This window comes from Krasilnikovia cinnamomea (assembly GCF_004217545.1).
GTDB classification, from domain to species: Bacteria; Actinomycetota; Actinomycetes; order Mycobacteriales; family Micromonosporaceae; genus Actinoplanes; species Actinoplanes cinnamomeus.
In genome coordinates this window covers 576,717-807,402 of the sequence record NZ_SHKY01000001.1, presented here as the reverse complement: position 1 = coordinate 807,402, position 230,686 = coordinate 576,717, and the positions used below count along the sequence as shown (strand labels likewise).

At 70.9% G+C, this 230,686-nt stretch carries 210 protein-coding genes, 1 tRNA gene, 3 rRNA genes, 6 pseudogenes and 1 riboswitch (1 of these 221 running past the window's edge); of the genes and pseudogenes, 144 read left to right on the top strand and 76 right to left on the bottom strand.

The window, feature by feature from the left end; all coding sequences use genetic code 11:
* A protein-coding gene (locus EV385_RS03500; protein WP_130508134.1) for an amidohydrolase/deacetylase family metallohydrolase crosses the window boundary here: on the bottom strand, nt 1-671 show its 5' portion. The gene continues 736 nt to the left of window position 1, outside the view; 671 of the gene's 1,407 nt are visible here — the first part of the coding sequence; its start codon is at nt 669-671; the stop codon falls past the left edge of the window.
* A gap of 106 nt (nt 672-777) precedes the next feature.
* On the opposite strand from EV385_RS03500, the gene EV385_RS03495 reads away from it, so the two are divergent.
* Together EV385_RS03495 and aspS are read left to right on the top strand one after the other, a co-directional pair.
* Nucleotides 778-2,133: a type III PLP-dependent enzyme domain-containing protein gene (locus EV385_RS03495; RefSeq protein ID WP_423203012.1), complete on the top strand. Its 1,356-nt coding sequence runs from the start codon at nt 778-780 to the stop codon at nt 2,131-2,133.
* Nucleotides 2,134-2,223: 90 nt separating this feature from the next.
* Nucleotides 2,224-4,026, top strand: a complete 1,803-nt coding sequence (aspS, locus tag EV385_RS03490) for an aspartate--tRNA ligase (protein ID WP_130508133.1) — start codon at nt 2,224-2,226, stop codon at nt 4,024-4,026.
* Nucleotides 4,027-4,064: 38 nt separating this feature from the next.
* Here the strand turns inward: aspS and EV385_RS03485 are convergent, their stop codons facing one another.
* Nucleotides 4,065-4,544: a GNAT family N-acetyltransferase gene (locus tag EV385_RS03485; protein ID WP_130508132.1), complete on the bottom strand. Its 480-nt coding sequence runs from the start codon at nt 4,542-4,544 to the stop codon at nt 4,065-4,067.
* 102 nt (nt 4,545-4,646) lie between these two features.
* On the opposite strand from EV385_RS03485, the gene EV385_RS03480 reads away from it, so the two are divergent.
* The 9 genes from EV385_RS03480 to EV385_RS03440 all read left to right on the top strand — a co-directional run bounded on the left by EV385_RS03480 (nt 4,647) and on the right by EV385_RS03440 (nt 15,934).
* The gene (locus EV385_RS03480) at nt 4,647-4,856 is read left to right on the top strand and encodes a hypothetical protein (protein WP_130508131.1); all 210 of its coding nucleotides are present in this window, start codon (nt 4,647-4,649) and stop codon (nt 4,854-4,856) included.
* A gap of 63 nt (nt 4,857-4,919) precedes the next feature.
* Nucleotides 4,920-6,362 (top strand): replication-associated recombination protein A, encoded by a 1,443-nt coding sequence (locus tag EV385_RS03475; RefSeq protein WP_130508130.1) that lies wholly within the window; start codon nt 4,920-4,922, stop codon nt 6,360-6,362.
* A 2,849-nt stretch (nt 6,363-9,211) separates the two neighbouring features.
* Nucleotides 9,212-9,856, top strand: coding sequence for a hypothetical protein (locus tag EV385_RS36040; RefSeq protein WP_130513047.1), 645 nt, complete (start codon nt 9,212-9,214; stop codon nt 9,854-9,856).
* A gap of 79 nt (nt 9,857-9,935) precedes the next feature.
* Nucleotides 9,936-10,385: a DUF948 domain-containing protein gene (locus EV385_RS03465; RefSeq protein ID WP_130508129.1), complete on the top strand. Its 450-nt coding sequence runs from the start codon at nt 9,936-9,938 to the stop codon at nt 10,383-10,385.
* 76 nt (nt 10,386-10,461) lie between these two features.
* Entirely contained in the window at nt 10,462-10,767 is a 306-nt protein-coding gene (locus EV385_RS03460) for a hypothetical protein (protein ID WP_130508128.1), read from the top strand.
* Nucleotides 10,764-13,445 (top strand): alanine--tRNA ligase, encoded by a 2,682-nt coding sequence (alaS, locus tag EV385_RS03455; RefSeq protein ID WP_130508127.1) that lies wholly within the window; start codon nt 10,764-10,766, stop codon nt 13,443-13,445. Before EV385_RS03460 ends, alaS begins: the two co-directional genes overlap by 4 nt.
* 19 nt (nt 13,446-13,464) lie before the next feature.
* Nucleotides 13,465-13,926 carry a Holliday junction resolvase RuvX gene (gene ruvX, locus EV385_RS03450; protein ID WP_130508126.1) on the top strand — a complete coding sequence of 154 codons (462 nt, stop codon included), beginning with the start codon at nt 13,465-13,467 and terminating at the stop codon, nt 13,924-13,926.
* Nucleotides 13,923-15,098 carry an endolytic transglycosylase MltG gene (gene mltG / locus EV385_RS03445; RefSeq protein WP_130508125.1) on the top strand — a complete coding sequence of 392 codons (1,176 nt, stop codon included), beginning with the start codon at nt 13,923-13,925 and terminating at the stop codon, nt 15,096-15,098. Before ruvX ends, mltG begins: the two co-directional genes overlap by 4 nt.
* Entirely contained in the window at nt 15,095-15,934 is an 840-nt protein-coding gene (locus EV385_RS03440) for a shikimate dehydrogenase (protein ID WP_130508124.1), read from the top strand. The genes mltG and EV385_RS03440 overlap by 4 nt, the downstream gene beginning before the upstream one ends.
* Before the next feature lie 102 nt (nt 15,935-16,036).
* Here EV385_RS03440 and EV385_RS03435 read toward each other — a convergent pair whose 3' ends face one another.
* Nucleotides 16,037-17,212, bottom strand: a complete 1,176-nt coding sequence (locus EV385_RS03435) for a multidrug effflux MFS transporter (RefSeq protein WP_242625229.1) — start codon at nt 17,210-17,212, stop codon at nt 16,037-16,039.
* Nucleotides 17,213-17,396: 184 nt separating this feature from the next.
* Between EV385_RS03435 and aroC the strand changes: the two genes are divergently transcribed.
* Both aroC and EV385_RS03425 read left to right on the top strand, forming a co-directional pair.
* Nucleotides 17,397-18,575 carry a chorismate synthase gene (gene aroC, locus EV385_RS03430; RefSeq protein WP_130508122.1) on the top strand — a complete coding sequence of 393 codons (1,179 nt, stop codon included), beginning with the start codon at nt 17,397-17,399 and terminating at the stop codon, nt 18,573-18,575.
* Nucleotides 18,575-19,078, top strand: coding sequence for a shikimate kinase (locus EV385_RS03425; protein ID WP_130508121.1), 504 nt, complete (start codon nt 18,575-18,577; stop codon nt 19,076-19,078). The genes aroC and EV385_RS03425 overlap by 1 nt, the downstream gene beginning before the upstream one ends.
* A gap of 38 nt (nt 19,079-19,116) precedes the next feature.
* Here the strand turns inward: EV385_RS03425 and EV385_RS03420 are convergent, their stop codons facing one another.
* On the bottom strand, nt 19,117-19,878 hold the full coding sequence (locus tag EV385_RS03420; protein WP_130508120.1) for a Clp protease N-terminal domain-containing protein: 762 nt from the start codon (nt 19,876-19,878) through the stop codon (nt 19,117-19,119).
* 69 nt (nt 19,879-19,947) lie between these two features.
* Between EV385_RS03420 and aroB the strand changes: the two genes are divergently transcribed.
* The 4 genes from aroB to nusB are packed head-to-tail and all read left to right on the top strand — an operon-like array spanning nt 19,948 to nt 22,575.
* Nucleotides 19,948-21,027 (top strand): 3-dehydroquinate synthase, encoded by a 1,080-nt coding sequence (aroB, locus tag EV385_RS03415; RefSeq protein ID WP_130508119.1) that lies wholly within the window; start codon nt 19,948-19,950, stop codon nt 21,025-21,027.
* Nucleotides 21,028-21,082: 55 nt separating this feature from the next.
* On the top strand, nt 21,083-21,541 hold the full coding sequence (aroQ, locus tag EV385_RS03410; protein ID WP_130508118.1) for a type II 3-dehydroquinate dehydratase: 459 nt from the start codon (nt 21,083-21,085) through the stop codon (nt 21,539-21,541).
* 42 nt (nt 21,542-21,583) lie between these two features.
* Nucleotides 21,584-22,141: an elongation factor P gene (gene efp / locus EV385_RS03405; protein WP_130508117.1), complete on the top strand. Its 558-nt coding sequence runs from the start codon at nt 21,584-21,586 to the stop codon at nt 22,139-22,141.
* Nucleotides 22,142-22,164: 23 nt separating this feature from the next.
* Nucleotides 22,165-22,575, top strand: coding sequence for a transcription antitermination factor NusB (gene nusB, locus EV385_RS03400; RefSeq protein WP_207230049.1), 411 nt, complete (start codon nt 22,165-22,167; stop codon nt 22,573-22,575).
* 252 nt (nt 22,576-22,827) lie between these two features.
* Here nusB and bldD read toward each other — a convergent pair whose 3' ends face one another.
* Nucleotides 22,828-23,316: a transcriptional regulator BldD gene (gene bldD / locus EV385_RS03395; RefSeq protein WP_130508115.1), complete on the bottom strand. Its 489-nt coding sequence runs from the start codon at nt 23,314-23,316 to the stop codon at nt 22,828-22,830.
* A gap of 294 nt (nt 23,317-23,610) precedes the next feature.
* Between bldD and pyrR the strand changes: the two genes are divergently transcribed.
* From pyrR to EV385_RS03305, 18 genes are all read left to right on the top strand, one after another.
* The gene (gene pyrR / locus EV385_RS03390; RefSeq protein ID WP_130508114.1) at nt 23,611-24,174 is read left to right on the top strand and encodes a bifunctional pyr operon transcriptional regulator/uracil phosphoribosyltransferase PyrR; all 564 of its coding nucleotides are present in this window, start codon (nt 23,611-23,613) and stop codon (nt 24,172-24,174) included.
* Nucleotides 24,171-25,091, top strand: a complete 921-nt coding sequence (locus tag EV385_RS03385; protein ID WP_130508113.1) for an aspartate carbamoyltransferase catalytic subunit — start codon at nt 24,171-24,173, stop codon at nt 25,089-25,091. The genes pyrR and EV385_RS03385 overlap by 4 nt, the downstream gene beginning before the upstream one ends.
* A complete protein-coding gene (locus EV385_RS03380) occupies nt 25,091-26,356 on the top strand; it encodes a dihydroorotase (RefSeq protein WP_130508112.1) in 1,266 nt (421 codons plus the stop codon). The genes EV385_RS03385 and EV385_RS03380 overlap by 1 nt, the downstream gene beginning before the upstream one ends.
* Nucleotides 26,353-27,468, top strand: coding sequence for a glutamine-hydrolyzing carbamoyl-phosphate synthase small subunit (gene carA / locus EV385_RS03375; RefSeq protein WP_130508111.1), 1,116 nt, complete (start codon nt 26,353-26,355; stop codon nt 27,466-27,468). Before EV385_RS03380 ends, carA begins: the two co-directional genes overlap by 4 nt.
* Nucleotides 27,468-30,779: a carbamoyl-phosphate synthase large subunit gene (gene carB, locus EV385_RS03370; RefSeq protein WP_130508110.1), complete on the top strand. Its 3,312-nt coding sequence runs from the start codon at nt 27,468-27,470 to the stop codon at nt 30,777-30,779. The genes carA and carB overlap by 1 nt, the downstream gene beginning before the upstream one ends.
* A 46-nt stretch (nt 30,780-30,825) precedes the next feature.
* On the top strand, nt 30,826-31,860 hold the full coding sequence (locus EV385_RS03365) for a quinone-dependent dihydroorotate dehydrogenase (protein WP_130508109.1): 1,035 nt from the start codon (nt 30,826-30,828) through the stop codon (nt 31,858-31,860).
* The gene (locus EV385_RS03360; protein WP_278044964.1) at nt 31,857-33,131 is read left to right on the top strand and encodes an adenosylmethionine--8-amino-7-oxononanoate transaminase; all 1,275 of its coding nucleotides are present in this window, start codon (nt 31,857-31,859) and stop codon (nt 33,129-33,131) included. The genes EV385_RS03365 and EV385_RS03360 overlap by 4 nt, the downstream gene beginning before the upstream one ends.
* A 21-nt stretch (nt 33,132-33,152) precedes the next feature.
* Nucleotides 33,153-33,983, top strand: a complete 831-nt coding sequence (gene pyrF / locus EV385_RS03355; RefSeq protein ID WP_130508108.1) for an orotidine-5'-phosphate decarboxylase — start codon at nt 33,153-33,155, stop codon at nt 33,981-33,983.
* Nucleotides 33,984-34,166: 183 nt separating this feature from the next.
* The gene (gene mihF / locus EV385_RS03350) at nt 34,167-34,484 is read left to right on the top strand and encodes an integration host factor, actinobacterial type (protein WP_130508107.1); all 318 of its coding nucleotides are present in this window, start codon (nt 34,167-34,169) and stop codon (nt 34,482-34,484) included.
* A 32-nt stretch (nt 34,485-34,516) separates the two neighbouring features.
* Nucleotides 34,517-35,116, top strand: coding sequence for a guanylate kinase (gene gmk / locus EV385_RS03345; protein WP_130508106.1), 600 nt, complete (start codon nt 34,517-34,519; stop codon nt 35,114-35,116).
* Between the two features lie 61 nt (nt 35,117-35,177).
* Nucleotides 35,178-35,441: a DNA-directed RNA polymerase subunit omega gene (gene rpoZ, locus EV385_RS03340; RefSeq protein ID WP_130508105.1), complete on the top strand. Its 264-nt coding sequence runs from the start codon at nt 35,178-35,180 to the stop codon at nt 35,439-35,441.
* Between the two features lie 98 nt (nt 35,442-35,539).
* On the top strand, nt 35,540-36,754 hold the full coding sequence (coaBC, locus tag EV385_RS03335; protein ID WP_130508104.1) for a bifunctional phosphopantothenoylcysteine decarboxylase/phosphopantothenate--cysteine ligase CoaBC: 1,215 nt from the start codon (nt 35,540-35,542) through the stop codon (nt 36,752-36,754).
* 64 nt (nt 36,755-36,818) lie between these two features.
* Nucleotides 36,819-38,009: a methionine adenosyltransferase gene (gene metK, locus EV385_RS03330; protein ID WP_130508103.1), complete on the top strand. Its 1,191-nt coding sequence runs from the start codon at nt 36,819-36,821 to the stop codon at nt 38,007-38,009.
* A 36-nt stretch (nt 38,010-38,045) separates the two neighbouring features.
* A complete protein-coding gene (locus tag EV385_RS03325) occupies nt 38,046-40,412 on the top strand; it encodes a primosomal protein N' (protein WP_423203010.1) in 2,367 nt (788 codons plus the stop codon).
* 65 nt (nt 40,413-40,477) lie between these two features.
* On the top strand, nt 40,478-41,695 hold the full coding sequence (locus EV385_RS03320; protein ID WP_130508102.1) for a cytochrome P450: 1,218 nt from the start codon (nt 40,478-40,480) through the stop codon (nt 41,693-41,695).
* 34 nt (nt 41,696-41,729) lie between these two features.
* Nucleotides 41,730-42,299, top strand: coding sequence for a peptide deformylase (gene def, locus EV385_RS03315; RefSeq protein WP_130508101.1), 570 nt, complete (start codon nt 41,730-41,732; stop codon nt 42,297-42,299).
* Nucleotides 42,300-42,301: 2 nt separating this feature from the next.
* Complete coding sequence (gene fmt, locus EV385_RS03310; protein WP_130513044.1) at nt 42,302-43,228, top strand: methionyl-tRNA formyltransferase; 927 nt, start codon at nt 42,302-42,304, stop codon at nt 43,226-43,228.
* Nucleotides 43,225-44,709, top strand: a complete 1,485-nt coding sequence (locus EV385_RS03305) for an RsmB/NOP family class I SAM-dependent RNA methyltransferase (protein WP_130508100.1) — start codon at nt 43,225-43,227, stop codon at nt 44,707-44,709. The genes fmt and EV385_RS03305 overlap by 4 nt, the downstream gene beginning before the upstream one ends.
* Nucleotides 44,710-44,717: 8 nt before the next feature.
* On the opposite strand, the gene EV385_RS03300 is transcribed toward EV385_RS03305, so the two are convergent.
* Both EV385_RS03300 and EV385_RS03295 read right to left on the bottom strand, forming a co-directional pair.
* Nucleotides 44,718-45,938 (bottom strand): outer membrane protein assembly factor BamB family protein, encoded by a 1,221-nt coding sequence (locus EV385_RS03300; RefSeq protein WP_130508099.1) that lies wholly within the window; start codon nt 45,936-45,938, stop codon nt 44,718-44,720.
* A gap of 86 nt (nt 45,939-46,024) precedes the next feature.
* Nucleotides 46,025-46,894: a septum formation family protein gene (locus EV385_RS03295; RefSeq protein WP_242624676.1), complete on the bottom strand. Its 870-nt coding sequence runs from the start codon at nt 46,892-46,894 to the stop codon at nt 46,025-46,027.
* A gap of 103 nt (nt 46,895-46,997) precedes the next feature.
* On the opposite strand from EV385_RS03295, the gene rpe reads away from it, so the two are divergent.
* The 6 genes from rpe to ribH all read left to right on the top strand — a co-directional run bounded on the left by rpe (nt 46,998) and on the right by ribH (nt 52,532).
* Complete coding sequence (gene rpe, locus EV385_RS03290) at nt 46,998-47,675, top strand: ribulose-phosphate 3-epimerase (protein WP_242624675.1); 678 nt, start codon at nt 46,998-47,000, stop codon at nt 47,673-47,675.
* Between the two features lie 28 nt (nt 47,676-47,703).
* Entirely contained in the window at nt 47,704-48,726 is a 1,023-nt protein-coding gene (locus EV385_RS03285; RefSeq protein WP_130508096.1) for a GGDEF domain-containing response regulator, read from the top strand.
* Nucleotides 48,727-48,787: 61 nt separating this feature from the next.
* A riboswitch (FMN riboswitch) is annotated at nt 48,788-48,975 on the top strand.
* Nucleotides 48,976-49,101: 126 nt separating this feature from the next.
* On the top strand, nt 49,102-50,157 hold the full coding sequence (ribD, locus tag EV385_RS03280; RefSeq protein WP_130508095.1) for a bifunctional diaminohydroxyphosphoribosylaminopyrimidine deaminase/5-amino-6-(5-phosphoribosylamino)uracil reductase RibD: 1,056 nt from the start codon (nt 49,102-49,104) through the stop codon (nt 50,155-50,157).
* Nucleotides 50,157-50,759 carry a riboflavin synthase gene (locus EV385_RS03275; RefSeq protein ID WP_130508094.1) on the top strand — a complete coding sequence of 201 codons (603 nt, stop codon included), beginning with the start codon at nt 50,157-50,159 and terminating at the stop codon, nt 50,757-50,759. The genes ribD and EV385_RS03275 overlap by 1 nt, the downstream gene beginning before the upstream one ends.
* Nucleotides 50,722-51,975 (top strand): bifunctional 3,4-dihydroxy-2-butanone-4-phosphate synthase/GTP cyclohydrolase II, encoded by a 1,254-nt coding sequence (locus EV385_RS03270; RefSeq protein WP_130508093.1) that lies wholly within the window; start codon nt 50,722-50,724, stop codon nt 51,973-51,975. The genes EV385_RS03275 and EV385_RS03270 overlap by 38 nt, the downstream gene beginning before the upstream one ends.
* An 83-nt stretch (nt 51,976-52,058) precedes the next feature.
* Nucleotides 52,059-52,532 carry a 6,7-dimethyl-8-ribityllumazine synthase gene (gene ribH, locus EV385_RS03265; RefSeq protein WP_130508092.1) on the top strand — a complete coding sequence of 158 codons (474 nt, stop codon included), beginning with the start codon at nt 52,059-52,061 and terminating at the stop codon, nt 52,530-52,532.
* Here ribH and EV385_RS03260 read toward each other — a convergent pair.
* The 3 genes from EV385_RS03260 to EV385_RS03250 are packed head-to-tail and all read right to left on the bottom strand — an operon-like array spanning nt 52,529 to nt 55,024.
* Nucleotides 52,529-53,272 carry an amino acid ABC transporter ATP-binding protein gene (locus tag EV385_RS03260; RefSeq protein ID WP_130508091.1) on the bottom strand — a complete coding sequence of 248 codons (744 nt, stop codon included), beginning with the start codon at nt 53,270-53,272 and terminating at the stop codon, nt 52,529-52,531. The two genes, ribH and EV385_RS03260, sit on opposite strands and share 4 nt — an antisense overlap.
* A complete protein-coding gene (locus EV385_RS03255) occupies nt 53,272-54,120 on the bottom strand; it encodes an amino acid ABC transporter permease (protein WP_130508090.1) in 849 nt (282 codons plus the stop codon). Before EV385_RS03255 ends, EV385_RS03260 begins: the two co-directional genes overlap by 1 nt.
* 28 nt (nt 54,121-54,148) lie before the next feature.
* Nucleotides 54,149-55,024 carry an ABC transporter substrate-binding protein gene (locus tag EV385_RS03250; RefSeq protein ID WP_207229741.1) on the bottom strand — a complete coding sequence of 292 codons (876 nt, stop codon included), beginning with the start codon at nt 55,022-55,024 and terminating at the stop codon, nt 54,149-54,151.
* A gap of 78 nt (nt 55,025-55,102) precedes the next feature.
* Between EV385_RS03250 and EV385_RS03245 the strand changes: the two genes are divergently transcribed.
* The 9 genes from EV385_RS03245 (at nt 55,103) to pheT (ending at nt 63,116) form a co-directional block, all read left to right on the top strand.
* Nucleotides 55,103-55,366 (top strand): phosphoribosyl-ATP diphosphatase, encoded by a 264-nt coding sequence (locus EV385_RS03245; protein ID WP_130508089.1) that lies wholly within the window; start codon nt 55,103-55,105, stop codon nt 55,364-55,366.
* Between the two features lie 45 nt (nt 55,367-55,411).
* A complete protein-coding gene (hisG, locus tag EV385_RS03240; protein WP_130508088.1) occupies nt 55,412-56,257 on the top strand; it encodes an ATP phosphoribosyltransferase in 846 nt (281 codons plus the stop codon).
* 32 nt (nt 56,258-56,289) lie between these two features.
* Nucleotides 56,290-56,748, top strand: a complete 459-nt coding sequence (locus EV385_RS03235) for a PH domain-containing protein (protein ID WP_130508087.1) — start codon at nt 56,290-56,292, stop codon at nt 56,746-56,748.
* 330 nt (nt 56,749-57,078) lie between these two features.
* A complete protein-coding gene (infC, locus tag EV385_RS03230) occupies nt 57,079-57,678 on the top strand; it encodes a translation initiation factor IF-3 (RefSeq protein ID WP_130508086.1) in 600 nt (199 codons plus the stop codon).
* A gap of 60 nt (nt 57,679-57,738) precedes the next feature.
* Nucleotides 57,739-57,933, top strand: a complete 195-nt coding sequence (gene rpmI / locus EV385_RS03225; RefSeq protein ID WP_130508085.1) for a 50S ribosomal protein L35 — start codon at nt 57,739-57,741, stop codon at nt 57,931-57,933.
* A 36-nt stretch (nt 57,934-57,969) separates the two neighbouring features.
* The gene (gene rplT, locus EV385_RS03220) at nt 57,970-58,362 is read left to right on the top strand and encodes a 50S ribosomal protein L20 (RefSeq protein ID WP_130508084.1); all 393 of its coding nucleotides are present in this window, start codon (nt 57,970-57,972) and stop codon (nt 58,360-58,362) included.
* 34 nt (nt 58,363-58,396) lie between these two features.
* Nucleotides 58,397-59,197, top strand: coding sequence for a TrmH family RNA methyltransferase (locus tag EV385_RS03215; protein WP_130508083.1), 801 nt, complete (start codon nt 58,397-58,399; stop codon nt 59,195-59,197).
* Between the two features lie 375 nt (nt 59,198-59,572).
* Nucleotides 59,573-60,634, top strand: a complete 1,062-nt coding sequence (locus EV385_RS03210; RefSeq protein WP_130508082.1) for a phenylalanine--tRNA ligase subunit alpha — start codon at nt 59,573-59,575, stop codon at nt 60,632-60,634.
* Nucleotides 60,635-60,638: 4 nt separating this feature from the next.
* Nucleotides 60,639-63,116, top strand: coding sequence for a phenylalanine--tRNA ligase subunit beta (pheT, locus tag EV385_RS03205; RefSeq protein WP_130508081.1), 2,478 nt, complete (start codon nt 60,639-60,641; stop codon nt 63,114-63,116).
* 105 nt (nt 63,117-63,221) lie between these two features.
* Here pheT and EV385_RS03200 read toward each other — a convergent pair whose 3' ends face one another.
* Nucleotides 63,222-63,578, bottom strand: a complete 357-nt coding sequence (locus EV385_RS03200) for a hypothetical protein (protein WP_130508080.1) — start codon at nt 63,576-63,578, stop codon at nt 63,222-63,224.
* Between the two features lie 10 nt (nt 63,579-63,588).
* Between EV385_RS03200 and EV385_RS03195 the strand changes: the two genes are divergently transcribed.
* On the top strand, nt 63,589-63,825 hold the full coding sequence (locus tag EV385_RS03195; protein ID WP_130508079.1) for a nuclear transport factor 2 family protein: 237 nt from the start codon (nt 63,589-63,591) through the stop codon (nt 63,823-63,825).
* 63 nt (nt 63,826-63,888) lie between these two features.
* Here the strand turns inward: EV385_RS03195 and EV385_RS03190 are convergent, their stop codons facing one another.
* Together EV385_RS03190 and EV385_RS03185 are read right to left on the bottom strand one after the other, a co-directional pair.
* Nucleotides 63,889-64,563 (bottom strand): SanA/YdcF family protein, encoded by a 675-nt coding sequence (locus EV385_RS03190; RefSeq protein WP_130508078.1) that lies wholly within the window; start codon nt 64,561-64,563, stop codon nt 63,889-63,891.
* An 87-nt stretch (nt 64,564-64,650) separates the two neighbouring features.
* Entirely contained in the window at nt 64,651-66,894 is a 2,244-nt protein-coding gene (locus EV385_RS03185) for an exo-beta-d-1,3/1,6-glucosidase (protein ID WP_130508077.1), read from the bottom strand.
* 170 nt (nt 66,895-67,064) lie between these two features.
* Here EV385_RS03185 and argC point away from each other — a divergent pair, with 170 nt between their 5' ends.
* The 9 genes from argC (at nt 67,065) to EV385_RS03140 (ending at nt 76,420) form a co-directional block, all read left to right on the top strand.
* On the top strand, nt 67,065-68,066 hold the full coding sequence (gene argC, locus EV385_RS03180; RefSeq protein ID WP_130508076.1) for an N-acetyl-gamma-glutamyl-phosphate reductase: 1,002 nt from the start codon (nt 67,065-67,067) through the stop codon (nt 68,064-68,066).
* 34 nt (nt 68,067-68,100) lie between these two features.
* Nucleotides 68,101-69,273 carry a bifunctional glutamate N-acetyltransferase/amino-acid acetyltransferase ArgJ gene (gene argJ, locus EV385_RS03175; protein WP_130508075.1) on the top strand — a complete coding sequence of 391 codons (1,173 nt, stop codon included), beginning with the start codon at nt 68,101-68,103 and terminating at the stop codon, nt 69,271-69,273.
* Nucleotides 69,274-69,304: 31 nt separating this feature from the next.
* Nucleotides 69,305-70,171, top strand: coding sequence for an acetylglutamate kinase (gene argB, locus EV385_RS03170; protein ID WP_130508074.1), 867 nt, complete (start codon nt 69,305-69,307; stop codon nt 70,169-70,171).
* On the top strand, nt 70,168-71,334 hold the full coding sequence (locus EV385_RS03165) for an acetylornithine transaminase (protein ID WP_130508073.1): 1,167 nt from the start codon (nt 70,168-70,170) through the stop codon (nt 71,332-71,334). The genes argB and EV385_RS03165 overlap by 4 nt, the downstream gene beginning before the upstream one ends.
* A 25-nt stretch (nt 71,335-71,359) precedes the next feature.
* Nucleotides 71,360-72,283: an ornithine carbamoyltransferase gene (gene argF / locus EV385_RS03160; protein ID WP_130508072.1), complete on the top strand. Its 924-nt coding sequence runs from the start codon at nt 71,360-71,362 to the stop codon at nt 72,281-72,283.
* Entirely contained in the window at nt 72,280-72,780 is a 501-nt protein-coding gene (locus EV385_RS03155; RefSeq protein ID WP_130508071.1) for an arginine repressor, read from the top strand. The genes argF and EV385_RS03155 overlap by 4 nt, the downstream gene beginning before the upstream one ends.
* Nucleotides 72,777-73,979 (top strand): argininosuccinate synthase, encoded by a 1,203-nt coding sequence (locus EV385_RS03150; RefSeq protein WP_130508070.1) that lies wholly within the window; start codon nt 72,777-72,779, stop codon nt 73,977-73,979. Before EV385_RS03155 ends, EV385_RS03150 begins: the two co-directional genes overlap by 4 nt.
* Before the next feature lie 5 nt (nt 73,980-73,984).
* Nucleotides 73,985-75,409, top strand: coding sequence for an argininosuccinate lyase (argH, locus tag EV385_RS03145; RefSeq protein ID WP_423203009.1), 1,425 nt, complete (start codon nt 73,985-73,987; stop codon nt 75,407-75,409).
* Nucleotides 75,410-75,505: 96 nt separating this feature from the next.
* The gene (locus EV385_RS03140) at nt 75,506-76,420 is read left to right on the top strand and encodes a formylglycine-generating enzyme family protein (protein ID WP_130513041.1); all 915 of its coding nucleotides are present in this window, start codon (nt 75,506-75,508) and stop codon (nt 76,418-76,420) included.
* 73 nt (nt 76,421-76,493) lie between these two features.
* On the opposite strand, the gene EV385_RS03135 is transcribed toward EV385_RS03140, so the two are convergent.
* Both EV385_RS03135 and EV385_RS03130 read right to left on the bottom strand, forming a co-directional pair.
* Nucleotides 76,494-78,857 carry an arylsulfatase gene (locus EV385_RS03135; RefSeq protein ID WP_278044963.1) on the bottom strand — a complete coding sequence of 788 codons (2,364 nt, stop codon included), beginning with the start codon at nt 78,855-78,857 and terminating at the stop codon, nt 76,494-76,496.
* A gap of 135 nt (nt 78,858-78,992) precedes the next feature.
* Nucleotides 78,993-79,919 carry a sulfite exporter TauE/SafE family protein gene (locus EV385_RS03130; protein WP_130508068.1) on the bottom strand — a complete coding sequence of 309 codons (927 nt, stop codon included), beginning with the start codon at nt 79,917-79,919 and terminating at the stop codon, nt 78,993-78,995.
* A 190-nt stretch (nt 79,920-80,109) separates the two neighbouring features.
* On the opposite strand from EV385_RS03130, the gene EV385_RS03125 reads away from it, so the two are divergent.
* Entirely contained in the window at nt 80,110-81,783 is a 1,674-nt protein-coding gene (locus tag EV385_RS03125) for an alkaline phosphatase D family protein (RefSeq protein WP_130508067.1), read from the top strand.
* A gap of 31 nt (nt 81,784-81,814) precedes the next feature.
* Here the strand turns inward: EV385_RS03125 and EV385_RS03120 are convergent, their stop codons facing one another.
* A complete protein-coding gene (locus tag EV385_RS03120; protein ID WP_130508066.1) occupies nt 81,815-82,423 on the bottom strand; it encodes a DNA-3-methyladenine glycosylase in 609 nt (202 codons plus the stop codon).
* 126 nt (nt 82,424-82,549) lie between these two features.
* Between EV385_RS03120 and EV385_RS03115 the strand changes: the two genes are divergently transcribed.
* A complete protein-coding gene (locus tag EV385_RS03115; RefSeq protein ID WP_130508065.1) occupies nt 82,550-83,494 on the top strand; it encodes an acyl-ACP desaturase in 945 nt (314 codons plus the stop codon).
* Nucleotides 83,495-83,753: 259 nt separating this feature from the next.
* Nucleotides 83,754-84,545, top strand: coding sequence for a CAP domain-containing protein (locus EV385_RS03110; protein WP_130513040.1), 792 nt, complete (start codon nt 83,754-83,756; stop codon nt 84,543-84,545).
* A 109-nt stretch (nt 84,546-84,654) separates the two neighbouring features.
* On the opposite strand, the gene EV385_RS03105 is transcribed toward EV385_RS03110, so the two are convergent.
* Together EV385_RS03105 and EV385_RS03100 are read right to left on the bottom strand one after the other, a co-directional pair.
* Nucleotides 84,655-85,251 carry a hypothetical protein gene (locus EV385_RS03105; protein WP_130508064.1) on the bottom strand — a complete coding sequence of 199 codons (597 nt, stop codon included), beginning with the start codon at nt 85,249-85,251 and terminating at the stop codon, nt 84,655-84,657.
* Nucleotides 85,241-86,362: a type III PLP-dependent enzyme gene (locus EV385_RS03100; RefSeq protein ID WP_165449377.1), complete on the bottom strand. Its 1,122-nt coding sequence runs from the start codon at nt 86,360-86,362 to the stop codon at nt 85,241-85,243. Before EV385_RS03100 ends, EV385_RS03105 begins: the two co-directional genes overlap by 11 nt.
* A 108-nt stretch (nt 86,363-86,470) precedes the next feature.
* Here EV385_RS03100 and EV385_RS03095 point away from each other — a divergent pair, with 108 nt between their 5' ends.
* A complete protein-coding gene (locus EV385_RS03095) occupies nt 86,471-86,953 on the top strand; it encodes a type II toxin-antitoxin system PemK/MazF family toxin (RefSeq protein ID WP_130508062.1) in 483 nt (160 codons plus the stop codon).
* Between the two features lie 106 nt (nt 86,954-87,059).
* A complete protein-coding gene (locus EV385_RS03090; protein WP_242624673.1) occupies nt 87,060-87,641 on the top strand; it encodes a hypothetical protein in 582 nt (193 codons plus the stop codon).
* An 18-nt stretch (nt 87,642-87,659) separates the two neighbouring features.
* Here the strand turns inward: EV385_RS03090 and EV385_RS03085 are convergent, their stop codons facing one another.
* Entirely contained in the window at nt 87,660-88,433 is a 774-nt protein-coding gene (locus EV385_RS03085; RefSeq protein WP_130508061.1) for a polyphosphate kinase 2 family protein, read from the bottom strand.
* 84 nt (nt 88,434-88,517) lie between these two features.
* On the opposite strand from EV385_RS03085, the gene tyrS reads away from it, so the two are divergent.
* From tyrS to rrf, 4 genes are all read left to right on the top strand, one after another.
* A complete protein-coding gene (gene tyrS / locus EV385_RS03080) occupies nt 88,518-89,801 on the top strand; it encodes a tyrosine--tRNA ligase (protein ID WP_130508060.1) in 1,284 nt (427 codons plus the stop codon).
* Between the two features lie 794 nt (nt 89,802-90,595).
* Nucleotides 90,596-92,114, top strand: a 16S ribosomal RNA gene (locus EV385_RS03075).
* Between the two features lie 442 nt (nt 92,115-92,556).
* Nucleotides 92,557-95,665, top strand: a 23S ribosomal RNA gene (locus EV385_RS03070).
* Between the two features lie 136 nt (nt 95,666-95,801).
* Nucleotides 95,802-95,918: ribosomal RNA gene (gene rrf, locus EV385_RS03065) — 5S ribosomal RNA — on the top strand.
* The 16S, 23S and 5S rRNA genes sit together here, the layout of an rRNA operon.
* A gap of 75 nt (nt 95,919-95,993) precedes the next feature.
* On the opposite strand, the gene EV385_RS33735 is transcribed toward rrf, so the two are convergent.
* Together EV385_RS33735 and EV385_RS34235 are read right to left on the bottom strand one after the other, a co-directional pair.
* Nucleotides 95,994-97,199, bottom strand: a complete 1,206-nt coding sequence (locus EV385_RS33735; RefSeq protein ID WP_165449328.1) for a hypothetical protein — start codon at nt 97,197-97,199, stop codon at nt 95,994-95,996.
* A 522-nt stretch (nt 97,200-97,721) separates the two neighbouring features.
* Entirely contained in the window at nt 97,722-97,982 is a 261-nt protein-coding gene (locus tag EV385_RS34235) for a hypothetical protein (RefSeq protein ID WP_207230175.1), read from the bottom strand.
* Between EV385_RS34235 and EV385_RS03060 the strand changes: the two genes are divergently transcribed.
* Nucleotides 97,893-98,789: a tetratricopeptide repeat protein gene (locus tag EV385_RS03060; protein ID WP_423203008.1), complete on the top strand. Its 897-nt coding sequence runs from the start codon at nt 97,893-97,895 to the stop codon at nt 98,787-98,789. The genes EV385_RS34235 and EV385_RS03060 overlap by 90 nt on opposite strands.
* Nucleotides 98,786-99,799: an HAD-IIA family hydrolase gene (locus tag EV385_RS03055; RefSeq protein ID WP_130508059.1), complete on the top strand. Its 1,014-nt coding sequence runs from the start codon at nt 98,786-98,788 to the stop codon at nt 99,797-99,799. Before EV385_RS03060 ends, EV385_RS03055 begins: the two co-directional genes overlap by 4 nt.
* A gap of 4 nt (nt 99,800-99,803) precedes the next feature.
* Here the strand turns inward: EV385_RS03055 and EV385_RS03050 are convergent, their stop codons facing one another.
* Nucleotides 99,804-100,139, bottom strand: a complete 336-nt coding sequence (locus EV385_RS03050; protein WP_130508058.1) for an alkyl sulfatase C-terminal domain-containing protein — start codon at nt 100,137-100,139, stop codon at nt 99,804-99,806.
* A gap of 113 nt (nt 100,140-100,252) precedes the next feature.
* Between EV385_RS03050 and EV385_RS34230 the strand changes: the two genes are divergently transcribed.
* From EV385_RS34230 to EV385_RS02935, 23 genes are all read left to right on the top strand, one after another.
* A complete protein-coding gene (locus EV385_RS34230) occupies nt 100,253-101,701 on the top strand; it encodes a histone H1-like repetitive region-containing protein (protein ID WP_207229740.1) in 1,449 nt (482 codons plus the stop codon).
* Complete coding sequence (locus EV385_RS03040) at nt 101,698-101,994, top strand: hypothetical protein (protein ID WP_242624672.1); 297 nt, start codon at nt 101,698-101,700, stop codon at nt 101,992-101,994. The genes EV385_RS34230 and EV385_RS03040 overlap by 4 nt, the downstream gene beginning before the upstream one ends.
* Before the next feature lie 44 nt (nt 101,995-102,038).
* Complete coding sequence (locus tag EV385_RS03035) at nt 102,039-102,887, top strand: TlyA family RNA methyltransferase (protein WP_130508057.1); 849 nt, start codon at nt 102,039-102,041, stop codon at nt 102,885-102,887.
* Between the two features lie 12 nt (nt 102,888-102,899).
* Entirely contained in the window at nt 102,900-103,787 is an 888-nt protein-coding gene (locus tag EV385_RS03030) for an NAD kinase (protein WP_130508056.1), read from the top strand.
* Between the two features lie 53 nt (nt 103,788-103,840).
* On the top strand, nt 103,841-105,598 hold the full coding sequence (recN, locus tag EV385_RS03025) for a DNA repair protein RecN (protein ID WP_130508055.1): 1,758 nt from the start codon (nt 103,841-103,843) through the stop codon (nt 105,596-105,598).
* A 143-nt stretch (nt 105,599-105,741) separates the two neighbouring features.
* A complete protein-coding gene (gene steA / locus EV385_RS03020; RefSeq protein ID WP_130508054.1) occupies nt 105,742-106,920 on the top strand; it encodes a putative cytokinetic ring protein SteA in 1,179 nt (392 codons plus the stop codon).
* A gap of 27 nt (nt 106,921-106,947) precedes the next feature.
* Nucleotides 106,948-107,877, top strand: coding sequence for a copper transporter (locus tag EV385_RS03015; protein WP_130508053.1), 930 nt, complete (start codon nt 106,948-106,950; stop codon nt 107,875-107,877).
* 72 nt (nt 107,878-107,949) lie between these two features.
* Entirely contained in the window at nt 107,950-108,819 is an 870-nt protein-coding gene (locus EV385_RS03010; RefSeq protein ID WP_130508052.1) for a hypothetical protein, read from the top strand.
* A 117-nt stretch (nt 108,820-108,936) separates the two neighbouring features.
* The gene (murJ, locus tag EV385_RS03005; protein WP_242624671.1) at nt 108,937-110,661 is read left to right on the top strand and encodes a murein biosynthesis integral membrane protein MurJ; all 1,725 of its coding nucleotides are present in this window, start codon (nt 108,937-108,939) and stop codon (nt 110,659-110,661) included.
* Nucleotides 110,658-111,785 (top strand): glycosyltransferase family 4 protein, encoded by a 1,128-nt coding sequence (locus tag EV385_RS03000; protein ID WP_130508051.1) that lies wholly within the window; start codon nt 110,658-110,660, stop codon nt 111,783-111,785. Before murJ ends, EV385_RS03000 begins: the two co-directional genes overlap by 4 nt.
* A 53-nt stretch (nt 111,786-111,838) precedes the next feature.
* Nucleotides 111,839-114,022: a hypothetical protein gene (locus tag EV385_RS02995; RefSeq protein ID WP_423203098.1), complete on the top strand. Its 2,184-nt coding sequence runs from the start codon at nt 111,839-111,841 to the stop codon at nt 114,020-114,022.
* Nucleotides 114,023-114,165: 143 nt separating this feature from the next.
* Complete coding sequence (locus tag EV385_RS02990) at nt 114,166-115,869, top strand: CTP synthase (protein WP_130508050.1); 1,704 nt, start codon at nt 114,166-114,168, stop codon at nt 115,867-115,869.
* Complete coding sequence (locus EV385_RS02985; RefSeq protein ID WP_130508049.1) at nt 115,866-116,462, top strand: NUDIX domain-containing protein; 597 nt, start codon at nt 115,866-115,868, stop codon at nt 116,460-116,462. The genes EV385_RS02990 and EV385_RS02985 overlap by 4 nt, the downstream gene beginning before the upstream one ends.
* A 226-nt stretch (nt 116,463-116,688) precedes the next feature.
* On the top strand, nt 116,689-117,804 hold the full coding sequence (gene ald, locus EV385_RS02980; protein ID WP_130508048.1) for an alanine dehydrogenase: 1,116 nt from the start codon (nt 116,689-116,691) through the stop codon (nt 117,802-117,804).
* Entirely contained in the window at nt 117,801-118,766 is a 966-nt protein-coding gene (locus EV385_RS02975; RefSeq protein WP_130513035.1) for a site-specific tyrosine recombinase XerD, read from the top strand. Before ald ends, EV385_RS02975 begins: the two co-directional genes overlap by 4 nt.
* Before the next feature lie 153 nt (nt 118,767-118,919).
* On the top strand, nt 118,920-119,852 hold the full coding sequence (locus tag EV385_RS02970) for a ParA family protein (protein ID WP_130508047.1): 933 nt from the start codon (nt 118,920-118,922) through the stop codon (nt 119,850-119,852).
* 4 nt (nt 119,853-119,856) lie between these two features.
* Complete coding sequence (locus tag EV385_RS02965; RefSeq protein WP_130508046.1) at nt 119,857-120,534, top strand: zinc metalloprotease; 678 nt, start codon at nt 119,857-119,859, stop codon at nt 120,532-120,534.
* Between the two features lie 136 nt (nt 120,535-120,670).
* Nucleotides 120,671-121,558 (top strand): segregation and condensation protein A, encoded by an 888-nt coding sequence (locus tag EV385_RS02960; protein WP_423203097.1) that lies wholly within the window; start codon nt 120,671-120,673, stop codon nt 121,556-121,558.
* Between the two features lie 215 nt (nt 121,559-121,773).
* Nucleotides 121,774-122,691 (top strand): SMC-Scp complex subunit ScpB, encoded by a 918-nt coding sequence (gene scpB / locus EV385_RS02955; protein ID WP_423203096.1) that lies wholly within the window; start codon nt 121,774-121,776, stop codon nt 122,689-122,691.
* Entirely contained in the window at nt 122,678-123,418 is a 741-nt protein-coding gene (locus tag EV385_RS02950) for a pseudouridine synthase (protein WP_130508044.1), read from the top strand. The genes scpB and EV385_RS02950 overlap by 14 nt, the downstream gene beginning before the upstream one ends.
* Before the next feature lie 85 nt (nt 123,419-123,503).
* The gene (gene cmk, locus EV385_RS02945; protein WP_130508043.1) at nt 123,504-124,184 is read left to right on the top strand and encodes a (d)CMP kinase; all 681 of its coding nucleotides are present in this window, start codon (nt 123,504-123,506) and stop codon (nt 124,182-124,184) included.
* The gene (gene der, locus EV385_RS02940) at nt 124,181-125,602 is read left to right on the top strand and encodes a ribosome biogenesis GTPase Der (RefSeq protein WP_130508042.1); all 1,422 of its coding nucleotides are present in this window, start codon (nt 124,181-124,183) and stop codon (nt 125,600-125,602) included. Before cmk ends, der begins: the two co-directional genes overlap by 4 nt.
* 75 nt (nt 125,603-125,677) lie before the next feature.
* Nucleotides 125,678-125,751: transfer RNA gene (locus EV385_RS02935), tRNA-Pro, on the top strand.
* Between the two features lie 81 nt (nt 125,752-125,832).
* Here the strand turns inward: EV385_RS02935 and EV385_RS02930 are convergent.
* From EV385_RS02930 to EV385_RS02890, 12 genes and pseudogenes are all read right to left on the bottom strand, one after another.
* On the bottom strand, nt 125,833-127,050 hold the full coding sequence (locus EV385_RS02930; RefSeq protein ID WP_130508041.1) for a tyrosine-type recombinase/integrase: 1,218 nt from the start codon (nt 127,048-127,050) through the stop codon (nt 125,833-125,835).
* The gene (locus EV385_RS02925) at nt 127,050-127,310 is read right to left on the bottom strand and encodes a helix-turn-helix transcriptional regulator (protein WP_242625223.1); all 261 of its coding nucleotides are present in this window, start codon (nt 127,308-127,310) and stop codon (nt 127,050-127,052) included. Before EV385_RS02925 ends, EV385_RS02930 begins: the two co-directional genes overlap by 1 nt.
* Nucleotides 127,311-127,468: 158 nt before the next feature.
* A complete protein-coding gene (locus tag EV385_RS02920) occupies nt 127,469-128,575 on the bottom strand; it encodes an AAA family ATPase (RefSeq protein ID WP_130508040.1) in 1,107 nt (368 codons plus the stop codon).
* Nucleotides 128,572-129,408: pseudogene (locus EV385_RS02915) on the bottom strand (bifunctional DNA primase/polymerase); the annotation flags it as partial. The gene EV385_RS02920 and the pseudogene EV385_RS02915, both read right to left, overlap by 4 nt.
* Nucleotides 129,409-129,495: 87 nt before the next feature.
* Nucleotides 129,496-129,828, bottom strand: a pseudogene (locus EV385_RS36035) (RRQRL motif-containing zinc-binding protein); the annotation flags it as partial.
* A gap of 184 nt (nt 129,829-130,012) precedes the next feature.
* The gene (locus tag EV385_RS02910) at nt 130,013-130,297 is read right to left on the bottom strand and encodes a hypothetical protein (RefSeq protein WP_130508038.1); all 285 of its coding nucleotides are present in this window, start codon (nt 130,295-130,297) and stop codon (nt 130,013-130,015) included.
* Entirely contained in the window at nt 130,297-130,569 is a 273-nt protein-coding gene (locus EV385_RS02905; protein ID WP_130508037.1) for a hypothetical protein, read from the bottom strand. The genes EV385_RS02910 and EV385_RS02905 overlap by 1 nt, the downstream gene beginning before the upstream one ends.
* Nucleotides 130,570-130,704: 135 nt before the next feature.
* Entirely contained in the window at nt 130,705-132,837 is a 2,133-nt protein-coding gene (locus EV385_RS02900; protein ID WP_130508036.1) for a cell division protein FtsK, read from the bottom strand.
* 96 nt (nt 132,838-132,933) lie between these two features.
* Nucleotides 132,934-133,098 carry a hypothetical protein gene (locus EV385_RS33730; protein ID WP_165449376.1) on the bottom strand — a complete coding sequence of 55 codons (165 nt, stop codon included), beginning with the start codon at nt 133,096-133,098 and terminating at the stop codon, nt 132,934-132,936.
* A gap of 13 nt (nt 133,099-133,111) precedes the next feature.
* Nucleotides 133,112-133,846 carry a DUF2637 domain-containing protein gene (locus tag EV385_RS02895; protein WP_130508035.1) on the bottom strand — a complete coding sequence of 245 codons (735 nt, stop codon included), beginning with the start codon at nt 133,844-133,846 and terminating at the stop codon, nt 133,112-133,114.
* Nucleotides 133,846-133,995, bottom strand: a complete 150-nt coding sequence (locus EV385_RS33725) for a hypothetical protein (protein WP_165449375.1) — start codon at nt 133,993-133,995, stop codon at nt 133,846-133,848. The genes EV385_RS02895 and EV385_RS33725 overlap by 1 nt, the downstream gene beginning before the upstream one ends.
* A 128-nt stretch (nt 133,996-134,123) precedes the next feature.
* Nucleotides 134,124-134,360: pseudogene (locus EV385_RS02890) on the bottom strand (DUF6284 family protein); the annotation flags it as partial.
* 664 nt (nt 134,361-135,024) lie between these two features.
* Here EV385_RS02890 and EV385_RS02880 point away from each other — a divergent pair.
* Complete coding sequence (locus EV385_RS02880) at nt 135,025-136,194, top strand: hypothetical protein (protein ID WP_130508034.1); 1,170 nt, start codon at nt 135,025-135,027, stop codon at nt 136,192-136,194.
* A 6-nt stretch (nt 136,195-136,200) separates the two neighbouring features.
* A complete protein-coding gene (locus EV385_RS02875) occupies nt 136,201-136,770 on the top strand; it encodes a cysteine hydrolase family protein (RefSeq protein ID WP_130508033.1) in 570 nt (189 codons plus the stop codon).
* Nucleotides 136,771-137,113: 343 nt separating this feature from the next.
* Here the strand turns inward: EV385_RS02875 and EV385_RS02870 are convergent, their stop codons facing one another.
* The 3 genes from EV385_RS02870 to EV385_RS02855 all read right to left on the bottom strand — a co-directional run bounded on the left by EV385_RS02870 (nt 137,114) and on the right by EV385_RS02855 (nt 141,222).
* Nucleotides 137,114-137,632 (bottom strand): hypothetical protein, encoded by a 519-nt coding sequence (locus EV385_RS02870; RefSeq protein ID WP_130508032.1) that lies wholly within the window; start codon nt 137,630-137,632, stop codon nt 137,114-137,116.
* 362 nt (nt 137,633-137,994) lie between these two features.
* On the bottom strand, nt 137,995-139,491 hold the full coding sequence (locus EV385_RS02865) for a YopA family protein (protein ID WP_130508031.1): 1,497 nt from the start codon (nt 139,489-139,491) through the stop codon (nt 137,995-137,997).
* A gap of 756 nt (nt 139,492-140,247) precedes the next feature.
* The gene (locus EV385_RS02855) at nt 140,248-141,222 is read right to left on the bottom strand and encodes a hypothetical protein (protein ID WP_130508030.1); all 975 of its coding nucleotides are present in this window, start codon (nt 141,220-141,222) and stop codon (nt 140,248-140,250) included.
* A gap of 1,216 nt (nt 141,223-142,438) precedes the next feature.
* On the opposite strand from EV385_RS02855, the gene EV385_RS02850 reads away from it, so the two are divergent.
* Nucleotides 142,439-142,855, top strand: a complete 417-nt coding sequence (locus EV385_RS02850; RefSeq protein WP_242624669.1) for a hypothetical protein — start codon at nt 142,439-142,441, stop codon at nt 142,853-142,855.
* A gap of 13 nt (nt 142,856-142,868) precedes the next feature.
* Here EV385_RS02850 and EV385_RS36030 read toward each other — a convergent pair whose 3' ends face one another.
* The 14 genes from EV385_RS36030 to EV385_RS36215 form a co-directional block, all read right to left on the bottom strand.
* A complete protein-coding gene (locus tag EV385_RS36030; protein WP_130508029.1) occupies nt 142,869-143,426 on the bottom strand; it encodes an endonuclease domain-containing protein in 558 nt (185 codons plus the stop codon).
* Between the two features lie 220 nt (nt 143,427-143,646).
* Nucleotides 143,647-144,027, bottom strand: a complete 381-nt coding sequence (locus EV385_RS02840; RefSeq protein WP_130508028.1) for a hypothetical protein — start codon at nt 144,025-144,027, stop codon at nt 143,647-143,649.
* Entirely contained in the window at nt 144,009-144,278 is a 270-nt protein-coding gene (locus tag EV385_RS02835) for a hypothetical protein (protein WP_130508027.1), read from the bottom strand. The genes EV385_RS02840 and EV385_RS02835 overlap by 19 nt, the downstream gene beginning before the upstream one ends.
* Before the next feature lie 80 nt (nt 144,279-144,358).
* The gene (locus tag EV385_RS02830) at nt 144,359-144,919 is read right to left on the bottom strand and encodes a recombinase family protein (RefSeq protein ID WP_130508026.1); all 561 of its coding nucleotides are present in this window, start codon (nt 144,917-144,919) and stop codon (nt 144,359-144,361) included.
* A gap of 340 nt (nt 144,920-145,259) precedes the next feature.
* Entirely contained in the window at nt 145,260-149,966 is a 4,707-nt protein-coding gene (locus tag EV385_RS34800; RefSeq protein ID WP_165449374.1) for a putative Ig domain-containing protein, read from the bottom strand.
* Between the two features lie 412 nt (nt 149,967-150,378).
* The gene (locus EV385_RS02820) at nt 150,379-151,005 is read right to left on the bottom strand and encodes a fasciclin domain-containing protein (RefSeq protein WP_242624668.1); all 627 of its coding nucleotides are present in this window, start codon (nt 151,003-151,005) and stop codon (nt 150,379-150,381) included.
* Between the two features lie 232 nt (nt 151,006-151,237).
* Complete coding sequence (locus EV385_RS02815) at nt 151,238-151,771, bottom strand: hypothetical protein (protein ID WP_130508024.1); 534 nt, start codon at nt 151,769-151,771, stop codon at nt 151,238-151,240.
* A gap of 241 nt (nt 151,772-152,012) precedes the next feature.
* A complete protein-coding gene (locus tag EV385_RS02810) occupies nt 152,013-152,579 on the bottom strand; it encodes an HAD domain-containing protein (RefSeq protein WP_130508023.1) in 567 nt (188 codons plus the stop codon).
* Nucleotides 152,576-153,187, bottom strand: a complete 612-nt coding sequence (locus EV385_RS02805) for a recombinase family protein (RefSeq protein WP_130508022.1) — start codon at nt 153,185-153,187, stop codon at nt 152,576-152,578. The genes EV385_RS02810 and EV385_RS02805 overlap by 4 nt, the downstream gene beginning before the upstream one ends.
* 151 nt (nt 153,188-153,338) lie before the next feature.
* Nucleotides 153,339-153,986: a hypothetical protein gene (locus EV385_RS02800; protein ID WP_130508021.1), complete on the bottom strand. Its 648-nt coding sequence runs from the start codon at nt 153,984-153,986 to the stop codon at nt 153,339-153,341.
* Nucleotides 153,987-154,190: 204 nt separating this feature from the next.
* Nucleotides 154,191-154,562 carry a TniQ family protein gene (locus EV385_RS02795; RefSeq protein WP_130508020.1) on the bottom strand — a complete coding sequence of 124 codons (372 nt, stop codon included), beginning with the start codon at nt 154,560-154,562 and terminating at the stop codon, nt 154,191-154,193.
* Nucleotides 154,559-155,371 carry a TniB family NTP-binding protein gene (locus EV385_RS02790; protein ID WP_479723871.1) on the bottom strand — a complete coding sequence of 271 codons (813 nt, stop codon included), beginning with the start codon at nt 155,369-155,371 and terminating at the stop codon, nt 154,559-154,561. Before EV385_RS02790 ends, EV385_RS02795 begins: the two co-directional genes overlap by 4 nt.
* Nucleotides 155,368-156,741, bottom strand: a complete 1,374-nt coding sequence (locus EV385_RS02785; RefSeq protein ID WP_242624667.1) for a Mu transposase C-terminal domain-containing protein — start codon at nt 156,739-156,741, stop codon at nt 155,368-155,370. The genes EV385_RS02790 and EV385_RS02785 overlap by 4 nt, the downstream gene beginning before the upstream one ends.
* Nucleotides 156,741-157,052, bottom strand: coding sequence for a helix-turn-helix domain-containing protein (locus EV385_RS36215; protein WP_242624666.1), 312 nt, complete (start codon nt 157,050-157,052; stop codon nt 156,741-156,743). Before EV385_RS36215 ends, EV385_RS02785 begins: the two co-directional genes overlap by 1 nt.
* Nucleotides 157,053-157,349: 297 nt before the next feature.
* On the opposite strand from EV385_RS36215, the gene EV385_RS02780 reads away from it, so the two are divergent.
* From EV385_RS02780 to EV385_RS33720, 9 genes and pseudogenes are all read left to right on the top strand, one after another.
* Entirely contained in the window at nt 157,350-158,420 is a 1,071-nt protein-coding gene (locus EV385_RS02780) for a hypothetical protein (RefSeq protein WP_130508019.1), read from the top strand.
* 115 nt (nt 158,421-158,535) lie between these two features.
* A pseudogene (locus tag EV385_RS36025) lies at nt 158,536-159,348 on the top strand (DDE-type integrase/transposase/recombinase); the annotation flags it as partial.
* A 59-nt stretch (nt 159,349-159,407) separates the two neighbouring features.
* Nucleotides 159,408-159,695: pseudogene (locus EV385_RS36020) on the top strand (hypothetical protein); the annotation flags it as partial.
* Nucleotides 159,696-159,822: 127 nt separating this feature from the next.
* Entirely contained in the window at nt 159,823-160,029 is a 207-nt protein-coding gene (locus EV385_RS34195) for a hypothetical protein (protein ID WP_207229738.1), read from the top strand.
* 3 nt (nt 160,030-160,032) lie between these two features.
* Nucleotides 160,033-160,929: an AAA family ATPase gene (locus tag EV385_RS02770; protein ID WP_130508018.1), complete on the top strand. Its 897-nt coding sequence runs from the start codon at nt 160,033-160,035 to the stop codon at nt 160,927-160,929.
* Nucleotides 160,926-161,513 (top strand): recombinase family protein, encoded by a 588-nt coding sequence (locus tag EV385_RS02765; protein ID WP_130508017.1) that lies wholly within the window; start codon nt 160,926-160,928, stop codon nt 161,511-161,513. The genes EV385_RS02770 and EV385_RS02765 overlap by 4 nt, the downstream gene beginning before the upstream one ends.
* A gap of 96 nt (nt 161,514-161,609) precedes the next feature.
* Nucleotides 161,610-162,353 (top strand): recombinase family protein, encoded by a 744-nt coding sequence (locus tag EV385_RS02760; protein WP_130508016.1) that lies wholly within the window; start codon nt 161,610-161,612, stop codon nt 162,351-162,353.
* Between the two features lie 96 nt (nt 162,354-162,449).
* On the top strand, nt 162,450-163,709 hold the full coding sequence (locus tag EV385_RS02755) for a sigma-70 family RNA polymerase sigma factor (RefSeq protein WP_207229737.1): 1,260 nt from the start codon (nt 162,450-162,452) through the stop codon (nt 163,707-163,709).
* Nucleotides 163,710-163,764: 55 nt separating this feature from the next.
* On the top strand, nt 163,765-163,917 hold the full coding sequence (locus EV385_RS33720) for a hypothetical protein (protein WP_165449373.1): 153 nt from the start codon (nt 163,765-163,767) through the stop codon (nt 163,915-163,917).
* Between the two features lie 81 nt (nt 163,918-163,998).
* Here the strand turns inward: EV385_RS33720 and EV385_RS36015 are convergent, their stop codons facing one another.
* Nucleotides 163,999-164,316 (bottom strand): response regulator transcription factor, encoded by a 318-nt coding sequence (locus tag EV385_RS36015; protein WP_423203095.1) that lies wholly within the window; start codon nt 164,314-164,316, stop codon nt 163,999-164,001.
* Nucleotides 164,213-165,082 (bottom strand): hypothetical protein, encoded by an 870-nt coding sequence (locus tag EV385_RS34785; RefSeq protein ID WP_242624665.1) that lies wholly within the window; start codon nt 165,080-165,082, stop codon nt 164,213-164,215. The genes EV385_RS36015 and EV385_RS34785 overlap by 104 nt, the downstream gene beginning before the upstream one ends.
* Before the next feature lie 25 nt (nt 165,083-165,107).
* On the opposite strand from EV385_RS34785, the gene EV385_RS02745 reads away from it, so the two are divergent.
* Nucleotides 165,108-165,509, top strand: coding sequence for a peptidase inhibitor family I36 protein (locus EV385_RS02745; protein WP_165449372.1), 402 nt, complete (start codon nt 165,108-165,110; stop codon nt 165,507-165,509).
* A 38-nt stretch (nt 165,510-165,547) separates the two neighbouring features.
* On the opposite strand, the gene EV385_RS02740 is transcribed toward EV385_RS02745, so the two are convergent.
* Nucleotides 165,548-166,387 (bottom strand): transposase, encoded by an 840-nt coding sequence (locus EV385_RS02740; protein WP_130508014.1) that lies wholly within the window; start codon nt 166,385-166,387, stop codon nt 165,548-165,550.
* A 201-nt stretch (nt 166,388-166,588) separates the two neighbouring features.
* Between EV385_RS02740 and EV385_RS02735 the strand changes: the two genes are divergently transcribed.
* The 3 genes from EV385_RS02735 (at nt 166,589) to EV385_RS02725 (ending at nt 169,422) form a co-directional block, all read left to right on the top strand.
* On the top strand, nt 166,589-167,032 hold the full coding sequence (locus tag EV385_RS02735) for a hypothetical protein (RefSeq protein WP_242624664.1): 444 nt from the start codon (nt 166,589-166,591) through the stop codon (nt 167,030-167,032).
* A 726-nt stretch (nt 167,033-167,758) separates the two neighbouring features.
* Nucleotides 167,759-168,490, top strand: coding sequence for a hypothetical protein (locus tag EV385_RS02730; protein ID WP_130508013.1), 732 nt, complete (start codon nt 167,759-167,761; stop codon nt 168,488-168,490).
* An 86-nt stretch (nt 168,491-168,576) separates the two neighbouring features.
* Nucleotides 168,577-169,422 carry a S66 peptidase family protein gene (locus EV385_RS02725; RefSeq protein WP_130508012.1) on the top strand — a complete coding sequence of 282 codons (846 nt, stop codon included), beginning with the start codon at nt 168,577-168,579 and terminating at the stop codon, nt 169,420-169,422.
* A gap of 51 nt (nt 169,423-169,473) precedes the next feature.
* On the opposite strand, the gene EV385_RS02720 is transcribed toward EV385_RS02725, so the two are convergent.
* Together EV385_RS02720 and EV385_RS02715 are read right to left on the bottom strand one after the other, a co-directional pair.
* Nucleotides 169,474-170,019, bottom strand: a complete 546-nt coding sequence (locus EV385_RS02720) for an NUDIX hydrolase (RefSeq protein ID WP_130508011.1) — start codon at nt 170,017-170,019, stop codon at nt 169,474-169,476.
* 171 nt (nt 170,020-170,190) lie between these two features.
* Nucleotides 170,191-171,438, bottom strand: coding sequence for an AlbA family DNA-binding domain-containing protein (locus tag EV385_RS02715; RefSeq protein WP_130508010.1), 1,248 nt, complete (start codon nt 171,436-171,438; stop codon nt 170,191-170,193).
* A gap of 278 nt (nt 171,439-171,716) precedes the next feature.
* Between EV385_RS02715 and EV385_RS02710 the strand changes: the two genes are divergently transcribed.
* Both EV385_RS02710 and EV385_RS02705 read left to right on the top strand, forming a co-directional pair.
* The gene (locus EV385_RS02710; RefSeq protein WP_130508009.1) at nt 171,717-172,049 is read left to right on the top strand and encodes a hypothetical protein; all 333 of its coding nucleotides are present in this window, start codon (nt 171,717-171,719) and stop codon (nt 172,047-172,049) included.
* Nucleotides 172,049-172,336 (top strand): hypothetical protein, encoded by a 288-nt coding sequence (locus tag EV385_RS02705; RefSeq protein WP_130508008.1) that lies wholly within the window; start codon nt 172,049-172,051, stop codon nt 172,334-172,336. The genes EV385_RS02710 and EV385_RS02705 overlap by 1 nt, the downstream gene beginning before the upstream one ends.
* Before the next feature lie 741 nt (nt 172,337-173,077).
* Here EV385_RS02705 and EV385_RS02700 read toward each other — a convergent pair.
* On the bottom strand, nt 173,078-174,271 hold the full coding sequence (locus tag EV385_RS02700; protein ID WP_130508007.1) for a tyrosine-type recombinase/integrase: 1,194 nt from the start codon (nt 174,269-174,271) through the stop codon (nt 173,078-173,080).
* 3 nt (nt 174,272-174,274) lie between these two features.
* Nucleotides 174,275-174,484: a helix-turn-helix transcriptional regulator gene (locus EV385_RS02695; RefSeq protein ID WP_130508006.1), complete on the bottom strand. Its 210-nt coding sequence runs from the start codon at nt 174,482-174,484 to the stop codon at nt 174,275-174,277.
* 503 nt (nt 174,485-174,987) lie between these two features.
* On the opposite strand from EV385_RS02695, the gene EV385_RS02685 reads away from it, so the two are divergent.
* Genes EV385_RS02685 through EV385_RS02675 form a run of 3 tightly spaced genes read left to right on the top strand, consistent with a single transcriptional unit; the run spans nt 174,988 to nt 177,975 of the window.
* Nucleotides 174,988-176,010 carry a tyrosine-type recombinase/integrase gene (locus EV385_RS02685; protein WP_242624663.1) on the top strand — a complete coding sequence of 341 codons (1,023 nt, stop codon included), beginning with the start codon at nt 174,988-174,990 and terminating at the stop codon, nt 176,008-176,010.
* Nucleotides 176,011-176,346: a helix-turn-helix domain-containing protein gene (locus EV385_RS02680; protein ID WP_130508004.1), complete on the top strand. Its 336-nt coding sequence runs from the start codon at nt 176,011-176,013 to the stop codon at nt 176,344-176,346.
* 33 nt (nt 176,347-176,379) lie between these two features.
* The gene (locus tag EV385_RS02675; RefSeq protein ID WP_242624662.1) at nt 176,380-177,975 is read left to right on the top strand and encodes a site-specific integrase; all 1,596 of its coding nucleotides are present in this window, start codon (nt 176,380-176,382) and stop codon (nt 177,973-177,975) included.
* Here EV385_RS02675 and EV385_RS02670 read toward each other — a convergent pair.
* Nucleotides 177,966-178,964 (bottom strand): annotated as a pseudogene (locus EV385_RS02670) (TRM11 family SAM-dependent methyltransferase); the annotation flags it as partial. The gene EV385_RS02675 and the pseudogene EV385_RS02670 overlap by 10 nt on opposite strands.
* Nucleotides 178,957-179,634, bottom strand: a complete 678-nt coding sequence (locus EV385_RS02665; protein ID WP_130508002.1) for a hypothetical protein — start codon at nt 179,632-179,634, stop codon at nt 178,957-178,959. The gene EV385_RS02665 and the pseudogene EV385_RS02670, both read right to left, overlap by 8 nt.
* Nucleotides 179,635-180,348: 714 nt before the next feature.
* On the opposite strand from EV385_RS02665, the gene EV385_RS02660 reads away from it, so the two are divergent.
* The 18 genes from EV385_RS02660 to EV385_RS02570 all read left to right on the top strand — a co-directional run bounded on the left by EV385_RS02660 (nt 180,349) and on the right by EV385_RS02570 (nt 199,153).
* On the top strand, nt 180,349-181,161 hold the full coding sequence (locus tag EV385_RS02660; protein ID WP_130508001.1) for a hypothetical protein: 813 nt from the start codon (nt 180,349-180,351) through the stop codon (nt 181,159-181,161).
* A 242-nt stretch (nt 181,162-181,403) separates the two neighbouring features.
* Nucleotides 181,404-181,796, top strand: a complete 393-nt coding sequence (locus tag EV385_RS02655) for a pilin (RefSeq protein ID WP_130508000.1) — start codon at nt 181,404-181,406, stop codon at nt 181,794-181,796.
* 341 nt (nt 181,797-182,137) lie between these two features.
* Entirely contained in the window at nt 182,138-183,898 is a 1,761-nt protein-coding gene (locus EV385_RS02650; protein WP_130507999.1) for a TrbL/VirB6 family protein, read from the top strand.
* Nucleotides 183,898-184,836, top strand: a complete 939-nt coding sequence (locus EV385_RS02645) for a PrgI family protein (protein ID WP_130507998.1) — start codon at nt 183,898-183,900, stop codon at nt 184,834-184,836. The genes EV385_RS02650 and EV385_RS02645 overlap by 1 nt, the downstream gene beginning before the upstream one ends.
* Entirely contained in the window at nt 184,833-186,602 is a 1,770-nt protein-coding gene (locus tag EV385_RS02640) for a VirB4 family type IV secretion system protein (protein ID WP_130507997.1), read from the top strand. The genes EV385_RS02645 and EV385_RS02640 overlap by 4 nt, the downstream gene beginning before the upstream one ends.
* Nucleotides 186,603-186,627: 25 nt before the next feature.
* On the top strand, nt 186,628-188,058 hold the full coding sequence (locus EV385_RS02635) for a hypothetical protein (RefSeq protein WP_130507996.1): 1,431 nt from the start codon (nt 186,628-186,630) through the stop codon (nt 188,056-188,058).
* Nucleotides 188,055-189,668, top strand: a complete 1,614-nt coding sequence (locus EV385_RS02630) for a type IV secretory system conjugative DNA transfer family protein (protein WP_207229734.1) — start codon at nt 188,055-188,057, stop codon at nt 189,666-189,668. Before EV385_RS02635 ends, EV385_RS02630 begins: the two co-directional genes overlap by 4 nt.
* A gap of 65 nt (nt 189,669-189,733) precedes the next feature.
* Nucleotides 189,734-190,543, top strand: a complete 810-nt coding sequence (locus tag EV385_RS02625) for a replication-relaxation family protein (RefSeq protein ID WP_130507994.1) — start codon at nt 189,734-189,736, stop codon at nt 190,541-190,543.
* Between the two features lie 353 nt (nt 190,544-190,896).
* The gene (locus EV385_RS36010) at nt 190,897-191,565 is read left to right on the top strand and encodes a C40 family peptidase (protein WP_423203094.1); all 669 of its coding nucleotides are present in this window, start codon (nt 190,897-190,899) and stop codon (nt 191,563-191,565) included.
* Nucleotides 191,566-191,694: 129 nt separating this feature from the next.
* Nucleotides 191,695-192,093 (top strand): hypothetical protein, encoded by a 399-nt coding sequence (locus tag EV385_RS02615; RefSeq protein WP_130507992.1) that lies wholly within the window; start codon nt 191,695-191,697, stop codon nt 192,091-192,093.
* A gap of 372 nt (nt 192,094-192,465) precedes the next feature.
* Complete coding sequence (locus EV385_RS02610) at nt 192,466-193,647, top strand: MarR family transcriptional regulator (protein ID WP_130507991.1); 1,182 nt, start codon at nt 192,466-192,468, stop codon at nt 193,645-193,647.
* A gap of 1,144 nt (nt 193,648-194,791) precedes the next feature.
* Nucleotides 194,792-195,778 (top strand): DUF932 domain-containing protein, encoded by a 987-nt coding sequence (locus EV385_RS02600; RefSeq protein WP_130513024.1) that lies wholly within the window; start codon nt 194,792-194,794, stop codon nt 195,776-195,778.
* Between the two features lie 267 nt (nt 195,779-196,045).
* Complete coding sequence (locus tag EV385_RS02595) at nt 196,046-196,531, top strand: hypothetical protein (RefSeq protein ID WP_130507990.1); 486 nt, start codon at nt 196,046-196,048, stop codon at nt 196,529-196,531.
* 103 nt (nt 196,532-196,634) lie between these two features.
* Nucleotides 196,635-196,916, top strand: a complete 282-nt coding sequence (locus tag EV385_RS02590; RefSeq protein ID WP_242624661.1) for a hypothetical protein — start codon at nt 196,635-196,637, stop codon at nt 196,914-196,916.
* Between the two features lie 14 nt (nt 196,917-196,930).
* Complete coding sequence (locus EV385_RS02585) at nt 196,931-197,359, top strand: hypothetical protein (RefSeq protein WP_130507989.1); 429 nt, start codon at nt 196,931-196,933, stop codon at nt 197,357-197,359.
* Between the two features lie 286 nt (nt 197,360-197,645).
* The gene (locus EV385_RS02580) at nt 197,646-197,840 is read left to right on the top strand and encodes a hypothetical protein (RefSeq protein ID WP_130507988.1); all 195 of its coding nucleotides are present in this window, start codon (nt 197,646-197,648) and stop codon (nt 197,838-197,840) included.
* On the top strand, nt 197,837-198,208 hold the full coding sequence (locus tag EV385_RS02575; protein WP_130507987.1) for a hypothetical protein: 372 nt from the start codon (nt 197,837-197,839) through the stop codon (nt 198,206-198,208). Before EV385_RS02580 ends, EV385_RS02575 begins: the two co-directional genes overlap by 4 nt.
* A 300-nt stretch (nt 198,209-198,508) precedes the next feature.
* Nucleotides 198,509-199,153, top strand: coding sequence for a hypothetical protein (locus tag EV385_RS02570; RefSeq protein ID WP_130507986.1), 645 nt, complete (start codon nt 198,509-198,511; stop codon nt 199,151-199,153).
* Nucleotides 199,154-199,219: 66 nt separating this feature from the next.
* Here EV385_RS02570 and EV385_RS02565 read toward each other — a convergent pair whose 3' ends face one another.
* On the bottom strand, nt 199,220-199,402 hold the full coding sequence (locus EV385_RS02565) for a hypothetical protein (protein ID WP_130507985.1): 183 nt from the start codon (nt 199,400-199,402) through the stop codon (nt 199,220-199,222).
* Nucleotides 199,403-199,665: 263 nt separating this feature from the next.
* Entirely contained in the window at nt 199,666-199,920 is a 255-nt protein-coding gene (locus EV385_RS02560; protein WP_130507984.1) for a DUF6907 domain-containing protein, read from the bottom strand.
* A 181-nt stretch (nt 199,921-200,101) separates the two neighbouring features.
* Here EV385_RS02560 and EV385_RS02555 point away from each other — a divergent pair, with 181 nt between their 5' ends.
* The 6 genes from EV385_RS02555 to EV385_RS02530 all read left to right on the top strand — a co-directional run bounded on the left by EV385_RS02555 (nt 200,102) and on the right by EV385_RS02530 (nt 213,589).
* Nucleotides 200,102-204,277 carry a protein NO VEIN domain-containing protein gene (locus tag EV385_RS02555; RefSeq protein ID WP_130507983.1) on the top strand — a complete coding sequence of 1,392 codons (4,176 nt, stop codon included), beginning with the start codon at nt 200,102-200,104 and terminating at the stop codon, nt 204,275-204,277.
* 1,332 nt (nt 204,278-205,609) lie between these two features.
* Nucleotides 205,610-206,155, top strand: coding sequence for a hypothetical protein (locus EV385_RS02550; RefSeq protein ID WP_130507982.1), 546 nt, complete (start codon nt 205,610-205,612; stop codon nt 206,153-206,155).
* A 36-nt stretch (nt 206,156-206,191) separates the two neighbouring features.
* Nucleotides 206,192-210,799 (top strand): hypothetical protein, encoded by a 4,608-nt coding sequence (locus EV385_RS02545; protein WP_130507981.1) that lies wholly within the window; start codon nt 206,192-206,194, stop codon nt 210,797-210,799.
* Entirely contained in the window at nt 210,796-212,478 is a 1,683-nt protein-coding gene (locus tag EV385_RS02540) for a response regulator (RefSeq protein WP_165449371.1), read from the top strand. The genes EV385_RS02545 and EV385_RS02540 overlap by 4 nt, the downstream gene beginning before the upstream one ends.
* 218 nt (nt 212,479-212,696) lie before the next feature.
* Nucleotides 212,697-212,888, top strand: coding sequence for a hypothetical protein (locus EV385_RS02535; protein WP_130507979.1), 192 nt, complete (start codon nt 212,697-212,699; stop codon nt 212,886-212,888).
* Between the two features lie 38 nt (nt 212,889-212,926).
* The gene (locus EV385_RS02530; protein ID WP_130507978.1) at nt 212,927-213,589 is read left to right on the top strand and encodes an Ig-like domain-containing protein; all 663 of its coding nucleotides are present in this window, start codon (nt 212,927-212,929) and stop codon (nt 213,587-213,589) included.
* A 190-nt stretch (nt 213,590-213,779) separates the two neighbouring features.
* Here EV385_RS02530 and EV385_RS02525 read toward each other — a convergent pair whose 3' ends face one another.
* From EV385_RS02525 to EV385_RS33715, 5 genes are read right to left on the bottom strand one after another with little or no spacing between them, the layout of a single operon-like run.
* Nucleotides 213,780-214,685 (bottom strand): DUF2637 domain-containing protein, encoded by a 906-nt coding sequence (locus EV385_RS02525; RefSeq protein WP_130507977.1) that lies wholly within the window; start codon nt 214,683-214,685, stop codon nt 213,780-213,782.
* On the bottom strand, nt 214,682-217,546 hold the full coding sequence (locus EV385_RS02520; RefSeq protein WP_130507976.1) for a BTAD domain-containing putative transcriptional regulator: 2,865 nt from the start codon (nt 217,544-217,546) through the stop codon (nt 214,682-214,684). Before EV385_RS02520 ends, EV385_RS02525 begins: the two co-directional genes overlap by 4 nt.
* Before the next feature lie 27 nt (nt 217,547-217,573).
* Entirely contained in the window at nt 217,574-218,011 is a 438-nt protein-coding gene (locus tag EV385_RS02515; RefSeq protein WP_242625221.1) for a pilus assembly protein TadG-related protein, read from the bottom strand.
* Nucleotides 218,012-218,028: 17 nt separating this feature from the next.
* On the bottom strand, nt 218,029-218,487 hold the full coding sequence (locus tag EV385_RS02510; protein WP_130507974.1) for a TadE/TadG family type IV pilus assembly protein: 459 nt from the start codon (nt 218,485-218,487) through the stop codon (nt 218,029-218,031).
* On the bottom strand, nt 218,484-218,627 hold the full coding sequence (locus tag EV385_RS33715; protein WP_165449370.1) for a hypothetical protein: 144 nt from the start codon (nt 218,625-218,627) through the stop codon (nt 218,484-218,486). Before EV385_RS33715 ends, EV385_RS02510 begins: the two co-directional genes overlap by 4 nt.
* Nucleotides 218,628-218,958: 331 nt before the next feature.
* On the opposite strand from EV385_RS33715, the gene EV385_RS02505 reads away from it, so the two are divergent.
* From EV385_RS02505 to EV385_RS02485, 4 genes are all read left to right on the top strand, one after another.
* A complete protein-coding gene (locus tag EV385_RS02505; RefSeq protein WP_165449369.1) occupies nt 218,959-220,050 on the top strand; it encodes a tyrosine-type recombinase/integrase in 1,092 nt (363 codons plus the stop codon).
* A 120-nt stretch (nt 220,051-220,170) separates the two neighbouring features.
* A complete protein-coding gene (locus tag EV385_RS02500) occupies nt 220,171-220,632 on the top strand; it encodes a nucleotidyltransferase domain-containing protein (RefSeq protein WP_130507972.1) in 462 nt (153 codons plus the stop codon).
* 157 nt (nt 220,633-220,789) lie between these two features.
* Nucleotides 220,790-221,134 (top strand): helix-turn-helix domain-containing protein, encoded by a 345-nt coding sequence (locus tag EV385_RS02490; RefSeq protein WP_130507971.1) that lies wholly within the window; start codon nt 220,790-220,792, stop codon nt 221,132-221,134.
* Nucleotides 221,131-222,810, top strand: a complete 1,680-nt coding sequence (locus EV385_RS02485) for a hypothetical protein (RefSeq protein WP_130507970.1) — start codon at nt 221,131-221,133, stop codon at nt 222,808-222,810. Before EV385_RS02490 ends, EV385_RS02485 begins: the two co-directional genes overlap by 4 nt.
* 58 nt (nt 222,811-222,868) lie before the next feature.
* Here the strand turns inward: EV385_RS02485 and EV385_RS02480 are convergent, their stop codons facing one another.
* The 9 genes from EV385_RS02480 to EV385_RS02440 form a co-directional block, all read right to left on the bottom strand.
* Complete coding sequence (locus EV385_RS02480; protein WP_130507969.1) at nt 222,869-223,384, bottom strand: TadE family protein; 516 nt, start codon at nt 223,382-223,384, stop codon at nt 222,869-222,871.
* Between the two features lie 8 nt (nt 223,385-223,392).
* Nucleotides 223,393-223,584: a hypothetical protein gene (locus EV385_RS02475; protein ID WP_130507968.1), complete on the bottom strand. Its 192-nt coding sequence runs from the start codon at nt 223,582-223,584 to the stop codon at nt 223,393-223,395.
* 53 nt (nt 223,585-223,637) lie between these two features.
* Entirely contained in the window at nt 223,638-224,534 is an 897-nt protein-coding gene (locus EV385_RS02470) for a type II secretion system F family protein (RefSeq protein WP_130507967.1), read from the bottom strand.
* On the bottom strand, nt 224,531-225,436 hold the full coding sequence (locus EV385_RS02465) for a type II secretion system F family protein (protein ID WP_130507966.1): 906 nt from the start codon (nt 225,434-225,436) through the stop codon (nt 224,531-224,533). Before EV385_RS02465 ends, EV385_RS02470 begins: the two co-directional genes overlap by 4 nt.
* A complete protein-coding gene (locus tag EV385_RS02460; RefSeq protein WP_130507965.1) occupies nt 225,424-226,845 on the bottom strand; it encodes a TadA family conjugal transfer-associated ATPase in 1,422 nt (473 codons plus the stop codon). The genes EV385_RS02465 and EV385_RS02460 overlap by 13 nt, the downstream gene beginning before the upstream one ends.
* Entirely contained in the window at nt 226,842-227,651 is an 810-nt protein-coding gene (locus tag EV385_RS02455; protein ID WP_130507964.1) for a hypothetical protein, read from the bottom strand. The genes EV385_RS02460 and EV385_RS02455 overlap by 4 nt, the downstream gene beginning before the upstream one ends.
* 1 nt (nt 227,652) lies before the next feature.
* On the bottom strand, nt 227,653-228,246 hold the full coding sequence (locus EV385_RS02450; protein WP_130513022.1) for an SAF domain-containing protein: 594 nt from the start codon (nt 228,244-228,246) through the stop codon (nt 227,653-227,655).
* 169 nt (nt 228,247-228,415) lie between these two features.
* Nucleotides 228,416-229,342: a hypothetical protein gene (locus EV385_RS02445; RefSeq protein WP_130507963.1), complete on the bottom strand. Its 927-nt coding sequence runs from the start codon at nt 229,340-229,342 to the stop codon at nt 228,416-228,418.
* Nucleotides 229,336-229,881, bottom strand: coding sequence for a hypothetical protein (locus tag EV385_RS02440; protein WP_242624660.1), 546 nt, complete (start codon nt 229,879-229,881; stop codon nt 229,336-229,338). Before EV385_RS02440 ends, EV385_RS02445 begins: the two co-directional genes overlap by 7 nt.
* Before the next feature lie 322 nt (nt 229,882-230,203).
* Here EV385_RS02440 and EV385_RS02435 point away from each other — a divergent pair, with 322 nt between their 5' ends.
* Nucleotides 230,204-230,575: a helix-turn-helix domain-containing protein gene (locus EV385_RS02435; RefSeq protein WP_130507962.1), complete on the top strand. Its 372-nt coding sequence runs from the start codon at nt 230,204-230,206 to the stop codon at nt 230,573-230,575.
* Nucleotides 230,576-230,686: the final 111 nt, after the last annotated feature.

The following is a 230,686-nucleotide window of genomic DNA, read 5'->3' as shown; positions in this document are numbered from 1 at the left end:
AGCGGTGCGGCGATGCCGCTGGCGCAGTGGGTGACGATGTCGCCGGGGCGCAACAGGTCCAGCACCTCGGCCGGGTCCGGCGGCGCCGCACCGACGTGCGCCATCACGGGGACCCCGCAGGCGTCGGCCACGGCCAGCGCCCGCCGCAGCGGCTCGACCTCGTTGCCGCCGACCGCCTCGGCGTCGACGCGCACCTTGACGCCGCGGATCAGGTCGCGGTGCGCGAGGACGGTGTCGATGGCCACGGCGACGTCGCAGGTGGACAGGTCGCGGCACTCCCCGGTGCGGGCCGCCAGCCCGGGGCCGGAGATGTTGAGCAGGGCCGCGACGCGTACCCGCCGCCCGCCGGCGAAGTCGCGCAGCCCGTCCAGGGTGTACGCGCCGGCCGACCCGGCGTCGACCCAGGTCGTCACGCCGGTGTACCAGGCGATCGGGTCGGGGTCGACGCCCCAGTACCCGGCGCCCGGGTGCACGTGGGTGTGCAGGTCCACCAGCCCGGGGGTGATCAGCCGTCCGGCGACGTCGACGACGGTGCGGGCGGCCGGGCCCAGCCCGGGCCCGATCGCGGCGATCCGGCCCTCGCGCACCGCCACGTCCAGCCGGCCCGTGTGGCCGCCACCCGGGTCGAGGACGTCGCCACCGGCGAGAAGCAGATCGTACGGGCCCGGCACGGCGCGTGTCCTCCACACTGGTCGATCACGGTGTAGCTTGCACAGCGTGCGTGGCGGCGCTGCGCTGGTCAAGTCGCTGGATCGGTCGAGTCGTCGGGAGCCGCGCGTGACCCTGGAGATCCCGGGCGAACGGATCGACTGGCGCAGCAAGGGTTTCTGGCTGCCGGGCACGTCGGTGACCGGGCCCGAGTTCGCCGCGGCGCGGCCGGGGCTGTTCGACGGCGCGTTCACCTGGCCGGTGCTGGTGCTGCGCCGGTCGGCGGCCCTGGCGAACATCGCCACGATGGCCGCGTACTGCGCCCGGCACGGGCTGGACTTCGCGCCGCACGCGAAGACGACCATGGCCCCGGCGCTGCTGGCCGCGCAGCTGGACGCCGGGGCGTGGGGGATGACGGTGGCCACGGCCAACCAGGCGTTGGTGCTGCGCCGGCTCGGCGTGCCGCGGGTGGTGCTGGCCAACCAGGTGCTCGACCCGACCGCGCTGCGCTGGCTGGCGGGGGAGAGCGCCCGCGGCTGGGAGGTGTATCTCCAGGTCGACTCCACAGCCGGAGTGGCCGCGGCCGCGGCTGCCATCGACGGCCTCGTCACCCACGCAACCGGATCTGAGGCGGCCGGATCTCACGCGGTCGCGCCGGGCGCGGTCGGATCTCGCGCGGGTGGTTCGGGCGTGGGCGGGCCGGGCGCGGGCGGTTCTCCCGGGGCCGGGGGACGCCTTCGCGTGCTGGTCGAGGTGGGGCACTCCGGCGGGCGCACGGGCTGCCGTACCGTCGAGCAGTTGATCGTCGTGGCCCGGGCCGTGACCGGGGTCGCGGGCCTGGAGCTGGCCGGGGTGACCGGCTACGAGGGTGGGCTGGCCGGGCAGGCCGAGGTGGACGCCTTCCTGGCCGGTCTGGCGGACGGTGCGCGGGCGCTGGCGGCGGCCGGACTGCTGGGCCCGCGGGTGCTGGTGTCGGCGGGCGGCAGCGCCTGGTTCGACCGGGTCGCCGCGCTGCTGGCCGGGCAGTGGCTGCCCGGCCACGAGCTGCGTACGGTGCTGCGCAGCGGCGCCTCGGTGACCCACGACGACGGCCTGTACGCCGAGCGCACACCGTTTCGCCGGGTACCCGCCGAAGGCCCGCTGGCCGCCGCCCTGGACCTGTACGCCCAGGTCCTGTCCGTCCCGGAGCCCGGCCTCGCGCTGGTCGGGATGGGCAAGCGGGACGCCCCCTTCGACGAGGGTCTGCCCGTGCCGCTGGCCGTGCGCCGGGCGGGCGGCGGCGTCCTCGCCGCCGACGGGCTCGCGGTGACCCGGCTCAACGACCACCACGCCTACCTGGACACGCCCCCGGATGTGCCGCTCGCGCCGGGCGACATCGTGCGGTTCGGGATCTCGCACCCGTGCACGGCGTTCGACAAGTGGCGTCACATTCCGGTGGTCGATGACGAGCTGCGCGTCGTGGACGTGCTGCACACGTACTTCTGATCGACGAGTTTCGGCCCGCGTCGCAGTCCGGCCCGGCAGCCCTGACAGAATGTCGGGTGCGCCCTGTGACAGCTGTAAGGAGACGTTTCCGTGATCCGTACCCATGACGCCGGCAGCCTGCGTGCGAGTGACGCGGGCACGACGGTGACGCTCGCCGGCTGGGTGGCCCGCCGGCGCGACCACGGTGGGGTCATCTTCGTCGACCTGCGCGACACCTCCGGCGTCGTCCAGGTGGTCTTCCGCGAGGAGGACGCGCACGCGCTGCGCAACGAGTTCTGTGTGAAGGTCACCGGCGAGGTGACCGCCCGCCCGGCCGGCAACGAGAACCCGGACCTGGCCACCGGCGCCGTCGAGGTGGTGGCCAGCGAGCTGGTCGTGCTCTCCGAGGCCGCCCCGCTGCCGCTGCCGGTCGACGACGCGGTCACCGCCTCCGACGACCTGCGCCTGAAGTACCGCTACCTGGACCTGCGCCGCAGCGGCCCGGCGAGCGCGCTGAAGCTGCGCAGCCGGGCCAACCAGATCGCCCGCGAGGTGCTGCACGCCCGTGACTTCGTGGAGATCGAGACGCCGACGCTGACCCGCTCCACCCCCGAGGGCGCCCGCGACTTCCTGGTCCCGGTCCGCCTGCAGCCCGGCACCTGGTACGCGCTGCCGCAGTCCCCGCAGCTGTTCAAGCAACTGCTGATGGTCTCCGGGCTGGAGCGGTACTACCAGATCGCCCGCTGCTACCGCGACGAGGACTTCCGCGCGGACCGGCAGCCCGAGTTCACGCAGCTCGACATCGAGATGTCGTTCGTCACCCAGGACGACGTCATCGAGCTGGGCGAGCAGATCGTGTCGAAGCTGTGGGGCGAGCTGGCCGGCGTCACCGTGCCCACCCCGATCCGCCGGATCACCTGGCACGACGCGATGAACCGGTACGGCTCCGACAAGCCCGACCTGCGGTACGGCCTGGAGCTGACCGAGCTGACGGACTACCTGCGCGGCACGGAGTTCCGGGTGTTCGCGGGCGCCATCGACGCGGGCGGCTACGTCGGCGCGGTGGTCATGCCGGGCGGCGCGTCGCAGACCCGCAAGGAGCTGGACGGCTGGCAGGACTGGGCCAAGGCGCGCGGGGCGCGCGGGCTGGCGTACGTGGTGCTCGACGAGTCGACCGGGGAGGCGCGCGGCCCGGTCGCCAAGAACCTGTCCGCCGCGCACCTGGCCGGGCTCGGCGACGCGGTCGGCGCGAAGCCGGGCGACGCGATCTTCTTCGCCGCCGCGAACCACCGCCGGGAGGCCCAGGAGCTGCTGGGCGCGGCGCGCATCGAGATCGCGAAGCGGACCAACCTGATCGACGAGTCCGCGTGGGCGTTCTGCTGGGTGGTCGACGCGCCGATGTTCGAGCGTACGGACGAGGGCGGCTGGACCGCTGTGCACCACCCGTTCACCTCGCCGAACGCGGAGTGGATGGACAACTTCGAGGACGCACCGGACCGGGCGCTGGCGTACGCGTACGACATCGTGTGCAACGGCAACGAGATCGGTGGCGGCAGCGTGCGTATCCACCGGGGCAGCGTGCAGAGCCGGGTCTTCGACCTGCTCGGCATCTCGCCCGAGGAGGCGCAGGACAAGTTCGGCTTCCTGCTGGAGGCGTTCAAGTACGGGCCGCCGCCGCACGCGGGCATCGCGATCGGCTGGGACCGCACCTGCATGCTGCTGGCGGGCGCCGACTCGATCCGCGAGGTCATCGCGTTCCCGAAGACCCGTGGCGGGTTCGACCCGCTGACCGGGGCACCCACGCCGATCACCGCCCAGCAGCGGCTGGAGGCGGGCATCGACGCCAAGCCGAAGCCGACCGCGGGCCTGCCCGGCACCGACGGCGTCGCCCTGCCGGTGGAGCACTCGAACTGAGCGTCCTCAGCGGGCTCAGCTGGTGACGGCCGACGCGGTCAACGCGCTCGCGTGATCAGGCGCATCGCCGGGTCGGGGGTGCGCACGAAACCGAGCGCGGTGTACAGCGGCTCGCCGTCGGGGGAGGCGCGCAGGTCGACCCGGGTGACGCCGCGCTCGGCGTACCAGGTGAGCAGGGCCCGCATGCAGGCGCGGGAGTAGCCGCGGCGGCGGTAGCCCGGATCGGTGGCGACGTTGTAGACGTACCCCTTGAACGGGCTGGGGTTGTGCGGGCCGGGCAGCCGCTCGTCGATCGCGCCCACCACGCAGGCCGCCAGGGTCTGCGGGGCGTCCGGCCGGGCGACGACGAACGCGGCCACCCGCTCGGCCGGGTCGGCGAGCTGGCGGCGTAGCAGGTCCGCTCCGGATGTCAGCCACGGGCCACCGGCCACCGGCGCGCCCATGCCGCTGAGCATCACCACCCGTAGCCGCATCAGCTCGTCGGCGTCGGTCGGGGTGGCACGGCGTACGGGGATCATGTGCCGCAGGGTAACGGGTCCGGTCCGCCGTCCCGGCGGCGTTTCGGCGCGGCCCCGGCGGGGGTATCAGCACGCCAGGTCACTCACCCCCCGGAGGAAAACATGCTGGCCATCGGCGCCGCCGTCGTCTTCGGCATCTACCTGCTGCTCGACCTGCTCGACATCAAGACCACCGACCTGGTCAACTTCCCCACGTTCGCCTCGCTGGGGCTGCTGCTGCTCTCGCTGTACCTGGCTGGCGTGGGCAGCGGCCCGGCCACCGGGTCGGGCAGCGGCCGCCGGTTCTACGGGCGCCGCCCCGGCCGTGGGTGACGCCGAAGCCGTACGTTCGGCGCATTTCCGGCACTGACGGGCGTGCCGGTACCCTCGGTGCCGATGGAATCCGACGGGCTGTTTCCGCTGACCGGGCCGGGGGCCGTGCGCACCGCCGCCCCGGCCGGCGCCGAGCCCGTCGGGTTCACCGCCCCCGGACCGGACTCGCCCCTGCCCGTACGCATGCGCCCCGCCAGCATCGACGAGCTCGTCGGCCAGGATCACCTGCTGGCCCCCGGCGCGCCGCTGCGCCAGCTGGTCACCGGCCGGGCCCCCATGTCGGTGATCCTGTGGGGGCCGCCGGGCACGGGCAAGACGACGATCGCCCACCTGGTCGCCGCCGCCACGGACCGTACGTTCGTGGCCATGTCGGCGCTGTCGGCCGGGGTGAAGGACGTACGGGCGGTCATCGACACCGCCCGCCGCGCCCGCCGGGGCGGCGGCCCGCCGACGGTGCTGTTCATCGACGAGGTGCACCGGTTCAGCAAGACGCAGCAGGACTCGCTGCTGGCCGCCGTCGAGGACCGGACCGTGACGCTGCTGGCGGCGACCACGGAGAACCCGTACTTCTCGGTCATCTCGCCGTTGCTGTCGCGCTGCGTGCTGCTCACCCTGCACGCGCTGACCGAGGACGACGTGCGCGCGCTGGTACACCGCGCACTGGTCGACGATCGCGGCCTGGCCGGCGCGGTCACCCTCAGCGCCGAGGCCGAGGAGCACCTCGTCCGGCTGGCGGGCGGCGACGTACGCAAGGCCCTCACCGCCCTGGAGGCCGCGGCCTCCTCCGCCCAGGCGCTCGGGGCCACCGAGATCGACCTGGCCACCGCGGAACGCGCCGTCGACGTGGCCGCCGTCCGTTACGACCGCGACGGCGACGCCCACTACGACGTGACCAGCGCCTTCATCAAGAGCATGCGCGGCAGCGATCCGGACGCCGCGCTGCACTGGCTGGCCCGCATGCTGGTCGCCGGGGAGGACCCGCGGTTCATCGCCCGCCGGATCGTGATCTTCGCCAGTGAGGACGTCGGCATGGCGGATCCGCAGGCGCTGCTGGTAGCCACCGCGGCGGCACAGGCGGTGCAGCACGTGGGCCTGCCGGAGGCCCAGCTCAACCTCGCCCAGGCGGTCGTGCACCTCGCCACGGCTCCCAAGTCCAACCGCGTCACCACGGCGCTGGGGGAGGCGTTGTCCGACGTGCGCGCCGGGCGCGGCGGGGCCGTCCCGGCGCACCTGCGCGACGCGCACTACCCCGGAGCACGTGGTCTTGGTCACGGTTCGGGCTACCGCTACCCCCACGACGACCCACGGGGTGTTGTTACGCAGCGCTATGTGCCGGATGATCTGATCGGCGCAGAGTACTACCGGCCTACCGACCACGGCGCCGAACGGGCGGTCGGGGAGCGGTTGCCCCGACTGCGCAGAATCGTGCGGGGAGAGCGCGGACCGTCACCCGGCGGTCCGGACGCGGGCGAGCGCGGCGACGCCGCCGGAGGGGAACAGCTGTGAGATCGCGCGGTGCCGACCGGCCCGACGACGAGACCGGCCAGCGCAACGAGCAGGCCGGGCGGAGCCGTCGGCGCTTCGGGCGTGGCCGTCCGGATCCGGTGACGCCCGAGGAGGTGCCGCAGGAGGAGACCGGCTGGCTCGACGACCTGCGTACGGCCAAGGAACAGCGTGGGGCGATCGGCCCCGGCGCCTCCCCCGGCGAGGCCCGCAGCAGCAAGTCCGGGCGCAAGGCCCCCGGCCCGGACGACAACGCCGCCGGGCCCGACCCGTTCGGAGCCTCGGGCGGGGAGACCGGGGTACGCCCGGTCAGCCCGCCGCCGGGCCCCCGCGCGACCAGCGGTGCGCCGACCGGTGCCGCCAGCCGTGGCCCGGGCGTCCGCGAGACCGGCCGCGCCCGGTCCTGGCAGGACGGCTCCGGCGAGTACCCCGCCACCGGCGGCTGGCCCGCCGTCGACCCGCGGCATGTGTCCCCGGCGGCCCCCGGTCTGCCCGCCGCTCCCGCCGCGTCGGTCGCCGGCCCGCCCGGGACGCGTGGCCCCGCACCCGCTCCCCGCTCGGCCCCTCCCGCCGCACCCCGTTCGGTGCCCCCGCCCGGCTCCGTGTCCCCGGCGGGCAACGTGCCCCCGCCCGGCTCCGTGCCCCCGCCCGGCTCCGTGCCCCCGCCCGGCTCCGTGCCCCCGCCCGGCTCCGTGTCCCCGGCGGGTCACGTGCCGCCCGGGGTCCGGTCGCGGTCCGGTGAGGCGGCCCACGGCGTGCCGCGCGATCGTCAGGGCGTGCCGGTGGCGCCGCCGCGCCCGCAGGCCGAGCGCGGGCCGGGCCAGGGGCGCCGCCAGATCGAGCCGGGCCGCGGTCCCGGCCCCGCCGATCTCGTCCCGCCCGCCGCGCCCGTCTCGCCGAACCCGGCCCCGGTGGTGCCGCAGTCCGGCAATCCGCCCGAACTGCCCGCGCCTCGCGGGGGTCGCGCGGCAACGCCGTCCCGGGGCCGCCGGGCCGCCGCCGAGCCGCCGTCCGGTCCCGCTCCCGGCGCGGCTCCGGCGGCCCGACACCCGGCGCACGAGTCACCGGCCGCGCCGGGTGCCCGCCGGGCCGCCGGCCACGCCCGGCCCGAACCGGCGGGCGGCGGCTTCCCGCCCGGGGCGTACCAGCCCGACGACGGCCCGCGCCACGAGTACCCGCCGCCCGACCATCGCGAGGGCGGCGCCGCGCGACCGGTCTCCGCGGTGCCCGGCCCCGACAGCACCGGCTTCGGATCCCGCAACGCGGCCGGCACCCGCGGTCGCGCGATCGCCCCACCGCCCGTGGACGGCACCCGCGACGGCGGCGGGCGCCACGGCCTGCCCGGATCCGGCGCGCACGCCACCGCACCCGAGCCGACCGCGATGCCGCCCGGTCGCCGGGGCCGTCCCGCCGACCAGCGTTCGGCCGACCAGCGCCCCGGCCTGCCGCCGGGACCCGCCCCGCGATCGCCGGGCGGTCGCCAGGCCCAGCTTCCGCCCGGGCACCCCGGATCCTTCCCGGCCGGCGAGTTCCCGCCCGGGCCGCCGACCGGCGTCCAGCCGGGGCACGCGCCCGGCGCCCAACCGGGGCGCGGAGCCGGCGCCCGAGGCGGGCGGGCGGGCGGCCAGCCCAGACAGGCCGCCGACACCGTCGCCCCGCCGGTCGTGCCGGGCCGCGAGGGCGTACGCAGTCCCGCCGTGCCCGGCCGCGCCGGCGCCATGGCGGGCGGCGCCTCCGGGGCGATCCCGCGCACCGGGGACACCCCCCGCACCGGCGGCACGGGCCGCCGGACGGGACGCGCCGGCGCACCCGCGCCGCAGACCGGCCGGCCCGGCACCGTCACCGGCCAGAGCGCCGGTCGCGCCGTCGCCCGGCAGCCCGGCCCGGTCACGGGCCCGGCCAGCCCCGCCGCGCCGGGCGTCGCCGCCGTCCCGGGAGACCAACCGCCCCGGCACGGCCTGACCGCGCACCCCGAGGCGGCGCCCCGGCACGGCCTGGCCGAGCACCCGGAGCCGATGCCCCGCCACGGCACGGGCGAGCAGCCCGCGCGTCCGCCCGCCCACGGTGCGCCGGATCAACGTTCCGCCCGCCCGCCCGCCACTGGCCTGGCCTCCGCCTCGGGCTTGGCCTCCGCCTCGGGCCTGGCTGCCGCTTCGGGTCTGGCGTCCGCGCCCGTCCCGGGCCCGGTGCCGTCCGCCCGTCCCGGCGCCGGCGCCGCGCCGGTGTCCCCACCCGCCGCACCCGACCGCGGCCCCGGCCGCGCCCAGCGCCCCGGTGAGGGACCCCGCCAGGCCCTGCCTCCGGGCCGGGCTTCCGCCCGCGCCCTGCCTCCGGGCCAGGCTTCCGCCCGTGCCGTGCCCCCTGGCCAGGCTTCCGCCCGTGCCGTGCCCCCTGGCCAGGCTTCCGCCCGCGCCCTGCCTCCGGGCCAGGCTTCCGCCCGCGCCGTGCCCCCTGGCCAGGCTCCCGCCCGTGCCGTGCCCCCGGGTGAGGCGCCCGGCCGTGCCCTGGCGCCGGGTGAGACACCGGGTTGGGTGACCGGTGCCGCCTCGGTGGCTGCGCCCAGCCGGGCGCTGGAGGCCGCTCCAGCGCCAGGCCGCGCCCAGGTCCCCGGCGGCGGCACACCCGCACCCGCTCGCGCGTCTGCTTCCGTCGGCACCGCGTCCGCTGCCATCGCCGCCGCGTCCGCCCGTACGATGCCGCCGTCGCCTCCGGGCGGCGCCGCGGTCCCGGCCCGGGAAGCGGCGCCGAGCGCCGCCGGTGCGACCCGCTCACCGGTACGGCCGTTCGCGTCGGGCGCGCCCGCCGCGGCGCTGGACAACCTGCGCGAGGCCCGCTCCGAGCTGCGGCAGAAGATGCGCACCCAGCGGCGCCTGCGGGTCTTCACGCTGATGTCGCTGGCCGTCGTGGTGCTGGGCCTGCTGCCGCTGTTCTTCGGCATCCGCTCGGCCACCCGCGACCCGGTCTTCACGTCCCTGGACGCCCTGCAGGTGCCGTCCTGGGCCGCGGCGCAGGTCAAGGACCGCAGCAGCGGCAGCCAGTGGTGCTTCCTCGACTGCCGGTTCCGCGAGCGCACCGCCCAGTCGCAGCAGCCCTACCAGGAGACCACCAAGGCGTACGCCGCGGCGCTGTCGACGGCCGGGTGGCATCGCTGGAAGGTCGACGAGTGCCCCGAGCAGCCCGTGACCAACGGCAGCTACACCTGCTGGCGGCGCGACGAGTTCACTCTGGACCTGTGGGTGGGCCCGCCCGCGTGCGCGATCGACGCGATCGCCGCCCAGGACCCGGCGGCGCTGCCGTCGACCGGGGCGAACGGTGTGGCGCCCCCCACGGACCCGAAGAAGTGCACGGGTTCCAGCGTCAGCATCAAGGTGCAGAACGCGATCACCGACCTGCGGGGCAAGCCCGAACCGGCGCCGAACCCCTCGCTGGTCGGCGAGACGCCGGACCCGGTTCTCAGCGATGATCCCCTGCTGGAGCCGACACCCTCCCGGTCGTGACACGCATCGGTGATGACGGACGGTAGGGTCTGCACGGTTGCACTAGCCGTACCCGGCCGCCAGTAGAGGAGACGCGTTCATGAACGCCGGAGAAATCGCAGGGCTGATCGCGGCGGGCGCGTTCCTGATGCTCGTGCTGGTGCTCGCCGTACCGATCCTCAAGCTGCGGCACACCGTGGACGCGGCGACCCGCGCCATCAACGACCTGACCGACCGCACCGGCCCGCTGCTGGGCAACGTCAACGAGACGGTGGAGAACGTGAACACCGCGCTCGGCCAGGTGCAGGTCTCTTTGGACGGTGTGAACCTCCAGCTGGCGAAGGTGGACGCGATCACCGGCCACGCGCAGAACATCTCCGCGAACGTCGCGAACTTGGTGGCCGTCGTGTCCGCCGCCGCCGCGAACCCGCTGGTCAAGGTGGCGTCGTTCAGCTACGGCCTGCGCAAGGCCACGGTCGCGCGGCGGCACGCCGAGGAGGAGCGCGAGGTCCGCGAGACACTGAAGCGGCGGCGCCGGTCCGCCCGCTGAGCCGACTCCCGATCATCCGCGGCCGCCCGCCCACCGCCACCGAGCGCTGCCGGGCCGCCGAGAAAGGAACGCCGCCATGAAGCGCCTGCTCTGGTTGGGCATCGGACTCGCGGTCGGCGCGGTCGTCGTCCGCAAGCTGACCCGCAAGGCCGACGAGTTCACCCCGTCCGGCATCGCCGCCTCGCTGTCGCAATCCGCTGGCGGCCTCGTGGAGTCGCTGCGTAACTTCGTGGAAGACGTCCGCGACGGAATGGCCGAACGCGAGCAGGAGATCCACGAGGCCTTCGCCGCCGGCGAGCTTTTCGACGATCAGTTCAGCGACCTGCGGGAGGACCCGGAGGACGGTACGCAGGGGCGACACGCCCAGAAGGGGTCACGATGAGAACGGCGGAGATCAAGCGGCGCTTCCTGGCGCATTTCGAGGCCAACGGGCACACGGTCGTGCCGAGTGCCCCGCTGCCGGCCATCGACGACCCGAACCTGCTGTTCATCAACGCCGGCATGGTGCAGTTCGTGCCGTTCTTCCTGGGCCAGCGGACCCCGCCGTACCAGCGGGCGGTCAGCGTGCAGAAGTGCATCCGCACCCCGGACATCGACGAGGTCGGCAAGACGTCGCGGCATGGCACGTTCTTCCAGATGAACGGCAACTTCTCGTTCGGCGACTACTTCAAGGCGGGCGCGATCCCGCTGGCGTGGGAGCTGTCCACCAAGCCGGTCGAACAGGGCGGCTTCGGCCTGGACCCGGAGAAGATCTGGGCGACGGTGTACCTCGACGACGACGAGGCCATCGACATCTGGCGCCAGACCGGCCTGCCCGCGGAGCGGATCGTGCGCCGCGGCAAGAAGGACAACTTCTGGTCGATGGGCATCCCCGGCCCGGCGGGCCCCTGCTCGGAGCTGTACTACGACCGTGGCCCGGCGTACGGGGCGGAGGGCGGCCCGGAGGTCGACGAGGACCGCTACCTGGAGTTCTGGAACCTGGTCTTCATGCAGTACGAGATCACCGACGTGAAGTCGAAGGAGGACTTCACGATCGTCGGTGACCTGCCCAAGCAGAACATCGACACCGGCATGGGCCTGGAGCGCATCGCGTCGCTGCTGCAGGGCGTCGACAACCTGTACGAGATCGACGAGGTCCGCCCGATCCTGGCGCGCGCGGCGGAGCTGACCGGCAAACAGTACGGCGCGAAGTCCGGGCATGCGGCGAACCAGTCGCACCCCGACGACGTGCGGCTGCGGGTGATCGCGGACCACGTGCGCACCGCGCTGATGCTCATCGGCGACGGCATCGTCCCCTCCAACGAGGGCCGCGGGTACGTGCTGCGCCGCATCATGCGCCGGGCGATCCGCGCGATGCGCCTGCTCGGCTGGCAGGCACCCGCGATGCCGGAGCTGCTGCCGGTGGCGCGCGACTGCATGGCGCCGTCGTACCCGGAACTGGCGGAGGAGTTCGGCCGCATCTCCACCTACGCGTACGCGGAGGAGGACGCGTTCCTGTCCACGCTGCGGGCGGGCACCACGATCCTGGACACCGCGATCTCGGAGACGAAGACGTCCGGCGGCTCGACGCTGACCGGCGCGCAGGCGTTCCAGCTGCACGACACGTACGGTTTCCCGATCGACCTGACCCTGGAGATCGCGGCCGAGCAGGGCCTGCAGGTCGACCAGGACGGTTTCCGGCGGCTGATGGCCGACCAGCGGGCGCGGGCGAAGGCGGACGCGGCGGCGCGCAAGACCGGCCACGCGGACCTGTCCGCGTACCGGGCGGTGCTGGACGCGGGCGGCCCGGTCGAGTTCACCGGGTACGCGGAGGTGTCCCGCGAGTCGCGGATCCGCGCGGTGCTCGGCGGCGGCGCGAGCGTCGCGGCGGCGGGCGAGGGCGAGTTCGTCGAGCTGGTCCTGGACGCGACCCCGTTCTACGCGGAGGGCGGCGGCCAGCAGGCCGACACCGGCCTGATCAACGTGGGCGCGGGCCAGGTCGAGGTCGTCGACGTGCAGCAGCCCGTCCCGGGCCTGATCGTGCACAAGGCGCGGGTGATCCGCGGTGAGGTGCGCGCGGGCGAGGCGGGCTTCGCGGAGATCGACGTGACCCGGCGCAAGGCGATCTCCCGGTCGCATACCGCGACCCACCTGATCCACCAGACGATGCGGCACTTCCTCGGCGAGTCGGCGACCCAGGCGGGTTCGCTGAACGCGCCCGGCCGGCTGCGCTTCGACTTCAACACCCCGGGCGCGGTGCCGCAGGCGGTGCTGCACGACGTCGAGCAGCAGGTCAATGAGGTGCTGCTGCGTGACCTGGAGGTGCACGCGTTCATCACCAGCCAGGAGGAGGCGCGGCGGCTGGGCGCGATGGCGCTGTTCGGCGAGAAGTACGGCGACGAGGTCCGCGTCGTCGAGGTCGGCGACTACGCCCGGGAGCTGTGCGGCGGCACCCACGTGTCCCGTTCCGGCCAGCTCGGCCTCGTGAAGGTCCTCTCCGAGTCCTCCATCGGTTCCGGCGTACGCCGGGTCGAGGCGCTGGTGGGCATCGACGCGTTCGGGTTCCTGGCCAAGGAGCATCTGCTGGTCTCGCGGCTGGCGGAGCTGTTCCGGGTGCCGGGCGACCAGGTCGCGGAGCGGGTGGAGCAGACCGTGACCGCGCTGCGCGACGCGGAGAAGGAGCTGGAGAAGCTGCGCGCCCAGATGGTGCTGGGCGGCGCGGGTGCGCTCGCGGGGCAGGCGAAGGACCTGCGCGGCGTCGCGTACGTGGGCACCGAGGCCCCCGAGGGGGCGGCCGGCAACGACGTCCGCACGTTGGCCCAGGAGATCCGGGGCAAAATCGACCCGGCGCGCCCGGCGGTGGTTGCGGTCGCGTCCCGCGCGAACGGCAAGGCATCACTTATCGTGGCGATCAACGCCACCGCGAAGGGTCGCGGGCTGTCGGCGGCCGACCTCGTCAAGGGGGCGCTGTCGGGGCGCGGCGGCGGCAACGCCGACCTCGCTCAGGGCGGTGGCGTACCGGCCGATCAGGTGTCGGCCCTGTTGGCAGCGGTAGAGAAGGCGGTCGGCGACGCTGCGTGACGCCGGAGAGGGTGGCCCGATGATGGCACCGCCGCGGGGTAGGCGGCTGGGCGTCGATGTCGGTAAGGTCCGTGTCGGGGTTGCGATCTGTGACCCCGACGGGATCCTTGCCACCCCTTTGGTGACGGTTTCCCGTGACATGGGGGCGGCCGCCGATTCCGTACCCGCCGACATAGCCGAGCTCAGGCGCCTCGTGGCGGAGCACGAGGCGGTGCAGATCGTGGTGGGCCTTCCGGTGCGCCTGTCGGGCGCCGAAGGGGCAGCCGCGGTAGACATTCGTGCGTACGCTGACCGGCTGGCACGTGCCGTCGGGGACGTGCCCGTCGTACTGACGGACGAGAGGATGTCGACCGTGGTGGCAACCCGTAGGCTGGCCGAACGTGGCGTGCGTGGACGGCGCCAGCGGGCGGTGGTCGACCAGGTGGCCGCCGTGGAGATCCTGCAGAGCTGGCTGGATGCGCAGCGGAGGCAGACACGATGATCGACGAGCTGGATCTGGCGTTCGATGAGAAAGCCGATCGGACCAAACCGCGACACCGGCGTTCCCGCGGCGGCAAGGGCAAGACGTCCGCCGCGTTCCTGCTGACGTTCGTGCTGCTGGCGGTCCTCGGCGGCGGCGTGTACCTGGGCTACAACAAGGTGCGCGGCTTCTTCACCGCGGCCGACTACGACGGCCCCGGCACGGGCACGGTCCAGGTCGAGATCAAGGAGAGCGCGACCCTGACCGACATGGGCAACGCGCTGGTCGACAAGGACGTGGTCAAGAGCACCGCCGCGTTCGTCAACGCCGCCGACGCGAACCCGCAGGGCCACAACATCCGCTCGGGCACGTACAACCTGCGCTCGCAGATGGCCGCCAAGGACGCGGTGGCCATGCTGCTGGACCCGAAGTCGCGGGTGAGCACCGGGGTGACCATCCCCGAGGGCAAGACCGCGAACCAGGTGTACGCCCTGCTGTCCAAGGCCACGAACATCCCGGTCAAGGACTTCGAGGCGGCCGCGAAGGACCCGGTCGCGCTGGGCGTGCCCGCGTTCTGGTTCAACCGGACGGACGGGCAGAAATCGACCCGCTCGATCGAGGGCTTCCTGTTCCCGGACACCTACGAGTTCCAGCCCAAGGGCACCGCCCAGGACGCGCTGCGGACGATGGTCGCGCATTTCCTCAAGGTCGCCGAGAAGATCGACTTCGTCAGCACCGTGGAGAAGGAACGCAAGATCAGCCCATACGAGGCGCTGACCGTGGCGTCGCTGGCCCAGGCCGAGGCGGGCAACGACGAGGACCTCGGCAAGGTCGCCCGGGTCGCGTACAACCGGATCTACGGCGGCAACTTCCCGTGCAGCTGCCTGCAGTTCGACGTCGGGATCAACTACTACTACCAGCTCACCGGGCGGCCGACGAAGCCGTCGAAGGACATGACGCTGGCGGAGCTAACCGACCCGAAGAACCCGTACCGGACGCACAACAAGGCCGGGCTCACGCCCACGCCGATCAACAACCCGGGCCAGGCGGCGCTGGAGGGCGCGATGAAGCCGCCGGCCGGCCAGTGGCTGTACTTCGTGGCGATCGACAAGCAGGGCCACTCGGCGTTCGCCACCACCCTCGACGGCCAGCGCAAGAACGAGGCGATCGCCCGCAAGAACGGCGTTCTGTGACCGCTGAGCGGGGCGCCGCGCGGCGTGCCGCGGTGTGCGGCAAGCCCATCGGGCACTCACTGTCCCCGGTGATCCACCGAGCCGGGTACGCGGCGGCGGGCCTGACCGGCTGGTCGTACGAGGCCATCGAGTGCGCCGAGGCCGAGCTGCCGGCCCTGGTCGCGCGCCTGGGCCCCGAGTGGGCCGGGCTGTCGCTGACCATGCCGCTCAAGGAGGCCGCCCTCGCGCTGGCCGCCTCCGCCACCCCGGTGGCCCGCGCCACCGGCGCCGCCAACACGCTGGTCCGCCGCGCGGACGGCTGGCACGCGGACAACACCGACGTGTCGGGGATGGTGCGGGTGCTGCGCGACGCGGGCGTCGGCGCCGCCCCCACGGTGACCGTGCTCGGCGGCGGCGGCACGGCCCGCGCAGCCCTCGCCGCCGCAGCCCAGCTCGGTGCGACCACGGTGACGGTGGTGACCCGGCGACCCGAGGCGGCGTCCGAGCTGGCCCCGGCCGCCAGCACGCTCGGCGTGACGCTGGCCGGGGTCCGGTGGGATGCCGCCCCGTCCGCCTGCGCCGCCGACGTGCTGATCTCGACCGTACCCAAGGGGGCGGCCGACCCCCTCGCGCCCGCGATCGCCTGGCGTCGCGGCACGGTGCTGTTCGACGCCCTCTACGACCCCTGGCCCACCCCGCTGGCGGCCTCGGCCGCCGCCGCCGGCCTGCCGGTGGTGTCCGGCCTGGACCTGCTGCTGGCCCAGGCCCTCGGCCAGTTCGAGCAGTTCACCGGCGTGCACCCGGCCCCCGAGCCCGCCATGCGCGCGGCGCTGCTGGCCGCCGCCGCCCAGCGCTGATCATCCAGACCGCAAGCCACGGAACTTTGAAGAGTCCGGGCTAGGAGCGAGCCCGAACCTTTCAAGATCGTCCCGCCTCCCGGTTCGTCCCACGGGCGGTGATCATGGAGGGGAGTCGGCGCGTACCAGTTCGTGAGGCTGGCGCGGGCGCAGCGTGGTCGTGACGAGCAACCCCAGCGCGGCGAAACCCAGGACCACCACCCCCATGGGTACGCCCGTGCCCGCGTCGCCCAGGCCGACCAGGGGAGCCGCGAACGCGGCGACGACGGACTGGATGCCGCCCAGCACCGCGGCCGCCGTCCCGGCCCGCTGCGGGTAGCGGTCCAGCGCCAGCGCCGTGCCGTTCGGCATCACCATCCCGATCGAGGCCACCACGACGAACAGCGCCGCCGCGAGCCCCGCCAGGCTGCCCAGCGCCGCCGCGACCAGCACGGCCACCGCACCGCAGGTCTGTGTCACCAGCCCGCCGATCAGCAGCCGGGTGGGGGTGAACCGGTCGAGCAGCCGGCGATTGGCCTGGCTGACCCCGATCAGCCCGGCCGCGTTGAGGCCGAACAGCAGGCTGAACGCGGTCGGGGAGATCCCGTACCCGTCCTGGAACACGAACGACGACCCGGAGATGTACGCGAACATCGCCGCGAACGCGAACCCCTGCCCCAGCGCGAACGTGAGGTAGCCCCGATCGGTCAGCAGCCGGCCCGCCACCCGCGCGGTCTCGGCGAGCCCGCCCCGCGCCCGCCGCGACTCCGGCAGGGTCTCCGGCATCCGGGCGGCCACCAGCACCGCCAGCAGCGCCGCGATCGCGCCCAGCGCGACGAAGACGCCCGGCCACGCGGTGACCCGCAGCACCGCGCTGCCCAGGGCGGGCGCCGCGATCGGCGCCACCCCGAAGATGAGGGTGAGCTGGGAGAAGAACTTCGCCGCGGCCACTCCGGAGTACAGGTCGCGCACGATCGCCCGGGCCACCACCACACCGAACCCGCCCGCCAGACCCTGCAGCAGCCGCAGCGCCACCAGCACGGGCGCGCTCGGGGACAGCGCGCACAGCAGTGAGACGAGCGCGTACGCGGCGACGCTGAAGACGATGGGGCGGCGGCGGCCCCACCGGTCGCTGAGCGGGCCCCCGACCAGCTGCCCGAGGGCCAGCCCGATCAGGCAGGTGGTGAGCGAGAGCTGCACCTGCGCGTCGGGCACCCCGAAGTCGGCGGCGATGGCGGGGAAGGCGGGCAGGTACATGTCCAGCGACAGCGGCCCGATCGCGGTGGTCAGCCCGAGCATCACCACGAGAAGCGGGCCGTGCGGAGCGGCGGGCCTCTTGATCGATGCGGACACGCCCCGCACCGTACCCTCGCGGTCCGGCGGCGATTCCGCAGGTGGGCTCCGGGCCGGGGGCGGTCCGCAGGGCGGGACGCGCGCCGGGCGGGTGCACAGCGCGCTGCGGCGGCGTGCCACACTGTGACCCGTGTTGCGCTGGTTGACCGCAGGTGAGTCCCATGGCCCGGCGCTCGTCGCCCTCCTCGAAGGCGTGCCCGCCGGTGTGCGGGTGACGAGCGACGACATCCGCCGCGATCTGGCCCGGCGCCGCCTCGGCTACGGCCGCGGCGCGCGCATGTCGTTCGAGCAGGACGAGGTCGAGATCATCGGCGGCATCCGGCACGGGCTCACCCTGGGCAGCCCGGTCGCGATCCGGGTGGGCAATTCCGAATGGCCGAAATGGCGTACGGTCATGGCCGCCGACCCGGTCGACCCCACGGAGCTGGCGGCGCAGGCCCGCAACGCCCCGCTGACCCGCCCCCGCCCCGGCCACGCAGACCTGGCCGGCATGCAGAAGTACGGGCACACCGACGCCCGCCCGATCCTGGAACGCGCCAGCGCCCGCGAGACCGCCGCCCGGGTGGCCGTCGGCGCCGTCGCCAAGGCGCTGGTCCGGCAGACCATCGGCGTGCAGGTCGTCTCGCACGTCGTCGAGCTGGGCTCGGTCGCGGCCAAGGCCGGTCTGGTCCCCGTGCCGGAGGACGCCGAGCGCATCGACGCGGACCCGCTGCGCTGCGTCGACCCCGAAGCCAGCGTGCGGATGGTCGCCGAGGTGGACGCGGCCAAGAAGGACGCCGACACGCTGGGCGGCATCGTCGAGGTGCTGGCGTACGGGGTGCCGCCCGGTCTCGGCTCGCACGTGCAGTGGGACCGCAAGCTCGACGCGCGCCTGGCCACCGCCCTGATGTCCATCCAGTCCGTCAAGGGCGTCGAGATCGGCGACGGCTTCACCCAGGCCCGTTCGCGCGGCTCCGTGGCGCACGACGAGATCATCCCGACCCCCGAGGGGGTGCGCCGGGTAACCGACCGGGCCGGTGGCCTGGAGGGCGGCATCACCAACGGCGAGTACCTGCGGGTCCGCGCGGCCCTGAAGCCGATCTCGTCGCTGAACCGCGCGCTGCAGACCGTCGACGTCGCGACCGGCGAGCCCGCCACGGCCATCAACCAGCGCTCCGACGTCTGCGCGGTCCCGGCCGGGGCGGTGGTCGCCGAGGCCATGGTGGCGCTGGTGCTGGCCGAGGCGGCCACGGAGAAGTTCGGCGGTGACTCCGTGGCGGAGATCCGCCGCAACCTCGCCGGCTACCTCGACAGCCTGCTGATCCGCTGATGACGCCGGTCTGCGTGCTGGTCGGCCCGCCCGGGGCCGGCAAGTCCACGGTCGGTCAGGCCCTGGCCGCGCTGCTGGAGGTGCCGTTCGCGGACACCGACGCGCTGATCGAGACGACGGCGGGCAAGCCGATCCCGGACATCTTCGTCGAGGACGGCGAGCCCGCGTTCCGGGCTCTGGAGCGGGTCGCGGTGGCGGACGCCCTCGCGGGTTTCGACGGGGTCCTCGCCCTGGGCGGCGGCGCGATCATGGACGACGGCACCCGGGCCGCCCTGGCGGCGCACCGGGTCGTGTATCTGTCCGTCGAGCTCAGCGACGCCGTGAAGCGGGTCGGCCTGGGCGCCGGGCGTCCCATGCTGAGCGTGAACCCACGGGCGACCTTGAAGTACCTGATGGACCAGCGCCGCCCGTTGTACGAGTCGGTGGCCACGCACACCGTGGCCACCGACGGCCGCACCCCGCAGGAGATCGCGGAGCTGCTGGCCGCTCGGCTCGACACCTGAGTCACCCGCCGACATCGGCACGAGCCGCCCGGACATTCCTATTCGGAGGGTGGCGCGGGGCTGAGGCGCGCTTCCAGTCGCTCGATGCGCGCCACCAGCGGGCGCAACTCCTGGCGTACCGCGGTCATGAGCGCGCCCGGGCCCGTGGCCGGCGCCGTCTGCGCCCGCAGGTGGGTGTATCCGGCCAGAGCCGCGACGACCGTCCGGCGCACCACCTTGGCGTCGGCGCCCGCCGCGCGCAGCGCCCGTCCGGCCGCGCCGTCGGGCTCCGCGGCGAGGCCGATCAGCAGGTGTTCGCAGCCGACGTAGTTGTGGCCGAGCGCGGTGGCCTCGGCGACGGTCAGCTCCAACGCGGCCGCGGCCGGGTCGCTGAACCGCAGCCCGCCGCCACCTCCCGGCTCCGCCGGAGCGCCCGGTGCCGCCAGCCGCACCGGGTCGATCTCCATCGAGGTGAGGATCTGCAACGCCAGATTCCCGCCCTCGGCCACCATGGCGTGCAGCAGATCGCCCGTGCCCACGGTCGGCGCACCGGCGTCGCGGGCCCGCGCCACCGCGAGGGTGACCGCGGTCGCCGCGCGAGCGGTGAAGTGCGGCAGCCGGTCGGTCAGGAACCCGCCGCCGCCGCGTACGTCACCAGCGGTGCCGTCGGCGGCGAGGTCGTCCAGGGTGATCTGCCGGATCGCGGCGATGCGCTTGACGGCCTGCTCCAGCGCGCGCTGGCAGACCGCCGAGATCGGCACCCCGGTGTCACGGACGGCTTCGGCCAGGTCGTCGGGCAGGTACACGTTGATTTTTGGCATGGCGCAGTTATAACCCCTGTAGGGGTTACAGGGATATAACCCCATGACGCGTCACTAGGCTCGGCGCCGATGGACGACGTGACCCGAATCCCCGTGGCCGGTGACCGGCCGTATGACGTACTGGTCGGCCGCGGGCTCGCGTCCGCCCTGCCGCCGCTGCTCGACGGCGCGGTACGCGCCGCGGTCCTCTACGCGCCGCCGTTGCGCGACCAGGCCACGCGCCTCGCGGAGACGCTGTCCGCCGCCGGGCTGCGGCCGAGCCTGCTGCCCGTGCCGGACGCCGAGGCCGGCAAGACCGTCGAGGTCGCCGCCCGCTGCTGGGACGCGCTCGGCGAGGCGGGCTTCACGCGCACCGACGTGGTGATCGGCGTCGGCGGGGGAGCGGTCACCGACCTCGCCGGCTTCGTCGCCGCGAGCTGGCTGCGCGGGGTGCGCTGGGTGCCGTGGTCGACGTCGCTGCTCGGCATGGTCGACGCGGCCGTCGGCGGCAAGACCGGCATCAACGTCGCCGCGGGCAAGAACCTCGTGGGCGCCTTCCACCCACCGGCCGGGGTGCTCTGCGACCTCGACATGCTCGACACCCTCCCGGACGGCGACCTGGTCGCCGGGCTGGCCGAGGTGGTCAAGTGCGGCTTCATCGCCGACCCCGCGATCATCGAGGCGATCGAGGCCGATCCGGGCGCCGCCACCGACCCGCGCGGCGCGGCCGTACGGGAGCTGGTCGAGCGCGCCATCCGGGTCAAGGCGGAGGTCGTCGGCGCGGACCTGCGCGAGTCGGGGCTGCGGGAGATCCTGAACTACGGGCACACGCTGGGTCACGCCATCGAGAAGCGGGAGGCTTACCGGTGGCGGCACGGGCACGCCGTGGCGGTCGGGCTGGTCTTCGCGGCCGAACTGTCCCGCCTCGCCGGGCGGCTGGACGACGCCACGGCCGTGCGGCACCGTTCGGTGCTCGACCTGCTGGGCCTGCCCACGTCGTACCCGGCGGACGCCTGGCCGGAGCTGTTGAGCGCGATGCGGGTGGACAAGAAGACCCGGGCCGACACGCTGCGTTTCGTGGTGCTCGACGGCCTCGCCAAGCCGGGCATCCTCACCGGGCCCGACGAGGCGCTGCTGGCCCGCGCGTACGAGGCGGTGGCCACCGCGTGAGCGAGTGCACCGAGCGCAGCGAGGGCCGCGAGCGCACGCGAAAGGCAGGCACAGCATGAGGCGGGTGCACGTGCTCAACGGGCCGAACCTGGGGCGGCTTGGCACCCGGCAGGTCGACGTCTACGGCGTCACCTCGTACGCGGACCTGGTCGCCATGTGCGAGGCGACCGGCGCGGAGCTGGGCCTGGACGTGCGGGTCCGGCAGACCGACGCGGAGCACGAGATGCTGGCCTGGCTGCATGCCGCCGCCGACGAGCAGGCCCCGGTGGTGCTGAACCCCGGAGCGTGGTCGCACTATTCGTACGCGGTCCGGGACGCCTGCGCGCTGCTGCGCGCCCCGCTGGTCGAGGTGCACATCTCCAACATCCACGCGCGGGAGGAGTTCCGGCACCACTCGGTGGTCTCCGCGGTCGCCACCGGCGTCATCGCCGGGCTGGGGGTCGACGGCTACCGGCTGGCGTTGCAGCACATCGCGCGGTGGCCCGATTCGTCGGGTGACACGCCGCGCCGGTAAACTTTTCGGGTCACTTCTATCGCGTCAAGATCAAGGCAGGACATGGCCACTACGAACGACCTCAAGAACGGCCTCGTGCTCAACCTCGACGGCGAGCTCTGGGCCGTCGTGGAGTTCCAGCACGTCAAGCCGGGCAAGGGCGGTGCGTTCGTGCGCACGACGCTCAAGAACGTGCTCTCCGGCAAGGTGGTGGACAAGACCTTCAACGCGGGTACGAAGGTCGACACGGCCACGGTCGACAAGCGCACGATGCAGTATCTGTACCTCGACGGTGACGACTTCGTCTTCATGGACCTGGACACCTTCGACCAGATCCACGTGCCCGGTGGCACCGTGGGCGAGGCGGCGAACTACCTGCTGCCCGAGGCCGAGGCGACCGTGGCGACCCACGAGGGCGTGCCGCTCTACATCGAGCTGCCCACCAGCGTCTTCCTCGAGGTGACGTACACCGAGCCGGGCCTGCAGGGCGACCGCTCGACGGGCGGCACCAAGCCGGCGACCGTGGAGACCGGCGCGACCGTCCAGGTGCCGCTGTTCATCACCACCGGCGAGAAGATCAAGGTCGATACCCGCGACGGCCGTTACCTCGGCCGCAGCTGATGCCCGAGGCCCCCAAGCTGCAGATGCCCGCGCGTCGCAAGGCGCGCAAGCGGGCGCTGGACGTCCTCTACGAGGCCGACCTGCGGGATCTGCCGCCCCGCCAGGTGCTCGCGGGCTACCTGGAACGCATCGCCAAGCCGCACCCGGATCACCTGGAGTACACCGTCGGGCTGGTCGAGGGTGTGGCCACGCACCTGGACCGGATCGACGAGCTGATCGCCAGTTACGCCGAGGGCTGGACGCTGTCCCGGATGCCCGTGGTGGATCGCAACCTGGCCCGCATCGCGGTGTACGAACTGCTCTACGTGCCCGAGATCGACGACCCGGTCGCGATCACCGAGGCGGTCGAGCTGGCCAAGCAGATGTCCACCGATGACAGCCCGCGCTTCCTCAACGGCATCCTGGGCCGCATCGCGGAGTTCGCCACCCGCTGACGTGCGCGTTCACGGCCCGGACCAGCCATGGTCCGGGCCGTCGGTCTGTGTGCCCCACGTCCTTGCCCGCCCGCGCCTGCGTGTGCCGGGGTGCGGCTCAGCCGCCCACGGCGAGGTCCGCTCCACATAGTTGGTGAGTTCGGGTTGGGGGCTAACCCGAACTCACCAGGATCTGCGGCAATCCCGCCCCACAGACGGCGGAGCCCGCGTCGCCGGAGGGGCGACGCGGGCTCCGCTGGTGGGGTTCGGTGCTCAGGAGGCGAAGAACGCCCGCGGGTCGGCGACCAGGACACCCTGCTCGGTCAGGCGCTCGATGAGGCCGGACGGCGAGATGTCGTAGACGATGGCCAGCGCGCGCAGGTCGTCGGCGCGGATGGACAGCACCCGCCCGTTGTAGTCACCGCGCTGCTGCTGTATGGCCCGCGCGTACCGCGCCACGTAGGCGAGGTCCTCGCTGGTGGTGTCGTACAGCTTCTCGAGGTCGAGAACGATCTTGTTGGTGGCTTCGAGCCGGACTCCGCTGCCGTCGGGCAGCAGCTCCGACACGGGGACGCGGTAGAAGTCGGCGAGCTCGGCCAGACGGGACACGGTGACCGCACGGTCGCCGCGCTCGTACGAGCCCACCACGACGGCCTTCCAGCGGCCGTTCGACTTCTCTTCCACGCCCTGCAGGGACAGGCCCTGCTGCTGGCGAATGGAGCGCAGGCGGGCGCCCAACGACTTGGCGTACTCAGACGGCATACGGTCACTCCCAGTGCTGTGCTGGCCCAGAGGGTTCTTCCTCTGCGGATCGCTACGCAGCGTGACGGTACGGAGTTTGCGATCCCGGGTCAAGTGTCGGTTACCGATGAGACGCGGGAGTCGCGTAACTTGACCACTTTAGCCCCTTTCCTCGGCGGGTAGGGCACGTCACGGACCTGCACTCTGTGTTCACTGGTAACGTGACGCCAGCCAGTGGGTTGACCCCTGCCCCAGGGGTTTCCCGCCAGACATCCTTTAACGACCCGTCCCGTGAGGCGGGGAAGGAGGTCAGCCGTGGCATATCCACGCGCCGACACTACTGACAAGATCATTCTTTCCGGGGCCGATCTCCACCGGGTGGTGGATCGGATCGCCCATCAGATCCTCGAGAAGACCTCCGGTGCCACGGGCACGGTGCTTCTCGGCATCCCCACCCGGGGTGTTCCGCTGGCCCGCCGCCTGGCCGCCCGGATCCACGCCTTCGAAGGCGTGGACGTCCCGGTCGGTGCGCTCGACATCACGCTCTACCGCGACGACCTGCGGCTGCACGCCACCCGTGCGCTCGGCAAGACCGAACTGCCGCCGGGCGGCATCGACGGGCGCCGGGTCATTCTCGTCGACGACGTGCTCTTCTCCGGCCGTACGGTCCGGGCGGCGCTGGACGCGCTCAGCGACATCGGGCGGCCCAGCTCGGTGCAACTCGCCGTCCTGGTCGACCGGGGTCACCGCGAGTTGCCGATCCGGGCCGACTACGTCGGCAAGAACATCCCCACCGCCCGGTCCGAGAGCGTGCGCGTGGCGCTGGCCGAGACCGACGACGGTACGGACGAGGTCCGGCTCACCGGAGGCGAGAAATGATCAAGCATCTGCGGTCGGCGGCCGATCTGGACGCACCCACCGCCATCCTGATCCTCGACACCGCCGCGGAGATGGCCGCGCTGGCGGGCCGTGAGGTGAAGAAGCTGCCCACCCTGCGCGGGCGCACCGTGGTCAACCTCTTCTACGAGGACTCCACCCGGACCCGGATCTCCTTCGAGGCCGCCGCCAAGCGCCTGTCCGCGGACGTCATCAACTTCTCCGCCAAGGGCTCCAGCGTCAGCAAGGGCGAGAGCCTCAAGGACACCGCGCTGACGTTGCAGGCGATGGGCGCGGACGCGGTCGTCATCCGGCACTCCGCCTCGGGCGCCCCGCACCGGCTCGCCAACTGGATCGACGGTTCCGTGGTCAACGCGGGTGACGGCACCCACGAGCACCCGACCCAGGCGCTGCTGGACGCGTACACGATGCGTTCGCGCCTCGGCCGGCTCGCCGGGCTGAACGTGGTGATCGTCGGCGATGTGCTGCACAGCCGGGTGGCCCGCTCCAACGTGCTGCTGCTGTCCACTCTGGGCGCCAAGGTGACGCTGGTCGGCCCGCCGACGCTGATCCCGCTGGACGTCGCGGCGGCGCTGGCCCCCGGCACCGAGGTCTCGTACGACCTCGACGCCGTGCTGCCCACCGCCGACGTGGTGATGATGCTGCGGGTGCAGACCGAGCGGATGCAGGACTCCTTCTTCCCCTCGGCCCGCGAGTACGCCCGCCGGTACGGCCTGGACGCCGCCCGGATGCACCGGCTGGCCGAGCACGCGATCGTCATGCACCCCGGCCCGATGAACCGCGGCATGGAGATCACCCCGGCGGTGGCCGACTCGCCCCGCTCCACCATCGTCGAACAGGTCACCAACGGCGTCAGCGTCCGGATGGCCGTTCTCTACCTGCTCCTGGGAGGCAAATGATGGCGGCGTACCTGATCAAGGGTGTCCGGGTTCTCGGCGGTGAGCCCCGCGACCTGCTGATCCGCGACGGGGTGATCGCCGACGGCGACGCGAAGGGCGCCGAGGTGATCGAGGCGGCCGGGCTGGTCGCCCTGCCCGGCCTGGTCGACCTGCACACCCACCTGCGCGAGCCCGGCCGCGAGGACGCCGAGACGGTCGAGACCGGCTCGCGGGCCGCCGCGCTGGGCGGCTACACCGCGGTCTGCGCGATGGCCAACACCTCCCCGGTCGCCGACACCGCGGGCGTGGTCGAGCAGGTGTGGCGGCTCGGCCGGGAGGCCGGGCTGGTCGACGTGCAGCCGATCGGCGCGGTCACGGTCGGGCTCGCGGGCAAGCAGCTCGCCGAGCTGGGCGCGATGGCCGACTCCGCGGCCCGGGTACGAATCTTCTCCGACGACGGCTTCTGCGTCGCCGACCCCCGGCTGATGCGCCGCGCCCTGGAGTACGTGAAGGCGTTCGACGGGATCATCGCCCAGCACGCCGAGGAGCCCCGGCTCACCGAGGGTGCGCAGATGCACGAGGGCGAGGTTTCCACCCGGCTCGGCCTCACCGGCTGGCCCGCCGTCGCCGAGGAGGCGATCATCGCCCGGGACGTGCTGCTGGCCGAGCACGTGGGCAGCCGCCTGCACGTCTGCCACGTCTCCACCGCGGGCAGCGTCGAGGTGCTGCGCCAGGCCAAGGCCCGTGGCGTGCGGGTCACCGCCGAGGTGACTCCGCACCACCTGCTGCTCACCGACGAGCTGGCCGCCAGCTACGACCCGGTGTACAAGGTGAACCCGCCGCTGCGTACCGCCGCCGACATCGAGGCGCTGCGCGCCGCCCTGGCCGACGGCACCATCGACATCGTCGCCACCGACCACGCCCCGCACGCCGTGGAGGACAAGGAGTGCGAGTGGGCGTACGCCCGCCCCGGCATGGTCGGCCTGGAAACCGCGCTGCCGGTCGTGCTTTCGGTCCTCGGTGAGCAGTGGGACCTGATCGCCGAGCGGATGTCGCGCGCCCCGGCCCGGATCGCCGGGCTGACCGGGCACGGCGGGGACCTCACGGTCGGCTCGCCGGCCAACCTGACGCTGGTGGACCCGTCCGCCCGCCGGGTCGTCGACCCGGCCGGGCTGGCGAGCCGCAGCCGCAACACACCGTACGCGGGCACCACCCTGCCGGGTCGCATCGTCGCGACCTTCCTCCGGGGAGAGCCGACAGTCCTGGACGGGAAGGCGACCAAGTGACACGCACCCCTGCGATCCTCGTGCTCGAGGACGGCCGCACGTTCGCCGGTGAGGCGTACGGCGCCGTCGGCGAGACCTTCGGCGAGGCGGTCTTCACCACCGGCATGACCGGGTACCAGGAGACCCTGACCGACCCGTCGTACCACCGGCAGGTCGTGGTGCAGACCGCGCCACAGATCGGCAACACCGGCGTCAACGGCGAGGACGACGAGTCGAACCGGATCTGGGTCTCCGGCTACGTGGTCCGCGACCCGTCCCGCCGCCCCTCCAACTGGCGGGCCACCGGCGACCTCGGCGAACGGCTGGCCGCCGAGGGCGTCGTCGGCATCAGCGGCATCGACACCCGGGCGCTGACCCGGCACCTGCGCGAACGCGGCGCCATGCGGGTCGGCGTGTCCAGCCTGGACACCGACCCGCAGGCACTGCTGGCCAAGGTCCAGCAGGCGCCCGGCATGGTCGGCGCGGACCTGTCCGCGCAGGTGAGCACGCCCCAGCCGTACACGGTCGAGGCGGTGGGGGAGCACCGCTACACGATCGCCGCGCTGGATCTGGGCATCAAGCGCAACGTGTCCCGGCGCCTCGCCGAGCGCGGGGTGACCACCCACATCCTGCCGTCGTCGTCCAGCGTGGAGGACCTGCTGGCGGTGAACCCGGACGCGGTGTTCTTCTCGCCCGGCCCCGGCGACCCCGCCACCGCCGACCACCCGGTCGCGCTGGCGCAAGAGGTGATGCGCCGCCGCATCCCGCTGTTCGGCATCTGCTTCGGTAGCCAGATCCTCGGCCGCGCGCTCGGCTTCGGCACCTACAAGCTCGGGTACGGCCACCGCGGCATCAACCAGCCCGTGCTGGACCGCACCACCGGCAAGGTCGAGGTGACCAGCCACAACCACGGCTTCGCCGTCGACGCCCCGGCCGACAAGGTGACCGACACCGAGTTCGGCCGGGTCGAAGTCAGTCACGTGTGCCTCAACGACAACGTGGTCGAAGGGCTGCGGGCCCTCGATGTGCCCGCGTTCACCGTCCAGTACCACCCCGAGGCGGCTGCGGGCCCGCACGACGCGGACTACCTGTTCGATCGCTTCGTGGAGCTCGTCGAGAAGAGGGCTTCCTGATGCCGAAGCGTACTGATCTGCGTCATGTCATGGTGATCGGCTCCGGGCCGATCGTCATCGGCCAGGCCTGCGAGTTCGACTACTCCGGCACCCAGGCGTGCCGGGTGCTGCGTGCCGAGGGCCTGCGGGTCTCGCTGGTGAACTCCAACCCCGCCACGATCATGACGGACCCGGAGTTCGCGGACGCCACCTACGTCGAGCCGATCACCCCGGAGTTCGTCGAGCTGGTCATCGCCCGGGAGCGCCCCGACGCGATCCTGCCCACCCTGGGCGGGCAGACCGCGCTGAACACCGCGGTCGCGCTGCACGAGAACGGCGTGCTCGACAAGTACGGCGTGGAGCTGATCGGCGCGAACATCGACGCGATCCAGCGCGGCGAGGACCGCCAGAAGTTCAAGGACATCGTCGCGAAGGCCGGCGGCGAGACCCCGCGCTCGCGGGTCTGCCACTCGATGGACGAGGTCCGCGCGACCGTCGCCGAGCTGGGCCTGCCGGTCGTCATCCGGCCGTCGTTCACCATGGGCGGGCTCGGCTCCGGCATGGCGCACACCGACGAGGACCTGGAGCGCATCGCGGGCGCCGGGCTGGCCGCCTCCCCGGTGCACGAGGTGCTCATCGAGGAGAGCGTGCTCGGCTGGAAGGAGTACGAGCTCGAACTGATGCGCGACAAGCACGACAACGTCGTGGTCGTCTGCTCGATCGAGAACATCGACCCGATGGGCGTGCACACCGGCGACAGCGTCACCGTCGCCCCGGCCATGACCCTGACCGACCGCGAGTACCAGCGCCTGCGCGACCTGGGCATCGCGGTGCTGCGCGAGGTCGGCGTGGACACCGGCGGCTGCAACATCCAGTTCGCGGTGAACCCGGACAACGGCCGCCTGGTCGTCATCGAGATGAACCCGCGCGTCTCCCGCTCGTCGGCGCTCGCCTCGAAGGCCACCGGCTTCTCGATCGCGAAGATCGCCGCGAAGCTGGCCATCGGCTACACCCTCGACGAGATCCCCAACGACATCACGCTGAAGACGCCGGCCGCGTTCGAGCCCGCGCTGGACTACGTGGTGGTGAAGATCCCCCGGTTCGCGTTCGAGAAGTTCCCGGGCGCCGATCCCGAGCTGACCACCACGATGAAGTCCGTGGGCGAGGCGATGAGCCTGGGCCGCAACTTCGCCGAGGCGCTCAACAAGGCCATGCGCTCGATGGAGACCAAGGCCGCCGGCTTCTGGACCCAGCCGGACCCGACCGACTCCCTCGACGAGACCCTCGAAGCGCTGCGGATCCCGCACGACGGGCGGCTGTACACCGTGGAGCGGGCCCTGCGGCTCGGCGCCACGATCGCGCAGGTGCACGAGGCCAGCGGCCGCATCGACCCGTGGTTCCTGGAGGAGATCGCGGCGCTGGTGGAGCTGCGCGCCGAGATCCTCGCCGCCGCGGTGCTGGACGAGGACCTGCTGCGCCGGGCCAAGCGGGCCGGGCTGTCCGACCGTCAGCTCGCCGCGCTGCGCCCCGAGCTCGCGGGCGAGGACGGGGTCCGCACGCTGCGGCACCGCCTCGGCGTACGCCCGGTGTACAAGACCGTCGACACGTGCGCGGCCGAGTTCGCCGCGAACACCCCGTACCACTACTCGTCGTATGACGAGGAGACCGAGGTGGCGCCGTCGGACCGGCCCAAGGTGCTCATCCTGGGGTCGGGGCCGAACCGGATCGGGCAGGGCATCGAGTTCGACTACTCGTGCGTGCACGCCGTCCAGGCGCTTAAGGGCGAGTACGAGACCGTGATGGTCAACTGCAACCCGGAGACCGTCTCCACGGACTACGACACCGCCGACCGGCTGTACTTCGAGCCGCTCACGTTCGAGGACGTCCTCGAGGTGGTGCACGCCGAGGACGCCTCCGGCAAGGCCGCCGGCGGGCCCGGCGTGGTCGGAGTGATCGTGCAGCTCGGCGGGCAGACCCCGCTGGGGCTGGCGCGCCGCCTCAAGGCCGCCGGAGTGCCGATCGTCGGCACCTCCCCGGAGTCGATCGACCTGGCCGAGGACCGGGGCGCGTTCGGTGCGGTGCTGGCCCGGGCCGGGCTGCGCTCCCCGGACCACGGCACGGCCGTCAGCTTCGAGGAGGCCAAGGCGATCGCCGACACCATTGGCTACCCGGTGCTCGTGCGTCCGTCCTACGTCCTCGGCGGCCGCGGCATGGAGATCGTGTACGACGAGCCGACGCTGGCCGCGTACATCGAACGCGCCACCGAGATCTCCCCGGACCACCCCGTGCTGGTGGACCGGTTCCTCGACGACGCCATCGAGATCGACGTGGACGCGCTCTGCGACGCCACCGGCGAGGTCTACCTCGGCGGCGTGATGGAACACATCGAGGAGGCCGGCATCCACTCCGGTGACTCGTCGTGCTCGCTGCCGCCGGTCACCCTGGCCGGGGCGCACCTGGCCGAGGTGCGCCGCTACACCGAGGCGATCGCCCGCGGCGTCGGCGTACGGGGCCTGCTCAACGTCCAGTACGCCCTCAAGGACGACACCCTGTACGTGCTGGAGGCCAACCCGCGCGCCTCCCGTACGGTGCCGTTCGTGTCGAAGGCGACCGCGGTGCCGCTGGCCAAGGCCGCCGCCCGGATCATGCTGGGCGCCACGATCGCGCAGCTGCGCGCCGAGGGGGTGCTGCTGTCCACCGGCGACGGTGGGGAGACCCCGCCCGGGGCCCCGATCGCGGTCAAGGAGGCGGTGCTGCCGTTCAAGCGGTTCCGCACCCCCGCCGGGCACGGCGTGGACAGCCTGCTCGGGCCGGAGATGAAGTCGACCGGTGAGGTGATGGGCATCGACCCGGGATTCGGCCCGGCGTTCGCCAAGAGCCAGTCCGCCGCGTACGGATCGCTGCCCACCAGCGGCAAGGTCTTCGTCTCGGTGGCCAACCGGGACAAGCGCTCGATGATCTTCCCGGTGAAGCGCCTCGCCGACCTGGGCTTCACCATCGTCAGCACGGCCGGGACCGGCGAGGTGCTGCGGCGCCACGGTATCGAGTGCGAGATCGTGCCCAAGCACTTCGAGAGCCCCGGCAAGAACGCGGTCGAGCTGATCCTCGCCGGGGAGATCGCCCTGATCATCAACACCCCGCAGGGTTCGGGCGCCAGCGCCCGCGCCGACGGGTACGAGATCCGCAGCGCGGCGGTGGTCGCGGACATCCCGAGCATCACCACGGTGCCCGGCGTGGCCGCCGCGGTGATGGGCATCGAGGCGCTGATGCGCGGCGACATGTCCGTCCGCCCGCTGCAGGAACTGCACGCCTCCCTGCGGAGCGCGCAGTGACCCTCGGCGCCCGTCCGCAGGTCCCCGGCGCGGGGAGTGGGCGGCGGTGAGCGCGTTCGAGCGGTTGGTGCGGCCGGTGCTGTTCCGGGTGGGTGGCGGCGACGCGGAGGCGGCGCACGAGTTCACCCTGCGGCGGCTGGCCGCCCTGAGTGGACGGCAGCGCAGCCTGGCGCTGCTGCGCCGCCGGTACGCGGTGAGCGCCCCCGTCGAGGCGTTCGGGGTGCGCTTCCCCAACCCGGTCGGGCTGGCGGCGGGCATGGACAAGAACGGCGTCGCCCTGCCCGCCTGGCCCGCGCTCGGCTTCGGCTTCGTCGAGGTGGGCACGGTGACGGCACACGCCCAGCCCGGCAACGACCGGCCACGGCTGTTCCGGCTGCGCGACAGCGAGGCGATCATCAACCGGATGGGCTTCAACAACGCCGGTGCCGCCGCCCTGGCGCAGCGGCTGGCCGCCCTCGGGCCGCTGCCCGTGCCGCTGGGGATCTCGCTGGGCAAGTCCAAGGTCACCCCCCTCGACGAGGCGGTCGACGACTACCTGACGTCGTACAACCTGCTCCGCCCGTACGCGGACTACATCGCGGTCAACGTCTCCTCGCCCAACACCCCGGGCCTGCGCGCGTTGCAGGACCGGTCGGCGCTGGCGGCGCTGCTGGGCGCCCTGGTCGGCAAGACCCCGGTGCTGGTGAAGATCGCCCCCGACCTCTCCGAGTCCGCGATCTCGGAGGTGCTGGAGGTGTGCCTGGCCACGGGCACCGCCGGGGTGATCGCCACGAACACCACCCTGGCCCGGGACGGGCTGGCCGCGGCCGACCAGGCGCGGGCCGGGGAGGCGGGCGGGCTGTCCGGGCGGCCGCTCACCGAACGGTCCCGCAAGATTGTGGAGTTCGTGCACACCGAGACCGGCGGCGCCCTGCCGATCATCGGGGTCGGCGGCATCCTCGAACCCGACGACGCGGCCCGGCTGTTCGACGCCGGAGCCTCGCTGGTGCAGCTCTACACCGGATTCGTCTACCGCGGCCCGGGCCTGGTCCGCGCGGCGGCCCGCGCCGCCGCCACGGCCGCGGAACGAGCCCGCCCGTGACCAGCGGCCCGGGGCGGCTGCTGCAGCTGGACCGGGCGCACGTCTGGCATCCGTACGGGCCGATGCCGGGGCGCTCCGATCCGTACGTGGTGGACAGTGCCGAAGGCGTGCGCCTGCGGCTGGCCGACGGCCGGGAGCTGGTCGACGGGATGTCGTCGTGGTGGGCCGCCATCCACGGCTACCGGCACCCGGTGCTGGACGCGGCCCTGGCCGAGCAGAGCGGCCGGATGAGCCACGTCATGTTCGGCGGGCTCACCCACGCCCCGGCGGTCGAGCTGGCCGCCACGCTGGTCGAGCTGACCCCCGACGGCCTGGAGCACGTCTTCCTGTGCGACTCCGGCTCCGTGGGCGTCGAGGTGGCCATCAAGATGGCGTTGCAGGCGCAGCGGTTCCGGCACGGGCCGCGGCGGCACCGGCTGGCGACGTGGCGCGGCGGCTACCACGGCGACACGTTCCACCCGATGAGCGTCTGCGACCCGGTCGGCGGCATGCACCAGCTGTGGACCGGGGTGCTGCCCCGGCAGGTCTTCGCCCCGCCGCCTCCGGCCGGGTTCGACCAGGCGTACGCCGACGAGCTGGCCGCGACGATCGGGCGGCACGCGGACGAGCTGGCCGCGGTCATCGTGGAGCCGATCGTGCAGGGTGCGGGCGGGATGCGCTTCCACCACCCCGGGTACCTGCGGGTGCTGCGCGAGGTGACCCGGGCCCACGACATCCTGCTGATCTTCGACGAGATCGCCACCGGCTGCGGGCGTACCGGGACGCTGTTCGCGGCCGAGCACGCCGGGGTGACTCCGGACATCATGTGCCTGGGCAAGGCGCTGACCGGCGGCTACCTGACCCTGGCCGCGACGCTGTGCACCACCGGGGTCGCCGAGGCCGTCTCGGCGGGCGAGGGCGGCGGCCTGGCCCACGGACCCACGTTCATGGGCAACCCGCTGGCCTGTGCGGTCGCCAACGCCTCCATCGGCCTGCTCCAGGCCACGGACTGGGCCGGTGCGGTACGCCGCATCGAGAGGGGCCTGACGGCCGGCCTGGAACCGCTGCGCGGCGCCGCGGGGGTGGCCGACGTGCGGGTGCTGGGCGCCATCGGCGTGGTCCAGCTCGACGTCGACGTCGACGTCGCGAAGGCCACCGCGGCGGCCGTCGCCGAGGGCGTGTGGCTGCGCCCCTTCCGCGACCTGATCTACACCATGCCCCCGTACGTGGCGGACGACGCCGACGTGGGCCGCATTACCGCGGCGATCGCCGCCGCGGTGGCGGCCAACTGACAGAAGGAGTGATTCGACTCGATGGAGAGCTTCGGAACCCGGCTGCGCCGGGCGGTCACGCAGCGCGGTCCCCTCTGTGTGGGCATCGACCCGCACGCCGCGTTGCTCGACCGGTGGGGTCTGCCGGACGACGTCGCCGGCCTGGAACGCTTCGCCCATACGGTCGTCGACGCACTGGCCGATCGGGTCGCCGTGCTGAAGCCACAGTCGGCGTTCTTCGAGAGATTTGGGTCACGTGGAGTGGCCGTTCTTGAGTCAACTATCCGACAGTCCCGCGCGGCCGGTGCGCTTGTGCTACTCGACGTGAAGCGTGGCGACATCGGCTCGACGATGGCCGCGTACGCCGACGCGTACCTCAATCCGGCGAGTCCGCTGAGTGCGGACGCGATTACTGTGAGTCCCTATCTCGGGGTGGGCTCGTTGCAGCCGGCATTCGACCTCGCGGCCACGCACGGCGCCGGAGTCTTCGTCCTGGCGCTCACGTCCAATCCGGAGGGACCGGGCGTCCAGCACGCCGTCGCGGCCGACGGCCGGACGGTCGCGCAGACGATCATCGACGAGATTTCGCAGGTCAACGCGGGTGCGGATCCGCTCGGCAGCGTCGGACTGGTGGTCGGGGCGACGATCGGCGAAACCGGTCACGACCTCTCCAAGGTGAACGGGCCACTGCTCGCCCCGGGCCTCGGAGCGCAGGGCGCGACCCCCGCAGACCTCCGTGCGGTCTTCGGCGCGAGCGTGCGGAACGTGCTGCCGTCGTACTCGCGGGAAGTGCTCGGCGCGGGACCCTCGGTGGCCGATCTGCGGGCCGCGGCGGCCCGCGCGACGGCGGAATGCCGGGCCGCGCTCGGGTGAAACGGGCCGCCTAGCAGGTCCCGGCCGAACCGGTCGGGGGGTACCCCCACGTTGCCGAAACCGTCGTTGACCGCTAGTTTTCCCGGCGCCGGGAACCACATGCCCCTTTGGTTCCATGGCACACCACGTTTCACAGAAGCGCCGGTATTGGAGTACCGCCGCATAGGGACCTGAGGAGAACTGGTGCCGCTCCCGTCACTGAGCCCCGAGCAGCGTGCAGCCGCGCTGGAGAAGGCCGCGGAGATTCGCAAAGCCCGGGCCGAGCTCAAGGAACAGCTCAAGTCTGGCAAGACCACCCTCGCCGCCGTACTGGAGCGGGCCGAGGGCGACGACGTCGTCGGCAAGCTGAAGGTCTCGGCCGTGCTGCAGGCGCTGCCGGGCATTGGCAAGATCCGGGCCACCCAGATCATGGAGAAGCTCAAGATCGCCGACAGCCGTCGCCTTCGTGGCCTCGGCGAGCAGCAGCGCAAGGCCCTCCTGGGGGAGTTCGCTGCGAACTGACTCGCGGGCTCGTGTAGGAATGAGCCGTGAGCATGGATGACGAAGCGCGCCCGGCGGCCCGACTCACCGTCCTGTCCGGCCCCTCCGGGGTCGGCAAGGACAGCGTGATCGAGCTGATCCGGGCGCGCTCGCCATGGATCAAGCTCTCTGTCTCGGTGACGACGCGCAAGAAGCGCGACTACGAGACCGACGGTGAGCACTATCACTTCGTCACCCGTTCGGAGTTCCAGCGCCTGATCGACGGCGACCAGCTCCTCGAATGGGCGGAGTTCGCGGGCAACCTCTACGGCACCCCCCGGGCGCAGGTGGAGGGCTGGCTCGCCCAGGGCCGCCCGGTGCTGCTGAAGATCGACCTGCAGGGCGCCCGCCAGGTTCGCGCCGCGATGCCGGACGCGCAACTGGTCTTCCTCGCCCCGCCCAGCGTCGAGGAGCTGCAGCGCCGGCTGATCGGCCGAGGCACCGACGACGAAGAGACGATCAAGCGTCGGCTGGCCCACGCCGACGAGGAGCTGGCGGCGGAGACCGAATTCGACCGAACGGTCGTCAACGACTTCGTCGAGCGCGCCGCGGACGAACTGGTAGGATTGCTCGGTTCGTCATTCCTGACGCCCGCTCAGGCTCCTGAGGTTTGAATCTCGGGTTCTGGGCAACTTCGAGGCCCATCAGCTCCCGACCACTGAGGATTTCACCACCGTGGCAACCATCGCCAACCCCGAAGGCATCACCAACCCGCCGATCGACGAGCTGCTCGACAAGACCTCGTCGAAGTACTCGCTGGTGATCTTCGCGGCCAAGCGCGCCCGCCAGGTCAACGCCTACTACAGCCAGCTCGGTGAGGGCCTGCTGGAGTACGTCGGCCCGCTGGTGGAGACCACCCCGCAGGAGAAGCCGCTGTCGATCGCCCTCCGGGAGATCAACGCCGGCCTGCTGACGGCCGAGGCCACCGACCAGCCCTGACCCGCCCGCCGGGTCCCGGCCGTTCCCGCACGACCAGGATCCATGGACCCGCGTCCCGCCCCGGGGCGCGGGTTTCGTCGTCTCCCGGGGGAGAGTTCATGACCGAGGTCGTGCTCGGCGTCTGCGGCGGCATCGCCGCGTACAAGGCGTGTGAGCTGCTGCGGCTGTTCACCGAGTCCGGGCACGCGGTGCGCGTGGTGCCCACCGCCTCCGCGCTGAAGTTCGTCGGCGCCCCCACCTGGGCGGCGCTGTCCGGCCGCCCCGCCACGACCGAGGTGTGGGACGACGCCCACGAGGTGCCGCACGTGCGCATCGGCCGCCAGGCCGAACTGGTCGTCGTGGCCCCCGCCACCGCCGACCTGCTGGCCAAGGCCGCCCACGGCCTCGCCGACGACCTGCTCACCAACACCCTGCTGACCGCCACCTGCCCGGTGGTCTACGCGCCCGCCATGCACACCGAGATGTGGGAGAACCCGGCGACGGTCGCCAACGTGGCGCTGCTGCGTTCGCGCGGCGCCGTGGTGATCGAGCCCGCAGTGGGGCGGCTCACCGGCGCCGACACGGGCAAGGGGCGCCTGCCCGAGCCTGAGGAGATCTTCACGATCGCCCGCCGGGCGCTGCGCGGAGTCCGGCCCGATCTGGCCGGCCGCCATGTGGTGGTCTCCGCCGGTGGCACCCGCGAGCCGCTGGACCCGGTCCGCTTCCTCGGCAACCGCTCCTCCGGCAAGCAGGGCTACGCGCTGGCCCGTACCGCGGTGGCCCGGGGAGCACGCGTCACCCTCGTCGCCGCGAACGTCGCCCTGCCCGCCCCGGCCGGGGCCGACCTGGTCGAGGTCGGCACGACCGAAGAGCTGCGCAAGGCGGTACTGGAGGCGGCCGCCGACGCGGACGCGGTGGTGATGGCCGCCGCGCCGGCCGACTTCCGCCCCGCCACGGTCGCCGAGCGAAAGATCAAAAAGTCCGATTCGGGTACGGCGCCGACGATCGAACTGGTCACCAACCCGGACATCGCCGCCGAACTGGGCGCCGCCAAACGCCCAGGTCAGGTGCTGGTCGCGTTCGCCGCCGAGACGCACGACGCGCTGGAGAACGCCCGGGCCAAACTCGTCAAGAAACGCGCCGACCTGATCATCGTTAACGAGGTGGGCGTCGACCGCGTCTTCGGCGCCGAGTCGAACACGGTCACCCTCGTAGGTGCCGACGGAACGCACGTCGACTTCGGCGAACTACCGAAAGACGATGTGTCGGATGCGATATGGGACGCGGTGCTCACGCGCCTCCCGCCGCAGGTCGCCCACGATGGGACGGCATGACGTACGCCTCGCGGCGGTGACTACACTTCCGCGCAACGAACTACTCGACACCCTGAGGAGCACCGTGGCACGCCGCCTGTTCACCTCCGAGTCGGTCACGGAAGGCCACCCGGACAAGATCGCTGATCAGATCAGCGACGGTATTCTCGACGCCCTGCTGCGGCAGGACCCCCGCAGCCGTGTGGCCGTGGAGACGCTGATCACGACCGGTCAGGTGCACGTCGCCGGTGAGGTCACGACTCAGGCATACGCGGACATCCCGGCGATCGTGCGCGACACCATTCTGGGTATCGGGTACGACTCGTCGAAGAAGGGATTCGACGGGGCGTCCTGCGGCGTCAGCGTCTCGATCGGCGCGCAGTCGCCGGACATCGCCCAGGGTGTGGACTCGGCGATCGAGCTGCGCAAGGGCGACTCCGAGCACGTGCTGGACGCGCAGGGCGCGGGTGACCAGGGCATGATGTTCGGCTTCGCGTGTTCCGAGACGCCGGAGTTGATGCCGCTGCCGATCGCGCTGGCGCACCGGCTGGCCCGGCGGCTGTCGGCCGCCCGCAAGGACGGCACGATTCCGTACCTGCGTCCCGACGGCAAGACCCAGGTCACGATCGAGTACGACGGCCTGCGCCCGGTGCGCCTCGACACGGTCGTCGTGTCGTCGCAGCACGCCGCGGACATCTCCCTGGAGTCGTTGCTCACCCCGGATGTCCGCGAGCACGTGATCGCGCCGGAGCTGGAGAACCTGGGCCTGGACACCGAGGGCTACCGGTTGCTGGTCAACCCGACCGGCCGGTTCGAGATCGGCGGTCCGATGGGTGACGCGGGCCTGACCGGCCGGAAGATCATCGTTGACACGTACGGTGGGTACGCCCGGCACGGCGGTGGTGCGTTCTCCGGCAAGGACCCGTCCAAGGTGGACCGGTCGGCGGCGTACGCGATGCGCTGGGTGGCGAAGAACGTGGTGGCGGCGGGCCTGGCGGAGCGGTGCGAGACGCAGGTGGCGTACGCGATCGGTAAGGCGCACCCGGTGAGCCTGTTCGTGGAGACCTTCGGCACCGAGAACGTGCCGGTGGAGCGGATCGAGAAGGCCATCAAGGAGGTCTTCGACCTGCGTCCCGCCGCGATCATCCGGGACCTGGACCTGCTGCGCCCGATCTACCAGCAGACCGCGGCGTACGGCCACTTCGGCCGGGAGTTGCCGGAGCTGCTGTGGGAGAGCACCGACCGCGCCCAGGACCTCAAGGCCGCCGCGGCCTGAGGCGAACTTGTCGGTGTCACCCGGCAGGATGGCCGGGTGACACCCGGCGGCACGACGCGCGACCGGGAGCCGGCGGCACGGCTCCCGGTCGCGCGTGTCTGCGTCGACCTGCCGCTGGCCCACCTGGATCGCCCGTTCGACTACCTCGTCTCGGCCGCGGACGACGAGGCCGCCCAGCCCGGGGTTCGGGTGCGGGTCCGGTTCGCGGGCCGGCTCGTCGGGGGTTTCCTGCTCGAACGGGTCGAGTCCTCGGAGCACGCCAAGCTCGCTTATCTCGACCGGGTCGTCTCCGCCGAGCGGGTCCTCGACCCCGAGGTGGCCCGGCTGGCCCGCGCGGTCGCCGACCGCTACGCGGGCAACCTGGGCGACGTCCTGCGCCTGGCCATTCCACCCCGCCACGCCCGCGTCGAGTCCCAACCGACCCCGGTTCTTCCCACCCTCCAGCAGCCCGGTTCCGGATTCGGGGCGGCTGGGTCCGTCGGGCGAGGGTCCGTTGTGGTTGATTCGGATCTTGGAGGCGGCAGGCCCGTAGAGGGGCCGCCAGCTTCCAAGATCTCCCCGTCGCGCGCGGGGCGCGACGGAGAAGTGGGTGAGGCTGGTGCGGATCTTGGTCAGGTTCTGCCCTCAGGGGGGCGGAAGGTGGCCAAGATCCGCGGGCTGGCGCACCACGAGGCGCCGGCAGCGAGTCGATCTGTGCCAGGGGCGCCGATTCCCGGTGAGGTGGGCAGGGGTGGTGGGCCGGACCGGGAGGCGGAGGACGGTCGTGGCTGGGGTTTGTATCCGGCCGGGGGCGCGTTTCTGCGTGCGCTTGAGGGCGGGAGGGCTGCCCGGGCGGTGTGGGCGGCGTTGCCCGGTGAGGACTGGGCGGCACGGATCGCCGAAGCCGTCGCCGCCACGGTGCGCGCGGGGCGGGGGGCGGTCGTGGTCGTGCCCGACGCGCGTGACCTGGACCGGGTTGATCGGGCGCTCACCGAGGCGCTGGGGGCCGGGCGGCACGTCGCGCTCAACGCGGCTGCCGGGCCCGCCGAGCGGTACCGGCGGTTCCTGACTGCCAGCCGGCACCAGGTGCCGGTCGTGGCGGGCACCCGGGCGGCCATGTTCGCCCCGGTCGCCGAGCTCGGCCTCGTGGTGATCTGGGACGACGGCGACGACCTGCACGCAGAGCCGCGCGCGCCGTACCCGCATGCCCGGGAGGTGCTGCTCACCCGGGCGCAGCTGGCCGGGTGTGCGGCGCTGGTGGGCGGCTACGCGCGTACCGGGGAGGGGCAGCTGCTGCTGGAGACCGGGTGGGCGAAGGAGATCACCGCAGACCGGGAGACGCTGCGCGCGCGCTGCCCCGCGATCTCGCCGACCGGGGACGATCCCCAGCTCGCCCGTGACCCCGGCGCGGTCACCGCCCGGCTGCCCAGCCTCGCGTGGCAGGCGGCCCGGCAGGCGCTGCAGGCCGGAGCGCCCGTGCTGGTGCAGGTGCCCCGCCGGGGATATCTGCCCGCGATCGCCTGTGCGGACTGCCGCACCCCGGCCCGCTGCCCGCACTGCGCGGGGCCGCTGGGGCTGGCCGGGGCCCGGGCGGTGCCCACCTGCCACTGGTGCGGGCGGGCCGCCGCCGCGTACACCTGTCCCACCTGCGGTGGCCGTCGCCTGCGCGCCTCCGTCACCGGGGCCCGGCGCACCGCGGAGGAGCTGGGCCGTGCGTTCCCCGGAGCGCCGGTGCGTACGTCCGGCCGCGACGAGGTCCTGGACGTCGTGCCGGGAGAGCCGGCCGTGGTGGTGGCAACTCCCGGCGCCGAGCCGCGCGCCGAGGGCGGGTACGGCGCGGTGCTGCTGCTCGACACGTGGGCCCTGCTGACCCGCTCGGATCTGCGCGCCGCCGAGGAGACCATGCGGCGCTGGCTGAGCGCCGCCGCGCTGGCCCGCCCCGGCCGCGCCGGTGGCCGCGTGATCGTGGTGGCCGACGGGTCGCTGGCGCCGGTGCAGGCGCTGCTGCGGTGGGATCCGGGCTGGTTCGCCGCGCGGGAGCTGGCCGAGCGCCGGGAGCTGGGCTTCCCCCCGGCGGCCCGGATGGCCAGCGTGACTGGCCGCCCGGAGGCGGTGGCTGAGCTGCTCGACGCGGCCCGGCTGCCGGACGGTGCGGAACTGCTCGGTCCGGTCCCGGCGGGCCGAGGCCCCCGGGCCGCGCCGCGCCCCGGTCGGACCGGGCCCGAGATGCCTGCCGGGGGACGCGCCGCGGGCGATGCGGAGGCGCTGGACGCCGGAGACGACCAGGAGCGGATGCTGGTGCGGGTGGCCCGCGGCGCGCTGCCCGAGCTGGCCCGGGCCCTGCACGAGGCGGCGGCGGTCCGCGGCGCCCGCAAGGCGAGCCTGCCGGTGCGCATCCAGGTCGACCCCGCGGACCTGTTCTGACTGTCCGGATGCGAGCCTCCGCGCTTCCAAGATCATCTATTGCCAAGATCCGTCACAATGGAACGATGGACGTTGCCGCCGCCGCCGGGACGCTGCTGTCGCCGGGCACCAACAAGGATCCGTACGCCGCCTATGCCGCCCTGCGTGCCCAGGGCCCGCTCGTGCCCGGCCCGGGCGCCTGCTTCGTCACCGGGTACGCGGCAGTCGACCGGATCCTGCGCGACCCGGAGATCCTGGCGTACGACGCGGCGATGCTCGACACACAGTGGCCGGACTGGCGCCGCAGCCGCGCCCTCACCCTGTTCGTCGACTCGATGCTGAAGCAGAACCCGCCCAACCACACCCGGATGCGGCGCCTGGCCGCCGGGGTCTTCACCGCCCGCCGGGTCAACGCCCTGCGCGAGGTCATCGTGGCGCAGGTCGACGAGGCGCTCGACGCCCTGGCCGCGAACGCAGTCGACGGTGAGGTCGACGTCATGACCCACCTGGCGTACCCGCTGCCGATCGGGGTGATCACCGCGCTGCTCGGGGTGCCCGCCGCCGACCGCGGCATGTTCCGCCGTCTCGCCGAGGCGCTGACCGCGGTGCTGGAGGTGCGCTTCAGCCGGGAGCAGGGCCGCGCGGCGAACGCGGCCGCGTACGAGCTGGAGGCGTACTTCGAGGACCTGCTGGCGCTGCGCCGCCGGGAACCGGGCGACGACCTCGTCACGGTGCTGGCCGCCGCCCACGACTCCGGCGGTGACCGGCTCACCGGCGCGGAACTCATGGGCAACCTGGCGCTGCTGCTCGTGGCGGGCTTCGAGACCACCACGAACCTGCTCGGCAACGGGGTGATGCTGCTGCTGGAGCACCCCGAGCACACGCGGCGGCTGATCGCCGACCCGGAGCTGGCGCCCGCGTACGTGGAGGAGATCCTGCGGATCGACTCGCCGGTGCAGGCCACCAACCGCTTCGTCGCCGAGGACCGGGAGATCGAGGGCGTGGCGGTGCCCGGCGGCACCGAGCTGGTCCTGCTGCTCGGCGCGGCGAACCGGGACCCGGAGCGGTTCACCGATCCCGACCGGTTCGACCCGGACCGCCCGGGAAACGCCCCGCTGTCGTTCGGCGCGGGCGCCCACTACTGCCTCGGCGCGCCGCTGGCCCGGCTGGAGGCGCAGGTGGCGCTGCCCGCGCTGCTGCGCCGCTTCCCCCGCCTGGCGGTGGCCGGCCAGCCCGAGCGCCGGGACCGGACGAACCTGCGTGGCTGGGCGACGCTGCCCGTACGGCTGGACTCCGTAGACTAGGGCGATCGTCCGTACCCGTAGGGAGTTGCACCGCGTGACCGTCCAGCCCATCCGTCTGTTCGGCGACCCGGTGCTGCGCACCCCGGCCGAGCCCGTCGTGGATTTCGACGCCGAGCTGCGCAAGCTCGTCGCCGACCTGATCGAGACCATGCGGGACGAGGGCGGTGCCGGGCTGGCCGCCCCGCAGCTCGGCGTCGGCCTGCGGGTGTTCGCGTTCGACGTGGACGACGTGGTGGGTCACATCATCAACCCGGTGCTGGACTTCCCGGACGACGAGGAGCAGGACGGCCCGGAGGGTTGCCTGTCCATCCCCGGCGTCTACCTGGACACCAAGCGCCGCCAGAACGTGGTGGCCCGCGGCTTCACCGAGCACGGCGACCCGATCCAGCTGGTCGGCACGGGTCTGATGGCCCGCTGCGTGCAACACGAGACGGACCACCTCGACGGCGTGCTGTTCATCGACCGCCTCGACCCGGCGGGCCGCAAGGAGGCCATGAAGCAGATCCGGGCCGCCGAGTGGTACGACGACGGCGCCCCGCCGACCGTCAAGCAGAGTCCGCACGGGCGCGGCCTGTTCGGCCTGAACCTGGGCCTGGGGCGGTGAGTATGCGCCTGATCTTCGCCGGTACCCCGGCCGTCGCCGTGCCCTCGCTGGACGCCATCGCCGCGTCCGGCCACGAGTTGCTGGCGGTCGTCACCCGCCCGGACGCCCCCGCCGGGCGCGGGCGCAAGCTGGTCCGCTCGCCCGCCGGGGCGTGGGCCGACGAGCGCGGCATCGAGGTGCTCACCCCGCAGCGCCCGCGCGAGCCCGAGTTCCTGGAGCGGCTGCGCGCCCTCGCCCCGGACTGCGTGCCGGTGGTCGCGTACGGCGCCCTGGTGCCCCCGGCCGCCCTGGAGATCCCGAAGCGCGGCTGGGTGAACCTGCACTTCTCGCTGCTGCCCGCGTGGCGCGGCGCCGCGCCCGTGCAGCACGCCGTCCTGCACGGCGACGAGGTGACCGGCGCCAGCGTGTTCGAACTGGAGGAGGGCCTGGACACCGGCCCGGTGTACGGCACCCTCACCGACGAGATCCGCCCCGGGGACACCTCCGGCGACCTGCTGGAACGCCTCGCCGTGTCGGGCGCGGAGCTGCTGGTGGCCGTCCTGGACGCGATGGACGCGGGCACCGCCCGCGCCCATCCGCAACCGGCCGACGGCGTCTCGCTGGCGCCCAAGCTGACCGTGGAGGACGCCCAGGTGCGCTGGGACGACCCGGCGTTCGCGGTGGACCGGCGCATCCGTGCCTGCACCCCGGCGCCCGGTGCCTGGACGACGCTGCGCGGGGACCGGCTCAAGCTGGGCCCGGTCCACCCGGTCGCCAACGCGCCGACGCTGGCCCCCGGCGAGCTGCGGGTCGAGCGGACCCAGGTGCTGGCGGGCACCGCGACCACCCCGGTCGCCCTGGGCGAGGTCCGGGCGGCGGGCAAGCGGGCCATGGCGGCGGTGGACTGGGCGCGCGGGCTGCGCCTCACGGCCGGGGAGAGCTTCGCGTGACGGATCATCGCGCCGACCGCCCGCACGGCTCCGGCCGTCCCCGTCGCTCCGGCGGCCCCGGCCAGGGTCGGGGACAGGACCGCGACGCCCGCTCCGGGCGGGCTCCGCGCGGCGGGCGGCCCCCGTCGGACCCGGCCCGGCAGGCGGCGTACGAGGCGGTCGCGGCGGTGCACCGCGACGACGCGTACGCGAACCTGGTGCTCTCCGAGATCCTGCGCGACATGGGGCTGCACGGCCGGGACGCGGCGTTCGCGACCGAGCTGACGTACGGCACCCTGCGCGCGGTCGGCACCCTGGATCTGATCATCGCGGCGGCCGCGGGGCGGGACGTGTCCCGCATCGACCCGCCCGCCCGCGACGCGCTGCGGCTGGGCGCGTACCAGCTGCTGCACACCCGGGTGCCGGCGCACGCCGCGGTCAACCAGACGGTCGATCTGGTCCGCTCGGTGGCGCCCGGGGCGTCCGGGTTCGCCAACGCGGTAATGCGCGAGATCGCGAGCAAGGACCTGGACACGTGGCTGGAGCAGGTGGCCCCGGCCTACGACGACGACCCGGTCGCGCACCTCGCGGTGGTGCACCACCACCCGCAGTGGATCGTGCGGGCGTTCCTGGAGGCGCTCGGTGGCGACCTCGAGGACACCGTGCGGCTGCTCATCGAGGACAACCAGCCCCCCGCGGTGCACCTGTGCGCCCGGCCGGGCCGGATCGACCCCGTGGACCTCGCGGACGAGTCCGGCGGCGTGCCCGCCGCGTTCTCCCCGTACGCGGTGTATCTCGACGGCGGCGCGCCGGGCGATCTCGCCTCGATCCGGCAGGGCCGCGCGCACGTGCAGGACGAGGGTTCCCAGCTCGTCGCCGCCGCGCTGCTGGCCGCGCCGGTGGAGGGTTCGGACACCCGCTGGCTGGACCTGTGCGCGGGCCCGGGCGGCAAGACCGGGCTGATCGGGTCGATCGCGGCGCTGCGCGGCGCCGAGGTCACCGCGGTCGAGGTGGCCGAGCACCGGGCGCGCCTGGTGGATCAGGCCACCACGGGCCTGCCGGTGACCGTGCTCCCCACGGACGGCCGTACGGTCGGGCGCGACCCGGACCTGCCCGAGGAGGGCTTCGACCGGGTGCTGGTGGACGCGCCGTGCACCGGGCTGGGTTCGCTGCGCCGCCGCCCCGAGGCGCGCTGGCGGCGCCAGCCCGCCGACCTGCCGCCGCTGACCCGCCTGCAGCGCGAGCTGCTCGTGGCGGCGCTGCGCGCGGTCCGGCCGGGCGGGGTCGTGGCGTACGTGACGTGCTCGCCGCACATGGTGGAGACCCAGGTGACCGTCACCGAGGGGGCGCGCCGTTCCGGCGTCGAGGTCGACTTCGTGGACGCCCGCCCGCTGCTGCCGCCGGGCATGCCCGGCCTGGGCGACGGCCCGACGGTGCAGCTGTGGCCGCACCGGCACGGCACGGACGCGATGTTCCTGGCGGTGCTGCGCCGCACGAGCTGACCGCCCTGCTAGCTAGGGGTGTACGCCTCGAGCGAGTTGCGGCGGGTCAGGTACAGCCGGCCGCCGGACACGACGACGTAGCGCTCGTCGAGCTGGTGGAACTGGGTGCCGGACGACGCGACCGCGCCGGTCGCGGCATTGAGGACGCCCAGCGGTTCCCCGGCGTCCACGCTCGTGTACACCAGCCCACCGGCGGCCACCGGCTGGCCCGCGTCCCCCTCGAAGTCGGCTCCCCAGAGCCGGCGCCCGTTGCGGGCGTCCAGCGCCTCGACGCCGTTGGAGACCGAGCGGTAGACGCGCCGGTCGTCCGCGCCGATCCAGGCGTCCAGGGCGGGCACGCGCCACACCACGGACCCGTTCGACGCCTTCAGGCAGATCAGGTGGGACCGGTCGGTCACGTAGAAACGGTTCCCCGCCGGCGTGGCCGCCTCGATCCGGGTTCCGGTCGGCTTGCTCCACAGCCTCCGGCCGGTGGTGACGGAGACGGCCGCGACGCCGTCGCCGTACGCGCGGTGCACGAGCAGCCGACCGTTGGCGGAGACCCCCGACAGGTAGCCGGGCAGGACCCACCGCCGCTTGCCGTCGCTGACGCGCAGGGCCCGGACCCGCGCCGGGAAGGCGTCGGACACGCCGTCGGCCACCACGACGCCCCGGTCCACGAGCAGGGACGCGACCGGGCCGCCGTCGTCGACGTGCCATCTCTCCCGGCCGGTCGCGGCGTCGAGGGCCATGATCCGTCCACCCGGATCCTCGAACGACCGGCACCCGCTGACGCCGGCCAGCAGGAGCCCGCCCGACACCGCCAGGTGGGGGGTCCGGAAATCGCCGGGGCTGGCCCAGGTGTGATGCCAGATCAGCCGGCCGGTGGCGGCGCGGTAGGCGCCGATGCCGGTCTCATCGGCGACGAACAGGCGGCCGGCCGCCACCAGCGGTGGGGTGGCCTCGGAGCAGGACGGCCCGGGCGCCGCCGGCAGCCCGGTCGACCAGCGGAACGCGACACCGTCGATGCTGCGCGGGTTGATGACCGACTCGCGCGGGTTGAAGTAGGTGTCACCCGGGCCGTATCCCGGGTGGGTCCAGTCGGCGGCGGCCGGCGAGGCGGCGGCGGGGCTGGCGGCGGCGGGGCTGGCGGCGGCGGGGCTGGCGGCGGCGGGGCTGGCGGCGGCGGTCAGGGCGCAGGTGACAACCAGCGTCGACGACCACGAGAGCAGGGCTCGAAAGGCGCGCAAGGGTCCTCCCGCAAATTAGGACATCGCGCCCGTAACGTACGTCAGGTCTGAGGTGGCAGGGTGGATTTCGGGCGCGGTTCAGCCGCTCAGCGCACCGGCAGCGCAGTCGGCCCCGCGTCGCGCATCGACCGGGTGAGCTTGCGGTCGCGGAACCACAGGAAGCAGCGCACGCGGCGCTCGCCGTACTGCCACTCCGCGCGGCTCGGCTGGTAGGAGATCCAGCCGGTGCGGTACTGCACCTCGTTGTCGTCGGGCACCCCCGTGTACCGGGCGATCGCGCTGCGGCAGCCGCGGGCACTGTCGGTGCGGTCCGCGTTCAGCGCGGCGTACGAGACCTCCGGGGCGGTCCACAGGCCGACGAACTCGGCCCGGTGCGGCTTCGTGCACGGCACCGCGGCCATGGCCCGTACGGTCTCGCCGCTGACCCGCGGCTCGAAGCAGCCCAGCCGCAGCGGCGACGCGCCGCGCAGCGCCCCGGCCAGGCTGCCGCTGCGACTGCGGTCGGCCAGCCCGTCGGCGTCCGTCTCGGTCACGTCGCAGCGGTACCACCGCGCCCCGCCCCGCCACCCCGCCCGCGACGGCCAGAACACCCGGACGCCGATCCGCGCCTCGCGCCACGGTCCGCCCAGAAACGCGTCGGCCCGCCGCGCGCACTGCTCGTACGCCTCCCGGCCCTGCGCCGATCCCGGGGTGGGCGGCACGGGGGCGTCCGGCGCCGTACGGATCGCGAAGGTCTCCGTCAGGTGCAGCTCCGCGCACGGCACCGGCCGGTACGTCTCCAACGACCCGTCCGCCGGCAGGTGCTCGTGGCAGACCCCGGACGCCGGGCGGAACGGGACGGCCGGGCCGATCATCGACCAGCTGCCGGTGAGGTCGCGGTCCGTGCCGGAGCCGGCGGTGCAGCCCGCAGCGGCGAGCACGACCGCCACCGCGGCCACGGCGAACCACCGTCGCACCGGTCCCTCCCCACGTCGACGGTCACGGATGCGTTTTCGAGTATCGCGGGCGGCCGCCACTGACGGCAGTCCCCGCTCCGCCGTCGGGTCATACACTTCAGCCGTGGAGCCTTCGCCGATCATCGCGCCCAGCATCCTCGCCGCCGATTTCGCCCGCCTCGCCGAGGAGGTGCACGCGATCGAGGGCGCCGCTGACTGGGTGCACGTCGACGTCATGGACAACCATTTCGTGCCGAACCTGTCGATCGGCCTGCCGGTGGTGCAAAGCCTGCGCAAGGCGACCAGCATCCCGTTCGACGTGCACCTCATGATCACCGACCCGGACCGGTGGGCGCCCGGGTACGCGGAGGCGGGCGCCCACAACGTGACGTTCCACGCGGAGGCGTGCGAGGACCCGGTGGCGCTGGCCAAGACGTTGCGGGCGGCTGGCGCCAAGGCCGGCCTGGCGATCGACCGGGACACGCCGATCGAGCCGTACCTGGAACTTCTGCCCTATGTGGACACCCTGCTGGTGATGACGATCAAGGCCGGGTTCGGTGGCCAGAAGTTCATGCCGGAACTGCTGGACAAGGTCCGCGCGGTGCGCCGCCGGATCAGCGCGATGGGGCTGGAGATCCGGCTGGAGGTCGACGGCGGGATCGCGGCCGACACGATCGAGCAGGCCGCCGAGGCGGGGGCGGACGCGTTCGTGGCGGGCACGGCCGTGTACGCCGCCGACGACCCGGCCGAGGCCGTCCGCAAGCTGCGGGCCCTGGCGCAGCGTGCGATGGTGACGCCGTGACCAGGCCCGGTTGCCGAGCGGGTGTCCGGTGACCACCGGCGGAGTCCGGCACGCGGCGGACGAGCCCGGCCTGGAGCCCGAGGAGCGTCCCGACCTCATCCTCGTGGTCGACGACGACGAGGACATCGCCGGATTCGTGGCATTCAACCTTGAACTGCACGGCTTCGAGGTGGTGCGGGCGCGCGACGGCCGCGAGGCCCTGGAGGTCGTCGAGAGCCGCCGCCCCGATCTGGCGGTGGTCGACTGGATGATGCCGAACATGGACGGGGTGGAGCTGACCCGGCGGCTGCGCGCGGAACCGCTCACCTCCGCCCTGCCGGTGATCATGCTGACGGCGCGCGGGATGACCGTGGACAAGGTCGTCGGGCTCACGGCGGGGGTGGACGACTACCTGATCAAGCCGTTCGACACGGCCGAGCTGATCGCCCGGGTCTCGTCCACGCTGCGGCGCACCAAGGAGTTCCGGGAGGTCTCGCCGCTGACCGGGCTGCCCGGCAACGCGCGGGTCCGCCGGGAGATCGCCGACCGGATCCGCTCGGGCGCGGACTACGCGGTCGGCTACATCGACATCGACCGGTTCAAGAGCGTCAACGACGTGTACGGCTTCGATCGCGGCGACGAGTTCATCACCGCGCTGGCCCGCAGCCTGCACCGGGCGGTCGCCGCGTCCGACCCCCCGTCGATCTTCCTGGGGCACATCGGCGGCGACGACTTCATCTTCATCTGCACCCCCGACCAGGTGCTGCCGCTGACCAAGCGCGCGGTCACCGACTTCGAGGCGGCCGCGGACCGGCTGTACGACCCGGAAGACGCCCGCCGCGGCTACATCGAGGTGCCGGACCGGCGCGGCAACAAGCAGCGCGCCGCCCTGATCACGCTGTCCATCGGGGTCGCGCAGGCCACCGCGGACGGGCGTCGGCTCTCCGATCCCCGGATGGTGGTGGCGGTCGCCTCGGAGATGAAGAAGGTGGCCAAGAGCCAGCCGGGCTCGTACGTGGCGATCGACCGGCGGCGCGCCGATTCGGACGACGAGGACGAACGGGGACTGTGACCTGGGTCGCTCGCCTGGTTGCAATGTGCGTTCGGCGTGCAAGACTCATGGGTGACCCACCACGCGCTGGCGGGACTCGGTGAAATTCCGAACCGGCGGTGATCTTCAGGCCTTCCGTCTGAGGTAAGCCCGCGACCCGGTCGTCGACCACACGACGCCCGGTGGACCTGGTGAGAATCCGGGGCCGACGGTTGATCGACCGGCACATGATGCCGGCCGGTCAGACAGTCCGGATGGGAGACAGCGCGCGGAGCAGGACGAGGGTGCGCTGTCGCGTACCCCGGCCGGGCGGCGTCCAGCCGTCCCGTCGTGTCCGGTTCCCGGCGTTCTATCCCCTTTCCAGCGCGTGACCACGCCGTGCGGAAAGGGACGCAGATGGTGACCGAGGACGAGGCCATGGGCCGCGCGATCGCGCTCGCCGCCCGCGGCCTCGGCACGACCAGCCCCAACCCGGTCGTCGGCTGCCTGCTGCTCAGCGCGGACGGCGAGGTCGTCGGCGAGGGCTTCCACGCGTACGCGGGCGGCCCGCACGCCGAGATTGTGGCGCTGGCCCAGGCGGGCGAGCGCGCCCGCGGCGGCACCGCGGTGGTCACCCTGGAACCCTGCAACCACACCGGGCGTACGGGGCCGTGCGTGAAGGCGCTGGTCGGCGCGGGCATCCGGCGCGTGGTCATCGCCGTGGACGACCCCAATCCGGCCGCGGCCGGGGGAGCAGCCGCGCTGCGCGAGGCCGGCGTCGAGGTGGCGCTGGGGGTGCGCCGGGCGGAGGCCGAGGCCGGCAACGTGGCGTGGCTGACCGCGGTGCGCCGCGGCCGCCCGTACGTGACCTGGAAGTTCGCCGCCACCCTGGACGGCCGCTCGGCGGCCGCGGACGGCACCAGCCAGTGGATCACCTCGGGGCCCGCCCGCACGGACGTGCACACCCTGCGCAGCACGGTCGACGCGATCGTCGTCGGGGTGGGCACGGTGCTGGCGGACGACCCCCAGCTGACCGTGCGCGACCTGCGTGACGGCAGCCTGGCGATCACCCAGCCGCTGCGGGTGGTCGTCGACTCGGCGGGCCGCACCCCGGCCACCGCCCGGGTCCGCGACGCGTCCGCGCCGACCTGGATCGCCACGGCGGCCGAGCTGGGCACCGGCCCGGACGGGCGGGTCGACCTGTCGGCCCTGCTCAGCACGCTGTACGCGCGGGGTGTGCGGGCCGTGCTGCTGGAGGGCGGCCCGACGCTGGCGGGCGCGTTCCTGTCCGCCGGGCTGGTCGACCGGGTGATCGGTTACGTCGCGCCGAAGCTGCTCGGCGCCGGACTGTCCGCACTGGTGGACGCCGGCGTCGCCACGATCGCCGAGGCGATCGACCTGGAACTCACCGAGGTCGTGCAGGTCGGTTCCGACCTGCGCTTCACCGCAACGCTGCGCCACAAGGAGGCCTGATGTTCACCGGCATCGTCGAGGAACTGGGGGAAGTCGTGGCGCTGGCCGGCGCCGACGGCGACTCGGCAGTGCTCACCGTGCGCGGACCGCTCGTGACCGCCGACGCGCGCCACGGCGACTCCATCGCGGTCAACGGCGTCTGTCTCACCGTCACGGAGAACTCCGACGGCGCGTTCACGGCCGACGTGATGGCCGAGACGTTGCACCGCTCGTCCCTGGCCGCGCTGCGCGTAGGCAGCCCGGTGAACCTGGAGCGGGCCGCCACCCTGGGCTCGCGCCTGGGCGGGCACCTGGTGCAGGGCCACGTCGACGGGGTGGCGCGGCTGCTGTCGCGGGAGCCGGGCGAGGCGTGGGAGGTGCTGCGCTTCTCGCTGCCCGCCGAGCTGGCCCGGTACGTGGTGGAGAAGGGCTCCATCACGGTCGACGGCGTGTCGCTGACGGTCACCGAGGTCACGGACGACACGTTCAGCGTCAGCCTCATCCCGACCACGCTGAAGCTCACCGTCCTGGGCCAGAAGGGCGTCGGTGACCCGGTGAACCTCGAGGTCGACGTCATCGCGAAGTATGTCGAGAAGATGCTGGGAGGCCACCGTGCTGGCTGACATCGAACGGGCCGTCAAGGACATCGCCGCCGGACGACCCGTGATCGTCGTCGACGACGAGAACCGCGAGAACGAGGGCGACCTGATCTTCGCGGCGGAACACGCGACGCCGGAGCTGCTGGCGTTCATGGTCCGCTACACCTCCGGCTACATCTGCGCGGTGCTGACGGAGCAGGAGGCGGACCGCCTCGACCTGCCACCGATGTTCCACACCAACCAGGACCGGCGCGGCACCGCGTACGCGGTGACCGTCGACGCCCGCGAGGGGGTCAGCACCGGCATCTCGGCGGCCGACCGGGCGCACACCATCCGGCTGCTGAGTTCCGGCAGCACCCAGGCCAGCGACCTGGCCCGCCCCGGGCACGTGGTGCCGCTGCGCGCCAAGCCCGGCGGGGTGCTGCGCCGCCCCGGGCACACCGAGGCCACCATCGACCTGACCGTGCTGGCCGGCCTGCGCCCGGCCGGGGTGCTGTGCGAGCTGGTCAACGACGACGGCACCATGATGCGCCTGCCCGACCTGGAGAAGTTCGCGGCCGAGCACGACCTCGCGCTGATCAGCATCGAGCAGCTCATCGAGTACCGGCGGCGCAACGAGCAGCAGGTGGAGCGGCTCGCCGAGACCCGGCTGCCCACCGAGCACGGCGTGTTCACCGCGTTCGGATACCGCGCCGCGACCGACGGCGCCGAGCACGTCGCGCTGGTCTACGGCGACCTCGGTGATGGCGCGGACGTGCTGGTCCGGGTGCACTCCGAGTGCCTGACCGGGGACGTCTTCGGCTCGGTGCGCTGCGACTGCGGCCCCCAGCTCGACGCGGCGCTGCGGCGGGTCGCGGAGGTCGGCCGCGGCGTGGTGCTGTACATGCGCGGGCACGAGGGGCGCGGCATCGGCCTGCTGCACAAGCTGCAGGCGTACCAGTTGCAGGACGCGGGGTTCGACACGGTCGACGCGAACCTGCGCCTCGGCCTGCCCGCGGACGCCCGCGACTACGGCACCGGCGCGCAGATCCTGCACGACCTGGGGGTGCGCTCGATGCGGCTGCTCACCAACAACCCGGCCAAGCGGGCCGGGCTGGAGGGGTACGGGCTGACGATCACCGGGCGTGAGGCCCTGCCGGTGCGCCTGCACCCGGAGAACGTGCGCTACCTGCGTACCAAGCGCGACCGGATGGGACACCTGTTCGACGAGCTCGGTGAGGCCGGCCCGGCCGCGGGCTGACGCCGCGGGAATGGGCGAAACCGCGGTCGTGGGCGCGACCGGGGACGACAATCGGATCACCTGATTTGGGGAGGGCGGAACACATGGCCGGCTTCGGGGACCCGCATCTGGACACCGTCGACGCCGCCGGGCTGCGGCTGGGCATCGTCGGTTCCCGGTGGCACGCGAGCCTGGTCGACCACATGGTCGAGCGGGCCCGGGCCGCGGCGAAGGCGTGCGGCGTGGACGACGTGGTCGTGGCCCGCGTGGCGGGCTCGGTCGAGCTGCCGGTGGTGGCGCAGGCCCTGGCCAAGCGTTGCGACGCGGTGGTCGCGCTGGGGGTGGTGATCCGCGGGGAGACCGCCCACTTCGAGTACGTGTGCGACGCGGTCACCGCCGGACTGACCCGGGTCGGCCTCGACGAGCAGACCCCGGTGGCGCACGGCGTGCTGACCGTGGAGTCGATCGGGCAGGCCCGCGACCGCGCCGGGCTGGAGGACTCCATCGAGGACAAGGGCTGGCAGAGCACGGTCGCGGTGCTCGACGCCGCCCTGACCATCCGCGGCCTGCCCGACTAGAGCCGCCCAGCCTCGATGATCCGGGACAGGAACTGCCGGGTACGGGGCTCGGTCGGGTCGCCCAGCACCCGCTGCGGCGGCCCGGCCTCCAGGACGCGGCCCGCGTCCAGGAAGACCACCTCGTCGGCGACCTCCCGGGCGAAGCCCATCTCGTGCGTGGCCAGCACCATGGTCATCCCCTCGGCCTTCAGGTCGCGGATCATTGTGAGCACCTCGCCGACCAGTTCCGGGTCCAGCGCCGAGGTCACCTCGTCGAGCAGCAGCAGCCGGGGACTGTTGACCAGGGCCCGCACGATCGCCACCCGCTGCTGCTGGCCGCCCGAGAGCCGGTCCGGGTAGCTGTCCGCCTGGTCCGCCAGCCCGACCCGGTCCAGCCATTCGCGCGCCTGCGCCCGCGCCTGGTCGCGCGCCCGCCGGTGCACCCGGACCGGGGCCAGGGTGATGTTGTCCAGCACGCTCATGTGCGGGAACAGGTTGTACGCCTGGAACACCATGCCGATGCGGCGCCGTACGGCGTCCGGGTCCACCCGGGGATCGGTGATCTCTTCGCCGTCCAGGTGGATCGTGCCGTCATCGACCTCGGTGAGCAGGGCGGCGCAGCGCAGCAGCGTCGACTTGCCGGAGCCGGAGGCGCCGATCAGCGCCACCACGCGGTGCTCCTCCACGTCGAGGTTCAGGTCGTCGAGGACCACCCGGGTCCCGAAGACCTTGCGCAGGTGCGCGCAGGACAGCACCGGCATCAGGCACCCCCGGACTGGCGGCGGGCCGCCCGCAGCGTCACCCAGTCGGTCACCACGATCAGCGGCAGGGCCAGCAGCACGAACAGCACCCCGGCCACGACGTACGGGGTGTAGTTGAAGTGCTCGGCGGTGGCGATCTGCGCCGCCCGCACCGCGTCGATCGGCCCGGCCAGTGACACCAGGCCGACGTCCTTCTGCAGCGCCACGGTGTCGTTGAGCAGCGGCGGCGCCACCCGGCGGACTGCCTGCGGCAGCACCACGAACCGCATCGTCTGCCGGTACGTGAGCCCCAGCGACCGGGCCGCGGCCAGCTGGCTCGGATGCACCGACTCGATGCCCGCCCGGAACACCTCCGCCAGGTACGCCCCGTACGTGACGACCAGCGCCGCCCCGCCCAGCACCAGCACGCTCGGCGTGCCCTGCAGCCGCAGCCCCGGCACCCCGAAGGTGAACAGGTACAGCACGATGATCAGCGGCAGCCCGCGGAACGCGTACGTGTAACCCGTGGCCACCGCCCGGACCGGGAAGAACACCGGCCCGCGCAGCGTGCGCAGCACCGCCACGAGCAGCCCCAGCGCCAGCGACGCGATCGCGCAGACGGCCAGCAGCCGTACGTTGAGCCACAGTCCCACTCCGATGGCGGGCAGGGCTTCGCGGGCCACCTGCGGGTCGAAGAAGGACTGCTTGACCCGTTCCCAGCCCGGCGCCCCGGTGACCGCGACCGCGAGCAGGGTGCCCACGATCGCGGTGGAGGCGGCGGCCAGCAGCACCGAACGGACCGTCTGCCGTCGCCGGTAGGCGATCCGCCCGCGCTGGATCTCGCTGAGCTCGTATCCGACCGTGCTCACCCCGCGCGGCCCTCGCTGCGTTCGGTCGTCATGGGGTCAGTTCGGGGGCTCCGCCCGTGCCCGCCAGCCAGGTCTTCTCCAGCACCGCGAGGGTGCCGTCCTGGCGGAGCTGGTCGACCGCCGTGCTGACGCACCCGGTGAGCGGGGAGCCCTTGTCGAGCACGAGGCCGAACTGCTCGGGCACGCCGACCTGGGGCAGCTGCCCGACGATGACCCCGTTCTCCAGCTCCGCGCCGGTCATGTAGAACGCGGTCGGCAGGTCCACCACCAGGCCGTCGATCTGCCCGTTCTGCAGCGCCTTCTTGGCGTCGTCGTTGCTGTTGTAGACCTGCGGCTGGGTGGTGGGCTTGATCACTTCGTTGATGGCCTGGTAGCTGGTCGTCCCGACCTGCGCGCCGAGCTTGGCGCCGCGCAGCTCGGCGATGGTCTTCGCCCCGGCGATCTTGGACGATTTCAGTGCGATGACGGTCTGGCGCACCAGGTAGTACGGCGACGAGAAGTCGACGGCCTGGCGGCGCTGGTCGGTGATGGAGAACTGGTTGATGTCGAGGTCGAACGCCTTCGGCCCGGGCGCGATCGCGTTGTTGAACGTCACCCGGATCCAGGTGACGTTCTCCTTGGGATAGCCGAGCCGCTCGGCGACGCTGTACGCCACCGCCGACTCGAAGCCCTTGCCGTTGTCCGGCTTGTTGTCGCTGAACCACGGCGCGTACGCCGGGTCGTCGGTGGCGATGGTGAGCTTGCCCGGGGTACGGGTGGCCAGCGCACCGGGCGGGCACGGGTTGCCGGAGGCCGATGCGGAGCCGCTCGGGGAGGCGTCGTCGTCGGCGGGTGCGCATCCCGCGAGGGCGGTCAGGAGCAGAACCGCGCCCCCGAGCGCGGTGCGCGAGTGTCGGCTAGGCATGAGGCGCAGCCTAGGCCACGTCCCAACCACTGGGGTCGTCCGACGCCATCCCGTGACGAGCTGCCACAATCGGCACCCGTGAAGACGTTCGAAGAGCTGTTCGCCGAGCTGAAGGCGAAGGCGGAGCAGCAGGACCCGGGCTCGTCCACGGTCGCGGCGCTGGAGCGCGGCGTGCACTTCATCGGCAAGAAGGTCGTCGAGGAGGCGGCCGAGTCCTGGATGGCCGCCGAGCACGAGGGCCCGCAGCGGGCCGCCGAGGAGATCTCCCAGCTGCTCTACCAGGCCCAGGTGCTCATGATCGCGACCGGTCTGGAGCTGGAGGACGTCTACCGACATCTGTGACGTGCCGCCTCGAGGAGTACCCACCCCGACTTCAAGGAGCACGTCATGCTGCGCATCGCCATTCCGAACAAGGGCACCCTGTCCGCCCCGGCATCCCAGATGCTGCGCGACGCCGGCTACCGCCAGCGCACCGACCCGAAGGATCTCGTCTGCCGGGACGAGGCCAACAACGTCGAGTTCTTCTACCTGCGGCCCCGCGACATCGCCACCTACGTCGGCTCCGGTGACCTTGACCTCGGCATCACCGGCCGGGACCTGCTGGTCGACTCGGGAGTGCCCGCCGCCGAGCTGCTCGACCTGGGGTTCGGCGGGGCCACGTTCCGGTGGGCCGCCCCGGCGGGCACCCTGACGTCGGCCGACGAGATCGCCGGGCGCCGCATCGCCACCGCGTACCCGGGGGTGGTGGAGCAGCACCTGGCCGAGCACAACCTGAAGGCCGACGTGGTCCGCCTCGACGGAGCCGTGGAGAACGCGGTCCGGCTCGGCGTCGCGGACGTCATCGCGGACGTCGTGGAGACCGGGGCCACCCTGCGCCAGGCCGGGCTGGTCACGATCGGGGAGCCGATCCTGCGCTCGTCGGCGGTCCTGATCGGGCGCCACGCCACGGCCGCGCCCAACGGCGTCGCCCAGCTGATGCGCCGCCTGCAGGGGGTGCTGGTGGCCCGCTCGTACGTGATGCTGGCCTACGACGTGCGCGCCGACCTGCTGGAGCAGGCGACCGGACTGACCCCGGGCATCGAGTCGCCGACCGTCTCCCCGCTGCACCGCGAGGGCTGGGTGGCGGTGCAGGCCATGGTGCTGCGCAAGGAGGTCCACCGGATCATGGACGAGCTGTACGAGCTGGGTGCCCGGGCCATCCTGGTCACCGACATCCACAACTGCCGGCTGTGAGGGGTCCAGACGTGAGTGGCACAGTGGTGGGCGTGACGCAGTCCTCCGCCCCGGTCGTCTACCGCCCCCGGCGCATCCGCTGGGTGGCGGGCGCCGCCGCGGCGACCGTGGTGATCCTGTTCACCGTGCTCAGCTTCGGTCTGCACGGCGCGACCGGCGACGGCGTCGGCCAGTTCGCGCGCGGCGACCAGACCGCCATGATCGGCCTGGGCGTACTCATCGGCCTGGGCATCTTGGCCTTCACCCGGCCCCGGGTGAGCGCTGACGCGGCCGGGGTGCGCGTTCGCAACGTCGTCGGCGGGTACGAGCTGCCCTGGTCGGTGGTGCGGGCCGTCCGGTTCGACCGCAATTCGCCGTGGGCGACCCTGGAACTGCTGGACGACGAGACGATCTCGATCCACGCCCTGCAGGCGGTCGACCGCGAGTACGCGGTGGAGGGGGTGCGCACGCTGCGGGCCCTGCATCAGGGCGCGGCGGACGCGCCGACCTGAGGCTGGTAGACTTCGTCAGTCGACCACGCGTAGTCACTTCGGTGTGTTGCGCGCGAAAGAGGAGCCCGCTGGTTCCCACCTGAGTCACCGTCATGGGTGTCCGGGTCCGGTCACCCGCCTCGGGACGCGTTCCCGGGGGCGGGGCGCGTCCTCTTGGGCGCCGATGACCGGTCGAGCGGGCCCCGGCATGTCCGGGGCCTTCTGCTTTCCCGTCGCCCCCGTAGCCGGGGGGTGCACGAGGCCGACCGACATTGGCGGTGCCCGTCCCTCGGTGGGCCGGGCAGGCGAGATACATCGTTCTAAGGAGGCCTCATCAGCGTCGAACCACGCGTGAACGAACAGATCCGGGCCCGCGAGGTCCGTCTGGTCGGTCCGGAGGGTGAGCAGGTGGGCATCGTCCCGCTCGAGCGCGCCCTCCAGCTGGCCGCGGATGTCGACCTGGACCTGGTCGAGGTTGCGCCTATGGCGCGCCCGCCGGTGTGCAAGCTCATGGACTTCGGCAAGTTCAAGTACGAGAGCGCACTGAAGGCGCGCGAAGCGCGGCGCAACCAGCAGCAGACCGTCATCAAGGAGATGAAGCTCCGGCCGAAGATCGATCCGCACGACTACGAGACCAAGAAGGGTCACGTGGTGCGGTTCCTCAAGGCGGGCGACAAGGTCAAGGTGACGATCATGTTCCGCGGTCGCGAGCAGAGCCGCCCGGAGCTGGGCTTCCGGCTCCTGCGCCGGCTCAGCGAGGAGATCGCGGACCTGGGTTTCGTGGAGGCCAGTCCGAAGCAGGACGGCCGCAACATGATCATGGTCCTGGCCCCGCACCGGGCTACGAAGGCTGCTGCCGCCGCCGCGAGTGGGAAGACCCCCCGTGAGCAGCGCGAGGGCGAGGGTGCCGAGGCACCGCCGGCCGCAGCCGCCGACACCACCGCAGAGTGACGCTCCGCCCGGTGCGAGCCGGGCGGAGCAGAGCAAGATCGAGAAAGAGGCGTTCGAGAAGTGCCGAAGATGAAGAGCCACACCGGCATGGGCAAGCGGGTGAAGGTCACCGGCGGCGGCAAGCTCGTCACCGAGCAGGCCGGCAAGCGGCACCGGCTGGAGGGCAAGTCCTCCAAGGTGACCCGCCGGATGACCGGCACCGTCGTGGTGGCGAAGGCCGACACGAAGCGAGTCAAGAAGCTGCTGGGCCGCTGACGCGCGCCACACCCGTTCCCCGATAGGAGTACCGATATGGCACGCGTCAAGCGCGCTGTGAACGCCCAGAAGAAGCGCCGCACCCTGCTGGAGACCGCCAGCGGCTACCGCGGTCAGCGTTCGCGGCTGTACCGCAAGGCCAAGGAGCAGGTGCTGCACTCGATGCAGTACTCGTACCGCGACCGCCGGGACCGCAAGGGCGACTTCCGCCAGCTGTGGATCACCCGGATCAACGCGGGCGCCCGCGCCAACGGCATGACCTACAACCGGCTGATCCAGGGCCTGCGCCTGGCCGGTGTCGAGGTCGACCGCAAGATCCTGGCCGACCTCGCGGTCAACGACGCCGCCGCGTTCGCGACCCTCGTCGAGGTCGCGCGCAAGGCCGTCGCGGCCGAGGGCACCGGCGGCGCAGCCGCTCAGGCTGCCTGATCCACCCGTGCGAGAGGCGCCCCCCGTTTCCGGCATGAGCCGTGACGGGGGGCGCCTTTTCACGCCCCGTACCCCGCGCATCGTCGCTGCCCGGCGCCTGCAGCGGCGCCGCGAGCGCGAGCAGAGCGGCCGCTTCCTCGCCGAAGGCCCCCAGGCCGTGCGGGAGGCGGTGGCCGCGGGCGCGGTCATCGAACTGTTCGGCACCGTGGCGGCCCTGGACCGCTACGCCGCGCTGGCCGCCGACGCCGAGCAGGTCTCCGCGGTCACCGACGAGGCCCTCGAGGCGCTGGCCGACACCGTGCAGCCGCAGGGCCTGGTCGCCGTCTGCCGCCAGGTCGACATCGGGCTGCGCGAGGCCCTCGCGAAACGGCCCCGGCTGATCGCCGTGGCCGCGGACATCCGCGACCCCGGCAACGCCGGGACCATTCTGCGTACGGCCGACGCCGCGGGCGCGGGCGCGGTGGTCTTCGCCGGCGACGCGGTGGACCCCTACAACGGCAAATGTGTACGCGCCTCCGCGGGCAGCCTGTTCCACGTCGACGTGGTCCGCGACCGCGCGCCCGACGCCGTCCTCGACGCGTTGCGTGCCGCCGGGGTGCAGGTGCTGGCGGCCACCGGGCACGGCGCCGACGACCTCGACGACCTGCTCGACGCGGGGGAGCTGGCCCGGCCGACCGCCTGGCTGTTCGGCTCCGAGGCGCACGGCCTGCCCGCCGATCTGCTGGCCGCTGCCGACCGCCGCGTGCGTGTCCCCATCCACGGCGCCGCCGAGAGCCTCAACCTCGCCGCCGCCGCCGCGGTCTGCCTCTACGCCTCCGCCCGCGCCCTCCGCTGACGCCGGAGACGTTGAAGCTTTCGGGTCAGCTGCTGACCGGAACTCTTCAACGTCTCGGGGCACGCCCCGCGCTGACTGGTTGGGGTTGGCTTTGGGGGAGTCCCGGCCAAGGGTCGATCGGGGGTAACGGCGTGGCGGGGTGGGTTGGCTGGGCGGTAAGCTGGCGCACGTGACACTCACCAGGATGTTTACCCGGCCCGCTGGTCGCGGGCGTCGCGGGTAAGCCTCCTGCGCGAATCTCCCTGACCGGCGGGCTGCGGCCCAGCCGCGCCTCCGTACACTGATCCACCTGAGTCGCCCGGCCCACGCTGCGCCCGGAGCACTCGGTCCCGACGAGCCGATGGGCTCATCCGGTGTGAGGGAGTTCGCCCGATCATGTCCTACCGCAACGATCCGTACGATCCGAAGCAGGCCGCTCTGCTCGACCCCGAGGCGCTCGACGCCGCCGTCGCCGAGGCCGAGAAGGCCTTCGCCGGCGCGTCCGACCTGGACGCCCTCGGCGCGCTGAAGCCAGCCCACCTGGGCGATCGGTCCCCGGTGTCGCTGGCCCGGCGCGAGATCGGCTCGCTGCCCCCGGCCGCGAAGTCCGACGCGGGCAAGCGTGTCAACGTGGCCCGGCAGTCCATTCAGGCCGCCTTCGACGCCCGGCACGCCGAGCTGGAGCGCGAACGCGCCGAGCGCATGCTGGTCGAGGAGCGCGTCGACGTCACCCTGCCGTGGGACCGCCGCCCGCGCGGCGCCCGGCACCCGCTGACCACCCTCATGGAACACATGGCGGACCTGTTCGTCGGCATGGGTTACGAGGTCGCCGAGGGGCCCGAGCTGGAGCTGGAGTGGGCGAACTTCGACGCCCTCAACATCGGCCCGGACAACCCGGTGCGCGGCGCGATGGACACGTTCTATCTGGACCTGCCGGGTCTGGTGATGCGGACGCACACCTCACCGGCGCAGGTGCGCAGCATGCTGACCCGCAAGCCGCCGATCTACATCGTCTGCCCGGGGCGGGCGTACCGGACCGATGAGCTGGACGCCACGCACAGCCCGGTGTTCCACCAGATCGAGGGCCTGGTGATCGACGAGGGCATCACCATGGCGCACCTGCGCGGCACGCTGGACCACTTCGCCCGGGCGATGTTCGGGCCGGACGCGCAGACCCGCTGGCGGCCGCACTACTTCCCGTTCACGGAGCCGTCCGCCGAGTTCGACGTGTGGTTCGCGCAGCACCGCGACGGGCCGCGCTGGGTCGAGTGGGGTGGCTGCGGCATGGTCAACCCGCGGGTGCTCACCGCCTGCGGCATCGACCCGGAGCGGTACTCGGGCTTCGCGTTCGGCATGGGCGTCGAGCGGACCCTGATGTTCCGCAACGGGGTCAGCGACATGCGGGAGATGGTCGAGGGCGACGTCCGGTTCGCCCGCCAGTACGGGATGGAGGTCTGACGCGATGAAGGTGTCGCTGTCCTGGCTGCGGGAGTACGTCGACCTGCCGGCGTCGCTGAGCGCGGCCGAACTGGAGAAGGCCCTGATCGGCCTCGGCATCGAGGTCGAGTCCGTCGTCGACCAGGCCGCCACCGTCTCCGGTGACCTGGTCGTCGGGCGGGTGCTGGAGATCGAGGAGCTGACCGGTTTCAAGAAGCCGATCCGCTTCAACCTCGTCGACGTCGGCAACCCGGAGCCGCAGGAGATCATCTGCGGGGCGCGCAACTACGCCGTCGGTGACCTCGTCGCGGTCATCCTGCCCGGCGGCGAGCTGCCGGGCGGCTTCAAGATCGGCGCCCGCAAGACGTACGGGAAGACCTCCGCGGGCATGATCTGCTCGGCGGCCGAGCTTGGCCTCAGCGGGGACCACTCCGGCATCATCGTGCTGCCGCCCGGCGTCGCCGAGCCCGGTACGGACGCCCGCCCGATCGTCGGCCTCGACGACGTGCTGGTGGACGTGGAGATCACCCCGGACCGCGGGTACGAGATGAGCATCCGTGGCCTGGCCCGCGAGCTGTCGTACGCGTTCGACAGCGCGTACCGGGATCCGGGTGGGCTGCCGTTCGCGGCGGGGACCGCCGAGCCGCCGTATCCGGTGACGGTCGAGGACACCGTCGGGTGTGACCGGTTCGCCGCCCGCGTCGTGCGCGGCATCGACCCGAACGCCCCCTCGCCGGAGTGGATGCAGCGCCGCCTCGTCGCGGCGGGCATCCGGACGATCTCGCTGCCGGTCGACATCACCAACTACCTGATGTTGGAGACCGGCCAGCCGATGCACGTGTTCGACCTGGACCGCCTGCGCGGCGGCCTGGTGGTGCGCCGCGCCCACCACGGCGAGAAACTGACCACGCTGGACGGTGTGACCCGGGTGCTCGACGCCGAGGACATGGTCATCCTCGACGACTCGGGTCCGGTGTCGCTGGCCGCCGTCATGGGCGGCGAGACCAGCGAATGGCACCAGGGCACGGTGAACGTGCTGCTGGAGGCCGCCCACTGGGATCCGGTGATGGTCGGGCGCACCGCCCGGCGGCACCGGCTGTTCAGCGAGGCCGCGAAGCGGTGGGAGCGCGGTGTCGACTCGCGGCTGCCGCTGGTCGCCCTGGAACGGGCCGTCGCCATCCTCACCGAGTACGCGGGCGGCACGGTCGACGAGCGGGTCCTCGACCTCGATCACGTCCAGCCGCCCGCCCCGGTCCGGCTGGACCCCGCCCTGCCGTCGCGCCGGATCGGCGTGCCGTACCCGGCGGAGCGGGTGGTCGAGCTGCTCACCCGGATCGGCTGCACCGTCGAGGGCGCCGACCCGCTGGTGGTCACCCCGCCGTCCTGGCGTCCCGACCTGCTGGCCCCGGCCGATCTGGTCGAGGAGGTGGCCCGCCTCGGCGGGTACGACGCGATCCCGAGCATCCTGCCGCTGGCGCCGGGCGGGCGCGGGCTCACCCCGGCACAGCGCCGCCGCCGCTCGGTGGGCCGGGCGCTGGCCGAGGCCGGGTGCGTGGAGGTGCTGTCGTACCCGTTCGTGTCGCCGTCGGTGCACGACGCGTTCGGGCTGGCCCCCGACGACCCGCGGCGCAGCGCGGCCCGGCTGACCAACCCACTGTCGGAGGAGGAGCCGCAGCTGCGCACGTCGTTGCTGCCCACCCTGCTCGGCGCGCTCAAGCGCAACCTCGGGCGCGGCCACCGGGACCTGGCCCTCTACGAGATCGGTACGGTATTCCGGCCGCACCTGTCCGCCGTCGCGCCACCGGAGATGGGGGTCGAGCACCGCCCGTCCGACGCCGACTGGGCAGCGGCCAACGACATCGTTCCGGAGCAGCCGTGGCACCTCGCCGTGGTGTTCGCGGGCGCCATCGAGCCCGCGGGCTGGTGGGGCGCCGGGCGGCCGGCCGGGTGGGCGGACGCGGTGGAGGCCGCCCGGATCGCGGTGTCCGCGGCCGGGCTGCCCGCCGACCGGGTACGCGTCGAGTCCGCCGAGTACGCGCCGTGGCATCCGGGCCGGTGCGCGGCCGTCCTGGTCGACGACGTGACCGTCGGGTACGCGGGGGAGTTGCACCCGGCCGTGGTGTCGGCGCTGGAGCTGCCGCGGCGTACCTGCGCGGTGGAGCTCGACCTGGACGCCCTGCCGCCGGCGCCGGTGGTGCAGTCCGTCCGGCTGGCCACGTTCCCGCCCGCCCTGATCGACGTGGCGCTGATCGTGGACGCGAACGTGCCCGCCGCGCAGGTCCAGGACTCCCTGGTCGCCGGGGCCGGGGATCTGCTCGAAACGGTGCACCTGTTCGACGTGTACACCGACGCGCAGTTGGGGCAGGGCAAGCGCAGCCTGGCGTACAAGCTGACGTTCCGGGCCCCGGACCGCACCCTGACGGTCGAGGAGGCCGTGGCGGCCCGCGACGCGGCCGTGGCCGCTGCCGCGTCCCGCCACGGGGCGGTGCTGCGCGGAGCGTAGCGCCCATCGCCCGCCACGCCGCCCTCAACGGGCGGCGCGGCGGGCGAGCCGGCCCGAACCTGAAGAGTTCGGTTAGCTCCTAGCCTAGACTCTTCAAGATCCGGGCTAGTGCAGAAGGCGGCGGGCGTGTGGGCGCTCGTGCGGGGCGAGGCGGTCGCAGCCGCTCTCCTCGGCCCGCCATCGGCTGAGCACGCCCTCCGGGCCGGTGAACTGGCCGGCGGCCAGGGCGTCCTCGATGCGGCGCCGCACCTCGTCCACCCGGTCCGGGGCGGCCGCGAACAGGATGCGCAGGCGCACCCGGTCGCCGTCGCGCTCGGCCGCCGTGTGGTGCGCGGCCAGCGGGCACGGCGGCTCGTGCGCCCAATGGCCGCACAACGCGGCGGTGATCGCGCCGCCCGGCGCCCGCTCGTCGGCACCGGATTCCAGCACGAGTACGGCCCGGTGCGCGTACGCCTGTCGCATGCTGTCGAGTATGGCGGGTACCGAGGCAGGGGAGCGGATCGTGGCGGAGGCGTTGGCCGCCGCCACCGCAGGGGACGTGCCGGCGCTCACGGCGCTGCTGCACCCGTACCTGCACTGGGCGGAGCCGGGGGTGCGGCTGCGCGGGCGCCGCAACGTGCTCGCCCGGCTGGCGGTCGGGCCCGCGCCGCAACCGCCGACGGCGTTCGAGCTGCGCGACGGCCAGATCTACCGGTGGACCCGGACGTAGCCTGCGGCCGCTTCGGTCTGCTCGCGGGCACGGAACCCGGCACCGCCCGCGGACGGCAAGGGCTCAGCTCAGGGCGGCCTCGACGCCGGTCTCCTGGCGGCCGAGGAACACCGGGTCGCGCCCCGACGCCACGTCGAACAGCGCCTTGACGACCGCGCCCCGCTCCCGGGTGGCGCTGTGCAGCCACGGCTGCCGGTAGATGCGTACGGTGTCGTCGCCGACCCCGCTGGCGTCCACCCCGAGGTGGCGGCACAGGGCCACCGCCCGGTCGATGTGGTAACTCTGGGTCACCACGATCGCCTGGCGTACCCCGAAGATCTGACTGGCCCGGGCGCACGAGTCGTACGTGTCGAACCCGGCGTGGTCGAGCACGATCTGCTGCGACGGCACCCCGTGGTCGACCAGCCAGTGGAACATCGCGCCGGGCTCGTTGTACTCCCACCGGCCGTGGTCGCCGGAGACGAGGATCGCCCCGACCTTGCCGTCGGCGTACAGCTGGCGGGCGATCTCCAGGCGCGCCGCTAGGAACGGCGACGGCACCCCGCCCGGGTCCACCTGCGCGCCGAGCACCAGCGCCACGGGCGCCGCGGGTACGGCGTCCACGGCGTACACGTGCCCGTCGGCGCCGGCCCGCGCCCACAGGGCGCCCGCCGCCATCGCCAGCACGGCGGCGGCCGCGCCGAGCGCCCCGACCGCGACGAGGCGTCGCAGGGCGCGACGCAGGGTGATCTTCCGCATGGGCCCGACGATGCCAGCCGAGGTCAAGGCTGGCCAGGTGCGAGCGGCCAGGATCAGCCGCTCCGGTGGATCGCGGGCGCCGACCGGTCAGGTGATGGAGAACCGTGCGGCCAGCAGGTCGTCGCGGCGGGAGCTGCGGCCGACCAGCAGCTCGAAGTCGCCCGGTTCGACGATCCGGCGCCCGTCCGCGGTGACCAGGGTGCAGTCGGCTGCCGCCACCTCCACCTCGACCGTGACGCTCTCCCCGGGCGCCACCCGCACCTGCCGGTACGCCTTCAACTCCAGATCCGCCCAGGTCACGCTGGTGACCAGGTCGCGCACGTACGCCTGCACAGTTTCGGTGGCCGGACGCCCGCCGGTGTTCGTCAGGCGGACGGTCGCCCGCACGACGTCGGGAACACCCACCCGCGGCCGCTCGATCGCCAGGCCGTCGTATTCGACCGTGGAGTAGCTGAGCCCTTCGCCGAACACGAACAGCGGGTCCTGGGTCAGGTCGGCGTACCGGTTGCCGTGCTGGCCGCGGATCTGGTTGTAGAAGACCGGCTGCTGGCCGACGTGCCGGGCCACCGAGACGGGCAGCCGCCCGGTGGGCTCGATGTGGCCCAGCACCAGTTCGGCCACGGCCCGGCCGCCGCGCATCCCGGGGTTGAACGCCTGGATCACGGCCGCGCAGCGCAGTGCCGAGTCGGGCAGCGCGGCCGGCTTCGAGTTGATCAGTACGAGCACGGTCGGGGTGCCGGTCGCGGCGAGCGCGTCCAGCAGCGCGATCTGCCCGCCCTGCAACTCCAGGGTGGCCGTGGAGCAGGCCTCGCCGGTGAGGGCGACCGTGTCGCCGAGCACCACGACCGCGACGTCGGCGGCGTGCGCGGCGGCGACGGCCTCCGCGATCAGCGCGGGATCGGCGGGGGCCGGGCGGGACAGCGGCGGGCGGGGCTGCCCGTCGGGGTAGAGCGGCCCTTCGGGGTCCGGCACCAGCCTCTCGATGTCGGCGCCGCGCGCGTGGGTGATGGTCCAGTCGCCGGGCGCCACGGCGCGGAACCCGTCCAGCACGGTCTCGATCAGCTCGCGGGGATGGCCGTCCGGCATCCAGTCGACCTGCCCGGAGGCGCCGGCCCAGTCGCCGAGCTGGGCGTGCGGGTCGTCGGCGTTCGGGCCGAGCACCGCGACCGTACGGGGGGTGCTCGGCGCCAGCGGCAGCAGGCCGTCGTTGCGCAGCAGCACCAGGCCGCGCCGGGCGACCTCCAGGTTGAGGGCGGCGTGTTCGGGGGCGCCGATGACCGCGGCCTGGCGCCCGGCGTCCGGGGCACGCGGGTTCTCGAACAGGCCGAGCTCGAACTTCAGCCGCAGGATCCGGCGTACCGCGGCGTCGATCTCCGTCTCGGCCAGCAGCCCGGCGGCGACCGCGGCCTGGGCGCCCGTACCGAAATCGGGGGTTGTCATGATCAGGTCGTTGCCGGCGCGGACCGCGACCGCCGCGGCCTCGGTCTGGTCGGCGCAGACCCGCTGTTCCCAGACCATCCGGCCGACGTTGTCCCAGTCGGTGACCAGCGTGCCGGTGAAGCCCCACTCCTGTTTGAGCACGTCGTTGAGCAGCCACCGGTTCGCGGTGATCGGCACCCCGTCCATCGACTGGTAGCCGAGCATGAAGGTGCGCACGCCCTCGCGGGCCACCCGCTCGAACGGCGGGAGGAACCACGAGCGCAGCTTGCGCGGGCTCAGGTCGGCCTCGCTGGCGTCCCGGCCGCCCTGGGTCTCGGAGTATCCGGCGAAGTGTTTGGCGGTGGCGAGGATGGCGGTCGGGTCGCTCAGCCCCGCGCCCTGGTATCCGCGCACCATCGCGGAGCCCAGCTCACCGATGAGGTACGGGTCCTCGCCGAACGTCTCGCCGACGCGCCCCCAGCGCAGGTCCCGGGTCACGCACAGGACGGGGGAGAAGGTCCAGTGGATGCCGGTGGCGGCGACCTCGACCGCGGTCACCCGGGCGACCCGCTCGACCAGGGCGGCGTCGAAGGTGCAGGCCAGCGCGAGCTGGGTCGGGAAGATGGTGGCGCCGGGCCAGAACGAGTGCCCGTGGATGCAGTCCTCCGCGGTGAGCAGCGGGATGCCGAGCCGGGTCCGGGCGGCCAGGCCGATGGCCTCCAGCATCGTGCGGGGGGAGGCGTGCAGGATCGAGCCCGCGAGCTTGTCCGCCACGATCTCCTTGATGTCGCCGCGGGCGTCGAGCTGGAGCATCTGCCCGACCTTCTCGGGCAGCGTCATGCGGGACAGCAGATCCTCGACCCGCTCGTCGACGGTCCGCGAAACATCGCGGTACGGGGGATCTCCGGTCACGCACGCCTCCGGCGGGTCGACCGCATATCGCGGTCGTGTGGAACACGAACAAATTGGAAGTCTTCCAGTACGGAACCGGTTACGGCACCCCGTCGCGGTTCCGGAACTTGCCCAGCCCGACTGAGAGTTGATACGGTGCTGTGCATAGAAATGCAGAGGGAGGTTTGGGCATGGGAGTCCGGGTCGCGGTCGCCGGCGCCAGCGGGTACGCGGGGGGCGAGCTGCTGCGCCTGATCGCGGGACACCCCGAGTTCGACCTCGTCGCCGCCACGGCGCACACCCAGGCGGGCAGCCCCGTGACCGCGGTGCACCCGCAGCTCGCCGGGCTCGACCTCACCCTCGCCCAGACCGACCCGGCCACCCTCGCCGACGCCGACCTGGTCTTCCTCGCCCTGCCGCACGGCCAGTCCGCCGCGCTGGCCGCGCAACTCCCGGCGAGCGTGAAGGTCGTCGACCTCGGCGCCGACTTCCGGCTGCGCGACGCGGACGCCTGGGCCCGCTACTACGGCGGCCCGCACGCCGGCACCTGGACGTACGGGCTGCCCGAACTGCCCGGCCAGCGCGCCCGCATCGCCGCCGCCAGCCGGGTCGCCAACACCGGCTGCTACGCCGCCACCATCACCCTCGCGCTCGCGCCGCTCATCGCCGCCGGGGTGGCCAGCCCGGACGACGTCGTGGTGGTCGCCGCCTCCGGCACCTCGGGCGCGGGACGGGCCGCCAAGGCGCACCTGCTCGGCAGCGAGGTGATGGGCGACCTGAGCCCGTACAAGGTGGGTGCCCACCAGCACGTACCCGAGATCAAGCAGGCCACCGGCGCGACCTCGCTGTCCATGACCCCGGTCCTCGCGCCGATGCCGCGCGGCATCCTGGCCACCGTGACCGCCGTGCCCACCGGCGCCGCCGACCCGCGCGAGGTGCTGGCCGCCGCGTACGCCGACGCGCCGTTCGTGCACGTGCTCCCGCCCGGCGCCTGGCCGCACACCGCCGCCACCGCCGGATCCAACTCCTGCCACCTGCAGGCCGGAGTGGACGCCGACTCCGGCCGGATCATCGTGGTCAGCGCGCTCGACAACCTGGGCAAGGGCGCCGCCGGGCAGGCCGTGCAGTGCGCCAACCTCATGTACGGCCTGGCCGAGACCACCGGCCTGTCGGTGTACGGGGTGGCCCCATGACCGGACCCATCGCACACAGGGAGAGGGAGGTCCAGTGAGCGTCACCCACCCCAAGGGATACCGGGCGGCCGGGATCGCGGCCGGGCTCAAGACCGGCGACGCGCGAGACGTCGCACTCGTGGTCAACGACGGCCCCGACGCCATCGCGGCCGGGGTCTTCACCGCCAACCGGGTCAAGGCCGCCCCCGTGCTCTGGAGCCAGCAGGTGCTGCGCGGCGGCATCGTCCGCGCGGTCGTGCTGAACTCCGGCGGCGCCAACGCCTGCACCGGCACCCAGGGGTTCCGCGACACCCACGCCACCGCCGAGCACACCGCCGCCGCGCTGCGCGCCGGGTCCAAGCCGCTGCTCATCGGCGCGGGTGACGTCGCGGTCTGCTCGACCGGCCTGATCGGCGAGCTGCTGCCGATGGACAGGCTGCTGCCGGGGGTCACCGCCGCGGTCAAGGCGCTGGCCACCGACGGTGGTCCGGCCGCCGCCGAGGCCATCATGACTACGGACTCGGTCGCCAAGAACGCGGTGGTTACCGGCGACGGCTGGTCGGTCGGCGGCATGGCCAAGGGCGCCGGCATGCTGGCACCCGCCCTGGCCACCATGCTCGTCGTGCTGACCACGGACGCGGTGGCGGGCAGCGAGGCGCTGGACGCCGCGCTGCGCGAGGCGACCCGGCTCACCTTCGACCGGATCGACGCCGACGGCTGCATGTCCACCAACGACACCGTGCTGCTGCTGGCCAACGGCGCGGCCAACGTCGAACCGACCCAGCAGGAGCTGACCGCGGCGGTCACCGCGGTCTGCCAGGACCTGGCCGAGCAGCTCATCGCAGACGCCGAGGGCGCCACCAAGCACATCGCCATCGAGGTGCTCGGCGCGGCCAGCGAGGCCGACGCGGTCGAGGTCGGCCGCAGCGTGGCCCGCAACAACCTGGTCAAGACCGCGCTGTTCGGCAACGACCCCAACTGGGGCCGCATCCTCGCCGCGGTCGGCACGACCGGCGCCGCGTTCGAGCCGGACCGGGTGGACGTGGCGGTCAACGGGGTGTGGGTGTGCCGGGGCGGCGCCGCCGCCGAGGACCGCAGCAAGGTGGACCTGACCGGCCGGGACGTGACCATCCTGGTGCACCTGCACGAGGGTGAGCTGTCCGCGACGATCCGGACGACGGACCTGTCCCACGCGTACGTGCACGAGAACTCGGCGTACTCGTCGTGAGCGCTTGCGCGAACGAGAAGGAAGGCTCAGCGTGACGCCGCAGGAGAAGGCCGCCGTCCTCATCGAGACGCTGCCCTGGCTGGAACGCTTCCACGGGGCCACCGTCGTCATCAAGTACGGCGGCAACGCGATGATCGACCCGCAGCTCCAGCGGGCGTTCGCCGCCGACATGGTGTTCCTGCGCTACGCGGGCATCAAGCCGGTCGTCGTGCACGGCGGCGGTCCGCAGATCTCCGCGATGCTCGACAGGCTCGGCATCGCCAGCGAGTTCCGTGGCGGCCTGCGCGTCACCACCCCGGAGGCCATGGACGTGGTCCGCATGGTCCTGGTCGGCCAGGTCGGCCGGGAACTCGTCGGCCTGATCAACCAGCACGGCCCGTTCGCGGTCGGGCTGTCCGGTGAGGACGCCCGCCTGTTCACGGCGGTGCGCCGCCCCGCGACCATCGACGGTCAGCCGGTCGACGTCGGCCAGGTCGGCGACGTCGCGCACGTCGACACGTCCGCCGTCGACGACCTCATCGCGGCGGGCCGGATCCCGGTCGTCGCCACGGTCGCCCCGGACGCCGACGGCGTCGTGCACAACGTCAACGCGGACACGGCCGCCTCCGCCCTGGCCGTCGCGCTGGGCGCCCGCAAACTGGTTGTGCTCACCGACGTCCCGGGCCTCTACACCGACTGGCCGGACACCTCCTCGCTCACCTCCGAGATCACCGCCGACGAGCTGGCGAAGCTGCTGCCCCGCCTGGAGTCCGGCATGGTCCCGAAGATGGAGGCGTGCCTGCGCGCCGTCCAGGGCGGGGTGCCCGCGGCGCACGTCGTGGACGGCCGGGTCGCCCACTCCACCCTGCTCGAAGTCTTCACCTCGGAAGGATTCGGAACGATGGTGATCCCCTCATGAGCACACTCGCGCAACGCTGGTCCCAGTCCCTGATGGACAACTACGGCACCCCGCCGCTGGCCCTGGTCGCGGGCGCGGGCGCGGTGGTCACCGACGAGGACGGCCATCAGTACGTCGACCTGCTCGGCGGCATCGCCGTCAACGCGCTCGGCCACGCCCACCCGGCCGTGGTCACCGCCGTCTCGCAACAGATCGCCACGCTCGGCCACGTCTCCAACCTGTACATCGCCGAGCCCCCGGTGGCCCTGGCCGAGCTGCTGCTGGCGCTGGCCGGGCGGCCCGGACGGGCGCTGTTCTGCAACTCCGGCGCCGAGGCCAACGAGGCCGCGTTCAAGCTGTCCCGGCTCACCGGCCGCACCCACGTGGTGGCCACCCACGGCGGCTTCCACGGCCGCACGATGGGCGCGCTCGCGCTGACCGGCCAGCCCGCCAAGGCGGACCCGTTCCGGCCGCTGCCGGGAGACGTCACCCATGTTCCGTACGGGGACGTGGCCGCGCTCGCCGAGGCGGTCACGGACGCCACCGCCATGGTGATCCTGGAACCGATCCAGGGGGAGAACGGCGTCGTCGTCCCGCCGCCCGGCTACCTCGCCGCGGCCCGCGAGATCTGCACCGCGCGCGGCGCCCTGCTGGTCCTCGACGAGGTGCAGACCGGCATCGGCCGCACCGGCCACTGGTTCGCCCACCAGGCCGACGGTGTCGAACCGGACGTGATCACCCTCGCCAAGGGGCTCGGCGGCGGCCTGCCCATCGGCGCGTGCGTGGCGTTCGGGGCGGCGGCCGAACTGTTCGGCCCCGGCTCACACGGCACCACCTTCGGCGGGAACCCGGTGAGCTGCGCCGCCGCCCTCGCGGTGATCCGCACCATCGCCGCCGAGGGTCTGCTGGACAACGTCAAGCGGGTGGGGGAGCAGCTGCGCCGTGGCATCGAGGCTCTGGGCCACCCGCTGATCGCCGGGGTCCGCGGGTCGGGTCTGCTGCTGGGTATCGTGCTCACCGCCGACGTCGCCGCCCCGGTCGCGGGTCGCCTGCGGGACGCGGGTTTCCTGGTCAACCCGGTCCAGCCGGGCGTCATCCGGCTGGCTCCGCCGCTGATCCTCACCTCCGAGCAGGCCGACGCGTTCCTCGCCGCGCTCCCAGCCGCCCTGGCGGTCCCGTCGTGACCGAGTGCACCGAGGAGGGACTCTCGTGACCCGGCATTTCCTGCGTGACGACGACCTGACCCCGGCCGAGCAGGCCGAGGTGCTCGACCTGGCCGTCCAGATGAAGGCGGAACGGTTCGGGCACCACCCGCTGGCCGGGCCGAAATCCGTGGCGGTCTTCTTCGACAAGGCCAGCCTGCGGACCCGGCTGTCGTTCGAGACCGGCATCGCCGAGCTCGGCGGCAACCCGATCATCGTGGACACCCAGGCCACCCACTTCGGGCGCGGCGAGACCCTGGCGGACGCGGGCCGGGTCGTCTCCCGGTACGCCGCCGCGATCGTGTACCGCACCAGCGGCGACGACCGCCTCGCCGAACTCGCCTCGGACGTGCGGGTGCCGGTCATCAACGCGCTGACCGACGGCTACCACCCGTGCCAGCTGCTGGCCGACCTGCTGACCATCCGGGAGCGGTGCGGCGGCACGGCGGGGCGCCGCCTCGCGTACGTGGGCGACGCCGCGAACAACATGGCCCACTCGTACCTGCTGGCCGGGGCCACCGCCGGGATGCACGTGCGGGTCGCCGGACCGTCCGGGTTCGACCCCGCACCGGCCGTGGTGTCGCGGGCCGCCGAGATCGCGGCGTGGACCGGCGGCTCCGTCGAGGTGCTGCGCGACCCGTTCGAGGCGGCGGACAAGGTCGACGTGCTGGCCACGGACACCTGGACGTCCATGGGACAGGAGGACGACGGGCGCGACCGGCGCACGCCGTTCTGGCCGTACCAGATCAACAAGGACCTGCTGGCCGCGGCCGGAAGCGACGCGATCGTGCTGCACTGCCTGCCCGCGCACCGCGGGGAGGAGATCACCGACGACGTCCTCGACGGCCCGCAAAGCGCGGTGTTCGACCAGGCGGAGAACCGGTTGCACGCCCAGAAGGCGCTGCTCACCTGGCTCGTGGCGAAATCATGACCGGGCCGGTGACCCGCGCCGGGCGGCACGCCCGGATCGTCGCGCTGATCGGGGAACGCTCCGTGCGCTCGCAGACCGAGCTGGGCGAGCTGCTGGCCGCCGAGGGCATCCAGGTCACCCAGGCCACCCTGTCACGCGACCTGGAGGAGCTGAACGCGATCAAGGTCGGCGGGGCGTACCTGATCCCGGAGGACGGCCAGCGGCCGCTGCGCGAGACCCAGCAGGGACCGGCCCGGCTGCAGCGCCTGCTGCGCGAGCTGCTGACCGGGGTGGACGCCAGCGGCAACATCGCGGTGCTGCGAACCCCGCCCGGGGCGGCGCAGTTCCTCGCCAGCGCGCTGGACCGCTCCGGGCTCTCCGACGTCGTCGGCACCATCGCCGGCGACGACACCATCCTCGTCGTGGCCCGCGACGTGACCGGCGGCAAGGCCCTGGCCGAGAAGCTCGCCGAATGGGCCGGCCATACCGCTGACAACCTTGGAAGGAGCACCCCGTGACCGAGCGGGTCGTACTCGCGTACTCCGGAGGCCTCGACACCTCCGTGGCCATCCCGTACCTGGCCGAGCAGACCGGCGGCGAGGTGATCGCCGTCGCCCTCGACGTCGGGCAGGGCGGCGAGGACATGGACGTGATCCGGCAGCGCGCCCTGGACTGCGGCGCCGCCGAGAGCGTCGTGGTGGACGCGCGCGACGAGTTCGCCGCCGACTTCTGCCTGCCCGCGCTGCGCGCCAACGCCCTCTACATGGACCGCTACCCGCTGGTGTCGGCGCTGAGCCGCCCGCTGATCGTGCGGCACCTCGTCGAGGCGGCCCGCCAGCACGGCGGCACGATCGTGTCGCACGGCTGCACCGGCAAGGGCAACGACCAGGTCCGCTTCGAGGTCGGCATCGGGGCGCTGGCCCCCGACCTGAAGGTCATCGCCCCGGCCCGCGACTACGCGTGGACGCGGGACAAGGCGATCGTGCTGGCCGAGGAGAAGGGCCTGCCGATCGACGTGACGCACAAGTCGCCGTACTCGATCGACCAGAACCTGTGGGGCCGCGCCGTGGAGACCGGCTTCCTCGAGGACATCTGGAACGCGCCGATCGAGGAGCTGTACTCGTACACGAAGAACCCGGCGGAGCCGCGCGACGCCGACGAGGTGGTCATCACGTTCGACCGGGGCAACCCGGTGGCGATCGACGGGGAGACCGTCACCCCGCTGCAGGCCATCACGGAGCTGAACCGGCGGGCGGGCGCCCAGGGGATCGGCCGCCTCGACATGGTCGAGGACCGGCTGGTCGGCATCAAGAGCCGCGAAGTGTACGAGGCCCCCGGCGCGATCGCGCTCATCGCCGCCCACCAGGAGTTGGAGAACGTCACGGTCGAACGCGACCTGGCCCGGTTCAAGCGCGGCGTCGACCAGCGCTGGGCCGAACTGGTCTACGACGGCCTGTGGTTCTCCCCGCTGAAGGACGCGCTCGACAAATTCATCGACGAGGCGCAGCAGCACGTCACCGGCGAGGTCCGGCTGGTCCTGCACGGCGGCCGCGCGGTGGTGACCGGCCGCCGCTCCGAGGCCAGCCTGTACGACTTCGCGATGGCCACCTACGACACCGGCGACACCTTCGACCAGTCGCTCGCCAAGGGATTCGTGCAGCTCTGGGGCCTGCCGTCGCGGATGGCGTCGGCCCGGGACAAGCGGCTGGCAGACTGAACGCCGTGACGGAAGAACGTACTTCGCTGTGGGGCGGCCGGTTCGCCGGCGGCCCCGCCGAGGCGCTCGCCCGGCTGTCGGTGAGCGTCCAATTCGACTGGCGCCTCGCGCCGTACGACATCGCGGCGTCCCGCGCGCACGCCCGGGTGCTGGCCGCCGCGGGCCTGCTCGACCCGGACGAACTGGGCCGGATGCTGGCCGCCCTGGACGACCTGGAGGCGGCCTGCGCCTCCGGCGAGTTCCGCCCGACCGTGGACGACGAGGACGTGCACACCGCGCTGGAACGCGGCCTGCTGGAACGCCTCGGCGCGCTCGGCGGCAAGCTGCGCGCGGGCCGCTCCCGCAACGACCAGGTCGCCACGGACCTGCGCATGTACCTGCGCGACCACGCGCGCGGGGTGGCCGGGCGGCTGGTCGAGCTGGCCGACGCCCTGGTCGAGCAGGCCGAACGGCACGTGGACACCCCCGCCCCCGGCATGACGCACGTGCAGCACGCCCAGCCGGTGAGTTTCGGGCACTGGCTGCTGGCCCACGTCCAGCCGCTGCTGCGCGACCTGGACCGGCTGCGCGACTGGGACGCGCGGGCCGCGATCAGCCCGCTCGGCTCGGGCGCGCTGGCCGGCTCGTCGCTGCCGCTGGACCCGGCGGCGGTGGCCCACGAGCTGGGCTTCAGGGCCCCCGCGCCGAACTCGATGGACGCGGTCGCCGACCGCGACTTCGTGGCCGAGTTCCTGTTCGTCACCGCGCTGATCGGGGTGCACCTGTCCCGGCTCGGCGAGGAGGTGGTGCTCTGGACCTCCACGGAGTTCGGCTGGGCGGAACTGGACGACGCGTTCGCCACCGGCTCGTCGATCATGCCGCAGAAGAAGAACGCGGACATCGCCGAGCTGGCCCGCGGCAAGTCCGGCCGCCTGGTCGGCGGGCTGGTCGCGGTGCTGACCATGCTCAAGGGCCTGCCGCTGACCTACGACCGGGACATGCAGGAGGACAAGGAGCCGGCGTTCGACGCCGTCGACACGCTGCAACTGCTGCTGCCCGCGCTCGCCGGAATGATCTCCACCATGACCGTACGGGTGGACCGGCTGGTCGCCGCCGCGCCGGTCGGGTTCTCCCTGGCCACCGAGGTGGCCGACTGGCTGGTACGCCGGGGCGTGCCGTTCCGGGACGCACACGAGATCACCGGCCGCCTCGTCGCGCTGTGCGCGGCCCGCGAGTGTGAGCTGGAGGACGTCACGGACGACGACCTGAAGACCGTCAGCGAGCACCTGGACCCGTCCGTGCGGGAGGTGCTGTCGGTGCGCTCGGCGCTGGCGGCGCGCACCACGTTCGGGTCGACCGGGCCGGGCCCGGTGGCCGAGCAGCTCGCCACGGTGCAGCACCGGCTGGACTCGTGGCGCGAGTGGGCGATCGAGACGGTCGTCCCCCGCTGAGCACGCGGGGGCCGGTCGTCGCGGTGGGGGCAACCTCCGCCGCGCCGGAACGCGAGGTGGTGGGACGTGACGACGGATGCCGTGTCGGCTGACGGAATGCTCTGGGTGCCCGGCGGCCGGTTCACGATGGGCTCCGACGAGCACTACCCGGAGGAGGGCCCGGCCCACCCGGCGGCCGTGGACGGATTCCACATCGAACGGCACCCGGTGACCAACGACCAGTTCGCCGCGTTCGTCGCCGACACCGGGCACGTGACCCTCGCCGAGCGGGCACCCGACGCGGCCGACTACCCGGACGCTGACCCGTCGCTGCTGGTGCCGTCGTCGGCGGTGTTCACGCCGCCGGCGCACCGGGTCGATCTGCGCGACGCCTACCAGTGGTGGTCCGGTGTGCCCGGCGCCGACTGGCGCCACCCGCAGGGGCCGGGCAGCGGCATCGAGGGTCTGGGACGGCATCCGGTCGTGCACGTCGGCCACGCCGATGCCGAGGCGTACGCCGCCTGGGCGGGACGGTCCCTGCCCACCGAGGCCGAATGGGAGTACGCCGCCCGCGCTGGTGGTTCGAGCGAGTACGCCTGGGGCGCGGAGCTGACCCCGGGCGGCCGGCACATGGCCAACGTCTGGCAGGGTGACTTCCCGCACGCCAACGACCAAGCCGACGGCTGGTACTGGACATCGCCGGTCGGCAGTTTCCCGGCCAACGGCTTCGGGCTGCACGACATGATCGGCAACGTGTGGGAGTGGACCGCCGACTGGTGGTCCGCGCACCGGACCGAGCCCGTACCGGCCTGCTGTGGGGCCGCATCGCGGACGCGGGCGCAGTCGGTCGATGCGGCGCTGCCGCCACACGCACGGATCCCCCGCAAGGTGATCAAGGGCGGGTCGTACCTGTGCGCGCCGAGCTACTGCCGCCGCTACCGGCCGGCGGCCCGGCTCCCGCAGCCGATCGACACCACGACGGGTCACGTCGGGTTCCGCTGCGTGGTCAGGAACTCCGCGGCAGCGTCATGACGGGCGGGCACCGCGTGCACGCCACGGGCAGGGGAGGTGCCGTGGCGCGCACGCGGTGGTCTTGGGGCGGGCATCACTGCCGGGCCATGGCGACCCGCCAGCGCTCCTCGATCGGGATCAGGTGCTCGGGGTTCCCGGCGGCGGCGTCCACGTCGATCTGCACCCACCGGATGGTGCCGGTGAAGTCGTTGCCGCGCGCCGGGTAGTCAGGTGTCACCGGTGAGCCGGTCTCCCGGCCGACGCAGGTGGCCTCGTCGGCGGAGAACACCACCGGCTGGGTCGCCGCGATCGGGCCGCACCCGGCCCGCGCACCGTCCAGGTACAGCGTGACGGTGCCGCCCTTGGCCAGGCCCGGCCCGTCGTAGGCGAACTCCATCCGCACCTGGTGCTCCCCGGGCGCCAGCTCGGTGTCGCTGCCGACGTAGAAGTGGCGCAGTCCGACCAGGTTGTAGCAGTAGCGCAACCGGCCCTTGTGGGCGTACAGGCTCCAGCCGCCGGCCATGCCGCCCTGCGACACGATGACGCCCTCGGCCCCGGGGCCGGGCACCACGATCTGCGCGGTGACCGCGTGGCTGCGGTTCTTGACGCTGAGCACCGAGTTCTCGTTGAGGTGCCCCATGCCAGGGAACAGCACCTGCGTGCTGCCCTTGATCAGCTGCGGACGCCCGGCCAGGGTGGCGTCGCACCGCTGGGCCATCCGGTCGTCCAGCGGCAGTACGCCGTGCCGGGTCGCCTCGATCAGCCAGAGCCGCTGCAGCCGGTGCAGCGCCTGCGGCTGCTCGGCGGCCAGGTTGCGCGCCTGGGTCCAGTCGTCCGGCCCGTACAGCTCCCAGACGTCGTCGTCGAACGCGACCACCTGCATGTCGACGAGATGCCACGGCGTACGGTGCTTGGTCACCGCCGTCCAGCCGTGGTGGTAGATGCCGCGGTTGCCGGCGATCTCGAAGTACTGCGTCTCGTGGCGTTCGGCCGCGGCGGCGTCGCCGAACGTGTACCCGAGGCTGATCCCCTCGATCGGGGCCTGCGTGACGCCGTGCACGGCCACCGGCTCGGGCAGGCCGGCCGCCTCGAGGATGGTCGGTGCGACATCGATGACGTGGGCGAACTGCTGACGCAGCCCACCCGCGGCCGCGATGCGCGCGGGCCAGTGCACGATCGCCGGATTCCGGGTGCCGCCCCAGTGCGAGGCGACCTGCTTCGTCCACTGGTACGGGGTGCTCAGCGCGTGCGCCCAGCCGACCGCGTAATGGTTGTAGGAGCTGGGCGTGCCGAACTCGTCGACCCGCGCCCGCAGGAAGTCGGCGCTTTCCAGGGCGCCGAGCCCGTTGAAGTTGATGAACTCGTTGAAGCTGCCCTGCGGGGTGCCCTCGGCCGACGCGCCGTTGTCCCCGACGATGTAGAAGATCAGCGTGTCGTCCAGCAGTTGCAGGTCGTCGAGCGTCTGCACGATCCGGCCGACGTGGTGGTCGGTGTGCGCCAGGAACCCGGCGTAGACCTCCATCTGGCGTGCCAGCACCGGCTTGAGGTCGTCGGGCATCTCGTCCCAGTGCGGGATCTCCGGGTTGAACGCGGTCAGCTCCGCGTCGGCCGGGATGACACCGAGCGACTTCTGGCGGGCGAAGATCTCCTCGCGCAGCGCGTCCCAGCCGGCGTCGAAGCGTCCGGCGTACCGGTCGCACCACTCCCGTGGCGCGTGGTGGGGGGCGTGCGTGGCGCCGGGGGCGAAGTACATGAAGAACGGCCGGTCGGGCTGCAGCGCATGCTGGCGGCGGATCCAGTCCACCGCCCGGTCGGCGAGGTCCTCGGTCAGGTGGTAGCCCTGCTCGGGCGTGCGTGACGGCTCGACCGGCGTGGTGCCCTCGTACAGGGTGGGGTAGTACTGGTTGGTCTCCGCGCCGACGAAGCCGTAGAAGTACTCGAACCCGCTGCCCGTCGGCCACCGGTCGAACGGCCCGGCCGGGCTCGTCTCCCACACCGGTACCTCGTGGCACTTGCCCAGCTGCGCGGTGGCGTACCCGTTGAGCCGCAGCGTTTCGGGCAGCGGGGCCTTCGTGTTGGGCCGTACCGTGTGGTAGCCGGGCACGCCGGTCGCCAGCTCGGTGATCCCGCCCATGCCCACCGAGTGGTGGTTGCGGCCGGTCAGCAGCGCCTGCCGGGTCGGCGAGCACATGGCGGTGGTGTGGAAGCGGTTGTAGCGCAGGCCGCCGTCGGCCAGCCGTTGCGCGACCGGGGTGTCCACGGGTCCGCCGAAGACGCTGCTGGCGCCGAAGCCGACGTCGTCGAGCAGCACGATCAATACGTTGGGTGCGCCCGTGGGCGGGCGCAGCGGCGTGATCGGGGTGTGGCGGTGGTCGGGGTCGTGCACGTCGTGGGTGACCGGCCCGGTGTGGGGGCGGTCGGGCATGGGCAGCACGGTGCGCGGCAGATGGTCTGACACGGGCTCTCCTCGGGGGTTGATGCGACGACGCCGGCCGCCCGGTCGCATCCACGATATCGTTACCAATGGTAACGTTATGAGGAGTTGGTAGGTCAAGAGTTCGGACGCTGTCGCAGATCCGCGAGGTGGGGCGGCTCAGTCCCGTACCAGCTCGGCCCGGGCCGGGCGGGCGTTCGTCACCGGTTCGACCGGCGCCGGCGTTCCCGGTGCGGCACCGCGCACCCGGGCCACCACCGCGGTGACGGCCGCCGCCAGCACGGCGACACCGGTGATCACACCCACCGCGGCGGTCGGCACGTCGAGCAGTTTGAGCGCGCTGGCCAGCAGCACCACCACGAGCGCGGTCCGGATGAGCGCGACCGGGGCCCGCGACGAGATCCGGGCGCCCAGCAGGACGCCGGGGATGGAGCCGAGCAGGACCGCGCCGGTGATGTCGAGGTGCAGGTCACCGAAGAGGGCGTGACCGAGGGCGGCCGACAGGACCAGCGGGATGGCCTGCACGAGATCGGTGCCGACGACGTCGTTGGCGCGCAGCTTCGGATAGATGGCCAGCAGGATCACGATGATCAGCGAGCCCGACCCGACCGAGGTCAGGCCCACGACGAGGCCGCCGACCACGCCCAGGGCCAGGGTCGGCAGCGGGCGTACCCGGATCGGCTCGGGCGCCGCCTCGGCCGGACGGCGGCGGCCGGTCCACGCCTTGAGCACCAGTCCGGCGGCGGCCAGCAGCAGGGCCACCCCGAGGGCGATCTTGATGGCGTGCTGCGTGGCGGCGTCGTCCCCGATCAGGCGCAGCAGCAGGACGCCGAGGAACGCGCTGGGCACGCTGCCGGCGCACAGCCAGGCGACCAGCCGCCAGTTCACCGTGCCCCGCCGGGCATGTACGAAGCCGCCGAACGGCTTCATGATGGCGCTGGCGGCGAGGTCGCTGGAGACGGCCGCGATCGGCGGGACGCCGAAAAACAGCACCAGGATCGGTGTCATCAGGGCGCCGCCACCCATGCCGGTGAGGCCGACGACGATGCCGACACCGAGTCCAGCCAGCGCCATGGTGAGATCCATGGCCGAGAGTCTGGCGGGGAAACCCTGCTTTGTCTACTAACTCGGTTGACTTTGTGGAAAATACCCGTCGTTGGTGTCGGGTTCATCAAGTTGCGGGAAAAGAACGCTTCCTTGCCCAGCAGGCCAAGATCCGTGAAATATTTGTGATCATTGACACGTTTGACGTGTCGCTCGTGTTACAGAACATGTCATGACTGTTATCCCCGGCGCGGATCGCCCGGTCGACCGCCGCACCGTCCTGCGCGTCGCCGGCCTGTCCGCCGGCGCGGGCGTCGTCGTCGCCGCAACCCGGCCCGGTGTCGCCTCCGCCGCCTCCGCATCCGTCTTCCAGCACGGCGTCGCCTCGGGCGACCCGCTGCCCGGCGGCATCCTGCTCTGGACCCGGGTCACCCCGACCCCCGACTCCGTTCCCGGCTCCGGCGCGGGTCCCGCCGTCACCCTCGACTGGCAGGTGGCGGCGGACCCGTCGTTCGCCACCGTGGTGGCCTCGGGCCAGGTCCACACGGGACCCGACCGCGACCACACCGCCAGGGTCGACGTGGCGGGCCTGACCCCGGCGACCACGTACTGGTACCGCTTCGGGCTGGGCGGGGCCTGGTCGGGGACGGGCCGCACGATGACCGCGCCGGCCACCGACGCGGCCATCAGCCGGCTGCGCATGGGCGTGGTGTCCTGCGCCAACTGGGAGGCCGGCTACTTCGCGGCCTATCGCCACCTGGCCGAGCGCGGCGACCTCAACCTGGTCGTGCACCTGGGCGACTACATCTACGAGTACGGCACGGGTGAGTTCGACGCGGGCGGCACCGTGGTCCGCCGCACGGAGCCCACCCACGAGATCGTGACGCTGGCGGACTACCGGACCCGGCACGCCCGCTACAAGACCGACCCGGACCTGCAGGCCCTGCACGCCTCCATCCCGTGGATCATCACATGGGACGACCACGAGGTCGCCAACAACATGTGGAGCGGCGGCGCCGAGAACCACACGCCCGGCACGGAGGGCGCCTTCGGGGCCCGGGTCGCCGCGGCCCGCCAGGCCTACGCCGAGTGGATGCCGGTCCGCCTCGCCGCCGACGGGCACATCTACCGCCGCCTGCGCTACGGCAACCTGTTCGAGCTGTCCATGCTGGACCTGCGCACCTACCGGTCGAAGCAGTCCAACGGGACCGACGTCGACGACCCCAGCCGGACGATCGCGGGCACCGACCAGTTGCAGTGGCTGATCGACGGCCTGAACTCCTCCACCGCCCGCTGGAAGATCGTCGGCAATCCCGTGATGATCGCCCGCGTCGACCTGGCGACGCTGCCCGCGTGGCTGCTCGGCCCCCTCGCGAAGCTGCTCGGCATCCCGGAGAACGGCATCGTCCTCAACGCCGACCAGTGGGACGGCTACAACGCCGACCGCGAACGCCTGGTCGATTCGCTGCGGGCGCACCACACCGGCAACGTCGTCTTCCTCACCGGCGACATCCACACCTCCTGGGCCAGCGAGCTGACCACCAAGGACACCGGGACCAAGAACCCGGCCGCCGCGGAGTTCGTGGTCCCGTCGGTGACCAGCGACAACCTCAACGACTTCCTGCACACCAGCCCGGGCGGGCCGCTCAGCCTGCTGGCCGCCGACCTGATCCGCGCCACGAACCCGCACGTGAAGTGGACCGAGCTGGACGGCCACGGGTACGGCGTGTTCGAGGTGACCACGGACCGCTGCCGGATGGACTGGTACCACCTGGCGGACCGCACCCGCCGCGACAGCGCCACCCGCTGGGTCGCCGGTTGGTCCGTGGGCACGGGCTCGTCGAAGATCCGCAAGGAGTCCGCGCCGGCCGCCGCGCGCAAGCGCCGCACGTCGCCGTCCGCATGACCGGTAGGGGTGGGCCCCCGGGGGTCCACCCCTACCGGCGGGCCCGGCGGACGTGCCGCCGGTAGGCGCTGACCGTCGGATCGCCCTTGATCCAGAACCGCCACGGCACCTCGTGCGCGGAGGTGACCCCGACCCGTGGCCCCGCCTCGATCAGCTCGGGCGCCACGGGAACCGGCGGCGGCGTCATCGTCATCGGGCCGCTGCCGTCGACCACCGACGTGCCGTACGCGGACGCGTCGAGCCCCAGCACCTGCACGAGCTTCGCCGGTCCGGCGGCGAGGTCGTGGTCCGAGCGCGCCGCGGGCCGCCGGGCCCGGGCGGTCGCGAGCCCGTCGATCACCTCGGCAGCGCGCAACAGTACGGCCGACGCCTGCCCCTCGGGCCCGCAGACGACGTTCACGCAGGAGTGCATGCCGTAGATCCGGTAGAGGTAGAGCCGACCGGCCGGGCCGAACATCGCGGCGTTGCGCGCGGTGGGCCCGCGGTGGGCGTGGCTGGCCGGATCCTGCCCGAGCCCGCTGTACGCCTCGACCTCGGTGAGCCGCGCCGTGACGCCGTGGGCGCTGACCAGCCACCCGAGCAGATCGCGGGCGGTGTCCGCGACCGCCTCGGCCGGGGCGGTGAGCCAGGGATAGTTCACGGCGTCAAGACAAGCACATACCCCCGATTGGCACCTTCTCCGGCGACCGGCAGGCGGTAACCTACGCTACCGTAACCTACGGTGGCGTAGCCGACGGCACCTGTGAACGAGCAGCCTGGAGGACGTGTGACGACCGAGCCCCTCTCCGAAGTCGCCCTGCTGACCGAGCTGGAGCCCGTGGTCGAGGCCAACCTCAACCGCCACCTCGGCACGGCCAAGGAGTGGTTCCCGCACGAGTACGTGCCCTGGAGCGAGGGCACCGACTTCGACGGGGTGCTCGGCGGGCAGGCGTGGGAGCCGGGCCAGTCCAAGCTGTCTGACGTCGCCCGTACGTCGCTGATCGTGAATCTGCTGACCGAGGACAATCTGCCCAGCTACCACCACGAGATCGCCTCGTTGTTCGGCCGCGACGGGGCCTGGGGCACCTGGGTGCACCGGTGGACGGCCGAGGAGGGGCGCCACGGGATCGCGATCCGGGACTACCTGCTGACCACCCGGGCCGTCGATCCGGTGGCGCTGGAGCGCGCCCGCATGACGCACATGGAGAACGGGTTCACCACGGATCACCAGGGCGTGCTGCCGTCGATCAGCTACGTGTCGTTCCAGGAGTTGGCGACCCGGGTGGCGCACCGCAACACCGGCCGGATCAGCGAGGACCCGGTGTGCGACCAGCTGCTGGCCCGCGTCGCCCAGGACGAGAACCTGCACATGCTGTTCTACCGGAACCTGCTCGGCGCGGCGTTCGAGCTGGCGCCCAACGAGGCGATGCGGGCGGTGTGCGGCGTGGTCAAGGCATTCCAGATGCCGGGGCACGGGATCGAGAACTTCCGCCGCAAATCGGTGCAAATCGCCAAGGCGGGCATCTACGACCTGCGGATCCACCACGACGAGGTGATCATGCCGGTCCTGCGTCAGCTGCGCGTCCTGGACCGCACCGGGCTCTCCGGCGACGGCGAGGCGGCCCGCGAGGAACTGGCCGCGTTCCTCGCCGACCTGGACCAGGCCGCGAGCCGGTTCACCGAGATGCGCGACCGGGCCAACGCCCGCAAGGACGCGCTGCCCGCCCGCTAGCACCATCGCTCACGTACCCGCGTACCCGCATCGGTCGCGGACAGCGACCGATGCGTCACCACGCCGTTTACCGGGGGGTGACGGGTCGCGGACCGCGCGGGCGCGAACTTATCTCTCGCTGAGTCGATCCTTAAGCGCTCCTGAGGTGCGCCCGCCCCGCCCGGGCTGCCCGGCATAGTCGGTGCCGCCCGTGCCCCACGGTGCACGGCCGCCCCCCACGCGGCCGCCTGAGGATCGAGGAGCGACCGAGCCCGTGTCGATGTCCGAAACCCTGCGACTGCGCTACACCCTCGTTGCCGGCACGACGGCGGTGGTGATCGGCGTCGGCTTCACCACGGCTGGCCTGCACCGGCATGCCGCCGATGCGTCACAGGCCCGTGTCGCCGACAGCTACGTCGCCGCCGCGGCGGCTCCCACCGGCGAGGCGGCGCCGCCGGCCGCCGACGCCGCCCCGCTGGCGGCACCGGCCGACGGCACCGCCACCGTCCCCGCCCCGAGCGCCAGCGCCAGCACGTCCCCCGCTGCCAAGCCCAAGCCGTCCGCGACGGCCACGACGATCCCGGCCAAGCCCAAGGCCACCCGGACGGCCCCGCGACGGGCGGCCAGCGCGGGCAAGGTGCCGCAGACCAGCGGCGGAGTCCTCGACCGGGTACTGGCGCACATCAACGCGGCCCGCGCCGACAAGGGCCTGCCCGCGTACACGTTGGACAACGACCTGTCCAAGGCGGCCGCCCTGCACAACCAGCTCATGATCAACGGGTGTGGGCTGCAGCACCAGTGCAACGGTGAGAGCGGCCTCGGTCAGCGCTTCAGCGCCCAGGGGGTCTCCTGGAGCTCGGCCGGGGAGAACATCGGCTTCGGGTCCTCCGGCGCGAGTGACGCCGCCATCGTCGACGCCGCCAACGGGCTGACCGACAGCATGCTGGCCGAGGTCCCGCCGAACGACGGGCACCGCAGGAACCTGCTCAGCAACGACTTCCGCCGCATCGGGCTCAGCGTCGTGCGCGACGCCAAGGGGGTCACGTGGATGACCCAGGACTTCGTCAAGTGAGCCGCCCGTACGGCCCGGCCCGGCCGGTCGGCCCCAAACGCCCGCCGCCACCGAGCCGCCCCACCCGCCGTACCCACCCGAGCGGGCCGAAGCGCCCGCGCGGCTGAGCTCAGCAGACCCGTAGCCACGGATGGCCAGGATGGACCAGCTCCAGCGCGTCGCGCAGCCATCCCCGCTGCGTCGCGGTCATCAGCGGCAGCGCCCCGGACAGGTCGCGCTCGTCCTTGGCGCGGGCAGCCTTCGCCTTGAACAGCAGAACCACCTCGGGCGTCAGGTACGGAATCCCGTCGTCGGTGTGCCGGATGATCTCCGTATACGGACGCCGGATGCGGTCCTCGGCGCGCCGGCAGATCCACATGTCGCCGTCGTGCGGCTCCCGGAACACGTCCAGCCGCCACCGGCCGGCCGCCCGCTCGTACGCCCACGTCTGGTGCGACTCGCCCGCCAGCGTCGCCGCGCTCAGCGGCACGAGGCGGCCCTCGCCCTGCGGCACCCAGAAGTCGCAGTCGGGCAGCAGCGGCGGCACCAGCGCGAACCGGCCGGACGGGACCGCGATCTCCAGGTCCTCGTGATCGCGGGGCGTGCCGCCGGTGAACAGGTCGATCGCCCAGCCCGCCGCCACGTACCAGGGCGCGGGCAGCCCGGCCAGCCGCCGCGCGGCCACCCGGGGGTCCCAGGCCTGCCACGCCTCGATGTCAGGGTGCACCCGCCGAGCATACGAACCGCAGCCCCGGCGGGTCGAAACCGTTGAACCGCGAGGCGTACGCCGTCGTGTACGCCCCGGCGACCTGAAGGTAGACCCGGTCGCCCACGGCCAGGTCCGCCGACAGCGGCACGGAGTAGCGCACCGTGTCCTGACTGTCGCAGGTCGGCCCGGTGAGGTGGAACGAGTCGCGGCGCGGCGAGTCGCGCGAGTCGCACACCGGGTAGCGCAGCGCCGTGCGGGTCTCCAGCGCCTCCATGAACCCGTTGAACGCGCCCACGTCCAGATGCGCCCAGCGCGCCCCGCCGCGCCGGGCCACCCCGATCACGGTCGCCACCATCACCCCGGCCTGGGCGACCAGCGCACGGCCCGGTTCCACGACCAGCTCCACCGGGTACGGCACATGCCGGTCGATCGCGGTGCGGATGTGCTTGGCGTACGTCCGCAGATCCGGCACGTCGGAGTCGTAGCGGGCCGGGAATCCGCCGCCCACGTCCAGCATGGCCAGCCGGATGCCGGTGCGGCGCAGCCCCGTCATCACCGCCGCGCACCGCTCGATCGCGTCCGCCCACGCACCCGGGTCGGTCATCTGCGATCCGACATGGAACGTGATCCCGTACGCGCGCAACCCCCGCGCCCGGGCCCCGCGCAGCAGCCGCGCGGCCGCGCCGGGTCCCACCCCGAACTTGCCCTCGCTGGGCACCGCGCTGCCCCCGGCGGTGGTGGCCAGCCGCACGTACACCGCCGCTCCGGGCGCCGCCGAGGCGATCTTGTCGAGCTCGGCGTCGGAGTCGACGGCGAAGCGGTACACCCCGGCCGTCCACGCCTGCCGCACATGCGCGGGCACCTTGACCGGGTTGCTGAACAGCACCTCGGCCGCCGGCACCCCGATCGCCCGCAGCTCGCCCAGCTCCGCGGCCGAGGCGATCTCGAACGATGCGCCCAGCTCCCGCAGCCGGGCCAGGATCGGCCGGGCCGGGTTGCACTTCATCGCATAGTGCACACGGGCCTCGGGCAGGGCATCACGCATCGCGCGGTACGCCCGGTCGAGGCCGTCGAGGTCGAATCTCAGGTACGGCGTACCAAGCTCGCCGGCGGGCACGGACATGGTCATGGTGGTGATCTCCGGTGGACGGTCGCAGCGTCGAAGATTACGGATCATCAATGGCCCTCGGCCAGTGCGTCCGTCCCCGGGCGGGTCGCGGCTCGCTAGAGTGCGGCGGTGGCAAACCTGCTCAAGGGCATCGCCGGCGTGCTGCGCCGGGCCGCGCGCCGCGGCGTGCCCACTACGCGCCCCGCCCCGGCGACCCCACCGAGGTCCGTGCCCACCGCCAGCCGGGGCCGGCGGCTCGAATACGCGCCCGACCTGGACGGCGCCGCCGATCCCGGCGAGATCGTCTGGACCTGGGTGCCCTACGAGGACGACCCCCGCCAGGGCAAGGACCGGCCCGTGCTGGTGGTGGGGCGCGCCGGCCGTACCCTGCTGGGTCTGATGCTGTCCAGCCAGAGCGAGCGGGACGGCCAGCGTGGCTGGTTCGCGCTCGGCCCCGGCGACTGGGACGTCACGGCCCGGCCCAGCTGGGTCCGGCTCGACCGGGTGCTGGAGGTCGACGAGGACGGGATCCGCCGCGAGGGCGCGGTCCTGGACCGTGGCCGCTACGACCGGGTGGCCGACCGCCTGCGCCGCGAGTACGGCTGGGCCTGAGCCGTCCTCGCCACCCGCTGTGCCGCGTTACCGGCCGTCCTCGCCGCCGCGCCGCAATCGCGTTACCTGGGGACCGCCCAGCGGGACGGGCGATAGCGTGGGGCCCATGACTGCGGGGGCGATGGTCGGCTTCGGAACGAAACAGGCGTGGCTCGCCGTGCGCGACGCCGAACCCGGCCAGGTGCTGACGGCCCTCGGGTTGCGCGATCTCGGTTCGGTGTCCTGGCGCGATGGCATCGACCTCGCCTACCTCACCGACGACCGGGTCGCGATCACCCCGCCGCTGCCCGGCGCGGCCGGAGCGTCCTGGGTGCTCGCCACCGGCCGCTGGCTACTGCGCCCCGGCACGGTGGTCGACGTGCCCGGCCTGTCCGGACGGCTCGGCACCGAGGTCCAGTTCTTCGCGTCGCACCGCGTCACCGAGCTGCACCGCTGGCAGCGCGCGGTCGACGGGCAGCCGGTACGCGCCTTCGGCTACGTCGGGCAGACCGGCGAGGTGACCTCCTGGTTCGGTGAACCCGACGCCGCCGAGCGGTCCGCGGGCCTGCCGCCGACGTTCGACGAGGAGACGACCGTACTGGTCACGGAACGTGACGTGCTCGCGGTCGCGTCCGCGTGGAGTCTGGATCCCACCCAGCTCGACGGCCGGCCCGCTCCCGGCCCCCTGCTGATCGGCGCCCCGGCCTGAGCGGCCGGCTCCGCCACGTCAGCTCGCCGTCATGGCCGGTTGCTCCAGGTCGTACCCGCGCCGTTCCAGCTCCGTCTCGACCGCCGCGCAGACCGTCTCGACCACGGCCAGCCGTGCCCAGTGCTTGTCGTCGCCCGCGATGATGTGCCACGGCGCCCACGGCGGGTCGCACCGCTCGAGCATCTCCTGGACCGCGGCCTTGTACTGCCGTCGCTTGTCGCGGTTGCGCCAGTCCTCGTCGGTGAGCTTCCAGGTACGCAGCGGATCGGCGGCCCGGTCCTCGAAACGGCGCAGTTGCTCCGCGGCGGACACGTGCATCCAGAACTTGACGATGATCATGCCCTCGGCGGTCAGTGTCCGCTCGAACTCGACGATCTCCCCGTACGCCCGGGTCCACTGCTCGCGGGAGGCGAACCCCTCGACCCGCTCCACCAGCACCCGCCCGTACCAGGACCGGTCGAAGACCGCCATCCCGCCCCAACCCGGCAGCCCGGGCCAGAACCGCCAGAGAAAGTGATGCCGCTTCTCGTCGTACGTCGGCGCCGCGAACTGTGAGACCCGCACGTGCCGGGGGTCGAGCGGGGCCACCAGCCGCTTGATCGCGCCGCCCTTGCCCGAGGCGTCCCAGCCCTCGAAGACGACGCACAGCGGCGGGCCGATCCGCTTCTCGCCGATCTGGCCGCCGAGCAGCAGCCGCAGCCGCAGCAGGCGTTGCTGCGCCGCCACCAGCCGGGCCACCGCCTTCCTCTTGGACAGCTCGACGGGCGGCGTCGCGGATCCGAGACGGCTCATGGCTCCACCCTGGCATCGAAGCCGCGCACCGTCACCCCGAAACCCGGTGTCCGGCCCCGGAACGCATGCGGGAGAATCGGCCACGTGACCGACCGTGCCGAACCCGCGACCGTGCAGCCCATCGTCGACGACCTGCGCTGGCGGGGGCTGATCCAGGACTCCACCGATCCGGAGGAGTTGCGCCGCCATCTGGACGGCGCGCCGATCACGTTCTACGTGGGCTTCGACCCGACCGCCGCCTCGCTGCACGTCGGCCACCTCATGCAGGTGCTCACCGCCCGCCGCCTCCAGCTCGCGGGCCACCGCCCGCTGCTGCTGGTCGGCGGCGCCACCGGCCAGATCGGCGACCCGCGCGAGTCCAGCGAGCGCACCCTCAACCCGCCCGAGGTGGTGGCGGCCTGGCAGGACCGGATCCGGGCCCAGCTGTCCCCGTTCGTCACTTACACCGGCGTGAACGCGGCCACCCTGGTGAACAACCTGGACTGGACCGGGCCGACCTCCGTGATCGAGTTCCTGCGCGACGTCGGCAAGCACTTCCCGGTCAACAAGATGCTGGCCCGCGACGTGGTGCGTAACCGCCTCGAGACCGGCATCAGCTTCACCGAGTTCAGCTACCAGCTGCTGCAGGCCAACGACTTCTACCAGCTGCACGTACGCAACGGGTGCACGCTGCAGTTCGGTGGTTCCGACCAGTGGGGCAACATCACCGCCGGCGTGGACTTCGTCCGCCGGCGCGGTGCCGGGCCGGTGCACGCGTTCACGACGCCGCTCGTGCTCAAGGCCGACGGCACCAAGTTCGGCAAGTCCGAGGGCGGCGCCACGTGGCTCGATCCCACGATGACCTCGCCGTACGCGTTCTACCAGTTCTGGGTCAACGCCGACGACCGGGACATCAACAACTACCTGCGCTACTTCAGCTTCCGCCCCCGCGAGGAACTGGAGGAGCTGGAGAAGGCCACGGCCGAACGCCCCCAGGCGCGGCTCGCCCAGCGGGCGCTGGCCGAGGAGATGACCGCACTCGTGCACGGCGCCGAGGAGGCCCGGCAGGCGATCATGGCAAGCCAGGCGCTGTTCGGCCGGGCCTCGCTCGACGAGCTGTCCGTCGACACGCTGCGGGCCGCCCTGGCCGAGGCCGGACTGCTTCAGGTACGCGGTGAGCTGCCGTCGATCGGTGCCCTGCTGAAGGACTCCGGCCTGGTGGCCAGCGCCAACGAGGCCCGCCGGACGATCGCCGAGGGCGGTGCGTACGTGAACAACGAGCGGGTCACGGACGGCGACGCCGTGCCGGTGGCGTCGGCGTTGCTGCACGGCCGGTTCCTGGTGCTGCGCCGGGGCAAGCGGACCTTTGCCGGTGTGGAACTGGTGTGACGTAGGTCAACCGCCGGGAGTTTGACGCTGTCCTCCGTCGCCACGTAGCGTTTCCCTTCGCCCGTGAGACCGGGCGCCGGGATTCCGGCGCGCGAGTCCCCGGGTCGGGACCCAATCGGCCGCGCGGAGGTCAACTCCGTCGGGTCGAGTCCCGGGCGGTTCGGTGACCGAATTCCTCGGTGACCGGAAACCGGCCGGGTGAGTTCTACCAACGGCAGTGACCGCGGCGAGTCGTCATGGTCGACCTGCCGGCCCACGAGACCGAAGCGATCCTCGCGATCGTGCGCGGTCGCGTGGAACCGCGACGCCGTGAATTGATCACGGAGTTGCGGGATTCGGCCGCGAATCGACGATCTCGCAGCCGAATCCGGGCGGTGCGGCACGGGAAACCCTCACGGGGACCCCGATTTGGATCCGCGAAGCCGACCGGGTAAAGTGGTTCGAGCCGGTAGGGAAACGGGCGAGCGGCGAAGAAATCCGCAGCGGCCGTCCTGCCGGAACCCACGGAATAGCAAGTGATCATTGATCACGCGCTTCACCATGGGTGCCCGAGTGAAATTGCACCGGATTTGACGGTGCGAAATTGCGAGGGTAAGTTGAACGAGTGCCCCGAGGTTGGGCCTCCGGTTGGGGGTCTGGTTTTGGTGTGTGGTTGTTCTTTGAGAACTCAACAGGGTGTTTTGATAAGCCAGTGCCAATTGTGATTGTTTTGTCCCTGGCCGATCATTTTGGTGGTCGGTTGTGGATTCCTTTGGCAACAATTTGTTTGTTGCTGGGGTTGATTCTTCAGGTTTTTGTTGGAGAGTTTGATCCTGGCTCAGGACGAACGCTGGCGGCGTGCTTAACACATGCAAGTCGAGCGGAAAGGCCCTTTCGGGGGTACTCGAGCGGCGAACGGGTGAGTAACACGTGAGTAACCTGCCCCATGCTTTGGGATAACCCTCGGAAACGGGGGCTAATACCGGATATGACTTCTGGCCGCATGGTCGGGGGTGGAAAGTTTTTCGGCGTGGGATGGGCTCGCGGCCTATCAGCTTGTTGGTGGGGTGATGGCCTACCAAGGCGACGACGGGTAGCCGGCCTGAGAGGGCGACCGGCCACACTGGGACTGAGACACGGCCCAGACTCCTACGGGAGGCAGCAGTGGGGAATATTGCACAATGGGCGGAAGCCTGATGCAGCGACGCCGCGTGAGGGATGACGGCCTTCGGGTTGTAAACCTCTTTCAGCACCGACGAAGCGAGAGTGACGGTAGGTGCAGAAGAAGCGCCGGCCAACTACGTGCCAGCAGCCGCGGTAAGACGTAGGGCGCGAGCGTTGTCCGGATTTATTGGGCGTAAAGAGCTCGTAGGCGGCTTGTCGCGTCGACTGTGAAAACCCGCGGCTCAACCGCGGGCCTGCAGCCGATACGGGCAGGCTAGAGTTCGGTAGGGGAGACTGGAATTCCTGGTGTAGCGGTGAAATGCGCAGATATCAGGAGGAACACCGGTGGCGAAGGCGGGTCTCTGGGCCGATACTGACGCTGAGGAGCGAAAGCGTGGGGAGCGAACAGGATTAGATACCCTGGTAGTCCACGCTGTAAACGTTGGGCGCTAGGTGTGGGGGGCCTCTCCGGTTCTCTGTGCCGCAGCTAACGCATTAAGCGCCCCGCCTGGGGAGTACGGCCGCAAGGCTAAAACTCAAAGGAATTGACGGGGGCCCGCACAAGCGGCGGAGCATGCGGATTAATTCGATGCAACGCGAAGAACCTTACCTGGGTTTGACATCACTCGAAAACTCGTAGAGATACGGGGTCCTTCGGGGCGGGTGACAGGTGGTGCATGGCTGTCGTCAGCTCGTGTCGTGAGATGTTGGGTTAAGTCCCGCAACGAGCGCAACCCTCGTTCGATGTTGCCAGCGGGTTATGCCGGGGACTCATCGAAGACTGCCGGGGTCAACTCGGAGGAAGGTGGGGATGACGTCAAGTCATCATGCCCCTTATGTCCAGGGCTTCACGCATGCTACAATGGCCGGTACAAAGGGTTGCGATGCCGTGAGGTGGAGCGAATCCCAAAAAGCCGGTCTCAGTTCGGATCGGGGTCTGCAACTCGACCCCGTGAAGTCGGAGTCGCTAGTAATCGCAGATCAGCAACGCTGCGGTGAATACGTTCCCGGGCCTTGTACACACCGCCCGTCACGTCACGAAAGTCGGCAACACCCGAAGCCGGTGGCCTAACCCCTTGTGGGAGGGAGCCGTCGAAGGTGGGGCTGGCGATTGGGACGAAGTCGTAACAAGGTAGCCGTACCGGAAGGTGCGGCTGGATCACCTCCTTTCTAAGGAGCACCTTGCCCGTGAAAGCGGGCCAGGAGCCCGCGTCACCCGAGTGTGGTGACGGGGTGCTCGATGGCGGAGACACTGGCCTAGTCTGGTTCCGGCAACGGCCGGCGCATCTAGTACGCATCCCTGTGTGGGGTGGGGGAACGGTGGGCTGGTGCGGCTGGGGCGGGGCGACCGATCAAGACATCCTGTTGGGTCCTGAAGGAACAACCAGGCCCGGTACCGCGTGGGAACGCGGGTCGGGTACCCGGCTGAGAGGCTGGGGGTTGTTGTTCAGCGCCAGGCATGACCTGGTCCCTCATACCGTTTCAACACTGTGCGTCTGTGTGGCGTGGGCCTTTCGGGGTGGGTGTTGGGGGTTTGGTGGGGGGCGGTTCGGGTTGTGGGTTGGTTGTTGGTTGAGAATTGCACAGTGGACGCGAGCATCTTGTTTTCTGTGGTTAAGTTGTCAAGGGCGAACGGTGGATGCCTTGGCACCAGGAGCCGATGAAGGACGTGGGAGGCCGCGATAGGCCTGGGGGAGCTGTCAACCTAGCTGTGATCCCAGGGTGTCCGAATGGGGAAACCTGGCACGAGTCATGTCGTGTCACCATCATCTGAATTCATAGGGTGGTGGGGGGAACGCGGGGAAGTGAAACATCTCAGTACCCGTAGGAAGAGAAAACAATAGTGATTCCGTGAGTAGTGGCGAGCGAAAGCGGATGGAGCCTAAACCGGGTGTGTGTGATACTTGTCAGGGGTTGCATATCCGGGGTTGTGGGAGCCACGTACCGTGTCTGACAGCGCGGTGGAGAGTTACAAAGTTGCACGTTAGTTGAATGGTGTGGGAAAGCCAGCCGTAGACGGTGAGAGCCCGGTAGGCGAAAGCGTGTGACCTCTGTGTGGATTTCCCGAGTAGCGGCGGACTCCTGTAATCTGCCGTGAATCTGCCAGGACCACCTGGTAAGGCTGAATACTTCCTGGTGACCGATAGCGGACGAGTACCGTGAGGGAATGGTGAAAAGTACCCCGGGAGGGGAGTGAAATAGTACCTGAAACCGTTCGCCTACAATCCGTCAGAGCCTTTTGGGGTGATGGCGTGCCTTTTGAAGAATGAGCCTGCGAGTTAGTGGCACGTGGCGAGGTTAACCCGGGTGGGGTAGCCGTAGCGAAAGCGAGTCTGAAGAGGGCGTTGAGTCGCGTGTTCTAGACCCGAAGCGGGGTGATCTAGCCATGGGCAGGTTGAAGCGTGGGTAAGACTGCGTGGAGGACCGAACCCACCAACGTTGAAAAGTTGGGGGATGACCTGTGGTTAGGGGTGAAAGGCCAATCAAACTCCGTGATAGCTGGTTCTCCCCGAAATGCATTTAGGTGCAGCGTCGTGTGTTTCTTGCCGGAGGTAGAGCACTGGATGGTCTAGGGGGCCTACAAGCTTACCGAAATCAGCCAAACTCCGAATGCCGGTAAGTGAGAGCGCGGCAGTGAGACTGCGGGGGATAAGCTTCGTAGTCGAGAGGGAAACAGCCCAGATCACCAGCTAAGGCCCCTAAGCGTGTGCTAAGTGGAAAAGGATGTGGGATCGCATAGACAACCAGGAGGTTGGCTTAGAAGCAGCCACCCTTTAAAGAGTGCGTAATAGCTCACTGGTCAAGTGGTTCCGCGCCGACAATGTAGCGGGGCTCAAGCACACCGCCGAAGCTGTGGCACTCACACAAGTACTTCGCGAAGAGACTTTGGTCTTTTCGTGCAGGTGTGTGGGTGGGTAGGGGAGCGTCGTATGGCGGGTGAAGCGCCGGGGTGACCCAGGTGTGGACGCCATACGAGTGAGAATGCAGGCATGAGTAGCGAATGAAGGGTGAGAAACCCTTCCGCCGGATGACCAAGGGTTCCAGGGCCAGGCTAATCCGCCCTGGGTGAGTCGGGGCCTAAGGCGAGGCCGAGAGGCGTAGTCGATGGATAACGGGTTGATATTCCCGTACCCGCGTAGGAGCGCCAGCGATGAACCTCACTGTGCTAACCATCCGAGTTTGTTGATCCCTTCGGGGTGACGTGGGCGAGGTTGGGATCCTGGTGGGTAGTAGTTGAGCGATGGGGTGACGCAGGAAGGTAGCTGATCCCGGCCGGTGGTTGTGCCGGGGTAAGCGTGTAGGCCGTGCCATAGGCAAATCCGTGGCACATGGAGGCTGAGACGTGATGCCGAGCCGATTCAGGTGAAGTCAGTGATCCTATGCTGCCGAGAAAAGCCTCTAGCGATGTTCCGAGCGGCCCGTACCCCAAACCGACACAGGTGGTCAGGTAGAGAATACCGAGGCGACGGGCGAACTGTGGTTAAGGAACTCGGCAAATTGCCCCCGTAACTTAGGGAGAAGGGGGGCCGGACGCGTGAAGCCCCTTGCGGGTGGAGCGTGGTATGGCCGCAGAGAGCAGGGGGAAGCGACTGTTTACTAAAAACACAGGTCCATGCCAAGTCGTAAGACGATGTATATGGACTGACGCCTGCCCGGTGCTGGAACGTTAAGGGGACCTGTTAGCTCTTCGGGGCGAAGCGGAGAACTTAAGCGCCAGTAAACGGCGGTGGTAACTATAACCATCCTAAGGTAGCGAAATTCCTTGTCGGGTAAGTTCCGACCTGCACGAATGGCGTAACGACTTCCCCACTGTCTCAACCACAGGCCCGGCGAAATTGCAGTACGAGTAAAGATGCTCGTTACGCGCGGCAGGACGGAAAGACCCCGGGACCTTTACTATAGCTTGACATTGGTATCTGAATGCAATTGTGTAGGATAGGTGGGAGCCGGTGAAGCTCGGACGCCAGTTCGGGTGGAGGCAATCTTGAAATACCACTCTGTTGGATTTGGGTATCTAACTTGCGGCCCTGATCGGGTCGAGGGACAGTGTCTGGTGGGTAGTTTAACTGGGGCGGTTGCCTCCTAAAAGGTAACGGAGGCGCCCAAAGGTTCCCTCAGCCTGGTTGGCAATCAGGTGTTGAGTGTAAGTGCACAAGGGAGCTTGACTGTGAGACTGACAGGTCGAGCAGGGACGAAAGTCGGGACTAGTGATCCGGCACTTGCGTGTGGAAGCGGTGTCGCTCAACGGATAAAAGGTACCCCGGGGATAACAGGCTGATCTTCCCCAAGAGTCCATATCGACGGGATGGTTTGGCACCTCGATGTCGGCTCGTCGCATCCTGGGGCTGTAGCAGGTCCCAAGGGTTGGGCTGTTCGCCCATTAAAGCGGTACGCGAGCTGGGTTTAGAACGTCGTGAGACAGTTCGGTCCCTATCCGCCGTGCGCGTTGGATACTTGAGAAGGGCTGTCCCTAGTACGAGAGGACCGGGACGGACGAACCTCTGGTGTGCCAGTTGTCCCGCCAGGGGCACGGCTGGTTAGCTACGTTCGGAAGGGATAACCGCTGAAAGCATCTAAGCGGGAAGCCTGCTTCGAGATGAGGTATCCCACCACCTTGAGTGGGTAAGGCCCCCAGCTAGACGACTGGGTTGATAGGCCGGAAATGTAAGCCAGGTAACTGGTTCAGTTGACCGGTACTAATAGGCCGAGGGCTTAACCACACCCATAAATTTGGTGCTCAACGCGTCCACTGTGTGATATCTCAGCAAACAACCACCCCCCACACACCCCACCCACCATCGAGGCCACACAGTCTGGTGGGTGGAAGATGATGGGGGCTTGGTGGCTGGTAGTTGTGCCGGTGGTCATAGCGGAGGGGAAACGCCCGGTCTCATTCCGAACCCGGAAGCTAAGCCCTCCAGCGCCGATGGTACTGCACCCGGGAGGGTGTGGGAGAGTAGGACGCCGCCGGACTCAAACATGATGAGGGCCGCCCCCACCCCGGGGGCGGCCCTCACTGCATGCTGGCCAGGACTGTGTGTCCCGGCCTCATCCACAGGGCGGCGCCCTCCACCCCATTCCAGGCCGCTCGACGAGTAGCCTTTGTGAGCATTGAGCCGACCCGCCACCCCGCGGGAATCGCCGTATCGGAAGGAACGACCCGTGACGACAGGACCGCAGGACGGCGGCGGCCACAACCGCGACGACGAGGGCCGGCCCGGTCGCGGGCGTGACGGCGGGCACCACGGCGGCGCCGGTGGTCGGGGCGGCGACGGCGGGTTCCGCGGCGGTCGGGACCGCGGCGCCGGTGGCGGCGACCGGGGCGGTTTCCGCGACGACCGGGGGCGGGGCGGCTTCCGTGACGACCGCGACCGTGGCGGCCGCGGCTCGCAGGGCGGTGGATACCAGGGTCGCGGCGACCGCGGCGGCTTTTCCCGCGATCGCGGACCCGACCGTGGCTTCGGCGGTGACCGGGATCGGAGCTTCGGCGCCGACCGCGGCTACGGCGACCGCGATCGTGGCCACACCCGGGGCGGGCGCGACGGCGGTGGCTTCCAGGGCGGCCGTGGCGGTCAGGATCGTAGCGGCTTCCGGCAAGGCGGCTCTCAGGGCGGCGGCTACCGGGACAGGGGCTCTCAGGGCGGCTACCGGGACGGGGGCTCTCAGGGCGGCTACCGGGACGGCGGGGCGCGCGGTGGATACCGCGATGACCGTCCCCGTGGTGGCGACCGGGGTCATCCCGGGAGCCGGCAAGATTTTCGCGGCGACCGTGACCGGAGCGGCGACCGTGGTGGATTCCAGGGCGACCGGGGTGGATTCCAGGGGGACCGTGGCGGGTTCCGAGGCGACCGTGGCGGATTCCAGAGTGACCGCGGCGGCTTCCGGGGTGACCGGGGCGGAGCCCAGCGCGACCGGGGCGGCTTCCAGGACGGAGGACGCGGCGGCTTCCGTGGGGACCGCGACCGTGGCCACCCGACTGGGCAGCGTGGACACCAGGGCGATCGCGAGTTCCGCGGCGGAGACCGGGAGGGCGGTCAGCACCCCCGTGGCGGGGCGGACCGCGGCGGTCGCGGCGGCGGCTTCCAGGGCGGCCGCACCGGCTACCAGGGTGGCGGCGGCTACCAGGGTGGCGGCGGCTTCCAGGGCGGTCGCGGCGGCTACCAGGATCGGGGTGACCGTCCGGGATTCCGGGACGAACGCGACCGGCGGCCCGGCAGCGAGTCGCGCGGCGGGTTCCGCGGGGAGCGCGAGCACCAGGATGGTCGTGACCGTACCGGCGATCGTGGCGGCTTCTCGCGCGACGATCGTGGTGGATTCCGCGGCGGGGACCGCCCAGGTAACCGGGGAGCAGGTGGCTTCCGAGCCGATCGCGAGCGCGGCGGGTACGCGGGCGGCCGCGACGGAGGCTTCCGCGACCGGGGCCCGGACCGCGGCTCGCGCGACGGCGGCTTCCGGGGGGATCGTGGCCCTCGTGACGGCGGCTTCCAGGGCGACCGCGACCGTGGTCCGCGCGATGGCGGCTTCCGGGGGGATCGTGGCCCTCGTGACGGCGGCTTCCAGGGCGACCGTGGTCCCCGCGATGGCGGTTTCCGGGGCGATCGGGATCGTGGTCCGCGCGATGGCGGGTTCCGGGGTGACCGGGACCGCGGCCCTCGTGACGGCGGGTTCCGGGGCGACCGTGGATCGGGCGACGGCGGGTTCCGGGATGGTGGTTTCCGGGGCGATCGGGATCGTGGTCCGCGCGACGGCGGATTCCGCAGCGACCGGGGGCCGTCGTCAGCCGGCGGTGAGCGCCAGGCTCGACACGAGCGCGACGGGATCCGCGACGACCGGTTCCAGGATTCGCGTGCCCGCGACGACCAACAGCCCGCGTTCCAGGCGCCGGACCTGCCCGAGGACATCGCGGCGTCCGACCTCGACAAGGACGTACGCGCGGAACTGCTGAGCTTGTCTCGCGACGTCGCCGACCGGGTCGCCCGGCATCTCGTCGCGGCCGGACAGATCATCGACGAGGACTCGGATCTGGCCCTGCAGCATGCGATCGCGGCTCGGCGGCTCGCGTCGCGGATCGCCGCGGTGCGGGAGGCCGTCGGACTCGCGGCGTACGCGGCGGGGGATTGGGCGACCGCGATCTCGGAGCTGCGTACGTACCATCGCATGTCGGGCCGGCAGACCCACCTGGCCGAACTGGCCGACTGCGAGCGCGCGCTGGGCCGCCCGGAACGGGCGATCGATCTGTACCGCGGTGCGGACCGTGAGGCCCTCGACAAGGCCGGGGCGATCGAGTTGCTCATCGTGGCGGCCGGGGCGCGCGGCGACCTTGGCCAGCACGACGCCGCGGTGGCGATGCTCCAGGTTCGCGAGCTCACCGGTGATGGTGAGGCGGAATGGGCGCCGCGGCTGCGGTATGCGTACGCGGATGCGCTGCTGTCGGCAGGGCGCCGCGACGAGGCGCGGGAGTGGTTCGCGCGGGCGGCGACCGCCGACGAGGACGGCTTGACCGACGCGGCGGAACGGTTGCTGGAACTCGACGGCGTCGACTTCGCCGACGACGGGGAGGACGACCAGGACGGCGACGACGGTGAGCAGCCGTACGCCGAAGACGCCGCGGCGGACCTCGACGAGGACGACGAGGACGAGGAGGCGGGGCCGGAAGGCTTCCTGGACGACGACGAGTCCGGTCTGGACCCAGAGGACTTCGACGACGATGCTGAAGCGGCGGACGAGTCGGCGGGTCGCCGTGGCGGGGCGGACGACGGCCCGCGCGACGAGCAGAAGGCGCTCGGGGACGAGTTCGTGGTAACCACCGACGAAGACGGCGACGACGGGCGGGCAAAGGCGTGAGTGATCGGCTGGTCGACGGGTACGACCTCGTAGTATTCGACCTCGACGGGGTCGTCTATCTCATCGACAAGCCGATCCCGGGCGCCGCCGAGGCGGTCGGCACGCTGCATGCCGAGGGCACGGCGATCGCGTACGCGACGAACAACGCGTCCCGCCGGGCCGCCGACGTCGCCGCGCTGCTGACCGGCATGGGCGTGCCCGCATCTGCCGACGAGGTGCTCACCTCGGCCGGGGCCGCGGCGGTGATGCTGGCGGACGACCTGCCCGCGGGCGCACCCGTACTCGTGGTCGGCGCGGAGGCACTGCGCGCCGAGGTGCGCGAGCAGGGCCTGACGCCGGTGGAGCGGCTGGAGGACGCGCCGGTCGCGGTGGTACAGGGCTACGGCCCCGACGTCGGCTGGCGGGTCCTCGCCGAGGCCGCCCTGGCGGTGCGGAAGGGTGCGACCTGGATCGCCACGAACACTGACCGTACGCTGCCCAGCCCGCGCGGTCCGCTGCCCGGAAACGGCTCGCTGGTCTCCGTGCTGCGTACCGCGCTGGACCGGGACCCGGACGTGGTCGTGGGCAAGCCGTCGCCGGCCCTGTTCCGGGCGGCCGCGTCGCGGTCCGGGGCGACGCGTCCCCTGGTGGTCGGTGACCGGCTCGACACGGACATCGAGGGCGCGGTCGGTGCGGGCATGGACTGCCTGCTCGTGCTGACCGGGGTGACCGGTCCGGTGGATCTACTGACCGCGCCGCCGGCCCGGCGGCCGGGATACGTAGCGGCGGACCTGTCGGGACTGTTCGCGCCCGCCGACGCCGCGCAACTGCTACCGCCGGACGCCGACTCGGCCGGTGGGTGGCGCCTGGCGGATGACGGCGGGGCGGTGAGGTTGACGGGCGACGGCACACCGGTCGACGCGTTGCGGCTGCTCTGCGGCCGGGTCTGGGACGGCGTGGCGCCCGGCGACGTGCGGGCGGGTTCGGACGCGGCCCGCGAGCTGCTGACGAGCTGGGGACTGCCGGGCTGACGCGCTACAGCAGCTTGCGCAGCTTCAACAGGTCGAACGGGTTCGCCTTGATGGTCACCTGACGCGTTGCCACCGCCCGGGTGACATCGAGGCGGCCGGCCACGACGGCGATCAGATCGTCGCTGTTCGCCACGAGTGCGATCTTCGCCCGAGGGTCGTCCCCGTCGGTGATGTCGACGAGGCGTCCGTCGGCGAGCCGGCCGTGGAAGGCCGCGTCCAGGTCGGGGATCCGGCACGCCAGGGTGCGGTCGAGGTCGAGTCTGCCCCGGGTCTCGGCGTTGGCGTCGAGGCGGGCGGCGAGGTCCAGCAGCGCTTGCCGGCACTCGTCCACGCTGGCCATACGGGCTCCCTTCGCGCGACACCTCCGCGTACCGCACGGTACCGCACAGGACGCCTTGAGCCGCCCGGTAGCGTGACACCCGATGGAGGCGGCCGCGAACGAGGAGAGCGGGCATGCAGGACGCATGGCGGGCGTATCTGGAAATGGCGCTCGGCTTGACCGAGGAGCCGCGCCGCAAGGTCCAGAAGGCGGCCGGTGAGCTGATCAACCGCGGCGGTGAGACGGCGGTACAGCTGCAGGGTCTCGTAGCGGATGTGGTCGGCGCCGGACTCGCCAACCGGGAGGCGCTCACCACGATCGTGCGCTACGAGGTTGACCGCGCCCTCGGGCTCGTCGGCCTGGCCACCGCGGAAGAGGTCGCCGATCTGACCACGCGGGTCCGGGACCTGGAGCGTCAGCTCCGCGATGCGCGAGCCCGCGCCGCAGCCGCCGAGGCCGGTGGTGGCACGCCGGCCGCGGGCGACGGCGAGACCGGTGGGGGCGGCGCCCAGGCAACTGCCGCGGCACAGCCCGCGAAGAAGACCGTGGCAAAGAAGACCGTGGCAAAGAAGACCGTGGCAAAGAAGACCGTGGCAAAGAAGACCGTGGCAAAGAAGGCTGTCGCGGAGAACGCGGTGGCACAGAAGGCCGTCGCCAAGACGGCTGTCGCGAAGAAGACTGTGGCGAAGAAGGCCATCGCGAAAGCGGCCGTGACGCCCGAGGCTGTGGCGGGTGACGCTGGAACAGCGGGCGCGGGAGTCAAGGAGGCAGCGGCGAGCAAGGCAGCGGCGAGCAAGGCAGCGGCCAGCAAGGCAGCGGCCAGCAAGGCCGCGGCGACGACTGGCGCCGAGGTGGCGAACACCGCGGCGACGAAGGCCGTGGCTAAGACGGCTGTCGCGAAGAAGGCCGCCGCCAAGACAGCCGTACCCAAGACGGCTGTCGCGAAGAAGGCTGTCGCGAAGAAGGCCGTGGCCACGAAGGTGGCGGCCGAGAAGACCGGGGAAACCGGAGCCGCTCGGGCCGGGACCGCGCAGAGCGGGAGCGCGAGCACTGTCGCGAAGAAGGCCGTCGCCAAGACGGCGGTGGCGAAGAAGACGGCGCCGAACGCCCTGCCATCGTCCGCCGCTACGCCCACGCCCGCGCCGTCGGCCCGCAAGGCCGCCAAGAAGGCGGCGCCGGCCGGATCCGCCGCGAAGAGCGCACCCGCCAAGGTCCCGGGAGCGCGGAACGCGCCAGCGCCAGCGGGCCCTGGCGAGGCACCCACCGCGTCGGCACCAGCGGGCCTTGGGAAGGCACCCACCGCGTCGGCACCAGCGGGCCTTGGGAAGGCGCCTACCGCGCCAGCGCCAGCGGGCCCGAGCAACGCACCGGGCGCGCTGACGAAGCAGGCCGTGACCGCGCCCGAGACGCCAACGTCGATCGACGCTCCGGCCGTGGCGTCGAACCCGGCCGGGCTGTCGGAGGGCGCGGCCGCCGGTCCCGGCGCTGACCGGGCCACCGGGCAGACGACCGGCGGACAGGCACCGGCGCCCGCGACCCCACCGGTGACCGAGCGGTCGACCGAAACGGAGACGCCCTGGTGACGATCTCGCCTGCCCCGGCCCCCGGCCCCCGGCCCGGCCCGCCGCTCGGCGCGGCCCGCCCCGGTCCGCCGCCGGGCCACGTCCCACCGCTCCTGCCCGGTCCGGCCGGGGTCCCGGCCGGACCGGAGGCCGCCGGAACCACCACCGGCGGGGACACCACGGGACACCCCGCAGTGGACGCGGTGCTGCGTTCGCTGGACAACGCCGCCCAGCTACCCCCGGCGGAGCAGATCGCCGCGTACGAGGCCGCGCACCAGGTGCTGCAGGAGACGCTCGCGAGCATCGACCGCTGAGCCCCGTGACGTCGTCCTGAGCACCCCGTACCCGAGGAATCTGAATGGCCCGCCGCGCCCGTCTCGACGCTGAGCTTGTCCGCCGCAAGCTGGCCCGCTCCCGGGAGCAGGCCGCCGCGCTCGTCGCGGCCGGCCGGGTCCAGGTGCGCGGCACCGTGGCCCACAAGGTCGCCGCCATGATCGACCCGGCGGATCCGGTCCTGGTCACCGGCGACGACCCCGGCAGCGAGTACGTGTCCCGGGGCGGGCACAAGCTCGCGGGCGCGCTGGCCGCCTTCGCCCCGGACGGGCTGGCCGTCGCGGGCCGGCGGTGCCTGGACGCGGGTGCCTCCACCGGTGGTTTCACCGACGTCCTGTTGCGCTCGGGCGCCGCGCATGTCGTGGCGGTCGACGTCGGCTACGGCCAGCTCGCCTGGCCGCTGCGCACCGACGACCGGGTCACCGTCCTGGAACGCACCAACGTGCGCACCCTGGCCCCGGAGGCGATCGGGGGGCCGGTGGAGCTGACCGTGGCGGACCTGTCGTTCATCTCGCTGCGGTTGGTCCTGCCCGCGCTGGCGGCCTGTACCGGCGCCGACGGTGACCTGGCGCTGATGGTCAAACCTCAGTTCGAGGTGGGTAAGGAGCGGGTGGGTGCGGGCGGCGTCGTCCGGGATCCCGCGCTGCGGGCGGAGGCGGTGCTGGAGGTGGCGGCGGCGGCCGCCGGTCTCGGCCTCGGGGTGGCCGGGGTGACCGCGAGCCCGCTGCCGGGGCCCAGCGGAAACGTCGAGTTCTTCCTGTGGTTCCGCCGCGATGCGCCACCGGCCGACGAAGAGCGCGTACGGGCCGTGGTCGCGGCGGGGCCCTCCGGCGGGGTAGCCTCCGGCGGGCCGGCGCCCGAACCGTCCGGCTGAAGAGGAGATGGCATGACTCGCTCCGCCTTGCTGGTCACCCACACGGGTCGCCGGCAGAGCACCCAGCACGCCCGGGCGGTCGCCCGCGACCTGATCCAGGCGGGTTTCGAGGTGCGGGTCATCGCGGCGGAGGTCGCCGACCTGGACCTGCCCGCCGGGGTCACGCCGGTCGACGACCCGGCCGCGGCCGAGGGCGTGGAGATCGTTTTCGCGCTGGGCGGGGACGGCACCTTCCTGCGCGCGGCCGAGCTGGCCCGTCCCGTCAAGGCGCCGCTGCTGGGCATCAACCTCGGCAAGGTGGGTTTCCTCGCCGAGGCCGAGATCAGCGACCTTGACCAGACCGTGCGGGACATCATCTCCGGGTCGTACACGGTGGACGAACGGCTCACCCTCGACGTGCGGGCCGAGTACGACGGGCGGCTGATCGCCGACTCCTGGGCGCTCAACGAGGTCAGCGTCGAGAAGGGGCAGCGGGCGCAGATGCTCGAACTGCTCGTGGACGTCGACGGGCGGCCGCTGTCGCGCTACGGCTGCGACGGCGTGGTGTGTGCCACTCCGACCGGGTCGACCGCGTACGCGTTCTCGGCCGGTGGGCCGGTGGTGTGGCCCGAGGTGGAGGCGCTGCTGCTGGTGCCGATCAGCGCGCATGCCCTGTTCAGTAAGCCGTTGGTGACCGCGCCCACCTCCACTCTCATGCTCACGGTGGATCCGTACACGTCGTTCGCGGTGATGTGCTGCGACGGTCGGCGTACCTGGGATCTGCCGCCGGGGGCGACGGTGACGGTGCAGCGCGGGGATCTTCCGGTACGCCTGGTGCGGCTGGCGCCGCGGCCGTTCACGGACACGCTGGTGGCCAAGTTCGCCCTGCCGGTGGACGGCTGGCGGGGGAATCGACGCTGATCCACGCGGACGCCGGTGGGCAATTGTCGGTCGCCACCGATACTGTCTGCCCTGTGCTGGAGGAGTTGCGCATCACCGGGCTCGGCGTCATCGAGGACACGACGCTGCGCCTGACGGCGGGAATGAACGTCATCACCGGTGAGACCGGCGCGGGCAAAACCATGGTGGTCACCGGGCTGGGCCTGCTGTTCGGCGGCCGGGCCGACGCGGGGCGGGTCCGGGCCGACCCGGGCCGCGCGGTCGTCGAGGGTCGCCTGCGCCTGACCGGCCCGCTGGCCGCCAGCGTCCAGGCCCGGGTCACCGACGCCGGTGCCGAGCCGGACGACGACGGCACGGTACTGCTCAGCCGGACGGTGACCAGCGAGGGCCGGTCCCGCGCCCACGTCGGCGGCCGGAGCATGCCGGTGGCGATGCTGGCCGAGGTCGGCGAGCAGGTGGTGGCGGTGCACGGGCAGTCCGACCAGTTGCGCCTGCTGCGCCCGGCCGAGCAGCGGGCCGCGCTGGACCGGTTCGCTGGTCCGGAGCACGAGAAGCTGCTGGAGACGTACCGGGAGGCGTTCACCCGCTGGCGGGCGGCGGTCGACGACCTGGCCGACCGGCGGCGCAACGCCCGCCAGCGCAGCCAGGAGGCCGATCTGCTGACCCTGGGGCTGGATGAGATCAGCCGGGTCGACCCCCAGCCCGGCGAGGACGAGGATCTGCGTGCCGAGGCGCAGCGGCTGGAGCACGCCGAGGGTTTGCGTACGGCGGCGGCGCTGGCCGCGCAGGCGTTGGCGGGCGGGGTGGAGACGGTCGACGACACCCCGGACGCGACCCAGCTGCTGGGCACCGCACGCCGTACCCTGGCCGCCCAGTCGGCGGTGGATCCGGTCCTGGGTGACCTCGCCGTCCGCCTGGAGGAGGCGGCCACCCTCGTGGGTGACGTGTCGTCGGAGTTGTCGGGCTATCTGGAGGCGCTGGACGCCGACCCGGACCGGCTGGCGGCGGTCCACGAGCGGCGGGCCGCGCTGCGGGCCCTCACCCGCAAGTACGCGGACGACGTCGACGGCGTCATCGCCTGGGCCGAGAACGCTCGTGCCCGGCTGGCCGCGCTGGACACCTCCGACGAGTTGCTGGAGGAGCTGGACCGCGAGCGGCTGCGGCTGGAGGCGACCGTGGGTGAGCTGTCGGGGCGGCTCACCGCGGCCCGGCAGCAGGCCGCGGGCCGGTTCGCTGAGCAGGTCAGTGTCGAACTGGCCGGGCTGGCGATGCCGCACGCGCGGGTGGAGGTGGTGGTGCTGGCCCGCTCGGCCGGCCGCGACGAGCCGCTGGTGCGGGTCGACGGCCGGGAGCTGGCCGCAGGCCCGGACGGGGCGGACGAGGTGGAGCTGCGGCTGCTGGCCCATCCGGGGGCGCCGAGCCTGCCGCTGCAGAAGGGCGCCTCGGGGGGTGAGCTGTCGCGGGTGATGCTGGCCATCGAGGTGGTGTTCGCCGGTGCGGGTGGCCCACCGACGCTGGTCTTCGACGAGGTCGACGCGGGCGTGGGCGGTCAGGCCGCGGTGGAGATCGGGCGGCGGCTGGCCCGGCTGGCGCGGACCCATCAGGTGCTGGTGGTGACGCATCTGCCGCAGGTGGCGGCGTTCGCCGACCGTCACCTGGTGGTCGCCAAGGACACCGGCGGCGCGATCACGACCAGCGGGGTGCGGGTCGTCGAGGAGGGGGAGCGGGCGCGGGAGCTGGCCCGGATGCTGGCCGGTTTGCCGGATTCCGACCTCGGCATCGCCCACGCGGAGGAGCTGCTGGCGGTGGCGGGTCAGGAAAAGCGGGGCTGACCTGCGGCGTCGCCGAGCCGCGGTGCGGCTCGGCCGGTGCGCCGCGGCGGCCCGGCGCAGCCGATACCTAATTGTCCTTTTCGGGCGTGATCTCTCGCATGTCGCATTCGGCGTGCGTGATCGGGCATGTCAGGATGGCCACGATGCGACTTCCCACCTTGCGCCGGACCCGGAGCGTCGAGCCGGGTACGCTGACCGGCACCGCCCGCCTCGACCGCCGGACCAAGCGTCTGGTCGGTCGCCTGCGCCCCGGCGACATCGCGGTCATCGACCACGTCGACATCGACCGGGTGGCCGCCGACTCCCTGGTGGCGGTCGGTGTCTCCGCGGTGCTGAACGCGAAGCCGTCCATCTCCGGGCGCTACCCGAACCTGGGCCCCGAAGTGCTGGTGCAGGCGGGCATCGTGCTGATCGACGGGCTCGGCGAGACCCTGTTCGACCGGCTGCGCGAGGGCGTCACCGTCAGCATCGAGGGTGACGCCGTACTGATCGAGGACGAAGTCGTGGCGACCGGCATCCGGCAGGACGCCGCCACGGTCGCGGCCGCCATGGCGAACGCCCGCGAAGGGCTGTCCGTGCAGCTCGAGGCGTTCGCCGCGAACACCATGGACTACCTCAAGCAGGAGCGCGACCTGCTGCTCGACGGCGTCGGCGTGCCCGACGTGAAGACCCAGATCGCCGGGCGGCATGTGCTGATCGTCGTGCGCGGCTACGACTACAAGGCCGACCTGGACGTGCTGCGGCCCTACATCCGCGAGTTCAAGCCGGTGCTGATCGGCGTCGACGGGGGAGCGGACGCGCTCGTGGAGACCGGGTACACCCCCGACCTGATCATCGGGGACATGGACTCGGTCACCGACGACGTGCTGCGCTGCGGCGCCGAGGTGGTCGTGCACGCGTACCCGGACGGGCGGGCGCCCGGCCTGGACCGGGTCCGCCAGCTCGACGTCGCCGCGCTGACCTTCCCGGCCGCCGCCACCAGCGAGGACCTGGCCATGCTGCTGGCCGACGAGAAGGGCGCCTCGCTCATCGTCGCGGTCGGCACCCACGCCAACCTGGTCGAGTTCCTGGACAAGGGCCGCGGGGGCATGGCGTCGACTTTCCTCACTCGGCTCAAGGTGGGCGGCAAACTGGTCGATGCCAAGGGGGTCAGCCGGTTGTACCGGCAGAACATCTCCGGCTCGGCGCTGGTGCTGCTCGTGCTGTCCGCGGTCGCGGCCATGGCCTCGGCCGTGGCGGTGTCCACGGTCGGCAAGGCGTACCTCGCCGTGGTGTCCGAGTGGTGGGACAATCTGGTGTTCCAGCTGGGAAACCTCTTCTGACCCCCGAATGACCAAGAGGCTCAAGGCGTGATCAACTTCCGGTACCACGTGGTGTCGCTCACCGCGGTCTTCCTCGCGCTGGCCCTCGGCCTGGTCGTGGGCACCGCCGCGCTCAACGGACCGGTCGCGGACAAGCTCAAGGACCAGGTCACGACGCTGAGCAAGGACAACGGCAACTACCGGTCCCAGGCGAACCAGTACCGCGAGGAACTCAACCGCAGCCAGGACTTCGCCACCGAGGTCGCGCCCGCCCTGATCGGCGGCAAGCTGACCGGCCGCCGGCTGCTCGTGGTCGCCCTCCCGGGCAGCCAGGACTACGTCGACGGCGTGGTTACCATGCTCACCGTCGCCGGCGCCAAGATCACCGCCAAGGTGACCGTCCAGGACAAGTTCTTCGACCCGGCCAACAGCCTCGAACTGCTCGACCTGGCCAACCGCGCCTCGCAGCCGACCATCGGGGTGGCGCGGCTGCCGCTCAACAGCGACGGGGTGGAGACCTCCAGCGCCCTGCTGGCGCTCGCCCTGCAGCAGCGCACCCCCGAGGTCGCCCCCGGCGATCTGACCGCTGTGCTCGCCGCGTACTCGGGGCCGGGCTACATCGCGGTCGAGGACGGCGCCGTGGGCGGCGCCGAGGCCACCGTCGTGATCTCCGGCCTCCCGCCGGTCGACAAGGACGCCGCCAAGAAGAGCCAGTCCGCGGTGATGCTGGCCAACCAGTTCGTCAAGGAAAAGCCGCTGGTCGTGGCGGGCAACGGCAGCGGGGACGGCAACCTCGTCTCCGAGGTGCGGGGCGACCCGACGCTGGTGCGCCGCATCTCGACCGTGGACAACGCCAGCAGCGTGCAGGGCCAACTGGCCGCCGTACTGACCGTGATCGAGCGGATGACGGGCGGCAAGATCGGCCAGTACGGCCTCGCCGCCGGCGCGACCTCCCTCGTGCCGAAGACGGCGGCGTAGCCCCGGCTCCTTAGACTCGTTACCCGGTCGCCGGTCCTTCCCCCGGACCGGCGGAGTCAGGAGATCGACATCATGGCCACACGGTTCGCCCGGTCCTTCGGCACCGGGGCGATCGTCGCGCGTGCCGCACTGGCCTGGATCCGCCGGGATCCCCGCGCGGGCGAGCTCGAACGCACCAACTTCCACGGCCGTACCGTGAGCCTCGCCGGGGGGCCGGCGCTGGCCGCCGGTGCGACCCTCGGTGCCGCGCTCGGCGCGCCCGGCCCGGCCGTCGCCGGTGCCGCCCTGGTGGCGGGGGCCACCTGCGGCGCGGTCGGCGGATACGACGACGTGGTCGGCGCCCGGCCCGAGCAGAAGGCGGCCAAGGGCTTCGCGGGTCACCTCGCCGCGCTGCGGCAGGGCCGGGTCACCAGCGGCGTCGTGAAGATCATCGGGGTGGGCGCGGCCGGGCTGGCCGCCGCCGCGCTGCTGTCGGCGGACCCGCGGGTCCGGGCGCATCCCGGCCGGGCCGGGGCGGGGGCCCTGCGCCGCGGCGCCGACGTGCTGCTGGGCGCGGGCGTCATCGCCGGTACCGCGAACCTGATCAACCTGCTGGATCTGCGCCCCGGCCGGGCGCTGAAGGCCGGCGCCCTGATCGGCGCCCCGCTGGCGGTGGGACCGGGCGGGGGGGTCGCGGCCGGCACTCTGGGTGCCGGGGCGGCACTGCTCCCCGCCGACCTCGGCGAGGAGATCATGCTCGGCGACGCGGGCGCCAACGCGCTCGGCGCGCTGCTCGGGGTGGCCCTCGCCGCGCGTACCGGGCCCGTGGGCCGGGCCGTGGCCCTGGCCGCCGTCGCCGGGCTGACCGCCGCCAGCGAGAAGGTCAGCTTCACCAAGGTCATCCAGGACACCCCGTGGCTGCGCCGGCTCGACGAGCTCGGCCGCCGCCCCCCGACGGCGTGAGCAGGTGCCGCCGGCGCACGCCAGCGGGAGGTCGCGAGCGCAGCGGGCGCACGCCCCCTCGGCTCGGCGTGAGCGAGTGCGCCGCGCGCCGCGGTGCACGCCGGAGGGAGGCCCAGCGTGAGCGTTCCGCCTGAGGCCGGGGTGCCCGAGCGCGCCATGGGGCCGGGGCCGGCCGAGGTGCCCGCTCAGCCCGGGCCGGAAACGACAGACGCCGACGACGGCCGGTCGGGCTGGGCGCGACCCGCCGCGATGGGCCGGATCGCCGGGGCCGCCGCGGTGATCACGCTGCTCACGGTGGTCGCCCGGCTGGCGGGCTTCGGCCGTACGTTCGTCTTCCTGCACACGGTCGGCCACGACAGTCTGGCCAACGTCTACAACGCCGCGAACACGATTCCGAACATCGTCTTCGAGATCGTGGCGGGCGGCGCCCTCGCCAGCCTCGTGGTGCCGCTGCTGGCCGGTGCCGTGGCCGACGGTGACCGCGCCCGGGTGACCGCAGTCGCCTCCGCCCTGCTGACCTGGGTGCTGACCCTGCTGGTGCCGCTCGCGCTCGTGGTGGCTCTCGCGGCGGGACCGATTGCCGGGCTGCTCGACATCCCCGCCGCCGACCAGGTCGTCGCCGCCCGCATGCTGCGCGTCTTCGCCCCCCAGTTGCCGCTGTACGGCATCGGCATCGTGCTCACCGGGGTGTTGCAGGCGCACCACCGCTTCGCCTGGCCCGTCATCGCCCCGCTGCTGTCCAGCGTGACCGTGATGACCGCGTACCTGACGTACGCCGCCCTCGACGGCGCCGGCACGGACCTGCATGGGCTCAGCCCTGCGGGGGAGCTGACCCTGTCGATCGGCACCACCCTGGGGGTCGTGGTCCTCACGTTGTGCCTGCTCGTGCCGCTGCGCCGGTTGCGGCTGCGGCTGCGGCCCCGCTACCGGTTCCCCGGCGCGGAGGGGCGTCAGGCGGTGCGGCTGGGCTGGGCCGGGGCGGTGACCGTGGGCGCCCAGCAGATCATGGTGGTCACGGTCCTGGTGTTGGCGGTGCACGGCCCGCTGACGCTGTACAACGCCGCCCAGACGATGTTCCTGCTGCCCTGGGCCGTGCTGGCGGTGCCGCTCGCCACCGCGGTCTACCCGGGCCTGGCCACCGCCGCCGCGCGCGGCGACGAGACCGGGTACGCCGACGCGCTGGCCCGTACCGCCCGGTCGGTGACGTTGCTGGCCTGCCTGGGCGCGGCGGCGCTGGCCGCGCTCGCGGAACCGGCCGCGTCCCTGCTCAACGCGGACGGGGCCGCGCCCGGAATGGTCGGCTTCGCCCCCGGCCTGCTCGGCTACGCCCTGTTCGCCCTGCTGTCGCGCGCCCTGTACGCCCGGGGCGCCACGACCGCGGCGGCGCTGGCCACCGCGGCCGGCTGGGGCGTCGCCGCCGTCAGCGCCGTCGCGCTGGCGAACGCGCTGCCCGGCCGGGGCCAGGTGTTCGGCCTCGGCCTGGCGAACACGATCGGGATGACCGTGCTCGGGCTGCTGCTCGTCCTCGCGGTACGGCGGCGCGCCGGCGCCGCGGCACTCGCGGGGCTGCCCCGCGCCGCAGGCGTCGGTATTGTGGCCGCGGTCGCCGCCGGACTTCTCGCGTGGGCGGTGGTACTCGTCACCGGCCACGCCCTCGGAGCGGCGCCCGACGCCGTCCGCGGCCTGACGCAGGGCATTCTTGGTGGTGTCGTACTGGCGGCCGGGTTCGTCGCGGTGGCGTACCCACTGGACCGCCACGACGTCCGGCCGCTGGTCGCGACGCTGGCCCGTCGCCTGCGCCGCCGTGGGGCCGGCACGCCGAACGGGAGGAACACGTCATGACGGACGCGCCCCGCGACTGGTGCGGGCCGGTCGCCCTCGTGCTGGCCTCCAGCACCGGCGGGATCGGTCGCCACGTCGCCTCCCTCACCCGTGGCCTCGTCGCCGCGGGCTGCCCGGTGCTGGTGTGCGGGCCCGCGGCCACCGACGAGCTGTTCGGCTTCACCGCCGGCGGCGCCGACTTCGTGCCCGTCGAGATCCCCGCCAACCCGGGCCCGCAGGACTCCGGGGCGATCCGGGCGTTGCGGCGCGCGCTGGCCGAGCACGACGTCGACGTGGTGCACGCGCACGGCCTGCGCGCCGGATTCGTCGCGGCGCTGGCCCGGCCCCGGGTTCCGCTCGTCGTGACCTGGCACAACGCCGTCCTGAGCCGGGGCCTGCGCGGCCAGGCGTCGTCGCTGGTGGAGCGGATCGTCGCGCGCGCGGCCGACCTGACCCTGGGCGCTTCGGAGGACCTGGTGGCCAGGGCCACCGCCGTGGGCGCGAGGCAGGCCCGGCTCGGCCCGGTCGCGGCGCCGCAGGCCGCGGCGGCCCGCCGCTCCCGGGCACAGGTACGCGCGGAGTTCCGGCTCAAGCCGGGCGGCCCCCTGATCCTGTCGGTCGGCCGGCTGCACCCGCAGAAGCGGTACGACCTGCTGGTGGACGCCGCCGCCCGGTGGCGTGATCTCGACCCGGCGCCGGTGGTCGTGGTCGCCGGTTCCGGCCCCAGCTACATGCCGCTGGCCCAGCGCGCCAGCGCCAAGCGGGCGCCGTTCTTCCTGCTCGGGCACCGCACCGACGTGGCCGACCTGCTGGCGGGCGCGGACCTCGCGGTGGTCACCAGTGACTGGGAGGCGCGCCAGCTGTTCGCCCAGGAGGCTCTGCGCGCCGGGGTGCCGCTGGTCGCCACGGCCGTCGGTGGCCTGCCGGGCCTGGTGGGCGACGCCGGTGTGCTCGTGCCGCCCGGCGACGTGGACGCGCTCGACACCGCCGTCCGGGACCTGCTGGCCGACCCGCAGCGCCGCGCCGACCTCGCGCAGCGCGGTCCGCGCCGGGCCGCCACCTGGCCCAGCGAGGAGGACACCGTCGCCGACGTGCGCTCCGCGTACGCGTCGGTGACGGCGAACAGCCGGGCGGGCCGCGGGTGACGCCGCTGCGCAACCGGTTACGCCGCCCCCGCGCCTGGCTGCGCCGACTCGGCGTGACCCGGCGCCGGGTCCGGTCCTGGCTGCCGTACCTGCTGGTGGTGCTGGCCGCCGCGGCCAGCCTGGCCGGGCTGACGGTGCGCCCGGCCACCGGAGCGGCGCAGGCCCGGGCCGACTACGTGATCGTGGCGGGCGCCCCCGGCCTGCGCTGGGACGACCTCGACCCGCAGCGCACCCCGGCCCTGTGGCAGCAGGCCACGAAGGGCTCCGTGGGCTGGCTGTCGGTCCGCAGCGGGCACCACACCACCTGCCCGGTCGACGGCTGGCTCACGCTGGGCGCGGGCAACTACGCCGCGTGGGACACCAAACGGGTCACGGGCGGGTGCCCGCCGCTGCAGCCCGCGCTCACCCGCCCCGACGACCTCGGCGCGAACCTGACCGAGCAGCGCTCGATCGTGGACGCCAACGCCGAACAGTCCCCGTACGGGGCGGTGCCGGGGGCGCTGGCCGAGTCGGTGCGCTGCACCGTCGCGGTCGGGCCGGGCGCCGCGGTGGCCGCGGCCCGCCCGTTCGGCCGGGTGGACCGGTACGAGCCGGTGCTGCCCGCCGACCCCAGGACACTGCTCTCGTCGTGCGTGCTCAGCGTCGTCGACCTGGGCACGATCACCGGCACCGGGGCGGCGCGGCAGGCCGCCGTGGAGCGTGCCGACGCCGCGCTCGCGCGGGTCGTGGCGGCGCGGCCGGAGCGTTCCCTGGTCGCCGTCGCGGGGGTGTCGGACACCGACACCACCTCCCGGCTGCACGTCGCGATCGTCGAGGGGCCGGGCTGGGCGGGTGGCTGGCTGACCTCGGCGGGCACCGGGCGCGACGGGTACCTGAAGCTGGTCGACCTGGCGCCGACGGTGCTGGCCGCGCTGGGCCGCCCGCAGCCGGAGAAGCTGTTCACCGGGCGCAGCGTCACCTCGGTGCCGGGGCGGCCCGCCGACCTGGCCGTCGCCATGGGCGGGCGCCGCGACGCGGACCGCCAGGCGGGTGCCCAGCAGCGGGTTACCGGGACGTTCTTCACCGGGCTGGCCGCCGTCCAGCTGCTGCTGTTCGCGCTGGCCGTACCCATGCTGGTGCGGGCCCGCCGGCATGCCGGGCCGACCGGTCCCGCGGGGGTGCCGCGGCGGTGGCTGGCGATCGCGGAGCCCGCGCTGATCGCGGCCGCCCTGGCCATCCCGGCCGCGCTGCTGGCCGACACCGTGCCGTGGTGGCGCTCCGACCATCCGGGCCTGGTGTTCGGCCTGGTCACGGCGTTGTTCACGGCGGTCGGAACGGTCGCGGTGCGGATCTCGCCGCGGTACGGCCGCACGCTGTGGCCGCTCGGCGCGGCCGCCGCTGTCGGCGCCGTGGTGGTCGGCGTGGACCTGCTCACGGGCGCGCGGTTGCAGCTCAACGGCGTCGCCGGGTACTCGACCGTGCTGGGCAACCGGTACGCCGGGCTCGGCAGCGTCGGGCTCGGCGTGTTCGTGGCCGGTGCGCTGGTCACCGCGGGCTGTGCGGCGCAATGGGTACGGCGCCCCTGGCGTCCGGTGATCGTCGTGCTGGTCGGCGGCGTGGCGGTGGTCATGGTGGGCAGCCCGTACCTGGGCGCCGACCCGGTGGGGGCGATCGCGGTGACCGCGGGGGTCTGCGTCGCCGCGGCGATCAGCACCGGCGGGTGGCTGACCTTCCCGCGTTTCGCCTGGGCCGCGCTCGCCGGGCTGGTGGTGACCATCGGATTCGCGGTGGTGGACCTGCGCCGCCCCGCCCTGGAACGGGGCAGCCTGGGCCGCTTCCTCAGCGCCCTGGGCGACGGGACGGGCGGCCCCGCGGTGCAACGGCTGGCGGCGGCCAACGGCCAGGCGTTGCTGGACAGCCCGCTGACGTTGCTGGCCGTGGTGGGCGCGCTGATGCTGGCGTTCTGCCGGTACTCGCCGTGGGGCGGGCTGAACCGGCTCTTCGGCCTGCACCCCGCGCTGCGCGCGGCCACCGCCGGTACGGTCGTGGTGACGCTGATCGCCGGGGTGCTGGGCGGTTCCGCGCTGGCGGTGGCCGGGGCGGCGGCGGCCGCGGCGGTGCCCACCGCGGTGCTGGTGGCGTTGCGCGTACTCGACCATGCGGCGGACCGGACCCGGGCCGACGGCGAGACCGACGGGCCGGGTGGCCCGGGTCTCGCGCCACCCGATCCGGTATTGCGCCGAGTGGGCGCCCGGTGACACGTTCGTGCCCGACCAGCCCGGACGTCCGTGCGACCGCGATGGTGTTACCCTGGAGTCCCGTGGATGATCGGTTCCTGATCATCGCCGGTCCGCGGACTTCATGTCCGCGTGACCGCCTCAGATGACCACGGGAGCAGGCCTTGGCAGCAGCAGTGCGCGAGACGCGGCACATCTTCGTCACCGGAGGCGTCGCCTCCTCGCTGGGCAAGGGCCTCACCGCCTCCAGCCTGGGTAACCTGTTGACCGCCCGCGGACTGCGCGTCGTCATGCAGAAGCTGGACCCTTACCTCAACGTCGACCCGGGCACGATGAACCCGTTCCAGCACGGCGAGGTCTTCGTGACCGAGGACGGCGCGGAGACGGACCTCGACGTCGGCCACTACGAGCGGTTCCTGGACCGGGAGCTGTCGGCCAAGGCGAACGTGACGACCGGCCAGATCTACTCGGCGGTCATCGCCAAGGAGCGCCGCGGCGAGTACCTGGGCGACACGGTGCAGGTCATCCCGCACGTGACCAACGAGATCAAGGAACGCATCTTCGCGATGGCCGACCCGGACGACCGTGGTCGCCGCCCGGACGTGGTCATCACCGAGGTGGGCGGCACCGTGGGCGACATGGAGTCGCTGCCGTTCCTGGAGGCGATCCGCCAGGTGCGCCACGAGATCGGCCGGGACCGGGTCTTCTACCTGCACGTGTCGCTGGTGCCGTACCTGGCGCCGTCGGGCGAGCTGAAGACCAAGCCGACCCAGCACTCGGTCGCCGCGCTGCGCAACATCGGTATCCAGCCGGACGCGCTGGTGTGCCGCAGTGACCGGGAGATCCCGGAGAAGCTGCGGCACAAGCTGTCGCTGTACTGCGACGTCGACCGCGAGGCCGTGGTGGCGGCCCCGGACGCGCCGAGCATCTACGACATCCCGAAGGTTCTGCACCGCGCGGGCCTGGACGCGTACGTGGTGCGCCGGCTCGGCCTGTCCTTCCGGGACGTGGACTGGTCCACCTGGGACGACCTGCTGCAGCGGGTGCACCACCCGCGCCGCACGATCACGGTGGCGCTGGTCGGCAAGTACATCGACCTGCCGGACGCGTACCTGTCGGTGAGCGAGGCGATCCGCGCGGCCGGTTTCGCCAACCAGGCCCGGGTCAACATCCGCTGGGTGCCCAGCGACGACTGCGAGACCCCGGCCGGGGCGGCGCTGGCCCTCAAGGGGGTGGACGGCATCGTCATCCCGGGCGGCTTCGGCGTCCGCGGCATCGAAGGCAAGATCAACACTTCCCGGTACGCCCGGGAGAACCGCATCCCGGTGCTCGGGCTGTGCCTGGGCCTGCAGTGCATGACGATCGACGCGGCGCGGAACCTGGCCGGTCTGACCGGGGCGAACTCGCTGGAGTTCGCCGAGCAGGCGCAGCACCCCGTGATCTCCACGATGGCCGATCAGGAGGACATCGTCGCGGGCAAGGGCGACATGGGCGGCACGATGCGGCTGGGCGCGTACCCGGCGGCGCTGGCGCCGGGCTCGATCGTCGCGCAGGCCTACGGCAGCACCGAGATCTCCGAGCGCCACCGCCACCGGTACGAGGTGAACAACTCCTACCGGGACAAGCTGGCCGCGTCCGGGCTGGTCTTCTCCGGCACCTCGCCGGACGGCCGGCTGGTCGAGTTCATCGAGCTGGACCGCGAGACCCACCCGTTCTTCGTGGCCACCCAGGCGCACCCGGAGCTGAAGAGCCGCCCGACCCGCCCGCACCCGCTGTTCACCGCGTTCGTGGCGGCCGCCGTCAGCTATGCGGCCGCCGACGAGCTGCCGGTGGAGCCGCTGGCCGACGAGGCGGTCGCCGCCTCGTGACCACGTTCAGCCACGAGACCCGCTCCCGTACCCAGCGTTACGCCGGCCCGATCTTCTCGGTCTTCACCGACGAGGTGACGATGCCGGGCGGCCGTGCCGCCGCCCGCGACGTCACGGAGAACCCGGGCGCGGTCGGCGTCGTCGCCCTCGACGACGCCGACCGGGTCGTGCTGATCAAGCAGTACCGGCATCCGGTGCGCCGCAAGCTGTGGGAGCTGCCCGCCGGGCTGCGCGACGTGGCCGGTGAGGATCTGGCCCTGACCGCGCTGCGGGAGCTGGCCGAGGAGGCGGACCTGGTCGCGGGCCGCCTGGACCTGCTGGTCGACCTGCACACCTCGCCGGGCTTCAGCAACGAGACGATCCGGCTGTTCCTGGCGCGTGACCTGTCCCCGGTGCCCGAGGACGGGCGGCATGTGCGCACCGACGAGGAGGCCGACCTGGAGATCGTCCGCGTCGACCTGGACGAGGCGGTCGCGATGATCCTGCGCGGCGAGATCACGAACGCGTCGGCGGTCGGCGGGGTGCTGGCGGCGTCCGCCGCCCGCGCCGCCGGATGGACGACCCTGCGGCCCGCGGACACCCCGGCCATCTGAGTACGGCGACGCCCGCCGGCCCCATGAGACGCCGGTACGCCGACCGGGTTCGGGCAGGGCCTCACGGATCGGTGGCACGCGTCTCCTCGTGACGTGCGGTGACGTCCCGGGCCGCGGTCGGCCTTCCACTGAATGGGACGGTAGTCTCCGAGTGAGCCCCGTTCGGGTATAGGACCGAACGGACCCGGGACGTCACTCAGCGTTGAGGAAAGGACGGTGTCGGCTCGTGAAGGTCGGCATTCCCACCGAAGTCAAGAACAACGAGTTCCGGGTGGCGATCACCCCGGCTGGCGTGTTCGAGTTCACCCGCGCCGGACACGAGGTGTTCATACAGGCCGGAGCCGGGAACGGCTCCTCGATCACCGACGCCGACTTCGTGGCCGCGGGCGCCACGATCCTCGCCACCGCGGACGACGTCTGGGGCACCGCGGATCTGGTGCTCAAGGTCAAGGAGCCCATCGCCGAGGAGTACGGCCGGATGCGCGAGGGCCAGGTGCTCTTCACCTACCTGCACCTGGCCGCCAGCAAGGAGTGCACCGACGCGCTCATCGACCGCAAGGTCACCGGCATCGCGTACGAGACGGTCGAGATGCCGGACCGCTCGCTGCCCCTGCTGGCCCCGATGAGCGAGGTCGCGGGCCGGCTCGCCCCCATGGCCGGGGCGTACCACCTGATGCGTTCCGGCGGCGGGCGCGGCGTGCTCATGGGCGGCGTGCCCGGGGTCTACTCGGCCAAGACCGTGGTCATCGGCGCCGGCGTCTCGGGCCAGAACGCCGCCGCCATCGCGCTGGGCATGCAATCCGAGGTGCTGGTGCTCGACAAGAACATCGCCCGGCTGCGCGCCCTCGACGCCGACTACCGGGGCCACCTGCAGACCGTGGCCAGCAACGCGTACGAGATCGAGAAGGCCGTCCTCGACGCCGACCTGGTCGTCGGCGCGGTGCTCGTGCCCGGCGCCAAGGCCCCGACCCTGATCTCGAACGAGCTGGTGTCCCGGATGAAGCCCGGCAGCGTGCTCGTCGACATCTCCATCGACCAGGGCGGCTGCTTCGAGGACTCGCGGCCCACCACGCACGCCGACCCGGTCTACCGGGTGCACAACTCGATGTTCTACTGCGTCGCCAACATGCCCGGCGCGGTGCCGCACACCAGCACGTACGCGCTGACCAACGTCACCCTGCCGTACGCGCTGGAGCTGGCGAACCGGGGCTGGCGCGACGCGGTGCAGGCCGACCCGGCGCTGGCCCTGGGGGTCAACACCTACGGCGGGCACGTCGTGTACGGCCCGGTCGCCGACGCGCACGGCATGCAGGTGCTGGCGCTGTCCGAGGTGCTGCGCTGAGCCAGGATTCATCGGGCGAGGAACCGTCGGCCGCGCTGCGCCGGGTGGTGGGGACCTACCTCGACCACCTCACGGTGGAGCGCGGCCTGGCCGGCAACACGCTGGTCTCGTACCGGCGTGATCTCGACCGGTACCTGCGGACCCTGGCCGCGGCCGGGATCGCCGACCTGGCCGCCGTCGCCGAGGCCGACGTGGCCCGCCACCTCGCGCTGCTGCGCGAGGGCGGCGACGGCCATCCCGCCCTGTCGGCCGCGTCCGCGGCCCGCGCGGTCAGCGCGGTCCGTGGGCTGCACCGCTTCGCGGCCCGCGAGGGCGTCACCCCGAACGACGTCAGCCGCGAGGTGCGCCCACCCGCCCCGCCCAAGCGGCTGCCCAAGGCCCTCGACGTCGACCAGGTGGAACGCCTGCTGGCCGCGACCGGCGGCGACGACGGTCCGCTCGCCCTGCGCGACCGTGCGCTGCTGGAATTCCTGTACGGCACGGGCGCCCGGATCTCCGAGGCGGTCGGCGCGGACGTCGACGACCTCGATCTGGGCGAGCCCGGCGCGGCCGTGCTGCACGGCAAGGGCGGCCGGACCCGGGTCGTGCCGGTCGGCCGGTACGCGCGCGCCGCGCTCGACGCGTACCTCGTGCGCGGGCGGCCGACCCTGGTCGGCGCCGGGCGCGGCAGCCCCAAGGTCTTCCTCAACGCCCGCGGCGGGCCGCTGTCGCGGCAGAGCGCCTGGGCGATCCTGCGCCGCGCCGCCCAGCGTGCCGGGCTCGACACCGACGGGCCGCGCGCGGTCAGCCCGCACACGCTGCGGCATTCATACGCCACCCACCTGCTCGACGGCGGCGCCGACGTCCGTGTGGTGCAGGAACTGCTCGGCCACGCCTCGGTGACCACGACGCAGGTATACACGCTGGTCACGGTCGACCGGCTGCGCGAGGTGTACGCAACCGCGCACCCCCGCGCTCGTTGACCCTGGCATCCGACGGTGCGACACGCCGAATGTTCACCCTGGCCCGGCGCTGCGCGTGGCGTACAGTCGAGCATCGGCTGAGCCAACCCGCGGCGGAAAACAGAGATCAACCCCGGGACAAGGCGACGAGTCGAAAGGGGGCGACGGGACGACATGGCGGGCAACGGCGACCAGGCGGAGGCCTGGACCACGGCCCTGCGCGAGCAGCAGAGCTCCCTCGACCTCGGCGCGGATCTGGGCCCGGCCGATCCCACGGCGTACACGATGCGCCGCCCGATCCCCGAGCCCATGCCGACCGACCGGCACGGCCCGGCGCGGATCATCGCCCTGGCCAACCAGAAGGGCGGGGTCGGCAAGACCACCACCACGATCAACCTGGGTGCCGCCCTGGCCGAGTACGGCCGCAAGGTGCTGCTGGTCGACTTCGACCCGCAGGGCGCCTGCTCGGTCGGCCTCGGCGTCAACCCGCACAACCTCGACCTGAGCGTCTACAACCTGCTCATGCAGGACGACGTCACCACCGACGACGTCATCATCAAGACCGACGTGGCCGGCCTGCACCTGCTGCCCGCCAACATCGACCTGTCCGCGGCCGAGATCCAGCTGGTCAACGAGGTCGCCCGGGAGATGGCCCTGGCCCGGGCCCTGCGCAGCGTGCGCAAGGAGTACGACTTCATCCTCATCGACTGCCAGCCGTCGCTCGGCCTGCTGGCGATCAACGCGCTGACGGTGGCGCACGGGGTGCTCATCCCGCTGGAGTGCGAGTTCTTCAGCCTGCGCGGGGTCGCCCTGCTGCTGGACACCATCGACAAGGTGCGCGAGCGGCTCAACTTCGACCTCGAACTCGAAGGCATCCTGGCCACCATGTACGACAGCCGCACCACGCACTGCCGCCAGGTGCTGCAACGGGTCGTGGAGGCGTTCGGCGACAAGGTCTACCAGACCGTCATCACCAAGACGGTCAAGTTCCCGGAGTCGACGGTCGCGGGCGCGCCGATCACCACTCTGGACCCCGCGTCCTCGGGGGCGCGCAACTATCGCCAGCTCGCCCGCGAGGTGATCGCCGCGCAAGCCGAGCGGGACTGACCCGGTGCTGTTCGCCCTCGGCCAGCCCGTGGCCTTCGCGGGGCTGCTGCTCGCGTTCCTGCTCGGACTCCTGCTGCGCGCCCTCGCCATCCGGATCAGCGCGCGGGCCCTCGGCCTCACCGCCCCGCGCGAGCCGATCACCCCGCGCCCGCGCGAGGACATCGACCCGTTCGGCGCGGTCGCCGCGGCCGTCGCCGGGGCCGGCTGGGGCAAGGTCCTGGACGTGGACGAGGTGCCGCGCTTCCGGGGCCGTGGTCGCGCCGCGGCCGTCTTCGCCGTCGGGCCCGTCACGGTCCTGCTGGCCGCCCAGCTCGTCCTGCTCGCGTTCCGGCTCGTCTTCCCGGACGCCTTCTTCTACCTGGACTCGCTGAGCCCCGCCCAGGTGCTGCAGGGCAACTTCGACGCACCGTACGCCGAGCAGTTTGTGCTCTGCCTGGCGGTCGGGTTGCTGGCGTTCGGGCTCATGGCGCTCATTCCGATGCCCCCGCTGGACGGTTTCGGCCTGCTCTGGTCCGCGTACCGGCAGCCCGGTCAGGGCATGCAGGGGTACCGGCTGTGGTTCGAGCACAAGAACGTCGGCGTGATCATCCTGCTGGTCTGTTCCTTCTTCCCCCTGGGCGGCCCGTTCCTGCTGCTCCCGATCGACCTGGTCGGGACAGTGTTCCTGCGGCTCTGGTCCTAGCCGCTCTCCCGGATGTGGCGCGGACCGCCGCCCGGTCACCCAGTCACTCCACGCCGTGTCACGCGTTGGCATGATCAAGACGTGTTTCCCAGGGTGCGGGGGTCGGCAGGTGAGCCTTGACCAGGCTGTCGGGCCGGTGGTCTACGGTCAACGCGTGCCCGAGTCTCCCCCCACCGAGCCCACCGCGGCTGAGCCGGGCGGCTTCACGGTGCGGCTGGACAACTTCACCGGGCCGTTCGACCTGCTGCTGCAGCTCATCGGCAAGCACAAGCTGGACGTCACCGAGGTGGCGCTGCACCAGGTCACGGACGACTTCATCGCGTACATCCGGGCCATGGGCGACGACTGGGACCTCGACGAGGCCAGCGAGTTCCTGCTGGTGGCGGCCACCCTGCTCGACCTCAAGGCGGCCCGGCTGCTGCCCGCCGCCGAGGTCGAGGACGAGGAGGACCTGGCCCTGCTGGAGGCCCGCGACCTGCTGTTCGCCCGGCTGCTGCAGTACAAGGCGTTCAAGGAGGCCGCCGCCCACCTCGCCGAGCTCGAAGGCACCGGCGCCCGGCGCTGGCCCCGCGCCGTCTCCCTCGAGCCGCGCTACGCCGAGGCCCTGCCCGACCTGGTGCTCGGCATCGGCGCGCAGCGCCTGCTCAAGATGGCGATCAAGCAGTTCACCCCCAAACCCGGCCCGCCCGAGGTCTCGATCGCGCACATCCACCAGGTCCGGGTCAGCGTCCGGGAACACGCCAACCTGCTGCGCGAGCGACTGCGCCGGGCCGGCACCGCCACCTTCCGCCTGCTCGTCGCCGACTGCGACAACACCCTGGAGGTGGTCGCCCGCTTCCTGGCCCTGCTGGAGCTGTACCGCGAGGGCCTGGTCGAGTTCGAGCAGCCCGTCTCGCTGGACGAGCTCACCGTGCGCTGGACCGGCGGCGACGACGCCGATGCCGTGGAGCTCGACATCGACGACTACGAGGGCACCCCGCCCAAGCCCGACCCCGACCCGGCCGCAGCGCAGGAGACGTCATGACCGACGAGCGACCCGACTCTCTGGCCCAGCAGGCCGCCTCGTGGGTGCCTCCGTGGGAATGCCCGAACCGCCCGCCGGACCGCGCCTACCAGGAAGCCGCGCGTCTGGCCGACGAGCGGGAGCCGGACGGCGTCGATGAGCCCGAGGAGCCCACCGGAGCGGAGGGGTCTGGGGCCGCCGAGGTCGGTGACCTGAGCGGGCGGCCGGTGGCGGACGTGACCGACGACACTGGGTCCGGCGGGACGGACGAGCCGGGCGCCGCGGTCGCGGTCGCCGATGAGGCGGGGGAGCCCCTTCCCGATCTCGCCGATTCTTCAGACCTCGCTGAATCTGTCGATTCGACCGAGGCCGAGTGGGACGCGGACGCCGGGCCGGCAGGGGCCGCGTCTTGGGCCGAACGGGCGCCGGACGTGGATGGCGAGCAGGCATCGCCCGCCGCTGGAGGGGCGCTGGACGCGGACGCAGTGCAGGTAGGGCCCACCGCCGATGCCGAAGGGGTGCCGGACGCCGACATCGCGCAGGCGCCGCCCGCCGCGCGGGCCGACGACGTGCAGCCGGGGGCCGACGAGGCCGAGCGTGAGCCGATGGCGGACGCCGAGCTGCGTGCCGCCCTGGAGGCGATTCTGCTCGTCGTCGACGAACCGGTCGCCGAGCTGCAGCTCGCCCAGATCCTCGAAGAGCCCGCCGAGCGGGTCGCGGCCGCGCTGGAGGAGATCTCCGCGGGCTACACCGCGGCCGGTCACGGCTTCGACCTGCGCCGGGCGGCGGGTGGCTGGCGGCTCTACACCCGGCCCGAGTACGCCCGCTACGTCGAGCGGTTCGTGCTGGACGGGCAGTCCGTGCGGCTCACCCAGGCTGCCCTGGAAACACTCGCGGTAGTCGCGTACAAGCAGCCCGTAACCCGCTCGCGCATCTCCGCCATCCGCGGTGTGAACTGTGACGGCGTGATGCGTACCCTGGTGACCCGCGGCCTCATCGAGGAGTGCGGCACCGAGCGCGAAACCGGGGCGTTCCTGTACCGGACGACCGCCCTGTTCCTGGAGAAGCTCGGCCTCAACTCGGTCGACGAGCTGCCCCCGCTGGCCCCGTTCCTACCCGACGACGTGGAAGAAGTGCTCGATGCCTCAGGCTGACCCGGCCACCTCCGTACGGCTGCAGAAGGTCCTCGCGACCGCCGGAGTCGGCTCCCGGCGCGCCTGCGAGGACCTCATCTTTCGCCGCCGCGTCACCGTGAACGGCCGGGTCGCCCAGCTCGGCGACAAGGTGAACCCCGGCACCGACGAGATCCACGTCGACGGCCAGCGGGTGGTCACCGACACCAAGATGGTGTACCTGGCCATGAACAAGCCCCGCGGCGTGGTCTCCAGCATGGACGACGAGAAGGGCCGCAACGAGCTCGCCGAGTTCCTCGGCACGTTCGAACAGCGCGTCTTCCACGTCGGCCGGCTCGACGCCGACAGCGAGGGGCTGCTGCTGCTCACCAACGACGGCGCGCTGGCGCACAAGCTGATGCACCCCTCGTTCGGAGTCGCCAAGACGTATCTGGCCGAGGTGGCCGGGCCGCTGCCGCGCAGCGTCGGCCGCCAGCTGCTGTCCGGCGTCGAACTCGAGGACGGCTTCGCCCGCGTCGACACGTTCCGGCTGGTGGACACGCTCGGCAAGACCGCGCAGATCGAGGTGACCCTGCACGAGGGGCGCAAACACATCGTGCGGCGCATGCTGGACGCGGTGGGTCATCCAGTCAGCCGGCTCATCCGTACGGCGGTCGGCCCGATCCGCCTCGGCGACATGCGGCCCGGCGGCTTCCGGCACCTGTCGAATGCCGAGATCGGGGCCCTGTTCAAGGCCGTCGGGGACTGAGTCCGCGGCGGTCCCGGACGCCGGGCACAATAGGAGGGTTGGTCGACGCGGGGACTGTTGGTCGGCCCGGGACTGAGGAGGAACGGTGGCGGAACAGGTACGGCCGGCGAGGTGCGTGGTGGCCGTCGACGGTCCCTCCGGATCAGGCAAATCCACCGTCTCCCGGCGTCTCGCCACGGCCCTCGACGGCGTCTACCTCGACACCGGCGCCATGTACCGGGCGGTGACCTGGGCCGTCCTGCAAGCCGGGGTCGACCTGCAGGACCCCGAGGCCATCGCCAAGATCGCGCAGGAGACGGAGCTGTCCATCGGTACGGACCCCGTCGCGCCCCATTTCTTCGCGAACGGGACGAACGTCGACGGCCCCATCCGCGGCCCCGAGGTGACCGGCGCCGTCTCCGCGGTCGCCGCCGTCCCCGCCGTACGCCGCCTGCTCGTCGAGCAGCAGCGCGCCCTCATCGCCGGTACCGTGCGCATCGTCGTCGAGGGCCGCGACATCTCCTCGGTGGTCGCCCCCGACGCCGACCTCAAGGTCTACCTCACCGCGTCCGCCGCCGCCCGCGCCCAGCGGCGCAGCGCCGAGGACGCCACCGACGTCGCCGCCACCCAGGCCGACCTGGCCCGCCGCGACCGGCTCGACTCCAGCCGCGCCACCGACCCCCTGCGCCAGGCGGACGACGCCGTCGAGGTGGACACCACCGGCATGGGCATCGACGAGGTCGTATCCCACCTGCTCGATCTGCTGAACAGCAAGGCACATTCGTGACCGACTTCCCGGTTGATCTCTCCGAGTTCGAGATCGACGACTACTCCGCCGCTCCGGACGCCGAGCAGGCCCCCAGCGGTCCAGCCCCCGTTGTCGCCGTTGTCGGCCGCCCCAACGTGGGCAAGTCGACGCTGGTGAACCGGATCATCGGCCGCCGCCAGGCCGTCGTCGAGGACGTACCCGGCGTGACCCGCGACCGCGTACCGTATGACGCCCAGTGGAACGGGCGCCGCTTCACCGTCGTCGACACCGGCGGCTGGGAGCCCGACGCCAAGGACCGGGCCGCCGCCATCGCCGCCCAGGCCGAGATCGCGGTGCAGACCGCCGACGTCGTCATCTTCGTGGTGGACGTGACCGTCGGCGCCACCGACGTCGACGAGGCCGCCGTCAAGATGCTGCGGCGCAGCTCGAAGCCGGTCATCCTGGTCGCCAACAAGGCCGACAACCAGAACCTGGAGATCGAGGCGACCTCACTGTGGTCGCTCGCTCTCGGCGAGCCGCATCCGATCAGCGCGCTGCACGGCCGCGGCTCCGGCGACCTGCTCGACGCGATCCTCGAGGCCATGCCGCCCGCGCCGCCGATCATCGAAGGCGGCCCCCGCGGCCCCCGCCGGGTCGCCCTCGTCGGGCGCCCCAACGTCGGCAAGTCCAGCCTGCTCAACCGCCTCGCCAAGGAGGAACGCGCCGTCGTCGACTCCGTCGCCGGCACCACGGTCGACCCGGTCGACAGCCTCGTGGAGATGGACGGCGAAGTCTGGCAGTTCGTCGACACCGCCGGGCTGCGCAAGCGGGTCAACCAGGCCAGCGGCACGGAGTACTACGCCTCCCTGCGGACCGCGGGCGCGGTCGAGGCCGCCGAGGTGGCGGTCGTGCTGCTCGACTCGTCCGAGACCATCAGCGAACAGGACCAGCGGGTCCTCACGTCGGTCGTCGAGGCTGGCCGGGCCCTGGTCATCGCGTTCAACAAGTGGGACCTCGTCGACGAGGACCGGCGGTACTACCTCGACAAGGAGATCGACCGGGACCTCAAGCGGATCCCCTGGGCGATCCGGGTCAACATCTCCGCCAAGACCGGCCGCGCGGTCGACAAGCTCGCCCCGGCGCTGCGCCGGGCCCTGGCCGCGTGGGAGCAGCGCGTCGCGACCGGAGCGCTGAACCAGTGGCTGACCGCCCTCACCCAGGCCACCCCCCACCCCGTACGGGGCGGTAGGGCACCTCGGGTGCTGTTCGCGACCCAGGCCGGTGTGGCGCCGCCCAGGTTCGTGCTGTTCACGACCGGTCCGCTGGACGCCGGGTATCTACGCTTCGTCGAGCGAAAGCTGCGCGAGGAGTTCGGGTACGAGGGCACGCCGATCGAGGTGTCCGTACGGCCGCGCAAGAAGACCGGTCCGGGGGGGCGGGGCAAGGCGCACGGCTAGGTATGCCGGTGCGCGGGTTTCCGTGCCCCCTTGGTAAGCTTTCGGAGTCGCCGCACCCCGGATGGGGTGTGGTTACGGGCTGTAGCGCAGCTTGGTAGCGCACTTGACTGGGGGTCAAGGGGTCGCAGGTTCAAATCCTGTCAGCCCGACAACGATCAACGGCCGCCGACAAGGGTATTTGCCCTGGTCGGCGGCCGTTTCTCACTCTCGGCTTGATTCGGATATTCCTACTAGACGGCTCTGAGTTGGGGACCATTTGGGGACCATCCGGCTCCCGGGGCTCTCCCGAGGTGGGCGCTGAGGGCCGTTCCGGCGTCCTCGATCGAGCTTTGGTCCGGGTGTAGGTAACGCTGAGTCGTCATGAGCGATCCGTGTCCGGCGATCTTCCGGAGGACGTGCACGGGGACTCCGGCGTCGGCCATCCACGTCAGGCCGGTGTGCCGCAGGTCGTGGCGCCGCAGGTGTTCGTACCCGAGGGCGGTGACCACCTGATCCCAGTGCGTCGCGTCCCGCAGCACGGCGGTGCTGATCCGGCCGCCGCGCGGTCCGGTGAACAGGCGCCCGTCAGGGCCGGATGCGGAGTCCAGCCGTTCGGTGACCATCTCGCGGACCTCTTCGATGATCGGGACTTTGCGGGCGCGTTTGCCCTTGGTGCCCTTGTCGATCAGGCCACCCGGTCCCGGTGTGGTCTGCCTCCGCACAGTCCACGTCCACGTTCTGCGGTCGATGTCGGCGGCCCGGACGCCGGATACCTCGCCGATGCGGGCCGCTGTGCAGGCGGCGAACGTGACCACGTGCCCCCATCCGGTGAACCGGCCGTGTGACTGGGCTACCAGGGCGTCCGCGAGGCGGGTCAGCGCCTCCCAGTCCGGCAGCGCGAGCGAGCGCGGGTCGTCCAGCTCGTCCTCGGCGCGCTCGTATTCGCGTTGCCAGCCGGTCACCCGGGCGACGTTGTGTTGCACCACTCCATCGCGGAGAGCTTGCTCCAGCACTCTGACTAGGATCGCGATGCTGTTCTTGACGGTGGAGCGGCTGCACTCGTCGGCGATCCAGGCGTGCACGGCCCTATCCACTACGCCGTTGGTGATCATTCGTACCGGGATGTGACCGAGGGAGGGGACCACGCGCAGGCGCCATCCGGCGAGGTACGGATCGAGGGTCTTGCGTTCCAGCCCTCGGATGGCCAGCGGCATCACGTCGTCGCCGTATTCGGCGAGTCGTTGCGTGGCGGCGGCCGGGTCGATACCGCCGTTCGCCGCCCGCACGATTCCGTCGATCCAGTCCTGTGCTTCCTCAGGCGTGGCAAACGACTCGGACTTGGATCGCCGGTCGCCCGTTGTCGGGTCGATCCAGCGCGCCCGTGCCTTGTAGGGCTTGGGGCGACCCGCGCGGTACTCCACATCGGTCTTGACTGAAACACCGAGGGGGATGTCTTGTGCCGTGGTCATCACGCGGCCTCCGGTCGAATCCGGCGACTCGCCAGCCATTCGCGGACGTCCTCGATGTCGTACATGATCACTCGTTCGGATAGTTGGATGTACGGCGGACCTTGTAGCGGCCGGACGGTCCGCCACCTGCGGACACTGGACGGATCGACGCGCAGCATCCTCGCTAGTTCTTCGGTGGTGATCAGTTCGGACTCGACGGCCTCGATTGCCTCGGTGTTTATCGGCCTGAGTCGCATGGTGCTGGCCTCCCGGCGGTCCATGGTGGTCAAAGGAACGGTACGGCGTGATGCTTGAGAGGAAGCCTGAGAGCGGCCCGCTGAGAGCGCCGCTGAGCCAAGATCTCGGGCGTCCTGGTGTGTTCGGATGGGTGTGTGCTGAAACATGGAGATGCCTCCGTGTTTCAGCCGATCCTTGGCGGTTACGCCCACAACTCCTCCTGTCCCTGGGTGTCCCCGTCGTTTTCGCAGGTCACGGCCGGTTGAGGGACAGCAGGGACAGCAGGGACACCGGGGACGCGGTACCGGCCTCCGGTGTCGGCGGCGACCTGTCCGGCGTCGAGCATTCGCTGGCAGGTCTTCTTTACCGCCTCGTAGTCGAGCTGGGTGCCGTCGGCGATCGCTTTCGGCGTGGACCCAGGCGCGGCCCGCAACCAGCGCAGGATCGCGGCGCGGGTCTCGCTGACCTGGTGGTCCTCGGCGGGGCCGTCGAGCATCCGCCACGCACCCTTGGCGGGGTCGAAGGCGAGCGGGTATTCCGACTCGTCCACGTCGCGGCCGGTCACGTGCAGCACCCCGTCGCCTTGGTTGCGTGCCCGCTTGAGTACCAATGTGGCGTCGGCGGCTCCGGCGAGGCCGTTGGTGCCGGAGACCTCGGACAGGAAGTCGTCGGATCCGGCCTTGCGGACGTGGTGGACGAGGATGACCGCGATGCTGTACTGGTCGGCTACCTTCTTCGCCCGGCCGACGGCGGCGTAGTCCGCGTCGTACGCGGACATGCCGGGTGCGGACATGCCCCGGAGCTTGGCGAACACGTCGATGATGACCATCCGCGCGTCGCGGTTGCGGTCCAGCCACGCCGCGATCGCCTCGTCGCCGCCCTGCGGCAGCGGCGGGCAGGACGTGGCGAGGGTGAGCCCGGCGGGTGCCTTGCGGTCGGCGAGGACTTTGCCGAGGCGGGTTTGCAGGCGCCGGGCGGTGTCCTCCAGGGCGAGATACAGCACGGGTCCGGCCTGGACGTCGATGGTGCCGAACGCCTTGCCGCCCAACGCGATGTCGATGCCGAGGGCGAGCGACATCCAAGACTTTCCGACCTTCGGCGGCCCGCAGAGCAGGTTGACGCCCTCGCAAATGATCCCGGGGACCGCCCATTTCGGTTCGGGGAAGTCCATGGCCATGATGTCGGCGGCGGTCCACGCGGTGCGGATCCGGGCCGGTTCCCGGCGGACCGGGGACGACAGGACTTCGGCGGCATCGTCCGGGCCGACGACGTGCAGGTTCGGCCTGGGTTCCGGGGTGGCGGCGTTCATGCGGCCACGCTCCGGGGGCGGTTCGCGCCGGTGCGGAACCCGGAGCGGATGGTGTTGCGGGCGCCGCGTTCCGGGTGACCCTTGCGGATCGCCGCCTGCGCCAGCAGGTCGGCGGTGGTGGTCTCGTCCAGGGCGCCGCCCGCGACGAGCTGGCCGAGGGCGACGGCGGCGCCGTAAAGAGCCTTGTTGAGGGTGCCGTCCTTGGCCTCGGCGATCGCGTCGAGGCTGGCTTGCACGGCGGCGTGGAGGTAGGCGCCGCGCCGACCGTCGGGCACGGCGACCCGCACGGGCTGTTGCGGCGGCAGCGGCTTGGGCCGGAGCAGGCTGGTCAGCCAGTCGGGCAGCGGCCGAGGTCGGGCGTTGTGCAGCAGTCGGTAGGGGCGTCCGGATGCGGTGGATCCGGCGGCGACGACGTAGCCGCCGTGGGCGCGGGTGTCGATCAGCCACCCCAACGTGCCGGCGGTGTTCCGCAGGTCCAGCCCGTCGGTGGGGTGGGTGAAGTAGAAGTGCGTGCCGCCCCGGCCGGTGGTCACGGTGTAGGTGTCGCCGGGGTAGGGCTGACCGGCGCGTTCGCACAGGACGGCGAGCACGTCGGCCCCGCTGTGGATGCCCGGGGCGGTCCACTCGGGCGGGGGCGTCTGGTCGGGCTTCGGGGTGTCCAGGTCGATGACGACCAGGCCGGAGGGGCCGCAGGCGATGCCGATGCCGTACGGTCCGGCGGTCCAGCAGCGGCGGATGCGGTCCGGGTCGGTGGTGGCGCGGGTTTCCCAGTCGCGGACGGCGGGCCGCTTGTCGTCCGGCCGGAGCGGGAAGACGTGCCAGCCCCGGTCGGCGAGGCCGAGGGCGCGGGTGAGCAGGTCGTTGGCGGGCATGGTGGTGGGCTCCCGGGTGTGCGGTGTGGACGGTGCCGGGGTGTCGTGGCAGGTCTCGCATTGGCCGAGCGAGCGGCGGATGTAGTACGGCCGCTCCTGGTGGCATGCGGGGCAGGTCCGGCGGGCGAGCAGGGCCTTGCCGACGGCGGCGAGCTGGGCGGGGGTGGCGGTGCGCTTCGGGCGGGCGAGGTCGGTGCGGGTGCCGCCGACCCCGGACCACAGGATCTGCGCGGCGATCGGCTGGCCGCCTGGCCGCAAGCCTTGGTTGCGGAGTTGGCGGCGGGTGGCGTAGCCGGTCGGGGCGCCTTGCCACCAGTAGGTCGGCAGGCCGCCGTGGCGGGCGCCGTCCGGGTCGTGGAACGCAGCGCGGATGCGGGACATCAGGACACCTCCGTCTTCCGCCAGTAGGTAGGTGAGCTGGGGCAGAGTTGGCAAATGAGCTCGGCGCCGGTACCGGCGCAGACGCGGCCGTTGGTCACGCCCGCAGGCGGTTGGCCGCAGCCGAGGGTGAAGTCCTCGGCGGACCGGGGCTCGCGGCGGGACTGCTGGACGATGTGGTTCGGCATCAGGCGGCCCTCCGGGTGTACTCGGCGGCCCGCGACAGCAGGGCGCGCAGGTCGGTCAGGGCGGTGCGGAGCTGCACGCGGGCGGTGTACTCGTCGCCGTCGAGGGCGATGCGGGCGCGGAGTTCGCCGTACTCGCGTCCGCGCTCGTCGCGGACCCGGGTGAGCACGGCCCGCCCGAAGCCGGGCAGGGTGACGACCAGGTCGTCGGAGCGGTGTTCGGTGAGGTTGCAGCGGTGATCGGCGGCGCACCATCCGGTGTGGGCGCCCCGAGCGTGGCGGCCCATCAGCGGGTGCCCTTGTCGTGCAGTTCGCGCAGGGCGTTGATGATGCGGCGGCCGATCCGCAGGCGGCGGCCGTCGCCGTGGCAGCGGCGGCACAGGCCGAATGCGCGGCCGAACGGGCTACGGCGTTTGCCGGTGCCGTGGCAGCGGCGGCAGGCGCCGAACGGGTAGAGCCAGCACCCGAGTCCGTAACCGAGCGTGGTCACGGCGAGGGTGAGCAGGAGTAGGCCGGTGAGGGTGGTTTCGGGGGTTGCGGTCGCGGCGAGCGCAGACATGGAGGAGCCTCCCGGGGCGGTTTCAGGCATGGAGGGGTGGCGGCGCGACCCGCGACCGTCCGATGTCTGTGCTGACCAGGGCGGTCGCGGGTCGGGTCGCGGTGACGCGACCGGTCGCGGGTGGGCCGCGACCTGTCAGGCGGCGTTGCGGCGGCGGATCGCGGCGTCGATGTCGTCGGTCTTGGCGCCCTTCAGCGCCTTCCCGGCGCGCTTGACATCTACGCTGCGTACACCGAACGCCCTGACCTGAGCCGAGATCGACTCAGCCGTGATGTCCGCGTACGCCTCGGGCAGCCGTCCGGCGAGCCGGGCGGCGATCTCTTCCCACTGCGCGCCCGACTCGCCGCGCTCGATCACACTGCGGACGTCGGCGAGCACGTCGCGGGCCTCGCGGGCGATGTCCTCCCCCGCTGCCATGCCGGTCAGGGTTCCGGCGGCCTCGCGCAGCTTCCGCGCGGCGATGAGGATCTTCTCCGCGTCGTCGGCATCGGCCAGGTAGGTGCGGACGGTGGGGGTGTGGTCGGAGGCGCCGCGCAGGATCCCGACGCCCTTGTAGGACGGCAGCAGCGTCGAGCTGTCGTGTCCTTCGCTGTAGGCGCCGGAGCCCATCACCAGGTCGGACACCTGCCACGACCCGGTACGCAGGGAAAACCGGACCTGGTGGTTGTCGCGGAAGGACACGAACTGCTGCGCGACCTGCCCCGACCCGATCCCACTGGGCCGCTGCGTGGCGTCGACGAACCCGACCCCGGCCGCCGGGGCGACCTTCACGAGGTATACCAACAGGCTCGCGATCTCCTTGCTGATGTCGCCCAGGTCGAAGTACTCCTGGAACTCGTCCAGGAACACCAGCCGCACCGGCATCCGGTACTTCGGATCCCGGGCGATCTCCCGGGTCAGCTTGCCCTCCGGGCACACGTCCACGGGCAGCTTGGACAGCCGCTCGTACCGGTCCTGCACATCGGCCTTGATCTCCCGCAGCGCTTCCAGGACGATCTCGGCCGGGTCGCCGTCGCGGGTCATCGCCAGCCCGAACGCGCACCGGTCCGCGACCAGGGCGAACTTGCGCCAGTCCGGCTTACCCCCACCGTCCAAGACGGTGAGCTTCACGTACGGATCCAGCGCGGCGTACAGGGCGAGCAGCCGGGCCGCGAACGTCTTGCCCTGCCTCGGCTGCGCGCCGATCAGGATGCTGTTCCACAGCAGGTCAACGCACACCTTGTTGCCGCGTTCGTCCAGGCCGAACGGGGCAGGCTGCCAGATGTCGGTGGGCTTGCACCGCAGCAGCGGCGTCCGACCCGCACCCTGCGCGAGCGGATCCCGGTCGGCCACCCACAGCACGTGACGACGGTGCGAGGACGGGTCGCGGGTGATGAACACCTGCGACATCGCCACGTCCAAGCCGGAGGCGATGGCACCGCGGGCCTTCACCGCGTCGTCGAACGTCTTGCCGTACGGCAGGTCGATCGACACCTGCGACCCGGTACCCGACGGGTCGCGGGCCATGGTCGACCCGAACGCGATCTGCTGGTGCGCCTTGTCCGGGTGGCCGAGCCCGGCGGCGTAGTAGGCGCGGAGGATGATGTCCGGGTTGACCCGCCGGAACCGCCCCGAGACGGTGGCGGGGGTGATGATCCGCCGGTCCTCGGGCCGCCCGATGTGGGCGAGGTACGCGACGGCCAGGGCGCCAGCGAGAGCCAGCACCCAGGCGGGCGCCAGGGCGTAGACGATCGGCCCGCCGATGGCCAGGGTAAGCAGCTCGGCGACCAGGATGAAGCCGCGCCAGGAGCGGGTGGACTTCACCTCGCGGTGCAGCTTGAGCCACATCGCCGGGTCGTTGGCGTCGGCGGCGCCCTGCCGGAGGCCGTACTGTTCGGCCACCCACCACCAGCGCAGTTGCCGGTTCGCGAGCCGGAACACGCCAACCAGCGACCAGAACACGGTGAGCAGCAGATACCAGGGCGCACGGACCACGTGGAACGCGGCCCGGTAGCCGGTCAGCGTGGCGAGGTCGGCGAGGCTGTGCCGGATGTTGACCCAGCCGCGCCAGTTGGCCGGCACAATCGGCCGCAGCCCCGAGGCGTCTACCGGGGGCGGGTCGACGGGCTGGCCGCCGCGCTGCGGCTGCTCATCGAGCGTCACCTCGAAATGCGTCTCGGGGCGGCGGGTGGTGCGGGCGGCGTCGAGGTCCACGACCTCGGCGCTCATGTCGTGCTCGGCGGCGGTCCAGTCGAAGTTCTCATCAGGGTTAGGGTTCTGCGAGACCATCAGGTTCTCTCCTGCAAGTTCGTAAGGGCTTGTGCGGGTGGTGACCGGCGGCACGGCACATAGCTGGCAGGCGTGGGGCCGTGCCGCCGGGCGGCGTCAGTGCAGGGTGGGCGGCTGCTTCGGGCGGGTCGCCAGGACGGCGACGCCGAACGCGATCGCGGCGATGCCGTGCAGCCACTTGCTCGCGGTGGTGTCGGCGAGCAACCACAGGACGACGTTGAGCAGCATGGCGGCGTTGAACAGGTGCCAGAGGTGACGCATGGCGGGGGTCCTTTCAGGCGGCGGTGAGGGTGGGTGTTTCCGCAGGAACCGGGGCAATTGGTGACGTCACGGCGACCGGCGGGGCGGGCATGTGGCGGCGGGCGGTCGACTCCGACACCCCGGCTTTGGCAGCGATCGCGGCGACCGACGCGCCGGGCATCTTGGCGGCAGCGCGGGCGACCTTCTCGGCCGACGCAGGCTTGCGCGTGACTCGCTTTGCGGGGGCCGCCTTGACGGGCTTCGTGACGTGGGCGGCCGGATCGGGTGTCGGGGCGGGTGCCGTCACGGTGACAGCGGCGGGGACCGTCACGGGTTCCGGGTCGGCGGCGGTGGTGCGGCGGGCGGTGGCGAGTAGGGCGCCGGTTGCCATGACCATGAGGCCGTCGACGGCGAGGGGGCCGAGGGTGGCGGTGAGGCCGTCTTCGCCGTAGAAGGCGAGCAGGCCGGACAGGTGCTTGTAGGAGACGAACGCGGCGACCCCGGCGACCGGGACCAGACCGCCGAACCGCAGCAGCGACCAGCGACGCCCGGTCGGCCAGGCGGTCCGGGCCAGGATCTCCACGGCGACGAACAGGGCGACCGGCCAGAAGATCGCGCCGACCACGGCGCCGCCCTGCGGCGACCAGTCGGGCGGGGCGTCGGGCGGGGGGACGTAGGAGTGGGCGACGTTCGCGGCGATCGACACGATCCCGCCGAGCAGGGCGCCGATGTAGGCCCAGACCCGGCCAGACACAGCGGGCTTGCGCATCAGTGACCTCCACTGGCCAGAGCGGATGCGAACGCGCTGATTCCCGACGCGATCGTGTGGACGATGTCGGCGGCGTGGCCGGGGTTAGTGATGGCGAAGAACAGGCCGAACGCGACCAGGGCGCCGCCGAGCAGCTTCCGGGCGTTCATCACGCCACCGCCCGGCGAGCGGTGGGAGGTACGTCCAGTTCAGCGGCGAACAGCGGCCACTCGGCATCGATCCTGGCCAGATCGGGGGCGGACAGAGCATCGACGCGCGGCACCTGCTTGGCCCGCGCCTTGCGCCGGACGGCAGGACGCGCGGCCAGCTCGGCGGCGACGCGGGTCACGCGGGCCTCGGCGCGGCGCAACCGACGCCAATCCAGCTCAGTCGGCCCGCCACGGTCGGCGGCGTAGATGTTGGCGATCTCGGCGTTCACCAGGTCAAGTTCCGCCTCGATCAGCGGCCACTCGTCCTCGATGGCGGCCAGCTCGGCGCGGGTGGGTTCATCGGTGGTACGACGGTGCTTCCTCACGGTGACTTCTCCACGGTGGGAGGTCGGCGCGGCGGCAGCAGGATGCGGCTACAGCCGCGCCGACCAGTAGGAACAGGGACAGATGCACGGACCTGAGCCGTGCACGGCGACCTTTTCGGCGGTTGCTACGGGGAGGCGCGACCCACTGAATGCAGTTGTCAAAGAACGGCCGGATCCAGCGGTGTCGTGGCGCGCGGCAACCCGTGCCGCCGTACCCGTCCTCCTGGCCGCTGTCCTTGCTGCTATACAACTTGGCGTTGTATAGCACGCTACAACGCGACGTTGTATTCACGCAAGCGTCGGTACCGCGTAGGCTTGTAGAGATGGCTGAGACTGTGGATCTACCCACCGATTGGTGGAGCACTGAGCACGTCCTGGCGTACCTGCAGTCGGTCGGTGCGCCGATCGGTCGTGCTACGTGGGCGTCATACGTGTCGCGGGGCCAGGCGCCCGCGCCGGATCGCAACTTTGGGCGGTCACCCGTGTGGCGACCCAGAGCCATTCAGCAGTGGCAGGCGGAGCGGCCCCGGCGCGGCGGGTCGGCTTCGTGATGGGTTCCATGTCGGTCGCTCCTTCCTCTGGCGTTGTTGTTGTCTGCAATCGAGACTGCCTGACATGAGGCGCCACGTGCAGACCCCACGCGTGGACACAGAGGACACGGGTCATGTCCATTGACGTTCGGCATTCCTTGAAACCGAACCTGGTGCTGGTCAACCAGCGCCAGGCGGCCGGGTGGGACTCGCGCAAGCGAGCTGCCAGGGAGCTGCACCGACTCGGGTGTGAGCACGGGATCAAGGACACGCCCACTGTTCCGGCGATCGAGAAGGCGATGTACCGCCATGAGACGGGGCGGGTGGCCGTCACCGATCCGATCTATCGGCGCCTGTACTGCCTCGCGTACCGATCGACACCGCACGACCTATTCGGCGAGGTGAGCCACCACGACGATTCCGACCGGCCCCGATTCTCGCTCAGGTCGCACAAGTTCGTACCTGCGTATATCGGGCCTACCGGAGCCGCGCACTTACGCGAGCAGCGCCGCCTGGAGCCGGCGGCCGGTCAATGGTCCGACTGCGACAGCGGGTCCGTCGAGCATCCCGAGGGTCAATGCGAACTCTTTGTCTGGCCTTGTGGCGTCGCGATATTCCACCTGATCGAGGACGTAGAGCTGGGCTCACTCGCCGCGTTCGCGGCCTGGAGAAGGGTTTCGTACAGCGGTAACAGCGCTTGGGCAGCCGAGGAACTGGCGACCGATGTCGGACCCGTCGACGCTGAGTCCATCTACGTCTTCGGCGCCCATTGGCTAACCGCCCCAGCGTGGTCAGCTGGGACGCTCGACGCGGCACTCCGCATTCTCTCGACTCCAGCCGTCTTGCTGCATCGTGACCGACCAATCGACGACAGTCATCTTGCACATGCGGAGCTGATCGAACAGTCTCTACTCGCCGAGGACTACGATCACGCAGGCATTGAGTCGTTCGGCCTGCGGGGCATCTCGGCTGCGTATGCATCATGGTCCGGCGTGGTCTACCACCCGCTTGCCCCTGAACGTTCGCTGACTGAGTCCGAGTTGGTGGCGTGCGAGCTGGCCACGCAGTCCGCTTGGGCGTATACGGACGCCATCAACAGGCAGACAGAGCAGGGTCGCGACCCTAGCGTTGCCGATGAATATGGATGGCGATACCTTCGTGGCATTCGGTCACGCTTGACGACATCAAGAGCACTTGAAACCGGTCAGCACCAGATGATGCGGAAGGCGATTCTCAGGACAAGTGACCTCTTGCCCAAGCTAGAGCACGCCATCGAAAGCCTCCGCGATACGGACAGGGGTTGACGCAAGATGCCCGCCACAAAGCCGGTTCTCGTTCTTGTCGACGTGCAAAATGGATTCGTCAGAGAGCAGTCCGCACACGCCGTACCTGTTCTCGTCGACCTCGTCACCCGCTGGCAAGCAGCGGGCGCGGACACGGTATTCACCCGATACTTCAACTATCCGGGCAGTCCGTTTGAACGATTCTTTGGATGGCGTCAGTTGCAATCATCCCCCGAGGTCGACATCGTCGAGGCTCTGAAGCCGTACGCTGAAAAGGCGACCGCGATCGTGGACAAGCGAATCTACAGCGCTTTTACACCGGAGTTCGATGACCTTGTGAGATCTCACGGCTGGACCGACGTCTACGCTTGCGGAATCGCCACCGAGAGCTGTGTCCTGAAAACTGCTGTCGATGCATTCGAGCGCGACCTCACGCCGTGGCTTATCGAGGATGCGTCAGCTAGCCATGCCGGTCCGGCTGCGCACGAAGCTGGGCTCCTGGTCGCGCGTCGGTTCATCGGCCCGGGGCAGGTAATTAAGGTGGCCGAGGTTCGCCAGCCGGGTGGCGAAGCCGCATCGGTCCCCGACACTACCTGACCGCGCCTCAGGCTGAGAGGGTGCAACACGAATCGCTGAGGTCAGGCCAGGCCGATCCCTGGCCGTCCCCCGTTGTCCTGCTGTCCCTCGACCATAGAAGCGTCGACTGGAGTTCGACATCGTGCCGTACTCCGATTGACGCGTTCGGCCCCTGGGGGCGAAGGTGTCGTAAGTGCGGTGGTTAGCCTGCCGGGATTCCCAGGCCGGACGTTCCCTCCGCCGACCGGTTGCCTCCAGCCACCGGCATTCCGATTCCATGAATTCGATCGGATTGACCACGGCTATGAGGAGAGTTCTCCTCACGCCTTCCGCCTCCTCGATGGAATATTGATTCCTTTCGGCCTCATTTTGACACTATTCGCTGGACCTCCTGCGAAAGCTCCGGTTCAAGCCCAAGCTCCATCCGAGCTTTCATCATGAACATCTTTCGTGCCGCTTGGAACCGGCGCCGTACTTCTTTCATCGTTTCTCGATCAGTCTCTCTTGCCCAAGTAGTTGCGAACAGCTCGGTAGTTGCAAGGCAGCTTGTGGCGGCATCGCAGACGTCGTCTGTTGATATGAAATTGACCTCGTCGAAGACTTCCATCACACTCCTTAGTAGCTCCTTGGTGTCTTCCCCCCAGCCACGAGAATCGAATTTATCGCCGTCCTGCTTCTTGATTATTTGCTGCTCAAGCTGCTTAGTGGCCGAGAGGAATCGCAAATATGTCTTTTGTTTCTCCTCGCGCCACCATTTCTGTTCTTCGCGATGGGTCCTAACCTTTTCGATTCTGTATGTGAAGAGCTGACTCACAAACACGCCCGCTAGTGCGAATAAGCCAGCCACTATCGGAACGCCCCACCACGGAATGCTGTTGCTCATTCTTCCAATCTTAGGGCGAATGGATGCGAAAGCCGCTGACACAAGGGCCGTGTCTTTGCGCGGCATCTTGCTGGAGGAGTTCCAGGGTGAAACTCACGCGCGAGACGTCGGGCCAGCCGTACGGCGGAACGGGCGCTTTAGATCCCGAGGCCATGGGCGTTCGTGATGCGTCGGCGGCTGAGCCGGGCCGGGGAGGAGCTGCCCCCCGGTGGGATCGGATCCCAGACCCCGTATGAGGTGCTACTTCGGGAGGTGGGCCGCAGCCCGGCCGAGTGTTTCTGGCGTCCCTGATGTCCCTCGAACAGCCTGGCCTGCAGTAACGACCGGGACAGGAAGGGCTGGGCGTATCCCTCAACCCACCTCTAGACCCACGGAACGGGCTCGACGGCGCCCACCCAGCGATCAGGCGAGACAGAAGATCTGTGCTGCCCTTTGTAACCGAGAATATTCAAGAGTGACAAGCGAAAGTAGTGGCGCACCAAGATGCTGGCCTCGGCCCACGCGTACATACTCCAGTTACTCGGAAGACTCTTTGTCGGATGGATTATCTTGTTTCTAAGGTAAATCGCGGCCCCGATTCCATCCCGACCTATTCCTGTCTGGGTGGGCATCTGGGCAGCTTCCTGGGTGAGGTAGGGGAAGTGCTGCGGAATGTCAAGGTTGATCTTACAATCCGTCAGTAGCTCACGGACCTGCTTCTCCGTATTTCCGGATTCTTCGAACGCTTTCGAGGTTGCGTATGCATTGCGTTCGTTAACGAGCCGGTGATGTGCTAGCAGTTGCAAACCTGAAATCGCAAGTCCAATGGCAGGTTCAACGTCGACGTCCGCATTGGCGCTTACGTAGTAGGAAGTTGCGTACTTAATTACATTTTGATTTGCTGAATTCGCGCAGTAAGCCAAACCGCTTTCGAGAAATTCGCTGATCTGTTTGCACGCGATCGTGGCATCGATCCACGAATCCACATTCGCCATCTGGTCTACCGGTGGAGCTGCCCAGTACGCCCAGATATCAGCCTCGTCCTTCGATCCTACGGGAAGAATCAGATTGACCCGTCTGCCTGCTATGAGGTTGAGCAAGAGCCTAATTGATTCCAAATGAGGTTGCGCCTCGGCTGTCGAAAATTCCGCTCCATCAACTCGATGCAGCTCGCCAAGGTGAGTAATCGCCCTCCCGCCAGACGCCTTTAGCCGCTTCCGGAACTCACTCTGGCCAGCCTGTTTTGTGACGTCGATTGTTACCGACCAATCGCCCGCCACCGCACGGAGTCGGCCGGGCCAAGAATAGGCAAGATTGTCCGGGCTGGTAACGTAATGTCCATCGTGCGAGTCCCATCCGTTCGGAATTAGGAACCGGATGCGATCCACCGGGCCGCTACCAACTTCCTGAGGCCGCGACGAAAATTCAAACCGCGCAGAATTGCTAGGCGGCTCAGTGATCGGCCTTGAACTGGCATCCGAGATGCGAAAGGAACCGCTGGGCTCTGAAAGCTCTGGTTTGTCTGTCCAGATAGAGGTTGTTACAGGACTCTTGCCGAACTCGTCAAAGTCTTCGATTCTAGTCGCCCGGCTGCCACGGGCAAGAATATGTGGAGTTGGAATCCACATGAATCGCACGTCACCATCTAGCGGATCAGGGCTGGTGTCATCTGAAGGGATAAACTGACCTTGGTGGAGGCATATTTCCGAATCGATGCCTTCAACGAAATATGGGTGGGAAAGAACGTCAGGATGGCGGTGAACTATCCGCGCAGTCTGGCCGTTGTCTAAGGTTACTACTTGTTCCACACGACGCTGACCATCGTCGTCATAGAAGACCCCAAGTCTCCGAGACCCGTCCGGCGACTGCTCAACCGTCATGCTGCGCTCCGTTGGTCGGCGTGGATCGGTTGCTTCCCCAACCTTATGGCGTCTTGGGCGCGTTTACGCACAACATGTGTGGCCACGCTGGTTCACCGACCTACGAACGTCTACACCTCGTCAGCCGGGACTTCGTCGGGGTTGCTGGCGCTGCGACCGGGCCGAGATCCACCAAGGCGGGGTCAGCCGACAGCGGACCTACCAGATCACCATCCGGAGCGACTTCCCGAAGCCCCGCTGACTTGGCCCAGGGGATGGTGTGGTTCGCCCAGCGAGTCGCAGTTCAGCGATCTTGGCCGAGTGCCCCCTTAGCAGTTTGGGTGTCCCTGGTGTCCCTCGATGTGTCCTGACCTGCGCAAACGCCAGGGGCGGGAGAGTGTGGGGGTGTCCCTCCTGCAAGCGCGACCGGGAGGAACCGGTTGGGGACCATTTGGGGACCACACGGCATGCACGCCAGTGCATGGACCTGCACCCTTGCCACGCGTGCCAACACTGCGCATCGCGTTTGACGTGCGGAAACGTCTACCCCAACGGCCTGGGGGTCGTGCGGTCTAGTGCTGCGTTCTGTACGGGGTTAACTGGCCCGCTTCGCGGGCCGGTCGCGCCGCCCAGCAGGGCCGGGCCGAGGACCGTCCCTGCGCCGCCAGCTGTCGCCTTGGCGCCGGGGTTCCAGCCCTGCGGCAGTCGCGAACGGGTATGACGAATCCCCGGTACAGCCGTGAACGTGGCGGTACCGGGGAACCGTTGTTGCTTTCCTCAATCGCTGGGGTGCGGGCTGGACAGCATCGCGATCTTCTCGTCAGGCCCGGCAAACATGAGCACGGTGTTCGGGCCGGCGATGAACGGCGCCACCGAAGCCGCGGTCAGCCGTCGGACGTTTATGCCGTCGTCGAATCCGTTGTGATCGCACCCGGAATACCGCAGCATGACCTCCGTCAGCCCGACCCGGGAACGCACCCGCAGCACGATGGCGTCATCACCGTAGGCCGCCTCCGGCAAGGCGAGATCGGGCTGGTCGGGACCCCCACCGACCGGTGCTTGCGCGATCTGCCGGATCGCGCGCTCAGCCGCGGCGCCGTCCAGGTGCAGGCTGGAAACTAGCCAAGGGCGTTGCTGCGCCGTGTCGTAGCCCTGGCGGAGCTCGTACTTGCAGGCCGAGACGGAACTCACGTTGCGCAGCGTGGCGAGATCAACCGGCCGTGCCGGACGCAAGGCGGGTTGCATGCTGATCGGGTTGGTGGTGGGACAGCCGAAGTCGTCGACGTCTACTCGATGAACCGTGGCGGCGATTTGCTCGCGCAAACCCCACGGAGCCTGCACGACGACTTCCACTCCGGCCAACCGCACCGTAGTACGGTCTCCCACGCGCTCGACACCATCGGACACCTGCAAGGCATGACCAAGGCCGACGACCCATCCGGTATCGGCGATCCGCGTCCCGTCACCACCGCAGGCGATCGCTGGTGTGGCCCCGCCGGGCCGGGCGACGACGGGCGGCCGGTTGCCCGCCGAACCGACGCACCAGGCGTCCAGGCGCAGGCCGGAATCGCCCCAGCCCCATTCGCCGGGGATACCCACCTCGACACCGCCGTAGGACTCCCACCGCCATCCGGCCGGCAGAGCGGGCTTGCGGTCCGGCTCCACGAGCTGCACCGTCACCGGCTCTTCGCCCGCTATCGGCGTCTGCGATCCAGACGCGGAGAGCAGTACCGCCACAAGCATGGCGATCACCGGTCGTACGCGATGCATGCCCCACCCACCTCATACCCTCGGCGTTCCCGAGGCGGTATGACGCGCACGACCGTCTCCCGGTTCCCCGTTACCGCAACTCTCATCGGCAGCCCTTCATGGTGCCGAAGGGCCGTGACCAGAGGATCGGCTCTTCGGATACATCCAGCCTTGGCACGGTCGCGCTAGCCCGCTGTGCGACCGAACTGGGTCGGACTGCCCAAGGGATGCCAGTACTCCCGCCCAGCCGTCAAACGAACACGTCGCCTGGTGTCCCTGCTGTCCCTGCTGTCCCTGCTGTCCCTAGACAGGCCGTGAACTGCGGAAACGGCGGGGACAGCCCCGGGAGAGGTGTCCCCATCCGGCGAGTGAGGACGGCGGGGACCGGTGGGGACCATTTGGGGACCACACGTCGTGCGCGACCACGCGCGACCTGCGTGAGGTCACGCGCACCCGAACGGGTCGCATCGGGCTTGACGTGCGGAAATGCCTACCCCAACGGCCTGGGGGTCAAGGGGTCGCAGGTTCAAATCCTGTCAGCCCGACCACACTTAGGCTCTGAACAGCGGAAATGCCGGTCAGAGCCTGATGTATATCTATGTTGTATTGAACCGCCCCCCGAAAACCCCCCACTAATGCAGGCGACAGCCAGGTTCATCAGTAACGTGGTGGGGTCGCACGGCCCTTGGCGGTCGCGCGTCGTCATCGCTACCCAGTTCGCGCATGCGCGAACGGTTTGTCGGGTGGGCCCACTGCGCGACGCCTGGCCGGCGGCGAACGACCGGGGCGAGCTGTTGGCCAAGATCGTCGGCTACATCGACACCGCAGGGGATCGGGCCGCCGCCGGTCATCGGCGTAATCGCCGCGCCGACCCTCCCCTCCGCCTCCGCCTCGGCGATCATGCCCACCACCGCAAGCCCTGCCACGGCCGCCGTCGCCCCGCACACCGCTGGCTCATGGCGAGGTCAACGACCGTACGAGGGTCGGAGTCTCTGGCTGGCGCGATGACGAAGTTCGGGTGGGTGCGGCGGTTGTCGGCAGGGGCTCGCCTCGGTAGGCCTAGGCCGATCGTGAAGCCCGACCATTTCAAGATCACCCTTGGTGCGCGAAGTTCCGTAGGGCCTACCAGGCGTCGTCGATCGGGATCACCCCAATCGGGGCAGGGGCCGGCGACGACCAGGGACGCACGCCGCCCTGGTGAACGTGATTCTGTGGACACATGATTGGTTACCCGCCGCCGTGGGTGCATCGGCCGATAGCGGGCCGCATCTTGACGATGATGCCGTACGACGGTGGCAGCAACCGGCGGTGGTTGCATCAGCGGCTCGGCAGCCAGATCCGCCCGGAACATCGAGGCGGCGGAGTATGGGCTGTCGCCCGATCGCATTTCCGGCACCTGGTAGAGGGTCTGGCCGAGCGCTTCGGCTACGTCGACATCCTCCTCGACTTTCGGCAAGCCGAGCGCTGCGATACCCGATGCCGCGATGCTCGCGGCGACGACTGCACCTGCTCATGCTTGGGCGAGAACCACGGTGGCGCCGCGTACTGGCGTCACTGGATCGAGGTAGGCGATACGACACTCGTCGCCCCGGGCGACGTTGTTCGCCGGCACGTTCGCCTGACGGCCCGCGGGTAGGGCGAGTCCGGAGCTAGGCGGAATTGCCGGGTTTAAGGCTCGGCCGCGGCTCTGCGCGCCGGCTACTGGCCGGAAGGGCTGCATTTCCAACCCGTCGGTGCTGGACTACGGAGTCCGTCCTGCTGGACCGGCGTCGTTGCAGCTCCTGGGCGAACCATGCGCGTCGGTGTGGCAAGTCGAAGTCGCAACCGACCTCGCGGAGATAGGCTAGGGCGGCGGTCGTCCATGACTCCCGGCGATACGCGGACGGACCCTTCAGCTCCAGCTCGCCGAGCGAGCCGTTGCAGCCAGGACAGAGCAGTCCCCGGGTGCAGCGCCCGCAGACGCGGCGCTCAGTCGGACAGCAGACGTGGTCGTGGTCGATGACCAAGGGCGCGATCTCGCCGTTCCTCCAGGCCGGCTTGGCGCAGATCGCGCAGACGCCGTCCTGCGCGTGCAACATCTGGCGGTATCGGGCGTCGGTGATGTTGTGTCGATCGATGGCCTGCACCGGAAGGACGGTGGAGCAGCCCTCCAGACAGTAGAGCGATTCCCACTCGATGATGAACCGGCCCTCCGGCGAAACTCCCATATGGAACATTATGGCCTTGGGACTGGGGCCGGGCGGCACGGTATGGGGTCACGGCGCCGAGTCAGGTCCGGGCCGATTGGGGCGGCGGGTGGCCCGCAAGTCGCGCACGTTGCGACCCCTGGTAGGGGCGATGAGAACCAGTACGGACTGACACGCTGCCAGGTTGCGTATAAGTTGCGACCCCTGGTAGGGCGATGAGAACCTGAGGCTTAAGTGCCTGTCAGGCGGCGGCTTTGGGCACCGACTGAATGGCGCGCAGGACGTCGTCCAGGCTGACCAGGTTGGTGGTGGTTCCGGCGATGGCGGACTCGATCGCCCGGCGGATGAACACCGACGCTGGGATCCCCTGGGCTGCGGCGGCGTCGTCCAGGCGTTGGTTCAGCTCTTGCGGCAGGCGTAGCGAGCGGACCACGTTCAGCGGGGCGTCCGGTTCGCCGGGCGGCGGCAGCAGGGCCTCCAGCTCGGCCTGCTGCGCCGCCGTGGTGGGCACGACGGTGAGGTTGTCGAGTAGCTCGCCGATCTGTTCGGCGTTCATGTCCCGCACGTCGCGCTGGCCGAGCACGGCATGGAACTCGCTGTCGCTCATCGGCTGTTCTCCCATGACTCGAACTCCTCCCGCTCGTCGCTGGTCAGGTCCCGGGCGCCCACGATCTGGCTGTCGAAGCCGCCGACCGGGCGCACGGTGACGATCAGCAGTCGGCCAGCCTGGGTGCGACCCCAGATGCTGAGCAGCACCACCCCGTGCGGGTGGCGGACCAGGACTGGGCGCCGGTGCCCGCCGTAGAGCACTTGCAGCACCTCGTACGGCTCGATGCCCGGGCGAGCAGCACGGCGAACGCGGTCGACAGCCATTCGTAGGGCACCCGATCATTGTACTACGAAATGAACTACGCGCCGTTCCCGACGTCTGCCAGCGCCGGTGACGTGATCGGTCAGTCCTTGACCCGGGCGGGGCGTAGGTAGCTGTACACGGTCTCGCGGCTGATGCCGAACTCCCTGGCCAGTGCGGACTTCCGCTCGCCGGCGGCGGCGCGCTCACGTAGCTGCAGCGCTTGCGCGGCGGTCAGCGCCGGCCTGCGCCCGGTGTACACGCCGCGTTGCTTGGCGGCGGCGATGCCCTCGCGTTGGCGTTCGAGGATCAGGGCGCGTTCGAACTCGGCGAAGGCACCCATGACGGACAGCAGCAGGGTGGCCATCGGGGAGTCCTCGCCAGTGAAGGTGAGCGTCTCCTTGACGAACTCCACCCGTACGCCCTTGCCGGTCAGCGTGCGCACCATGCGGCGCAGGTCGTCGAGGTTGCGGGCGAGCCGGTCCATCGAGTGCACGATCACCGTGTCGCCGTCGCGGACGAACGCGATCAGCTCGTCGAGCTGCGGGCGAGCGGTGTCCTTGCCGGATGCCTTGTCGGTGAAGGTGCGCTCGACGTCGATGCCGTCGAGCTGCCGGACAGTGTTCTGGTCGACGGTGCTGACCCTGACGTAGCCGACGCGCATCGTCCCGCCTTCTGTCGGATTCCGAGGTCGTCTGCACGGATGTCTGCGGTCCTCTGCTCGGCTCGCCGTCTATGGGCGCTGGTTGCAGCGGGGTACCTCGCGCGTGGGTCGTCAGCGCCGGTAGGCGTCGACGCGCGAAAGGTATCCCGATCACCGAGTCAACCCCAAGAGGGGCAGCCCCCGACGACACGCGCTCTCAAGCTCACCGACGAACCACCCCCGCACAGCTGGCCTGAGCTGTGCGGGGCACGCGTTCGACGAGCGAGTAGAACTGGCGGTTGTCAGGACACGGGACGTGGCGAGCAGCCACGGCGGTTCGACGCCGCCGGTTCGTTCGCCGTCATGGCTGGTCGATTCTGTACAGGTTTCGGCTGGCGACGTAGACGCTGACGCCGTCGGATTCGATTCCTGAGATTCCGCGGAAGCCGCCCGCGATGTCTTTGACCGATCCGGTCGACTTGCTGATTCGAACAAGTCGACTCTCATTCCAGTACGGGTCGGATGCCGCTGCGTACAGGTACCGTCCCACCGACCGGATCGAGCCCCGGGCCACGTGGCTGTCCAGCGTGGCCACGGTGGTCATGCTGCCGGACGCTCGATTGATGCGTCGAAGATACATGCCTCCGGTCTCGTGTTCGAACGATGACGTGGCCACCCAGATGGAGTTCGCGTCGGCGGCGATATCTCCCATGACCGGCACGTCAAGCACTGCAACCACATGGACAGTCAAACTGGCGCTGGTCAGATCGACCCGGTAGATCGTGTCCCCGTAATTGATGAACAGCTGGTTTCCCGCGACGCTCACCGACGAGTAGCCCGTGGTATCCAGGATGAGCTTCTTACTGCCGTTGTCGACGTTGACCGCATACACCCCGGTGGGGTCGGTTACGAAGATCGTGTTCCCGTATGACGCGCGAACCCATGGCTGATAGTTGCTGGAGGCGTCGAATCCTTCGGCGACCACCGTTTCTGTTTTGCTGTTCAGGTCATACCGCACGATGGAGTCGTAGAGGGCGTAGTAGGCGTTGCCCCGGATCTTTGCGACACCGTTTGCTCCGGCGTGGGAGAAGGAGCCGGGTTCGTGCACGAAGGAGGCCGGGGACAGCTTGGGGAGGAACGGCCCTGTCGACGGCGCGGGTTTCGCGGGGGCGCCACCCGGTGGGGCAGGGCTGGGCGCGCTTGAGCGGCCGTAGTAGGTCAGGTGGGCCAGGAACCCGTCGTGGTCGGTGGCTTCGCCCCAGATCGCGCCGGGCCAGTCGAGGTTCTCGACCCTGTCGAAGCCGAACTCCCCGGTCCACATGATGTGCTGGACGTCGTCGTCGCCCTTGCGGGTGTATCCGTTCGGTACGCAGTGCTGCACATTTCGCGGGTCATCCCGGTCGCGTCCGGCCCAATAGAGGTTAAGGTCTCCGCCCATGATCATGGGCAAGCCTTGCTGCTTCTTTCCGGGCATGACGTATCCGGTGAGGTACTTGCATTGGTCCATGGCCAGATATTCGTCGGCATTGACCAGGTGCGTCGTGCAGGCGGAGAATCCGGAGAATTTGCCGCACAGGTAGGCGCGCCGCTCCCAGTCGGGGTTGGCGTGCTGGAGATACTCAGGGTAGTGGCCGTCGGACCACCCCGTCGGAGTGTGTTCCGGCCGCACGATGATGCCGATGCCGTAGTTCCCCCTGTTCTCGGTGCATTTCATCGGTGCGCCGCGCTCGTTGACGGCCTGGAACCGGTAGTTCGTGGTGCCCAACATGGTGGCCAGTACCGGCATGTCCGAGTCGCAGATTTCCTGCAGCAGAACCACATCCGGATAATTGTCGAGGATCATATCTTTGGCGTCGCGGACAGCTCTGCCGTTCTCGTAGCAGCCCGCTGTACCGCCGTTGCAGAGGTTGAGCTGCAGCACCCGGAACTTGCTGCCCTGCGGGATGGTGGTCGCTTTGGCGCTGGGTTGGGAGACGGCGCCGTCCGGGCCGAGTGCCCTGACCTGGTAGCTGTAGCCGGCGCTGTTGTCGATTATCCGGGCGCCGACGGCTGCCCGCGACTGGACGCCGGGTGCCGTGCCGGTGTCGGGGGACGGCTGGTCGACCAGCGTCGCCAGGCTCGTGGTCGCGATGAGCGTACCGTCGCGGAATACCTGATACGCGGCGGCGCCGTTGTCCTGCCAGGTCACGTTGACCGCCCCGGCGCTGTCCAGCTCCGCCACGACGTCCGTGGGCGCCGCGACGCCGACGGGGGTGGTGCCGCGGATCTCGATTTCGTCGGTCATGGTCCAGACGCCGCTGCCATCGACTTCGACCTTGACGTAGCGGGCGGTGGCGGCCAGGCCGACGGCGCGGTAGGTGACGGCCTGGTTGGCGTCACTGACCGCCGGGCGGTCGATGTGGGCGGCCGCGGTGAAGGTGACGCCGTCGGCCGAGATCAGGTAGGTGATGCCGGCCGGCAGGACGGTGAAGTCGTCCTTGTCCTGCAGCCAGCCGCTGTTGATCTCGGTGATCGGGCGTTGCCCGCCGAGGTCAACGGTGAACGAGTAGGTGGTGACGTTGTTGCGGCCCTGCCACGCGGTGCGTTCGGTGGTCTTGCCGTGCACACCGTCGGTCAGCGACGTGCCGCCGGTGTCGGGGTGCGCCGGGTCGGCGGGCACCGTGGCGGTGTAGGCGCAGCCGGGCATGGTGTCGGCGGCGCCGCAGCGGGCGTAATTGACCGGCGCGGCCGGCAGCGCATCGGTCGTGGCGGTCACCGCGGTGCTGAGCTCGGAGGCGTGGGCGGCGGCATCGACCGCCTTGATCTGGTAGTGGTAGATGGTGGCGCCGTTGAGCTGCCGGTCGATGAACGCCGGCGACGTGCCGGTCTTGGCGACCAGCTCGTCGTCGCGGTAGACGTAATAGCCGGTCGCGCCGGGCGCCTCGACCCAGGCCAGGTGCACCGTCTGAGACCCGTCCGCCCGCGCCGACAGCTGCGACGGCGCCGCGAGGGCGACGTTCCAGGCGATGGTGATGCTGCTGGTGCGGTGGGCGGCATCGGTCACCGTGACCGACGCGGTGCTGGCGCCGGCGGTGGTGGGCGTACCGGAGATGATGCCCGTGCCGGTGTCGATGACCAGGCCGGCGGGCAGGCCGGTCGCCGACCACACGTACGGGGCGGTACCGCCGGTGGAGTGGACCGTCACCGACGTGGGGACGCCGGTGGTGGCCTGCTGCGCGCCAGGGCTCACCGCCGCGAGCGGGGCACTGACCGTCCATCCGAAGGTGGTCGTGGTGCTTCGGAGGGCGGCGTCGGTGCCAGTCACCGTGGTGGTGTAGCTGCCGCCGGTGGTGGGGGTGCCGGTGATGGCACCGGTCGTCGTATTCATCGTCAGGCCGGCGGGCAGTCCGGCGGCCGACCAGGCGTACGGGGCGGTACCGCCCGTGGCGGTGACGGTGAGCGACACCGGAGTGTCCAGGGTGGCATGCTGATCGCCCGGGTTGGTCAGGGTCAGCGGGTTGGCGACGGTCCAGGTGAAGGTGGCCGTGTTCGTGGCGCCAGCAGCATCGGTCACGGTGATCTTCGTGGTGGAGGTGCCGGCCGTGGTGGGGGTACCGGTCATGGCACCGGTCACCGTGTTGATCGTCAGGCCGGCGGGCAGGCCGGTAGCCGACCAAGCGTACGGGGTGGCGCCGCCGGTGGCGATGGCGGTGAGCGAGACCGCCATGCCTGTGGTGCTGTTCTGAGCGCCGGGGTCCTGCACGGTCAACGGCGTACTCACCGTCCAGGTGAACGTGCGGGCGGCACTGGAGATCTTCTTGGCATCGGTGGCGGTCACCGTCACGGTGCTCGACCCGGCGGCGGTCGGGATGCCGCTGATGACTCCGTTTGTCGAGTTGATACCCAGCCCGGCCGGCAGGCCGGTCGCTGACCACGTGTACGGTGCGGTGCCGCCGGTGGCGATGAGGGTCTTCGACACGGCCACGCCGGTGTTGCTGTGCTGCGGGCCGGGGTCCTTCACGATCGGGGCCTGGCCGATATGCCAGGTGAAGGTGACGTGGCCAACAACCTTGGCGGCGTCCTTGGCGGTGATCCTCGTGAAGTAGGTACGGGCCTTAGTAGGGGTGCCGGTGACGGTGCCAGTGGTGCGGTTGATGCGCAGGCCGGCGGGCAGTCCGGTTGCCGCCCACCGGTACGGGGCCGTGCCCCCCGTGGCGGTGTGGGTCGCGGTGACCGCGACGCCGGTGACGCTGGCGCGGGTCGCCACGGGCCCGACGACCACCCCGGTGGTCCAGGCGAACCAGACACTTCCCGGGATCCTCCGCGCGTCGGTGACGGTCAGCTTGGTGTAGTACCTGCCGGCCGTCGTGGGGGTGCCGGTGATCGTGCCGGTGGTGGCGTCGATGCTCAGGCCGGCGGGCAGGCCGGTCGCGGACCAGGCGTACGGGGCCGTGCCACCCTTGGCGGTACTGGTCAAGCTCAGCGCCGTCTTGCTGGGGCTGAGCTGGTTGCCCGGGCTCACCACGACGGGAGCGGCGCCGACGTTCCAGATGAACGCCGTTGTGCCGGCGATCTTTGCCGCATCGGTGGCGGTCACCTTCGCGGTGTACGTACCCGCGGTGCGGGCGGTGCCGGAGATGACACCGGCTCGGCTGATGGTGAGCCCGGTCGGCAGGCCGGTGGCCGACCACACGTACGGGGCGGTCCCGCCCCGCGCGGCCATGGTGAGTCTGGCCGCCGTGCCGGTGACCGTGCCGACAGTTCCGGGGTTGGTGACGATCACGCCCGTGGTCCAGCTGAACACCGCACTGTGGGACAGGGCCGCCGCGTCGGTGACGGTGACCTGGCTGGAGTACGTGCCGACCCTGGTGGGGATGCCGGTGATCGTGCCGGTGCTGGTGTTGATGCTCAGGCCGGCGGGCAGCCCGGTCGCCGACCAGGCGTACGGGGCGGTGCCACCGACGACGGTGCTGGTCAGGCTCAGCGCCACCTTGGTGGGGCTGGCCTGCCCGCCCGGATTGGCCACGACCGGAGCGGTGTTGGCATGCGCCGGCGGCGCCGCCACGAACCCGGCCAGCAGAGCCGTCACGACCCACAGGATCACCGCCGGATGCCGGCGCGGCGCCAACGAGGCGACCCTTGCCGAGCCAAGGATGGTGTGGCCTGTGCGAGCCGGCATGAACGCCTCCTGCAGTCGTGGACTGCAAGAGAGTGCGGTTGAGGCGGCTACGGGCAGTACATGCGAATAGTGTGGGTTGTCCTAATAACCGGGTGGAGGCCATTGTCGACGGCGGCAGAGTCCTCAGCCGTTCGGGCGACCTGTTCCGCCAGCGCCACGCCTTGCCAGAAGCACTGAACCTCAGATGTGTCCATGGTTCCCAGGAGTATCCGGATCCGGTCGGCCCGTGAACAACATCTCGCTGTCAACCACTTAACTCACGGACACCTCAAGATCGATACATTCCGTGATCCTCTTCCTGCGCTTAGTGCGTGGCGGTGAATCACTCGGCGGCGGTCAAGACGGTGTCGACGAGATACACCGTGGCGTTCTTGGTCTGCACGTTGGCGCACACCACCTCAGCGGAGCCATTCACCTTCACCACGCCACCCTGGCTGGTCACGGTGACCTTGGCACCGCTCAGGGTGGTGTGCGAGCCCGGCAGCTGCGACGGGGTCAGCCGTTGCGGCACCACATGACCCGACAACATCCCCGCGAGTTGCTTCTTGTCCGCCCCCAACGCGTGCCGTCGCGCCGCGGGGAGCTTCTCGAAGGCGCCGTCGGTCGGGGCAAACACTGTCAACCCCGCAGCATCGTTCAAGGACGAGACCAGACCGGCCCGCTTGAACCCCTCCGCCAGACCCGACAACCCCTCGCTGCCGGCCAACGCCGACGCGACCGGCTTAGCGGCCATGGCCTCGAAACTGCCCGGGTTCGCCGGGTCGGCCGGTACGGCAGCACACCCATTACCGAACTGCGGTACCGACGGCGCCGTATAACTGGGCGCCGCATGAGGCGGTGCTGCCACCTCACCACCACTCCCGCAGCCAGCCAGCGCCACGGCCACCACCGCGACAACCGCGACCCCGCCACCCCGCACCGCCGCCTCCATCGCCCAGACGTCACCCACCGCAAGCCCTTCAAGCCTCTGGTCGACCCAGACGAGCGAACAGTCAAGGGTTGGGGATGAGAAATCTTGTTCAGGCGACTGCGGCGGCGCGTCCGTGACGGACTCGATGGACCGCGTCCGACGGGCCAACCCACCCCCAGCCAGTGCGCTGGCGGCCGATCCACCGCACGACTAGATCCCGGCCCGTTCCCGACCGGAGCGATCGAGGCATGCAAGCTTCCGAACCGGTTTGCTATCCCGGCGCGCCGGGCTGCGGGACTGCGCGGATCCCCCGCCGTCGGCGCAGCCAGAGGCCGTATGCCACAGCCACCGCGTACGCGATTGCTGCCCAGACGACCGCCTGGAGCAGCCGGTACTGAGCGCCGGGCTTGCAGGCGGCCCGGAACTCCGCAGGGTCCAGGTTTGCCGGACTGTAGGGGGCGATTAGCGAGCCACATTGATGTGACGAGCCCGGGGCGCCGAAAGCCCACGTCACATACACCAGAGCGGGAGTCAGTAGAACAACACCAGCGCAGGCACGGCAAACCCACTCGCCGAGCGACGCGGTCCTGGCCGACACCAGCCTGATCACCACACCGAACAACGCGCCACAACACCCGACGGCCACCGCGACGACTGCCTTGGTCCCTGGCCCTATCCAGGCCATCTGTGCCGGAGCGGGACTGACGAGGAAGATGTACACCACGCCAACCGCGGCGAGCACCGCGGCGATGCTCACAGCAACGTCCCGAATACGGCGCCTGGCTACCTCGGAGTTCTCCGGCATACCCGCTCCGCACTCGATCCGCTGATCTCACCTCTACGCCGCTGAGCATACGTTCCGCGAGATGATCACGGATCTCCGTTCGCACCATGAGCGGTGCGAACCTCGCCGCACACATGACGTCAGAGGTTGGCAAGTGTCGCCTATTGGAGTACACCCCAGCGCTACAGGATCGACGCATCGAGACGGTGAGCGAGAGCTGGCTCCAGCATGGTCGCCGTGGTCTGGATACCTGCCCCTGGGCTCATGCGGTGTCGCCCAGCAGGCGGCGGGCGATCTTCAAAGCATCCCGGCCGTCGCTGTTGCCGGTGTCCGGCACGGTTGTGTCCGAGACGAAGGCCTCGATCGCGTCGAGGTGCTCGGGTTGCAGGCCCCGGTTGGGTAGGGGTGCGATTAGCAGGGCTCGGCCGGTCGCGGCGAGTTCGTCGTGTATCGGTCCGCTGGTGGGTACGGCGTCGTCGTCGGTCCAGATCAGCCGGTGGCCCTGTTCCAGGACGGTACGGGCCGCGGCGAGCTTGGCCGCGGGTGCCTCGCTGTGGCTGATCGGGTCTGTCCAGGCGCGCTCCAGCCGGGGCAGGGCGAATAGGCGCTCGATCTGGTCGGTGTCGGCGCACCAGGTGGAGCACCAGCGCACGGTGACGGTCCCCGTGTTGTGCAGGGCACGGATGCGGGCGATCAGGGCCGGCGCCCAGCGCAGCCGGTACGGGTGGCCGCCGCCGTACGCGGTGCCGTTGCGGGGTGCGGCGCTCCAGCCGGGGCGGGTGGCGTTGAGGACGCCGTCGACGTCGAGCAGCCAGACCGGGCGGCTCACTGCGCGGCTCTGGGCGCGGCAGTGGTCGCCGCGGTAGGCCGGGGCGCGGGAGAGGTGCGGATGTTGCGGTAGACGGTCATAGGGGTGACGCCGCAGGAGGAGGCGATCTCGGCCATCGTGAACTGCTTCGAGTCGTACATGCGCTGCGCTTTGTTGATCAGGGCCGGGGTCATTTTGGGTTTGCGGCCGCCGGTGCGGCCGCGGGCGCGGGCGGCGGCCAAGCCGGCGAGGGTGCGTTCCTTGATGAGAGCGGCTTCGTATTCGGCCATGAGGGCGAACATGCCGAAGACGAGTTTGCCGTGGGCGGTGGTGGTGTCGACGATGCCGTTGGTCAGCGACTTGACGCCGACCCCGCGTTCTTCGAGGACGGCGACGATGTCGACCAGGTCGCGCAGGTTGCGGCCGAGCCGGTCGATCTTCCAGATGATCAGGGTGTCTCCGGGGCGGAGGTCGTCCAGGCAGGCCTGCCACTGCGGGCGGTCCGCCTTGGTGCCGGTGGCGACATCCTTGTAGATCTTGAGGCAGCCCTCGGCGGTGAGTGCGTCGAGTTGCAGCTGCGGATCTTGGTCGGCGGTGCTGACTCGGGCGTATCCGATCTTGTGCCCCACTGCTCGACTCTATCGAAACTTACTTCCCAGGCGAAGTTGTGTTGGCTTGTTTTCGTTGTGGATTTTGGTTGACCTCTATGCTGGGGTTGATGGTCGGCGGCGGCTGACCCAGTGAAGGTCTATCGGAAACGTTCGCTTATGTGGGACATGGTCACCACGAGATGTCGGCGATCTCGTCCTGGTCGGGAAGGAACTCCTCGGGCACGCCAGCGCGGGCCAGTTCCCGGCACGTCGCCTCGACGAACGGCCTCCGCCGGCAGAAAGCGGTGAACACGCCAAGCAACTGCCGGGCCGAGGCGGGATCGGTCTGGGCAGCGGTGACCGCGTCCTGAAGTGCGGCCATGGCTTGCTGCCAGAGGTCGGCGGCATGGCTGCGAGGTCGGTCGTCAATCTGGTCGAGCCCGGTGTGCCCCTCCCGGCGGGGCGAGCCGGGGTACGCCGGCCGGTAGGGCTCGGCGCGTAGCAGCGGAGCGAGGCTGCCGCTTGCCTCGATGACTCTGGTCTCCGCCAGGTGCAGGGCAGCTGCGGCGGCATCGAGCATGGCCTGCTGTACCGGCCAGTCCAGTGACTCGTACGGCCGCCAGCCGCTTTGACCGTCCCGCTCCCGCCGGCCTGTGGCCGCCCAGATCTGCCGGATGGTGCGGGCTCGTGCCGGCCGGATCAGCGATAGCGGCAGGTTGATCTCATCGAGCACGGTGCGCAGCAGGCGCAGCCACACCCCGAGATGCACCGGTCGGCCTGGCAGATCCACCAGACCGGTGGCAAGCCCTTCATGGGTGCGTCGATCCATTTCCTGCACGGCGGCACCTGCTGCCACGGACTCGCCGTCACTCTCCCAGCCGATGAACGTCCCGGCGGGGCCGAAGGCATCCCACAGGAGCAGGCCGTGGATGGGGCAGGAAAGAGTGAGCGGGAGCTGGGATATCAGACTGAACGTCCGTGTCGGGCCCTGGATACATCCGGGGCAGGCTCGACGCATCGGCGTGCTCGTCAGCCACGGCCGCTACCGGCCTGGCCGCAGCTGTGGGGCTTCACCCAGCGGCAGGAGCACGCTGTCCTGTCGGACATAGGTGGTGTAGGCGTCCGGGTCGTGATCGAGCGAGTCCAGTAGCCACGGTGTCCAACCGCTGACGGCCATCCGCGCTATCTGGTGGATCGGTACGCCGGTACGTTCGGCCAACGCCGTCAGTAGCCAGCCGGGCGGATCGAGGTCGAGACCGACAACGTCACGCCCGGCATCGGCTGAGAGGGTGCCGAGGTTGTGCCGCAGCAGTTCATCGACCGGCATGTCGTAGGTGCGAGCGAGTCGGTGCAACCACGAGGACAGTGCCTCGCCCGGTACCGGTGCCGGGTGCAGTGGCCAGCGCGGTGTCACACCAGTTCTCGCTCGAACAGCCGACGGCGCTCGGTGGGCCCGAGGTAGGAGGCCAGCAGCAGGGTGCGCTGGTTGATGGCCTCCTCGCCGGAGTCGATCGCCGCGATCGCGGCGTCGGTGAGCAACCGGGTCAACTCGCCGATCGTGCCCTCGCTGCGGGTCAGCAGGTAGAGCGCCATCTCCTCGGTCGCGATCGGCGAAGGCCGGCGCAGCGGGAACGAGGCGGCGAAGCTGGCCAGCAGCGAACACGCCTCGGCGCCGGGCTGCCACAGCGGCAGCGGGAACGGCTCGAACCGGTTCTCCAGCTGGTCATCGGAGCGGACCGCCAGGTACGCCTCCCGGGTGCCGACCCCGACCAGCGGGATCCGCAGCTCGTTGCCCAGGAACCGGATCAGGTTGAGGAACTCGCGGCGCACGTCGCCGCGGCCGGCGAGCACGTTGTGCAGCTCGTCGACGACCAGCATCCGCACGCCGGTCGCGCGCAGCAGCGCCAGGGCGACCTGCTCGAGTTCGGCCAGGCGCTGCCGAGGCCGCAACGGTGCGCCGAGCGCGGCGAGCACCGCGACGTAGAAGCGGATCACCGACGGCTCGGACGGCATCTGCACCACCAGCACCGGGATCTCCTCGCGGTCCGGGTGCGAGATCGGCGGGTGCAGGCGCCGGAACTTCTCCACGATCATCGACTTGCCGTTGTTGGTCGGGCCGATCAGCAGCAGGTTCGGCATCCGCTGCCGGGCCGGCAGCAGCGCCACCGGCCGGGCACCGGGATGCAGATGGTCCAGGTCCATGGCCTCCCCGTCCGAGCTCACCACTCCTCGATCACCGCGAACGGCTCCGCGACGGCCACCGATTCAGCCGGCTCCGACGGCGGCACAACGCTGCTCGGCACCGCGGCCCGGGCCACCGGGACTGCGGCCCGGCGCTGGACATCTCGGCGGGCCCGGCGGGTGGTCGCCGCGGCGGTGGCGGTGATCGTGCGCATCTGCTCGACCATTCGGAACAGCGCGGTCTCGTCGACCTGGGCGCGGCCCTGCTCCCGCAGCTGGGCGACGGCGGCCTGCTGCTCCCACAGGGTGACCGGCGGGTGGGCCAGCGTCCGGTACGGCACCTCCAGATAGGCGCCACCGTCCGGGTCGAGCACCCAGATCCGGCTCAGGTCGCGCGGGTCGCGGCGCAGCACGAACCGGTCAAGGCGGTCTCGGCGGGCGATCCACGGCTTGAGCGCGTCGCTGAAGTACCGCACGTGATCGATGACGAACCCGGTGCGGGTCAGCGTCCGGCGGATCACCGGCAGGAAGTCCACCAGGAACGCCGTCTCCCCGGTCACCGTGATCGGGGCCGTCATCGCGGCGCCAGCGGCCCAGACCGCGGCCGGGGTCTGCCCGAGCGTGGAGTGCACCTGGCCGTGATAAGAGGCCACCGCCAGGGACAGCCACCGCTCCAGCTCCCGGACGGTAAGCACCGCCTTGCCGTCGGAGTCGTAGGTGCCGCGCTGGCGCGGGTTGGAAAACGTGGTGCCCGGCAGTTCGTGGACCAGCTGCATCATTGTGCCGATGACCCGCTCGACGATCCCGCCGAAGTGCGGCAGGCCCGGCGGCCGCCATTTCACTTTGATGCCGTGCTGCTCGCAGCCGCGGCGCAGCGCCTCGCCCCGGAACTCGGCGGCGTTGTCGACGTAGATCTCCAGCGGCTTGCCGCTCATCGGCCACACCGCCTGCACGCCGAGCCGCTCCAGCCAGTCCCGCTTGTTGAGCACCGCGTGCGTCAGGCACAGCCCGACCGACAGCGCCGAGGGCGCCTCCAGGGTCACGACCATGCCGATCACGCAGCGGCTGAACACGTCGATCGCCGCGGTGAGGTACGGCCGGCCGATCGGCAGCCGGTGCCGGTCGTCGACCACGATCAGGTCCACCGGGGTGTGGTCCATCTGCACCTGTTGCAGGATCGCGGTTACTGGCGGCGGCTCCCCGCCGGCGGCCTGCAACGCCCGTGCCGCGTCCGGGCCCTGCCGGGCGGTCGTGGTGGCCACCGGGTCCAGCCGCGCCGCCCGCCGCGCGAGGGTGCCCCGCGACGGCACCCGCAGACTCTGGACGCGGCACCGGCGGGCGACCTCCCGGTGCACCGCCGCCAACGATCGGCGCTGCCGGGACACGTACTTGCTACGCAGCACCTCGCGCATTACCGTCTCGACCGCTTCCGGCAGTAGCTCGCGGCCGCGGCCGCCATGGATCGGCCCGGGACCAGGTCCGACGCCAGACCAGAACCCGCCCTCCACCGGGCCAGCATCGCGTACACCTGCCGCCGCGACACCCCCAGCTCCACCGCGGCCGCATCCGCAGCCACGTGCCCAACCGTGGCGCCGGTGGCCAGCCGGCCGATCACCTCGGCCCGGCGCGCCGCCAGTTCCCAGACCTCCGCGGGCGCGGTCAGCACACCCCGCTCAAGTAGCGCCGGCTCATCGACCATGCCCAGGCCCTCACTGTCGTGCACAGGAGTACGGAGCAAATCGACCGTAGTGCACACGAGTCCAGGTCAGCGGAAAGTTCACACTCCCGTGCACGGCTCCTGGTCACGACCATCGGCTCATGCAGAGAACCTCGGACTCCGACAACCGCTGTTCCACTTCCTTGGATGTGGAACGCTCGCCGCTCAGTGCCGGCCATGGGGGTGTGGGCGCCGAATGCGCGTCCGCATTGGTTCGGTCACGCGACCCGGCGCCAGTGGTGTCGAATGATCAGAACGGGATGGCGTGCGTCGAAGATGTCGGCGGTCGAGAGGTGCTTGGGGATGAAGGTGTTGTTGGACGAGCCGCGGGTGTTCGTGACCTATAGCTTGGCGTCGGTAGCCAGCGGGGAGGACCCGTACGAGATCGACTACGACCTGGAAGCTGCCTTTGCGGATGAGACCAATGGCCTCTGCGGGGCGGGAGTCGAGGGAGTCCTCGTGCTGACCACCGGCACGCACACCGGCTGGCTCCCGTTCCGGATTGAGCTGCACCCCAGTGCACCGCCTCTCGACGACAGTTGGGACGAAATCGTGGAGGTGTCCTTCACTGCGATGTCCGACCAGGTCGTCCTGGCCGGGATGGACGGCGACGCCTTCGAGTTCGACCTGCCCCGCAACGACTACCGGGTCCGGTACGGCATCCGTGGGATGGACGAGGCGGATACCACCGACGAGACCCCTGACGCCTACCTGCTGCAGTTTTGGCCGGCCCCGCCGGCCAGCGGCAGGATCGTGAAGCAGAGCGGGAAGCGGGCGGCGTACTGGCACCGGGCCCGGCGGACGCTGACACCCCAGGAGCAGCAGGAAGACGAGCAGCGCGAAGCGGAGGAGCAGGAGCAGCAAGCCCGGGAACGGTGGGGTGACCGGATCCCGAACGACCGGCTCCGCCAGGCCGAGGGCCTGTATCTGAGCGCGATCTCCGAACTGGACATCGATCTGGAGTTTGCCGTCGCCGCCGCGGATGACGCCACGCAGCGGCAGATCGCGACCTGGGCGACGCTGCGGTCACTGGAGCGGGCCGGCCTCGTTGATCTTCCACAGATCGCTCCGGCAGTCGCCGCCCTGCGCAAGGGCAGGAAAGTGCCCAAACCGTTCGACGACAGCGCGATGGTCTGGCCGATTCTGGGCGCCGCGGACGTCGCCCGGACCAGCGTTCCCGTGCCACCCAATGGGGAGTACGAGCAGTCACCGCAGGACTGGGCGATCAGCGCCCTGTTCCACTCGGCGATGGAGGACTCACTGGCAGCGGCGCTCGAAACGTTGGTGTGCCTGGCATACGTTCACGGGCGCGACGGATACCGGCAGGCGTTCACCGCCGTGCGCGAAGCCTTTCCTCAGCTAGCAGGGGGGTAGAAGCCGGGCTGCCCGGCGGAATTCTGGGCCTTGTGGGTGACCGGGTGACCGGGTTACCGCAGCGACACCGTTAGGTCCCTCCGCGTGGCATCGACAGGTTTAGACCTATTCTGATGTGGTGCGCGGCTCGCCCGCCCCGTTGACGGCCCACAGTCTGGCCGAGTTGCCAGATGCCGTGAGGGCCCAGGCGTTGCGCCGGTGGCGGGTACTGCGTCCGCACCTGGAAGACGGGGTGCCGCTCGCCCGCGCGGCGGGAACGGCAGGGGTGGCGTTGCGGACCGCGCAGCGGTGGCTGACCCGCTACCGGGCTGACGGGCTGGCCGGGCTTGCGCGTTCGGCGCGCAGCGACCGGGGCACGCCGCGGTTGCCCGAGGATCTGCGGCTCTTGATCGAAGGCTTGGCGCTGCGCCCGCCAGGGCCGTCGGCGGCGCATGTGCACCGCGTCGTTGTCGACGCGGCCAAGAACCAGGGCTGGCCGGTGCCGTCGTACGCCGCGGTGTACGCGATCATGCGGAACATCGACCCGGCGATGCGCACCCTGGCCCTGGACGGCGACAAGCGGTACCGGGAGGTGTTCGACTTGATCCACCGCCGGGAGGCGGCCGGACCGAACGAGATCTGGCAAGCCGACCACACCCAGCTGGACCTGTGGGTGATCGCCCCCTCGGGCAAGCCGGCCAGGCCATGGCTGACCGTCATCGAGGACGACCACTCCCGAGCCATCGCCGGGTACGCGGTCAACCTCGGCGCCCCGTCGGCGATCCAGACCGCACTCGCGTTACGGCAGGCGATCTGGCGCAAGGGCGAGCCGGGCTGGCACGTCTGCGGCATCCCGGGCACTTTCTACACCGACCACGGCTCGGACTTCACCTCCCAGCACATGGAGCAGGTCGCCGCCGACCTGAAGATCCGGCTGATGTTCTCCGGCAAGGGAAGGCCACGTGGTCGCGGGAAGATCGAACGGTACTTCGAGACGATCAACCAGATGTGCCTGCCCGCCCTGCCCGGCTACGCCCACGGGGCACCAAGGACCGGGCCGGGCAGGCTCGACTCAGCCTCGCCGAGCTTGACGCGGCGATCGGCCGGTTTGTCGTCGCGCAGTACAACCAGCAGCCGCATAGCGAGACGGGCCAGCCGCCGCAGGCCCGCTGGGACGCCGCCGGGTTCCTGCCGCACTTGCCCACCTCCCTGGAGCAGCTCGACCTGCTGCTGCTCACCATCGCCAAGCCCCGCAAGGTCCACCCCGACGGGATCCACCTGTTCGGCCTGCGCTACCTCGACGTGACAGTGCTCGGCGAGTACGTCGGCGAGCCGGTCACCATCCGCTACGACCCCGCGGGACGTCGCCGAGATCCGCGTATTCCACGACGACCGGTTCCTGTGCCGGGCGATCTGCCCAGAATTGGCCACGCAGACCATCGGCATCAAGGAGATCTCCGCCGCCCGCAACGCCCGTCGGCGCGGACTGGCCCACGGGCTGACGCGGCGCGCCAGCGTCGTCGACCGGCTCCTCGCGGTGCACCAGCCACCCGACCCCACCCCGGCGGCGCCGGACCCCCAGCCGATCCGGCCCGGCGCCGCCGCGCTGAAGCTCTACCGGGAGGACTGAACGATGGCCGACCTCGACGACCGCGGCGACACACCCGCGCGGCGGGCGAAGGAGGAGACTCCCGTCGCCCTACTGCCGGACATCGAGCCCCAGTCAGCCACCGCGGCGCCGTTCGTGGTCACCAAGGAGTACCGGCGCTTCGCCGAGTTCGCCGAGGCGGTACGCCGGGAGCGCTACATCGGCCTATGCTACGGCCCGCCCGGCGTCGGCAAGACCCTATCCGCCCGCCGCTACGCCCGCTGGGACCTGGTCGAGTACGCCGTGCAAACGTTCAAGTTCTTCGAGGCCGACCACATCCCCCGCGAGATCCTCGACACCCGCAGCGCGGTCTACACCCCCAAGGTGCACAACAGCCCCGGCCGGCTGGAGAAGGACCTAGCCTTCATCCAGGACCGGGTCTCCTGGATGGTGCAGAGTCTCGAACACCCCGAGCACGGCCCACCGCTGCTCACGCGCCACCAGGGCCGCTTCGCCGAACTGCTGATCGTCGACGAGGCCGACCGGCTCAAGACCGCCACCCTCGAACAACTACGTGACCGGCACGACCGCACCGGCGTTGGTCTGATCCTCATCGGCATGCCCGGCATCGAGAAGCGCCTGGCTCGTTACCCGCAGCTCTACAGCCGCGTCGGATTCGTGCACCACTTCCGAGTGCTCTCAGCCGAGGAACAGGCGTTCGTGCTCGCACGCCACTGGCCCGAGCTCGCCCTGCACGACCCGGACGACTTCACCACGGCCGAAGCGCTCGCGGCGATCATCCGCATCACCAGTGGCAACTTCCGGCTCACCGCCCGCCTGGTCGCCCAGATCAAACGGGTCCTCGACATCAACCACCTCACCGTGGTCACCAAGGAAGTCGTCGAAGCCGCTCGCGAAACCCTGGTCATCGGCGTGCCGTGACCGTCATCGGCTACGCCCGCACCCGCGCCAGCGAGGACACTGCGGCCATCCGGGCCGAACTGACCGCCGCCGGATGCACTGCGATCTACTGCGACGAACGGATCCCTGTCCGCGCCGAGCAGCCCCAGCTCGATCATGCCCTCACCGCGCTTCCGGCCGGCGGAACCCTCGTCGTCTGCCGCCTCATCCACATCGGGCGCTCCCTGGAACACCTGGCCGAGCTGCTCATCTGCCTCGACCATCGCGGGATTCGGCTCCGCGCCCTGCACGAGCAACTCGACACCGTCGAACACGGCGAACTCTTCCGCCAGATCACCCAAGGCTTGATCGACGCCCGCAACGTCTGGCGCTCCGAATCCACCCGAGAAGGACTCGCCGCCGCCGTCGCCGCCGGCCGCAAGATCGGCCGACAACCAGGACCACCCCTACTCACCCAGGAGCAGGATGAACTGGCCCGCCAACTGCGCGACAACGGCGTACCCCTCGCCGAGGTCGCCGAGTTGATCAGCGTCTCACGAGCCAAGCTGTACCGCGCCTGGCCAACCGCCGCCGCGCCAACTACCGGCGAAGATTCAGCGCCGTAGACCACTAAAGGTCACACTCTAGATCGTCAAAAACTCCGTCAGCAACAGGCGGGTTCAACAACCCCCCAAACACCGTTTTCTGACATCATCGGACGTGTGGAAGCGCCCCTCGACCCCACTGAACTGCTCGCTCCGGTGCCAGCGGCCCCGACCGAGATCCGCATCGGCTATGCCCGGGTCTCCACCGGCGGTCAGAAACTCGAACGGCAACTCGACGCGCTGCGCGCCGCTGGATGCCGGCGCATCTTCGCCGAGAAGCAGTCCGGCCGCGACACTGACCGGCCCGAGCTGACTGTCTGCCTCGCCTTCCTCACCGACGGCGACACTCTCGTGGTCCCGGCTCTCGACCGGCTCTCCCGCTCGTTGCAAGACCTCATCACCGCCGTGGCCGACCTACGCCGCCGCAATATCGGCTTCAAGAGCCTGCACGAGAACCTCGACACCACCACCCCCGGCGGCCGGCTCGTCTTCCACGTCTTCGCCGCTCTCGCCGAGTTCATCCGGGAACTGATCGTCTCCGGCACCCGCGAGGGCCTGGCCGCCGCCCGCGCCCGTGGCCGCGTCGGCGGGCGGCCCACCGTCATGGACGCCGACCTCCTCCGATCGGCCCGCGACATGCTGCCCAACCCTGACGTCAGCGTCGCCTCCATCGCCAAGATCCTTGGCGTCAGCCCCGGCACCCTCTACAACCACATCCCCGAACTACGCGAACTCCGCGCCGCCGGGCAGGCCCGCGCCCGTGGCACGCAGCTACCCGTCGACACCCGTCCAGCGCCTAGCGTCGAGCCCTACGATCACCTGCTCACCCGCGCCCAGGCGCTGAAGGAACCGCCTGACTAGCCCCGAGGCCGCCGCGCCAAGGGGCCGCCTCCGTTGGTCGGCAATTCACTAGAAGTCGTTGGAACAGAACCGCGGTCAAGCGTCGTGAGGTAGACCGTGAACAACGACATCGAGGTAGCGGACGTGATCATGACCGGCGAGCCCGACCACCTGGACGACGAGGACTACGGCCCGCTGCTTGACCCAGGGTGTGACCGAGCGGCGCCGGAGGAATACCCATGGATGGCGAACCTGTCCGCGGCGTTCATGCTCAAGGCCGTGGTCCGGGCGCAGACACCGGCGCGGCCCGAGTACGTAACCGTCCCGCTCAGGCTCGGTCTCTGGGATGACGCGAATACCAAGCTGTCAATTGCGATCTCCAAGTGGAATCTGCTGTGGGAGGCCGCGCAGTTCCGTCGCCGCTTCTTCGACGACGAGGACCTGCCGCCACCGCTTTACAAGATCGCCGACCAGGGCGACGTCAACGTCATCTTCGTCCCGCGCACCACGTCGGGCTACTACGAGTACGCGCCACTGTTCCACCTGCTGCCCCGAGCCGCGTTGCAGCGACACCGCCTTCCGTTCTTGAAGCGTGGCCAGTGGCCCTTCGTCAGCGAGGTGGAGAACATCGACGAGTACCTTCCGTCCGACTTCCAGGACCGGCTGGCGCGGGCCTGGGCTGGCACCGTCTGGCGGCACCTCATGCCGCAGCCCAAATCCGGGATCAGCAAGTTCACCCGGGACGACCCCATCCGGATCTTGGCTCACAATCTGGACTTCTGGCTCCCACCCGTCACCCAGGTGCTAGAGGACTATCTACGGGAGTTCCCGGTGGTGGACAACGATGTCGCCCCAGGACCGGTGTCGCTGATGGACGGCTCGGTCTTGCCCGGGGCGACGCGAGCCAACCCCCGGATGGGTGGGGACCTCTGGCACGGTGAGGAGGAGGCCGCCGAGGTCGTCCGGCATACGGTCGAGGCGGCCGACGCCACCGGTCGGCTACGCGGAATCCTCGATGCGGTCCGCTCGCATCGCTGCGAGGACGACTTCTCGCAGCACTGGAGCGGCGCGAAGGAGGACTTCGAGCGCAAGCTTTACCACAAGCGAGCCAAGGTCCAGGTCAAGTTCGTCGAGCTGAACGATGTCATCCCCGTCCACGGACCGGAAACCGAAGTCATCGACCAGATGCTGTTCGGTGACTTCCTTGCGCTCCTGGACACCCGCGACCGCACCATCGTCGTGCTGCTCCGCAGCGGCTTAACCAAACTGACTGACGTGGCAGAGGCCATGGGATACCGCACCCAAAGCGCCGTCTCGAAGCGGCTAGACCACATTCTCCAGCAGGCGACCCGCTTCGCCCGAACCATCCAGGAATGATCACAATGACGGACACGAAGGCGGTAGCTCAATGACGAAGGCTCCATGGCTAGTGGTGATCATCCTGCTTGCGCTACTGGTCGGCACGATCACCACCTGGATCTGGTCCAGGTCGGGCACGACACTCCTGGAAGCCCTCAAAGCCGGCGGTGGCGCCGGTGCCTTCACCTTCGGTGCCGGGATAACCACCTGCTATTTCCTCTCCTGACTCATAGTCCCCCTGGTGCGGAGACCGGGACAAACCGTGGGAGGGCACCCGAGGTGCCCTCCCACGTGAAATCGCGGTCTCCTATGAGGTTTCCTGGACTGACGCCGCATCCTGCGCCCACGGGCGCGGCGCACCAGCAACTGATCCGGATGGTGCCGCTGCCGGTGGCGGTTCGCCGGCCAACACGGCGGCAAGGACTTCGGCGCGGCTACCCACGCCTAGTTTGCCGTACACGTGCTGTAGGTGCTTGTGCACGGTGTGTTCGCTGACCGCCAAGGCACGGGCGATTTCCCGGTCACTGACGCCCGTACCGAGTTGCTCGACGACCTGCCGTTCCCGAGCGGTGAGCCCGGCCCATCCCTGGGCGGCCCGGCTCACCCGGATCGCCTGCCGGTGCATCGCGGCGGCGCTTCGCTGCCGGGCATGTCGGCGCATCGCCTGGCGCAGGAAGCCGGCGAGCAGTTCCACGACCGCGCGGTCCCGGCGGGAGAACCCGGGACGAGCGCGGCTGATCACCAGCAAGTCCACCTGTCGTGGGATCCTCGTCGAGGTGCGCCCCGTCCACCTGCGGCCGGCAGGAGACAACCTGACACAGTTGGTCCTCGATACCGAACGGCCGGTGGTGGTCGACGTAGAGCCGCAGGCGCCGCAGGCCCCGCCGGTCGATCAGGTCCGACACCGCCATCGGTGTGCCCGGCTGCAGCCGCCCCTGCTGCACGGCGACGAACCCGGGATGCTCGCGAAACGCCTCGGCGAAGCCCTCCCGAAGGCTGACTCTGGGATGTCCCGGCGGTCCCACACTCGACACAGACCGCTGCGGGATGTCGACGTGAGCGCACCACGCCAGGTCGCTGCCGACGATCGGGACGATGCGCTCCAGCAGGTGAGACGTCGGCTCGGTGGTGTCGTCCTCGCCCGTGGCCCGGGCGAACTCCAGCACCCGTCGCAGGTCTTTGCTCGTCAGCTCACGCGCCGCCGCATTCATCGCTCCAGCTAAGCATCGATGGTAATGGATGTCTTCTGCCGCAGTGCCGGCGAGGCTCGGCGCCGGACGGGAGGCGCGGATACGCAGGACTGCGAATACCCCTCCGACTTTCCATTGACGATGGTGAATGCAGTGAATCGGACCGGCGCGGATCTGCAACCCGGCCGCTTCGCTGGTCATGGAAACCGATGAGAGGGAACTGCACATGCACACCATCCCGAGCAGGGCGGCGTTGGTGCTGGCCGGCGCCGCCGCAGTGGTCGGCCTGGGCGCGAGCGGTGCCAGCGCGGCGCCGACCCACCCCGGCGCGGCCACGGCCGACTCGCCGCTGATTCTCGGCGAGCACCAAAGCCTGAGCGGCCAGAACTGGCCCTTCTGGGTCAGCAATCCGCGCATCAACCCGGACGACGAGGCGACCTCGCTCTACAACCGGAGCGACGTCGCCTGGGTGCTGTACGCGGACCCGAACTACACCGGTCGCCGGTACTGCATCACGCCGGGCCGCCGCATCAGCGACCTCGACAGTCAGCAGTGGCGGTTCAACGACCAGATCACCTCCGTGAAGCGCCTCAGCGGCACCTCATGCGCGGGCTACCCCACCTTCTGACACCAGCACACACCGCGTCGGTGCACCGTCGGGCCGGATCACCGGGGGGCGACGGTGCACCGACGCCCATCGCGGAGCCTCAGGCGGTCCTGACAGGTCAGCAGCGGGCGCTTGAATCGCAGCACCAGACCTGCGGCGTACTCAGGTATCAACCATTCGCAGGGTGTCCTTGGCGCCCACCAGCCAAGATCCACCAAGAACGCGAGGCTCGAAACCTGTAGATGGGCGCTGGGAGGGGCACCCTCTCGGCGAATCCAGCGCTGACGCATCAACCCCGCCCACTCATGATCAACTGGCACCCCTCCGAGCGCGTTGAACGCATGGACGTGGCCCTCCAGGAATGCCTCCTGGCCGCCCGAGGCGAAGATGCGGTGCACCGTTTTGCCGGAGAAGGAGAGCCGGAAGGCGAACAACATGCAGGTCACTGGTGTTCCCCGCAGGTTGATCACGACCTCGCCGAAATCCACCTCCGCCTCGGCACCGGGCCGGTGCGTCTGCGGGAAGAACACCGTCGCCGGGCCCTTTCCCACCTCTGCCCGGATCTCCGGTTTCCGGTCAGCGACGTAGGCCCGGACCACCTGATACGACACGTCACGCAGGCCATGTTCATCGATCAGCCGCGCATAGGTTCGCCGAATCATGTGCCGCTGCTTGCGCGGCGCGCTCAGGTCCGTGCGCAGGATGTCGTCGATCGCCGGCTTGAACGGATCCAGCCGCGACGGCCGCCGGGCCGCCTTCTTCCGCGGGGTTGACACCGCCGAGGTCAACGCCTCCGCGACCGTGTTCCGGCTGACGCCGTACCGCAATGCGAGCGTCCGACCCGACACACCCTCGCGCGAGTCCCTGCGGATCGCCGCGAACATCTCAATCTTCGACATCCGCGGCATCGGCCAGCCTCCGTCCAGACCCGCCGATGCGCCCACCGGCTCAGCCGGCTCCGAAACTGCCGAACCATCGGATCCACCCGATCGAGGACCTCGCTGGATGGCTCTCAAACTCGCGGACAAAGTCCAGCTCCAGAGCCACATGTCTGATCCAGCCTGGCGTCCTCTGCCAGCCGGTGCGGTGGGTCACGTGGCATGATCTTCGGCGTGACGAGCGATCAGCCCTGGTTCATTGGCAGTTGGATCGGGGTCGTCGAACGGCCGGAAGCGGTTGACGAGGCCGTCGACCGGAACGACGAACATGCGGGCGTCGCGTTGCTCGCGCTGGTGCTCAACCATCCTGATTCCGAAGTCGCGCTTCCGCGAATCAAGCGAGCGTTGATGTCGCCGAACGCCCAAACCAGGGCCAACGCATTACAGTCACTCGGCCACTACGCCCGCCTGCACCAGGCGATCGACGGCGATCTGGTCAGGCAGCTGCGTTGCGCCCTGAGCGACCGGACACCGCTACATCACGCTCAAATCCGCGGTTACGCATTTCATGCCGCAAGCGACGTCGGCATGTTCGTGAGGCGGCGCGAGCTACCTCGATGGTTACGCCGACGGTTCGCGGGACCGCGCCGTCCGACGCGCCAGTAGCGCCCAGCTCCACCGCTGCAGTAACTGATCTACAACGGCAGCGGCCCGTCTACCGGGCCCGGGCAGGTGGCTCCCAAACTCACCGACACGAACTCCCGGAGCCGCCAGGCGGCTCCGAAAATCACGTATCACCGGCTCTCGGAATCACTGACAGAACCACGCCCAGCCGCGCCCCCCGCGGGCGGGGTGTTGTCCGTTGCCATCGAAGTCTGCTCGTGACATCCAACCCTGTCTCGGGCCACGTTCTTGCCACTGGAGTTTGTCTCGCCAACCTGCTGGCCTGCGGCTATCCGGCCGCGCTACCGGGAACGGCCTCGGTGCCCTGCATGGATCGGGTCCACGGAGATCCGTCCCTCCAAGGCGGTGACGTCACCCTTTCGGACTACGCCGGAGACAATGTTCGTTGGCAAACGGACACGCTTCATTGGCAAAGGACAACACGAGCAAGTGTCGGGGCACGAACTGGGATTCCGAGTCGGGTACGGATTTCGTCCTGAGTCGGCACGGACTCGCTCCCATAGGTGTTCAAGATCGTCTTGATTACCGAGAGTTCGTGAGACGGCACCCTGCGGAGTATTGGTGTTCGAGAGGTGATCTCGCGGGATGAAAGTCACCACCCGCCGCGGTGAGCCCTGGCTGTCGATCCGAACATGGACAGGGGTCCCGGAATCTGAAACCGGCGCTATCATTCCCGCTCAGCCGTGACCAGGCGGAGCGAGGAACGAGATGACTTTCGATGAAGACGCCGTCAGCCCGGCCGACCCCGATGGTTCTGTGCGCTCGGACGAGTCGTCGGCCGACCTGATGTCGGGTTCCGGCCCGGTGCGGCGCCGTCTGCTCCTGACCTCCGCGGTCGTCGCCCTCACCGCCATCGCCGGTATCACCGGGATGCATGCCGCGGCGGCCGCCGTCAGTGAACCGGCGGCCAGTAAACCGGCAGTCGACAAGCCCCATCCCATGGCGTCGAGCTACGACTTGGCCTCCGAGGAGGCTCTCTGGCGCCGCCAGGAACTGCTCAGCGATCTGAACTACTGGATCGAAGCCCTGCCTGGCATCAAGACCAGCGGGTTCAGCTTCACGATCGTCGACCCGGATGCCGGCTCCGCCATCCTGGTCTGGCACGGGCCGCCCGACGCTGTGCAGCGGCAGATCGTGGACGAGGCCCGCCGCCGGCGCATTCCCATCTCCATCCAGCAGCGCAACTACAGCAGGGACGACCTCGAACAGGCCGCGAAACAGCTCATCTCCATCGATTCGGGCACCGGCGTGTTCCAGAACTTCAAAGTGGGCTCAGTCGGAACCATCGACATCGACTTCGACGGCGTCACCGTCGGAGGCGACTACATCCATCCGCCGGCCGAGGGCATCCCCGCAGCGGACGCCGCACTCGCGCAGGCCCTCGCCGCCAAAACCGGCGTAGCCATCAGGATCGAACGCGGCGGGATCGTCCCCCTCTGACATAGCCGTTACGGCATCCCTGCTGCTTGGGGCGCCACAGCGGCCGGACGCAGTGGTGCCGAAACTCGCAGACATGAAATCCGCCGATGATCAAGCGGTGTCCAAAGCGGCGTTCAAACGGTGTCCACATCCGCGGAGATAGCCACCTGGCCGACCTCAACTCTGCCTTCCACGATCCAGACGTACGCGCCGTCGTCTGCCTCCGCGGCGGCTACGGCGCGCAGCGCATCGTCGACGCGCTCGACTTCGACGCCGTACGGGCCGATCCCAAGCTCTTCATGGGCTTCTCCGACATCACCGCGCTACACGTCGCCCTGTGGTGCGAAACCGGGCTGCCAACGGTGCACGGCCCCCGACTGTCGAATCTGCATGACGGCGCCCGCCGGGCGCTGATGACCACAGACCCCATCGTCGTGACCGCCGACGAGAACGAGGACACCTTCGACGTCCGCGTGCCCGGCCGTGCGGAAGGAACGCTGCTCGGCGGCAACCTGACCATGCTGGCCACCACGGCGGGCACCCACCACCGGCTCGACCTCACCGGCGCGATCCTGCTGATCGAGGCCGCGGGCGAGGAGCCATACCGCATCGACCGCTCGATCGTGCAGTTGAAGCAGTCCGGCTGGCTTGACGGCGTCGCGGGCGTCGCGGTCGGCCAGTTCACCGAATGCGACCACGGCGACGGACCGTCGCCGACCGTGCAGCAGGTCCTCGCCGAGCAACTCGGCGAACTCGGCGTTCCGGTGCTCGGCGGCCTTCCGATCGGCCACGGCGACGAACAGGCCGTCGTCGCCCAGGGTGTCCCAGCCGTCCTCGACGCCAACGCGGGAACGCTCACCAGCCAGCCAGCCAGCCGGGGCATGAGGACCACCCACGCTTACAGGAAGCTGGGAATGGACAGCAGCCCTGACCCACCGCTGGGCAGCTCATGAGGCACACCGCAGGCCAACGCCTTGCCGCCAACTCCGAACGCCCCCGGATCCCTACTCGTCTGACGGAGCCCTCGCGACCTCCGCAGCATCCGTGAGCGAGACAGGGCCCTCGTGGACGTCGTTGAGGACGTCACCCAGCAGCCTGCCCAGCCCGGGAGGCAGGAACGTCTCCCGACCCTCACGCTCGAGGATCTCCTGATGCGAGAACCAGTGATATCCCTCAATCGTTGACGCCTCCAGCGGCTCGTGGCTGCCGAAGTCGACCACCGAGCGCGCCGAGACCCGTGCGACGAAGAACCGGGCGGTCACCAACCACGGCTCGCCGGCAGTGCCGGCCACAAGCTTCTCCTGCGTCCACACGCATCGGCCGATCGAGACGTCTCGGATTCCGGTCTCCTCGAAGACCTCACGGCGGGCCGCCTGCTCATAGGTCTCACCTGGCTCCACCCCACCGCCCACCAGCAGCCAGAAATCAGCCGTGATCGGATTGGGCCCCCGAGCCGCAGCAGGGTCATGAATCTTGAGCATCAACACTCGGTCGTCCTCATCCAGGAGCACGACACGAGCACTCGGCCTGATCTTGACGTCATCCGGCATGCGCAGACCCTACGCACCACCCGGCCGCGCTCGACGAGGAAACCGCCAGGTCGGTGAGAAATCCGGACCGACATTCCGGTGAGAAGCCGTGACACTGGGCAGCTCACTGGCCCGGAGCTCCGACATCTTCGGCGAGAACCTACACTGAGTGGAACGACATTCACATACGGGTCAGAGGCCAGGAGTCCTGCGCAGCGAATCAGCCGAGTAGGGCAGGTATCGTCCGTCCACCTCCAGGCCGCGCATGAGACGACCGAGGAGGCGCTCCACGACCAGGGCGGTGTCGTCGACCAGTTCCTCCGTGGTGGTCGTGGCGAGCAGCTCGTACTCTGCGCGGCTGTAGGGCACGCCCATGTCTCCCCAGGTGGAACGGCCGTCCCACGGGCTCACGTCCTTGAGGTTGTCCAGCAGCACACCGACCGCCCACTGGCCCTGATAGCCGCTGACCTGCTCGGCCAGGCGCCCGGCCAGGCTGAGCAGGCAATGCGTGAGACCTAGAACTAGAGCGGGGAAAACGAAGCGTTCTGGGTCACTCCGCCCGCAGTCGGTGCCGCGGCCGCAGGTCAGCGCCACCCCACCGTCCTCGCGCAACACCAGCTCGAGAAGGTCGGTCTCGATGATGCGATCCCGCTCGCGGTAGGAGGTAAAGGCGACCCCGTCCGCTCGGCGCTGCGGCCTGGTCACATGGGTCAGGTGGGGCGCCCACTCGAACTGCAGCTCCGCCGTGATGTCCCTGGCCAACACTTGGAAGGTTGGCTGCAGCTGCGGTCCCGTGATCAGCTCCACCATCGCGTCGTCGCGCGCCGCCAACGGCTGCGCGATCACGTACAGGTGCGCCTGCTCGTGAGGCTGCGGCGTCGGGTCCTCATCGCGCAGCACTCGTAGCTGCCGCGACAAGTCGTGCTGATGCTGCGCCCGGACGCTGATCGCCTGCCGGACGTCCTGGTCGCTGAGCTTGTGGTTCGCCTTGTCGCCGCGCCCGTAGTAGACGTTGTCGACCATGTGTGGCGCCTGTGGGCTGGGCGCGACGATCACCAGCAGGCAGCCCCACCCGGTGCGGGCCGGGTCCGGAATCTCGACGCAGCGGACCCGCACCGGCGGGTGGGGCTTCGTCCGTACGACCTGATCGACCCGGTCCGCGAGGCCGCGCAGCTCCACGCCGACGACCTCGCCGGCGTGGCTGTCGCGATCGACGATGCCGTAGATGAGCAGGCCGCCCTCCAATGCCATCGCCGAGACGTCGATCGCGAGGTCGTGGTTGCCGGGCCGGCCAGCCTTGAGTTCGCGTTTGAGGTCCACCCACCGCGACTCGTCGAGCAGCCCTCCGGCGGCGGCATCCAGCACGTCCTGCCAGGTCCGGGGCCGCCACATGCCGTGATCGACGCCCAGATAGACCGCGCCCGTCCAGTCGCTGCTCATGCCCCTGCTCTCATCGCGTCATTGGACTCACCAGCCTATGCGCCGATCACGATGCGTCACTCGTTCGAGCGACGCATCCGGAGACCCGGCGAGGCCGCCGAGCAGCGAGGAGAACGTGCTGTTCGCCTGCGGCCCAGCAGGGAGGTCCTGACATGGGGCGCCGCAAGATGTAGAGCGCGGGCGGTCACCCGAGCGGGTGTATCCCCTACCATTGACACCGTATCCCCTAGGGGATACGGTGTGGTGGTTCCCGCACCCACGCACCGGGGAGGTCGATCGTGGACATTCAGCCCGGCACCGTGAGTACCGGATGGGAACGCCCAGGCACCCTCGACGACCTGCGGGCCGCGCTGGACGAGCTGGCCGGGCTGGACCCGGTCGAGCGGGCCCGCCGCGCCCCAGAACTGATCGAGGCGGGCAAGACGATCCTGGCCGACGTGCGCGGCCACGCGGTTGCCGAGGCCCTGGACGGCGGGTGGGGCGCCACCGCACTGGCCCGCGAACTGGGCGTGACCCGGGCCAAGGTGTACGAGTCTTTGGCCCGCGTCGCCGAGGCGCCCGCGGCCCGCCCGGCACCCGTGACCACACCTGGCAGTAGGGAGACGACCTGATGGCGAGCCTGGAAGACCTGGAACGGCGCATCGCCGCGCTGGAGGAACAGGTGGGCCTGGAGGCCGGGCTGCGTGCGAGCGCAGATCGTGACCTCTCCGGGCTGGCGCAGACCCTGCGGGCGCAGCACCACAGCATCCAGGCGATGGCCATCAACCAGTCGCAGCACAACGAGAAACTCGACCGGCACGAGGAGTCCCTGGCCGCGGCGCACGGCAAGCTCGACCGGATCATCACGATGCTCGACCGCCTGATCGACCAGGCCGGCCCGGACGTGTCGACGCCGTGATCGCCGGGCGGGTGTACCTGGAACGCGGGCGCCCGGTCACGGTCGTCTGCGGATGGGGACCGGGCGGCGGCCCGCGCAACGTGTGGATCCGCCGGGCCGACGGCTCTCAGGTGGTCCGCCCGTTCCGAGGGCTGCGCCGCCCGCCGGAAGACGGCACGGTTCTTCAGTAGACCGTCACGGCCCTTCGCGACCGGGGACAGCCCCGGGACTGCCCCGGATCATGATCCACATCCTGTGACCGCATAACTGATCTTATGACGGCGTTTATCCGTCGAGCAGGTGCCGTAGTGACCGTTGCGGGACTTCCTCACCACCGCCTCGTCCTGGGCGCTGGCGAGAATCACGCAGGCGCCCCGGCCCCGGCGGCGGCCCGCTCCAGCACCCAGTAGACCGTCGGGCGTGACACCTCGAACCTCGTGAGCCGCCGGGCGAATCACCATGTGCTTCAGGGCCGTTGCTCGCGATCCCGCTCGCGGCGCTCCACGCGCTGGTCTCCGCAGTGGTGTGCTGCTGCCCAGCCCTCATGCGATCGGGCAGTGATCCTGGTTTCAAAGCCGAGCCTGATGGTTCCGGGCCGCCCCGCCCCTCAGCTCGCGCGGGCGCCCGCGCGAGCTGAGGGGCGGCACCACCCGCCTCAGGCCCCGGCCCAGCAAATGTGCTGCGCTCCGGAACGGTCGAGGCTCTGTCCGGCGCAGGCGGCAGCCTGCAGGCTCGGGTATTGGGAGAATAGTGTGGGTGCGCCTACGGGCGAACAGGCTCGCCCGTTGATTGATCGGTGCCGAGCTGTTGGAGGATGTCGGAGACGTCTGGGGCGAGGGCGGGCTTGGCGATGTAGTAGGTGGTGGTGATCTCCTCGCTGGCGTGTCCGAGTTGGGCTGCGGCGCTCTTGGTGTCGGCCTCTTTGTCGATGAGTGTGGCGACGGTCTTGCGGAACGTGTGGGGGGTGACCCATTCCAGGTCGCTGTCGGCGCGGGCGTGGCGCCATTGGCGGCGTACGTTGTTGGGGGAGAGCCAGGTGCCGCGCCGTGACGGGAAGATCGCGTCGTTGTGGTTGTCGGCGGCATCGACTGTGCGGCCCAGCAGCATGCTGATGGCGAATCGGGGTAGTACGACGGTCCGGTAGCCGGCGTCGGACTTGGTCCATTCTTGGCGGAAGAAGCCTTTGCCTTTGACGTAGACGATGGTGCCGGAGATGGTCAGGGTGGGTCGGGAGTTGGCTAGGTCCAGGTCTGCCCAGCGCAGGGCGAGGATCTCGCCGATGCGGGCGCCGGTGGCGAGCATGAGGTCGACGATGTCGGCCAGGTCGCCGGTGTGCCGAGGTCCCGGCTTGCCGGGGACGGGGTGCTGCCATTCCCGGATGGCTGTCCGGACGGCCTGAAGGTGATCACCGGTGAGGGCGGTGACCTTGCGGCGTGGTCTACGGAGCCGACTGGTGTCGCGGACCGGGTTGGTGGTGAGCGCGCCGTGGCGCACAGCCAGGGCAAGCATCTGTCCGAGGACGACTTTCGCGCCCTTGGCCGATGCCGGATGATTCTTCGCGATTTCCCGAAGGAACCGGTCCAGGCGGCCGACCGTCGCCTCCCGGACTCGCAGATTTCCGAGGGTTGGAACGATCATCGTGCGCAGGCTCTTCTGGTACCGGTCGATGGTCTGCGGTGCCAGGCGGTCCTCTGCGGTGATCTCGTCGATCCACAGGTCGGCGAGCGTGCTGAGGTGGGTCTCTCTGGTGATCTCGTCATCATTGGGGGCGACGCGGTCACGCAGCTTCTCCTTCAGGGCACGGACGGCGGCCGGACCGGTGGCGCCCGTGGCCTCGACGTCACGGGTCTTGCCGTCGTAGTCGCGGAACCGAGCGCGGGCGCAATACCGGTTGGGGCCGAGTTTCTCGGTGCGGATCGTGCCCCAGGTACCGACGGGCAGGGGAGGTCGGGCCATGGTTCAGCGCTCCGGGTCGGTATGGGCGTCGAGCCAGCGGTCGACCTCGCTGCGCCGGTAGCGCAGGGTGTTGCCGACCCGGATGGCGCGCGGTCCTTTGCCGCGGCTGTGCCAGGCGTAGAGGGTGTTCTTCGGCTTGCCGAGCCAGGCCGCCACATCGTCGATGGTCAGGAGCGGGTCGGGCCGCCACTCGGCGGCGGGTGAGGCGCTCATCGCCGGCCTGCCGTGGCGGACGAACCGGCCTGCGGGTCGGAAGCGGTGGCTGTGTCGGGCTGGGCGTTGCCCGGCGTGGGGTGTGCGTAGGGCGGGCACGGGGCGGCGGTCCTTTCGACGTCCCGGTCGGGGTTGGGCCGGGGATGGGTGGCACTGCCGCTGTTGGCGTTCGCGGCGGGCGCCGGGTGCGCCCGTCGATCCATGCGGGACGTGGTGAAGGGATCAAGCCGATCGGTGTGTGGCCCGGCGGGATCCGTCGTGCTCGGCGCGGAGCTGTGCCGGGTGGTCTGCGGCAGTACGACATCGCTTGAGTTCGTTGTCGCTGTCGTGTGTGTGCAGGTGCCTGGTCTCGTTGATCTCGCAATGTGGATCAATGGTTGTGTTCTGAGCCTTCCTCGGGAATCTTGAAGCTGCTTCGGATGGTCCGGGTTGGCTTCGGTTGATGTGAACGTGAGGTTCTCGGGTTGGGACTGGCGGTCGTCCGGGATCTCCGAGACCGGCGTGTGCCGGCGTCCGCGGAGGAACTCGAGCGGTTCGAGGTGGATGTGCTGGCCGGGTTCGTGCTGGCGCGGGCTTCGGCCGGGCTGACCGACGGCACGGTCCGTGGCGATGTCAGCCAGCTCGAACAGATTCGGGACTGGTTCGGCCGACCGCTGTGGGAGATGGAGCCGGCCGACGCCGACGCCTACTTCGGCCGTGCGCTGCGAGGTGCTCCCTCGGGCACGAGACTGGCCCGTTCGCAGGCGCTGCGGATCTACTTCGGGTTTCTGGAGCTGAGGTTCCAGGCGGAACTGCACGCGTTGACCGGGCGGGTGGTGATGTGCCCGATCGACGAGATGAACCGCCCCCGTGGGCGCAAGGACGCCAAGCTGCGGATCCCGCCCAGCGCCGAGGAGATCGACGTCCTGTTCGCCGGGTGGGCGGCGGAGCTGGCGACGTGCCGCAAGTTCGCGCCGACGGCGCGCAACTACACCGCGGCCCGGCTGATGGCCGATGTCGGGCTGCGTGTCAACGAGGCCCGCAACCTGGACCTGGATGACATCAAGTGGAACGTCGGCCCGTTCGGCAAGCTGCACGTGCGCTTCGGTAAGGGCTCCCGCGGCTCCGGCCCCCGCGAACGGGTGGTGCCGTTGATCAACCAGGCGGGCCGCACCCTGGCCTGGTTCATCGAGGACGTGTGGGCGCACTTCGGCGGCGACCACCGCTCGCCGCAGGCGCCGCTGTTCCCCTCGGAACGCCACGGCGTGCGCCGGGTCGGCTACGACTCGCTGCGCGCCGGGCTTGCCGACGCGGTCGCCACGCACCTGCCCGCCTGGACGGACAGGCTGACCCCGCACGTGTTGCGGCACTACTGCGCGTCGCAGATGTACTTGAACGGCGTGGACTTGATCGCGATCCAGGAAATGCTCGGCCATTCCTGGGTGGCCACGACGATGAAGTACGTCCATGTGCACCGCACCCGCATCGAGCAGGCGTGGCTCGACGGGCAGCGGCGCGCCGCCCGCCGGTTGGAAGGACTGGTCTGAATGCGCTGGAACATGCGCCTGGTCGCCGCCCAACGAGGCATCTGGAAGGCTTCCGACGTGCAGCGGCTGCTCGCCGAGCACGGCCTGGTGATCTCCGCCGGGAAGATGTCCGGGTTGTGGTCCGGCCAACCCGTGACGATCAAGCTGGCCGACCTCGACGTCATCTGCGTGGCGCTGGACTGCCAGGTCGGTGATCTGCTCATCGCCGAACCCGACACCGTCTCCCGGCCCGGGCAGGACACTTCCGCGAAGCCCGCCGCGGACGCCACCACGCCCAGTGACATCCGGCGCGTGGTGCCGCGCCGCCGTGACGGCCGCTCCCTGCCACCGCGCTGACCGGTGGGCGCCCGCGACCATGACGGCACGCTCGTGCCACGAACCGTCACCAGCTGCGCGGCATGCCTGGCCTGGGGCCTGACCTTCTCCCAAGGCGTCTGCCTCGCCTGCTACCAGTTCGCCAACCCGCGCGACGGCAACCCCTACGGCGACTGCCAGGCATGCGGGCGTCGGCAGCGAGTCCGTAAGGGCTACTGCCGATTGTGCTGGTGCCAGGCCCGTGACGACCGGCGACGGCTGGCGTCCGACGCGCGCTCCGCGGTCGTGTTGGCCCCCTATCTGACCGGAATCCGCTGGCAACAGCTGTTCCTGAGCATCAGCGACCGCCGCCAGGCACCCCCGCGCAGCGCGCCCCGCCGCTACGGCGTCAAGGGACGGCCCCGCAAGCAGCCACCGCCCGCGGCCGGACGCCCGGTCAGCCGCTGGCTGCAAGAGCCGCTGCTGCCCGCCGGTCGCCGTGACTACCGGCGCGGTGTGATCGACCTGCGCGCCGGGCCGCCACCGGATAACCCCTGGCTGGCCTGGGCGCTGCACCTGGCCCACAGCACCGCCGAGACCCGCGGCTGGGCACCCGTCGTGCGCCGCGCCATGCAACGCGTGCTGGTCATGCTGCTCGCCGAGCACCGCGAACCCGACCGCATCCGCGTCAGCGACTTCGCCGCTGCCGCCGCCGGGCAATACATCAACCTCGACTACGTCGTCGAGATCCTCACAACCATGGGCGTCGTCGACGACGACCGGCCGCCCAGCCTCGAAGGCTGGATGACCGGCAAACTCGCCGGCCTGCCCGGCCCATGGCGGCGAGACCTGACCAACTGGGGCCGGCTGCTGCGCGACGGCGGCCCACGCAGCCGCCCGCGGCACGAGGGCACGGTCCGCACCTACCTGAACGTCGCCGCCGATGCCGCCGCGTCCTGGCCGCACCGTGACCACCTGCGAGAAGTCACCCGCGACGACGTCGACGCCTACCTCAGCGCGCTGCAGGGCCGACGCCGGGAAACGGCCACGACCGCGCTGCGCGGGCTGTTCCGGTGGGCGAAAACCCACAAGCTGATCTTCCGGAATCCGACCCGCGGCGTCCGCGGCGTCACCGTGCCCGACCTGATCTGGCCGCTGCTCGAACCGGACGACATCACCGCCAGCGTCACCGCCGCGACCACCGTGCAAGCCCGGCTGTGTGTCGTGCTCGCCGCCGTCCACGCCGCCCGACCCGGCCAAATCCGGGCCCTGCACCTCGACGACGTCGACCTCACCGGCCGCCGGCTCACCATCGCCGGCAACAGCCGCCCCTTGGACGACCTCACCGCCCAGGTGCTGCTCGACTGGCTCACCTACCGCCGCGAACGCTGGCCGCACACCGCCAACCAGCACCTGCTGATCAGCTACGCCAGCGCGCTGGGCCACGGCCCGGTCAGCCACACGTGGATCCTCAACCTGCGCGGCCTGCCAGGCACCCTCGAACGACTGCGCATCGACCGTCAACTCGAAGAAGCCGTCGCCACCGGCGCGGACCCGCTGCATTTGGCTGCGGTCTTCGGCTGCAGCGACGGCGCCGCCATCCGCTGGGCCACCAACGCACGGGAACTCATCGGCGAGCCTCACGCGACTCGCCTCCCCGAGTCGCCGTGAACCCCGGTGCCGGCATGGCATGATGTCGCCTCAGGACACTCGGATTCGCGTTGCGAACACTTGGGTTCAGCCGAACTCGCGAAATTTTGGCCGAGCCGCAGGATGATCACGTCCTCGTGCTGCGGGATCCATTGCGGGTCGCCGGCCGTGATGGCGTCGCGGACGTTCTTCTGCTGGAAGAACGACGCCCGCGGTACGAGCACCCCGTTGCGGACGCCGGCCATCAGCGCCACGCATTCCTCGACCAGTTCCAACCCGGCGGCTTGTCCGGCGGCGACGACCATGCCGGGGATGTCCACGAGTTCCCCGTGCCGCCGGTAGGGGCGGGCGGTGATGGCGACGTGCCCGCCGGGGCGCAGGACGGCCCGGCATCCGGCGAGGATGTCGGTGAACCCGGCGGCGAGGGTGTCGTGGTCGCGGTAGGCGAGGTTGTCGCTGCCCCCGTACCGGTGGTGGACCTTGCGGACCTTGCCCCGCCGGGCGCCGGGGGTGCGGGCGTGGCCGTGGGTGGACGGCCCGTACGGCGGCGAGGTGACCACCAGGGTGACCCGGCCGCGCATCCGCGCCGGCAATAGGGAGGGGAGCTGGCGTGAGTCGCCGGTGTAGACCTCCCCGTTCCCGGGCGCGCCCTGCTGGGCGGCGAGGGCGATGTTGACCGCAGCCAACGCGGCCCAGCGGGCTTCATACTCGACACCGATGCCGTCGCGGCCGAGGTGCATGGCTTCGACCATGGTGGTGCCGATGCCGGCCATCGGGTCGAGCACGAGGTCGCCGGGGTCGGTGTAGGTGTGGATGGCGTAGCGGGCGATGGTGGGCAGCATCTTGCCCGGGTGCGTGATCGACTCGGCGGTGTAGCGGCCCTTGCGCAGTTCCCGGGAGGGCTTCTGCCCGGCCAGCCACACCGACCCGGGATATCCCTGCGCCAGCAACGCAGCCGTCGACGTGGGAACGGCGGCAGCGGGACGGGCGGTCGACGGGTACTCAGACATGAGCGGCCTCCGGTTTCATCGACGCAAAGACGAGGAGGTCCCTGTGCGCCGGTACGTGTCGCCCGGCGAGCAGCGGCGGGCGGGGCACAAAGGGGGACTCGGTGCGGGGCTCGACCTCGGGCAGCGGCACGAGCAGGGCCGGGATGTGTTGGTGGTAGAGCAGCCCGGCGGTGCGGGCGGCGGCGATGACCGTCGAGCGGTGACCGATGGGTGCGGTGCCGGGTCCGGCAGTGAGCAGGACGATGAGGAACCCGCCGGGGCGTAGCCACGCCCGCCACGCGCCGAGCGCGCAACTGTTCGCGTGGGTGTCGCGGCTGTCGACTCCCAGGCGCGGAAGGGTCGCCAGGACGAGCCCGGCGCCGCGCCCTTCGACGCCGTCGAGCGGCTCGGGCCGCCGGTGCGGATCCTCACCGTTGGTGACGGCGACGCCGGATCGGCGGCCCAGGTACTCGGCCGCCGCCGCGACGCTCGGGTGGCCGTCGGTGTCGAGGACGGTGTCGCCGTCGCGGGTGTAGCGGGCGATCAAACGGGCGACGTGATCGGGGTGAATGCCGTACCAGTCGGGCACCGTCCGCCCGGCCGGATCGGCGGGGCGTCGGGAGTGGGTCGGGGTGAGGAGGAGTCCGACGGGCGCCGGAGGGCGGGCGTCGAGGGTGTGGGTCTGCGGCATGGGGTGTGTGGGCCATGGCCGCCGACGAACGCTGACATATAGAGATACAGATTTCGGGGCCTGTTTGGACATCGGCCTCGGTCCCGCAGGCCCGCCGTGCCCGAGTAACACCCCCGGTCGGACCCCTATATCAAGATCGACTCGGGGTTGAACACGCAGGTCAGCGCTTGGACTAGAGACTGGCCTGCCGTCTGCGGGGGTTGGCCGCCGTGCTCGGTGATCGCGGTAACCCATAACAAGATCAGGTGCGGTGTAACAAGATCACGACCGAGGTTGAACAAGATCATCGACCCCCTATGACAAGATCGACTTAGACGCAAACAAGATCATCAATGGCCTTTCGGTCGCGTTTAGGATCTCGCGCGCGGTTGAACGCGCCTCGCCGCGAGGTGGTACCGGCGGCATCCCAAGGTTGTTCACCGTCGGGCGGGCATTGATGTTCACGGCACCTCTGCACGCCAGCGGTCCGCCCTGGTGGCCTCGGTGTGACAGGGGTTGAACACGCAGCCCAGCCTCCCGGCGAGGCGCACGGGCGGATGTAGGCCCGGCCTGCTCGCCGGGGAGGGAGCACCAGGGTTGAACACGTGGCGTGACCCTTGAACAGGATCCACAGTGTTCAAGATCTGTTACACCCGCGTGGCGGGATGGGTGCTGTTCCCGCCGGACGCCCTCAGCGAGGCGCCGGCATCCCAGCCACCCCTCGGGGGATCTTCCATGTCTGCGTTCGTTTCTTCCGTGCTGCCCGCCGCCGGTACCGACGCCCCGCATCTCGTGCTCGGTGAGCAGCCGTTCGACGTCACCGCGAACTCGTTTCGGCTGTTCACCACCGGTCCGGAGGCTCTCGCTGTGGACGGTGCCGCGCTCGGCGAGGGCCTGCCCGCGCGGCGGATCGCGTTGTCGGAGCTGGCCGCGATCCTGATGCACCCCTCCTGCGGCTACGCCACGAGTGACCAGGTGTGGCGGCTGCTCATCGGCCGTGCCCGCACCGACGGCCCGGCCTGGGTCGTGGGTGCGGTCGGGGTAGCGCTGCCGGGCCTACGGCAGGCGGCCTACCGGCTGCGACACCACGACGGGGACGTGCAGGCCGAGCTGTTGACCGCCTTCGTCGCGGCGCTGCGGACGGTACGGCCGGGCGAGGCCAAGGTGGCGCAGCGGCTGCTCACGGCCACGTTCACCGCCGCCCGTACCGCGCTGCGCACCGCCGAGCCGAGCCGCGCGAACCCGCCGATCAGCGCTCCTGCCGCCGGTGCCGGGAACCCGGACTTCGTGCTGGCCCGCGCAGTCGGAGCCGGAGTCCTCACGGCTGGCGAGGCGGAGCTGATCGGCGCGACCCGCCTCGAAGGCGTGTCGGTAGCCGACTACGCCGCCCGGTCCGGTCGCGGCTACTGGGCGGTCGCCAAGGAGCGCTCGCGGGCCGAGGACCGCCTGGTCGCGGCCATCCGGTCTGGGGCGCTGTCCGACGAGGACACCGCCGTGATTGCCGAGGCCACCATGACCCTCGCCGCCGACCGATCGCGCCGTGTCTGACCTGCGGCTTGTCCAAACGAGGGCCGAAATCTGTATCTCTTAGTGCGGGACCTTCCCGCACCCGGTGGCCCTTCGACCCGGCCCCGCTGACGGCGCTGACACCCCGCAACGGCCCCGCCGAAACCCCTTTGCGAAGGAGGACGGCCACCACGGCCGGTCGCAGGTCACCACCAACCCGCTTGCCTGCTCGCCCAGCCCACACCCCGGGGTGTGGGCTGGGCCGCCCCGGAGGTGCCCATCCCATGAACCGCCCTTTGCGCCGCCCCACGCCGACTCCGCGCCGCCCGGTCACCGACCGGCCCGGTCGGCGCCTGCGCCGTACCGTGCGCCGCCTGGCCCCGGCCGTCGCGGTCACCCTCAGCGCCGCCGTCGCGGTCGCGCTCGTCTCGGACGCCGCGTACGCGGCCGACTCCATCGAGGCCGTGGTCAACAACATCCGCACCTGGCTGGTCGGCATCCTCGTCGCCGTCGCCACCCTGTTCCTGACCGTCGGCGGGCTGCGCTACGCCGCCGCGAACGGCGACCCGGGCGAGGTCGAGAAGGCCAAGCTCGCGCTCAAGTCCGCCGCCATCGGCTACGGCCTGGCGCTGCTCGCGCCGCTATTCGTCACCATCGTCGGCGGGTGGGTGAAGTGATTACCCACCACCGTGACTCGTCCCGCCGTCCCGGCGTCCCGCACCGCCGTCCCCTCGTCCCCGACGGCCGTCCCGCCGTCCCCGAGCGCCGTCCTCGGCCGTCCCGCCGTGGCGTCCGACTGCTCATCCTCGCGGTTCTCGGCATCGGGTTGGCCGCCTGTCCCGCCACGGCGGCACCGGCGTGGGCCGCGCCGTCCCCGACACCCGCCCCCGCCCCGGGCGTGCCGTCCCCTGTCCCCACCCCGCCCACGGGCGGACCAACACCGGCTGTCCCTTCGTCCCCGCCGACGCCAGCTCCGTCCCCGGCAGACGGGGCCGGGGATGCCGATGACGAGCCGGGGATGTTCGACATCCCCGGGCAGATCCGCAAGGCCATCAGCGAGTTTCTGCTGTGGGTGGCCAAGACCGGTCTGAAGCCGGTGATGGATATCCTCGGCCGGACCGCGTTGTCGACCCCGGATCTGACGGGCAGCGCGCACGTGAAGGCGGTGTGGACGACCAGCCTGGTCGCCGCGAACGGCATCTACGTGCTGTTCATCATCGCCGGCGGCTTCATCGTCGCCTCCCGCGAAACCGTGCAGTCGCAGTACGGGTTCAAGCAGATCGCCCCACGGCTGGTCCTCGGCGCCGTGATCTCCAACGTCAGCCTGATCCTGTGCGGCAAGGCGATCGAGGCGGCCAACGCCCTGACCGCCGCGATTGCCGGGCAGGGCGTCGATGGTCCGACCGCGGCGGACGCGATCCTCGGCATCCTGGATCAGCCGCTGAACGGCACCAACCCGAACATCCTGCTCGCGGTGCTGGTCATCGCGGTCGTCGTGCTCAGCATCGTCGTGGTCATCACGTTCCTGCTGCGCATCGCGCTACTCGTCGTCCTCGTCGGGGTCGCGCCGTTGGCGCTGGCCTGCCACGCGACACCGCCGACCGAGGGCATCGCCTACGTGTGGTGGCGGGCGTTCTTCGCCTGCCTCGGCCTGCAACTAGCCCAAGCGGTGGTCGTGCTGGCCACGGTGAAGGTGTTCCTCACCCCGTCCGGCCTCGTCCTGCTCGGCGTACCCGCCACCGCCAGTGGCCTGCTCGGGGTGCTGGTCTGCGTCACGATGCTGTGGCTACTGGTCAAGCTTCCCGGGCTGATGAAACAGTTCGTCCTCGCACCGCTGGGCTTGCGCAGCCAGGGCCGAGGGCTGATCGGGCAGCTCCTGCAGGCGTACGTGATGGTCAAGACCCTCGGCACCGCCGCCGGGTTCATCGGCAAAGGCAGCCACCCCGCTAGGACGGCGGCGCGCCAGCGGGCAGCCACCACCAGCAACGGGGCGCGGCCGAGCACCGCTCGGCCCGTTTCCGCCACCCGGGGGCGGGCGGGTACCCCGCGACCGGCACCGGTGCGGCCGTCCCCGCCCGGCCCGGTGGCGTTCAGTAACTCCCCCACCACGCAAACGCCGCCGGCGGCGCCCGCTGGCACCACCGGCGCACCCACGTTCAGCCACCCCCAGCAGCCCGCCACCCCGGCGGCGACCCCCACCGCGCCAGCATCGGCCGCCCCGTTTTCACACCCCAACCCTCCACAGCCGACCACTACTGGACCAGTTGGGCGTGCGGCTCCGGTGGCGTTCAGTAACACCACACCCGGTCCGGCAAGTCTTACCCCGACGGGGCCGCCGCCTGCGGCAACGTTCTCGAACCCGCAGAGGCCGCAGAGCGCGCCGCGCCGGCCACCGGCACCGGTCACCCCGGTGTTCTCGTCCGCACCGCCCAACCCGAGGACACGGCCTACCGCTGCCTCCCGGCCTACCGCCGCACCCCGGTCCGCGGCCAGCCGGGCCGCTCCATCGCCGGTGACCAAGGCGCCCGCCGCCCCGCGCCGGTCCCCGTCGCCGAGTCCGGCCGCTCAGCCGTCCCCGCGCCCGTCCCCGACGCCTCGACCGACACCGGCCGCCTCACCACCGCCGTCCCCGCCGTCTGCGCCGCGACCGCGCGGCAGCGCGGCTCCGGTGTTCCGACCGGCGGCGTCGTCCCCGCCGCCGTCCCGGCGGGCTGAGGCCTCGTCCCCGCCGTCCCCGCCGCCAGCGCGGCGCCGTCCCCGAGAAGGAGGGGGTAAGTGATGGGCCGCCGTGATGATGATGCGCCGCTGCGCGCCCGGGTGCCCGCTGATGTGGAGCGCCCGGATCGGATCGCGTTCGGTATGACCGGGCGGCAGTTGGTCATCCTGACCGTCACCGGCCTCGTCCTCTACGCGGCCTGGACGGCTTTGGCCACGGTGGTGCCGCCGGTGGTGTTCGCCGCGTGCAGTGTGCCGATCCTGGGCGCGGCGTTCTTCCTGGCGGTCGGTCGCCGCGACGGGATCGGCCTCGACCGGTGGCTGCTCGCCGGGTGGCGTCACCGCCGGGCGCCGCACCGGCTCGTGCCGTCCGAGTGGCCGATCGTCGCAGCCCCGGCGTGGGTGGCGACCACGCGGGGGCCGGGGGACCGGCTTCCGCTGCCCGCCCCGCTGCGCCTCCCGGCGAAGGGCATCACCCCTGATGGCCTGGTCGATCTGGGTTCGGACGGCACGACCGGCCTGGTGGCCGCGTCGACGGTGGCGTTTGGGCTGCGGACCCCGGCCGAGCAGAACGGCCTCGTCGCCGGGTTCGCCCGCTGGCTGCACTCGCTGGACGGCCCGGCGCAGATCCTCGTCCGGGCGCAACGCGTCGACCTGACGCAGCTCGCCGACCGGATCGCCGCACAGGCGCCGAGCCTGCCGGATCCGGCCCTGGAACACGCCGCGATGTCGCATGCGGCCTTCCTGGACGACCTCGGCGCCCGCCGGGAGCTGCTGCACCGGCACGTCACCGTCGCGGTGCGCAGCACCCGCAGCCCCGCCACCACCGCCCATCAGGCTGCCGAAACGGTTCGGGCGCTGTCCGGCTGCGAGGTCGCCGCGCGGGTGCTGGAACCGGCCGACGCCGCCCTCACGTTGGCCGGCGCCCTCAACCCCTCCGCCCCTTCGTCCCCGCCGCCGGGACGGGCCGTCCCCGACCTTGATGGAAGCGAGGAGCCGTGAGTCTGTTCGCGCGCAACCGGAACACTGCCGTCCCCGAGCCGGGGACGGTCGTCCCCGGCAGCCCGGATGCCGTTGAGGTTGGGGGACGGTCGGTGCGGGTGGGGGACGGCTACACCGCCGCGCTCGCCGTCATCGGATATCCGGCCGAGGTCGGCCCCGGCTGGCTCGAGCCACTGCTCGCGTATCCGGGGCGGGTGGACGTGTCCGTGCACATCGACCCCGTGCCGCCGGTGGTGGCGTCGCAGCGGCTGCGTAAGCAGCGCGGCCGGTTCGAGGCGTCCCGCCGGCAGGACGCCTCGAAGGGGCGCCTTGATGACCCCGAGTTGGACGCCGCGGCGGCCGACGCCGCCGAGCTCGCCGCCCGCGTCGCCCGAGGCGAAGCCCGCCTGTTCCGCCTCGGCCTCTACCTGACCGTCCATGCGGACACCGAAGACGAGCTGGCCGACCGGGTGAGCGAGGTCCGCGCCCTCGCCTCGTCGCTGCTGCTCGATGTCGCCCCGGCCACCTGGCGGCAGTTGCAGGGCTGGATCACCGGCCTGCCGCTGGCGTTCGACGCCCTCGGGATGAAGCGGGTGTTCGACACCGACGCCCTCGCCGCCGCGTTCCCGTTCACGTCGCCGGACCTGCCCACCACGGCCGGGGACACCGGGATGGGCGTGCTGTACGGGCTGAACCTGCACTCGCCGGGGGTGGTGGTGTGGGACCGGTGGGCGCAGTCGAACTACAACTCCGTCATCCTCGCCCGCTCCGGTGAGGGCAAGTCCTACCTCGCCAAACTCGACCTGCTCCGCAACCTGTACCTCGGTGTCGAGGCGTTCGTCATCGACCCCGAAGACGAATACCTGCGCCTGGCCGAGGCGGTCGGCGGGACGATCATCCGGCCCGGCACCCCCGGGGTGCGGATCAACCCCCTCGATCTGTCGGCCGGGGACGGCGACGACGCCCTCGTGCGGCGGGCGCTGTTCCTGCAAACCTTCGTCGCCGTGCTGACCGGCACCGGCCAGATCCCGCCGCAGGAGGCCGCCGCCCTCGACGTCGCGGTGCTGGCCGCGTACCGGGGCAAGGGCATCACCAGCGACCCGCGCACCTGGCGGCGCCCGGCCCCGCTGCTGGCCGACCTCGCCGAAGCCCTCACCGAGGCGGGCGACGCCGGGCGCACCCTCGCGGCCCGGTTGCACCCGTACGTGGCTGGCAGCTTCAAGGGCCTGTTCGACGGTCCCACCACCACGCCCGCCGAAGGCCACCTCGTCGTCTACGCGATCAAAGACCTGCCGGATGAGCTGAAGCCGGTCGGGACGCTGCTGATCCTCGATGCGATCTGGCGCACCGTCAGCACCGCCAACCGCCGCGCTGTCGCCGAGTCGCGGCCGGAGGTCCGGCGGCTGGTGCTGGTGGACGAGGCGTGGCTGATGCTCCGCGCCGGGCTCGGCGCGCAGTTCCTGTTCCGGCTGTCTAAGTCCGCCCGTAAGTACGGCGCCGGGCTGTCCGTGATTACGCAGGACGCCGCCGACGTGCTCGCGACCGAGGTCGGCCGGGCGGTCGTCTCGAACGCGGCCACGCAGGTGCTGCTGCGGCAGGCAACGCAGGCCATCGACGCCGTCACCGACGCGTTCGGGCTCACCGACGGCGAGCGGGCGTTCCTGCTGTCCAGTTCACGCGGAGATGCGCTCTTGGCTAGTGGATCTTCGCGGGTGGCGTTTCACAGCCTGGCCTCCGACGTGGAGCACGAGCTTGTCGTCACCGGTCCGGCCGCCACCCGCCGATAGCCCCTTTGCCGCATCGGAGCCCATCATGTCGCTTATCTCCACGTTGTCACACCCCTTCCTCCCGCTGTCACACCTCTCGGTCCCGCTGTCACACCCCTCGTTGCTGGCAGAGCCGTCGCCGTCGCCATCGGCCGGGTGTGTGCCCGGCCAGGCCGGGACGCCCGACGGCGTGCTCGGGGAACTGTTGTGCGGGACCTGGGGACCGAAGGCCCCCGCCGCGGTGGTCGAGTTCGTCCGTGTCCGGTGGCCGCTGTTCCTCGCCGTCATCGCCGTGCTGGTCACGTTCACTGTGGTGTGGCGGGTGTGGCGGCGCCGGGTGTGGCGCGCCCACGCGGGGCGGGCGCGGTGGTTGCAGATCATTCCGCCGGTCACCGCGACACCGGCCGCAACCGTCGGGTTGTGGCGGCTGCTGGCCACGGCGCTTCCGGCACCGTCGCGGTGGGCGCTGCGCCCGGCCCGGATCGTGTGGGAGGTCCAGGCCGACCCGCACGGGATGCGCGCCGGACTCTGGCTACCGCCCGGGGTGAACCCGACCGCCGTACTACGGCTGCTCCAGCGGGCCTGGCCCGGTGTACGCGCCGAACACGCCGCCCCGCCGGTCGTGCGGGGCGGAATCGCCACCACCCTCGCCCTGCTACCCACGCAGCCGGACTGGCTGCCCCTCGTTGAAGACCTGCCCTCGACGACACGTCGGGTGGACACCTCCAGTCCGGAGGACGACCGGCTGCGCGCCGTCTTCGACGGGCTGGCTTCGGCCGGGCGCACGGGCGGTGGCCTATTGCAAGTCCACATCGGGCGGGCACCGGCGCACCGGATGCGGATGCTGCGCCGGGCCACCACCCGCCCCGAACGCGCCCGCAAGACCCGAGGCGCCAGCCGTGCCGTCGGTCTGCTCGCCGAGGCACTCCGTGCCGGGATTCTGGCGACGCTCAATCTGCTCAGCCCCGGCCCAGGCCCGCGCCGGAACGCGTCCGGCCGGACCGACCCGTACCTGGCGGAGCTGGCGCGGCAGGCGCGCGGCAAGCTCAGCGCCGCCCCGCACCTGCTCGTCGCCGTCTACGCCACCGGCGCCGGACCGACCAAGGCCGCCGCGCTGTCGGCCGCCGCCGACATCACTAGCGGGTTCGGGCTGCTGTCGGCGCACTTCACCCGCCGGCGGCTGCGAGGCGGCACCACCGCGGCGGCCCAGCGCTGGGTGCCCGAGGATCGGATGAGCCTCGCCGCCGTCGGCGAGGCCGCCGCGCTGGCCGGGCTGCCCGCCGAACCGGCCGCCTACGGCCTGCCGTCCGCCGCGTCCCGGCGCCGTCCCGGCAGCCGCGACGTCTTCCGCACCACCACCCGGACCTCCGGTCAGGAGATGGCAGGCCACCGCCAGGCCATCGCGCCGAAGCCGGACGAGCGGGCGAAGCCCGATGACGACACCGACGAACCGTCTGCAGTGTGGAGCGCCCCGTGACCCCCAACCACGACCAGACCGCCTCGGCGGGCCCTCGCCCGGAGGGTCGCCGCCTCAACCTCGTTCCGCTCGATGAGCGCTACGGCCTGGGCGGGAAGGTGATCGGTGTCGCGAACGCCGGCCCCCGCACGAGGATCGGGATCTCGCTGACCGACTGCCGCTACCACGTGCACGCGCTCGGCCCTACCGGCACCGGCAAGACCACCCTGCTGATGAACATGATCCTCGACGACATCGAGGCGGGCAGGGGCGTGGCCGCGTTCGACCCGGCCAAGGGCGATCTGATCCGGGATCTGCTCGACCGGATGCCCGGGTCCGCCGGGGATCGGTTGGTGTTGATCGACCCGGACGAGGGCAAGGCCCCACCGGCGATCAACCTGCTCGACCCGGCCGTGCACGGCGGTACCCCGCACGACGTGGCCGCGAATCTCACCGCCGTCATGTCGAAGGTGTGGGCGCGCTGGTGGGGCCACCGCTCCGCCGACATCTGCTACCACGGCCTGCTCACCCTCGCCCACCTGCCCGGCGCGACCCTGGCCCAGTTGCCGCGGCTGCTGTCCGATCCGAAGTGGCGGGCCGAGCGCGTGAAAGCCGTCGTGCGGGGCTTGAACGCGTGGGAGGGCAACACCCTCGGCGACTTCTGGGAAGGCTTCGACGCCCTTCCCGCTGGGCAGCGCGCGGGACTGGTCGCGCCGCTGTTGTCCCGGCTCCGGCTGGTGCTCGCGCATCCCATGGCGCAGTCGCTGTTCGGGATGCCGGCCACGACGTTCTCCTTCGCCGAGATCCTCGACGGCGGCGTGCTACTGGCCCGGCTGCCCAAGGGTGTCATCGGTGAGGACGGCACCCGGCTCATCGGCTCCCTGCTGCTGGCGGGGTTGTGGCAGGCCACCACCGCCCGCGCCCGCATCCCGGAGAACCAACGCCCGGACTGCATGGTCGTGCTAGACGAGTGCCACAACTTCCTGCACCTGCCCATCGGCATCGATGACGCCCTCGCAGAGGCCCGCGGCCTGCACACCTCGTTCGTCCTTGCACACCAGTACCTGGGCCAGCTGTCCGGAGAGATGGCCGAGGCGATCGACGCCAACGCCCGCAACAAGGTGTACTTCGCCCTCGCGCCGCGCGACGCCATCGACCAGGCCCGCCACCTGCGCCCGTACCTGGACGACGGGGATCTGATCCGCCTCGGCGGCTACGAAATCGTCCTGCGACCCGTGGCGAACGGCCGAGTGGTGCCACCGGCCACCGCCGACACCGAGCCCCCACCGCCGCCGATCAAGGGCCGCGCCGAGGTCCTGCGCCGGGCGGCGCGGGAGCACACCGGCCTGTCCCGCAAGACCCGCCGGGAGCTGCTCGGCGCGGCCAACACGGCGCCGGCCGACCCGGAGCAGGAGCAGCCCGCCCCGGTGATGGTGCCTGCGCCGTCGGAGCCGAACAACTTCGCGCTGCACCCCGAGCGGTCACTGGTGACCCCTCAGATGACGGCTCACGAGGCGGCTCACGAGGCGGCTCACGACGACGGAAACGCCGGTGAACACGCCCCCTATGACACGTCATACGCGCACGTCACGAGCCCTGTGGAGGACTGGTGGAACGGAACCGACCGATAAGAGATACCACTCCTACCAGCACTGCCCGCTCTGCCCCTACCGGTGCCCGCCTGACGGCGTCCGTCGTGGCCGGCGAACTCACCAGACTCACCCCCCGAGACCGGCTCCTGCTCGACCTGCTCGATGCGCACAAGACCTTCACCACCGAGCAGATCCACACCCTCGCCTTCACCTCCCTGGCCCGGACCCGCATCCGCCTGGGCCAGCTCTACACCCGCGAGATCCTCGACCGGTTCCGCCACTACACGCGGCCCGGCTCGCAGTCCTGGCGGTGGTGCCTCGGCCCGGTCGGCGCGGCGATCCTGGCGGCCGGACGCGGTGACACGCTGCCCCGCCCGGCCACCGTGCGCGACGCCACCGCCCGAGTCGCCATGTCTCCGACATTGCCGCACCTGGTGACCGTCAACGGGTTCTTCGTGGCGCTGACCGGGCACGCCCGCACCCACGGCGGTACCCGGTTGCGGCGGTGGTGGAACGAGGCCCGATGCCGCGAACAGGTTGGCGCGGTGGTCCGCCCGGACGGTCACGGCGTGTGGGTGGCCGGGACGCGGGCGGTGCCGTTCTGGTTGGAGGCCGACCTCGGCACCGAAACCCTGTCGCGGGTGGCAGGCAAGCTGACCGGCTACGCGGCGTTGCCGCCGTCGTGGGCGTATCCGGTGCTGTTCTGGTTCCCCACCGGCGCCCGGGAGCTGAACTTCCACGCCTACCTCACCCGCACCGGGGTGCCCGACGCGGTGACCGTGGCGACCGCCGCCGCCGACCACGCGGCCGACACCGGCCCGGTGGGGCCGGTGTGGCGGGTCGCCGGACACCCCGGGCGGGTCAGCCTCGCTGACCTCGCCCCGCACGGAGACGGCGCGCCGTGGGACGGCTAGCAGCCGGGGTCGCGGTGGCGGTGGCGGCGCTGGTGGTGCTGGTCGCCGCTGCCGCCGGGGTGATCGGGGCGGTGTTCGGGGGCGGTGCCGCCTACGCGTGCACCGCCGTCGCCACCACGCCGGGCGCGACCCCGGCGGGGCTCACCGCCGAACAGGCGGGCAACGCGGCCGTGATCGTCGGGGTCGGGCAGCGGCTGCGGGTGCCGCCGCGCGGGTGGGTGATCGCCGTCGCCACCGCGCTCCAGGAGTCCGATCTGGTCAACCTAGGGGACCTCGGTGCGGCCAACGATCACGACTCGTTGGGGCTGTTCCAACAACGGCCGTCGCAGGGGTGGGGCACCCCGGCGGAGATCATGAACCCCGACCACGCGGCCACGTCGTTCTACCGGCACCTGCTCGCAGTGCCCCGGTGGCAGACACTGCCGCTGACCGACGCCGCGCAGGCCGTGCAACGCAGCGCGTACCCGGACGCGTACGCCACACACGAGGCGACCGCCGCCGCCATCGTCGCCGCCGCGTACACGGGCGGGATCACCTGTGACGGTGGCATCGTCGGTGGGCCGGGCGGGGACCTGCCGGCGCTGCCGCCAGGGTTCACCCTGCCGGCCGACACCCCGGCCCCGGTGGTAGTCGCTATCCGGTGGGCGTTGGGACAGTTGGGCACGCCGTACACGTTCGGCGGCGATTGCACCGCCCCACGTTCCGGCGTCCCGGCGCACCAGTGCGACTGTTCATCGCTGATGCAACAGGCGTACCGGGCGGCCGGCATCCGGCTACCGCGCACCACCCACGAACAGGTCCACGCGGGGACGCCGGTGGGCAGCCTGGCCGACGTGCGCCCCGGTGACCTGATCCTGATCCCGGGCAGCGACGGCACCCGCGCCGACCCCAGACACGTGGGCATGGCGCTCGGGTCCGGGCTGCTGATCCAAGCCCCGAAAACGGGCGACGTCGTGAAGATCAGCCGCCTATCCGGATGGGCGTCCGACGTGGCCACCATTCGGCGTGTCGTCCCGCAATAACTGAAATCCACAACGGCGCGACAAGCGGCATTCGATAAAGAGAGATTCCGCACATTCACGGGCTTGACTTAGGCGGCTAATCGAGCGTCCATGGGTAGGTAGCAATAACGACCCGAAAGGTGCAACGACATGACCGCCACCCCGCACAGCCGCACCGCCGATGCCGTCGTTAGGGCTGCCGGGTACTACGGCGCCCGTAGCGTCTTGCCGACCGTGTACGCGTTGGAGATCGATAACGGCATCATCACCGGCCATCGGCTGCCCGTCGCGCCCGACCGGCTCGCGGCAGATGCCATCGGCGACACCCTGGCGGAGATGATTCCCGCCGCCCGCCGCGTCCCGGTAGACGGCGACCTGGCCGCATACGTCGTCATCCTGCCCGCCCAGCGCATCGTGCTAGCCGCCGACGGCACCGGGGCTGTGCACCACATCGAACTACAGGGCGCACCCGGTGAGACCCCGAACCGCGACCAGTGGCGGGCCATCTCTGACGGGCTCACGGCCATGATCAACGCGACCATGCGGTAACCGCACCGACCCGCATCCCGCGCGCCCGGCCGACTGGCCGGGCGCGCGGCGTGTTCCCGGCAAAATCGGTGCCCGCCCAGCGCCCCCGTCCGGCCCACGGCACGCGCACCCCATACCGATATGCCGGCGCCAATCAGTAGGCGCTGAGCGTGGCGCACAGCGGCCGCAAACGCTAGGAACATGAGCGCGACATCCCGAAAACCGAGGCCCGGGCGGGCCCGAAAAAGTTCGGCACCCGGGTTGACATTAGTCGTGTGCAGAGCGTCCATGGACGTGGGCACCAACAAACGCCCCGGCGAAACCGCAAAGACAAAGACGCACCGGCGCCGAATGCGGAATTCGCTTTCCCCCTTTTCTGTGGAGGTCATTGTCATGTCTGCCGCCGCTACCGCCACCCCCACCGCCAAGGCCATCGCGCGCACCCTGATCGCCCACCCTGACGGCATCACCACCCGCGACCTCGCCGCCGCCGCCCGCGTGGGCGCCTCCACCGCCGCAAAGGTGCTGGTCGCCATGGAAAACGACGGCACCGCCACCCGCACGCCTGGCCCCACCAACGGCACCCGCAAGGCCGCCGACATCTGGCGCCCCACCGCCGCCATCACCGCTGACGAGGAGACCGACATGCCCGCCGACACCATCACCACCCACGATGCCCTCACGACGGACGACGCCCCCACCGAGGACGTCGCCGTCACATCCGACGCCGCCGGTGCTGACGAGCCCGGCGACGCCAGCGACGCGGCAGGTACCGATGAGCCTGACGACGCCAGCAACGCGGCGGGGTCGACGCTGGCGGCGGCGGTGCCCGCTGTGCCGGTGTCCGCTGTGCCGGTATCGGGTGCGCCGTCGGGCAGCGCGGACCACTTCAAGATCGTGATGGTGGCGGGCGTCCTGGGTGACCACCCCGACGGTGTGACCGCCGCCGACGTGGCCGAGGAATCCGGGCTTCGCGGTCCGGTGGTGGCGCGGGTGCTGACCGCTATGGAGGTTGCCGGGGCGGCGGTGCGCCAGCCGGGCGGCAGCGACGCCGCCCCGGAACTGTGGGTTCGCGGTGACGCCGATCTGAGTACGGTGGACCTTGCCAACGCGGCCCCATACCGGGAGTGCGTGTGCACATGCGGGCACCGTCACCGCGTGCGGACCGGCGCGACCGTGACCACCCGCCGCACCGGTCGCACCACGGGTGAGGTCAACACCGACGGGACGTCGAAGCTCGGCAAGAACGGCCTGCGCAACCAGGTGGAAGCGTTCATGCGCGACCTCGGTCCCGGTCACGAGGTCACCCCGGGCACCGTGGGCCGGGAGTTGGGTGGCCGCAGCTCAGGCGCGTGCCTGAACGCGTTGGGTCGCCTGTCCGCCGCCGGGGCGGTGGTGCTGACCAGCGAGGCGCCCGTCAAGTACGCCCTGGCCGACACCGCACCGGCCCCGTCCGACGAGGTCGCCGCGCTGATGACCCGCCCCGCGATCAGCGACACCACCACCGACGCGCCCGACACCCAGACCGACAACGCGGCGGACGCCTCGACCGACGACGAGGCGCGGGCAGCGTGACCACCCGCACGGGGGCCGGGGCGCGGGCAGCGTCCCGGCCCCGCCGCACGCCGACCTCGCACCACCCCACCGAACGGAGACCCCTCGATGAAGATCCACATCCGTCGGGTACGCCGCCACCTGGCGTGCCCGGAATGCGGCGAGCCGGCCCGCCGGTGCCCGCCCCGCCAATGGGTGACCGCCGCCGGCCCCCGGTCGCGCTGGTCACATCCGGACGGCGAACCGCTGTGTCCGGTCGTCGGCCCGGCCGGCTACCGTCCCGCCGACGCCCGCCCGGTGCGGCGCCCACGGTCCCGGTACCCGCCTCGACAGACGCCCACCGTGGGGCGACGGCGCCGGGTCTGGTCACGGTGGACACCCCGCGCGGTGCCGACCGGTGACCGGCACCGGCCCTGGGGCCGGCCGACGCCGGACCTTCCGCCCGGGTTGGCGGCCCGGCCGCGAGACGCCCGGCGCGGCCTGCCGATTCCGCCGGTCAACGTGCACGCCAACACCGGCAGCGGCGGTAGGCACGTGGACTTCACGACAATCAACACGATCGTTTCCACCAGGCTTGCGGTTGAACGGCGGTGCTCGCTGTGCGGCGAACCGACGAAATCGCTCGTGGCCTTCATCGGCACACGCGCTGTCCAGCCCACTCGTGCGAGCGTCGCCGCGCGGCACAGCTACGCCGCTACACCGACCCGCCCGGCCGTCCGGAGTGCATGGTCGCGGTCACGTTGTGCCTACACGTTGCCCTCGCCCGGCACCGGCGCGCCCAAGCCGACCGGCCGAGCGCGGGCATCATGCCGCCCGGCTCGCACGGCGACAAACCCGCCGGGTGCAGGCTGGGCATCACGCACCTGCCGGTCGATGTACCTGCCCGAACACGGGTTCACCGTCTACCTGCCGGCCCCGTTCCGCACCGTGCGCGCCTATGTGTACGGCCCGGACGGGCGTTTGCACCCCGGCCCCGGCACCCGGTGACCGCCCCGGATCGCGGCCGTCAGACTGGCCGCAGAAACCTTCATCGGCTCCAGCCGACGGCCTTGATCGCCCCGTGGAGGTAGGAAACATTGCTTGTGACGGCGCGCCGCCGGGACGCGAACCCCGGCGGCGGCGCCACCCACACCGCATCACTAACCATCGGAAGGGAACACCTGTCATGGCACACGAACTCGAGCGTCTCGCGAACGGCGAGACTGCCTTCGCCTCTGCCCGCCAGTCGGCGTGGCACCAGCTCGGCCAGATCACCGACGAGTGCATGACCGCCGAGCAGGTCATGACCAAGGCATGGCTCGGCGGCTGGGAGGTCCGCAAGATCCCGCTGCAGGGCATCGAGGTCAACGCCAAGGGCGTCACGAAGGTCGACTGCCCCGACAAGTGGATGACCGTGCGGACCAACCCCCAGACCGGGGCGACCGAGTACCTCGGCGTGGTCGGCGACGACTACGCCACCGTGCAGAACGAGCAGGTCGCCGAGATGCTGAACCTGCTCGTCGACGAGTCCGGCGCGCACTTCGACACGGCCGGCTCGATGCGCAAAGGCAAGAGCGTCTTCGTCACGATGAAGCTCCCCGACGCGATGGAGATCGCCGGGGTGGACCGGATGGACCTCTACCTGGCCGCCACCACCTCGCACGACGGGACCGCCTCGCTGCGGCTGGACGCGACCCCGGTCCGGATCGTGTGCGCGAACACCCAGCGCATGGCCTACGCCCGGTCGCAGGGCTCGTACACGTTCCGGCACACCTCGAACGTTCACGCGCAGATCAGCGAGGCCCGCGAGGCGCTGGGTCTGGTGTGGAAGCACTTCACCGCGTTCGAGACCGACGCGGAGAAGATGCTCAACGAGGCGCTGACCATGGGCGAGTTCGAGAAGATCATCGCTGAGGTGTGGCCGCTGGCCGACGACGCCTCCGACGTGGCGAAGAACAACGCCAAACAGCGGACCTCCACGTTGCGGTACCTGATCCGGGACGCGGACACTCAGAAGGCGATCAAGGGCACTCGGTGGGCCGGATACCAGGCCATCACCGAGTACGTCGACCACTTCGCCCCCGCCAAGACCGACACCGTCCGCGCTACCCGGGCGCTCACCGGGGCCGGGGCCGAGGTGAAGGCCCGCGCGTTCGACCTGCTCGCCGTGTGATGCGCCTGCGGCACCGGGGCCGCCACCGCCGCCGTTGGTGGCGCACGGCGGCCCCGGCCCCGGCAGGGCGACCCCGCCCGGCGTCGCGCATGCGGCTCGGCGACGGCCCGCGCGCCCGGCCCGCGCTGCCCACCGGGGCCGTGCCGTCCGCCCGGCGGCGGCCCGGCACCAGCGCCACCGGCCCGGCGGCGATCCGCCGCCACGGCCACGAGCGCGCCTTCACCCGACTCCACCCGATCCGGCTCTACGCCGATGGAGGCACCCACCATGAGATCCGACGAGCTGATGAACCTTATCGGCCACCTGTGCGAGGCATACCAGAACAGCACCGCCCACCGCATCGCCGCCGCCTACGAACTCGACCACGACGAGCAGCAGCTCCACCTCGCCGGGCAACGGCAATGGGACGAGATCGCCGCGCACCGGCTCCGCGAAGTCGAACGGGCCGTCCTCCCGGCGTTCCCGGAACAGGCCACCGCCGAAGGATTCATGCCGGTCCGGGCACTGCCCGGCGGCAAGGTCGAACTCCGCGCCATCGACACCGGCGCACGGCCCGTCGCGGTGCTCTTCACCGGCACCGAGGCCCTCAACCTCGGCGGCCGGCTCACCGCCTGCGGAGCCGTCGCCCTCGACCGCATCGGCCTCAAACCCGACGCCGAACTCCACCCGGTCTCCGGTGGTCCGGCCACCGGCACCGCCCCGGCATCCCTGCCGACCGTGCCCGGCCCGGCCACCCCCGCGCACCAGCGCTGACCCGGCGGACCCGCCGTGCGGCCGGGGTCGTCCGGCCGCACGGCGGTACGCCGCACCACAGCCTTCACGCGAAGGAACTCGAACATGAGACCTACTGACCCTCGTGCAGGAGTACGCCGCCGCGTACGCCTGCGCCGAACGCCACGCACCCTGCTCGACCAACAACCCCGACCTCACCCCCGCCTCCGGCGGCATGAGCGACGGCCAGCACGCCCTCCACGCTCCCCGCCTGCTCGACGCTCTCGCCCTGATCGAAGACCTCGACCCCGTCATCGCCGACGTCCTGCGCAACCTGCACCTGCGCGCCTACGCCACCGAGACCACCGACCGGATCATCGCGTTCGAGGTCAACGGCAGCGGTGAACACGACCACCCAATCCGCTAAGGAGCCCCACCGCCATGACCGACACCACCGGCGAACCCGGCCACCTCGCACCGACGGGCCCCGAGCCGCAACTCCGCGACCTGGTCCGCGTCCGGTTCGTCCTCGAAGAACATCAGGAACACCCCGGCGTGGTCATCGGCATCCTGCGCCGCCCGCGCATCCACGAAGGCGACCGGTACCGCGTCCGGTACCGCGACGGCATCACCGCATGGCACTGGCGCGACGAACTGGCCGTACGGGACTTCACCACGCACCGCGAGATCGTGCAGACCGACCTCGCCGCCATCCGCACCATCCTCGACCACGCCATCACCGCCGCACAGGAACACGACCTGCTGCACCGCGCCCTCAGCGACGTCTTCGACACCCTGACCGCCACCGCGACCACCTACCTCGGCGGAAACCTCGACACCCCGGCCCCGGCCGCCGCGCCCGCCGACTGAACACAGCGGGCCGAGACCACCAGCCCTGGCGGTCTCGGCCCGCACCAAAAACGCACCGACACCCGTCATCGGAGACCCCCTATGGAACTCAACGACACCGCCCGCGTACGCCAGCCCCACGACCCGGTCGAGTACCGCCTCGCCACCATCACCGACATCACCTACTCGACCCCACATACCACCCACATCCGCCGCCTACAGCTGCGCTTCCCGACCGGCGAGGAACGCAGCTACACCCCCGGCCGAGATCGTCGCCTGCACCCGGGCCGACGACCACGCCGCGCTCGTGGCCGCGTTCACCACCGCTTTGCGGTCGCTGCGCGACGCGTGCCGCATCGCCCACGACTACGACGAGCGGATCAACACCGACCTCATCGGCCTGCTGCTGGCCATTCACGGGACGGTGAAGACCCACCTCGGGATCGCCCTCGACCCGGCCGACCTCGATGCGCCGGCCAACCCCGAGCAGGTGACACCGTGAAGGCCCGCTGGACCCACGGACGCTCCACCCGCCACCCAGAGGCCGTCTGCGGCGCCGACGACGGGCCAGACACCCGGGTCACCGACGAGCCGCACCTGGTCAACTGCCCCGACTGCCCGGACGCCGCCGAGAACGAGACCATTCCCGATGACGCGGCCGACGGCGACCCGCACGTCATCGCGATGTTGCGGGAGGCGAAAGCCGGGAACGCCCGCAAGATCGGCGGCGTCTTCGTGGACGCCACCACCGCGAACGCCATCCTCACCGTCTACGACGCCGCCACTCCGAAGACCCAGGTGAAGATAGCCGCGCTGCCCATCACGATCATGGCCTCGTTCGCGTGGCGAGTCATCGGCGGCGGGTCCTGAGGTTCGCGATGCCCGGCGGCGTCGCCTCCGCGCATATGACGGGGGTGACGCCGCCGGCGACCAGCATTGGTGAGGGCGGGGTTTGGGCGGTGGCCGGTGGGACACACCGGAACCGGTGTGCGCGAACCCCGACCGGCCACCTCGCCCAGGCTCCGAGGCCCAACCACGGCATAACCAGGCCGCTTCTTTCCCCGGGTCGGGCGTCCGCCGATGATATCGAGATCCACCACGGCGGCGAGCGCTCCGCCTGGCCCGCACCACCGCCACTGCGGCGGCACCGCGCGAGTGAGACGAGGGAGGATGACCGGCGTGGCACGACGCACCTTCGACGCCCGCATCGCCCTGGACCGGTCCGGCGTGGCGGCCCACACCGGCGCGGCCCGCTCCACCGTCAACCATTGGTACCGGCACCGTGAGCACACCGGTTTTCCCGACGCCTTCACCGACGACACCGGGCAGGAATGGTTCTGGCAAGACGAGATCGACGCCTTCCACACCGCGCATCGCCGAGCGAAGCTGGCCGTCCTGACGACCGTGGACCGCAGCGGCGACCCGGACGAACTCGTCGGCTCGGGGGAGGCCGCGAAGATCATGGGGTACGGCTCGTACCGTAACCTTCCCGACGAGCTACGTGACCGGCCCGACGACGTGGAGATCCTCTCGAACGGGCGGCTGCGGCGGCGCTGGTACCGGCGCACCGTGTGGGCCGTCGCGGACGCTCGTACCGGGCGTCAGTCCACCGGCCGCACCCGCGGCACCACCGGCCCTCACAAACCGCACCCGTACGCCGACGACCCGCGCCTCCAACTCGCCGCCGAACTGCTGGCCGAAGCGCGCGAGGCCGGACACGACCGGCGCGGCCTCGGCGTGGAGCTGGCCCGCCGCCTGGGTATCGCGCCGCGCACCGCGCAACGGCTACTCACCGCCGCCGAGGCCGACGGGTAAGGCTGGCGGTGAAGGACGCGAGGCGCCGCTGGACGAAGTGGCCGGCGGCGCCCTGGCCTCGTCAGTTCACTCGTCCCCGTCCCCGTCCTCGTCGCCGTCCGGGCGGGCGGTCGACACCGCTGGGGCCTGCATCAGATAGCGCAAGGCGCCGTCGAAGTCGGTGCCTCGGGTCTCGGCGGTACGGGAGAGGACGTCGAACGCCTCGTCGCTGATCTCGATCAGGCGCCGTCCGGGTGCGGGCGTGGTCATCTCGGTTCCTCCAGTTCATGACGGGTGGCTGCCCGGTCGTCCGGGCACTGGTATCCCCATCCATGCCGACCGGCACGGAGGCATCAAGCCGACAGCGGCGGCGCACTGGCGGGCGGGTCCTGCGAGGCCGTGCGCGATGGATCCGGCGGGCGGTCGGAGTCTCAGTATCCGCGGCGACAGCGGGCGTTCGAGGACTGCGGCGAAGCTGCGAACCCGCCCGGGAGCCAGGCACAGCTGCACGGCGCTGCCGGGGAATGGTGACCTCAACGTGGGGGTGCTCGAGGTCGGGAGGGGTCGGAACCGATCCGGTCCGGGGCCTTGTCGTAGAACGCGGCCGGATATGAGCGCGGCGCACACGCCTCGTCATAGACGGGCACGGTGGCGGGTGGGCTGCGGTGCACCGCCGTGCCGGGCGGGTCGACGCCGTGATGGCGGCCCTCGGTGGTGCACCAGGGTGGGCAGTACACCGGACGCGGCCAAGCAAGGACGGCGCCAGGTGCCGGGATCGACTCATCCATGTCGGTCTCCTCACCTCCATCGAGCAGCGGGGTCTGATCCAGCGCCGTATCTCGCCGGAGTGTGGTCACCTCGTTCCCGCTCTGGCCGGTGCCTCGATTGGCCATCTCTGGCCGTTACCCACCGAGAATGTCGTAGGCATGCGGCATCCTTCGTTCGGAACCGTCAGGGGAGGGTGTGGGAATGGACCAGGCGACACGGCTGCGCGAGCAGGAGTTCGCGTCGATCCGGCTCCACGTGGCTGAGGGCCTTCGTGAGACCGGACTGAAGATCCTCGATGAGCGTGGCGGAGCCCAGGAGTTGATTCGCCAGCAGTACTCGGGCCGTTATCCGTTTGAGCTTCTCCAGAACGCCAACGATGCAGCGGTCGACAGGAACGCTCAGGGCCGGGCGCGTTTCCTCCTCACCGAGACGGCTCTGATCGTCGCCGACGATGGATCCGGCTTCGAGGACAGGCACGTCGCAGCGATCTGTTCCCTCGGGCGGTCATCAAAGGGGCCGGGCACGGCCGTCGGGCACAAAGGGCTCGGCTTCAAGTCAGTCGGCGAGATCACCGATCGGCCACAGATTTTCTCGGCGAAGACGTCGTTCGAGTTCGACGGCGACCGGCTTCGTCGGGAGGTGGCTGCCATCGTTGGAGACCTGCCTGCCAATCAGCGTCTACCGGTCTACGCGTTTCCGTTCACGGTCGCGGCGGCTGAGCTCGATAACGATGCAGGCGAGATACTCCGCCTGCGGGATGAGGGATTCAGTACGGTGATCCGATTGCCCCTGCGGCTCGGAGTCGACCGGCTGACGGTTGCCGAACACTTGGTGACCCACCTTCGGCCGCGCCTGCTGCTCTTCCTGCCTGGCATCGACCGTATCGACCTGCAGGGCACCTCGGCGGACTTCTCGGCGGCGGTGACCCGGCAGAGTGTCAACGATGCGGAGCGGGTGACGCTCAACACTGGGGCTGGCGCTGAAGAATGGCTCATCTACCGCCACGAGGCGCAACCGACACCTGAGGTTCTGAGCCCACTAGGCGAGGCGTGGTCCGAGGTCAAGGCAGTCCGCTGGGCGGTGGCGGTGCCGCTGGACGAAGCGGGCGAGCCCCGCACCGACGAGACGTTCCCTCTGCACGTCTACTTCCCCACTGAGGAAGATCCGGGCCTCCGTGTCTTGGTCCATGCCGAATGGATCCTTGGTATGGACCGGCGTCAACTGAGCGCCGCCCCGGAAGCTCAGCCGTACAACGAGATGCTCCTCGAACACTTGGCCGAGTCAGTTGAGGAAACCGCCGTGGACATGGTGCGGCGCTGGAATGCCTCGGCGGCCGCCGTCACGGCGCTCATACCGGCCTTTGCCCCACAGAGCGGCGGGGCCAGCCAGGCCCTGCGCGGTCGTTGGCAGGATGCGCTGACCCGGGTGCCCTTTTTGCCGGTTGTCGCCGGGTCGCTAGCCCGACCCGCTGACATCAGCCTGCTTCCCGACAAACTGCCGAACATTGACGCCGCGCACGAGTTGGCCGACCTCGACGGCGAACGTGTTTTACGCCCTGACATTGAGCAACTGAGTCCGGTGCGGTCCTTCCTCACCGGACACGTGCGCATCAGGGTGATGAGCATCAGGGGTTTCCTCGCAGTCCTCCGTCCTCCGCACTTGGCGACCGCGGTGGCCTATTACCGTTTTCTCGCCGACTGGCGGGAGGAGGACGGTCGGCGGTTGCTGCCCGAGCTGCGGGAGGTGCCATGCGTGCTTACGGTGAACGGTGAGCTGAGGGTTGCCGCTAGGCAGCCAGTGTTTTTTCCCCGAACTCGAGGCGATGCACCGATACCAGTCGATCTTCCGGTGCCGATCGCGGAGGTGCCGAAGGTCGACGGTTCCGAAGCGCTCCTCAGGGAGTTGGGTGTCCGGCCGTTCGAGTGGCGGGAGCTCGTCCGTGACTTCCTTCTCGGAATTCTAACGAATCCCGACGCACAGCCGGGACTGCGCGACCGCGCCATGGCAGGGATGCGCGCCTATCATCAGGCCCGACTGTCGGGAAGTGACGCCTTGGTTTCGGAACTCGGTAGTGTCCTGCTGCCGGCGCGGGCCGCGGCGGGGGACCGGCGGGAGCTGCGCGCCGGGGGCGCTATCTATTTCGGACGCGATTGGACCGGCTCAGACGACCTTGAGGTCATCTATGGGCCATTTGGGGAGGCGGAGTTCTTGGATGTCGACCCTCCAGTCGATTCGGAGCAACGCCACGTCGAGCAGGATTTCTACGAGATGCTCGGCGTCCGGGACCACCCGCGACTCCAGGAGGCGAAGACGGACGCCCCCGACGGCTACGCGGCAAAAGCATCGGATGCTCTGAGACGGACGAGGGCGTATGACGCCTGGCGCATGCAGCCAGAGGTCCAGACCGCCCGACGTTGCCAGCAGGGACACGGAAACTCGCAGATGTTGCAAGGCGCCTATCGGATGGACCGTCACGAGGATCTGTTGGACAGCCGTGATAGGCAACGGTTCCAGGCGCTCTGGCGGCAGCTGGCGCTGCACTGGGCTGATGTCTACGAGAGCGCTATGACGGCGACGTTTTGTTGTAGCCAGTCGCAGCACATCGGCGATCGCGATCGCCCCGTCGAATCGCTGTTCGCCTATTCTTTGCGATCCTGGCGCTGGTTGCCCGTGTATCGAGGCAAGGTAGCCGAGCTGGTCCGGCCTGGCGACGCATGGATCGACGCACACGACGTACCCAAGCGGATCCGGGAGCGCATTTCCCGTATCAGCGCGTCGATGTTTCAGATGAAGGGCGGTAGGGCCCTGGCCGACGCGCTGGGTGTCACCGACGCCAGCCGGCCGGCGGTCGCCGACCTGCTCGCGCTGCTTGCCGACATCGCCGAGGAGTCTGACCGCCTGGGGCACACTAATCGGGAAATCGACCTCGCGGCCCGATGGGTGGTGCGTGCCCTCGACGACGTTCTCACGGACGAGACACCACATCCCCATCCAGACTCGATCCGAGTACTCGCGCGGTACGACGGACGGACCATGTTCGTCGCGAGGCCACCGTACACCGATGACCCACTATTGCGTGAGACCTGGGAACGGCAGCGCCCGGTGCTCAATGCCGACCAGCGGCTCGGTCGGCTCGTGCGATACCTGGCACTGACCAGCCTGGACGAGGCCGTATCGACAACGCCTGTGGCATTCGGCGAACACGTAAGTGACGACGTTCACCGGACAGTCTCGAAGACGATTACGGCAGCCAAACCGTACCTGTTCGCGTTAGTCCGATCCGAGAACGCCCGATCCGAAATTACCGCCCGCAACGCCCTCGCGCGCATGGAACTCGTGATATGCGACAGCCTTGTCCTACAGTACGAGCACGACGGCCACATCATTGAACGCGACGACGCCACCTGTTTCATCGCGGAACGGCGCGACGCGCGCCGTCACACGATCGCCACTGCATACCTTGAACTGGAGCGGGACACCGGTGCACCCCACTGGTTCCCATTCGGCAGGCAACTCGCCCAGCACCTTGGCATACCCGCTCTGGCCGATGCCTTCACGATGGTCTTCACCGCGGGATACAACGACCGCCAGCGGATGATGGCCGACCGGCAGATCCAGCCGGAAGACGTCGACGAGGCTCGCGAGCTGCTCGGGCTGGTCGATGAGGAAGACATCGATGTCATACCTGACGACTTCGCGGCCTTAATCGATGCCCCTGCCATCCGCAATCCGCAACCAGAACTGGCGGCGGGGTTGGGCCGCTCCGCTCCCGGCAGCCTGGTGACCCACAGCAGCTTGGGACCACCCAGCATGCCGACGCCGAATTTGCCGCAAATCCCAGAGCCAGACTACGAGCTGGTGCGTATCGTTGATGGTCGCCTGGGCACGCTCGACGAAAAGAGAACTGCCACGCGTGCGGCTGACCTCGGGGGTGGTGGCCCGGCTCCCACCCTGCAGAGTGAAGCGGACAAGCGCCGGGTGGGCCGGCGCGGCGAAGAGATCGTGTTCCACAAGGAGCGCGAGCGGCTTCGAGCCGCGGGCAAGGACCCGAATAGGACAGTTTGGGTGTCGGCGGAACGCGAGACGTCGCCGTTCGACATTCGCAGCGTCGACGACGACGATCAGGTCATATACATCGAAGTTAAAGCCACCAGGGCAGATGATCCTGGTGAGCCCTTCTATATCTCTCACACGGAATTGTTGGAGGCCGCTCTTCACCGCAGCCAGTACTACATCTACCGGGTGACTGGGACGGACTCTGCAACGCCGGTGATCACGAGGATTGCTGACCCGCTCGGTGAGATTAGTGACGGTCGGGGGCGCCTGCTGTTGACCAAGGCGCAGATGATCCTTCCATTCGCTGACCTGAATGAATGAGGCGGATGTGCGTACTGGCTGCCGGGATCGGGCACGGGAGAGTGGGAGTTGTCGTGGCGACACGCCACGAGTCACATGACCAGTACTGAGACCTGAAGGACTGGACTGCGACTGACGAGTCGATCGGCAACCACTCCCCTCGCCGAGGCGGGGTCGGCGCCGGCGGGGAAGGCGTACGGGTCGGGGGCGGGGCGCCCGGTGCGTGCGTTGTCTTCACTCCAGGCATCAAACCGGCAGCGTCGGGCGTGCACCGTTGACAGTTGACTCCTCGCGGCGAAGCTCACGGAGTAGCTCGGAGACCCGTTGTTGCGGATGGCGATGCCGTTGCGGCGTAACCGGTGGGCGAGGGCGTCGCGGCGCGGCCGGCGCCTTTTTCGGTCTCCGGTCGGGCCGCGGCGTCGGTGAGCATTCGCAGGACGCTGAGCACCAGAGCCGTCGCGACCCTGCGGAGATCACCGCGTTCCCGGCGCTGCTGCGGCCGGTACAGGTCGACGATCAGGGCACGACGCTGGGGCAGATGGGCAGGGGAGCGGTCGCGATCACCGTGACCACCGACGCCGGTGTCCCGGTGCGGCTGATCACCACACGCCTGAAGTCGAAGCTGCTCACGTTCCCCGGTGGCCGGTTCAACCCCCACGACGAGGACGAACGCGCCCGCTACGCCGCCTACGCCCTCACCCGCCGCATCGGCGAAGCTGCCGCCCTCCGCGTGGCCCTCACCGCCGGCTTGAACGGGCCGGGCGAGCCTCGGATGATCCTGAACGGGGACTGCCCCTCCAACTGCTACTCGGCCCGCCCGGCTCCGAGATCGGCCCCGCGGCCTCGACCAGCCATACCGCGGCGACAGCCAGTGCATGTGGAACCTTGCCCCGCTCATACCCCAGGCCAGGGCTACTCCGGATCAGCAGCGGCCGCACCACACGCATCGACCACATCCTCGTATCCCACACCCGCGTCGCACCGCTGTCCGCGGTCACCGCACACGCGATCATCGACACGCCGCCGCACCGAGAGATCCGTGGCCGCATGACCGACGGTGACTTCACTCGAAGCACGGACTGGGCCGGACACTGCATGTCATGATGCGAGATGCGGAACGAGCACAGGCAGCAACCGCTCTGGTCGCGGCTCAACGACGTGCCGGCCAACTGCTTGCCGGGCGTGGGGACAATGGTGAATCCCGGCACATGGGATTGACCGTTTGAGCCTTTCTTGACGCGATGACCAGGCATCCCGTTAAGGCACCGAATGCGTCGAAACAAGGCTATCGACCCGTGCCGTGACCCGATCCATCGGGCCAAACACAGGCCCTGGAACGGAGGACGCCGGAGAATGGCAGAACGGGAATACGAGGGCGCGCTTGCCGAATACACTACGCTCCGCGCCGAGATCGACTCTCGTTATAAATATCAGCAACAGATCCTTGCGCTGCAGTTGACGCTGTCCAGCGCGATCTTTGCGTTCGGTTTGTCGCGACCAAGTCTTGTGGGAATTCTGATGATCGTTCCGTTGAGTTCCTATCTGCTCTGCGGTCGGTACGTCGGCCAGCGGACCGCAATACGTTGGGCTTCGCGGTACATCACGAAGGAGCTGAGCGAGCGGGTTCCGGGCGGCTTCAGATGGTCTGTGTGGGCGGCCGAGAATCGTCGGCCCGGTCGGTTGCTCGACTGGTACCTGCCGCTGATCATCTGCTTTCCCGGCGCAAGCCTGCTGGCTCTCGGATGGACTGCACGTTTCGTCTTCCACCCAGACCATCACTCGGGGTGGGCGACGGCCGGGGTGGTCTCCGTGTGGATCACAGGCCTAATGGCCGTCGGCACCTCCAGTTACCTCCTGAGCCGTGTCTTTGCGGATCGAACCGACCGCGGGGCGGCCTGACGGTAGTGACCGGCCTTAAGCACAGGAGAGCTCGTAATGTCCATTTTGACATTCGGGGTGCGCCTAAACGATCAATCGTGGTCGACGGCCCTCGCCACCCTGCCCAGCCGCTTCTCAGAGAGCAGCCACCGGGAAGGCGCGTTGCGAAATGAACGAGTGCAGGTCGACCTAAGCGAGGTGGGATACGCCGATTTCGTGACGCTCGGCCGCCTGCTCGTCTTCGTCCGAAGTGTCACCGACGCCGGGGCGGACTGCTCCGTGCGGCTGCCCAGTATTGAAGGCCTACGAACTGGCACTCCGCAGGATTGGAATACCGCGCCGCGCGTCATGCGAAGGCAGACCTGCCGCCTCTATCTCGAGCAGACCGGCATGGTCGAGGCCTTGGGCCACCATATCGACGAGGAGCCGAGATCCGACGCGGTCGCGGCCAATATGGATTTGGAATCGCCGGGGCCGGCATCCCAGGCAGCACCTTCCCATCGGTACCGCCGAATTCTTCGCTACCGATGGATGAAAGTCGAATCTGTCCGAAACATGTTGATGAAACGTCCGGACGAAACATACCGGACACTGCGCGAAATGGGCCTACGGTCGGAGACGGCGGCTGCGGTAAACCGTGGAATCGTCTTCGAGCTGCTCGAGAACGCCGAGCAGCATTCAGATACTGCGGAGATCCTCCTCGGCGGAGTCATCGTCGACCCTGACACATCCGGCGCGCGGGCAGCCGACTTCCACACGTCAATGCAGACCTCCGCCAGGCATGCCGCGGCGGTCAACAGCCCACTCATCAGGCTCGTTGTGGCGGACACCGGGCGGGGAGTGGTTCGTGCCGACGCCATCGTCAGAGCGTTCGACACATGCCTGGGCGATGCAGACAGCGGCTTCGACGGCGCGGCACGCGGGCTGTGGAAGGTCTCGAGGGTTGTCCGTGCGTATCGAGGGGCGCTGTTGGTCTCGAATAGGATGCACGTAGTCGGCCGGGTCTTCGAGGGCGGTGAGGCCGGGGAGGTGTTGGGCACGGCCCCGGGCGGACTGACCGGGACATTCGTGGAGTGCGCCGTCCTGACTAGCCCGGGAGACTCCGCACTCATCGGCGCGGGGCAGCTTGCCACGCCGCGCCGCCGGCAATCCACGGCACGTCCGAAGATTACTTCCGTCACCACCCAGCTGTCCTCCCCGGCGGGCCTGCTCGATGAGGACCGGGCTCGTATCCGGGATCTGCGCGGAAGTTTGCCCGCCGGAACCACCGACCTGGTCGTCGCCGTGAATACTCCGCACACCGGCGACCGTGCCGACGACGCCGGAATAGGTCACGCCATCGCCCAAATCATGGATATCGCTGCCGAGGACATCACAGCCCAGCCGGTGACGATCGCGTTCCCGAACGTCAACCGCCCGCTCATGTCGGTGGCGGTGGAGTATCTGAACGCGGGATTCGATGAGCGAGCTGCCGAAGGTGCTGCGCTGCCGCCACCCATTCTGGTGATCGCCCCGAGCAACGGGCACTACTGGGTTGGCGGCACACCACTACAGCGACGTGTGCTTGCCCGGCTGTCGACTGCCGATCCACCGGCCGCGGACACCATCTCATCATGGCCGGACGACGAGGCGGCCGCGATCGCGGAGCTCGCGAACCGGACCCGGCTGTTGCTGGTCGGCGAGGAGTCGGTGGCCCTGCAAGCGAGACCGGAGGACGCGGTTACGGCCTTGGCGGGATGGGTCGGAGATGAGATCGCCCGCACGATCAGGGACGCCCCTCGAGGATCCGGTCAGGGCGACGTGTGGCGGGGCCGGTACCTGACCCCGACCCTGCGAGTGACAAACCGATGGTTTGATCTGGACGCTTTGCTGGACCGATTGACGTTGCAGGCACTGACGGGGGTCACGCTCGCCGCCCTCGTGGAGGACGCCGTAGGCCCGTTGAATGGGGACGCAACTCCGCCGGTGATCGTCCGGCTCGAACACACGCCGGCAGAAATGGCCGCCGCGTTCGCAAGGTCGCTGACGGGTCACGATGAATCTGTCGATTCCCTGCAGGATGTTCCCTCCGCTGAGCACCAGTCCGACGCCAGCACGCGGGTCCTGTTGGTGACGGATGTCGTCTCCAGCGGGACGACCCTGTTCCGGGCTCTGACCGACGCGGTCGATCGGGAACTGGTTCCCGTCGGCGTTGCGGCCGTGGTGGACGCGCGTACGGTGGAGCACCGCGTCAGCGAGCCGCACCACGTCGAGTACGGTTCTGGCCGTATCCCGCTGGTAAGCCTAGCCACAGTGGACATTGATGCTAGCGCCGACGATCAGGGCGGGTCCGAGCCGATCGATCCCGTCTTGCGGCGGCCCGAAGCAGGTCGGCGACCCACCCCCCGCTACCTCGTCGAGCAGGACGCATATGTGCACGCATTGCAACGCAACACGGCGGCCCGCCTCGGACACATCGAGCGGCCAGCCGACCGTCACTACACCGCGTACGTCGACCCGACGCTGCTCTTCCGGGAGAAGGAGTGGTCCCGGAGGGTCTTCGACAAGATCACAGGTGTGATCAGCGAGCGACATCGAGATTCCTTCGGTGCCGACGATGCGGCGGCCTGTCTCCTGTTTCCCGCAGGTACGGCAGACGATCTGACGACAACTGCGGATTGGCTGCATGCGGCGCTGACGACGGCCGGCCTGAACCTAGCGCGGCCGATCGCGGTACCGAGGGCCGCCCACGCCGGGAACTGGCAGCTGACAGGCTCGGTGAATCTGCCCCCGGTCAAGCACGCCGTGATCCTCGATTCCGGCTCAAGTAGCGGCCATACCGTCCAGCAACTGGTCGGCTTGGCCGCCGACAACGACGCCGTCACCATCACCGTCGTCCTCCTGCTCAACGGGATGAGCGACAGCGATGCCGTGAATCTGCAGCGGATGGCCACGGTTCGGCGTTCGGTCCGGGAGTCGACGCTCGGCCCGGCTGCATTGGAGATTTACTACGTCGCCAAGACAGCCATGCGCAGCATCACCAGCGGCCGCTGCGCCATCTGCGCGCTGCGCCGCCGGTACGGGTCGGTGACCTTGTACGCGCCGATTCCCCATGCGCTCGCCGGGCACCGTGCCTGGTTGATGCGAACGCTCGAGGCGCGGACCAAGCCTGTGCTGTTCGAGGAGCAGGCAGCCGATCTGTTCGGCGCGAGCGTGAGCCAGCCCGACTGCGTGGAGTACCTGAGCTGGCGCCTGCAACTGCGGGATGCCGCGCTCGACACCACACGTCGCGCGAAGCTGTTCAGGCGGCTCCCCGCCGTGGCGCGGAACCAGCCGGCTCGGGACGCACTCGTCCGGCTGCTCGTCGCCGAGTCTCAGTGGCTCACGTCAGCGCCGCTGTGGTTCCCTGAGTGTCGCTCGAAGATTGCGGACATGGCCGCTTCGATGCTGGCCGACAACTCCGCCTTGCTGATCGAGCCCCGGCTTCGCGCGCAGGCGGCCATTCTCCTGGCCCACGTGGCGCCGGAGCGGTTCGCCCGTGAGCTGAGCGGGATTCTGCGTACCAACCGGCGCGAAGGCCTGGTGATCGAGCAGGTGCTACTGGAGACCCTCCTACTGATCGTCGATCCGCGCGGGTCCGTGCAATACCCACGGAACCGGGTCGCGCAGCAGTTGACGGAGGGTCTCGTGTACCTCGAGGACCAGCTACGAGACAAGGACAAGGCGCCGGCGATCGCCTCGGACTTCGTCACACTTTCCCTGATCCGCTACATGTTGTCGCACGCCCGGCGCCCGTTGCGGGAGCGGCCCACCGATGCCCAGGCTGCCTGGTTCATGCTCAGTCATGAGATGAAATCAGTTTCACACGATTACGGGAACTCCGTGTGGCACATTCAACGAGGAATCGAACTCGCCGCAGCGGGGGGAACGGTCGGCAGCACAGAGCGGATGCGGGAACTCTGGCGGACCTGTGAACGCTACCTGCATGAGGCGATCCTGCCGAACGTCGAGCCGCTGCGGCAAATCTTACTCAGCAAGATCGTGCTCGCAGATCTGGCTGCTGACGACGCCACCCGGTGGGAACAATCGCTGTCCGCCGGCGGCGACAAGGTAGTCGACGAAACAACGGTGCGACTAGAAGATATTCTCAGTGAGATAGACAAAGGCATCCGGCCCTCTGCGGAGAAGGCCGACGAACTGCTTGCCGATCTCGCATGGTGGCCGCAGTTCGTGTTAAATCCTGACGGCTTGCTTCCGCGAGTCATCGAACGCGGTCCGATCGATGTCTTGCAATTCATCGAGGAGTTCTTCCCTCCTCCGGCAGTCATCGTCGCCGCAGACCCCGGCGATGAATTGGATAGACGGCCCACAAGCATTGCGTTTTGCACCAATCGTCTTATCACGGATATATTTGATCACATCCGCATCAATGCGGAGATAACCCATCGCATCCCCGGCAGCCCTCAGAAGTTTAGGGTTGAACTCGCTCAGCCGCGCCCCGACCACATCATAGTTACGGTTCGGAACAATGGCAGCGCGCGGGACACCCCTGGCAGGGGAACAGGTCTGGAGACGCTGCGGCACCGACTTGCTCGGTTCGGCGGCGCGCTTAAGGAAGTCCCAGCCGGAGAGGGCTGGACCTACGCCGTCGCGGTACAGCTGGACGTATGGAGGATGCCGGCATGACGAACCCCCGCGGCTTGATCGTCGATGACTTTCCCGGCCTCGCAGAACAGATCAAGGGAATTGTGGACTACGGCTTCAATGCATTGAACTGGGAAGTGGAATGTGAACCGACCGATTCAATCTTGACGGCCTTTAGGATGATTCAGGAATTGCCGACGTTCGACTTCGCCATCATCGACTACGACCTTGACGGCGAAATCGGCAAGAGCGTCGTAGAGGAACTTCGAATGCGCCAAGGGCCCGACTGCTACGTCCTGGTGATTACGGGCGAGGCGAGCCGCCATCCCGACTTCCGAGAGCTCTCCATTGGTGCTGGCGCCGACGATGCAATTATTCGGACGCGGCTTACGCTGCGGCCGAGGGGCAACGACGGCTCAGAAGCGTGGGACGCAGTAAGCCTGGCGCGCCGTATCCGCAAACACATGAAGGCCTTGGAGCGGGTGCACGACTTCAAGATCGAGTTTGCAAAGGACACCGGCACTCAATCCATGCTGAGCAGCCTCGGCGAGCCGCCCGGCGCGAGGGGAGACGTGATCGATCGCGGCAAGCACATCGCCCGTACCTTGATCCTCGAGTTTCTGGAACGAGAGAATGATGCCGGTGCGGTCCTGTTTGTCGACCGTCTCGCACCTGGCCGGTCAGGGGCGCATGTGTGCAAGGTACGTCGCAAGCAGGCGGGCCAGCCAGAGGAGTCCTTCGTCCTCAAAATTGGCCTCGACCGGGCCGCGTTGGAGGCGGAACGCCAGGCGAACGACGAGGCGGCGCGGGTGCTGACATCGCAATTGCTTGTCACGCATACCGACGGCCTGAAGACCGACCACTCTTCAGACTACGGCGCCCTGGCGGCACGCCTGGCACACAACGCCGTGACTCTTGATTCCTGGTTGCGAAGTCCGGAGACGACCGCCGCGCAGGCTCGACAGGTGGCCGACGAGTTGTTTGGCGGGCATCTAAAACGTCTGTTTCAAGAGACTCTGCGGCAGACCCAGGACAGCTCTCGATGGCTCGACACTGCACCACTTCATAAGCGCCGGATCGAGGATGCCCTTGCGACCTACGCCCCGGTCTGGGCACATCCCGAGGGCGCCCATCAAGAGAACGTCGATGAGCGTGTCGTGCTGCTCCGCACGTACATCGAGACCCGGACCCTGCCGGGCGTCGAACCCAGCATGATCGACAAGACTGTGGTATTCGTCCACGCCTTCGGCGACCTGCACGCCACCAACGTCCTGGTCCAAACTGTCGGCCAGCCGCGCCCCGTGCTGGTCGACGCATCGCAGTACGGGCCACATCATTGGGCCACCGACTCGACTCGCCTGCTGGTGGATCTCGTGCTGCAGGTGCGGCGGGCTGGCGTCGAGTCCATGCTATGGTCCGCCGTTGCGGACGACTGCGCCTACGCCGATGGGCTCTGCGGCTGCACCGCCGACAACGCTGGCGAGTCGACGACCCCTGTCGACGCTTTCATCGCTCAGGTCCTAACCGAACAGCGTAGATACCTGTGTGTTGCCGAGCTGGGCTTGCGCGACGCCTTCTGGCACTGGCAGTGGCACGTGGCCTTGGCGCGGGAGTTCCTCCGCCAGGGGACCCGGACCGGCATGTTGCCGACCCGGGCCGTCGTTGCGTTGTCCGCGGCTGCCTCGCATCTCCGACGGGCTGCTGACGCTTTGCGATCCTGACATGTGCAGGCGCCTCGTATGCGCACGCGGCCGCCCTGTCCAGATCCAACCGCGCTCGTCGACCGACGGGACGCCTGCCCGGCTTCCTCACAACCTTGAACCGCAGGCACGGGCGCGGGGTACGGACCCGCCCGGGCGTCACTCGTTGTCGTTCCACGCCAGGAGCGGCTCCAGCAACACCCGGTCGCGTGCAACCGCCGATCGGGCACAGCGGACCCTTGGCGGAGACCGTCCGGGCCTTCGACTACCGGGGCAACGTGGGTGAGGCGACCACGGTGGTCCAGGCGGACCTGCGCGCGCCCACCGGCTGGATAGTCTCGCCGGAGCAACTCACGGTCGTGCACGGTGCCACCGTCGACGTGACCGTCGAAAGCCCGGACACCGACCTGCAGTCCATCACCTCCGCGTAGGGGACCGGTTCACTCACCCGGGTCGGCGACACGAATCTGTGGAAGGGCGCCGTCCCGGTGAACCCGGAGGCCAGGTCGCGGTCATACTCACCGACCACGTCGGCAACAGTTCAGCGCTGTCCACCGTCGTGCAGGTCGACAACGATCCGCCCGCCGGCAGGGTGCTCACACCCGAGCCGGGGGCACGGCTGCGCGGCACGTTCACCAGTACCCTGACCGGCGTCAGCGACCTCAGCGGCGTGGTCACCGCGCGACTGCGGGTCAACGGCACACTCGTGGGCACCGACACCACCGCCCCGTACGCGCTGGCAGTCAAGACCGGCACCTACTCCGGCAACCTCGCACTGAGCTGGACGCTCACCGACCGCTGGGGCCAGCCCCGGACACTGCCGCCGCGCACGGTGGCCGCGGACAACACCGGACCGTCGCTGTCCATCACCAAGGCACCCACGAACAACGCCACGGTCAAAGGCACGGTCACCGTGTACGCCAAGGCGTCGGACCCGAGTGGCGTAGCCCGCCTCGAACTGCTGGTCAACGGCAAAGTCGTCGCCAAGGACACCACCTCCGTCTACGCCCTCCGCGTCAACACCACCACGCAGAAGAAGACGATGAAGGTGCAAGTCCGCGCGTACGACAAGCTCGGCAACACGAAAATCCACCACCATCCGCACCTGGTACCGCAAGTAACGCCGATATGACCCCTGACTCCCGGGGTCGGGGTATCCGAAGAATTTGAGTCTCGGCTGGCCGGGATTGCACGCGTACGCGGTTCTGCACGGAACCCGTACGCCGACACCCGGCAAGGTTGGTGCTAGGCGCCGGAGCGGACTCGTCCATCTGCGTCTCGCCACTTTCCATCGAGCAGCCGGGGTATGAGCCAGCGCCGTGTCACGCCGAAACCCTCGTGCGAGCATCATTGCCGGCTGCCTGTTCGCGGCGTAGCGCGTTGACCAGCTCGGACACGCGGTTGTTGCGGATGGCATTGCCGTTGCGGCGAAGGCGTGCGGCGAGGGCGTCCCGGCTGACCGTGCGTCCTTCGCGGACCAGCTCGTCGCGGGCGGCGCGGGCGGCCGGCAGCAGCGGCACGAGGTCCAGTGCGAGATCGGCACCGTCATCGCCCTCGTCGCCGTCGCCGGGTTCGAGGTCGTCGTCGGCTTCCTGCCTTGGACCGATGTCGTCGCCGGCCTCGCCAGGCGCGGCCCTGCTGGCGTCGACTGGGGCTGCGGCGTTGGCCGCCGGGTCAGGCGCGGCGCTGAGCGTCACGTGATGCTCGGGGGCGTCGCTCGGCTCGCCGGATGCGAAGGCCGTGGGCGCGGCTGCCACCGTCGTGGTGCCCGACGAGGCTGGCGCGGTCGCTGCCCTGCCGACTGCGACGACCGTTGCTGGGGCGGGTGTGGGCCTGGCGTCGCGGCGGTGGGTGGACAGTTCGACCAGCGACACCGAGGACACGACGATGAGGCCATCCACGGACAGCGGCAGGAGGTACGGGACGGTGCCGGTTTCGCCATAGCGGGCGACCACACCGGCCATGTGCCAGTACGAGATCCAGGCGGCGATACCGGCGATGGTGGTGGTAGCGCCGAGGCGCAGGATGCCGAGGCCCTTGCGGTACAGGGGAATGCGGGAGACCAGCTCGACGGTGATGAGTAGCGCGAGAGGTGGCCACGCGGCGATAGCTTGGGAGATCGGGTTGTCGCGGGCGTGCAGGATGTTCGCGGTGACTGAGGCGGCCACGCCGAGGGTGAGGGTGGCGCGGACCGCCCACTGCAGCCGCCGCAGCCGGCCCGGGGTCATCGGCGGCTTCCGGTGGTGGTGGGGCGTAGTTGGCGGTCGGCGACGCGGCGGGTGGCCTCGGACGGTTCGGTGTCGCCGAGGTCGGCGAGGCGTTCCTCGAGGCGGCGCAGGGTGCGCCGCACGGCGTCGGGGCGTCCGGCGCGGCCGTGGATGCGCATGATGCGCTGGTACAGCTCCTCGTTGACCGGATCCAGGTCGAGGGCGCGTTCCAGGGCGGTGACGGCCTGGTCGGGGTGCTCGGCTTCGAGGATCTCGGCGATGCGGGCGTGCACGGACAGGATTTGGTGGCGGTAGGTGGTGGCGTGGTCGGTGATCCAGGTCTGGTCGTGCCCGTCGGCGAAGTCCCCGCCGTACAGCTCTGCCGCCTGCCGGAGCAGGGCGAGGGCGGTCGTGTCGTCGGTGGCGGTGTTCGCGGCCTTGATGGTGGTGAGCATCTGCCATAGGTCCACGCCGATGAGGTCGGGGTCGAGGCGGTAGCGGCTGGTGGCGGCGTCGTGGTTGACGAACATGGCCTCGGTGGCGCCGGTCGCCGGGCGTAGGACGCGGCGGATGGTGCTGATGTCGGTGCGGATGCGGTTGCCTGCGGTGCGCAGGTCGGTGTCAGGGTGCAGATCGGCAGCGAGCTGGTCAAGGGTCCGCCCGGACGGGTGTACGGCGAGGGAGGCGAGGACGAGGTAGGAGCCGCGGCGGATCCCGGTCGCGACCGGCCCGGCCACCGTTTCGACCAGCAGCGGGCCGAGCACCCGCAGCCGCACCAGCGGCGGCACGTGGGCGGGCTGCACGGGAACGGGCTCGTCCGCATCGCCCGCCGCCTCGTCCGCCGCCGCGGTCGTGTCGCTCGGGGCGGGGTCGAGGTCGATGTCGTACCCTATCTCCGGTCGGGCCGCGGCGTCGGTGAGCATCCCGAGGACGGCAGCGAGATCGGCGGCGGTGAGGGTCGACAGGCGACGCACCCCAACCCCGTCGGTGGTGCCGTCGGCGGCGATGTCGGCGGTGAGGGCGCCGTCGAGGCTGCCGAGGATGACGGGGTACAGGTCCAGCGCGTCACGGTGGGCGCCGACGGCGAGCAGGCGGGCGGCGTGCCGGGGTACCGCCTGGATGAGCAGCACGTACGGCGGTTGCGCCTCGGCGTGGTCGGTACGCGCATTCAATGCGGTGATGCTGTCGGTGTCGAAGGTGTCCAGAAGCCGGCGGCGGACGATCATCTCCTCCTCGGCATGGGTCACCGCCGCTGCCGTGTCGTCGAGGACGATGAGACGTTCCCCGTCGTAGCTGGTCGCGTCAGGGTCGAGGCCGCGCAGCGGCACGCCCTCGGGCAGGAGCCGGGCGAGGATCTCGGTGGTGGCGACGACCACGGGTCGCCGTTCCAGGATGTCGGTGGTGCCGGTGGCGAGCACCGACGCGAGTAGAGCGCGGGCGGCGGCGTCGGCTCCCGTGCCGGTGAGGGCGAGTGCGGGGCCGGGCAGGTCGAACAGGCTGACCTCCGTCCCGGCCTGGTTGGTGCCGATCGGTGCGGCCACCACCGGGGAAGCTGGCCGGTGCGGGTCCTCGTTCTCGGCAGGCAGGTGGCGGGCACCGGCCGCGTCCGCCACGGCGAGGGCCTCGGGCACCGGGGCCGGCTGCGGCGCGAGACGCGCGGAGATGGGGAAGGTGAGCCGGGCGCGGCGGCGCCGCTGCAGGCGCAGCAACGACGCGATGGCGGCGATCAGCGCGGCCAGTCCGCCGCTGACCCAACCTTGCGAGGGAAGGCTGATCCCCGCCCGGTCGTCTTCGGTGTTCGGGCTGCTGTCGTGTTCGGCGGTCTCGGCAGCCGAGACGCCCGTCGACGGTGACGCGCTGGCCGACGGTGACGCGCTGGCCGGTGGGGCGGTGGCCGGTGGGGCGCTCGGTGTACTGGCCACCGGGGCGGGGGAGGTGTGCGGTGCCGCACCGCCTGACACGGGCTCGGTGACGTGTTTGCCGGAACCGTTCGCCTCGGCTGGGGGTGGCGTCTTGCCCGCCGAACCCGGCGGCGTGGGTACGGTGTGACGGGCGGGCAGGGCGAGCGTCCACCCGATGTGGATCTCGTCGGGGTCGGTGAGGGCGTAGCCGTTGGCCTGCTGGTGGCCTCGGTTGAGTGTGTAGATCTCGCGCCAGCGGTGCGGGTCGCCGAGCTCGTCCTTCGCGATGTCCCACAGGTTGTCCCCAGCCTTGACCCGGTGCACCCCGCCCGGGGCATCGCGTGCCCATGCGGGTACTTCGCGGTCGTGGTGGTGGCCGTTGGCGGCGTGCACCGGTCGTGCCATGGCGGCGTCGGCGTGCACGGTGATGGCCGGGCGCGGCCCGGTGTGCGCGACCGGGGCGTCGGCCACCGGTGCGGCGACGGGTGCGACGGCCGCGGCCGGGCGACGCGCGGCGGCATCGGCCGCAGCGGCGGCGGTCGGGGTGCCCGCGCCGGTGGCGGCGCGGGCGGCGTCGAACAGCACCGCGCCGACGATCGCGCCGACCAGCACGGCGGCCACCCAGCGGATCGGGCCGCGCCCGCTGACCGGCGGCCGGGGCTGCCCGCGCCGGGCGGCGGCGGCGTCCGTGCTGGCCTCGAGGACCTCGACGATCAGATGCCGGACGAAGACTGCCCACAGCAGCCAGCCGATCGTGGCCAGCAGGGCGAGGATCATCTGATTCGACCAGGGGCTCGTCACCGCCCCCGACACTTCGGCCGGGCCGGGGATCTGGGCGAGGTGCGGCCAGCCGAGCCAGCTCAGCGGCCACCCGGCCGAGGCGGTCAGCAGCCACGGCACCCCGGCGGTGAACGCGGCCAGGACGGCGAAGGCGGTCAAGGCCCGCAGCAGCCGGCCGACCGTGGCGAGGGCGCGCCTCATGCTCGAACCTCCTTTGTCGAGGGCGGGTCAGGCGTTCGGACCGGTCACGCCGTGCACCGCGGTCGCCGTGGCCGAGGCGGTCACGTGCAGGCTGCGCACGCCGACGAGGTGCAGGATCTGCGTGCGGCTGTCGCGTCGCACCGTGACGGTGACGGTGGTCGCCGTCGCCGTCGCGTCGCCGGACATTCCGGCCGAGGCCAGCCACGACCGGGCGGCCGAGACCGCGCGGCCGGTGTCGAGGCGGGTGATGCCGCGGGTGCGGTAGGCGTTGAGGTCGAGCTGCTGCGCTCCGGCGCGCGCGGCGGATTGCGCCACGTCCAGGGCCTGCACTTTCGCCGAGATCGCGAGCCCGGCGTCGAGGACGAGCCCGGCGACCGCGACCAGGGCCACGCTGAGCAGGCCCACGAACGGCGTGACCTGCCCGCCGTCGACGCCTCCGGCACGGTGACAGACCCAGCGGGCCACAGCGGTGATGCGGCGCTTCACGGAGTGCCTCCGATCCATGCGTCGATCGGGGAGGTCGCGCTCGATCGGACGACGCGGCTGCCCGGCACCCCGAGCAAGGTCAAATCTGATAGCCGGACCCGGCACGAGATCGTGACGGTGACTGCCCCGCCCGGCCGCAGCCCGCCCGTGCTGACCTGCACGTCGGTCGACTGGCAGGTCACACCTCGGGCGGCGAGGCTGGCGCGGGCGGTGCGCTCCGCCCCGGCAATTGCGGAGCCGGGGGTCCGGGCGATCGAGCCGGAGCGGGCGCCGCTACTGGCGGCGGCGTCCACGTCGATCTGCGCCGCCGCCAACCGGCCACACAGCACCACCAGCAGCAGGAGCATGATCAGCAGCGGGGTGAGCAGGGTCATCTCGGCGGTACTGGACCCGGCGTCCGGGGTCGCGGTCAGCATCCGCCACCGGGCGGTCAGGGCAGCGCGTACGCGGCTCATGTGAACAGCCAGACGGCAAACAGGCTCTCGGACACCACGGCGACGACGAGGAGGGCGATGAGGAACGGCCAGTTGAGCCATCGCGGCGGTTGCCCCTTGACCGAGTGCGCCCGTGCGATGTCCCACTTGGCGCGCAGCATTTCGGGGGTCTTCGGCCAGCAGCTCCCGGCAGTGGGGGCCTTTGTCGGGGTCCTCGGCGTCGGCGACGATGCCCGCGAGGTAGGCGGCGTACAGTGCGTCCTCCGAGTCGGTGTCTGGCAGGCTGGACGAGGCTTCGGGGTGCAGGGGCGTCATGGTTGGCCTGCAGGACATCCCGTGAGTTCGTTCTCCGAGGTTCTTCGCTGACAGGAGTGTTCTTCCTGGTGCACGGCGTCTCGACTGCCTCGGTCCAAATTCCGATGAGACATTGAAATTCCTGAAGGTTGCCGGGTATCTTCGTGGCTTCGTTGGTCTCGCTGAAGCGGAGTGCTCATGGGTCTGGCGGTGGTGCGCTCGATCGGGTCCGCGGAGCGGTTCAGGAACCCGTCGCCGCAGGCGATGGAGGAGCTTGAGCAGGAGCTGGTCGACCAGTACGCCCTCGCCGCGGTGGGCGCTGGTTTGACCGACGGCCACATCGCGCAGGAACGCTCGACCGTGTTCGAGTTCCTGCGCTTCCTCGGCCGCCCCTTGTGGACCGTCGGACCGCAGGACGCCGACCGTTTCCTGGCTCACCAGCGGCGCGAGCGCGGCAATGCGCGCAGCACCGTGCAGAGCAAGGCGTGGACGTTGGCGCGGTTCTACCAGTTCGTCATCGACCGCTACCAGGGCGACATCCACACCCTGACCGGCGCCGTGGTCGTCCAGCCGGTGGACGAGTTCAACCGCCCGGCGAAGGTCGATCGCGACACCGTCCGCGTCCCCCCGCCGGAGACCGACGTGGCGGTGCTGTTCGACGACTGGCGTGACGCGGTGCCCTCGGCTCGCAAATACCTTCCCGCGGCCCGCGACTACTTCGCCGCGTCGCTGTGGCGCCGCGCCGGACTGCGTATCACCGAGACGGTGCGGCTTGACATCCGCGACTGGCGTCCCGATCTCGGCGAACACGGCCGGCTGCATGTGCGGTTCGGCAAGGGCAGCATGGGCCGCGGCCCGAAGCCGCGGATGGTGCCTGCGATCAATTCGGTCGACCAGTTGATGTTCTGGTGGCTGACCGACGTGCGCGGCCAGTTCAGCGACGACCCGACCGACCCGGACGCGCCGCTGCTGCCCAGCGAACGCTACGACCGGCTCACCGGCCGCTGCACTCGTGTCGGCGACGACGCACTGCGCTCCGGATTGGCGCAGGCCGTCAGGCGATGGCTGCCCGCCTGGACGGGACGGCTGACCCCGCACGGGTTGCGTCACCACTGCGCCTCGGCGCTGTATGCCCGAGGCATGGACCTCAAGGCCATCCAAGAATTGCTCGGGCACGAATGGCTGTCCACTACTACCCGATATATCCACGTTCATAACGACCATATCGACCGCGCGTGGGCTGCCGCCAACCAGCGCGTCGCTGACCGATTCACCGGCCAAGGGACGTAGTCCGGTGTGCTCAGCGAACGGCTCCGCGGGCTCGAGTTGCGGCCCAGACCAGACCGAGTCACCACCCAGTTCCAGCTCAGCGCCGACTCCAGCCATCACATCAGCCAGGGAGACAGCCTGATGCACAACGACCAATCGGCTACCCATGAACCGACCGCACTCTCGCCGGAGCGTGTCGCCGAAGTAGACGAGATCATCGGCCGTGTCACGCGGTGGGCCGCACACCGCACTGACGTTGTCGGCCTGCTCCTGGCCGGCTCCTACGCCCGAAACGCGGCCCGGCCCGACTCGGACATCGACCTCGTCCTGCTCACCACCGACGAGGTCCGATACGTCGACAACACCTGGGCGCACGAACTGGCCATCGGTGACCTGATCCGGGTGCAGTCCTGGGGTGCAGTCACCGAACGACGCTTCTGCACCTCCTCCGGCCTCGAGGTCGAGATCAATATCGGCTCGCCAGACTGGGCCAGCATCCATCCGCTCGACGCCGGCACCCGTCGAGTCGTCACCGATGGCGCCCGCACTCTGCACGACCCCACCGGCGCGCTCGACAAACTGATCCGCGCCTGCCAACCCTGACGACACGACCAATCGGCAGTCATGGCAGGACATCCGTTCAGGCAGTTGGAGCATCTGACGTCGCCGGAGCTCATCCACGACAACCACATCGACCGTGCGTGGGCTGCCGCCAAGCAGCGCGTCGCCGACCGATTCGCTGACCAGGGAAGGTAGTCCCGTGCGCTGGAACCTGCGACTGCACGCCGCCCAGCAGGGCATCTGGAAGTCCACCGAGCTGCGCCGCCGCCTACTGGAGGCCGGGCTGGAGATCAGCGCCGGAAAGATGTCCGCGTTGTGGACCGGCACCCCGACCACGATCCGGCTCGACGACCTCGACGTCATCTGCACGGTCCTCGACTGCACCCCCGCGGATCTGTTGATCTGCGAACCGGAGAAGGTCGCCGCCCGCAAGCCCGCCGCCGAGGCGCCGGCGTCACGCGCCGCTTCGGGCGAGACCGCGGCCGACCGGACTGCGGCGGTCACGCCTCGGCCCGGCCGGCGCCGCTCCGCACCACCGGCATGAGTCCACCCAAGCTCTGTCCGGTCTGCCGCGCCAACCCCGTCGCGTTCACCAACCCACGCGTCGACTTCTGCTACCAGTGCCTGCCCGGCGGGCCGTTCACCCCGCCGCCCTGCCGCGCCTGCACCGCAGTGGACGGTTACTACTCCGCCGGGCTCTGCAGACGGTGCCACCCGGCCGCTCCGCAGCACGTCACCTCCTGCAAGCACTGCCTCGGCTGGGGCGTCACCCGCCACACCAAGTACCTGTGCTGGGGCTGCGTCAACTGGCGCACCAAGAACACCTACGGCACCTGCACGGGCTGCCGCCGCCACGTCCCCGTCGACGAGCGCCGGTTCTGCCGGCTGTGCTGGCGGCAAGCCGCCATGCTCCGCTGGAGCCGCACCGGTCTGTCGCTCGCCGAGGCGAACAAAGACGGCCAGCAGCTGTTCATCGCGAACATGTTCAGCACACCACTGGCCGCACGCGGCTCCGCCTCCCGCACACCGATAGCCGTCGAGCCCCGAGCCCGCAGCACCGCTGCGCCGATCCGACCCGTCGACCACGAGCAACTCGTCCTGTTCGACGCGCGCCGCAGCCTGCGTCCCGGCATCGTCCTGCCTCCACCGCCCGACCCGCACGCCGCGCAGGCACTCACCGACCTGCTGGAAGACCACGCCGCCCAACGCGGCTGGAGCCCGAGCACCTGCAAGAAGGCCCGCAGCGGCATCAACGCCGTCCTCGGCCTGCAAGACACCCCTGGCGCTCGCATCAAGACCAGCCTCATCCGCGATCTCGGCCCCACCGGCCGGGCCACTCGGTTGTTGCGCGAGTTCCTCGCGGGCATCGACATGCTTGACGACGACCTGACCCCGGCCCTGAAGACCTGGTTCGCCGGCAAGGTCATTGACCTGCCCGCCCAGATGCGTGCGCCTCGCAGCCGTGCCCGCAACCACGGCACCATCCGTTACAAGCTCAACGCAGCCCTGCCCACGCTGCACACCTGGGCCGGCGACGGATACGAGTCGCTGCGCGAGATCACCCGCCAACATGTCCTGGACGCCATCGCCGCTGCCGACGAAGGCGGGCCCCGCTATCTGACCGGCTCCGCGCTGCACTCGATCTTCCACACCCTCAAGGGACACAAGGTCGTCTTCCGCGACCCCACCCTGCACATCAAGCTCGGAGCCCCGCACACCCGCGGCCCTGAACCGGCCGACTTCGACGTCATCCGCGACGCCCTCAACTCTCCCGACCCCACCCGAGCCGCGCTCGCCGCGCTGCTGGCCTTTCACGCCCTGACACCAGGACAGCTGCGCAACCTGACGACCACCGACATCCGCGACCGACGGCTGCACCTCGACGGCCGCGTCATCCCGCTCGCCGAACCCGTCCTGATCCGGCTGGCCGCCTACCTCGACTACCGCACTGCCACCTGGCCGAACACCGCCAACCCACACCTGTTCATCCACAGGCGCACCGCCCTGGAACTCAAACCCGTCGGGGGACGCTGGCTCGGACTGCAACTCGGCACCGCCGCCCGCGGCATCCGCACCGACCGGATCCTCAATGAGGTCATCGCGACCGGCGGCGACCTCAAACGCATCTGCATCCTGTTCGGACTCACCCCCGCCGGCGCAGTGCTCTACACCGCCGCCCTGAGCCATCCCGACCTTGACCCCGGACCACGACAAGGCTGACCACACGCCAGTACACGAACCGAAGCCCTCAGCTACGCTCTTCACGGCCACCCGCCCTTCAGTTCCCGGCCGGCGATGCTTCAGAAATCTCGAACTCACGGGAAAATCCTGTCCAGCGCTCCACCGGGCGCGCGACGACCGTGCTGACCCGCCAGTGGATACCGGGGACGAGGGTCTCGGTGGTGCCGGTGATGTGGACGCGGACCTCGGTGGCGGTGCGGGTGACCGATACCTGCGGGTTCTTCAGCACCCCGGAGCCGATTGCGGCGAGGGTGTCGCGGCCGGCGCCTTGTCCGGCTCCGGCGCTGGATTGGTATGCGGCGGCGGTGCTGGCCGCGCGGGTGGCGGCGGCCTGGGCGATGTGGGTGGCGTGCATCCACACGCCGGCCTGGATGACGACCATGACGATGAGCAGCAGCAGCGGCATAGCGATGGCCAGTTCAGCGGTAGCGCCGCCCGCGTCTGGGCAGGCGGCGGCGCGCCGCCACCGGGTACGCAGCCGCCCGGCCGTGCCACGCGCCGGGGAGGCATGGCGGGCGGCACGGTGGTCTCGGGAGAGGGTCGCAGGGGGCATGGCAGCGCTCAGCCGAGGTTGATGCTGTTGGCCTTGGCGGTGACCTTCGCGGCGACGATGGCGATGACCGCGATGGCCAGCACCACGAGCAGGGAGATCACGAGAACGGCCTCGGTGGAGTAGCCGCCGTCCCCGGTGTCGCGGACGGCGTTCCAGCGGTGCCGGATCTCGGCGGTCAGGTAGCTCAGGAGTGCGGACATGGCGTGTGCCTCCTTCAGGATGCGGGCGGAGAAACGGAATCGGGGCGGGGGTGTTAGAGGCCGCCGAGGACGGCGGCCAGGGCGGGGTAGCCGAGGAAGATCAGGAATCCTGCGAACAGGGCGACGATGGGCAGCGCCATGCGCTCGGTCGCGGCGTTGGCCTCGCCTTCGGCGTCGGTGAGCTGCCGGTCGCGCATCGCCACCGCCCGGGAGCGCAGCGACGCGCGGACCCGGGCGCCTTCGGTGCCGGCCATGCTGACGGTCGCGGCGAGCTGCTGTAGCTCGGCGACGGCGAGGCGCTGGCCGAGGACGGCGAGGATGTCCCACGGTGGCACCCGCGTCAGCCGGGCTTCGGTGAGCGCGTAGCGCAGCTCCGCGTACGCCGGGCCGGACCCGACGGCGGCGGTCTCATCGAGGGCCTGGTCGACACCCGAACCGGCGGCAAGCGAGATGACCACGAGGTCCAGGAACGAGGAGAGGGCGTCGCGGAACGCCGCCCGGTACTTGGCCGCGTCCGAGCGGACGGACAGTTCCGGGGCCAGGAACCCGGCCACACCCAGCACCAGTGAGGCCACCATCGGCACCGCCACGCCCGTGGTGATCCCGGTGAGCGTGAGCAGAGTGGCGAACACCGGCGGCACGAGCAGCCCAACCACGGCGGCGGTGGTCTGCTCGGCGAGGTGCACGTCGACCGGCTTGTCCACCGTGGCTAGGTCCCGGCGGGTGCCCCGGGTGGGCAGGCCGAGGCGGCGCAGCCACCGCACCGCCGGACGGCCCCACCGCCCCGCCCACCCGGCGGCGGCCTCACCTGCCTCGGCCTGAACGCGGCGGGCGTGGACGTTCGGGGCGTCGAGCGCCTTGTCCAGCCGGGGCGGCCGAGGCAGCCAGCCCACGACGATCAGCCACAGGCCGAGGCCGGTGCCGACGCCGCACAGCAGGAACGCGGTCACGACCTCACCACCGCCTGCGCGTCCGCGTTCCCGGCGACGTTCTGCAAGATTCGGCTCGTGTCTCGGTCGCGCATCAACTGGGCGAGCCAGACGAACGCGACGGCGAAACACCCGCCCGCCACCAGCAGGACGAGCTGTCCCGTGGCGGTGTCGAACGGCGCCAGATACCCCTGGTTGATCAGAGTGAGGATCCCGGCCATCGCGAGGGTCACACCGACGATGACCCGGGCGCTGGTGCGGTTACGTTTCCGGCTGGCCGCGATGCGCTGCCGGGAGGCCACCTTCGCCCGTGCTGACGTAGCCAGCTCGCCGAGGACGTCGCCGAGCTGCCCGGCACTGCCGCGTGCGGCCATGAGCAGGCCGGCGACGACGAGGTCGGCGGTCGGGTCGGCCAGCTCGGCGGCGAACGCCCGCAACGCGACGGGCAGGCGCCAACTGCGCTGCAACCGGGTAGCGAGGCGGGTCACCTCGTCGCGGATCGCCTCGGGGGATTCGATGGCGCTGGTGGTGATGGCCTGCTCGAGCCCGGCCGCCCCGGACAGGTTGTCGCGTAGGGCTTCGGTCCAGGTGGCGATGGCGTCGATGCGGGCGACCCGGCGGGGGTGGTCACGGTCCGGGCCGATGATCGCCGGTAGCACCCACGCCCCAACAGTGGACAGCACTGCTGCGACCGGCCAGCGGGTCACCACCGCCACCACCACGCCCACGGCCACACACACCGCTAACCGGCGCCGGTCGACCGGGCCACGGCTCGCAGTGAACCTTGACAGCCACGCGTCCGGTTCGCGGTCCGCGGGCCCGTCGTCCCGGCCCGTCAGCCCCACGACGATCAGGACCCCCCCGAACGCCGTGCCGAGTCCGAGCATTGCCGCCAGGGGCACCGTCAACGTCACGACGCCCACCCCCCGCCCGGGGCGGTGCGGGCCTCGTCCAGCAGCCGCCGGTCAAACCCAGCACCGGCGAGGAGGCTCAGCAGGGCGGTCGACGGCGGGGCCGCCGGGACCGCCCGTCCGTCCGGGCCGGGCCGGAAGATCTCGTTTGAGGCCACCGACAGGCCGTCGGCGTCCACGACCTCGCGGACGGAGGTGACCACGCGGCGGTTGTCGGCGGTGAGGCCGAGGTGGACCACCAGGTGCACCGACTCGGAGACCAGCAGGTTCGTCGTGGCCGGCTCGAGGCGCTCCGGGGCCTGCGCTGCGTAAAGGGCCAGCTTCTTGAACACCCCGGCGCTGGAGGAGGCGTGGATGGTGCCCAACGAGCCGTCGTTGCCCTGGCTCATGGCGTTGAGCATCGGGATGACCTCGTGGCCCCGGATCTCGCCGACGATCACCCGGTCCGGTGACATCCGCAAACCACTGCGGAATAGCTCCGACATGTCGATGGCGCCCTCGCCTTCGACGTTGGCCTCCCGGGACTGCATCGGCACCACGTCCGGATGCAGGACCCGATCGGCGTTGAGGGCGAGTTCGTAGGTGTCCTCGATGGTCACGATCCGCTCATGCGCCGGGATCTGCGCGGCCAGCGCACGCAGGAGAGTGGTTTTGCCCGCGCCGGTGCGCCCGGCGACGAGTGTGTTCAACCGAGCGTGCACCGCGGCGGCGAACACCTCGCGCAGGACGGGGTTGAGGGTGCCAAGCTGTTCCAGGTCGGGGAGGGTGACCTTGAGGTAGTGGTGGCGGCGGATCGACAACGCCGGGCGCGGGGTGACCGACATGATGGCGTGCAGGCGGGACCCGTCCGGCATCTGGAGTTTCAGGATCGGCGCGGCCCGGTCCCAGCGGCGTTCCTCGGCGCCCTCGCCGCCGGTCTCGGCGCGGCCGGCGTCGGCGGCGAGGCGGCGGATCAGTTCCACCATCTCCGCGTCGGTGTCGGCGATTGGGGCGACCTGTACCCGGGTGCCGTCGGTGTAGCGGACGAAGACCTCATCGGCGCCGTTGGCGTGGATGTCCTCCACCCGCTCGTCGTTGAGCAGCGGCTGCAGCCCACCGGCGCCGAGCAGCATGTCCGCGGCCGCCCGGCCCACCCGTGACTCCGCGTCCGGGCGTAGCGGCGGACGGCCGGCGTTCATCTCCTCGGCCGCGTAGGCGTCCAGCGCGGCGGTGATCAGATCCCGGGTGGTCGCCTGCTGTTCGGCGGCCGTCATCACCCGGCCTGTGGCGCTCTCGTGTGTCCGGGTGGCCCGGGTCAGCCGTTCGGCCACCTCCCGGCGGATGCGCCGCACCACCGGAATCTCGGTGGCGTCGGCGGGCAGCTCGGGCGGGAACCCGTCACGGTGGCGGCCCAGCGCCCGGGGTTCGAACGGGTGACTCATTGGGAAGCCTCCTCACGAAAGTCCGTCGGGGTCGATGCGGTGCCGGGCAGGTGCGGTGCGAGGCTGTCGAGCAGACCCGTGTAGGCGCGCATCAGCGGCAGCCGCCGCCACCGCCGCCCCGCGAGCAGTTCCCCGCCGAGCACCGCAGCGGCCTTGCGGTCGGTCGGCAGCGGACCGAGGACGCTGACCGCGCCCGGGTCGCGGGCGAGTTCCTCCACCACGTGCCGGGTGAGCACGTCGGCGACCTCGGCGGCCGGGTACACGCCACCGGCGGCGAGGAGCACCACCAGGCGGCCCGCGCCAACGTCGACGAGGTCCGCCAGTGCCTCGCGCACGTGGGCGAGGTCGTCGGTGCGGGCGCGGGCCAGCACGAGGACCACGTCGGCCAGGCGCAGCAGCGGCCACGCCGCAGAGCCGGGAGTCAGCCGCCCGCAATCAGCGATCACGAGCCGCGAAGGCGTGGTCAGCACCGCCCGTCCGGCGCCGGTCAGCTCCGGGAGCGCGGCGCGGGTCTGTGCCCCGCCCGCCGGGGCCACCACCACCGGCACCGCCGCCTCCCGGATGACGGTCTCCTGTATCCCGGCGGTTAGCGCGTCCTCGGCCCGGGTGGCGCCCCGGGCGGCGGCGGCCAGGTCCACCACGCTTGGCGTAGCGGCCAGGCCGAGGCGGCGCATCAGATCCCCGCCCGCCGAATCGGCCTCCACCACCACCGGCCGCGCCTCCTTGTGGGCGGCGGCGGCCAACCCGAACGCGGTGGTCGTCGCACCCGGACGGCCCTTCACATACGCCACAGCGATGAGGGGCATGTCAGTTACCTCCCGGCGCGGTCTGCATCAGCACCACTCCGCCCGCCGGCGCGGCGGCGAGGCGCGGCCCGTCGGAGGCGTCCAATAGCAGCGTGATCACGGTGGCGCCCTGACCGTCCCCGGCGAGGTCCACCCCGAGCACTACCGCCTGCAGCTGCACCGGAGACCCGGCCGCCTTGGTGTTCGCCGGGGCCTGCCCGTCGTCGCCCGTCCCGGTCGCCGAGACGTACACCGCCACCCGCGCGCCGGTGGCGAGGCCCTGCGGGTACTGGCCCGGCTTCAGCGCGAGGGACGCGGCGACCTTCCCGGCGGGCGGGAACGCCGCCTCGCCCACCAGCGACGGCGTGAGCAGCGTCCCGGGCACCAGCGGCACCACGGCCGTCCGTCCGATCACCTGCTGCGCCTGCTCGGCGGGGATCAGCTGCAGCCCGGGGTCCTGCGCCGCCGAGACCTGCCGCAGGTCGGCGGCGGTGAACGCCTGCCCGGCCGCGACGGGACGCGCCACAGCGATTACCGGGAGGCGGTCACCGAGGCGTACCGCACCCCAGGCGTAGCCCAGCACACACACGATGACGAGCAGGCCGCCCAACGCCACGAACGGCAGACGGCGGCGACGACGGGCCGCCCGCCACGGTCCCCGCCCCGCACGCGGCGCGGTGACCGTGGGGCGATCTTCCAGCCCTGATTTTGGGCGCACGGAACCTAGCGCCATGACCAACGTCCTCCCCGACTTGGCGCTTCTACCTATCGATTTGCCTTGCTGTTTAGCGGCTGATGACCGCCTGGGACTCCTGCACTCGGGTCGGCACCCGACCGGTCGTTGTCAACCCCGGCACCGTGCCGGACCGCCCCGCCCCGGCCCAGGTCACCTCCCACGTCACCGTCACCGACACCGTGTAGGAGCCGCCCGCAGCGCCCGCCGACGAGCGCCGGTAGACGTAGCCGCAGTCCGGAGACGCCGCCTTCGGATCCGTGCCCGGCGTCCACGCCGTGCCCGGCCCATCACAGGTGCGAGTGGAGCCGTCGCCCATCGACCAGGCCACCGACACCGGTCGCGCCGTTGCGGTCACGCTCACCCCGGGGACTGAGGCCGTGGCCGACTGCGTCTTCCACGACGCCTTATCCAGGGCCAGCCAGACCGGCAGATTCACCAGCTGGTCACCCGGCGGGTTCATCCGAATCGTCACCTCGGGCAGCCGCAGCTTGGCCCGCGCCTGCCGCGCCAGGATCTCCGGCGACACCGCAGGCGGCGCACCCGCGATCCACACCGGCCCACCGAACCCCGTTGTCGCCTGCCCGTCCGGCCCGTAGCAGACCTTCTGGTACCAGCCGCCCTCCCCGGCGGGCTGACCGCCGAGGTTCTCAATCATGGTCGGCGACAGGTCAGCAGCCTTGTAATAGCAGCCATCCGCGCCAGCCCAACCCCCATCCCGCTGGCACGGAATCTCCTTACCCTGCGGATCACGGCACTTGCCGTCACCACCCTGACCGCCTTGGCCGCCGTCGTTACCGCCACCGCTACCGGGTCGTTGCGGCGTCCCAGCGCTGATGTTGCAGGCCGGTCGAGGATCGCCCTTGGTGCACTGCACCTTGCCGGCGCCGTCACCGGCCCAGGCCGGTGCTGATACCAGCGCGCTGGCGAGCAGACCGGCGAGGATCACCAGCAACACTACGGGCCGCCGACCTAGCATGTCCCTGACTCCTCCAAGATGAATGAGCTGACCTTCCACGTGCCATCCGAGTTCTTCACCGTCGCGGTGGTCCGGTGCTTGCCGCCCGGCTTGTCGTCCCACGGCTCTCCGGACACCTTGTACTCCAGCCACTTCGTGGAATCGACACAGTCCAGAACGGTTACCTCCGTCGGCGCTTGGGCAGGTTTAACCCCGGTCACCTTGGGACTTAGGATGAGGTTGCCCTTCGTCACCTTCCCTTGATCGCGGTCGGTGTAGAGCCCGCTGGCGATCAGCCTCAGCGCCTGATCCGAGGCGTACTTGCCCAAGTCCGGAGCCTCCGGATCGGACGTCTTCGCTGCCTCCACGAACGCGCTCCACATTCCCCGGTAGGCGATCAGCGCATCGCGCTCGGCGGTGGCGCCGGGTTCGAGGCTCGGCGTCGACGACGTCGAGGGTGGCTGCGGGACCGGCGCGCCCTTCGGCTTGCCGGAGCTACAACCCGCGCCGAGCAGGACGGACGCCGCGACGAGACCAACCAGAACCGGACGGGTGAACACCGGCAGTACCTCCCCAACTCGTGGACGGCTCCCTTTCGGGAAGCCGCTCTTCGACCCTGACACTGGCTACAGAGGGCCGGCCAATCAAGGTCACGAATCGTGTGTACACCGTCACCCCATAGGGACCGCAACGTGCGTACCGGCACGTACGCACCTTCAAGGGGTTGAACTCACGTACCTTCAGGTACGCATCTCCAGGTACGTACCTCTGACCGAACCGTCACAAAGTCAACGTGGACTGTCGCCTACCTGACAGATCTGCCGTCTCCGATTCAGGGCTACACTCCGCGAAATGTGTGTGGCGGCAAGGAGGTGTCCCGCGATGACCGACCGCAGCCGCACCGACCAAGCGCTCACGCTGCTCGCACGGCCCGGGGCCTACGAGGTACTCCACGCCATACAGTCGCGGAACGGCATAGCCACGTTCGCCCAGATCGCGGCCGAGGCGCGACAGCCGCTCACCCTGCTGCGGGCGCTGGTCACCGAGGGACTCGTGATAAGCCACCGCAGCGGCACCCTGGACATCGAACCGGGCGAGCAGACCCACTTCTGCCTGACGGCCAAGGGTGAAGCGGTAGCCGGCCACCTACTACGCCTTCAAGAGTGGGCCGCCAGCCGTCCACGTCGTCACCGGAGGCCGAGACTCGGCGCGATAGTCGCAAACCTCCTCATTCCCCGCAATTGCAGCGAATAAGGTTCGGCTAGCGCTGTTCCCCTTGCCGACTTCAGGTTTCAGCGATCAAACGACTGGCCGAACATTTGTCCGACTCGATACAATGATCCTTCGCTTGCGCGCTCGTGTCGG

Bases quoted from the DNA above. Each gene is read 5' to 3' on its own strand.
- EV385_RS03485 (WP_130508132.1), bottom strand. From the start codon at position 4,544: ATGATCCCCGTACGCCGTGCCACCCCGACCGACGCCGACGAGCTGATG.
- EV385_RS03480 (WP_130508131.1), top strand. From the start codon at position 4,647: ATGCTGGCCATCGGCGCCGCCGTCGTCTTCGGCATCTACCTGCTGCTC.
- EV385_RS03475 (WP_130508130.1), top strand. From the start codon at position 4,920: ATGGAATCCGACGGGCTGTTTCCGCTGACCGGGCCGGGGGCCGTGCGC.
- EV385_RS36040 (WP_130513047.1), top strand. From the start codon at position 9,212: ATGCGCACCCAGCGGCGCCTGCGGGTCTTCACGCTGATGTCGCTGGCC.
- EV385_RS03465 (WP_130508129.1), top strand. From the start codon at position 9,936: ATGAACGCCGGAGAAATCGCAGGGCTGATCGCGGCGGGCGCGTTCCTG.
- EV385_RS03460 (WP_130508128.1), top strand. From the start codon at position 10,462: ATGAAGCGCCTGCTCTGGTTGGGCATCGGACTCGCGGTCGGCGCGGTC.
- alaS (WP_130508127.1), top strand. From the start codon at position 10,764: ATGAGAACGGCGGAGATCAAGCGGCGCTTCCTGGCGCATTTCGAGGCC.
- ruvX (WP_130508126.1), top strand. From the start codon at position 13,465: ATGATGGCACCGCCGCGGGGTAGGCGGCTGGGCGTCGATGTCGGTAAG.
- mltG (WP_130508125.1), top strand. From the start codon at position 13,923: ATGATCGACGAGCTGGATCTGGCGTTCGATGAGAAAGCCGATCGGACC.
- EV385_RS03435 (WP_242625229.1), bottom strand. From the start codon at position 17,212: ATGCTCGGGCTGACCACCGCGATCGGGCCGCTGTCGCTGGACATGTAC.
- EV385_RS03425 (WP_130508121.1), top strand. From the start codon at position 18,575: ATGACGCCGGTCTGCGTGCTGGTCGGCCCGCCCGGGGCCGGCAAGTCC.
- EV385_RS03420 (WP_130508120.1), bottom strand. From the start codon at position 19,878: ATGCCAAAAATCAACGTGTACCTGCCCGACGACCTGGCCGAAGCCGTC.
- aroB (WP_130508119.1), top strand. From the start codon at position 19,948: ATGGACGACGTGACCCGAATCCCCGTGGCCGGTGACCGGCCGTATGAC.
- aroQ (WP_130508118.1), top strand. From the start codon at position 21,083: ATGAGGCGGGTGCACGTGCTCAACGGGCCGAACCTGGGGCGGCTTGGC.
- efp (WP_130508117.1), top strand. From the start codon at position 21,584: ATGGCCACTACGAACGACCTCAAGAACGGCCTCGTGCTCAACCTCGAC.
- nusB (WP_207230049.1), top strand. From the start codon at position 22,165: ATGCCCGCGCGTCGCAAGGCGCGCAAGCGGGCGCTGGACGTCCTCTAC.
- bldD (WP_130508115.1), bottom strand. From the start codon at position 23,316: ATGCCGTCTGAGTACGCCAAGTCGTTGGGCGCCCGCCTGCGCTCCATT.
- EV385_RS03385 (WP_130508113.1), top strand. From the start codon at position 24,171: ATGATCAAGCATCTGCGGTCGGCGGCCGATCTGGACGCACCCACCGCC.
- EV385_RS03380 (WP_130508112.1), top strand. From the start codon at position 25,091: ATGGCGGCGTACCTGATCAAGGGTGTCCGGGTTCTCGGCGGTGAGCCC.
- carB (WP_130508110.1), top strand. From the start codon at position 27,468: ATGCCGAAGCGTACTGATCTGCGTCATGTCATGGTGATCGGCTCCGGG.
- pyrF (WP_130508108.1), top strand. From the start codon at position 33,153: ATGGAGAGCTTCGGAACCCGGCTGCGCCGGGCGGTCACGCAGCGCGGT.
- gmk (WP_130508106.1), top strand. From the start codon at position 34,517: ATGGATGACGAAGCGCGCCCGGCGGCCCGACTCACCGTCCTGTCCGGC.
- coaBC (WP_130508104.1), top strand. From the start codon at position 35,540: ATGACCGAGGTCGTGCTCGGCGTCTGCGGCGGCATCGCCGCGTACAAG.
- EV385_RS03320 (WP_130508102.1), top strand. From the start codon at position 40,478: ATGGACGTTGCCGCCGCCGCCGGGACGCTGCTGTCGCCGGGCACCAAC.
- fmt (WP_130513044.1), top strand. From the start codon at position 42,302: ATGCGCCTGATCTTCGCCGGTACCCCGGCCGTCGCCGTGCCCTCGCTG.
- ribD (WP_130508095.1), top strand. From the start codon at position 49,102: ATGGTGACCGAGGACGAGGCCATGGGCCGCGCGATCGCGCTCGCCGCC.
- EV385_RS03275 (WP_130508094.1), top strand. From the start codon at position 50,157: ATGTTCACCGGCATCGTCGAGGAACTGGGGGAAGTCGTGGCGCTGGCC.
- EV385_RS03270 (WP_130508093.1), top strand. From the start codon at position 50,722: ATGTCGAGAAGATGCTGGGAGGCCACCGTGCTGGCTGACATCGAACGG.
- ribH (WP_130508092.1), top strand. From the start codon at position 52,059: ATGGCCGGCTTCGGGGACCCGCATCTGGACACCGTCGACGCCGCCGGG.
- EV385_RS03260 (WP_130508091.1), bottom strand. From the start codon at position 53,272: ATGCCGGTGCTGTCCTGCGCGCACCTGCGCAAGGTCTTCGGGACCCGG.
- EV385_RS03250 (WP_207229741.1), bottom strand. From the start codon at position 55,024: ATGCCTAGCCGACACTCGCGCACCGCGCTCGGGGGCGCGGTTCTGCTC.
- hisG (WP_130508088.1), top strand. From the start codon at position 55,412: ATGCTGCGCATCGCCATTCCGAACAAGGGCACCCTGTCCGCCCCGGCA.
- rplT (WP_130508084.1), top strand. From the start codon at position 57,970: ATGGCACGCGTCAAGCGCGCTGTGAACGCCCAGAAGAAGCGCCGCACC.
- EV385_RS03215 (WP_130508083.1), top strand. From the start codon at position 58,397: ATGAGCCGTGACGGGGGGCGCCTTTTCACGCCCCGTACCCCGCGCATC.
- EV385_RS03210 (WP_130508082.1), top strand. From the start codon at position 59,573: ATGTCCTACCGCAACGATCCGTACGATCCGAAGCAGGCCGCTCTGCTC.
- pheT (WP_130508081.1), top strand. From the start codon at position 60,639: ATGAAGGTGTCGCTGTCCTGGCTGCGGGAGTACGTCGACCTGCCGGCG.
- EV385_RS03200 (WP_130508080.1), bottom strand. From the start codon at position 63,578: ATGCGACAGGCGTACGCGCACCGGGCCGTACTCGTGCTGGAATCCGGT.
- EV385_RS03195 (WP_130508079.1), top strand. From the start codon at position 63,589: ATGGCGGGTACCGAGGCAGGGGAGCGGATCGTGGCGGAGGCGTTGGCC.
- EV385_RS03190 (WP_130508078.1), bottom strand. From the start codon at position 64,563: ATGCGGAAGATCACCCTGCGTCGCGCCCTGCGACGCCTCGTCGCGGTC.
- argC (WP_130508076.1), top strand. From the start codon at position 67,065: ATGGGAGTCCGGGTCGCGGTCGCCGGCGCCAGCGGGTACGCGGGGGGC.
- EV385_RS03165 (WP_130508073.1), top strand. From the start codon at position 70,168: ATGAGCACACTCGCGCAACGCTGGTCCCAGTCCCTGATGGACAACTAC.
- EV385_RS03155 (WP_130508071.1), top strand. From the start codon at position 72,280: ATGACCGGGCCGGTGACCCGCGCCGGGCGGCACGCCCGGATCGTCGCG.
- EV385_RS03140 (WP_130513041.1), top strand. From the start codon at position 75,506: ATGCTCTGGGTGCCCGGCGGCCGGTTCACGATGGGCTCCGACGAGCAC.
- EV385_RS03130 (WP_130508068.1), bottom strand. From the start codon at position 79,919: ATGGATCTCACCATGGCGCTGGCTGGACTCGGTGTCGGCATCGTCGTC.
- EV385_RS03125 (WP_130508067.1), top strand. From the start codon at position 80,110: ATGACTGTTATCCCCGGCGCGGATCGCCCGGTCGACCGCCGCACCGTC.
- EV385_RS03110 (WP_130513040.1), top strand. From the start codon at position 83,754: ATGTCCGAAACCCTGCGACTGCGCTACACCCTCGTTGCCGGCACGACG.
- EV385_RS03100 (WP_165449377.1), bottom strand. From the start codon at position 86,362: ATGACCATGTCCGTGCCCGCCGGCGAGCTTGGTACGCCGTACCTGAGA.
- EV385_RS03090 (WP_242624673.1), top strand. From the start codon at position 87,060: ATGACTGCGGGGGCGATGGTCGGCTTCGGAACGAAACAGGCGTGGCTC.
- EV385_RS03085 (WP_130508061.1), bottom strand. From the start codon at position 88,433: ATGAGCCGTCTCGGATCCGCGACGCCGCCCGTCGAGCTGTCCAAGAGG.
- EV385_RS34235 (WP_207230175.1), bottom strand. From the start codon at position 97,982: ATGCTGCAGGGCCAGATCCGAGTCCTCGTCGATGATCTGTCCGGCCGC.
- EV385_RS03050 (WP_130508058.1), bottom strand. From the start codon at position 100,139: ATGGCCAGCGTGGACGAGTGCCGGCAAGCGCTGCTGGACCTCGCCGCC.
- EV385_RS34230 (WP_207229740.1), top strand. From the start codon at position 100,253: ATGCAGGACGCATGGCGGGCGTATCTGGAAATGGCGCTCGGCTTGACC.
- EV385_RS03035 (WP_130508057.1), top strand. From the start codon at position 102,039: ATGGCCCGCCGCGCCCGTCTCGACGCTGAGCTTGTCCGCCGCAAGCTG.
- EV385_RS03030 (WP_130508056.1), top strand. From the start codon at position 102,900: ATGACTCGCTCCGCCTTGCTGGTCACCCACACGGGTCGCCGGCAGAGC.
- steA (WP_130508054.1), top strand. From the start codon at position 105,742: ATGCGACTTCCCACCTTGCGCCGGACCCGGAGCGTCGAGCCGGGTACG.
- EV385_RS03010 (WP_130508052.1), top strand. From the start codon at position 107,950: ATGGCCACACGGTTCGCCCGGTCCTTCGGCACCGGGGCGATCGTCGCG.
- EV385_RS03000 (WP_130508051.1), top strand. From the start codon at position 110,658: ATGACGGACGCGCCCCGCGACTGGTGCGGGCCGGTCGCCCTCGTGCTG.
- EV385_RS02970 (WP_130508047.1), top strand. From the start codon at position 118,920: ATGGCGGGCAACGGCGACCAGGCGGAGGCCTGGACCACGGCCCTGCGC.
- EV385_RS02950 (WP_130508044.1), top strand. From the start codon at position 122,678: ATGCCTCAGGCTGACCCGGCCACCTCCGTACGGCTGCAGAAGGTCCTC.
- EV385_RS02930 (WP_130508041.1), bottom strand. From the start codon at position 127,050: ATGACCACGGCACAAGACATCCCCCTCGGTGTTTCAGTCAAGACCGAT.
- EV385_RS02925 (WP_242625223.1), bottom strand. From the start codon at position 127,310: ATGGACCGCCGGGAGGCCAGCACCATGCGACTCAGGCCGATAAACACC.
- EV385_RS02920 (WP_130508040.1), bottom strand. From the start codon at position 128,575: ATGAACGCCGCCACCCCGGAACCCAGGCCGAACCTGCACGTCGTCGGC.
- EV385_RS02910 (WP_130508038.1), bottom strand. From the start codon at position 130,297: ATGGGCCGCCACGCTCGGGGCGCCCACACCGGATGGTGCGCCGCCGAT.
- EV385_RS02905 (WP_130508037.1), bottom strand. From the start codon at position 130,569: ATGTCTGCGCTCGCCGCGACCGCAACCCCCGAAACCACCCTCACCGGC.
- EV385_RS02900 (WP_130508036.1), bottom strand. From the start codon at position 132,837: ATGGTCTCGCAGAACCCTAACCCTGATGAGAACTTCGACTGGACCGCC.
- EV385_RS33730 (WP_165449376.1), bottom strand. From the start codon at position 133,098: ATGCGTCACCTCTGGCACCTGTTCAACGCCGCCATGCTGCTCAACGTC.
- EV385_RS02895 (WP_130508035.1), bottom strand. From the start codon at position 133,846: ATGCGCAAGCCCGCTGTGTCTGGCCGGGTCTGGGCCTACATCGGCGCC.
- EV385_RS33725 (WP_165449375.1), bottom strand. From the start codon at position 133,995: ATGAACGCCCGGAAGCTGCTCGGCGGCGCCCTGGTCGCGTTCGGCCTG.
- EV385_RS02880 (WP_130508034.1), top strand. From the start codon at position 135,025: ATGTCCATTGACGTTCGGCATTCCTTGAAACCGAACCTGGTGCTGGTC.
- EV385_RS02875 (WP_130508033.1), top strand. From the start codon at position 136,201: ATGCCCGCCACAAAGCCGGTTCTCGTTCTTGTCGACGTGCAAAATGGA.
- EV385_RS02870 (WP_130508032.1), bottom strand. From the start codon at position 137,632: ATGAGCAACAGCATTCCGTGGTGGGGCGTTCCGATAGTGGCTGGCTTA.
- EV385_RS02865 (WP_130508031.1), bottom strand. From the start codon at position 139,491: ATGACGGTTGAGCAGTCGCCGGACGGGTCTCGGAGACTTGGGGTCTTC.
- EV385_RS02850 (WP_242624669.1), top strand. From the start codon at position 142,439: ATGATTGGTTACCCGCCGCCGTGGGTGCATCGGCCGATAGCGGGCCGC.
- EV385_RS36030 (WP_130508029.1), bottom strand. From the start codon at position 143,426: ATGGGAGTTTCGCCGGAGGGCCGGTTCATCATCGAGTGGGAATCGCTC.
- EV385_RS02840 (WP_130508028.1), bottom strand. From the start codon at position 144,027: ATGGGAGAACAGCCGATGAGCGACAGCGAGTTCCATGCCGTGCTCGGC.
- EV385_RS02835 (WP_130508027.1), bottom strand. From the start codon at position 144,278: ATGGCTGTCGACCGCGTTCGCCGTGCTGCTCGCCCGGGCATCGAGCCG.
- EV385_RS02830 (WP_130508026.1), bottom strand. From the start codon at position 144,919: ATGCGCGTCGGCTACGTCAGGGTCAGCACCGTCGACCAGAACACTGTC.
- EV385_RS02815 (WP_130508024.1), bottom strand. From the start codon at position 151,771: ATGCCGGAGAACTCCGAGGTAGCCAGGCGCCGTATTCGGGACGTTGCT.
- EV385_RS02785 (WP_242624667.1), bottom strand. From the start codon at position 156,741: ATGCGCGAGGTGCTGCGTAGCAAGTACGTGTCCCGGCAGCGCCGATCG.
- EV385_RS02780 (WP_130508019.1), top strand. From the start codon at position 157,350: ATGAAGGTGTTGTTGGACGAGCCGCGGGTGTTCGTGACCTATAGCTTG.
- EV385_RS02770 (WP_130508018.1), top strand. From the start codon at position 160,033: ATGGCCGACCTCGACGACCGCGGCGACACACCCGCGCGGCGGGCGAAG.
- EV385_RS36015 (WP_423203095.1), bottom strand. From the start codon at position 164,316: ATGCACCGGCAGGCGATCCGGGTGAGCCGGGCCGCCCAGGGATGGGCC.
- EV385_RS34785 (WP_242624665.1), bottom strand. From the start codon at position 165,082: ATGACCAGCGAAGCGGCCGGGTTGCAGATCCGCGCCGGTCCGATTCAC.
- EV385_RS02745 (WP_165449372.1), top strand. From the start codon at position 165,108: ATGCACACCATCCCGAGCAGGGCGGCGTTGGTGCTGGCCGGCGCCGCC.
- EV385_RS02740 (WP_130508014.1), bottom strand. From the start codon at position 166,387: ATGTCGAAGATTGAGATGTTCGCGGCGATCCGCAGGGACTCGCGCGAG.
- EV385_RS02735 (WP_242624664.1), top strand. From the start codon at position 166,589: ATGATCTTCGGCGTGACGAGCGATCAGCCCTGGTTCATTGGCAGTTGG.
- EV385_RS02730 (WP_130508013.1), top strand. From the start codon at position 167,759: ATGACTTTCGATGAAGACGCCGTCAGCCCGGCCGACCCCGATGGTTCT.
- EV385_RS02725 (WP_130508012.1), top strand. From the start codon at position 168,577: ATGATCAAGCGGTGTCCAAAGCGGCGTTCAAACGGTGTCCACATCCGC.
- EV385_RS02720 (WP_130508011.1), bottom strand. From the start codon at position 170,019: ATGCCGGATGACGTCAAGATCAGGCCGAGTGCTCGTGTCGTGCTCCTG.
- EV385_RS02715 (WP_130508010.1), bottom strand. From the start codon at position 171,438: ATGAGCAGCGACTGGACGGGCGCGGTCTATCTGGGCGTCGATCACGGC.
- EV385_RS02705 (WP_130508008.1), top strand. From the start codon at position 172,049: ATGGCGAGCCTGGAAGACCTGGAACGGCGCATCGCCGCGCTGGAGGAA.
- EV385_RS02700 (WP_130508007.1), bottom strand. From the start codon at position 174,271: ATGGCCCGACCTCCCCTGCCCGTCGGTACCTGGGGCACGATCCGCACC.
- EV385_RS02695 (WP_130508006.1), bottom strand. From the start codon at position 174,484: ATGAGCGCCTCACCCGCCGCCGAGTGGCGGCCCGACCCGCTCCTGACC.
- EV385_RS02680 (WP_130508004.1), top strand. From the start codon at position 176,011: ATGCGCTGGAACATGCGCCTGGTCGCCGCCCAACGAGGCATCTGGAAG.
- EV385_RS02665 (WP_130508002.1), bottom strand. From the start codon at position 179,634: ATGCCGCAGACCCACACCCTCGACGCCCGCCCTCCGGCGCCCGTCGGA.
- EV385_RS02660 (WP_130508001.1), top strand. From the start codon at position 180,349: ATGTCTGCGTTCGTTTCTTCCGTGCTGCCCGCCGCCGGTACCGACGCC.
- EV385_RS02655 (WP_130508000.1), top strand. From the start codon at position 181,404: ATGAACCGCCCTTTGCGCCGCCCCACGCCGACTCCGCGCCGCCCGGTC.
- EV385_RS02650 (WP_130507999.1), top strand. From the start codon at position 182,138: ATGTTCGACATCCCCGGGCAGATCCGCAAGGCCATCAGCGAGTTTCTG.
- EV385_RS02645 (WP_130507998.1), top strand. From the start codon at position 183,898: ATGGGCCGCCGTGATGATGATGCGCCGCTGCGCGCCCGGGTGCCCGCT.
- EV385_RS02635 (WP_130507996.1), top strand. From the start codon at position 186,628: ATGTCGCTTATCTCCACGTTGTCACACCCCTTCCTCCCGCTGTCACAC.
- EV385_RS36010 (WP_423203094.1), top strand. From the start codon at position 190,897: ATGAACCCCGACCACGCGGCCACGTCGTTCTACCGGCACCTGCTCGCA.
- EV385_RS02615 (WP_130507992.1), top strand. From the start codon at position 191,695: ATGACCGCCACCCCGCACAGCCGCACCGCCGATGCCGTCGTTAGGGCT.
- EV385_RS02610 (WP_130507991.1), top strand. From the start codon at position 192,466: ATGTCTGCCGCCGCTACCGCCACCCCCACCGCCAAGGCCATCGCGCGC.
- EV385_RS02600 (WP_130513024.1), top strand. From the start codon at position 194,792: ATGGCACACGAACTCGAGCGTCTCGCGAACGGCGAGACTGCCTTCGCC.
- EV385_RS02595 (WP_130507990.1), top strand. From the start codon at position 196,046: ATGAGATCCGACGAGCTGATGAACCTTATCGGCCACCTGTGCGAGGCA.
- EV385_RS02585 (WP_130507989.1), top strand. From the start codon at position 196,931: ATGACCGACACCACCGGCGAACCCGGCCACCTCGCACCGACGGGCCCC.
- EV385_RS02570 (WP_130507986.1), top strand. From the start codon at position 198,509: ATGACCGGCGTGGCACGACGCACCTTCGACGCCCGCATCGCCCTGGAC.
- EV385_RS02565 (WP_130507985.1), bottom strand. From the start codon at position 199,402: ATGACCACGCCCGCACCCGGACGGCGCCTGATCGAGATCAGCGACGAG.
- EV385_RS02560 (WP_130507984.1), bottom strand. From the start codon at position 199,920: ATGGATGAGTCGATCCCGGCACCTGGCGCCGTCCTTGCTTGGCCGCGT.
- EV385_RS02555 (WP_130507983.1), top strand. From the start codon at position 200,102: ATGGACCAGGCGACACGGCTGCGCGAGCAGGAGTTCGCGTCGATCCGG.
- EV385_RS02550 (WP_130507982.1), top strand. From the start codon at position 205,610: ATGGCAGAACGGGAATACGAGGGCGCGCTTGCCGAATACACTACGCTC.
- EV385_RS02545 (WP_130507981.1), top strand. From the start codon at position 206,192: ATGTCCATTTTGACATTCGGGGTGCGCCTAAACGATCAATCGTGGTCG.
- EV385_RS02540 (WP_165449371.1), top strand. From the start codon at position 210,796: ATGACGAACCCCCGCGGCTTGATCGTCGATGACTTTCCCGGCCTCGCA.
- EV385_RS02525 (WP_130507977.1), bottom strand. From the start codon at position 214,685: ATGACCCCGGGCCGGCTGCGGCGGCTGCAGTGGGCGGTCCGCGCCACC.
- EV385_RS02520 (WP_130507976.1), bottom strand. From the start codon at position 217,546: ATGAGGCGCGCCCTCGCCACGGTCGGCCGGCTGCTGCGGGCCTTGACC.
- EV385_RS02510 (WP_130507974.1), bottom strand. From the start codon at position 218,487: ATGAGCCGCGTACGCGCTGCCCTGACCGCCCGGTGGCGGATGCTGACC.
- EV385_RS33715 (WP_165449370.1), bottom strand. From the start codon at position 218,627: ATGCTGCGCGCCAAGTGGGACATCGCACGGGCGCACTCGGTCAAGGGG.
- EV385_RS02505 (WP_165449369.1), top strand. From the start codon at position 218,959: ATGGGTCTGGCGGTGGTGCGCTCGATCGGGTCCGCGGAGCGGTTCAGG.
- EV385_RS02500 (WP_130507972.1), top strand. From the start codon at position 220,171: ATGCACAACGACCAATCGGCTACCCATGAACCGACCGCACTCTCGCCG.
- EV385_RS02485 (WP_130507970.1), top strand. From the start codon at position 221,131: ATGAGTCCACCCAAGCTCTGTCCGGTCTGCCGCGCCAACCCCGTCGCG.
- EV385_RS02480 (WP_130507969.1), bottom strand. From the start codon at position 223,384: ATGCCCCCTGCGACCCTCTCCCGAGACCACCGTGCCGCCCGCCATGCC.
- EV385_RS02475 (WP_130507968.1), bottom strand. From the start codon at position 223,584: ATGTCCGCACTCCTGAGCTACCTGACCGCCGAGATCCGGCACCGCTGG.
- EV385_RS02460 (WP_130507965.1), bottom strand. From the start codon at position 226,845: ATGAGTCACCCGTTCGAACCCCGGGCGCTGGGCCGCCACCGTGACGGG.
- EV385_RS02455 (WP_130507964.1), bottom strand. From the start codon at position 227,651: ATGCCCCTCATCGCTGTGGCGTATGTGAAGGGCCGTCCGGGTGCGACG.
- EV385_RS02445 (WP_130507963.1), bottom strand. From the start codon at position 229,342: ATGCTAGGTCGGCGGCCCGTAGTGTTGCTGGTGATCCTCGCCGGTCTG.
- EV385_RS02435 (WP_130507962.1), top strand. From the start codon at position 230,204: ATGACCGACCGCAGCCGCACCGACCAAGCGCTCACGCTGCTCGCACGG.